Origin of the sequence: Pectobacterium wasabiae CFBP 3304, from assembly GCF_001742185.1 — a bacterium.
GTDB classification, from domain to species: Bacteria; Pseudomonadota; Gammaproteobacteria; order Enterobacterales; family Enterobacteriaceae; genus Pectobacterium; species Pectobacterium wasabiae.
In genome coordinates, this window is record NZ_CP015750.1 from 634,387 (window position 1) to 865,072 (window position 230,686).

General features: G+C 51.3%; 189 protein-coding genes, 7 pseudogenes and 1 CRISPR repeat array (2 of these 197 running past the window's edge). Of the genes and pseudogenes, 90 read left to right on the top strand and 106 right to left on the bottom strand.

The window, feature by feature from the left end; genetic code table 11:
* The 3 genes from garD to A7983_RS02900 form a co-directional block, all read left to right on the top strand.
* Positions 1-1,261, top strand: partial view of a galactarate dehydratase gene (gene garD / locus A7983_RS02890; RefSeq protein ID WP_005974703.1) — the 3' portion only. The gene continues 314 nt to the left of window position 1, outside the view; the window shows 1,261 of its 1,575 coding nt (coding positions 315-1,575); its start codon lies off the left edge, out of view; the stop codon is at positions 1,259-1,261.
* 679 nt (positions 1,262-1,940) lie between these two features.
* Positions 1,941-3,476, top strand: a complete 1,536-nt coding sequence (locus A7983_RS02895; protein ID WP_039478296.1) for a methyl-accepting chemotaxis protein — start codon at positions 1,941-1,943, stop codon at positions 3,474-3,476.
* 232 nt (positions 3,477-3,708) lie between these two features.
* Positions 3,709-4,065 (top strand): FlxA-like family protein, encoded by a 357-nt coding sequence (locus A7983_RS02900; protein WP_005974709.1) that lies wholly within the window; start codon positions 3,709-3,711, stop codon positions 4,063-4,065.
* A 209-nt stretch (positions 4,066-4,274) separates the two neighbouring features.
* Here A7983_RS02900 and A7983_RS02905 read toward each other — a convergent pair whose 3' ends face one another.
* The 5 genes from A7983_RS02905 to A7983_RS02925 all read right to left on the bottom strand — a co-directional run bounded on the left by A7983_RS02905 (position 4,275) and on the right by A7983_RS02925 (position 12,475).
* Positions 4,275-4,496, bottom strand: a complete 222-nt coding sequence (locus A7983_RS02905) for a DUF3820 family protein (protein WP_005974711.1) — start codon at positions 4,494-4,496, stop codon at positions 4,275-4,277.
* 4 nt (positions 4,497-4,500) lie between these two features.
* Positions 4,501-6,555: an NAD-dependent DNA ligase LigA gene (ligA, locus tag A7983_RS02910; RefSeq protein WP_051983887.1), complete on the bottom strand. Its 2,055-nt coding sequence runs from the start codon at positions 6,553-6,555 to the stop codon at positions 4,501-4,503.
* Between the two features lie 129 nt (positions 6,556-6,684).
* Positions 6,685-8,121 (bottom strand): bifunctional D-glycero-beta-D-manno-heptose-7-phosphate kinase/D-glycero-beta-D-manno-heptose 1-phosphate adenylyltransferase HldE, encoded by a 1,437-nt coding sequence (gene hldE / locus A7983_RS02915; RefSeq protein ID WP_005974715.1) that lies wholly within the window; start codon positions 8,119-8,121, stop codon positions 6,685-6,687.
* A gap of 114 nt (positions 8,122-8,235) precedes the next feature.
* On the bottom strand, positions 8,236-11,091 hold the full coding sequence (gene glnE, locus A7983_RS02920) for a bifunctional [glutamate--ammonia ligase]-adenylyl-L-tyrosine phosphorylase/[glutamate--ammonia-ligase] adenylyltransferase (RefSeq protein ID WP_005974718.1): 2,856 nt from the start codon (positions 11,089-11,091) through the stop codon (positions 8,236-8,238).
* A gap of 52 nt (positions 11,092-11,143) precedes the next feature.
* Positions 11,144-12,475: a CYTH domain-containing protein gene (locus A7983_RS02925; protein ID WP_005974721.1), complete on the bottom strand. Its 1,332-nt coding sequence runs from the start codon at positions 12,473-12,475 to the stop codon at positions 11,144-11,146.
* A 286-nt stretch (positions 12,476-12,761) separates the two neighbouring features.
* Here A7983_RS02925 and A7983_RS02930 point away from each other — a divergent pair, with 286 nt between their 5' ends.
* On the top strand, positions 12,762-13,382 hold the full coding sequence (locus tag A7983_RS02930) for a TIGR04211 family SH3 domain-containing protein (RefSeq protein WP_005974724.1): 621 nt from the start codon (positions 12,762-12,764) through the stop codon (positions 13,380-13,382).
* Between the two features lie 108 nt (positions 13,383-13,490).
* Positions 13,491-14,735: a multifunctional CCA addition/repair protein gene (locus A7983_RS02935; protein ID WP_005974727.1), complete on the top strand. Its 1,245-nt coding sequence runs from the start codon at positions 13,491-13,493 to the stop codon at positions 14,733-14,735.
* A gap of 64 nt (positions 14,736-14,799) precedes the next feature.
* Here the strand turns inward: A7983_RS02935 and bacA are convergent, their stop codons facing one another.
* Entirely contained in the window at positions 14,800-15,618 is an 819-nt protein-coding gene (gene bacA, locus A7983_RS02940; RefSeq protein ID WP_005974730.1) for an undecaprenyl-diphosphate phosphatase, read from the bottom strand.
* A gap of 348 nt (positions 15,619-15,966) precedes the next feature.
* The gene (gene folB / locus A7983_RS02945; RefSeq protein ID WP_005974733.1) at positions 15,967-16,320 is read right to left on the bottom strand and encodes a bifunctional dihydroneopterin aldolase/7,8-dihydroneopterin epimerase; all 354 of its coding nucleotides are present in this window, start codon (positions 16,318-16,320) and stop codon (positions 15,967-15,969) included.
* 107 nt (positions 16,321-16,427) lie between these two features.
* Here folB and plsY point away from each other — a divergent pair, with 107 nt between their 5' ends.
* The gene (gene plsY / locus A7983_RS02950; protein ID WP_005974735.1) at positions 16,428-17,063 is read left to right on the top strand and encodes a glycerol-3-phosphate 1-O-acyltransferase PlsY; all 636 of its coding nucleotides are present in this window, start codon (positions 16,428-16,430) and stop codon (positions 17,061-17,063) included.
* A gap of 52 nt (positions 17,064-17,115) precedes the next feature.
* Here the strand turns inward: plsY and A7983_RS02955 are convergent, their stop codons facing one another.
* On the bottom strand, positions 17,116-18,702 hold the full coding sequence (locus tag A7983_RS02955; RefSeq protein ID WP_005974738.1) for a methyl-accepting chemotaxis protein: 1,587 nt from the start codon (positions 18,700-18,702) through the stop codon (positions 17,116-17,118).
* 248 nt (positions 18,703-18,950) lie between these two features.
* Here A7983_RS02955 and ppa point away from each other — a divergent pair, with 248 nt between their 5' ends.
* Complete coding sequence (gene ppa, locus A7983_RS02960) at positions 18,951-19,481, top strand: inorganic diphosphatase (RefSeq protein WP_005974741.1); 531 nt, start codon at positions 18,951-18,953, stop codon at positions 19,479-19,481.
* A gap of 133 nt (positions 19,482-19,614) precedes the next feature.
* On the opposite strand, the gene A7983_RS02965 is transcribed toward ppa, so the two are convergent.
* Genes A7983_RS02965 through tamA form a run of 3 tightly spaced genes read right to left on the bottom strand, consistent with a single transcriptional unit; the run spans position 19,615 to position 25,705 of the window.
* A complete protein-coding gene (locus A7983_RS02965) occupies positions 19,615-19,962 on the bottom strand; it encodes a gamma-glutamylcyclotransferase family protein (RefSeq protein ID WP_005974743.1) in 348 nt (115 codons plus the stop codon).
* Positions 19,963-19,964: 2 nt separating this feature from the next.
* Positions 19,965-23,993, bottom strand: a complete 4,029-nt coding sequence (gene tamB / locus A7983_RS02970) for an autotransporter assembly complex protein TamB (protein ID WP_005974745.1) — start codon at positions 23,991-23,993, stop codon at positions 19,965-19,967.
* The gene (gene tamA / locus A7983_RS02975; protein ID WP_039478380.1) at positions 23,990-25,705 is read right to left on the bottom strand and encodes an autotransporter assembly complex protein TamA; all 1,716 of its coding nucleotides are present in this window, start codon (positions 25,703-25,705) and stop codon (positions 23,990-23,992) included. The genes tamB and tamA overlap by 4 nt, the downstream gene beginning before the upstream one ends.
* A 480-nt stretch (positions 25,706-26,185) precedes the next feature.
* Here tamA and msrA point away from each other — a divergent pair, with 480 nt between their 5' ends.
* Both msrA and A7983_RS02985 read left to right on the top strand, forming a co-directional pair.
* On the top strand, positions 26,186-26,824 hold the full coding sequence (gene msrA / locus A7983_RS02980; RefSeq protein ID WP_005974750.1) for a peptide-methionine (S)-S-oxide reductase MsrA: 639 nt from the start codon (positions 26,186-26,188) through the stop codon (positions 26,822-26,824).
* A 171-nt stretch (positions 26,825-26,995) separates the two neighbouring features.
* The gene (locus A7983_RS02985; RefSeq protein ID WP_005974753.1) at positions 26,996-28,321 is read left to right on the top strand and encodes a hemolysin family protein; all 1,326 of its coding nucleotides are present in this window, start codon (positions 26,996-26,998) and stop codon (positions 28,319-28,321) included.
* A 55-nt stretch (positions 28,322-28,376) separates the two neighbouring features.
* Here the strand turns inward: A7983_RS02985 and A7983_RS02990 are convergent, their stop codons facing one another.
* On the bottom strand, positions 28,377-28,583 hold the full coding sequence (locus A7983_RS02990) for a DUF1107 domain-containing protein (protein WP_005974755.1): 207 nt from the start codon (positions 28,581-28,583) through the stop codon (positions 28,377-28,379).
* 346 nt (positions 28,584-28,929) lie between these two features.
* Here A7983_RS02990 and A7983_RS02995 point away from each other — a divergent pair, with 346 nt between their 5' ends.
* Positions 28,930-29,508, top strand: a complete 579-nt coding sequence (locus A7983_RS02995) for a YtfJ family protein (protein WP_005974757.1) — start codon at positions 28,930-28,932, stop codon at positions 29,506-29,508.
* 19 nt (positions 29,509-29,527) lie between these two features.
* Here the strand turns inward: A7983_RS02995 and cysQ are convergent, their stop codons facing one another.
* Positions 29,528-30,268 (bottom strand): 3'(2'),5'-bisphosphate nucleotidase CysQ, encoded by a 741-nt coding sequence (gene cysQ / locus A7983_RS03000; protein WP_005974759.1) that lies wholly within the window; start codon positions 30,266-30,268, stop codon positions 29,528-29,530.
* Positions 30,269-30,473: 205 nt separating this feature from the next.
* On the opposite strand from cysQ, the gene A7983_RS03005 reads away from it, so the two are divergent.
* Positions 30,474-32,426 (top strand): bifunctional 2',3'-cyclic-nucleotide 2'-phosphodiesterase/3'-nucleotidase, encoded by a 1,953-nt coding sequence (locus A7983_RS03005; RefSeq protein WP_005974761.1) that lies wholly within the window; start codon positions 30,474-30,476, stop codon positions 32,424-32,426.
* A gap of 186 nt (positions 32,427-32,612) precedes the next feature.
* On the top strand, positions 32,613-33,167 hold the full coding sequence (locus A7983_RS03010; RefSeq protein WP_005974763.1) for a flavodoxin family protein: 555 nt from the start codon (positions 32,613-32,615) through the stop codon (positions 33,165-33,167).
* Positions 33,168-33,219: 52 nt separating this feature from the next.
* On the opposite strand, the gene A7983_RS03015 is transcribed toward A7983_RS03010, so the two are convergent.
* Positions 33,220-33,642, bottom strand: coding sequence for a DUF2502 domain-containing protein (locus A7983_RS03015; RefSeq protein ID WP_005974766.1), 423 nt, complete (start codon positions 33,640-33,642; stop codon positions 33,220-33,222).
* Positions 33,643-33,988: 346 nt separating this feature from the next.
* Between A7983_RS03015 and ytfE the strand changes: the two genes are divergently transcribed.
* Positions 33,989-34,654 carry an iron-sulfur cluster repair protein YtfE gene (gene ytfE / locus A7983_RS03020; RefSeq protein WP_005974769.1) on the top strand — a complete coding sequence of 222 codons (666 nt, stop codon included), beginning with the start codon at positions 33,989-33,991 and terminating at the stop codon, positions 34,652-34,654.
* A gap of 77 nt (positions 34,655-34,731) precedes the next feature.
* Here the strand turns inward: ytfE and fklB are convergent, their stop codons facing one another.
* A complete protein-coding gene (gene fklB, locus A7983_RS03025) occupies positions 34,732-35,352 on the bottom strand; it encodes an FKBP-type peptidyl-prolyl cis-trans isomerase (RefSeq protein WP_005974772.1) in 621 nt (206 codons plus the stop codon).
* 272 nt (positions 35,353-35,624) lie between these two features.
* On the opposite strand from fklB, the gene A7983_RS03030 reads away from it, so the two are divergent.
* Positions 35,625-36,338, top strand: a complete 714-nt coding sequence (locus A7983_RS03030) for a LysM-like peptidoglycan-binding domain-containing protein (RefSeq protein WP_005974778.1) — start codon at positions 35,625-35,627, stop codon at positions 36,336-36,338.
* Here the strand turns inward: A7983_RS03030 and A7983_RS03035 are convergent.
* The 6 genes from A7983_RS03035 to yjfP all read right to left on the bottom strand — a co-directional run bounded on the left by A7983_RS03035 (position 36,335) and on the right by yjfP (position 39,202).
* Positions 36,335-36,697: a DUF488 domain-containing protein gene (locus tag A7983_RS03035; RefSeq protein WP_005974780.1), complete on the bottom strand. Its 363-nt coding sequence runs from the start codon at positions 36,695-36,697 to the stop codon at positions 36,335-36,337. The two genes, A7983_RS03030 and A7983_RS03035, sit on opposite strands and share 4 nt — an antisense overlap.
* Before the next feature lie 126 nt (positions 36,698-36,823).
* A complete protein-coding gene (gene rplI / locus A7983_RS03040) occupies positions 36,824-37,276 on the bottom strand; it encodes a 50S ribosomal protein L9 (RefSeq protein ID WP_005974783.1) in 453 nt (150 codons plus the stop codon).
* Positions 37,277-37,317: 41 nt separating this feature from the next.
* Complete coding sequence (gene rpsR / locus A7983_RS03045) at positions 37,318-37,545, bottom strand: 30S ribosomal protein S18 (RefSeq protein WP_005974788.1); 228 nt, start codon at positions 37,543-37,545, stop codon at positions 37,318-37,320.
* A gap of 4 nt (positions 37,546-37,549) precedes the next feature.
* Positions 37,550-37,861 (bottom strand): primosomal replication protein N, encoded by a 312-nt coding sequence (gene priB / locus A7983_RS22995; protein ID WP_033072092.1) that lies wholly within the window; start codon positions 37,859-37,861, stop codon positions 37,550-37,552.
* Positions 37,862-37,875: 14 nt separating this feature from the next.
* Positions 37,876-38,268 carry a 30S ribosomal protein S6 gene (gene rpsF / locus A7983_RS03050; RefSeq protein ID WP_005974793.1) on the bottom strand — a complete coding sequence of 131 codons (393 nt, stop codon included), beginning with the start codon at positions 38,266-38,268 and terminating at the stop codon, positions 37,876-37,878.
* A 181-nt stretch (positions 38,269-38,449) separates the two neighbouring features.
* Positions 38,450-39,202, bottom strand: coding sequence for an esterase (gene yjfP, locus A7983_RS03055; protein ID WP_005974796.1), 753 nt, complete (start codon positions 39,200-39,202; stop codon positions 38,450-38,452).
* A 295-nt stretch (positions 39,203-39,497) separates the two neighbouring features.
* On the opposite strand from yjfP, the pseudogene A7983_RS03060 reads away from it, so the two are divergent.
* The 3 genes and pseudogenes from A7983_RS03060 to prfH all read left to right on the top strand — a co-directional run bounded on the left by A7983_RS03060 (position 39,498) and on the right by prfH (position 43,434).
* Positions 39,498-41,443: pseudogene (locus tag A7983_RS03060) on the top strand (methyl-accepting chemotaxis protein).
* 246 nt (positions 41,444-41,689) lie between these two features.
* Positions 41,690-42,811 (top strand): RNA ligase RtcB family protein, encoded by a 1,122-nt coding sequence (locus A7983_RS03065; protein WP_005974802.1) that lies wholly within the window; start codon positions 41,690-41,692, stop codon positions 42,809-42,811.
* On the top strand, positions 42,808-43,434 hold the full coding sequence (gene prfH, locus A7983_RS03070; protein ID WP_005974804.1) for a peptide chain release factor H: 627 nt from the start codon (positions 42,808-42,810) through the stop codon (positions 43,432-43,434). Before A7983_RS03065 ends, prfH begins: the two co-directional genes overlap by 4 nt.
* A gap of 35 nt (positions 43,435-43,469) precedes the next feature.
* Here prfH and A7983_RS03075 read toward each other — a convergent pair whose 3' ends face one another.
* Both A7983_RS03075 and A7983_RS03080 read right to left on the bottom strand, forming a co-directional pair.
* Positions 43,470-43,928: a hypothetical protein gene (locus tag A7983_RS03075; RefSeq protein WP_005974807.1), complete on the bottom strand. Its 459-nt coding sequence runs from the start codon at positions 43,926-43,928 to the stop codon at positions 43,470-43,472.
* Positions 43,909-44,244, bottom strand: a complete 336-nt coding sequence (locus A7983_RS03080; RefSeq protein WP_005974810.1) for a hypothetical protein — start codon at positions 44,242-44,244, stop codon at positions 43,909-43,911. Before A7983_RS03080 ends, A7983_RS03075 begins: the two co-directional genes overlap by 20 nt.
* 177 nt (positions 44,245-44,421) lie before the next feature.
* On the opposite strand from A7983_RS03080, the gene bsmA reads away from it, so the two are divergent.
* Positions 44,422-44,730, top strand: a complete 309-nt coding sequence (bsmA, locus tag A7983_RS03085; RefSeq protein ID WP_005974813.1) for a biofilm peroxide resistance protein BsmA — start codon at positions 44,422-44,424, stop codon at positions 44,728-44,730.
* Positions 44,731-44,793: 63 nt separating this feature from the next.
* Here bsmA and A7983_RS03090 read toward each other — a convergent pair whose 3' ends face one another.
* Complete coding sequence (locus A7983_RS03090) at positions 44,794-45,192, bottom strand: DUF350 domain-containing protein (RefSeq protein WP_005974816.1); 399 nt, start codon at positions 45,190-45,192, stop codon at positions 44,794-44,796.
* Positions 45,193-45,558: 366 nt separating this feature from the next.
* On the opposite strand from A7983_RS03090, the pseudogene A7983_RS24720 reads away from it, so the two are divergent.
* Positions 45,559-47,090: pseudogene (locus tag A7983_RS24720) on the top strand (methyl-accepting chemotaxis protein).
* A gap of 56 nt (positions 47,091-47,146) precedes the next feature.
* On the opposite strand, the gene rlmB reads toward A7983_RS24720, so the two are convergent.
* From rlmB to nsrR, 3 genes are all read right to left on the bottom strand, one after another.
* A complete protein-coding gene (gene rlmB, locus A7983_RS03100) occupies positions 47,147-47,878 on the bottom strand; it encodes a 23S rRNA (guanosine(2251)-2'-O)-methyltransferase RlmB (protein ID WP_005974820.1) in 732 nt (243 codons plus the stop codon).
* A gap of 98 nt (positions 47,879-47,976) precedes the next feature.
* A complete protein-coding gene (gene rnr, locus A7983_RS03105; protein WP_005974822.1) occupies positions 47,977-50,433 on the bottom strand; it encodes a ribonuclease R in 2,457 nt (818 codons plus the stop codon).
* Between the two features lie 41 nt (positions 50,434-50,474).
* Entirely contained in the window at positions 50,475-50,900 is a 426-nt protein-coding gene (gene nsrR / locus A7983_RS03110; protein ID WP_005974824.1) for a nitric oxide-sensing transcriptional repressor NsrR, read from the bottom strand.
* 288 nt (positions 50,901-51,188) lie between these two features.
* On the opposite strand from nsrR, the pseudogene A7983_RS03115 reads away from it, so the two are divergent.
* Positions 51,189-52,760 (top strand): annotated as a pseudogene (locus tag A7983_RS03115) (methyl-accepting chemotaxis protein).
* A gap of 508 nt (positions 52,761-53,268) precedes the next feature.
* The gene (locus A7983_RS03120; RefSeq protein ID WP_005974832.1) at positions 53,269-55,101 is read left to right on the top strand and encodes a sensor domain-containing diguanylate cyclase; all 1,833 of its coding nucleotides are present in this window, start codon (positions 53,269-53,271) and stop codon (positions 55,099-55,101) included.
* On the opposite strand, the gene A7983_RS03125 is transcribed toward A7983_RS03120, so the two are convergent.
* Positions 55,070-56,086 carry a type IV pilus twitching motility protein PilT gene (locus tag A7983_RS03125; protein ID WP_005974835.1) on the bottom strand — a complete coding sequence of 339 codons (1,017 nt, stop codon included), beginning with the start codon at positions 56,084-56,086 and terminating at the stop codon, positions 55,070-55,072. The genes A7983_RS03120 and A7983_RS03125 overlap by 32 nt on opposite strands.
* Before the next feature lie 21 nt (positions 56,087-56,107).
* Here A7983_RS03125 and A7983_RS03130 point away from each other — a divergent pair, with 21 nt between their 5' ends.
* The 8 genes from A7983_RS03130 (at position 56,108) to A7983_RS23005 (ending at position 61,678) form a co-directional block, all read left to right on the top strand.
* Positions 56,108-56,821 (top strand): YggS family pyridoxal phosphate-dependent enzyme, encoded by a 714-nt coding sequence (locus A7983_RS03130; protein WP_005974838.1) that lies wholly within the window; start codon positions 56,108-56,110, stop codon positions 56,819-56,821.
* A 76-nt stretch (positions 56,822-56,897) separates the two neighbouring features.
* Positions 56,898-57,719: a pyrroline-5-carboxylate reductase gene (gene proC / locus A7983_RS03135; RefSeq protein ID WP_005974842.1), complete on the top strand. Its 822-nt coding sequence runs from the start codon at positions 56,898-56,900 to the stop codon at positions 57,717-57,719.
* A 49-nt stretch (positions 57,720-57,768) separates the two neighbouring features.
* On the top strand, positions 57,769-58,338 hold the full coding sequence (locus tag A7983_RS03140; RefSeq protein WP_005974844.1) for a YggT family protein: 570 nt from the start codon (positions 57,769-57,771) through the stop codon (positions 58,336-58,338).
* A complete protein-coding gene (gene yggU, locus A7983_RS03145) occupies positions 58,335-58,625 on the top strand; it encodes a DUF167 family protein YggU (protein WP_005974847.1) in 291 nt (96 codons plus the stop codon). Before A7983_RS03140 ends, yggU begins: the two co-directional genes overlap by 4 nt.
* A 17-nt stretch (positions 58,626-58,642) precedes the next feature.
* On the top strand, positions 58,643-59,236 hold the full coding sequence (rdgB, locus tag A7983_RS03150) for an RdgB/HAM1 family non-canonical purine NTP pyrophosphatase (RefSeq protein WP_005974849.1): 594 nt from the start codon (positions 58,643-58,645) through the stop codon (positions 59,234-59,236).
* Positions 59,229-60,368, top strand: a complete 1,140-nt coding sequence (gene hemW / locus A7983_RS03155) for a radical SAM family heme chaperone HemW (RefSeq protein WP_005974851.1) — start codon at positions 59,229-59,231, stop codon at positions 60,366-60,368. Before rdgB ends, hemW begins: the two co-directional genes overlap by 8 nt.
* Positions 60,369-60,733: 365 nt before the next feature.
* A complete protein-coding gene (locus A7983_RS03160; RefSeq protein WP_039478310.1) occupies positions 60,734-61,303 on the top strand; it encodes a histidine phosphatase family protein in 570 nt (189 codons plus the stop codon).
* Positions 61,304-61,549: 246 nt separating this feature from the next.
* Complete coding sequence (locus A7983_RS23005; protein ID WP_039347108.1) at positions 61,550-61,678, top strand: entericidin A/B family lipoprotein; 129 nt, start codon at positions 61,550-61,552, stop codon at positions 61,676-61,678.
* Positions 61,679-61,887: 209 nt separating this feature from the next.
* On the opposite strand, the gene A7983_RS03165 is transcribed toward A7983_RS23005, so the two are convergent.
* Genes A7983_RS03165 through aas form a run of 3 tightly spaced genes read right to left on the bottom strand, consistent with a single transcriptional unit; the run spans position 61,888 to position 65,761 of the window.
* Entirely contained in the window at positions 61,888-62,343 is a 456-nt protein-coding gene (locus tag A7983_RS03165; RefSeq protein WP_005974857.1) for a GNAT family N-acetyltransferase, read from the bottom strand.
* Between the two features lie 11 nt (positions 62,344-62,354).
* Complete coding sequence (gene lplT / locus A7983_RS03170) at positions 62,355-63,578, bottom strand: lysophospholipid transporter LplT (protein ID WP_005974859.1); 1,224 nt, start codon at positions 63,576-63,578, stop codon at positions 62,355-62,357.
* A 5-nt stretch (positions 63,579-63,583) separates the two neighbouring features.
* Positions 63,584-65,761 (bottom strand): bifunctional acyl-ACP--phospholipid O-acyltransferase/long-chain-fatty-acid--ACP ligase, encoded by a 2,178-nt coding sequence (gene aas / locus A7983_RS03175; RefSeq protein WP_005974861.1) that lies wholly within the window; start codon positions 65,759-65,761, stop codon positions 63,584-63,586.
* A gap of 643 nt (positions 65,762-66,404) precedes the next feature.
* On the opposite strand from aas, the gene A7983_RS03180 reads away from it, so the two are divergent.
* Positions 66,405-68,060, top strand: coding sequence for a methyl-accepting chemotaxis protein (locus A7983_RS03180; RefSeq protein WP_005974864.1), 1,656 nt, complete (start codon positions 66,405-66,407; stop codon positions 68,058-68,060).
* Positions 68,061-68,124: 64 nt separating this feature from the next.
* Here the strand turns inward: A7983_RS03180 and A7983_RS03185 are convergent, their stop codons facing one another.
* Complete coding sequence (locus A7983_RS03185; RefSeq protein WP_005974868.1) at positions 68,125-68,577, bottom strand: GNAT family N-acetyltransferase; 453 nt, start codon at positions 68,575-68,577, stop codon at positions 68,125-68,127.
* Positions 68,578-68,877: 300 nt separating this feature from the next.
* On the opposite strand from A7983_RS03185, the gene A7983_RS03190 reads away from it, so the two are divergent.
* On the top strand, positions 68,878-69,891 hold the full coding sequence (locus A7983_RS03190; protein WP_005974871.1) for a LacI family DNA-binding transcriptional regulator: 1,014 nt from the start codon (positions 68,878-68,880) through the stop codon (positions 69,889-69,891).
* A 60-nt stretch (positions 69,892-69,951) separates the two neighbouring features.
* Here the strand turns inward: A7983_RS03190 and A7983_RS03195 are convergent, their stop codons facing one another.
* The 11 genes and pseudogenes from A7983_RS03195 to A7983_RS03250 form a co-directional block, all read right to left on the bottom strand.
* The gene (locus A7983_RS03195) at positions 69,952-71,106 is read right to left on the bottom strand and encodes a CdaR family transcriptional regulator (RefSeq protein WP_005974874.1); all 1,155 of its coding nucleotides are present in this window, start codon (positions 71,104-71,106) and stop codon (positions 69,952-69,954) included.
* Positions 71,107-71,429: 323 nt separating this feature from the next.
* Complete coding sequence (gene pyk / locus A7983_RS03200) at positions 71,430-72,872, bottom strand: pyruvate kinase (RefSeq protein WP_005974877.1); 1,443 nt, start codon at positions 72,870-72,872, stop codon at positions 71,430-71,432.
* Between the two features lie 98 nt (positions 72,873-72,970).
* A pseudogene (locus tag A7983_RS03205) lies at positions 72,971-74,130 on the bottom strand (glycerate kinase).
* A 9-nt stretch (positions 74,131-74,139) separates the two neighbouring features.
* Positions 74,140-75,399 (bottom strand): GntP family permease, encoded by a 1,260-nt coding sequence (locus tag A7983_RS03210; RefSeq protein ID WP_235778042.1) that lies wholly within the window; start codon positions 75,397-75,399, stop codon positions 74,140-74,142.
* A gap of 496 nt (positions 75,400-75,895) precedes the next feature.
* Entirely contained in the window at positions 75,896-77,158 is a 1,263-nt protein-coding gene (lysA, locus tag A7983_RS03215) for a diaminopimelate decarboxylase (protein WP_005974883.1), read from the bottom strand.
* Between the two features lie 188 nt (positions 77,159-77,346).
* Positions 77,347-78,141: a phage baseplate protein gene (locus A7983_RS03220; protein WP_005974885.1), complete on the bottom strand. Its 795-nt coding sequence runs from the start codon at positions 78,139-78,141 to the stop codon at positions 77,347-77,349.
* Positions 78,141-80,384, bottom strand: coding sequence for a hypothetical protein (locus tag A7983_RS03225; RefSeq protein ID WP_005974887.1), 2,244 nt, complete (start codon positions 80,382-80,384; stop codon positions 78,141-78,143). The genes A7983_RS03220 and A7983_RS03225 overlap by 1 nt, the downstream gene beginning before the upstream one ends.
* Positions 80,385-80,601: 217 nt before the next feature.
* A complete protein-coding gene (locus tag A7983_RS03230; protein WP_005974892.1) occupies positions 80,602-81,297 on the bottom strand; it encodes a hypothetical protein in 696 nt (231 codons plus the stop codon).
* A complete protein-coding gene (locus A7983_RS03235; RefSeq protein WP_005974894.1) occupies positions 81,297-81,536 on the bottom strand; it encodes a hypothetical protein in 240 nt (79 codons plus the stop codon). The genes A7983_RS03230 and A7983_RS03235 overlap by 1 nt, the downstream gene beginning before the upstream one ends.
* Positions 81,537-82,972: 1,436 nt before the next feature.
* Positions 82,973-83,584 carry a recombinase family protein gene (locus A7983_RS03245; protein WP_005974903.1) on the bottom strand — a complete coding sequence of 204 codons (612 nt, stop codon included), beginning with the start codon at positions 83,582-83,584 and terminating at the stop codon, positions 82,973-82,975.
* 1,149 nt (positions 83,585-84,733) lie between these two features.
* Complete coding sequence (locus tag A7983_RS03250; RefSeq protein ID WP_005974906.1) at positions 84,734-85,648, bottom strand: hypothetical protein; 915 nt, start codon at positions 85,646-85,648, stop codon at positions 84,734-84,736.
* A 447-nt stretch (positions 85,649-86,095) separates the two neighbouring features.
* On the opposite strand from A7983_RS03250, the gene A7983_RS03255 reads away from it, so the two are divergent.
* Positions 86,096-86,494 (top strand): hypothetical protein, encoded by a 399-nt coding sequence (locus A7983_RS03255; RefSeq protein WP_005974908.1) that lies wholly within the window; start codon positions 86,096-86,098, stop codon positions 86,492-86,494.
* Between the two features lie 116 nt (positions 86,495-86,610).
* Here A7983_RS03255 and A7983_RS03260 read toward each other — a convergent pair whose 3' ends face one another.
* Complete coding sequence (locus tag A7983_RS03260; protein WP_005974910.1) at positions 86,611-88,272, bottom strand: recombinase family protein; 1,662 nt, start codon at positions 88,270-88,272, stop codon at positions 86,611-86,613.
* 41 nt (positions 88,273-88,313) lie between these two features.
* On the opposite strand from A7983_RS03260, the gene A7983_RS03265 reads away from it, so the two are divergent.
* Positions 88,314-89,246, top strand: coding sequence for a LysR family transcriptional regulator (locus A7983_RS03265; protein WP_039478319.1), 933 nt, complete (start codon positions 88,314-88,316; stop codon positions 89,244-89,246).
* 29 nt (positions 89,247-89,275) lie between these two features.
* Here A7983_RS03265 and A7983_RS03270 read toward each other — a convergent pair whose 3' ends face one another.
* The gene (locus A7983_RS03270; protein WP_005974916.1) at positions 89,276-90,193 is read right to left on the bottom strand and encodes a LysR family transcriptional regulator; all 918 of its coding nucleotides are present in this window, start codon (positions 90,191-90,193) and stop codon (positions 89,276-89,278) included.
* A 107-nt stretch (positions 90,194-90,300) separates the two neighbouring features.
* Between A7983_RS03270 and A7983_RS03275 the strand changes: the two genes are divergently transcribed.
* The 7 genes from A7983_RS03275 (at position 90,301) to pspG (ending at position 95,791) form a co-directional block, all read left to right on the top strand.
* Positions 90,301-91,182, top strand: coding sequence for an MBL fold metallo-hydrolase (locus tag A7983_RS03275; protein WP_005974918.1), 882 nt, complete (start codon positions 90,301-90,303; stop codon positions 91,180-91,182).
* Positions 91,170-91,826 carry a DsbA family protein gene (locus A7983_RS03280; protein ID WP_005974921.1) on the top strand — a complete coding sequence of 219 codons (657 nt, stop codon included), beginning with the start codon at positions 91,170-91,172 and terminating at the stop codon, positions 91,824-91,826. Before A7983_RS03275 ends, A7983_RS03280 begins: the two co-directional genes overlap by 13 nt.
* A 289-nt stretch (positions 91,827-92,115) precedes the next feature.
* Positions 92,116-92,409: a DUF7677 family protein gene (locus A7983_RS03285; RefSeq protein ID WP_005974924.1), complete on the top strand. Its 294-nt coding sequence runs from the start codon at positions 92,116-92,118 to the stop codon at positions 92,407-92,409.
* A gap of 414 nt (positions 92,410-92,823) precedes the next feature.
* Positions 92,824-93,153, top strand: a complete 330-nt coding sequence (locus tag A7983_RS03290; RefSeq protein ID WP_005974927.1) for a hypothetical protein — start codon at positions 92,824-92,826, stop codon at positions 93,151-93,153.
* A gap of 227 nt (positions 93,154-93,380) precedes the next feature.
* Positions 93,381-94,085 carry a tetratricopeptide repeat protein gene (locus tag A7983_RS03295; RefSeq protein WP_005974929.1) on the top strand — a complete coding sequence of 235 codons (705 nt, stop codon included), beginning with the start codon at positions 93,381-93,383 and terminating at the stop codon, positions 94,083-94,085.
* Between the two features lie 244 nt (positions 94,086-94,329).
* Entirely contained in the window at positions 94,330-95,352 is a 1,023-nt protein-coding gene (dusA, locus tag A7983_RS03300) for a tRNA dihydrouridine(20/20a) synthase DusA (RefSeq protein WP_005974932.1), read from the top strand.
* A gap of 166 nt (positions 95,353-95,518) precedes the next feature.
* A complete protein-coding gene (gene pspG, locus A7983_RS03305) occupies positions 95,519-95,791 on the top strand; it encodes an envelope stress response protein PspG (protein WP_005974935.1) in 273 nt (90 codons plus the stop codon).
* A gap of 496 nt (positions 95,792-96,287) precedes the next feature.
* On the opposite strand, the gene A7983_RS03310 is transcribed toward pspG, so the two are convergent.
* Positions 96,288-97,676, bottom strand: coding sequence for a cytochrome P450 (locus A7983_RS03310; protein ID WP_005974938.1), 1,389 nt, complete (start codon positions 97,674-97,676; stop codon positions 96,288-96,290).
* A gap of 335 nt (positions 97,677-98,011) precedes the next feature.
* Complete coding sequence (locus A7983_RS03315; RefSeq protein WP_005974940.1) at positions 98,012-98,995, bottom strand: quinone oxidoreductase; 984 nt, start codon at positions 98,993-98,995, stop codon at positions 98,012-98,014.
* 322 nt (positions 98,996-99,317) lie between these two features.
* Here A7983_RS03315 and dnaB point away from each other — a divergent pair, with 322 nt between their 5' ends.
* The 8 genes from dnaB (at position 99,318) to A7983_RS03355 (ending at position 107,148) form a co-directional block, all read left to right on the top strand.
* A complete protein-coding gene (gene dnaB / locus A7983_RS03320; protein WP_005974943.1) occupies positions 99,318-100,724 on the top strand; it encodes a replicative DNA helicase in 1,407 nt (468 codons plus the stop codon).
* Between the two features lie 41 nt (positions 100,725-100,765).
* Positions 100,766-101,845 carry an alanine racemase gene (gene alr, locus A7983_RS03325; RefSeq protein ID WP_005974946.1) on the top strand — a complete coding sequence of 360 codons (1,080 nt, stop codon included), beginning with the start codon at positions 100,766-100,768 and terminating at the stop codon, positions 101,843-101,845.
* Between the two features lie 319 nt (positions 101,846-102,164).
* Positions 102,165-102,821, top strand: a complete 657-nt coding sequence (locus tag A7983_RS03330; RefSeq protein WP_005974949.1) for a hypothetical protein — start codon at positions 102,165-102,167, stop codon at positions 102,819-102,821.
* Between the two features lie 494 nt (positions 102,822-103,315).
* Positions 103,316-103,795 carry an Lrp/AsnC family transcriptional regulator gene (locus A7983_RS03335; RefSeq protein WP_005974952.1) on the top strand — a complete coding sequence of 160 codons (480 nt, stop codon included), beginning with the start codon at positions 103,316-103,318 and terminating at the stop codon, positions 103,793-103,795.
* A gap of 251 nt (positions 103,796-104,046) precedes the next feature.
* Positions 104,047-104,661, top strand: coding sequence for a YitT family protein (locus A7983_RS03340; RefSeq protein ID WP_005974954.1), 615 nt, complete (start codon positions 104,047-104,049; stop codon positions 104,659-104,661).
* A gap of 58 nt (positions 104,662-104,719) precedes the next feature.
* Positions 104,720-105,913 carry an amino acid aminotransferase gene (locus A7983_RS03345; RefSeq protein ID WP_005974957.1) on the top strand — a complete coding sequence of 398 codons (1,194 nt, stop codon included), beginning with the start codon at positions 104,720-104,722 and terminating at the stop codon, positions 105,911-105,913.
* 133 nt (positions 105,914-106,046) lie between these two features.
* The gene (locus A7983_RS03350) at positions 106,047-106,550 is read left to right on the top strand and encodes a M48 family metallopeptidase (protein WP_005974960.1); all 504 of its coding nucleotides are present in this window, start codon (positions 106,047-106,049) and stop codon (positions 106,548-106,550) included.
* A 118-nt stretch (positions 106,551-106,668) separates the two neighbouring features.
* Positions 106,669-107,148 carry an Hcp family type VI secretion system effector gene (locus A7983_RS03355; RefSeq protein ID WP_005974963.1) on the top strand — a complete coding sequence of 160 codons (480 nt, stop codon included), beginning with the start codon at positions 106,669-106,671 and terminating at the stop codon, positions 107,146-107,148.
* Between the two features lie 52 nt (positions 107,149-107,200).
* Here the strand turns inward: A7983_RS03355 and A7983_RS03360 are convergent, their stop codons facing one another.
* The 14 genes from A7983_RS03360 to uvrA all read right to left on the bottom strand — a co-directional run bounded on the left by A7983_RS03360 (position 107,201) and on the right by uvrA (position 123,554).
* Positions 107,201-107,605, bottom strand: coding sequence for a DUF1240 domain-containing protein (locus A7983_RS03360; protein ID WP_039478394.1), 405 nt, complete (start codon positions 107,603-107,605; stop codon positions 107,201-107,203).
* A 52-nt stretch (positions 107,606-107,657) separates the two neighbouring features.
* On the bottom strand, positions 107,658-108,092 hold the full coding sequence (locus A7983_RS03365; RefSeq protein WP_039478397.1) for a DUF1240 domain-containing protein: 435 nt from the start codon (positions 108,090-108,092) through the stop codon (positions 107,658-107,660).
* Positions 108,093-108,117: 25 nt separating this feature from the next.
* A complete protein-coding gene (locus tag A7983_RS23025; RefSeq protein WP_071531152.1) occupies positions 108,118-108,522 on the bottom strand; it encodes a DUF1240 domain-containing protein in 405 nt (134 codons plus the stop codon).
* 51 nt (positions 108,523-108,573) lie between these two features.
* Positions 108,574-108,981: a DUF1240 domain-containing protein gene (locus A7983_RS23030; RefSeq protein WP_005974972.1), complete on the bottom strand. Its 408-nt coding sequence runs from the start codon at positions 108,979-108,981 to the stop codon at positions 108,574-108,576.
* Positions 108,982-109,026: 45 nt separating this feature from the next.
* On the bottom strand, positions 109,027-109,431 hold the full coding sequence (locus A7983_RS23035; RefSeq protein ID WP_039488527.1) for a DUF1240 domain-containing protein: 405 nt from the start codon (positions 109,429-109,431) through the stop codon (positions 109,027-109,029).
* Positions 109,424-110,281, bottom strand: a complete 858-nt coding sequence (locus A7983_RS03370; RefSeq protein ID WP_005974976.1) for a hypothetical protein — start codon at positions 110,279-110,281, stop codon at positions 109,424-109,426. The genes A7983_RS23035 and A7983_RS03370 overlap by 8 nt, the downstream gene beginning before the upstream one ends.
* Positions 110,282-110,694: 413 nt before the next feature.
* Positions 110,695-111,249 carry a type I-F CRISPR-associated endoribonuclease Cas6/Csy4 gene (cas6f, locus tag A7983_RS03375; protein ID WP_005974979.1) on the bottom strand — a complete coding sequence of 185 codons (555 nt, stop codon included), beginning with the start codon at positions 111,247-111,249 and terminating at the stop codon, positions 110,695-110,697.
* A 9-nt stretch (positions 111,250-111,258) separates the two neighbouring features.
* On the bottom strand, positions 111,259-112,272 hold the full coding sequence (gene csy3, locus A7983_RS03380; RefSeq protein WP_005974981.1) for a type I-F CRISPR-associated protein Csy3: 1,014 nt from the start codon (positions 112,270-112,272) through the stop codon (positions 111,259-111,261).
* Between the two features lie 13 nt (positions 112,273-112,285).
* Positions 112,286-113,218: a type I-F CRISPR-associated protein Csy2 gene (csy2, locus tag A7983_RS03385; RefSeq protein WP_005974983.1), complete on the bottom strand. Its 933-nt coding sequence runs from the start codon at positions 113,216-113,218 to the stop codon at positions 112,286-112,288.
* Positions 113,215-114,549 (bottom strand): type I-F CRISPR-associated protein Csy1, encoded by a 1,335-nt coding sequence (gene csy1 / locus A7983_RS03390; protein WP_005974986.1) that lies wholly within the window; start codon positions 114,547-114,549, stop codon positions 113,215-113,217. The genes csy2 and csy1 overlap by 4 nt, the downstream gene beginning before the upstream one ends.
* 23 nt (positions 114,550-114,572) lie before the next feature.
* Complete coding sequence (gene cas3f / locus A7983_RS03395; RefSeq protein ID WP_005974990.1) at positions 114,573-117,863, bottom strand: type I-F CRISPR-associated helicase Cas3f; 3,291 nt, start codon at positions 117,861-117,863, stop codon at positions 114,573-114,575.
* Positions 117,860-118,840 (bottom strand): type I-F CRISPR-associated endonuclease Cas1f, encoded by a 981-nt coding sequence (gene cas1f, locus A7983_RS03400; RefSeq protein ID WP_005974993.1) that lies wholly within the window; start codon positions 118,838-118,840, stop codon positions 117,860-117,862. The genes cas3f and cas1f overlap by 4 nt, the downstream gene beginning before the upstream one ends.
* Positions 118,841-119,136: 296 nt before the next feature.
* Positions 119,137-120,246: direct repeats of the CRISPR family, unit length 28 nt; unit sequence GTTCACTGCCGTACAGGCAGCTTAGAAA.
* Positions 120,247-120,283: 37 nt separating this feature from the next.
* Positions 120,284-120,703 carry a secondary thiamine-phosphate synthase enzyme YjbQ gene (locus A7983_RS03405; RefSeq protein WP_005974995.1) on the bottom strand — a complete coding sequence of 140 codons (420 nt, stop codon included), beginning with the start codon at positions 120,701-120,703 and terminating at the stop codon, positions 120,284-120,286.
* Between the two features lie 13 nt (positions 120,704-120,716).
* Positions 120,717-123,554, bottom strand: coding sequence for an excinuclease ABC subunit UvrA (gene uvrA, locus A7983_RS03410; RefSeq protein ID WP_005974997.1), 2,838 nt, complete (start codon positions 123,552-123,554; stop codon positions 120,717-120,719).
* Between the two features lie 250 nt (positions 123,555-123,804).
* Between uvrA and ssb1 the strand changes: the two genes are divergently transcribed.
* The 4 genes and pseudogenes from ssb1 to A7983_RS03425 all read left to right on the top strand — a co-directional run bounded on the left by ssb1 (position 123,805) and on the right by A7983_RS03425 (position 127,333).
* Positions 123,805-124,350 (top strand): single-stranded DNA-binding protein SSB1, encoded by a 546-nt coding sequence (gene ssb1 / locus A7983_RS03415; protein WP_005975000.1) that lies wholly within the window; start codon positions 123,805-123,807, stop codon positions 124,348-124,350.
* 249 nt (positions 124,351-124,599) lie between these two features.
* Positions 124,600-126,441 carry an amidohydrolase gene (locus A7983_RS03420; RefSeq protein ID WP_005975002.1) on the top strand — a complete coding sequence of 614 codons (1,842 nt, stop codon included), beginning with the start codon at positions 124,600-124,602 and terminating at the stop codon, positions 126,439-126,441.
* Between the two features lie 102 nt (positions 126,442-126,543).
* Positions 126,544-126,675, top strand: a pseudogene (locus A7983_RS24295) (GNAT family N-acetyltransferase); the annotation flags it as partial.
* 67 nt (positions 126,676-126,742) lie between these two features.
* Complete coding sequence (locus tag A7983_RS03425; RefSeq protein ID WP_039478403.1) at positions 126,743-127,333, top strand: hypothetical protein; 591 nt, start codon at positions 126,743-126,745, stop codon at positions 127,331-127,333.
* Between the two features lie 127 nt (positions 127,334-127,460).
* Here the strand turns inward: A7983_RS03425 and A7983_RS03430 are convergent, their stop codons facing one another.
* Both A7983_RS03430 and A7983_RS03435 read right to left on the bottom strand, forming a co-directional pair.
* Positions 127,461-127,892, bottom strand: a complete 432-nt coding sequence (locus A7983_RS03430; RefSeq protein ID WP_005975006.1) for a carboxymuconolactone decarboxylase family protein — start codon at positions 127,890-127,892, stop codon at positions 127,461-127,463.
* Positions 127,893-128,031: 139 nt separating this feature from the next.
* Positions 128,032-128,463, bottom strand: coding sequence for a GNAT family N-acetyltransferase (locus A7983_RS03435; protein WP_005975009.1), 432 nt, complete (start codon positions 128,461-128,463; stop codon positions 128,032-128,034).
* Between the two features lie 91 nt (positions 128,464-128,554).
* On the opposite strand from A7983_RS03435, the gene pdxR reads away from it, so the two are divergent.
* From pdxR to A7983_RS03455, 4 genes are all read left to right on the top strand, one after another.
* Positions 128,555-129,973 carry a MocR-like pyridoxine biosynthesis transcription factor PdxR gene (pdxR, locus tag A7983_RS03440; RefSeq protein ID WP_005975011.1) on the top strand — a complete coding sequence of 473 codons (1,419 nt, stop codon included), beginning with the start codon at positions 128,555-128,557 and terminating at the stop codon, positions 129,971-129,973.
* 360 nt (positions 129,974-130,333) lie between these two features.
* Positions 130,334-131,044, top strand: a complete 711-nt coding sequence (locus tag A7983_RS03445; RefSeq protein WP_005975014.1) for a metal ABC transporter ATP-binding protein — start codon at positions 130,334-130,336, stop codon at positions 131,042-131,044.
* Positions 131,041-131,895, top strand: coding sequence for a metal ABC transporter permease (locus A7983_RS03450; protein ID WP_005975017.1), 855 nt, complete (start codon positions 131,041-131,043; stop codon positions 131,893-131,895). The genes A7983_RS03445 and A7983_RS03450 overlap by 4 nt, the downstream gene beginning before the upstream one ends.
* 40 nt (positions 131,896-131,935) lie before the next feature.
* Positions 131,936-132,814, top strand: a complete 879-nt coding sequence (locus A7983_RS03455; protein WP_005975020.1) for a metal ABC transporter substrate-binding protein — start codon at positions 131,936-131,938, stop codon at positions 132,812-132,814.
* A gap of 116 nt (positions 132,815-132,930) precedes the next feature.
* Here A7983_RS03455 and A7983_RS03460 read toward each other — a convergent pair whose 3' ends face one another.
* The 12 genes and pseudogenes from A7983_RS03460 to A7983_RS03515 all read right to left on the bottom strand — a co-directional run bounded on the left by A7983_RS03460 (position 132,931) and on the right by A7983_RS03515 (position 145,266).
* Complete coding sequence (locus A7983_RS03460) at positions 132,931-134,430, bottom strand: helix-hairpin-helix domain-containing protein (protein ID WP_005975022.1); 1,500 nt, start codon at positions 134,428-134,430, stop codon at positions 132,931-132,933.
* Between the two features lie 30 nt (positions 134,431-134,460).
* Entirely contained in the window at positions 134,461-136,209 is a 1,749-nt protein-coding gene (locus tag A7983_RS03465) for a PP2C family serine/threonine-protein phosphatase (protein ID WP_005975025.1), read from the bottom strand.
* Positions 136,209-137,249, bottom strand: coding sequence for a TerY-C metal binding domain-containing protein (locus tag A7983_RS03470; protein ID WP_005975029.1), 1,041 nt, complete (start codon positions 137,247-137,249; stop codon positions 136,209-136,211). The genes A7983_RS03465 and A7983_RS03470 overlap by 1 nt, the downstream gene beginning before the upstream one ends.
* Before the next feature lie 135 nt (positions 137,250-137,384).
* Positions 137,385-138,023: a vWA domain-containing protein gene (locus tag A7983_RS03475; protein WP_005975031.1), complete on the bottom strand. Its 639-nt coding sequence runs from the start codon at positions 138,021-138,023 to the stop codon at positions 137,385-137,387.
* Positions 138,024-138,667, bottom strand: a pseudogene (locus tag A7983_RS03480) (TerD family protein). It lies immediately after the preceding gene.
* 27 nt (positions 138,668-138,694) lie between these two features.
* On the bottom strand, positions 138,695-139,333 hold the full coding sequence (locus A7983_RS03485; protein WP_005975037.1) for a vWA domain-containing protein: 639 nt from the start codon (positions 139,331-139,333) through the stop codon (positions 138,695-138,697).
* A gap of 157 nt (positions 139,334-139,490) precedes the next feature.
* Positions 139,491-139,958: a hypothetical protein gene (locus A7983_RS03490; RefSeq protein ID WP_005975039.1), complete on the bottom strand. Its 468-nt coding sequence runs from the start codon at positions 139,956-139,958 to the stop codon at positions 139,491-139,493.
* 291 nt (positions 139,959-140,249) lie between these two features.
* A complete protein-coding gene (locus tag A7983_RS03495) occupies positions 140,250-141,203 on the bottom strand; it encodes an HpcH/HpaI aldolase/citrate lyase family protein (protein ID WP_005975043.1) in 954 nt (317 codons plus the stop codon).
* Positions 141,203-142,285, bottom strand: coding sequence for a cysteine protease StiP family protein (locus tag A7983_RS03500; RefSeq protein ID WP_039478330.1), 1,083 nt, complete (start codon positions 142,283-142,285; stop codon positions 141,203-141,205). Before A7983_RS03500 ends, A7983_RS03495 begins: the two co-directional genes overlap by 1 nt.
* Entirely contained in the window at positions 142,278-143,060 is a 783-nt protein-coding gene (locus A7983_RS03505) for an HAD family hydrolase (RefSeq protein ID WP_005975046.1), read from the bottom strand. The genes A7983_RS03500 and A7983_RS03505 overlap by 8 nt, the downstream gene beginning before the upstream one ends.
* Positions 143,053-144,195, bottom strand: coding sequence for a phosphoribosyltransferase domain-containing protein (locus tag A7983_RS03510; protein ID WP_005975049.1), 1,143 nt, complete (start codon positions 144,193-144,195; stop codon positions 143,053-143,055). The genes A7983_RS03505 and A7983_RS03510 overlap by 8 nt, the downstream gene beginning before the upstream one ends.
* Positions 144,196-144,201: 6 nt before the next feature.
* Positions 144,202-145,266, bottom strand: coding sequence for an ATP-grasp domain-containing protein (locus A7983_RS03515; RefSeq protein ID WP_039478332.1), 1,065 nt, complete (start codon positions 145,264-145,266; stop codon positions 144,202-144,204).
* Positions 145,267-145,588: 322 nt separating this feature from the next.
* Here A7983_RS03515 and A7983_RS03520 point away from each other — a divergent pair, with 322 nt between their 5' ends.
* From A7983_RS03520 to A7983_RS03545, 6 genes are all read left to right on the top strand, one after another.
* Positions 145,589-146,170, top strand: a complete 582-nt coding sequence (locus A7983_RS03520; RefSeq protein WP_005975055.1) for a TerD family protein — start codon at positions 145,589-145,591, stop codon at positions 146,168-146,170.
* On the top strand, positions 146,170-147,324 hold the full coding sequence (locus tag A7983_RS03525) for a TerD family protein (RefSeq protein ID WP_005975057.1): 1,155 nt from the start codon (positions 146,170-146,172) through the stop codon (positions 147,322-147,324). Before A7983_RS03520 ends, A7983_RS03525 begins: the two co-directional genes overlap by 1 nt.
* Positions 147,325-147,347: 23 nt before the next feature.
* A complete protein-coding gene (locus A7983_RS03530; RefSeq protein WP_005975059.1) occupies positions 147,348-147,803 on the top strand; it encodes a tellurite resistance TerB family protein in 456 nt (151 codons plus the stop codon).
* A gap of 25 nt (positions 147,804-147,828) precedes the next feature.
* Positions 147,829-148,872 (top strand): TerC/Alx family metal homeostasis membrane protein, encoded by a 1,044-nt coding sequence (locus A7983_RS03535; protein WP_005975061.1) that lies wholly within the window; start codon positions 147,829-147,831, stop codon positions 148,870-148,872.
* A gap of 52 nt (positions 148,873-148,924) precedes the next feature.
* A complete protein-coding gene (locus tag A7983_RS03540) occupies positions 148,925-149,503 on the top strand; it encodes a TerD family protein (protein WP_005975063.1) in 579 nt (192 codons plus the stop codon).
* A gap of 74 nt (positions 149,504-149,577) precedes the next feature.
* Positions 149,578-150,153: a TerD family protein gene (locus A7983_RS03545; RefSeq protein WP_005975065.1), complete on the top strand. Its 576-nt coding sequence runs from the start codon at positions 149,578-149,580 to the stop codon at positions 150,151-150,153.
* Positions 150,154-150,195: 42 nt separating this feature from the next.
* Here the strand turns inward: A7983_RS03545 and A7983_RS03550 are convergent, their stop codons facing one another.
* Entirely contained in the window at positions 150,196-150,879 is a 684-nt protein-coding gene (locus tag A7983_RS03550) for an HAD-IB family hydrolase (RefSeq protein WP_005975067.1), read from the bottom strand.
* Between the two features lie 15 nt (positions 150,880-150,894).
* Positions 150,895-151,716 carry a DeoR/GlpR family DNA-binding transcription regulator gene (locus A7983_RS03555; RefSeq protein ID WP_039478333.1) on the bottom strand — a complete coding sequence of 274 codons (822 nt, stop codon included), beginning with the start codon at positions 151,714-151,716 and terminating at the stop codon, positions 150,895-150,897.
* A 412-nt stretch (positions 151,717-152,128) separates the two neighbouring features.
* On the opposite strand from A7983_RS03555, the gene A7983_RS03560 reads away from it, so the two are divergent.
* Entirely contained in the window at positions 152,129-152,887 is a 759-nt protein-coding gene (locus A7983_RS03560) for an IclR family transcriptional regulator (RefSeq protein ID WP_005975072.1), read from the top strand.
* A gap of 52 nt (positions 152,888-152,939) precedes the next feature.
* On the opposite strand, the gene A7983_RS03565 is transcribed toward A7983_RS03560, so the two are convergent.
* The 5 genes from A7983_RS03565 to dtnK all read right to left on the bottom strand — a co-directional run bounded on the left by A7983_RS03565 (position 152,940) and on the right by dtnK (position 160,408).
* Entirely contained in the window at positions 152,940-154,286 is a 1,347-nt protein-coding gene (locus A7983_RS03565) for a gluconate:H+ symporter (RefSeq protein WP_005975074.1), read from the bottom strand.
* Between the two features lie 322 nt (positions 154,287-154,608).
* The gene (locus A7983_RS03570; RefSeq protein WP_005975076.1) at positions 154,609-156,576 is read right to left on the bottom strand and encodes a YjhG/YagF family D-xylonate dehydratase; all 1,968 of its coding nucleotides are present in this window, start codon (positions 156,574-156,576) and stop codon (positions 154,609-154,611) included.
* A gap of 138 nt (positions 156,577-156,714) precedes the next feature.
* Positions 156,715-157,632, bottom strand: a complete 918-nt coding sequence (locus A7983_RS03575) for a dihydrodipicolinate synthase family protein (RefSeq protein WP_005975078.1) — start codon at positions 157,630-157,632, stop codon at positions 156,715-156,717.
* 474 nt (positions 157,633-158,106) lie between these two features.
* Positions 158,107-159,087 (bottom strand): D-threonate 4-phosphate dehydrogenase, encoded by a 981-nt coding sequence (locus A7983_RS03580; protein ID WP_005975080.1) that lies wholly within the window; start codon positions 159,085-159,087, stop codon positions 158,107-158,109.
* Positions 159,080-160,408 carry a D-threonate kinase gene (dtnK, locus tag A7983_RS03585; protein ID WP_039478335.1) on the bottom strand — a complete coding sequence of 443 codons (1,329 nt, stop codon included), beginning with the start codon at positions 160,406-160,408 and terminating at the stop codon, positions 159,080-159,082. The genes A7983_RS03580 and dtnK overlap by 8 nt, the downstream gene beginning before the upstream one ends.
* A gap of 235 nt (positions 160,409-160,643) precedes the next feature.
* Here dtnK and A7983_RS03590 point away from each other — a divergent pair, with 235 nt between their 5' ends.
* The 10 genes from A7983_RS03590 (at position 160,644) to A7983_RS03635 (ending at position 172,074) form a co-directional block, all read left to right on the top strand.
* The gene (locus A7983_RS03590) at positions 160,644-161,780 is read left to right on the top strand and encodes an iron-containing alcohol dehydrogenase (RefSeq protein ID WP_005975084.1); all 1,137 of its coding nucleotides are present in this window, start codon (positions 160,644-160,646) and stop codon (positions 161,778-161,780) included.
* An 80-nt stretch (positions 161,781-161,860) separates the two neighbouring features.
* Positions 161,861-162,745, top strand: a complete 885-nt coding sequence (locus tag A7983_RS03595; protein ID WP_005975086.1) for a dihydrodipicolinate synthase family protein — start codon at positions 161,861-161,863, stop codon at positions 162,743-162,745.
* A gap of 38 nt (positions 162,746-162,783) precedes the next feature.
* The gene (locus tag A7983_RS03600; RefSeq protein WP_005975088.1) at positions 162,784-164,199 is read left to right on the top strand and encodes a sodium:solute symporter family protein; all 1,416 of its coding nucleotides are present in this window, start codon (positions 162,784-162,786) and stop codon (positions 164,197-164,199) included.
* A 3-nt stretch (positions 164,200-164,202) separates the two neighbouring features.
* Positions 164,203-165,390 carry a sialidase family protein gene (locus A7983_RS03605; protein ID WP_005975090.1) on the top strand — a complete coding sequence of 396 codons (1,188 nt, stop codon included), beginning with the start codon at positions 164,203-164,205 and terminating at the stop codon, positions 165,388-165,390.
* 167 nt (positions 165,391-165,557) lie between these two features.
* Positions 165,558-166,025 (top strand): YhcH/YjgK/YiaL family protein, encoded by a 468-nt coding sequence (locus A7983_RS03610; protein ID WP_005975092.1) that lies wholly within the window; start codon positions 165,558-165,560, stop codon positions 166,023-166,025.
* A gap of 227 nt (positions 166,026-166,252) precedes the next feature.
* Positions 166,253-166,942, top strand: a complete 690-nt coding sequence (locus tag A7983_RS03615; protein WP_005975094.1) for an SDR family NAD(P)-dependent oxidoreductase — start codon at positions 166,253-166,255, stop codon at positions 166,940-166,942.
* Between the two features lie 573 nt (positions 166,943-167,515).
* Entirely contained in the window at positions 167,516-170,020 is a 2,505-nt protein-coding gene (cutC, locus tag A7983_RS03620; RefSeq protein WP_005975096.1) for a choline trimethylamine-lyase, read from the top strand.
* Positions 170,021-170,108: 88 nt separating this feature from the next.
* Positions 170,109-171,059 carry a choline TMA-lyase-activating enzyme gene (gene cutD / locus A7983_RS03625; RefSeq protein WP_005975098.1) on the top strand — a complete coding sequence of 317 codons (951 nt, stop codon included), beginning with the start codon at positions 170,109-170,111 and terminating at the stop codon, positions 171,057-171,059.
* Between the two features lie 254 nt (positions 171,060-171,313).
* Positions 171,314-171,730 carry a DMT family transporter gene (locus A7983_RS03630; protein ID WP_005975100.1) on the top strand — a complete coding sequence of 139 codons (417 nt, stop codon included), beginning with the start codon at positions 171,314-171,316 and terminating at the stop codon, positions 171,728-171,730.
* Positions 171,731-171,747: 17 nt separating this feature from the next.
* Complete coding sequence (locus A7983_RS03635) at positions 171,748-172,074, top strand: DMT family transporter (RefSeq protein WP_005975102.1); 327 nt, start codon at positions 171,748-171,750, stop codon at positions 172,072-172,074.
* Positions 172,075-172,113: 39 nt separating this feature from the next.
* On the opposite strand, the gene rbsK is transcribed toward A7983_RS03635, so the two are convergent.
* The 9 genes from rbsK to yacL all read right to left on the bottom strand — a co-directional run bounded on the left by rbsK (position 172,114) and on the right by yacL (position 180,897).
* Positions 172,114-173,070 (bottom strand): ribokinase, encoded by a 957-nt coding sequence (gene rbsK, locus A7983_RS03640; protein WP_005975104.1) that lies wholly within the window; start codon positions 173,068-173,070, stop codon positions 172,114-172,116.
* Positions 173,067-173,960: an allose kinase gene (gene alsK, locus A7983_RS03645; protein ID WP_005975105.1), complete on the bottom strand. Its 894-nt coding sequence runs from the start codon at positions 173,958-173,960 to the stop codon at positions 173,067-173,069. Before alsK ends, rbsK begins: the two co-directional genes overlap by 4 nt.
* Complete coding sequence (gene alsE, locus A7983_RS03650; protein ID WP_005975107.1) at positions 173,957-174,649, bottom strand: D-allulose 6-phosphate 3-epimerase; 693 nt, start codon at positions 174,647-174,649, stop codon at positions 173,957-173,959. The genes alsK and alsE overlap by 4 nt, the downstream gene beginning before the upstream one ends.
* Positions 174,649-175,695 (bottom strand): ABC transporter permease, encoded by a 1,047-nt coding sequence (locus A7983_RS03655; RefSeq protein ID WP_005975109.1) that lies wholly within the window; start codon positions 175,693-175,695, stop codon positions 174,649-174,651. Before A7983_RS03655 ends, alsE begins: the two co-directional genes overlap by 1 nt.
* Positions 175,696-175,712: 17 nt before the next feature.
* Positions 175,713-176,702, bottom strand: coding sequence for an ABC transporter permease (locus A7983_RS03660; RefSeq protein ID WP_005975111.1), 990 nt, complete (start codon positions 176,700-176,702; stop codon positions 175,713-175,715).
* Positions 176,695-178,215 carry a sugar ABC transporter ATP-binding protein gene (locus A7983_RS03665; RefSeq protein WP_005975113.1) on the bottom strand — a complete coding sequence of 507 codons (1,521 nt, stop codon included), beginning with the start codon at positions 178,213-178,215 and terminating at the stop codon, positions 176,695-176,697. Before A7983_RS03665 ends, A7983_RS03660 begins: the two co-directional genes overlap by 8 nt.
* Positions 178,216-178,219: 4 nt before the next feature.
* Positions 178,220-179,203: a substrate-binding domain-containing protein gene (locus A7983_RS03670; protein ID WP_005975115.1), complete on the bottom strand. Its 984-nt coding sequence runs from the start codon at positions 179,201-179,203 to the stop codon at positions 178,220-178,222.
* Positions 179,204-179,227: 24 nt separating this feature from the next.
* The gene (locus A7983_RS03675; RefSeq protein WP_005975117.1) at positions 179,228-180,058 is read right to left on the bottom strand and encodes a DeoR/GlpR family DNA-binding transcription regulator; all 831 of its coding nucleotides are present in this window, start codon (positions 180,056-180,058) and stop codon (positions 179,228-179,230) included.
* Positions 180,059-180,537: 479 nt separating this feature from the next.
* Positions 180,538-180,897: a protein YacL gene (yacL, locus tag A7983_RS03680; protein WP_005975119.1), complete on the bottom strand. Its 360-nt coding sequence runs from the start codon at positions 180,895-180,897 to the stop codon at positions 180,538-180,540.
* A 192-nt stretch (positions 180,898-181,089) separates the two neighbouring features.
* On the opposite strand from yacL, the gene fepB reads away from it, so the two are divergent.
* On the top strand, positions 181,090-182,097 hold the full coding sequence (gene fepB, locus A7983_RS03685) for a Fe2+-enterobactin ABC transporter substrate-binding protein (RefSeq protein WP_005975121.1): 1,008 nt from the start codon (positions 181,090-181,092) through the stop codon (positions 182,095-182,097).
* Between the two features lie 55 nt (positions 182,098-182,152).
* Here the strand turns inward: fepB and entS are convergent, their stop codons facing one another.
* Positions 182,153-183,433: an enterobactin transporter EntS gene (gene entS, locus A7983_RS03690; RefSeq protein WP_005975123.1), complete on the bottom strand. Its 1,281-nt coding sequence runs from the start codon at positions 183,431-183,433 to the stop codon at positions 182,153-182,155.
* Between the two features lie 182 nt (positions 183,434-183,615).
* Here entS and fepD point away from each other — a divergent pair, with 182 nt between their 5' ends.
* The 3 genes from fepD to A7983_RS03705 are packed head-to-tail and all read left to right on the top strand — an operon-like array spanning position 183,616 to position 186,543.
* Positions 183,616-184,668, top strand: a complete 1,053-nt coding sequence (gene fepD, locus A7983_RS03695; RefSeq protein ID WP_005975125.1) for a Fe(3+)-siderophore ABC transporter permease — start codon at positions 183,616-183,618, stop codon at positions 184,666-184,668.
* The gene (locus A7983_RS03700; protein ID WP_005975127.1) at positions 184,665-185,684 is read left to right on the top strand and encodes a FecCD family ABC transporter permease; all 1,020 of its coding nucleotides are present in this window, start codon (positions 184,665-184,667) and stop codon (positions 185,682-185,684) included. The genes fepD and A7983_RS03700 overlap by 4 nt, the downstream gene beginning before the upstream one ends.
* 28 nt (positions 185,685-185,712) lie before the next feature.
* Positions 185,713-186,543 carry an ABC transporter ATP-binding protein gene (locus A7983_RS03705; RefSeq protein ID WP_005975129.1) on the top strand — a complete coding sequence of 277 codons (831 nt, stop codon included), beginning with the start codon at positions 185,713-185,715 and terminating at the stop codon, positions 186,541-186,543.
* Here A7983_RS03705 and A7983_RS03710 read toward each other — a convergent pair.
* From A7983_RS03710 to fes, 3 genes are all read right to left on the bottom strand, one after another.
* Entirely contained in the window at positions 186,532-195,099 is an 8,568-nt protein-coding gene (locus A7983_RS03710; RefSeq protein ID WP_005975131.1) for an amino acid adenylation domain-containing protein, read from the bottom strand. The two genes, A7983_RS03705 and A7983_RS03710, sit on opposite strands and share 12 nt — an antisense overlap.
* Before the next feature lie 78 nt (positions 195,100-195,177).
* Positions 195,178-195,384 carry an MbtH family protein gene (locus A7983_RS03715; protein WP_005975133.1) on the bottom strand — a complete coding sequence of 69 codons (207 nt, stop codon included), beginning with the start codon at positions 195,382-195,384 and terminating at the stop codon, positions 195,178-195,180.
* Positions 195,356-196,705 (bottom strand): enterochelin esterase, encoded by a 1,350-nt coding sequence (gene fes / locus A7983_RS03720; protein WP_005975135.1) that lies wholly within the window; start codon positions 196,703-196,705, stop codon positions 195,356-195,358. The genes A7983_RS03715 and fes overlap by 29 nt, the downstream gene beginning before the upstream one ends.
* Positions 196,706-197,156: 451 nt before the next feature.
* On the opposite strand from fes, the gene A7983_RS03725 reads away from it, so the two are divergent.
* Both A7983_RS03725 and A7983_RS03730 read left to right on the top strand, forming a co-directional pair.
* On the top strand, positions 197,157-199,367 hold the full coding sequence (locus tag A7983_RS03725; RefSeq protein ID WP_005975137.1) for a TonB-dependent siderophore receptor: 2,211 nt from the start codon (positions 197,157-197,159) through the stop codon (positions 199,365-199,367).
* Positions 199,368-199,468: 101 nt separating this feature from the next.
* Entirely contained in the window at positions 199,469-200,332 is an 864-nt protein-coding gene (locus tag A7983_RS03730; RefSeq protein ID WP_005975139.1) for an isochorismatase family protein, read from the top strand.
* Positions 200,333-200,462: 130 nt separating this feature from the next.
* On the opposite strand, the gene acnB is transcribed toward A7983_RS03730, so the two are convergent.
* Positions 200,463-203,057: a bifunctional aconitate hydratase 2/2-methylisocitrate dehydratase gene (gene acnB, locus A7983_RS03735; protein ID WP_086002483.1), complete on the bottom strand. Its 2,595-nt coding sequence runs from the start codon at positions 203,055-203,057 to the stop codon at positions 200,463-200,465.
* 443 nt (positions 203,058-203,500) lie between these two features.
* On the opposite strand from acnB, the gene A7983_RS03740 reads away from it, so the two are divergent.
* Complete coding sequence (locus A7983_RS03740) at positions 203,501-204,007, top strand: DUF3060 domain-containing protein (RefSeq protein ID WP_005975143.1); 507 nt, start codon at positions 203,501-203,503, stop codon at positions 204,005-204,007.
* A gap of 130 nt (positions 204,008-204,137) precedes the next feature.
* Here the strand turns inward: A7983_RS03740 and A7983_RS03745 are convergent, their stop codons facing one another.
* Entirely contained in the window at positions 204,138-205,538 is a 1,401-nt protein-coding gene (locus A7983_RS03745) for an RtcB family protein (RefSeq protein ID WP_005975145.1), read from the bottom strand.
* A gap of 259 nt (positions 205,539-205,797) precedes the next feature.
* Here A7983_RS03745 and A7983_RS03750 point away from each other — a divergent pair, with 259 nt between their 5' ends.
* Positions 205,798-206,109, top strand: coding sequence for an ArsR/SmtB family transcription factor (locus tag A7983_RS03750; protein WP_005975147.1), 312 nt, complete (start codon positions 205,798-205,800; stop codon positions 206,107-206,109).
* A 127-nt stretch (positions 206,110-206,236) separates the two neighbouring features.
* On the opposite strand, the gene A7983_RS03755 is transcribed toward A7983_RS03750, so the two are convergent.
* Positions 206,237-208,552, bottom strand: coding sequence for a TonB-dependent siderophore receptor (locus A7983_RS03755; RefSeq protein WP_005975149.1), 2,316 nt, complete (start codon positions 208,550-208,552; stop codon positions 206,237-206,239).
* Between the two features lie 208 nt (positions 208,553-208,760).
* Here A7983_RS03755 and A7983_RS03760 point away from each other — a divergent pair, with 208 nt between their 5' ends.
* The gene (locus A7983_RS03760) at positions 208,761-209,744 is read left to right on the top strand and encodes a helix-turn-helix transcriptional regulator (protein ID WP_039478346.1); all 984 of its coding nucleotides are present in this window, start codon (positions 208,761-208,763) and stop codon (positions 209,742-209,744) included.
* Between the two features lie 106 nt (positions 209,745-209,850).
* Positions 209,851-211,179 (top strand): MmgE/PrpD family protein, encoded by a 1,329-nt coding sequence (locus tag A7983_RS03765; RefSeq protein WP_005975153.1) that lies wholly within the window; start codon positions 209,851-209,853, stop codon positions 211,177-211,179.
* Between the two features lie 123 nt (positions 211,180-211,302).
* Here the strand turns inward: A7983_RS03765 and A7983_RS03770 are convergent, their stop codons facing one another.
* The 6 genes from A7983_RS03770 to pdhR all read right to left on the bottom strand — a co-directional run bounded on the left by A7983_RS03770 (position 211,303) and on the right by pdhR (position 221,599).
* Positions 211,303-213,009, bottom strand: a complete 1,707-nt coding sequence (locus tag A7983_RS03770; RefSeq protein WP_005975155.1) for a hypothetical protein — start codon at positions 213,007-213,009, stop codon at positions 211,303-211,305.
* Positions 213,010-213,122: 113 nt separating this feature from the next.
* Positions 213,123-214,301, bottom strand: a complete 1,179-nt coding sequence (locus tag A7983_RS03775; protein ID WP_005975157.1) for a dienelactone hydrolase family protein — start codon at positions 214,299-214,301, stop codon at positions 213,123-213,125.
* 165 nt (positions 214,302-214,466) lie between these two features.
* Positions 214,467-215,891: a dihydrolipoyl dehydrogenase gene (gene lpdA, locus A7983_RS03780; RefSeq protein WP_005975159.1), complete on the bottom strand. Its 1,425-nt coding sequence runs from the start codon at positions 215,889-215,891 to the stop codon at positions 214,467-214,469.
* Between the two features lie 236 nt (positions 215,892-216,127).
* A complete protein-coding gene (aceF, locus tag A7983_RS03785; protein WP_005975162.1) occupies positions 216,128-218,014 on the bottom strand; it encodes a pyruvate dehydrogenase complex dihydrolipoyllysine-residue acetyltransferase in 1,887 nt (628 codons plus the stop codon).
* Positions 218,015-218,028: 14 nt separating this feature from the next.
* The gene (gene aceE / locus A7983_RS03790) at positions 218,029-220,692 is read right to left on the bottom strand and encodes a pyruvate dehydrogenase (acetyl-transferring), homodimeric type (protein ID WP_005975165.1); all 2,664 of its coding nucleotides are present in this window, start codon (positions 220,690-220,692) and stop codon (positions 218,029-218,031) included.
* Between the two features lie 142 nt (positions 220,693-220,834).
* Positions 220,835-221,599, bottom strand: a complete 765-nt coding sequence (gene pdhR, locus A7983_RS03795; protein ID WP_005975168.1) for a pyruvate dehydrogenase complex transcriptional repressor PdhR — start codon at positions 221,597-221,599, stop codon at positions 220,835-220,837.
* 646 nt (positions 221,600-222,245) lie between these two features.
* Between pdhR and A7983_RS03800 the strand changes: the two genes are divergently transcribed.
* From A7983_RS03800 to A7983_RS03810, 3 genes are all read left to right on the top strand, one after another.
* A complete protein-coding gene (locus tag A7983_RS03800; protein ID WP_005975170.1) occupies positions 222,246-223,604 on the top strand; it encodes an amino acid permease in 1,359 nt (452 codons plus the stop codon).
* Positions 223,605-223,787: 183 nt separating this feature from the next.
* Complete coding sequence (locus tag A7983_RS03805) at positions 223,788-225,221, top strand: glycoside-pentoside-hexuronide (GPH):cation symporter (RefSeq protein WP_005975173.1); 1,434 nt, start codon at positions 223,788-223,790, stop codon at positions 225,219-225,221.
* Entirely contained in the window at positions 225,199-226,155 is a 957-nt protein-coding gene (locus A7983_RS03810) for a glycoside hydrolase family 43 protein (RefSeq protein ID WP_005975176.1), read from the top strand. The genes A7983_RS03805 and A7983_RS03810 overlap by 23 nt, the downstream gene beginning before the upstream one ends.
* 36 nt (positions 226,156-226,191) lie before the next feature.
* Here the strand turns inward: A7983_RS03810 and ampE are convergent, their stop codons facing one another.
* Positions 226,192-227,046: a beta-lactamase regulator AmpE gene (gene ampE / locus A7983_RS03815; protein ID WP_005975179.1), complete on the bottom strand. Its 855-nt coding sequence runs from the start codon at positions 227,044-227,046 to the stop codon at positions 226,192-226,194.
* Positions 227,043-227,618: a 1,6-anhydro-N-acetylmuramyl-L-alanine amidase AmpD gene (ampD, locus tag A7983_RS03820; protein ID WP_005975182.1), complete on the bottom strand. Its 576-nt coding sequence runs from the start codon at positions 227,616-227,618 to the stop codon at positions 227,043-227,045. Before ampD ends, ampE begins: the two co-directional genes overlap by 4 nt.
* Before the next feature lie 400 nt (positions 227,619-228,018).
* Between ampD and A7983_RS03825 the strand changes: the two genes are divergently transcribed.
* The 4 genes and pseudogenes from A7983_RS03825 to gspE form a co-directional block, all read left to right on the top strand.
* Positions 228,019-228,879, top strand: a complete 861-nt coding sequence (locus tag A7983_RS03825; protein ID WP_005975185.1) for a nucleoside-specific channel-forming protein Tsx — start codon at positions 228,019-228,021, stop codon at positions 228,877-228,879.
* 144 nt (positions 228,880-229,023) lie between these two features.
* Positions 229,024-229,914, top strand: a complete 891-nt coding sequence (gene nadC, locus A7983_RS03830; RefSeq protein ID WP_005975188.1) for a carboxylating nicotinate-nucleotide diphosphorylase — start codon at positions 229,024-229,026, stop codon at positions 229,912-229,914.
* Positions 229,915-230,224: 310 nt separating this feature from the next.
* Positions 230,225-230,671 (top strand): prepilin peptidase-dependent pilin, encoded by a 447-nt coding sequence (gene ppdD / locus A7983_RS03835; protein WP_005975191.1) that lies wholly within the window; start codon positions 230,225-230,227, stop codon positions 230,669-230,671.
* Positions 230,672-230,673: 2 nt separating this feature from the next.
* Positions 230,674-230,686, top strand: a pseudogene (gene gspE, locus A7983_RS03840) (type II secretion system protein GspE); it runs 1,459 nt beyond the window's last position.

Here is a 230,686-nt window from a genome sequence, read left to right on the forward strand (position 1 = left end):
GGCGACCAAAATTCCCCCCACCCTGCCCCCGCTGGAAGGTTATACCTTTGAAGGTTACCGTAACGCCGATGGCAGCGTAGGTACGAAGAATCTGCTAGGCATTACCACCAGCGTACACTGTGTCGCGGGCGTGGTTGACTATGTCGTCAAAATTATCGAGCGAGATTTATTACCTAACTACCCCAATGTGGACGGCGTGGTCGCGCTCAATCATCTCTATGGCTGTGGTGTGGCAATCAATGCCCCTGCGGCAGTCGTTCCTATCCGCACCATTCACAATCTGGCACTGAACCCAAATTTTGGTGGCGAAATACTGGTGGTGGGTCTGGGCTGTGAAAAATTACAGCCGGAACGCCTACTGGAAGGGACGCCAGATGTACAGGCCATCTCCCTTGATGACACCAGCATTGTCCGCTTACAAGATGAACACCACGTTGGTTTCAGATCGATGGTGGATGACATTCTGACAATGGCAGACAAGCATCTGCAACGGTTAAACAAACGTCAGCGTGAAACCTGTCCAGCCTCTGAACTGGTTGTCGGCATGCAGTGTGGCGGCAGCGATGCTTTCTCTGGCGTCACCGCAAACCCGGCCGTTGGTTTTGCCTCCGACCTGCTGGTTCGCTGCGGCGCAACCGTCATGTTTTCTGAAGTAACCGAAGTACGCGACGCCATTCATTTATTAACGCCGCGAGTTATCAACGAAGAGGTCGGTAAACGTCTGCTGGAAGAAATGGCCTGGTACGATAATTATCTCGATAGCGGCCAGACCGATCGTAGCGCCAACCCATCGCCGGGCAACAAAAAAGGTGGCCTCGCAAATGTGGTGGAAAAAGCTCTCGGCTCCATCGCCAAATCTGGCACCAGCGCCATCGTCGAAGTCCTGTCCCCCGGCCAACGCCCAACCAAACGCGGGTTGATTTACGCGGCAACGCCAGCCAGCGACTTTGTGTGTGGTACCCAGCAACTTGCTTCCGGTATCACCGTACAGGTTTTCACCACCGGTCGCGGTACGCCCTATGGCCTGTTGGCTGTACCCGTGATCAAAATGGCGACCCGTACCGCATTGGCAAACCGCTGGCACGATCTGATGGACATTGATGCTGGTACGATTGCCACCGGAGAGGCCACGATTGAAGACGTCGGCTGGCAGCTTTTCCATTTTATTTTGGATATCGCCAGCAACAAGAAAAAAACCTGGTCCGATCAATGGGGACTTCATAACGCCTTGGCCGTTTTCAACCCAGCACCGGTAACCTGATTATCTTTTCCCGCAGGTCAGAGTCATTCTCCGGCCTGCGGATGGCGTTATTTGATCTATAATAAATTCTGCTTCAATAAGAATGTGAAAAAGTGCAGAAAAAGAATAACAAATATCAATGCAGCAACATTTTATTGCATTAAGGCAATAAAATAACATAAAAAAATTAACAAGTGATTTTTCTTAATCAGAAACAAGGCTTATATAGAACACATTCCCAGTAAAAATTCCATGTTCTACTCACCTATTCTTCATCGTTTTTTCTCTAATTATTTATTGCCAATAAAATGAATCAATTGACAGGTAATCGTCCTCATCATAAATTTACGCGTGCTGAAAAAGCGTGCTAACACTGATGACATATTTGTTACAAACATATAGTTACAAATATATAGTTACAAAATCTCCATCACGCACAAAATAGGGCTAATAGCCCGCTCATTATAAATAGTGTCTGGCATTATTTTATATAAGCGAGTAAACCACCCAAAAAATTTCAGTATACCTATTTGAATAACTTGAATATTTACACAGCAATATGCCTGACAGATTTCACAGTATCGTCACGCGGTAGCCCTGTAACATCCCCCCTCTGGAATAGCCAGACAGTTGGGGTGAGAAAAGCAGCCAGCATAGATGAACTTGGAAACTGAGCGGGATAAGTACGCCGGGGTTCCTAATGAGATTAAATACACCTGTCACACAGCAGGAGTATCTGTTAGACATGGACACCATATTGATGTCCACGACAAATATTCACAGCCACATTACCTATGCCAACTCTGCCTTCATTAAGGTTAGCGGTTTTTCTGAAGAGCAGCTCATCAACCAGCCTCACAATATTGTTCGTCATCCAGACATGCCCGTTGAAGCCTATGCCGACATGTGGTCTACGTTGAAACAAGGCGATAGCTGGACCGGATTAGTCAAAAACCGTCGCAATAACGGCGATCATTACTGGGTTCGCGCCAACGTTACGCCGGTTTACCAGCAAGAACATCTGGCAGGCTATATCTCGGTACGTAACACCCCCAGCGCCGAAGAAATAAAAGCGGCCGAAATGTTGTACAGCGCCGTGCAGAAAAAGCAGGCAGGAAGCCGTAAATTCTACAAAGGATTGGTTGTTCGCACCGGGCTTTTCTCCCCGCTGTCGCTTTTGCAGAAATTGTCAGTCCGCTGGCGCTTGCGCATCGCCGTATTAGCGGTAGGACTTATTCCCGCATTGCTTGCTTTCAGCGGCATGAATCCACTGTGGCTGTTGGCGCTGACGCTGTTGCTCACCGTCATCATGGATCAGTTCCTACAGCAGCAAATTGCACAGCCCATCAAGATGATACTCAAACAAGCGCAGCATGTGGTATCAGGCCGTAAAGTAAAACATATCCACCTTAATCGGGTAGACGAAATTGGCTTACTGCTACGTTCAGTTAACCAGTTTGGCCTGAACCTGCATTCGCTTGTCGATGACGTCAGTATGCAGGTTAATGGCATCACGAATGTCAGCCGTAAATTGGCGGAAAACAATATCGACCTGAATAGTCGCACAGAAGAAACGTCAGCAAATCTGCAACAAACCGCCGCCGCTATTGAGGAAATTACCGTTGCCGTGCAACAAAGTGCAGAAACCGCGGCACAAGCGACAACAATGGCAGAAGCCGCCAGCAGCACCGCGCTTAAAGGTGGCAATATCATGAAGGAAACCATCGGCATGATGGATTCCATTTCCAGCGCCAGCGATAAAATCGTTGATATCATTGGTGTAATAGACAGTATTGCTTTCCAGACCAACATCCTCGCGCTGAATGCCGCCGTTGAAGCGGCTCGTGCTGGCGTACAAGGGCGAGGGTTTGCCGTGGTAGCTGCCGAGGTTCGCAATCTGGCACAGCACTCCGCTTCTGCGGCTAAAGAAATTAAAACCCTGATCGATGCCAACGTTGAAAGTGTGAAACAGGGCAGCACAATGGTAGAAACTGCGGGTAAACATATCAGCGATATCGTTGATGAAGTCTTCCAGGTCTCCACCATGATCAAAGAAATCAGCAATGCAACGCATGAGCAGACTTCTGCGTTAGGCTTGATCAATACCTCGATTGCCCAGATAGAACAAATGACACAGGGCAATACCGATATGGTTACGCAATCAACCGATGCAGCCGAAGGACTAAACCTTCAGGCGAAGCGACTGAACAGCGCAATTAATGTGTACGGTAGTTAACTGACGTTATTTCATCATTAGTGCTGGCAAGGGAGTCAGGAAACATACTTGCCAGCGCCTTTCTTTTCTCCTATTTCCTGACAAACACATTTAGTTACATTGACTGCCAAAAAAGTGAGTCTTTCATGTTTCATTACCAACAATGTCACCTGCAAGAACATGTTTAAATTGCCGATATAAAGACCTGTACCCAAAATAATTTGGGTATATCGGCATATTTTCAGGAGGGAAGATGTCAAATACCATCAGCAGTGCTAGCGTATCAACCACAACGGCAAGCAGTAGTAAAAGCAGCAGCACGTCAGAACAGCAGATTGCGCAGCTAAACAAGCAGATTCAGACACTCACCAAACAGGCAAGTAAGCTGACCGAATCGGCTTCTAGTGCAGCAAGTGATGAAGAGCGTAAACTAATCGAACAGCAGCAACAGGCAATTCAGGCGCAGATCCAAGCGTTACAGGCGCAAATTGCCCGCTTGCAGAGTGAAAAATCAGAGCAACAGTCTGATTCCTCTTCTTCGACGCAAAATGCTAAACAAGAAGGCGTTAACAACCCGACAGCAGACAACAAGATTAATATCTACGTATAGTCTGCGTCAGGGAAGTAATCAGTAAACGTAAAAGGTCGCCTCGTTGAATGCTCATGGCAGTCGTTTAAGAACCGAGATACACGGGCGACCACGAGGTGAGGTATCCCAGCGGGAACCTCATCCCCGTGTTGCTCCTAAAATGAAGCTTAAGCGGCCCGTTTTACTTCATTGAAGCGACCTTTTCTCATCATGGTTGTGCAGAAGGATAGTCAGGAACGAGTTCGCTTCAGCGGTGTGACCAACCCTTGCAGACCCTCTACCTTGATTGCCAGCGTAATTTGCATCAATTCCCCCAAGCGACCCTGAGGAAATTCATCCTTGCGAGAGAACCACAGCAGGTACTCTTCTGGTAAATCAATCAGCACCCGCCCTTTGTATTTGCCAAAGGGCATCGGCATCGTGGCAATGTCTATCAGGTCTTCTTTTTCCATCCGTTTATGCCCCTAATAATCGGATCATTTCCGCCTCATCGATCACCGGAATCCCCAACTCTTGCGCCTTCGCCAGTTTAGAGCCTGCGGCCTCACCGGCAATCACCATATCGGTTTTCTTCGAGACGCTACCACTGACTTTTGCTCCTAACGCCGTTAGCCGATCTTTGGCTTCATCACGGGACAAAATACTCAGCGATCCGGTCAATACCACCGTTTTTCCCGCAAACGGGCTGTCGATCTCTTCGGCATTGACGACCTGAACCTCAGGCCAGTGGATGTTGATGCCGACAGGATCGGTCAGCTCGCGGATCACAGTTTGGTTGTGCTCTTCTTCAAGAAAATGGCGTACATGCGCGGCAACAACTTTACCGACATCCGGCACTGCTAGCAGCGCGTCTTCATCTGCCGCAAAAAGTGCCTCCAGCGAACCAAAATGGGCAGCCAGATTGGCGGCGGTCGATTCGCCAACATCACGGATCCCCAACGCGTACAAAAAACGCGCCAGCGTGGTACTTTTCGCTTTTTCCAACGCATTAACCAAGTTTGTCGCGGACTTCGGCCCCATGCGATCCAGCCCCGTCATGATCCCAGCACTTAGACGAAACAGATCGGCGGGCGTTTTGACGTACTCTTTTTCCACCAGTTGATCGATGATCTTATCGCCCATACCCTCAACATCCAGCGCACGGCGGGAAACAAAGTGCTTCAGCGCCTCTTTGCGCTGGGCACCGCAGATCAAACCACCGGTACAACGCGTGACGGCTTCCCCTTCCACACGCTCAACGTCAGATCCACACACCGGACAAGCCACGGGGAAAACGATCGCTTGCACGGTTTCTGGCCGCTCAGATTCAACAATACCGACGATCTGCGGGATCACATCCCCCGCTCGACGCACAATGACACGATCGCCAATCTGCAAACCTAGTCGCTCAATTTCATCGGCATTATGCAGTGTGGCGTTACTGACAATTACGCCAGCCACAGCGACCGGTTCCAGACGCGCAACGGGCGTAATCGCCCCCGTCCGCCCTACCTGAAACTCGACATCGCGCACCCAGGTTAGCTGTTCCTGCGCGGGGAATTTAAAGGCCACCGCCCAGCGCGGCGCACGAGCAACAAACCCTAATCGTTCCTGCAACGCCAACGAGTCAACTTTAACGACGACGCCGTCAATATCGAAACCTAACTCACTGCGGGTCTGTTCAACCTGACGATAAAAATCGAGCACCTCAGCCGAGCCGGTACAGAGCTTGATTCTGTCGCTAACCGGCAGTCCCCAATCCTTGAACTGCTTCAACCGCTTACAGTGACTGGCAGGCAATTCACCGCCTTCCAAAAGGCCAACGCCATAGCAGAAGAAGGTCAATGGGCGTTTAGCCGTGATCCGTGGATCGAGCTGGCGCAGCGATCCGGCAGCGGCGTTACGCGGGTTGGCAAAGACTTTGCTCCCTGTGCGGCGGGCCTCTTCATTCAACTTTTCAAAACCGCCATGCTTCATAAACACTTCACCGCGGACTTCAACACGGCGCGGAATATTTTCACCCTCAAGGCGCAATGGGATCGCTCCAACGGTACGGATGTTGCTGGTGATGTTTTCCCCAGTCGTTCCATCCCCACGCGTGGCGGCCTGTACCAGAACGCCATCTTCATATAACAGGCTGACAGCCAAACCATCCAGTTTCAGTTCGCAGCAGAATGTCAGGTCATCACCGTTCTTCAACCTGTCACCAATTCGCTTGCTGAAGGCCAGATAGCTCTCTTCATCAAATACGTTATCCAACGATAGCATCGGTACTTCATGACGTACCTGCTCAAATGCCGCCAGCGGTGCCGCGCCGACGCGCTGCGTAGGAGAATCACTCGTCACCAGCTCTGGGTGATCTGCCTCCAATGCTTTCAGTTCCCGCATGAGTTTGTCATATTCGCTATCAGGAATTTCAGGCGCATCTTCAACGTGATATTTGTATTCGTGATGGCGTAAGACCCGGCGCAACTCCGCTACCCGCAGTGCGACCGCATTCACTTCGGCTGGTTCTTTCTTCACTGGTTTCATACCTGTTTTATCTGACGTGTCGCCCTGTCGGCGTCACGATTTATATGATTCTCGCTCGTGGTGTGTCAGAGCGAGAATCATTAGCTGGCGGACTAAAATGGGTTAGCCACACTGTCAGTGTTATGTCGTTTAAGATTTAGACGTAGTGGCTTTAATCGTGTTGATGATATTTGTCGTGGAGCAACCATCCTCAAAATTCAGGACCTTCACTTCACCGCCGTTGGCCCAGACCTCTTCACTACCGGCGATTTCATGTGGCTGGTAGTCTCCGCCTTTCACCAGAATATCCGGCAAGATGCGAGCAATCAGGCGCTGTGGCGTATCTTCTTCAAACGGCACGACCCAATCGACCGCTTCCAACGCCCCTAGCACGATCATCCGCTGCGGCAGCGGGTTGACCGGTCGAGTTGGTCCCTTCAGCCGCTTGGTGGATGCATCGCTGTTTACCGCAACGATTAACCGATCGCCAAGCTTGCGGGCGTTTGCCAAATAAGACACATGTCCGGCATGCAAAATATCGAAGCAGCCATTGGTCATCACAATCTTTTCGCCACGCTGACGCGCTAGCTCAACGGCATGTTTCAACTGTTCTTCAGTCATCACGCCAAATCCGGTTTCGGCACGGCCGCGGATAGCATTTTCCAATTCAATCGGCGTAACTGTAGACGTTCCCAGCTTGCCAACGACAACGCCTGCGGCGGCATTCGCCAGGAAACAGGCTTCCTCCAGCGGATTACCCGCCGCCAGCGCAGCAGCCAGAACACCAATGACGGTATCGCCAGCACCGGTCACGTCATATACTTCTTGCGCCTGCGTCGGCAAATGCAGCGGTGCTTTACCCGGCTGTAGCAGCGTCATCCCTTGCTCGGAACGGGTGATCAGCAATGCGGACAGATCGTAATCCGCCACCACCTTCATACCGCGTTCGACCAGTTCTTCTTCCGTTTTACTGCGCCCAGCGACGGCTTCAAACTCAGACAGATTTGGCGTTAGCAGCGTCGCACCACGGTAACGAGAAAAGTCGGTGCCTTTCGGGTCGATCAGCACCGGAACGCCAGCCGCTTTTGCCGTCTGAATCATGGTTTGCACATGTGCTAATACGCCTTTCGCATAGTCAGACAGCACCAACACGCCAATTTTTGGCAGCGCCTGTTGGATACGCTCGATGATTGGCTGAGGATCAATCCCCTCGAAGCCCTCTTCGAAATCCAGCCGGATCAACTGCTGATTGCGCGACAGCACGCGCAACTTGGTGATCGTCGGGTGCGTAGGAACAGAGACAAAGTCACACTTCACATTCACTTCGCCAAGTTTAGCGTTCAGTGCACGAGCAGCATCATCAATGCCCGTTACCCCCACCAGACGCGAACCAGCCCCCAATGCGGCGATGTTCATTGCAACGTTCGCCGCCCCACCCGGACGCTCTTCGATCGTATCAACTTTGACCACAGGCACCGGTGCCTCTGGTGAAATTCGGCTAGTAGGGCCATACCAGTAACGGTCCAGCATGACATCACCCACCACTAACACACCCGCTTGACGGAAATCAGGCAGCGTCACTTTCATCCTCTACTCCAGGCTTATTTCGCATAATGCGCGTAATAATATCATAGGCACGATCATTACACGCCACCGCACCGAGTCTCTTCGCTGAGTGCTTGACCACATATATTGAGAAACTTACGCGTTCACCAACCACTTATTCCAGCTCACCCGCACCTGCTCCCGCTCCGCAACAAACCGCTCCTGGCTGACACGGCCGGACAGTTCCTGCAAGGCCAAATGGTGTAGTTCATTGCGCATGGTGACATAGGCCAGCTTGAGCGCGTTAGCTTCGCTCTCTTCCATCACACCATACTGCGCCATCAGTTCCAGAATTCGTACATTGTCTGACCAACGGGTTAAACGCGGCTCCTGCGCGGCGTAACGCAGCACCAAATACTGGGCGATAAATTCGATATCTGTAATGCCGCCCGCATCCGTTTTGATGTCAAAAAGCGTTTTATCTTTATTCGCCAGATGTTGACGCATTTTTTCCCGCATTTCGCGCACTTCGGTGCGCAGAGTGTCCGCGTCACGCTCTGTACAGAGGATGCGGCGGCGAATAGACTCAAAGGTCTGCTGCACGCCGCTTTCGCCGTACACCATGCGCGCGCGCACCAGCGCCTGGTGCTCCCACGTCCACGCCTCATTGCGCTGATACTCATCAAACGCTTCCACCGTACTCACCAACATACCTGCCGCGCCCGATGGACGCAGCCGTGCATCCACTTCATACAAAATGCCTGATGACGTCCGAGTACTAAACAGGTGCATTACTCGCTGTGCGAGGCGCAGGTAAAACTGGCGACCATCAATACTGCGTTCGCCTTCCGTCATCACGTCCGACGGGCAATCCAGCAGGAATACCAGATCGAGATCGGAGCTATATCCCAGCTCCCAACCACCAAGCTTGCCATAGGCAATGACGGCGAACCCACGCCCTTCACGATGCTGTAAATGGGATGGCTGGCCGTAGCGCGCCACCATCTGTCCCCATGCCTGCTGAACCACTGCCGCGATAATCGCTTCCGCCAGATACGTTAAGTGATCGCTCACTTTCATGACCGGTAGGACGCCGCCGATGTCCCCTGCGGCGATACGCAACTGCTGTGACTGTTTAAACTGGCGCACGGCCTCCAGTTGTTGTTCTTCATCGTCCTCAGGGACACGCATCAAATATTGACGCAGCTCATCAGAGTACGCGCCCGGTGCCGTCGGCTGATACAGCGTTGAAGCATCAAGCAATTCATCTAACAGAAGGGGATAACGCGCCAGTTGGCTGGCAACCATCGGCGAAGCCGCACACAGACGAATCAACTGAGCCAGAGCAGCACGAGACTCCAGCAACAGCTCAAGATAGGTGGTGCGCGTGACGATGCCCAACAGTAGCGGAGTCAAACGAGACAGCACCGTATCCGCCTCCTGACGAGCACACACTTCCGCCAGCAAACACGGCATGAGTTGATCCAGCACATCTCGCCCGCGTGGCCCTATTGTGCGTTTCGCCACATCGTGACGAAATTCCACAATCGTCCGCATCAGCTTCTCACGCACGGTTTCCGTAAGATGCGGCGTTAGCGGGGCCAGTTCACCATCGTCCAGCGTATCCTGCCATAGGCTGCTATAGCTGCTATGTTCAGGGATATCGTTATTGTCTGGCGCATCATCACCAATCAGCTCATCAAATACGTTCCGCACCGCCTGCATATGCTGTGACAGCATGGATTGCAATGCATCCCAACTGTCGAAACCCATTCCCCATGCCAGACGTTGCTGATTGAGTTCATCACCCGGCAGCGTTTGCGTCTGCTCATCAGCAATCGCCTGCAACAGGTTTTCCAGACGGCGTAGAAACAAATAAGAGCTACTGAGATCGAGCACCTGTTGTGGCGTTAATAATCCCAGAGTCCCCACATGCTGGAGCGTAGGTAGCAACGATCGCCCCTGTAACCCCGGTTCACGCCCGCCGCGAATCAGTTGGAAAACCTGCGTGATAAATTCGATTTCACGAATTCCCCCCGCCCCCAGCTTGATGTTGTTACGCAGATCCCGGCGACGCACTTCACGGGCAATCATGCCCTTCATGTTGCGCAAAGACTGAATCACGCTGAAATCAATATAGCGACGGAAAACGAAGGGCTTCAGCGTACTACGCAGTTCCTGACTGTAAGCATCGTCCATTCCGCCCATCAGGCGCGCTTTGACCATCGCGTAACGTTCCCAGTCGCGGCCCTGCTCCTGATAATAATCTTCCATCGCGGCAAAGCTGAGCACCAGCGGGCCGCTATCACCAAAGGGACGTAGCCGCATATCCACACGGTAAACAAAGCCATCGACAGTCGGCTGATCCAGCACCTTAATGAGGCGCTGTCCCAGACGCGTGAAGAACTGTGCGTTATCCAACTCGCGCCGTCCGCCTTGCGTGTGACCATTTTCGGGATAGACGAAGATAAGATCGATATCCGAAGAGAAGTTGAGTTCTCCTCCACCCAATTTCCCCATGCCAAGAATCAGCAAAGGCTGAGCCACGCCCTGCGCATTACAAGGTGTCCCCCACTCGCGACAACAGGCCTCATATAGCCAGCTTCTGGCCGCCACAATCATCACTTCAGCCAGTTCGCTCAACTGACGCAGCGTATGTTCCGTGGTACTGGTTTGCAGCGCCTGCGACCACGCAATTCGCGTCAACATATGGCGGCGAAACCGACGCAATGCCGCCATCAACGCATTTTCATCGTTAACACTGGTCAGAGCGTCACGCAGCCAGTCGGCATAGTGCCGCCACTCTTCGGGCTGCGGCGGTTGCTGATGAATCCCTTGCCACCAGTCAGGATGCAGCGCAAGCGCATCGCTGACAAAATCGCTCAATGCCAAAACAGCAGCATCGCTGTCCGTTATCGGTTCATCAGGTGCGGCTTCCCACAAACGCGATAGCGCACGCTGAGAGTGTTCCGTCAGAAGCGCAGGTAAAGCAGGCAAAGGAAGTATCGACATGGGGGTTCCCTTGATGTGCCGCCTATCCTCACTGACAAGCGGCAGTTAACGGTTACTGTCCGCCGCTATGTAGCCAGAACGGAGACAAAGTCAGCACGGCTTTACGCTGGGCTTCCAGATAGACAGAAGGAGCCTGCCCGGCAGCAAGCCGCTCAATCTCCTGTAGTAACGCCCGCCAGTGTTCAACGTAGGCTTCTACTTGCTCTGCCGGATAGGCACCGGATAAGAGGAGAAATGCGCAGAGATTACGTTGAAGGCGAGGGATTTGCTGCTCGTACTGCGCCTCCGTCAAGGTAGAAGAAAAAGCACTTTTCAGCTCCGCTGTGCTACGGCTTAGCATAATGTCGGCAAAGCGTTTGAACGAGCCCTGTAGCTTAATGCGATCTTTATTATCCATATAGTCGCACCAGCCAGACTCGATTAGCCACGAAGTCAGCACTAACTTACTTTGCAGGTAGTCGGCGCTATAACAGATTTCCGCTCCACCGGGACCTTGTAACCGATTTTCCAGCGTGGCGAGTGCAGAGCGGAAAAGCGTGGTGACCTTACGTAACACGACACCTCCCACCAGCACCAGCATTTCGCGCATCAACGCGCTGGCCTGTGGCATAGCGTCACGGGCAGAGGCATCTCCTCTTACCCACAGTTCTTCGTGGTATTGCCAATGAGCCAACGCCAATTCTAGCGCCGCGCGGATGGCCTGATCGATGTTGGTTTTTGCATCCACGACCAATGTATTGAGCGGAAGACATTCGCGCACAGGATTGCCTTTAGCCAGATGGTATCCACGTGCCGCCTTACTGAGGCTGCCCTGCCGCATACCACCAAACTCCGCGATTTCTTTTGCCAAGGCCAACAGATGAGTGGTTTGCCCCAACTTAAGTTCCATCTCCAGTTCGCACAGCGGCTCACTCAGATCGCCAGCACGAATTTCACCACGGTCTAATGCAACCTCAATGACGCTTTGGTAGTAAGTAAACACCCACTTCTCACGCGTAAAATCCGTACTAAACAGTGGAGTAAGTGAGGGTTGCAGCGCCTCAATATCGCAATCGTCCGGCCAGACCTCCGTAGGAAACAGGCTGAGATCCAACTCGGCTTTCTCCAGCGCAACGTTATATTCAGGGTGTTGGTGCAACCCACCAACCACCTTACCCGCCGTTTTCGCCGTCATTTCGTAGCGTTCATTCTCGCCGCGAATACGCAGGCCAATGCCATTACGACGCAGGTAGTTATCTGCGGTTTCATAGTAGACATTGCTCAGACGCTGAGCACGCATATGCTCATACTGGCTGTAATCACTCTCCCATTCAGCCAATTGCGTCAGCAGCGATTCAACGCTGTCAGGATGAACAATAAATTTCAGCTCAATTTCTTCACTCATAGCATTCACAACACCAAGATCGCGTTCATTATTATGTCAGTAAATAACATTTTACTTCACCTTACTACCCTTACCGCACACACTCTTTTTCACCTGCGAACAAGCGCGCATTTCTTATGCAAACTTGCCATTAGGAACATTCTTCTCTCTGTTTAAATACGGAGGACACCGCCTTCCTGGTATGACGCCCGCCAAGAGTAAGACTGTTCTCATTTCGGTTTATACATTGCCTCGTCAGACTTAAGCCTCTACTATCAGACCACCATTAACGCAACATGATGATCTTATGCAGAAATTAGGCTTACTCTGTTTCACTTTGTTTTCTCTCACGCTGAGTTGGACCGCACAGGCGGAAGAAAAACGCTACATTTCCGATGAGTTATTGACGTATGTCCACAGTGGGCCAGGCAATCAATATCGTATCGTCGGCACAGTGAATGCTGGCGCTGAGGTCACGCTACTCAGCGTCAATGAAAGCGCGGGTTATGCACAGATCCGTGATGATAAAAACCGTACCACCTGGATCCCTCTCGACCAGCTTAGCGATACGCCAAGCCTGCGTACACGGGTGCCGGAGCTGGAAAAACAGGTAAAAGACCTGACTGACAAACTGAATAATATCGATCAGACCTGGAACCAGCGCACCGCTGACATGCAGCAAAAAGTAGCGGCCAGTGATGATATTATCAACGGATTACGTCAGGAAAATCAGGATCTGAAAAATCAGCTTATCGTCGCACAGAAAAAAGTCAGTGCGGCGAATGTCCAGCTTGATGATAAGCAGCGCACCATCATTCTACAGTGGTTTATGTATGGTGGAGGTGTCGCGGGTATAGGCTTGCTGCTAGGCCTGTTGCTACCGCACATCATCCCTCGCAAAAAGAAAAATGACCGCTGGATGAACTGATTAGAATACGTGCCTGCTTCTTGCAGGCATTTTTCTCTGTGACTAACGCAACAGCATAAAGATGGTAGTATGTTGTGAAATATTGGTTATTGATTCAGGAGCCCGACGTTGAAGATTTACCTTGTCGGCGGCGCTGTTCGGGACAGCCTGCTGAGTTTACCCGTCACCGAAAAGGATTGGGTGGTGGTCGGTGCGACGCCGGAGCATCTGCTTACGCAGGGTTACCAGCAGGTTGGAAAGGATTTTCCCGTTTTCTTACATCCCGTCAGCCACGATGAATACGCCCTCGCACGAACCGAACGCAAATCCGGCAAAGGCTATACTGGATTTGTCTGCCATGCCGCACCGGATGTCACGTTAGAGCAGGATTTACTCCGCCGCGATTTGACCATCAATGCCATTGCCCGTACTGAGCAGGGTGAGCTGATCGATCCTTATCACGGTCGTCGCGATCTTGAGAACCGCGTACTGCGCCATGTCTCTGACGCCTTTGGCGAAGATCCGTTACGCGTCCTGCGTGTCGCCCGTTTTGCCGCACGTTTTGCCCATCTCGGCTTCCAGATTGCAGAAGAAACCATGGCGCTGATGCAAAAAATGGTGCATGAGGGCGAACTGGCTTACCTAACGCCAGAACGCGTCTGGAAAGAGACGGAAAAAGCGCTCAGAACATCGTCGCCAGATGTCTATTTTCAGGTGCTACGTGACTGCGGCGCGCTGGCCGTGCTGTTCCCTGAAATCGATAATCTCTATGGCGTACCCGCTCCTGCCAAATGGCATCCGGAAATCGATACCGGCATTCATACCATGATGACAGTAGCAATGGCCGCACGCCTCAGTCCAGAGATTGACGTGCGTTTTGCCACACTGTGTCACGATGTAGGAAAAGGGCTAACACCGCCTGAACTGTGGCCACGACATCATGGGCACGGCCCTGCGGGTGTCAAACTGGTTGAAGCCCTGTGTCAGCGCTTACGTGTGCCTAACCCCATTCGCGATCTGGCGAAGCTGGTTACGGAATATCATGACCTGATTCATACCGTGCAGGTACTGCAACCCAAAACCCTGCTGAAGTTATTTGATGCGATTGACGTCTGGCGCAAGCCACAGCGTCTGGAGCAGCTCGCGCTGACTAGCGAGGCCGATGCCAGAGGCCGTGCCGGTTTTGAAGAGAACCCTTATCCACAAGGCGACTACCTGCGTGAAGCCTTCCACATCGCCGCCCTGGTCAGCAGTGCCAGCGTCGTCGCCGATGGTTTTAAAGGCATTGATGTGCGTAATGAATTGGCCCGTCGCCGTATTCATGCTCTGGCAGAGTGGAAAGCACAGCAGCCTGATATCTCGGGTACATCCTGAAAACAAAGAGGCCACGCTAATGCGCGGCCTCTTCTCTATCTAACAACAACCAAGTCTCTCAGACTTACATAAAGACCATGTAAACCACGCCCGCGACGATAAAACGGTAAATCGCGAAGGGAACAAACGAGATGCGTTTGATGATTTTCAGGAAGGTTTTAATCGCAATCAGCGCCACGACAAACGCCGTCACGAAGCCCACGGCAAACATCGGTACATCAGCCAGCGACAGGAAATGCCAGCTTTTATACAGATCCAAAACGGTCGCCCCCATCATCATGGGAACCGCCAGAATAAAAGAGAACTCAGAGGCCGCATAACGGCTGACACCCACCAGCATTCCACCGGAAATCGTTGCCCCTGAGCGTGAAAAACCGGGCCACAGCGCCAGACATTGAAAACAGCCAATCATAAACGCCTGACGATGCGTAATGTCATCCAGCCCGACGGCACGTGGTTTTTTAGGCTTAAGCCATTCAGCCGCTAACAGCAGGAAGCCCCCGATAACCAGCGCATACATCACGTTTTGTGGATAAAACAACGATTTGATCACGTCGTGGAAAATCAGACCGAGCACAACCGCAGGGATCATGGCCAGTAAGATGTGCGTCAACTTCAGTCGGCCAGCCGTATGCCCTTCATGCGGCACCTTTCCGAAGTGGATCCCAATCAGGCCAAAGAGACGACGCCAGAACACAACGACAACCGCCAGAATCGAGCCAAGCTGGATGATAACTTCAAACGTCTTGGCTTTCTCATCAACAAACCCTAGCCAGTGACCAACAATAATCATATGCCCCGTAGACGATACGGGCAAAAACTCGGTCAGCCCTTCGACCACACCAAGAATGAATGCGATTAGCAGCGAATGCAGGTCAGTCATCTAAAAATCCTTGCCTCTAATAAAAACGAAAATTTAGCCCATAAAAAAGCGGCTGCGTACTTTCGCGAGCCGCTACACACCCTAAATAATTCGAGTTGCATGCAGGCGGCAAGAGAAAGAACCCCGATGAGCTTACTCAAGTAAGTGATTCGGGTGAGTGACAAATCTGCCAGAGGCAGATTTGAACGCTGCTTGCAGCGGCCCCATCGGGGCGAGATCCACGTAAGTGGGCCGAGTAGCGCGCCAACGTACATGCAGCTTGAAGTATGACGGGTATAACTGGCTTATAGACTAGTTGGGTTACGATTTAGTTGCACGTAAACCCGTATTTATTCTGTTGAATCAGATTTATCGCGTACCGCGCTCAATAATAACTCCAACCTGGCGCGCCTGCGCCACGGCGCCTGGCTTGCTAAGCTTGATGCGCAGCCAGGGAATAGCGAAGCGCTGCATCAGCAACTGCGCGACTTCTTCAGCAACACGTTCCACCAGAGCAAAACGCTGGTTCGCCACATGGGCAATCACCGCATCGCTAACATCGGCATAGCTCAGGCAGTCATTCACATCGTCACTGGCTGCTGCCTGACGGTTATCCCAGCCCATTTCGATATCGAACACCAGCTTCTGCTGGATCGTCTGTTCCCAATCGTAAACACCAATGGTAGTGATTACAGTAAGCTCTTCAATAAATACGATATCCATCACGCCGTTCTCTGTTTTTGTCGCTGTCGGATACCACTTCCGACGGAATGTGCGTATTATCCACAGATGAGAAGAGTAAAACGACCCTTATTAAACGGAATGGCGTTATGAGTGTTACCGCGCTTGGTATGATGTTAATCGCGTATCTGTGTGGCTCTATTTCCAGTGCGATTTTGTTTTGCAGAATTGCTGGGCTGCCCGACCCGCGTCAACATGGTTCTGGCAATCCCGGAGCCACTAACGTATTGCGTATTGGCGGCAAAGCTGCCGCAGCAACCGTGTTGGTTTTTGACGTTCTGAAAGGCATGTTGCCCGTCTGGGCTGCTTACGCACTGGGCGTTGCCCCGCTGTATCTCGGGTTAACCGCCATCGCCGCCTGCCTCGGCCATATCTATCCCGTATTTTTCCACTTTCGCGGGGGTAAAGGTGTGGCAACGGCTTTTGGTGCCATCGCCCCTATCGGTTGGGATTTGACAGGCCTGATGACCGGCACCTGGCTACTGACCGTTCTGTTAAGCGGCTATTCCTCACTCGGTGCTATCGTCAGTGCGCTCATCGCACCATTTTATGTCTGGTGGTTCAAACCCCAGTTTACTTTCCCCGTCGCAATGCTCTCTTGCCTGATATTGATGCGTCACCACGACAATATCCAACGCCTATGGCGCGGACAGGAAAGTAAAATCTGGGATAAACTGCGCAAGAAGAAGAAATCGGAAGACGAGAAGACGTCTCTCGAAAAGTGAGGCAAAAAATTCCCGCTTTCACGGGAATTTTTTATGAAGTATGAAAGGGGTATTAGAATCGGCCGATAGCGGCAAACTCCTGCGACTGCACTTTAAACTGTGCCATGCTTTCCGCCAGCAAATGTGCCTGATCCTCTAATGAACGCGTGGCAGCGGCGGATTCTTCAACCAGAGACGCATTTTGCTGCGCGACCTCATCCATCTGCGATACCGCCAAATTCACCTGCCCAATTCCATTGCTCTGCTCACGCGTTGCCGTTGAGATCTCACGCATCAGGGACGTCACACGCCCGACTGCGTCAGAGACGTCATCCATCGTTTCGCCAGCCATTTTTGCCATCACTGTGCCTTCACTGACGCGGCTCTGGGATTCTTCCACCAATGTTTTGATCTCTTTCGCTGATTGCGCGCTGCGCTGCGCCAAATTACGGACTTCCCCCGCAACCACAGCAAACCCCCGCCCCTGCTCTCCCGCCCGCGCGGCTTCAACCGCCGCATTCAGCGCCAGAATATTGGTCTGAAACGCGATACCGTCAATCACCGCCAAAATATCGCCAATACGTGTGGAACTGCTGGAGATCATCTGCATCTTCTCAATCATGTTCCCCACCATATCACTACCTTTACTGGCAATATCTGACACATTTTGTGCCAGCGTATGGGCTTGTTCCGCACTCTCGGCGTTGAGCGTCACCGTGGCGGTCAACTGTTCCATACTGGCGGCAGTTTCTTCCAACGACGATGCGGACTCTTCTGTGCGGGCGGCCAGATGCGTATTGCCGGAAGATAGCTCGCGCGTACCGACATCGATTTGCATACCCGCATCGCGGACACGCCCTACAGCGGTGGCTAACGAATGTTGCATTGCCTTCATCGCCTGAGTCAGGCGACCAATTTCATTATTGCCGCCATCGGCAATAGGCTGGGTTAAATCGCCACGGGCAATAAACTCCAACTGTTCGACCGTTTGTTCAAGCGGGGACAAAATAGAACGTTTCAGGGCAGCCCAGGCAGCCACCACCAGCAGCAGAACGAATAGACAGGCAATACCGATGATCGTCAGACGCTCGAACGCAAAACTTTCTGCTTCAGTGAGCATGTTTTCTCCCACTTCCAGCCCAAAGTCGCGGAATTCATTCGCTACCTTATCCATCTCAACGCTAAGCGGTGGTAGCACGTCCTGCAACAGCGCGTAATAAGCAGCAACGTCACCACGTTTCAGCGCATCGACCATTGGCTGAACGCCAAGGTTCATATATTGCTCGTAGTTGCTTTTCACCTCTGCCGCCATTTTGGCGCCGCGTTCCGTTACGGTGCCATAGGAAAGAAAACGCATCATTTCTTGGTGGGAAAGTGCCGTGTAGGCTTCTGCTCGCGCCACTGACGCATTCGCGAGATCGGTCAGTCCATTTTCCATCTGACGAGCAGCCAATGCTGCCCCCGTTCTGGCACGCAGCGAGGCCGTGTAGCTCCCTGCAAGCGCCGTCACTTCTTTGCCCTGAATCTTGTCGATAGTCGTGAGTGACGTGATCCCCTGATTGATGGAGGTGATGCCAATTCCGCATACCAGTAATAAGAGCAGCACCATCATGCTCAACAAAGCAATCAAGCTCGTCTTGATTGTGATGTTTTTTAACATTTCCATTTCCCTGACATTACAAATGATAAATAAATGCGGAGAAATGCTCCGCATAACGTGATCTTGATCATGTTCCTATCGGTAGCAAGCCTGCTTTCTTTAAAGAAACTTTAGTAACGAAAGTATTTTTACTTAAACGACTCACGTTAATGCATAGCGCGTCGACACGCTAAAAATCGGCGACATGAAACGCTTTTTGGCTATAATGACGGCCACGCTATTTCAGGTTTTAAGAGAAGGAAACTGACATGAGTCTGAACGATGTTCCGGCAGGTAAAGATCTGCCAGAAGATATCTATGTAGTGATTGAAATTCCCGCGAATGCCGATCCGATCAAATATGAGATTGATAAAGATACTGGCGCGCTGTTTGTAGACCGTTTCATGTCTACCGCCATGTTCTACCCATGCAACTATGGCTACATCAACCACACGCTGTCTCTGGATGGCGACCCGGTTGACGTGCTGGTACCGACCCCGTATCCGTTACAGCCTGGCTCTGTGATCCGTTGCCGTCCTGTTGGCGTGCTGAAAATGAGCGATGAAGCAGGTGAAGATGCCAAGCTGGTTGCCGTTCCACACAGCAAGCTGACCAAAGAATACGATCACATTAAAGACGTTAACGACCTGCCTGAACTGCTGCGCGCACAGATCGGCCACTTCTTTGAACATTACAAAGATCTGGAAAAAGGCAAGTGGGTGAAAGTTGACGGTTGGGATAACGCTGCTGCGGCAAAAGCCGAAATCGTTGCTTCCTTCGAGCGCGCAAAAAACAAATAAGCGCCGCTCCATACGCCATCAAAAGCATTGCGTATGCAAAAGCATGACGTGCTCAAAAAATAGCACGATCAAAAACACCGCGTTACGCGGTGTTTTTATTTATGGCGACCATGACTTGATGGGTTACTCGACCTCAAGCCTCTTCATCACGCTTCAACCAGTCACCGCTGGCAATACGCGTTAACCCTTCAGTCGGGTGTTTATACAGATAGATCCAGGCACTGCCCAGAGGAGTGGAAATCAGCTCACGCTGGTATTCGTGGCCGTCCCGCTTTAAGGCATCCAGCTCCGTCAGAATCGACGAACTAATGCGATAAACCTCACAATGAATTTCTCCATCGCCGGGGACGACAGCCGGATAATGGCCGAGATCGTACAGCTCGAAACCGGCGAGCTGACAATCCCCTAACCATTGCGCATTCGTCATCCAATGACTATTTCCCTGTTTGCGTCGTAAACTGCCGTAAACAATAATTCGCATCGCTAGAACTCAAACTGATAGAGCACATCTAGTGCCTGACTAATTCCAGACACCGCTTCCAAGTATAGCTTTGGCATCAAGCGGTAACGCAGCGTTAACGTTGCCAAAGAATCGAATATGCCAACTCCATATTTCACTTGCAGACCCGGAAGGACGTAGCCGCTGACGACAACCTGAGAATTATCGCCAACACCCTGTGTATCCAGAGCTAAATTACTTACGCCAAAGGCCTCGCCGATTTTACCCACAACTTGCCCACTTTGTGCAACCCCTAAACCTACTAACATTGAGGTCATCGCCGAGCTATCTGCTCCACCGCTGTCCAAACCTTGCCCACGCAGCAGATAAGAGAGTGCTTCCTGCTGTGACATCGCCGGATCGGAGAAGACTTCCAGCTTCGGTGTGGCGGCCATACCGGTGACACGCACGCCAGCGATAACATCATTAGCGGTGTTGTCTGGGTTACGAATGGCTTCGATATTCAGGATCGGCTGATCCGGCGGTCCAGAGAACAAAATCAGTCCTTTACGAACGATCAGATCCTGCCCATAGGCTTTAAAACGACCGGACGGAATATCGATTTGGCCGTTCAGCCCTAATCCGCGCTCGTCCTGAACCATTTTCAGGTCACCCTGCAAGCGCGCGGCCAACCCAAATGCATCCAGTCGAACATCATTGCCAACGCGGATCGTCAAATTGCTGTTAATCGGAATCGCGGCGCTGGCTTTCTTCAACGGCTGGCGCTGAGCATCCAGCATCACTTCATCCGACGACACCGCCACCGCACTTTCCGGCATGTCTTTAACCACGATCCGCGCCCACGGGATACTGACAGAGCCGTTTAGCGCAAACAGTTGCGGCGTGGCTTCAAAAACAATATCCGGCGAAACATCCAACCGCGCCATCGGTGGAATCGTCACCCGCAGCTTCTGGCCCTTCGCAGCAATCCGCGCACGCCAGGCATCAGGCCTCGACCAGTCGGCATTCCCACCGAGGTTCAATTGCCCATTGTCCGTTTTCAAAAAACCTTGCAGCGTTGACGACATCCCGCTGAAGTTCACCGCCAGCCGCCCGTTAGTTAGATCGATAGGCATCCAGTTGCCATCAATATCCAACCGTTCCAGCACCATTTGGCCGAATAGCTGCGGGCGAGCGACATCGCCCGCCAGACGCAGGTTTGCATTCAGCATGCCTGCCGCCTTTTCTCCTTTGCTCAATGCCGGGTTGAGCAATGCCAGCGAAATATTATTTATCGTGACGCTGCCGCCGAGATTGCGTCGGCCTTGTGGATCGGTCACCTGAATATCACCGCTAAAGCGTCCGTTTTCCCGGATCGCCATCAGCCAGCCAAGCTGTGCCCGCCCGCGATCGAGCCCAGCATTCAGCGTAAAGGTATCGAAATCAATTGGCAGCGTGTTGCCCTGCATCTGCTGGCGCACGCTCACGCCGTTACCCACCAGCGAGACTTTCGCCTGCGGTAAACCTTGTCCCGCCTGCCAACTGATATCGGCACCACCGGTGAACGTCCCGGCCAGCACCGTATCTTCCGTCAGGAACGGTTTTAACATAGCAAGATCGAAACGGTTCAGTCGAATACTTGCCTGTCCGCTCGGCCCGGCTTCAATCGCTTTCGGTACACAAAGCTCGGCGTTCGGATTACGCCAACAGTGCGTACCAATCGTGATCTTCTGTTGCGTATTCAGATAATCCAACGCCATATCCTGCGTCAGACGCCATTCTCCCACCGGCGTGTCGAAACGGGTATTGTTTAGCGTGCCGCGCCAGCGCTGTTCCTGACGATCGAAGCTGCCTGAAAGCGCTAGTTGTCCCGCAACCGGTTCTCCCTGCATATTCAACCGAAGCTGATGCTGTTTCTCATTGCCACTGGCATCCAGCGTCAACAGGGCAATATTCAGGCCGTCCTGCTTCAGCGCTTCAAGACGCACCGCGAGTTTACCTTGAATCTGCTGTTCAGAACGCACATCGCCTTCCACCCTCACTTGGTTAATGGTGATCGCCTGCCAGCGTAGACCCGAAGCCGTGATATCTGCCAACATCTGCGGTTCACGCAGATTGCCACGTAGCTTAAGCGTGCCGAGGGCGCGTCCCGCCAGACCGGGCAACATGCCGTCCAGCGATGGCGCATTGATGTCCGCATCCAACTGCCACTTGTCGCTCAAGTCGCCTTTGACGTTCAGTTGGTTACGGCCTAATGCCAGATTCAGCTCCGGTATTGTCCACTGCCCCGCCGCGTTACCGCGCAGTTCACCTCTGGCCGTAAGCTTATTCGCTTTTACATTGCCATCCAGACGCAGTTCTGGCACCTGCAACTGCCAGCTACCGCCATAGACGCTGCCGCGCGTCGTAATCTTTCCATCTATTTTTGCGGGCCATTCAGGCCACTGTTTCGCCGTATTGATTCCGTTCAGCAGGAGTTCACTGCGCCAACTGATTGCTTTACTCCAGTCGATAAGCGCACTCAGATCGGCATTGCCCTGCAACGCCGCCAGCCGTAGGCGACTCAGCGTAAACTGCTGCTCATTGCCTTTACCATCCAGCAGCAGCGTCGCGGGGGGAATATCTGCCCCGCTCAGGTCGCCGCGCAGCGACAGCGCGTAGTCGGTCGCTTTGCCGTTAAAACGCAGCCTGACATTATTGGCCTGATACTGTGTTACGCCCGTCAACGGCCAGCGCACGCGTTCGGTTTGCAGCGTCAACGCCAGCGGCAACCCGGCTTCCGCCAGTTTGGTTTGCAGCTCCAATTGCGCACGCTGCGGCCCCGAGAGATTCAGAGCCACATTCAACTGCTCGCGCAGGCCGCCGTCGACCGTCAGCTTCAGCGTTTCCCCCTTGAGCGGATCGACGTTCAACACGCCGTTCGCCGCCAGCGAAACGGGCCAGTTATCACTGAGCGTTGCCTCGCCGCGCACATTCAATCCACCCTGCGGCGATTGCACAATCAGTTTGTCCAGACGCAAATGCTGCTGTTGGGTCGACGCCTGCACGAACAGGTTATTAATCAAAATGTCCTGATCGCCCGTCAGCCGCAGTTGTTCACCGTGAATCTCGACGATGTTCAAATCCAGCGGTAGCGTGAACTGCGGTAAATCCGCCAGCAGCGGTTTGGAGAACAGTTCGCGGAGGCGTTCGCCCAGCGGCGGTTCAGGCGCTGCGGGTTGATCCGAGGCATTATCCGTTTTCGCCGTTGGTATCGGTGTCGTCGTCGTGGCAGCCGCTACCGTGTTATTTGCTTCTAGCACTTTATCGATTTGAAGCGTTTGTGAGGTGCCTTGTTCAGCAGCCTCACGAACATTCGCTGCCGTTTCTTTGATGACGGACGCCATTTCCGCCGCCGTCACTTTGCCATCTTCCAGCACACTAACCGGTGTCTTTGGCAAGGCCACCAGCAGCGCACTAATTTTGGTCGGCAGCAGCGTCAGCGCGCGCCCTTCCCACTGCATTCCGGTGCGGAATTCGCCCAGAGAAATCGCCGTATCATCGACGGTAACCTGAACGCCGTTGAGCACCAGTTGGCGTAGAGAAATCGGGAAAGGCGCTGAGATTTCTGTGACCGGTTCTGAAGAAGGAGGCGGCTCTTCTGATGCGGGCAACGCTTTGGTATCGACGACAACGTCAATGCGGTTAGCCGAGAGATCATTGATGCACAGTTGGCTTTTACGCAGACAACCCAGCACCAGCGACAGGTGAAATTCTTCACTCTTTACCGTCACGCCCGGCATCTGGTAGCTGACGTTTTTCAGCGTTAAATCACGCCAACCCCCGCTCACACTGGCGATCTCCAGCCCCGGCACCACGCGCGCGGCGGTATTCAGCAGTAGGTGCAGACCCGGCGTGGTTCCTACCAGCAGGCCCACTCCAACAACCAGCAGCAATAAGAAGGCGACGATGCCAATGCCGATGCGTTTCCACCAGCGTCCTTTGCGTGCTGGCGTCGTCGGTACATTATCCTGCGCGACCTTTTCTTCCGTCACCGCGACCGGTGCGTTGTTGTCGTTTTTATCATCCATCATAATTCAGGCCCCAGTGCGATATAGAACTGAACATCATTCTTCTTCTCCGCATCGCCGATCGGCATGGCGACATCGAGTTTCACCGGGCCAATCGGCGAGGCCCAGCGTACACCGACCCCCGTGCCGGTCTTGAAGTTACTCCGTTTGATGTCATTCACCGCTTCACCTGAATCAACAAAAACCGCGCCCCACCATTTTCCCGTCACGTTGTATTGGTATTCGAGCGAGCCGGTCGCCAGCTTGGACGCACCGGTCAGTTTGCCGTCGCTGTCACGCGGCGAAATAGATTTGTATTTATACCCACGGATGCTGCGATCGCCACCGGCAAAGAAACGCAGTGAGGGCGGAACACGGGAGAAATTATTGGTTTCAATCCAGCCCAGATTGCCGCGCGCGACAAAACGGTGTTTATCCGCCAGCGTGCGAATCCAGACGTTTTGTGCCTGAACCACGGCAAAATCGATATCCGATCCCCACGCGGTGTCGGAAATGTCGATAGAGTAGCGCTGCGTATCGCCCCATACCGGCATCAGCCCGCCGCGTTGGCGGGTTCGGTTAATGCTGACACCAGGATAGATCAGCATCGTGGTATCCGTTACGCTCGCCTGCGTAAAGTGGTCGAGACTCCAGCGCAGATTAATCGCCCGTTGCCAACCGCTGGAGAGATCCCAGTAGCGAGCCACGTTCAGCGTGGTGCCATCAGATTGGGTATCGTTGAGGTCTTCGCGCTTGAAGCCGCCTTGCAGCAGGTAATACTGCTCAAGTGGATTCTTCAATAAGGGAATTTTGTAGCTAAAATCAAGCGATTGCTCCGGCGCGGAGACGCTCAGGCTGCTTTCCAGGCTGTGACCCCGTGAATTCACCCAAGGCTTATTCCAGGTAGTTTTAAAACGTGGGCCAACATCCGTGGCATAACCCACCCCGGTTTCGATGCGGTTACGGGTTCGCGGCGTCACCACTGCGTCCAGCGGCAGAATTTTGGTACTTTTTGACTGATCAAAATTGGGCGACACCACGACAGAATTGAACCACCCCGTCGCGGAAAGACGGCGGTTTAACTCACCGAGGTCTTCGCTGGTATACATATCACCGTCATGAAACGGCACCAGATTTTGCAGATAATCCTCGCGGATTTGTGCGCCCTGAAAGCGTACAGCGCCAAAGCGATAGCGTTCCCCACTATCAAAATCGATATCCCAAAAGGCTTCTTTCTCTTCGCGCATCACGCCAAGCTGGCTTTGCTGGAAACGCGCATCGAAATAGCCTTTGCGTAGCGACAAACCGTTCAGCCCGCTTTTAAAACGATCGTAATCGCTATGATTCAGCACCGAGCCAATGTCGGGGCGATCGTCTTTAACCAACTGTTGGTAGTCTTTATCATCGTGCGCACCGCCGCGCAGCGTGATGTTCACTCCAGCAATTTTTACCGGTTCGCCGGGGGTGACAGTGGCAATCAATACCGGTCGTCCGCCATTTACGGCAGGTCGAAATTCAAAACCTATCTGTGGATCGTAATAGCCGAGTGCACGCAACCCCTGCCGGATCGCTTCATCAACGCGGGAGCGGAAACGCCCGTCAGCATTAACCTCATCGCCCGCAATAGTGGATAAACGCGCTCTCACATTCTTTTGCAACTGCCCTTCCAGCCCCGTGACTTGCAGACGCACATTCGCCGCCTGACTTTCAGGCACCAACATGAGCAACGCGCACATCAGGCCAAATATCCGGTATCGCGGAACACCGCCGCAGCGAGCAAGGCCGGTTTTTCTTCCCGCTATGCCTTTTTTCCCGGTGGCACTTTTTTGCCCAATGAAACGGTTTTTTAAAGTAAAACGTCTTTTTGCAATGAAAATAGTCACTGAGCTCCCTGATCAATCGGTCTGTCGCCTAAAATCTATAGCATGGCTTTTATCAATTCGCCCGCCGCGCTGACGGCCATAGAGGTTCATGCTTCCAAACAAAACATCGTGTAAAGCAGAAACAGGCGAGTAACCTTGCATTAAATTAGTGATAAATACTAATTTTTTACCTTAGTAGTAGATATTAACCTGAGATTGTCACTTTTTCGCGTTATGGACACGTATTACCTTAACATTAAACACGTTTAAGATATAAAGACAGGTCAATACTTCTTGGTTATGCTCTCAGTGAAAGAGGGTCGTTCACCCAGTTCTGTTGGAGTCAGCAACGTGATGAGTTCGATTGATAAGACACAGCGGATTACACAATCCGATGCTTTACCGGGGCGTTCAACCCCGATGCCCGTGGCAAGGCTGCATGTCGTCAATGAACATTCGATGACGCATGTGCCAGACCACATGTCCGTGGCCATTTTTGCCATGGGCTGTTTCTGGGGTGCGGAGCGTTTGTTCTGGCAACTGCCGGGGATCTACAGCACAGCGGCGGGGTATATTGGCGGTTACACCCCCAATCCAACCTACCGTGAAGTGTGCAGCGGCCAGACCGATCACGCTGAAGCGGTACGTGTCGTTTTCGATCCTGCGGTCATCAGCTACAGTCAGTTGCTGCAACAGTTCTGGGAAAATCACGATCCCGCGCAAGGTATGCGCCAGGGCGGAGATATCGGCAGCCAGTACCGTTCCGCTATCTATACACTCACGCCTGAGCAGAAACAGGCCGCGCAGGAAAGCCTTCAGCGTTTTCAGCAGGCGATGAGAGAGAACGGCGATGGCCGCGCTATCAGCACAGAAATCGAGTCTGCGGGTCCGTTTTATTATGCAGAAGATGATCACCAGCAATACCTGCACAAGAACCCGAACGGCTACTGTGGATTGGGCGGTATCGGCGTCTGTCTGCCGCCACCGCGTTGATCGCTGGCGGTAATTTCGCCGCTCCTGCTATAATGCGCCCGGACCGAGCCCATCCTCGCCCGGTTCAAGCCTTCAATAACGATCATAATGTGTTCACTTTTATGTGTTCATCTTTCTGAGGATCGCTGCGTCAATCTCGGCTCATGCGAAAACTTACCTAAAGTAAAAACTATGTTAAACAGTCTATTACTGATTCTTTTTCTTATTGCCATCAGTGCATTTTTCTCGCTATCCGAGATTTCGCTGGCGGCGTCTCGTAAAATTAAACTCAAACTGATGGCCGATGAGGGAAACCTCAACGCCGATCTGGTGCTCAAATTTCAGGAAACGCCGGGCATCTTCTTTACCGTAATTCAAATTGGCGTCAACGCCGTCGCCATTCTGGCTGGTATCATCGGCGATGCGGCATTTTCTCCTACCTTTTCCATGCTATTTGAACGCTTTATGTCACCCGAAGCTGCAGATAAAGTCAGCTTCATCTGCTCATTCGTGCTTGTCACCAGCCTGTTCATCCTGTTTGGCGATCTCACCCCGAAACGCATCGGTATGATTGCGCCGGAAACCGTAGCGGTCCGCATAATCAACCCCATGCGCTTCTGCCTGTTCCTTTTCCGCCCGCTGGTCTGGATATTTAACGGTCTGGCTAACGTCATTTTCCGTCTGCTTAAGCTGCCGATGGTACGTAAGGATGACATCACGTCCGATGATATCTATGCCGTGGTGGAAGCTGGTGCGTTGGCCGGTGTACTGCGTAAGCAGGAACACGAACTCATCGAGAACGTGTTTGAACTGGAGTCCCGCACCGTACCGTCCTCAATGACCTCGCGCGAAAGCGTGGTTTACTTCGATCTACGCGAGCAGGAAGACAGTATTAAGGAAAAAATCGCCCAGCAACCGCATTCCAAGTTTCTGGTCTGCGATGGCACAATCGATCAGATCGTCGGCTACGTGGATTCCAAAGACCTGCTGATCCGGGTGCTGGGAAACCAAAGCCTGACACTGAGCAGCGGCGTGCAGATTCGTCCAGCGCTGATCGTACCGGATACGCTGACGCTGTCCGAAGCATTAGAAAGCTTCAAAACGGCGGGCGAAGATTTCGCGGTCATTCTGAATGAATACGCACTGATCGTCGGCATCATCACGCTTAATGATGTGATGACCACCCTGATGGGCGATCTCGTCGGTCAGGGCATGGAAGAGCAGATTGTGGCGCGCGATGAGAATTCCTGGCTGGTCGAAGGCGGTACACCGATAGAAGACGTGATGCGGGCACTGAATATTGATGACTTCCCGCACTCCGGTAACTATGAAACCATTGGTGGCTTCATGATGTATACGCTGCGGAAAATCCCCAAACGTACCGATGCAGTACGCTTCTCAGGCTATAAGTTTGAAGTCGTGGATATCGATAGCTATAAGATCGATCAGCTATTGGTCACTCGTCTGGAAGACCGTCCTGTTGTCTCATCCAGCGCGCGGGCTGATAGCGCGGACTAACTGTTATCAATAGTGACATACCAGAACGGCCCGCTACGGGCCGTTTCTTTATCATTCATCCCATCTCGGCCTGAAGCCGGATGACCTGGCGATTCACTTCGGACATCACCAGAAGATGCTGCTTATCCTGTTTCTTTGGCAAAAGAATTTTGCCGTAGTCGAACTCAAAAGCACCAACCCCTTTTATGTACAGCCGCCCGCGAAACAGGGTTTTCACATACTTGGCGACTTTCAAAGGATTGTAACGTTCGAAGATCCTCATCGTTTTACTCTCCCGTTTTATTTTTCTACGCTCTCCCTGTCGCCAACATGGCTGAGGTTCTGGAGCGCTAATGAGATAACGGATACTGCTAATTAGTACTGTAAAACGGCTTTTAGTTCCCCACTATTCAGTATTCTTAACTGTTTTTACAGATTTTTACAGAACAGTGTTTAAATAAACCCCTAGCCATCAGTATAAACCTTCAAAAATAAGGGTTTTGTGCACTAAACCACAAACCGTTTTTGCGCGAAGCAAGACAGACCCATTTCCTGAATCTACGCTTATACCATCGCTCGACGTTTTCCATCATTGACATCGCATCGGGCCCCCCACAGAAGGAAATACCATGATAAAAATACGCCACCTGCTTCTTGCGCTATTTATCACGCCCTTATTGGGATTTGTTCCACTCACAGCCTCAGCGCATACGCTGATACTCAACCAATTCGTTCCTCCCGTCGGCATTGCAGACAGGGGAGAACTTCAGTACCAGAATAATCAGTTTAGTTATAAAAACTGGAACAGCGCGCAATTGCCCGGAAAAGTACGGGTGATACAACATATCGCTGGCCGAACCGCTGCCAAAGAGATGAACGATCCGCTCATCTCCGCACTGAAGGCAGCTAACCTACCGCATGATTATTACCAAACGACGACAATCGTGAATACCGACGATGCCATCATCGGCACCAGCATGTTTGTGCGTAGTAGCCTTGAGGACAACAAAAAAGCGTTTCCGTGGTCGCAATTTATTGTCGATAGCAACGGCAATGTGCGCAAAACCTGGCAGCTACAGCCACAGAGTTCAGCTATCGCGGTGCTAGATAAACAAGGGAAAATTCGGTTCGTGAAGGATGGGGCGTTAAGCGAGCAGGACGTGCAGCAGGTGATGTCCCTGCTGCGTCAGTTGCTGGAAGAGAAATAGCGCTAAAACGCTTAGTAAATTAAAATAAAGAGACGCGAAAACCGGGGTTGAGGAAGGATTCACGCGGCGTGTAGGACAGCGGTTGCCCCTGCCAATCGTGAATCTGCGCCCCGGCAGCCACCGCCACCGCATGGCCCGCCGCCGTATCCCAAATGTTAGTCGGCCCGAAACGGGGGTAAAGCTGCGCGTCGCCTTCGGCCACCAGACAAAATTTTAGCGATGAGCCAATCGCCACCGTCTGGTGCTCACCCAATTGGCTGAGATAGTCCTTTAGCTCACTATCAGCATGAGAGCGGCTGACCACCACCAGTGGCGGATGCGCCTGCTTCACCGAAATTTGCCAACGCTGACCGTTTTCTTCTTTCCAGGCTTTACCTTCCGCTGCGGAATACATCACGCCCGTAACTGGCACGTAAACCACGCCCAGCACCGCCTGCCCGTTCTCGATCAGCGCAATGTTTACCGTGAATTCACCGTTGCGACTGAGGAACTCTTTAGTGCCGTCCAGCGGGTCGACCAACCAATAGCGCTGCCAGTGCCGACGGGTTTCCCATTCAGGCGGATCTTCTTCTGACAGCAAAGGAATATCAGGAAACGCCGCGGCCAGCCCGTCTTTAATCACCCGATGCGCCGCAAGATCGGCGGCGGTCACTGGCGAATCATCTTTCTTATGCGCGACATCTACGGGATGCTGCCCGTCGTAAACCTGCATAATGGCAGCACCAGCATCACGGGCCAGTTGGCAAATAGGTTCTAACATGCTCTACCTCATCGTTATCGGTTGCGCGTAACGCAGACTTCATCTCTACCATTCATTATACATCTGTGAGGCAATCTACGATTATTGCCATTATTGATGTCATCCTCAGGATTTAGAGACGATAATCACTTTAACTTCATCATGATATGAAAAACACCCCCCGATCGCCTTACGCATCGACAATCACCGCACAAGGAGTTACCCAATGAAGCATTCACTGGCACTCAGCCTGCTTGCTACGCTGGTCGCCACGACCGTTCATGCCGCCACCGTTGATTTACGGGTATTGGAAACCACCGATCTGCACAGCAATATGATGGATTTCGATTACTACAAAGATACCCCAACCGATAAATTTGGTCTGGTGCGCACCGCCAGCCTGATTCACGCCGCGCGCGAACAGGCAACCAACAGCGTGTTAGTCGATAATGGCGACCTGATTCAGGGCAGCCCGTTAGGCGACTACATGGCGGCAAAAGGGTTGAAGGCTGGCGATGTACACCCGGTTTATCAGGCGATGAACACGCTGGATTATTCCGTCGGCAATATCGGTAACCACGAATTCAACTATGGATTGGACTACCTGCGCAAGGCGCTATCAGGCGCAAAATTTCCCTATGTGAATGCTAACGTACTGGATGCAAAAACCGGTAAGCCACTGTTTACGCCATACCATATTGAAAACAAGTCGGTTAAAGATCGCGATGGCAAACAGCATACTCTGCGCATCGGCTATATTGGCTTCGTCCCGCCACAGGTGATGGTGTGGGATAAAGCCAACCTGACAGGTAAAGTCACCGTGGAAGACATCACGGAAAGTGCCAAAAAATGGGTGCCAGAAATGCGCAAGCAAGGTGCCGACCTGGTGATTGTTATCCCCCACTCTGGCCTGTCCGCCGAGCCGTATAAAGCCATGGCGGAAAACTCCGTTTACTACCTCAGCCAAATTCCCGGGGTTGACGCAATCATGTTTGGCCACGCTCACGCGGTTTTCCCCAGCAGTGACTTTGCCAACATCAAAGGCGCGGATATCAAACAGGGAACGCTTAACGGCGTGCCTGCCGTAATGCCGGGGCAATGGGGTGACCATCTCGGCGTCGTCGATTTCACATTGAATAACGACAGCGGCACATGGAAGGTGGAAAAGGCAAAAGCAGAAGCCAGACCGATCTATGACAAAGCGCAGAAGAAATCACTGGCGGCGGAAGACGACAAACTCGTGAAAGTACTCGCCGATGCGCACAAAGACACGCGTGAGTTCGTTAGCAAGCCCATCGGCAAATCCGCAGACAACATGTACAGCTACCTGTCGTTGGTTCAGGACGATCCGACCGTGCAGATCGTCAACAATGCCCAACGCGCCTACGTCGAACACTTTATTCAGGGCGATCCCGATCTGGCCGATCTGCCAGTGCTTTCCGCCGCCGCACCGTTTAAAGCCGGTGGACGTAAAAACGATCCGGCCAGCTATGTTGAAGTGGAAAAAGGCCAGCTCACTTTCCGTAACGCTGCCGATTTGTATCTCTACCCGAATACGCTGGTGGTGGTGAAAGTCAACGGACAGCAGGTGCAAGAATGGCTGGAGTGCTCTGCGGGACAGTTCAAACAAATCGATACGAGCAAGCGTGAACCGCAATCCCTGCTCAACTGGGATGGCTTCCGCACGTATAACTTCGACGTGATCGATGGCGTCAATTATCAGATTGATGTGACGCAGCCAGCCCGCTATGACAGCGAGTGCGCGTTAATCAACGAGAAATCACACCGTATCAAAGCGCTGACGTTTAACGGCAAACCGATCGATCCTAAAGCAACCTTCCTGATCGCCACCAATAACTACCGCGCCTACGGCGAGAAATTTGCCGGCACGGGTGAGAAATCTGTGGCCTTCGCATCACCGGATGAAAACCGTTCCGTGCTGGCGGCTTACATCAGTGCGGAAACCCAAAAATCAGGAGAAGTGAAGCCACAGGCGGATAACAACTGGCGTCTGGCACCTATCGTCAGCGATACGCCGCTGGATATCCGTTTTGAAACGTCACCGTCAGAGAAAGCCACCGCGTTTATCAAAGAGAAAGCGCAGTACCCGATGATATCCGTCGGTAATGATGAAACGGGTTTTGCGGTTTATCGTATTGACCTGCAACACGCGAAATAAACACCGACAGCCTTGTCAGGCTCCTGCGGCGGTAGGAGCCTGAGCACCCCGTGATTCAAACCAGGCTCTCTCCTATTTTCACTCCAGTATCATAATGTTACAGAGTAATGAAACAGAGATAATCTTTTCTCGGTGTAAAGTAGGTTATCTACGTACCGAGACAACATAGAAAAAACGGGAACAATCATGTCAAAAAACGTCGTTATTTATCATTCCGGCTATGGCCACACACAACGTCTGGCACAGTCCGTGGCAGAAGGCGCGCAAGCCACGCTGATCGCGATTGATGCAGAAGGAAATATTACCGATGCCGAGTGGGAGCAACTCGCCGCTGCCGACGCGATTATTTTCGGTGCACCGACTTACATGGGCGGCGTTCCCTGGCAGTTCAAGAAATTTGCGGATGCCAGCTCTAAAGTTTGGATGTCCCGCAGTTGGAGCAATAAAGTGTTTGGCGGCTTTACTAACAGTGCCAGCCTGAATGGGGATAAACAGGTTACGCTGATTTATCTGCAAACGCTGGCTTCACAGCACGGCGGGATTTGGGTCAGTCTGAACCAACTGCCTTCCAATGCTAAAGCGGCAAAACGTGACGATCTGAACAACTTGGGTGGTTCCGTGGGCCTGCTGGCACAAACGCCTTCTGATGCCAGCGCAGATGAAGTGGTAGCCGGCGATCTGGCGACCGGTAAGCTGTATGGTCAGCGCATCGCAGACATCGCAGCGAAACTGGCAAGCTAAGCCTCTTCGCTGACGAACACGCGCCGCCCTTTCGCGGCGCTTTTTTATTTAGCTAATCGCGGAACGACCCTCGCCCATTGCGGTAATAGCCATTTCCTCGCTCATGTCCACGCCTATCCCACTCGCCGCGACGCGGGCCGCGTTCATCAACGTAGCGCGGTGGATCAAAGCGACGATTGTCGTAATCGCGTCTGTCGTGCTGACTCGCGCGCCACCAGCGGGCATCCCGCCAGCGCCAGCCATCCCAATAATAGCCGTGACGATTACGCTCACCACGATTGTAACCCCGGTGTTCCTGCCACCAGCGCTCGCTGCGCCAGTCGTAGCCATCCCAGTAGTTACCACGTCTGTCACGTTCACCGATATTCAACGTGACGCCGGGCATCAGATCGATGCTGGCCCCCTTAGCCTCTGGCGCAGGCATAACCGCAAACATTCCCATAAACAGGGCACTGATAACGAGTGGCTTAAACATAGGGGGTACTCCTTGCTCACCGCGACTGCGGCCTGGCAAAGATATACGGGGAATTCCCCTACACCACTATCAGATAAATACGTATTTACCTGATTTTACCGTTCTTAACATTTCGCTCACGTTATTCATCGGTGGGCTATCCATCCACTATAAATTCTGTCATTTCCGATCGGTATCCAATTTCTCTTTCTTCTGGGCTACCATAACTCGCCATCGCTGAGATCCGGTCATAGGTGACATTAATCACGCCATGCATTTTACCGCCTACCTCGTAAGCGGTATATTCAACACATAAAGATGCATTTAAAATGCAATTTATAAACTGCATTTGTTGAGAGGCATCATCATGGCATATCGCGATCAATCCCTGGGTGAGCTGGCTATCGCTATTCCGCGCGCTACCAAGCTCTTTCGTGAACTCAATCTGGACTTCTGCTGCGGCGGAAAGCAAACGCTAAGCCGCGCGGCTGGCAAAAAAGATCTCAATATCGATGAGCTAGAAGCCCAGTTAAATGAGCTGGCCGCACAACCTTCTGATGCACGAGACTGGCGTGAAGCACCGCTGGCTGACATTATCGCGTACATCATTCCTCGCTTTCATGACCGCCACCGTGAACAACTGCCTGAGCTGATTCTGATGGCAGAAAAAGTCGAACGCGTGCATCACGATAAAGCTGACTGCCCACACGGCCTCGCCGCACAGTTGACCGCCATCTATAACGAGCTATCTCAACATATGATGAAAGAAGAGCGCATCCTGTTCCCGATGATCAGTCAGGGAATGGGGGCGAATGCTGCCGCACCGATTTCAGTGATGGAGCATGAGCATGATGACGCCGGGCGTGATGTGGAAGTGGTAAAAGAGCTAACCAATGGCGTCGTACCGCCGGAAGGTGCCTGCAACACCTGGCGTGCCCTGTACTCTGGTATTAACGAGTTTATTACCGATCTGATGGAACACATCCATCTGGAAAATAATTTGCTGTTCCCACGCGCACTGCGCGGTGAGTAATGTCGCTTCAATAAAAAATAAAAAAGTCAGTAAAGACCAGAAAGGCGCTCAGTGAGCGCCTTTCTTTTGTCTGGAATTTACAGAATTTCCAGCAGTTCCACTTCAAAAATCAGCGCGCTGAACGGCGGAATGGAAGCACCCGCACCACGTTCACCATACGCCAGATTGTGCGGAATATAGAGTTCCCACTTAGAACCAACTGGCATCAGCGTCAGCGCCTCAATCCAGCCAGGGATCACGCCACTTACGGGGAACTCAGCAGGTTGACCACGCTCAACAGAGCTATCGAACACGCTGCCGTCAATCAGGCGACCGGTGTAATGCACACGAACACGATCCTGACGAGCAGGAATCGCCCCTTCACCCTGTGTTAACACGCGGAATTGCAAACCAGATTCCGTGCTATCTACGCCTTCTTTCTGCGCGTTTTCCGCCAGGAATTGTTGGCCTTCTACCGCCAGCACCTGTTGGCGATCGCGGCGTACTGCGTCAGCACGCTCATGAATTTCACGCAGCGCACGATGAACCACATCCACAGGCACCGCTGGCGCATTACCTTCCAGCGCATCGCGTAGACCAGCAAGCAGAGCTTCTGGGATCAGGCCTTCAAGACCTGATTCCTGTAACTGTTGACCAACCTGTAAGCCGATGCCGTAACTTGCCTGCGCTTCGACGCTATCAAAAGAAGGAGTTGTCATGGATGTTCCTTTTAATCTGTAAAAAACTGAAAGCGCAGCATAACAGCGACGGGGATTGGGGTAAAATCTTGTGTGCAGATAATCACGTTAACCGAATACCAGCTAAACCATTGCCGGAAGCTGGCCTATACTGGTAGTTCTGCTCTTGCTAACGCGTCGGCGGTCTTGATCATCAACGCGTTAACTAGTCACCTAAGGAAAATTATCGGTATACTGAACGCATTCTTATCCTGATACTGTTTTTATACTGAATGGTAGTAAGAGAGGTCACCATGGGCAGAATTGCGCCCAGGAAGCGGAAAACCACCTGGGATTATCAAACGCTAGTACGCTTCTGCCAGCGAATCATCCAGCGGCAGCCCTCAGATGCTGTAGCCGTAGAGAACGATGAGGTTAATGAAGAGCAGACGCGTCTGTCTCTCCCTTCCCTGCGCGAGCGTATGGGCGCCACACTGCAAAAAGTCTGGCATCTGCCCGACGGTTACCACTGGATGGAGCCATTGCCGCTCCTCCATCGTCGCTGGATTTTAATCGCTATCGCACTGCTGCTGCTGGTGTTGCTGTGGCCTTACAGCTCACAGCACCCACAGCCTCTCCATTCTACGCCCGTTCCCCTAACTCAGGCGGATAATCAGGCTGCGATGCAGGCCGTAATTATTGAAAACCAGCCTTCCACGTCACAGCAACAGTATGCGACGACACCGCCGCCGGATCAGCAGTCAGCGCCGTGGCGGAATTATGAAATATCATCAGGGCAAACGCTGGCCCAGCTCTTTCGCGATAACAATTTGCCCGTCAGCGATGTGTTCGCTATGGCGCAGGTGGAAGGCCGGGATAAGCCGCTCAGCAATTTACGGGCAGGTCAGGCAGTCAAATTACAACTGAATGCACAAGGCATGGTGGCAGAGCTGGAAATCGAAACTACAGCGAACCAAACGATTCGGTTCACGCGCGGTGCGGACGGCGCATTCACCCGCACACGCTAGTGAGCCAGCCGTTCCAATAGAAAATCGCGCAGGACGATAGCATGGTTGTGCTGCGCGTCTTTACTGCCATAAAGCAGCGTGATGGTCTTCTTCTGCTCAAGTAACGCCAACAGCTTGTTGCACGCCGTTCCCTGCGCCAACTCATTACGATAATAATCCACAAACTCCGCCCAGCGTTCAGGTTCAGCGTGGAACCATTTCCGCAACTCACTGCTCGGCGCAATGTCTTTAAACCACTCAACCCTTTCCAGACGCGTTTTACTGATGCCACGCGGCCACAGGCGGTCAATAAGAAAAACGGGGGAAGAGAAAGGGGCATGCGCGTCATACACGCGGGTGAGGTGAATCAAGTCAGACATGTGACCTCCCTCTTTGCTAGGTATCGATAATGATAGATCATTTTCTAATCCCTAAAATGCAAAACGCTGGCACAAGGCCAGCGTTTCACATGTTAACTAAAGTGTTAATTCAGCGACGAACGCGAATTATGCTTCAGCAACAACAACAACATTCAGTTCAGCAAATACATCGCTGTGTACCTGGAAGCTCACTTCGTGCTCACCCAGAGTACGCAGAACGCCGTTCGGCAAACGAACTTCGCTCTTAGCAATGTCAACACCGGCAGCCGTTACCGCATCAGCGATATCGCGAGTACCGATGGAACCGAACAGTTTACCTTCGTCGCCTGCTTTAGACGCGATAGTAACACTACCCAGTTCTTTGATCTTAGTGGCGCGAGCTTCAGCAGCAGCCAGAACGTCAGCCAGTTTGGCTTCCAGTTCAGCACGGCGTACTTCGAAGAACTCAACGTTTTTCTTCGTTGCCGGCACAGCTTTGCCCTGCGGAACCAAGAAGTTACGAGCATAGCCCGCTTTAACGTTTACCTGATCACCCAGGCTGCCCAGGTTTGCTACTTTATCAAGCAGAATAACTTGCATTACTTTATCCTCTCAAAGTCTCGTTAATGGACAGTGGCCGATTACTGATGACGGTCAGTGTACGGCAACAAAGACAAGTAACGCGCACGCTTGATAGCGCGAGCCAGCTGACGCTGGTATTTTGCACGAGTACCGGTGATACGGCTCGGAACAATCTTGCCGCTTTCAGTGATATAGTTTTTCAGCGTAGCGATATCTTTATAATCAATCTCTACAACGCCTTCCGCGGTGAAACGGCAGAATTTGCGACGACGGAAATAACGTGCCATGTGGCTAGTCTCCAGAATCTATCAATTCAATCTGCTCGGCATGTAACACTATCTTGCTCAGACCATTGCGCCCTTGATGGCAACTAATGAATCCGTGCACGGTAAGTTGCGTGCCGACCGTTATACTGTGGGTAACTGCTTGTGACGAAAGTCCGCTGACAATCACGGGCATACGACACCATGCTTGTCGCTTCAATCCGGCTTCCTCTTGCGTCGAGCGGTGCTCAAGCACGAACTGACAGTGAGGAATACCTGACGGGCTGACCTTACGAATGGGCGTCTTGCACACAGTGCCAGACAACACCAGACGGTTCATCGTCACCACAACAATTACTCTTCAGAATCCCCTGCATCCACATCATCGCCAGCTTCAGCGAAATCTTCACGACGCTCACGGCGTTCGTCTTTCGCTTTCACCATTGGAGATGCTTCAGTTACCGCGTGCTTAACGCGCATAACCATGCTGCGGATAACGGCATCGTTAAAGCGGAAGTTTGTTTCCAGCTCATCGATCGCTTCCTGCGGCGCTTCAACGTTCAGCAGAACGTAGTGAGCTTTGTGCAGTTTGTTGATCGGATAAGCCAGTTGACGGCGGCCCCAGTCTTCCAGACGGTGGATCGTGCCCTGCGCACCAGTGATGGTAGCAGTGTAGCGCTCGATCATACCCGGAACCTGTTCGCTCTGGTCAGGATGAACCATAAATACGATTTCGTAATGACGCATCGAATTGCTCCTTACGGATTATTCAGCCTCCTGTCTGGGTCAACCGCGGCCCGTGGAGGCAAGGAACGTGTATGTGTGCGGCTGAAAAAATGACGCGTAAGTATAGTGCTCGACATTAAAGAACACAAGGAAGAAACACATGCATTTTCTACATTGTGATATTTACAGGATCGGCGGGGAATTACAGCGTCCGCTGGAAGAAATCAGCTCCCGCCTGCAGCGCCGTCGGCGTAATGCGATGCGCCACACCCGGCTCGGTCAGATACGTTAGATTATCCAGCTTATTGCGCGCCTGTAATGCCTGATGGAGGCGTGCGCTTTCTGCTGCTGGCACGACATCATCCGCCTCGCCATGCCACACCAGCAGCGGTCGATTGGACAGCGCCTCCAGACGGGTGGTGACATCATAGTCAGCGAGTTGGGTCGCTAACGCCTGCAACACCGCCTGATTTTCGCCGCTGCCGGACGGAACCGGAGGAAATAGCGTTGAAGATAACGTGGAGAAATAGCCAGAGCCCATAAATGCCGCCACCGCCGTAATCCAGGAATAGCGAGCCATGCATCCCAGTGCACTCATTCCACCAAGTGACGCGCCGCAAACGCCAACACGTTCCCCGTCGATCAGGCCACGCTGCCGATATTCCGCGACATAATCAGGAAGTTCTTCAATGTTCGATTGCAGGATATCCCAAAAATGACGCAACCGATGCGCGTCATCGCCGTCATAGCGGGCACCGTGCATGGCGGCATCGGGTAGAATCACTCTGAATCCAGCCTGAGCCAGCGCATAGCCAAAATACGAGTACACCTCTTTTGACGAGCAGTAACCGTGGAAGAAAAAAATCGTCGGCAACCGTTGATCTCTTCTTCCCGCAGGCACCGCGTGAATTGCTTCGATACCGCTGCCGAGCTTATCCAGTGACATTTCGACCATATTTCCCTCGCTTTCAGTTCTGTCAGCACGTTTTTATGTAGCGAAATCGTATTTAGCGGCAGAGCCACTACCTTTTACGATAAATCCGCACACAGCACTCTTCCTATTCTCAGCACCGCCATTAATTCCGTGCTGATTTAATAAGCGTATTTATGTAAATAAAAAAAATGCATTGACCGGAATCAATTACTGAAATGGACATTTACACTCCGTGAGTAAATTTTTTTTATTTACTGCCGTTAACGCATATGAAGTAAGACTAAAAAATAACCTTTTTATTATAAGAGACACACATATGTTGGGACTTTCCTTTAAGCACTGGGGTTTGGGTATCAAGTTATCAATTATCGCCTCCCTGAGCGTGGCGATATTGTTCATTGCCTTCACCCTCACTCTTACCCGCTCCGCAGGCAATCAACTAAAATCGTTGACCCTCAATGACATGCAGAGCCAGGTGAATGGAGTCACCGACATGATCAACATGTACGATACCAGCCTACAAGCCGAAGTTAGCAATTATACGCGGCTGCTGGCGAGCTTTCTGCCGACGCGGTTTTCACTGGATACCGTTAACCGTACCCCTTTCGGCAACACACCTCAGCCGACACTAAAGGCTGGCGATACGGTATTGAACCTCAACACCGAGGTGACGGATGACTTTCTGAGCCGTACTCACGCAATCTCAACGATTTTTGTCCGCGATGGAGAGGATTTTACGCGCATCACCACCTCACTGAAGAAAGAAGATGGATCGCGCGCAATGGGCACCCAACTCGATCGTGAAAGCCCAGCCTATGCACTTGTGATGAAAGGTGAAACCTACAGTGGGCTAGCAACCCTGTTCGGCAAACAGTACATCACCCAGTATCAGCCAATACGCGATAGTGAGAACAAGGTCATCGGTATTCTGTTCGTCGGCGTCGACATCACAAAGCAATTTACCGAGATGCAACAAACTATTCTGAACAAGAAAATGGGTGAGACAGGCCATTTCTTTGTCCTTAGCACGAAAAAAGGAAAGGATGCAGGTAACTATCTTTACCACCAAAGCAATGCCAACCAACGCCCTGACTGGTCAGAAGGTGCGCTAGAGAAAGTGCTGACAACCGGTAATGGCACGATCGAATACGACAACAACACGATGGCGGGCGAAGAAAAAACCCGGATCATGGTGTACCGCAGCATTCCACAGTGGAACTGGATTGTGGCGGGAACCATCAGTAAGGAAAGCCTGATGGCGGAGGTTAACCGCACCCGTAACCTATTTTTGGGCGGTGGCATTATTCTGGTCCTGCTTTTCGCTGCATTCTTTGTCGTGCTGACGCGCAAATGGCTGAGCCAGCCGCTGGTCGAAATCGTCAAAGTGGCGGAACAATTTTCTGCCGGTAACCTGACGGCCACGCTTTCCAGCAACCGTGGCGATGAAGTCGGCCGTCTGATCGATGCGATTAACGGCATCGGACAGGGGCTAACGACTATCGTATCGCAGGTAAGAAGCTCATCTGAGGAAATCAGCGCCAGCACCGATGCGCTGGCTGCTGATAGCGAGAACATCAGTGAGCAGATTGCCCGTCAGGCCAGCAGCGTCGAAGAAACCTCTGCCAGCATGGAACAGCTCTCAGCCAGCGTGAAACAAAACGCCGATAATGTCTCTGCGGCCAAAGATCTGGCAGAGCAAAGCGCAGCGCAGCGGCAGCACGCAACGGTAGTCAGACCGTTACTGACTCGGTTTCTACAATGAGCGACATTAAAAACTCATCGCAGCGGATCGCCGATATAACGACAGTGATCGAATCTATCGCTTTCCAGACCAATATTCTGGCGCTTAATGCTGCGGTAGAAGCCGCTCGCGCGGGCGAACACGGCAGAGGCTTCGCTGTGGTTGCTGCTGAAGTGCGAGCACTGGCACAGCGCAGTTCTACTGCGGTGAAAGAGATCGAAACCTTGATTGATGAATCGCTGGAAAAAATCGAAGCGGGCTACCATTTCTCAGAAAAAACGCAGGCGGTAATGGACGACTTGCGCAACCGCATCCTACAGGTCAGCACCATCGTGAACGATATTGATATCGCCTCACGCGAGCAGTCCGCAGGGATCAGCCAGGTAAATATCGCCATTGTACAGATTGGTCAGGCAACACAGGAAAACGCCATTCTGGTCAATAACTCGGAAGATACCGCGCAGAGTTTGCGTCAGAAAGGCCACCACCTCAGCGAACTGGTCAGCGTCTTCCGTATTTAACCCTAAATCATTCGAGTTTCAGGAAGGCGGCCATCGCGGGTATTGCGCGATGGCCGTTACTTGAGTATTATGCCGACGTTTTTTTCACCCATCCCCACTGACAAAGGAGACGACATCATGACAACACTTACTCTGATTCTTTGCAGGACATCTCGGGTCTAATTACCGCATTCTTTTCCGCTTTGCGTTATCCCCCTAGCTGTAGCCTGCCTTACCCTATTTTTAAATTGATCAGCAGGATGATCTATGGGCAATGCTATTCGCTCTATTTCGGCGCGCGTCAGTGTGATCGCGACGGAAAATACCTGGATTGAAGATAAAGCAATCCAACAGCTTCAAATTACATCACAACTTCCCGATATGGTACGCGTGGCCGGTATGCCAGATTTGCATCCAGGCCGCGGTTACCCGATTGGGGCTGCATTTTTTTCACAACGGCGCTTCTACCCCGCTCTGGTCGGAAACGATATCGGCTGCGGCATGGCGCTATGGCGCACTGGCCTGAACGCCAACAAAATTTCGCTGGATAAGCTGGAAAAACGGCTTGGCAATATCGATGGGCCACTGGAAGACGATATCGATATTCCACCCGAACTGGCAGATTTCCGCTATTCGCTGGGCACCATCGGCGGCGGTAACCACTTTGCAGAATTGCAGCAGCTTGATGAAATTTATCAGCCCGATACGCTGCACGCTCTGCACATTGATCCTAAACAGTTGCTGTTGCTCGTGCATAGCGGCTCACGCGGCTTAGGGCAAACCATATTAGAAGCCCACGTGCGGGAGTTCGGTCATCAGGGTCTTGAAGCCAATACGCCTGCCGCAGAGTCTTATCTGGAACAGCATCAGTTTGCACTGACGTTTGCCACCAACAACCGGCGGCTGATCGCGCAACGAATGCTGGAACGTTGGCATACGGAAGGCGATGCCGCACTGGACGTGAACCACAATCTGGTGACATCGACGACGATTGAGGGCATTTCCGGCTGGCTGCACCGCAAAGGCGCGACACCCGCCGACTGCGGCCCGGTTATCATCCCCGGTTCACGCGGCGACTACAGCTATATCGTGCAACCTATATCTCATGCCGACAGCCTGTATTCACTGGCTCATGGCGCAGGCAGAAAGTGGATGCGCACGGAGTGTAAGGATCGACTGTCTTCACGTTATAGCGTCCAGCAACTGGCGCGTACGCGTTTCGGCAGCCGTGTGATTTGTCAGGACAGGCAACTTATTTTTCAGGAAGCACCAGAAGCCTACAAACCGATAGACAGCGTGATCGGTGCGATGCAGCAGGCAGGATTAATTACACTGATTGCTCGCCTGAAACCGGTGCTCACCTACAAAACGCGCGGGGAGGATAAATGATATTGCTTCAACTTTCCGCCGCACAGGGACCGGACGAATGCATGCTGGCAACGGCAAAAGCGTTGCAAGCTCTGATTCGCGATGCCGCACGACAAGGCATCGAATCTGAAATCATCGAAACCGAAGCAGGGAAACGTTCCGGCACGCTACGTTCCGCACTGGTTCTGCTAAACGGTGAGCAGGCAGAACCGCTGGCTGCCAGTTGGTGCGGTACGCTTCAATGGACGTGCAATAGTCCGTGGCGTAAAGGTGGCGGACGCAAGAACTGGTTTATCGGCGTCGCACGCTTTCATCAGGAACAGGCATTTGCCGATAACGAGATTCGTTTTGAAACCACCAAATCCTCCGGCCCCGGCGGACAACATGTGAATAAAACTGAGTCTGCCGTCCGCGCCACCCATGTTGCCAGCGGTATCACGGTAAAGGTGCAGAGTGAACGCAGTCAGCACGCTAACAAGCGTCTGGCCTGTTATCTCATCGCCTATCGCCTGGAGACGTTACAGCAACAACAGCACGCTGAACTACGCGCACAGCGGCGTCTGTTCCACCATCAGATAGAACGCGGCAATCCGGTAAAAGTCTTCAAAGGTGAAGATTTCACGCTGGTCACCGCCTCGCGCTAACCTCAACTCACGGGCGGGCATCGATTGCCTGCCCGTTATTTTTTCTCGGAAATGGCCTTAAAGTATTGGGATAAGCTAAACGGCACCTGTAAAGCCGGCTGTTTGCCGAGTCGATTAAGTTCATCGCGATGCGAGGCTATCCATTGCTGCTGCAAGGGCTTCAACGTCGTTGTCCGCGCCGCAATGAGCGAATCCAGGAAATTCCGCTCGCCTTCCACCGCCAAATGGAATGCTTTTATCGCCAGTTTATCCACCTCACTGCCGGTACAACTATTCATCGCCTGTTCATTCAAATAAACAAGCGCGGTGGCTTTATCATCGTTGTTTAACGTCCAGAACCAGTCGTTTTCAGACGGCAGCGCGACAGGCCTATCCTTCCCCCGCTCACGGCACTGCTGATAGATCGAATCTAATTCGTGTAGTGAAGGTTCGGCAGCATGTATATAGCCAGCAATAAAGAAGAAAAAGATAAACCTACTTATTGTACGATGCATAGACACACTTCCAGAACTCTGACTCTCCTCCTACGGAAGACCACGCCATTGGCTCTACTACCTGATCCAATTTATGCCTGAGAATATTCGGTATACCAGCCATCGCTTGACCGTAAAGTTCCCAATCATAATCGCTAACATTATAAGTGACATCTTTAGCACTACGTGGATCGCTGAAAATACTGTAAGGAGGGGTTGTTGAAACAGCGAATGCTAGTCGGTTTGCACTATCAACTAGTGTGTTGATTTGTTCGATTGCCTCTACCGAACGAGCACTTAAGGTGAGTTCCTTGATCTGACAAGTGGCAATTCCCATGCCCTACTCCATCCAAGTAAATGATTACAAAAATCTGATCGTTTATTCCCGTTCTCATGCCCATGAACAAATTAAAATAAGCAATTAATAATAATCTGGTCAACCAAAATTAAGCCTTTATCGTAGATTTTGTAACGGTGCTACACTCCCGCTATCTATTCCTGTCAGGCTGAAGCGATGAACATCGTACGGATACTTTTTTTACCCTTAATACTGATACTGTCCGGTTGCCAGCTCATACAAGGAAAACCAGTCGCAGCACCACCGCCTGCAGAGAAAGCGCTCGAAATTCGCTACGCGCAAACCAACCAGTTAGAAAAAGTGGGGGCGATCTCCGCGACCGTACGCGGGAACGCAGACGATGCCGATCGTGCCATTCAGCAAAAAGCCGATGCCTCCGGTGCACATTATTATGTGATTGTACTGAAATCCGAGGCCGCCACGCTCCCCGGTTTGTGGTCTGTACGCGCCGTGCTGTATCGCTGAATCGTCGGGACATGCTGTAAAAAAATACCGGGAAGATTCCCGGTATCATCATGCAGAAACAGATTAATACGACATACACGCCGCATTCAGAATGCCCCCGCTGAGCGAAGCGGCGCAGAGAAAGGCACCGGACGCAGTATCGTTATTCTGGATATGTTGGCTGAGGCGCGGCATATACAGGCGCACAGCGAAATAAATCAATAGTTGCACCACCAGCGCGACCACACCCCAGGTGATGTAATCCACCAGACTCACCGAATTAATCGCCGCACTGGAAAGTGGAATCACATAGCCAATCAACGCCCCACCAAACCCAATAGCGGCTGTACCGTTGTTCTCTTTAATCAGCGCCCATTCATCATGCGGCGTAACGCGGGTGTAAATAAACAAAAAGGCCAGCACCATGGCAAACCCGATAAAGAAATAGGACGCGAAAGCGAGTAGCGACGTAACAATAGGCATAGCGATATTCCTTTTAAATAAGACACGTTGGCGCGTCACAATAGGTAAGGGAAAGGATGGAGAATTATAGATGATTCATGCATAGCAAAGCGTTTATACATGACTTTCCGTGATAAGCAATGCCGGGATCCCCTGCGTGGCGCTTTACCCCCTAGCCGTTGTATCTACACGAATATCCTCACATTGTTTGAGAAAATGAATAAGTATTGCGCCTGAAATGCCGATAACGGATAAGGTATTTTTATCAATAATATAGGAGCCTTTTTCACTTTCATCACCTGCCCTTTTTACACAACACACAACGACAACTAATCCGTTATTGGCCTGCTATGACGGTAATAATTAATGAAAAAAAGGAAGAAGTTTATGCTGCGCTGGATGTCATTTCAAAATCTGTCAGTAACACGCAAGTTATTGGTAGGGTTTGGTTTATTGCTCATCATGGGAGTGATTCTTTCCATGGTTGGCTTTTATGGATTATACAATAGCGACCAATCGTTAAAACGCATTAGCCGCCTTGGTGCCATTTATGACAAGACCGTTGTCGCCCGAGAAGGCAACTTTGGCTATGCGCTGGAGCGTAAAGCACAGTATCTGGAACAACATGACAGCGCTATCGGTAATATCAGCGGAGAGCTATCAGCACTGTTGAAGGAAATTGATACGGGGCACTGGCCAGCAGAAGATAAAAGCGCTATTCAGGATATCAGCACGTCACTCAATGCCTATCTAACCCAGCGCCAGCAAGTCATGAGCCCGGATGTCAGCCAACAACGGCTTAGTGAATTGAACGATCAGATGGCGCTGTTGCAGGAAAATATCAATAAGCTTTACTTCACAGAAGAGAGTCGCGCTGGCCGTAACGTCATCAGCAGCGATATCCAACTGGGTGTAATTACGCTGATTGCCATCATACTCGGTCTGACGACGGCGATTGTTATTTCACGGCAGATCGTTCGCCCACTACACCAGGCGCTACATGCCACTCGCGCGATTGCAGAAGGCGATCTCACGGTACAACTTCACAATGAGCGCCGCGATGAATTAGGCCAGTTGATTTCAGCCATGGGGCAGATGAACAGCAACCTGCACGGCATGATTGATAAAATTCGCCTCAGCGCGAATCAAATTTCCTCTGCCGCAGGGGAGATTACCGCCGGTAATTCCGATCTTTCCGTCCGAACCACGCAGCAAGCCGCTGCACTGGAAGAAACTGCCGCCAGTATGGAACAACTGACGTCAACGGTGAAACAAAATGCTGATAACGCCCATCACGCCAACCGGCTGGTTATGGATGCCTCTGATACCGCGAATCAGGGGGAGAGCAGGTTTCTAAAGCCGTGAATACCATGCACGGCATTGCACAGAGTTCCCACCGTATTGCTGAAATCACCTCAATGATTAACAGCATCGCGTTCCAAACTAACATCCTGGCGCTCAATGCTGCGGTAGAGGCTGCAAGAGCGGGTGAACAAGGTCGTGGTTTTGCCGTCGTCGCCAGTGAGGTGCGCAATCTGGCACAGCGCAGCGCGCAGGCCGCCAAAGAGATCGATACGCTCATTGGCGAATCGGTTTCGCAGATTAATAACGGTGCGGCACTCGTTAACAGCGCAGGAAAAACGATGGAGGGGATTGTAGAGTCCGTGACGCAGGTTCACGCCATCATGAAAGACATTACTACCGCTTCTGACGAGCAGCATCGCGGTATTTCTCAGGTCGGTCAGGCAATCATAGAAATGGATCAGAACACACAGCAAAACACCGTGCTGGTCGAGCAATCCTCTTCTGCCGCTCACTCGCTGGAACAACAGGCACTCATGCTTTCCGATGCCGTTTCCGTCTTCCGGCTTTTACATCCTTCACAGCAAGACGTTCGCAGGCTGACATCGGCAGCATAATCCCAACGACAGAGAGGTGCCCTAGGGCACCTCTCTGCTATCATCCACCGCTCCGATTAGACGCGTTGGCGAACTGCTTCAAACAAACACACACCAGTAGCAACAGACACATTCAGTGAAGACACGCTGCCTGCCATCGGGATGCTGATCAACTCATCACAGTGCTCACGGGTCAGACGACGCATGCCTTCCCCTTCCGCGCCCATCACCAGCGCCAACGGCCCGGTCAGTTTACTTTGGTACAGCGTATGATCCGCTTCACCCGCCGTGCCAACGATCCAGATATTGCGCTCTTGCAGCAGGCGCATCGTTCGAGCCAGATTAGTCACGCTGATGACTGGCACCGTTTCCGCCGCACCACAGGCTACCTTCTTCACCGTCGCATTCAACTGCGCAGAACGATCGCGCGGGACAATCACCGCATGTACACCAGCACCATCTGCATTACGCAGGCACGCACCCAGGTTATGTGGATCGGTTACGCCATCCAATATCAGCAGGAAAGGCGTTTCCAGATGGTCTAACATCGCAGGCAGATCGTTTTCCTGATATTTCCGCCCTTCTTTGACCTTCGCTACGATCCCCTGATGCACCGCGTCTTCAGCCTGTTTATCCAGCCATTGACGACTCGCCACTTGAATGACGATACCTTGCGCTTCCAGCTCGGCAATCACGGGCTGAAGACGGCGATCGTCGCGCCCTTTCAGAACAAAGACTTCCAGAAAACGCTGTGGATCGCGCTCAAGCAGTGCCTTAACTGCGTGGATACCGTAAATAATTTCGCTCATTAATACTCTTCAAATTAACCATAACAGGCAGAACCTGTTCATTAGAGATAGAGGTTTCCCCTGCTCCTCTTCATCGAGGAGGAGCAGGTTAACTAACCTTACTCCGCAGACTTTTTCTTCGCGCGTTTAGCCTTGGTCGCGGCGGCAATTTTACGCGTTTTTTCTGCGTTCTTTTTCGCTTTATCGCGGTTCTTCTTCGGCTTCACTTTGGGTTTATCCGCCGTCGCGCTGCGATCGCCTTCTTTGCGGAATGCAGCATCCGGTTCAAAGTTTGCGGCGGCTTTGCTTGGGCTACGACGACGTCGACTTGGCTTCGCCTCACGCGACTCTGGTTTCTTCGTCCGGTCACGTGCGGTTTTACCTTCGCCGCGCACCTTGCGAGTACTGGAAACCAAGGCGAAATCAATGTTGCGTTCGTCCATATGCACAGCTTCAACGCGGATTTCTACTTCATCACCCAGACGATAAACCTGCCCGCGCGATTCACCGATCAGTCGCTGACCGATATTATCGTAACGGTAGTAGTCATTATCCAGCGTAGAAACGTGTACCAGCCCATCGATAAACAGATCTTTCAGGCGCACAAAGAAGCCAAAACCGGTCACACTGGCGATAATCCCCGTAAAGACTTCACCCACATGATCCTGCATAAAGTCGCATTTCAGCCAGTCCGCAACGTCGCGAGTGGCTTCATCCGCACGGCGCTCTGTCATCGAGCAGTGCATGCCCAACTGTAGCATCTCATTAATATCGCTATGCCAACCGCCCGTTGACGTCCAACGCTCATGACGATCGCTCAACAGATACTTAATCGCACGGTGCAACGACAGATCAGGATAACGACGAATTGGCGACGTGAAGTGGCCGTAAGACGTCAAGGCCAGCCCGAAGTGACCGCGGTTTTCCGGATCATAAATCGCCTGTTTCATTGAACGCAGCAGCATGGTTTGCAGCATTTCCCGATCGGGACGCTCCGCCACTTCGTTCATCAATTCCGCGTAGTCTTTCGGCTGTGGCTTCATTCCGCCTTTCAGCGTCAGCCCCAGTTCGCCCAGCACGCTACGCAGGGCTAATACATGGTCTTCGCTCGGCTGATCGTGTACGCGGAACAACGCAGGCTCTTCGTTTTTCTCCACAAATCTTGCGGCGGAGATATTCGCCAGAATCATGCATTCTTCGATTAGCTTGTGTGCGTCATTACGCACTACGGCTTCCACACGGTCGATACGGCGTTCGGCGTTGAAAATAAACTTCGCTTCTTCGGTCTCAAACGCGATGCCACCACGTACTTCACGCGCGTGTTCCAACGCTTTATACATGTGGTGTAGCTCTTCCAGCCCACCAACCAAAGGTTTGTAGTGCTCACGCAGCTCGGCATCGCCTTGCAGAATGTTCCACACTTTGGTGTAGGTCAGACGCGCGTGTGAACTCATCACCGCTTCATAGAATTTGTAGGACGACAGCTTGCCCTGCGCCGAGACAGTCATTTCACAGACCATACACAGGCGATCAACCTGTGGGTTAAGCGAACACAGCCCGTTCGACAGCACTTCCGGCAGCATCGGCACGACCTGCGACGGGAAGTACACCGATGTACCACGCGCCCGCGCTTCATGGTCAAGCGCCGTATTCGGCCGCACGTAATAGCTCACGTCCGCAATTGCGACCCACAAACGCCAGCCGCCGCCACGTTTCTGTTCACAGTATACGGCGTCATCAAAATCGCGGGCATCTTCGCCGTCAATCGTGACCAGCGGCAGCTTACGCAGATCCACACGACCTTTCTTCGCCGCTTCCGGCACGTCTTCGGAAAGATCCTTCACCTGCTCCTCGACTTTAGGCGGCCAGGTGTGCGGAATATCATGGGTACGCAGGGCAATATCCACCGCCAGCCCGGTGCCCATGTTGTCACCGAGGATCTCAACGATCTTACCGACCGCTTTCGTGCGGCGCGTTGCGCGTTGCGTCAGCTCAACTACAACCACGAAGCCCATGCGAGCGCCGTTAATTTCTTCTTTCGGGATCAGAATATCGAAGCTCAGCCGGCTATCATCCGGTACGACGAACCCGACACCGGCATCGACAAAATAGCGGCCGACAATTTGTCCGGTACGCGGCTCTAGCACACGTACAATACGCCCTTCGCGGCGTCCTTTACGATCCGCACCCAGCGGCTGCGCCAGCACAACATCGCCGTGAATCGCCCGTTTCATCTCTTCAGCCGACAGATAAAGATCGTCTTTGCGGCCTTCCACACGCAGGAAGCCGAAGCCATCGCGGTGGCCGATCACCGTACCACGCAAGAGATCGAGCTTTTCCGGCAACGCATAGCATTGGCGGCGGGTAAAAATAAGCTGACCATCGCGCTCCATGGCACGCAAACGGCGGCGCAGCGCTTCGAGGGCTTCTTCTCCGGTTAATTGCAGGTCGGCGGCCAATTCTTCCCGACCGATCGGGGTATCGCGCTTGGCGATGTGCGCCAAAATATATTCACGGCTAGGGATAGGGGATTCGTATTTTTCTGCTTCTCGTTCCAAGAATGGATCTTGTGACATTGCGGTTCCTCCGTTGTCATCAGCAGGAGGCTGAACAAAATTCATTCAACCAACAATAATTTATAAAGCGGCGGGTTTTCTTTGACCATATCAGCCAGCGTGTATTGATCCAGCTCATGCAGAAAATTTTGTACCGCCTGTTGGAGCACCTGTTTCAAGCGACAGGCTGGCGTAATGTGGCAAAACTCATGGCTACAGTTAACCAACGTGAGCGGCTCCAACTCGCGCACAACATCGCCAATTCGGATTGTTTCTGCCGGTTTTCCAAGGCGGATACCGCCGTTTTTACCGCGCACGGCCATCACCAACCCAGCACGGCTAAGTTGATTGATAATTTTGACCATATGATTACGAGACACGCCATACACTTCCGTTACCTCCGAAATGCTGGTCATTTTCCCACTCGGCAGTGACGCCATATAAATCAGCGCCCGCAAACCATAATCCGTGAAACTTGTTAACTGCACATAAACCTCGGATACCTCTGGGTATCATTGACAGGCGTATTGGGTACGCCCCTGAAAAACCAATGCTATTGATAGATAATAAACCAGGCACAAACACTACAGCTAATTATTTATACCCTTTGGGTTACAAGAGATTGGTTGGTGGTGCTCTGCTTACCCAACCTTTTTACGTCAGCCATATCTTTTTACTTTTATCTCACTGCAACACAGATAACGTATTCTCTTTTGTTACACACCATATCTAGCGTGGGCTATCACCCACGAGGGCGGAGTAAGGAAAAAGACACCATGGGGTTGAAAAATATTTCTATTCGCACCGGCTTATTAACGTTATTGCTGTTAACAACCCTGTTGCTGCTTATCGTCAGTAGTATGGGCGTGGTCGCCATTAAGAAAGACAGGGAAACCCTGGCTGCACAAAATCAAATTCAGGGGATTGAGTTAGGCAACCTGATGAGCGGTTATAACCAAACGCTCAGCGCCCGCGCTTCGGCAACGCTCGCCGTCAGAAAAATTGAAATCGGGCTGCTGGATGACGGAGCACGGGAAACCGCCAGCGTAGAGAAGCATCTCCGTCAATCCCAGGAAGACATTGAACGTGCGATCAAATCGGTCGATGCCGATCCAAAACGGCAAGCACTGGCACAGGAGGTGTTGAAAACCTATCAAGCCTATTTTCAGCAGGGTATGACCCCGATGCTGAGCGCGCTGCAAAAGCAGTATACCGACGAATATTATGACGTACTGGAAAAACAGCTCGGCCCACTGAGTGAAGCCTTTGATGTGTCGATCCAAAATTTCCGTTAGTATGCCCAACAGCTTTCCGAACAGGGTTTGACGCAGTCTGAATATAATGAACGCATGATGCTGTTGCTCATTGCGATTGCTAGCCTGTTATCCATCACGCTGGTCGCATTAGCCTGGGTCACGCTGCGGCACATGCTGCTCAAACCGCTGGATTACGCCATTGCGCAGTTGGAGCGGGTCGCCGCCGGCAACTTGACGCACCGCCTGATGCAAGGGGGAAACAACGAGCTGGGTCGGCTCAACGACGCCATCGGCCGCATGCAGAGTGCGCTGCTGGAATCGGTTAGCCAGGTGCGCGATGCCAGCACGCAAATCGACTTGGGCAGCCGCGAACTGTTTGAAGAAAATGCCCAGCTTTCCCAGCGCACCGAAGAGTCCGTTGCCGCACTGGAGCAAACAGCGGCGAGCATGGAGCAGTTGAGTGCCACAGTGAAGCTCAATGCCGATCATGCCGAGCTTGCGCATCAACTCGCCAATAATGTCTCAAACACCAGCAGCCGCAGCAATGAATCGGTCTGTTATGTTATTGAAAAAATGCAGGAGATCGCCACCAGCGCCAAGCGCATCAATGACATCCTCAGCGTCATTGACGGCATCGCGTTCCAAACCAACATTCTGGCGCTGAACGCCTCCGTCGAATCCGCCCGCGCAGGCGAACAAGGCAGAGGCTTTGCCGTTGTCGCCGGAGAAGTGCGTAATCTGGCACAGCACAGCGCACAGGCCGCGAAAGAGATCCGTTCGCTGATTGTAGATTCACAAACTCGCGTGTCCGAAGGGCTTGAATTAGCCTCTAAAGCAGGCGAAACCATGGATGAAGTGACCGACGAAATCATCCGTATTACGCAACTGATGCGAGACATTTCTACCGCCACGCAAGAACAACATCGCGGTATTGAGCAAGTGAATGTTGCCTTTACGCAGATCGACAAGGTTGCTCAGCACAACGCACAGCTCGTCAAAGCCTCATCCGCCACCACGCAGTCGTTGGAACAACAGTCGCAACAGCTCATGCGGTCTATGGCACTGTTTCAGGTAGAACCTCGACTTTCCTAATCTACTGATGCATTTACACCACCCGTGGTCAGCCCCACGCTGACCACCAGCATTCTAAGAATTGGTGCCGCGCTCTACTGACGCCGTACAGCACCGAATAAATAATGAGAAGCGGCAGGAACCCTCTTCCTGCACATACTTCATATATATACTTTCAGATAATTTGAGTATTATTTTTTTGCCGCTATTCTCTGTTTTTACACATAAGCGTATAAATAGGGTTTCAGCGTAAAAACGACTAGAACAATCGCGTCAATGCATTGAATAAAAAGACAATGAGATAAACACCTTATTGGTGATAGATGTCGTGCGTTTCAGGCCATTAATTATATTCCAATAAAATATTTATTAATATAATTAATAGCACGCTATTTTATTAATTCGACCCATTGCTTTTCGCGTAAAAAAAGGACTTCCGATAACACCGCAGGCGGCATTGTGATAAACGAATGCCTCTGGCAACAGCGAATCAAGGGTAAAGACAGAAAGAACATAGGCAAATATAAACATGAATAATCAGTCAGTTGATGTTGATTTGATTACCAGGTTTGACAATGAAGCCAAACTGCATGCGCTCAATTCCGTTTATGCCATCGCCGAGTTTGATCTGGCTGGGAAACTGGTTGAAGCCAATCCTCTTTTTTGTAAAATACTGGGCTATAAAAAAGAAGATATTATTCAGAAAAATCACACATTTTTCCTGCCAGAAGGATTGCGCCAAAAACACGATCATTTCTGGCACGATGTGATTAAAGGAAATATTAATGCGGGAGAATTCCAACGGAAAAATCAAAAAGGGGACATTATTTGGCTACACGCCGCTTATACCCCCATTATGGATCATTCCGGCCGCCGTATTGGCGTAATAAAACTGGCGCTTGATATTACTCAGGAAAAGCGTCTGATGTCAGAACATCGGGCACAGTTGGATGCGATTGAAAATGCGCAAGGCGTAATCGAATTTGATAAAGACGGCTATATCACCCACGTCAATAAACACTATCTGATGCTGACAGGCTATGAAGAAAAGGAAATTCTCGGCCTGCACCACAAATCACTCTGCGAACCCCTTTATACCGAACAAGCCGACTATCAGACATTCTGGGAGACCTTGCATCGAGGCCACCCCATTAGCGGACGCTTCCACCGATTGGGTAAGGACAATCATTCATTCTGGATACAGGCAACCTACAGTCCAATCATGGATAGTGAAGGCAATGTGAGAAAAATCATTAAGTATGCTCACAACATCACGCAAAACGTCGAAACCGAAAAAAAAACCCATCAGCAAGGTATCATTCTCGATATTCTGCTGTCAGTCCATGACAGTTTTCTGCTCGACCATAATCTGCCTTCAGCCTGCGATAAAGTCTTTGAGCGACTGCTTGACGTGACGAACAGCAGCTTCGGTTTTATCGCCACATTGCAGGAAGATGAAAACGGCCAATCGCTCTACCTGCCTGCGATTTCCAACCTTGCCTGGGATGAAGAAACTCTGACCTGGTACAGACACCAGCGTAGAACCCACGGCGGCCTGAGGCTGCGTAAACTTGATAACCTGTTTGGCCATGTTGTAACCCACAACACGGTGGTTTGTGCCAATAACCTATTGAGGCAAAAGGCTGGCCGGGACCTTCCGCCCATCCATCCAGCGCTGTATTCCCTACTTGGCATTCCTATCACCCACGACGGCAAAGCGATCGGAATGATCGCACTGGCTAACCGTCGGAACGGTTACGATCAAACGATGATCGAACTACTGGCTCCGTTGGTGAAAACGCTCGGTATCATTATTCACGCCCGTTCGCTGGAAGATGAGCGCGCACAGGTAGAAGCCTCTCTCCGCTTTAACGCGGGGCATGATTTTCTTACCGGCTTGCCCAATCGCAGCAGTTTCTTCGAGCAGGCCAGTGCTTTTTTCCAACTCATACAGCAAAATCAGCACGCAGATAAAAGTTGCCTGGCCATTATTGATATCGATTCCTTCAAAAACATTAATGACAAATATGGCCATCTGGCTGGCGATGCCGTCCTCAAAGAACTGGCGATGTTGATGCGTATGTCATTACGTCAGGAGGATCTGGTCGCCCGCCTTGGTGGTGAGGAGTTCATCATTCTGTTAAAAGATGTCTCCTACCAAACGGCGGTGATGACGATCGAGCGTATTCGTAAAGCGATCGAGCAACATACGCTGGAATACGATCGCCAGAGCCTGCATTTTACGATCAGCGCAGGGATTGCTGCCTACCGACCTGAGTTTGCCTCCGTTGAGGGCTGGATTCAGCTAGCCGATGAAAACCTTTATTCCGCTAAACGGCAAGGGCGCAACTGTGTGAAATAAGCCCATCCCGGCGGCGCTGCTGGTCGCTTTGCTCGAATGTTTGCATTCCCGCAGCAGCTCCGGTTTGCATCAGGCCGGGAAGCTGGTGCGTTTTCCCCTCACGAATCAGGTTGCTGACTGCCGCGGTGGCCGTCAGCACTTCATACAGCGCGATTCGGCCACCTTGCGCTGCAGGCAACAGTTTTTGCGTCACCACGGCCTGCAAACAGGTGGCTAACTGGCTGCGAACATACGCTTTCTCTTCACCGGGGAAGACATCAATCAACCGATCAACAGCCTGCGATGCACGACGTGTATGCAGCGTTGACAGTACCAGATGGCCGGTTTCCGCCGCGGTCAACGCCAACCGAATCGTCTCCGTATCGCGCAGTTCGCCCAGCAGAATCACATCGGGATCCTCCCTTAATGCCGCCCGTAGCGCCTGCGCAAAAGACACGCTGTGTGCACCGATCTCGCGCTGTTGGATCAGGCAGCGTCGGCTGGTATGAATAAATTCGATCGGATCTTCCAACGTGATCACGTGGCGATCGCTGCTGTCATTTAACGCCCCGACCATTGCCGCCAGCGTCGTAGATTTACCGCTGCCCGTCGCACCGGTAATCAAGATCAGCCCATTTGGTTTCTCCAGCAGCGTCGCAAGGACGGGTGGGGCCTGTAATTCATCCAATGAAGGTTGAACAAACGGGATAATACGCAGCGCGACAGACAGCCCTTCCCGCTGGTGAAACACATTTACCCGCAGGCGTTGCCCATCAGGCAACATTAACGCGCCGTCCACTTGCCCAATCTGCCGCAATTGCTCTCTCTGAACCGGTTCAAGCCAGGCATCACACCATTGTGCCACCTGTTCCGGCGTTAAACGTGGTAAGGTATTTTCAGGCTGTAGCCGCCCGTCCACACGTAACACTGGAGGGTGCCCGCTACAAAGGTGCAGATCAGAGGCATTATGTTTTACACTACGCGCCACCCACTCATCCAATTCCATAGATTAACCTCCTGAATAACCATGACGACAATCCAGCAGAATCTACAGGACATCCGGCAACAAATCGCCACCGCCGCACAGCATTGCGCGCGGTCACCAGAAGACATTACGCTACTTGCAGTCAGTAAAACCAAACCTGTGAGCGCGATCGAAGAAGCCATTGCGGCAGGACAACGCGCGTTTGGCGAGAACTACGTTCAGGAAGGCGTGGAGAAGGTTCATTATTTCCAGGAAAATCATCCGGACACGCCGTTGGAATGGCACTTTATCGGCCCGTTACAGTCAAACAAGAGTCGGCTAGTGGCCGAGAATTTTGACTGGTTCCACACGGTGGATCGCCTGCGTATCGCGCAGCGCCTGAGTGAACAACGCCCGACCACCTTGCCACCGCTAAATATTCTGTTGCAGATTAATATCAGCAGTGAACCGAGTAAATCCGGCATTATGGTGGCTGAACTCGCAGATCTGGCCGCCAGCGTCGCGGTTTTGCCTAACCTGCGTCTGCGCGGTCTGATGGCGATTCCGGCACCGGAAACCGATTATGAACAGCAGCTTGCTGTTTTCAAACAAATGGCCGCGCTGCTCCAAACATTGTCAGTAAATTATCCGCATATTGATACACTCTCTATGGGGATGACGGATGACATGCGCGCCGCGATTACTGCCGGCAGCACGCTGGTGCGTATCGGTACGGCAATCTTTGGCGCACGGGACTATTCAGCAAAAAGCGCATAAATAAACAGTCAGCCAAAAGCGTATAAGCCGCAGAGGCACGTCATCTTTGACAAATAGGTGAGCAACGAGGATGCAGATGCAGCAACGTAAAATAGCGTTTATTGGTGCCGGGAACATGGCACAGGCCATTATCGCCGGATTGGTCAACGGCGGTTACCCCGCTCAACATATCAGCGTCTGCGCACCTTCGGGTAAAAACCGCGATGCGCTGGCTGCACAATATGGCGTCATCAGCAGCGCGGATAACGTGCGCTGTGCACAGGAAGCGGACGTCATTGTTCTTGCCGTCAAACCACAGATGATGGCGACAGTGTGTGAACCACTGGGTAAGCAAGTCAACTTCACCGGTAAGCTGGTGCTCTCAATCGCGGCAGGAATCAGCATCACCCGTTTTCAGGCGCTGTTGGGTGAGCCACTGAATATCGTGCGAATAATGCCAAATACGCCGTCTCTGGTCGGGAAAGGGATGAGCGGAATGTATGCCCCCGCTTCTGTCAGCCAGGCAGATAAAGATTTCACCGCACAACTGATGCAGAGCGTCGGTAAAATTTGCTGGGTGGATAGCGAAGCCGGCATTAACGGTGTGATCGCCGCGGCGGGCAGCGCACCAGCCTATTTCTTCCTGTTTATGGAAGCGATGCAGCAGGAAGCTATTCGTCAGGGGTTCGATCAAGAAACCGCTCGCCTGCTGGTGCAACAGGCTGCGTCGGGCGCTGCGGCATTGGTTGAAGCCAATCCCGATACGCCGCTGTCGACCCTGCGGGAAAATGTCACCTCCAAAGGGGGCACCACGGCAGAAGCGCTACGGGTATTTAACGAACAGCAGTTGACGCAAACCGTGGCTGAGGCCATGCAGGCGGCGATTGCTCGCGCACAAGAAATGGAAACGCTTTTTTAATCAAAAGCGTGCCCGCGATTCTTTATCTTATTAAGGAAAAGACGTACTTATGCTCACCCTGACTTTTCTGATTACCCTGCTTGATATCCCCGTTATGGTGTTATTACTTCGCATCTGGATGCAGTGGTCACGCAGTGATTTCTATAACCCGTTGTCGCAGTTTGTCGTCAAGATCACTCAGCCGGCTGTCGGCCCGCTGCGTCGTATTCTGCCGTCGCTGGGGCCAATTGACAGCGCCTCACTGGTACTCGCCTTTGTGGTGATAGCCTTTAAATTATTCATACTGGTTTATCTTGGCGCAATCCCAGTAAATTTGACTCTTATTTTAATCTCTGTATTTGCGCTAGCAAAATCTATCGGCCATCTCATTTTCTGGGTGATAATCATTCGTTCCATTATGAGCTGGGTCAGCCAGGGTCGTAGCCCGGTCGAATATCTGTTGCACCAATTAACCGAACCACTGATGGCGCCGATCCGCCGGATACTCCCCGCCATGGGGGGGATTGATTTCTCAGCAATGGTTGTCATTCTGATCCTTTATTTGCTGAAAAGTCTCACTATTGATCTCTTTACCTCCCTGAATTTGGCGTTGTTTCCTGGGCTGTGGTCTTTACTGTGAGTGCGATTACCCGCCACGGTGACGCGCTGGTGATTCGGCTGTATATTCAGCCGAAAGCCAGCCGCGATCAGATCGTGGGTTTGCATGGCGACGAACTGAAAGTCGCCATCACCGCCCCGCCGGTTGATGGACAGGCCAATGCCCATCTGACCAAATTCCTCGCCAAACAGTTTCGGGTCGCCAAGAGTCTGGTCGTGATTGAAAAAGGCGAACTTGGGCGGCATAAACAGATTAGAATTACTCATCCGCAACACATCCCGGCTGACGTCGCGGAATTCATTGAATAAATACGCAGGACAAGACGATGCAAAAAGTGGTTTTGGCTACCGGAAACCCCGGTAAAGTGCGCGAGCTCGCCAGCTTGCTGGTCGATTTTGGTCTGGACATCGTGGCTCAAACCGAGCTGGGCGTGGATTCTGCCGAAGAAACCGGCCTGACCTTCATCGAAAACGCCATCCTGAAAGCACGTCATGCGGCGAAAATCACAGGGCTACCGGCCATTGCCGATGATTCAGGGCTAGCTGTCGATGCACTGGGCGGTGCTCCGGGGATTTACTCGGCACGCTACGCGGGCGCGGAGGCCAGCGACCAGCAAAATCTGGATAAACTGCTGCTGACATTAAAAGACGTGCCGGATGAGCAGCGTCGCGCCAGTTTCCACTGCGTGCTGGTGTATCTGCGCCACGCTGACGACCCGACACCGATTGTCTGCCACGGCAGTTGGCAAGGTGTGCTGACGCATGAAGCAGTGGGCGGCGGTGGCTTTGGCTATGATCCCATCTTCTTCGTGCCAGAGCTGGGTAAAACGGCGGCAGAATTAACGCGTGAAGAGAAAAACGCGCAGTCCCATCGTGGTCAGGCATTACGCCTGCTGTTGGATACGCTACGCAATGCTTAAGCTTCCTCCGCTCAGCCTGTACATTCATATTCCGTGGTGCGTACAGAAATGCCCGTATTGCGACTTCAACTCGCATGCACTAAAAGGCGATGTGCCGCATCAGGAATATGTCGATCACCTGCTGGCGGATCTAGATGCTGATTTGCCACTGGCGGGCGGCCGCGCACTGCACTCGATTTTTATCGGCGGCGGCACGCCTAGTCTGCTAAGCGCGGAAGCGATGCAGGCACTGCTCGACGGCGTTCGGGCAAGAATGCCGTTAACACCGGATGCCGAAATTACGATGGAAGCCAACCCCGGTACGGTTGAAGCCGATCGCTTCAGCGGTTATCAGCGCGCGGGGATTAATCGTATCTCCATCGGCGTGCAGAGTTTCGATGCACAAAAGTTGACGCGCCTTGGTCGTATTCACGGCCCCGACGAGGCCAAACGCGCGGCACAGCTAGCGACAGGTCTGGGATTACGCAGCTTTAATCTGGACCTGATGCACGGCCTGCCGGATCAGTCGTTGGACGAAGCGCTGGACGACCTGCGTCAGGCCATTGCGCTCAACCCGCCGCATTTATCGTGGTATCAGTTGACCATCGAACCCAATACGCTGTTTAGCTCACGCCCGCCAACGCTACCGGACGACGATGCGCTGTGGGACATCTACGAGCAGGGTCACGCACTACTGAGCGCCGCCGGTTACCAGCAGTATGAAACCTCCGCCTATGCCAAACCGGGCTACCAGTGCCAGCACAACCTGAACTACTGGCGCTTCGGTGATTATTTGGGGATTGGCTGCGGAGCGCACGGCAAGCTGACCTTCAGCGACGGTCGCATTCTGCGCACGGTAAAAGTCCGCCATCCGCGTGGCTACATGCAGGGCACGTATCTGGATAAACAACACGATGTTGCCAACGACGATCGGCCTTTTGAATTTTTCATGAACCGCTTTCGCCTGCTGGAAGCCGCCCCACGCACGGATTTCACGGCCTATACCGGTCTGGAAGAGCGCAGCATTCGTCCGCAATTGGATCAGGCATTGGCACAAGGCTACCTGACGGAAACCGCCACGCACTGGCAAATCACCGAACACGGCAAACTGTTTCTAAATTCCCTGCTGGAGCTGTTTCTGGCGGAAGAGTAGTGATAATTCAGTGGGCTTGTTTTCCTTGAAAACCTGCCCACCGCTTTCCCTTCCTATTTTTCGTCTTGCAATGCTTATTGCGAGCCGCCTCCCTTTTATATCAAGTAGACGCAACAAGATAGGCATCGAACGCAAAGAGCTTGGACAAGGCCTGTACTCATTTCCGTCGTCAGACATACGCTATTTTTTCCATACGAAACAGATAGCGTCATTGTTGTCAGAATACTTCATCAGTCGCAGGATATTGTGTGACATCCTCTGATGCTCTCGCAACCTGCATGGTCAATTCAAAAAATGGTGGTATAACATCATCGCTTCAACGCATTAATCTGTAAGACCGATAAACAATAAACAAGAAGCAATATATGGAAATTATTTTGATGCGCCATGGAAAGCCCACTTACACTGGCTATCCGAAAGTGACTTGCGATGAAATGGCTGACTGGATTGCACAATACAATCTTTCTGGTACGGGCAGCGATATACCTCCGGAATCATGTCAATCAATAGTATCCAAAGCATCGCTGATAATAAGTAGCCCTCTGCCAAGAGCACTTTCTTCTTTAAGTGCGCTCGGATGTGAACCGGACATCATTGACGACGTATTCAGAGAGGCGGACCTACCTTTAATTAGGATACATGGCGTTAAGTTACCACCTACATACTGGGTCGTTTTTTTTCGAGTCATGTGGCTCTGTGGCATTTCAAATAGGGCTGAGAGTTTAGGGATGGCAAAAAAACGTGCTTTTAAGGCAGCAGAAATACTGGTAAATCATGCTAAAAAATCAAACCGTCCCGTGTTGCTGATGGGACACGGCGTTATGAATCGGCTTATTGCAAAAGAACTTATATCGTTGGGTTGTATAGAAGATTGTCGCCAGGGAAGAGAGTACTGGAACACAGGCGTTTACAAACTTCCGCAAGTAAAATCTTAAGTGCATATAACAATGTATCGCCACTACTACCACAGATCGACCTGCCAGATTAGCTTTAGCCCTGTGTAGTAAACAGTACCAAATCAGGTCTGAGCGAATCCCCATAGGTAGCAACATAATTTCAAACGATATCAGCCGGTTCAGGCCATATGAGGATTGAATTTTCACCTGCGGTTATGACACAGTAGGAACCTATCACGCACGACTTATCGCACCCTGTTTATCAACCACCTACTGGTAACGATGATGAAACGTATAACAACTATCGTAGTAGCGCTGCTGGTCACAGCAACATTGAGTGGCTGCAATACCACACGCGGATTTGGCCAAGATGTGCAGAAACTGGGTAGTAAAATTTCACACGCTGCTAGCTAACCTACCGTAAAATCACAAAAAACCGGCAATACCGTAGTCTAATGCCAATCGTTTAAGCATCGAGATACACGGGGCGTGAGGCATCCCTACGGGAACCTCCCCCTGTGTTTCCCCTAAAACGGGCTTAAGTGAGCAGTATGACAATACGCTATGCCGGTTTTTTCTTTACGCTGCGCCCCCCGGTTCCTTTCGCCGCAGCGTTATATCCCTCAGAACGCCGACCGCATATCAATATGCGGAATGCCGTCTTCATCGTACACCTCGCCAGTCGCCACAAAGCCAAACGCACCGTAGAACGTTTGCAGATGAGCCTGTGCGGACAGGAAAAGAGGCTTTTGCGGCCAGTGGCGTGCGCAGGCAATCAGCGCGTGCTCCATGAGCTGATGCCCCAGATGTTGCCCGCGCGCATGCGGCGCGACAATCACTCGCCCAATCGTCACCACATCATTGTTCGGATGGGAGGCAAGCAGTCGGGCATAGGCGGCCAGCTTGCCGTCACGGTATGCTGCAATATGGCGATTGCCTTCCACCAGATCGCGACCATCAATATCCAGATAGGGGCAGGTTTGCTCAACCACGAATACCTGACTGCGCAGCGCCAATATGTCATGCAGTGCATACACGTTAAGGTCTGTCACATCCCAGTCATGCCATATCAGACTCATTGTCACCCTTCCTATTCTGTGCCGGCGGAACGAGCACGGCGCTTAGTCACAATTAGCCATGTACACAGCAGCGCAATCGCCAGCGCAAACAAGACGCCAAAGCCTACCCCGATCGCGATAACCGAGACGCCCAGTTTCACCACCAGAGAATAGAGCCCCAGCATTAGCAGCATTGCGCCGTTCTCACCTAGATTCTGTACCGCGATCGCATTTCCCGCGCCGACGCTGGCCTTCCCACGCTCCTGCAACAGCGCATTGAGCGGCACAATGAAGAACCCGCCGAGCGCCCCCAGCAGAATTAGCAGAGAATAGGCACTAATCAGGTTATGCTGAAGCGTGAAAATCACCACCACCACGCCGATCAAGAACCCCGCAGGCAGGCAGCGCCGCACGTTATCGAGCGTAACCAGTCTGGCAGCACCACCAGCCCCCAGAACAATCCCAACGGCAACCATCGCATTAAGCAGCGTCGGCGTCGCGTTATCGGTAATCCCAAGCGCGTGCGGCACCCACAGTACCAATAGAAAGCGCAGCGTTACGCCCGCACCCCAGAACATACTGGTGCCAATCAGCGAAAGCCGGGCATCGCCATCACGCCACAGAACCCGACAGGCAGAAAAGAAACTGCTCGCCATCTGCACCGGATGCCACGGTTGCCCCGGTCGGGCGGCATTAAGATGCGGGATCAGCATATTCGCGCCCAGCGCCACACCGTAAGCCACCGCACAAATCGACAGCGCAGCGTAAATATTCCAGTCCGCCAGCACGCCGCCTGCTACAGAGCCAGTCAGGATCGCCGCAATGGTCGACGCCTCCATCAACCCATTGGCCTTAACCAACTGATCGCCGCGTGTGATCTCACCCAGAATGCCGTATTTCGCAGGTGAATACGCAGCAGCACCAATACCTACCAGGGTGTAGCCTATAAACGGATTACCACCCACACAAATCAGCAGCGCGCCCGCCAGCTTCAGAGTATTGGCAAACATCATCACCCGTCCTTTGGCAAAGCTATCCGCTATTTGCCCGACAAACGGGGCCAGAATAATGTACGCAGCCACAAACCCCATCTGCAAAAACGGCTGACTCCAGTCGGGATACAGCAACTGTTTGATCAGTGCTAACGTGGCAAACAGCAGCGCGTTATCACCAAACGCGGAGAAGAACTGCGCGATAATCACCGCGCTCATACTGCGCGACAGCAAAGGCGTCGCGGGTTCAGTCTGTTGACTCATGTACTCTACTCCGACGCTTGAATAATAGTTTTTTCAGCGATCGACTCTTCGGCCATGTGGCGCAGTGTGACAAAGTCAGGCTTACCGCTACCGAGTAGCGGTAACGCTTTCACATAGCGAATATCACGCGGCACTGCCAGTTCAGGAACACCGCTGCTGCGGGCTTGAGCAAGCAACGCATCACGGGTTATCTGGCTGTCCGTGGTAAACAGCACCAGCGCCTCACCTTTGCTACTGTCGCTTTTCGCACTCGCGGCATGTTGCGCTTCCGGCGATATTTTCACTGCCAACTGCTCCACGCTCTCGAGCGAAACCATCTCTCCCGCCAGCTTGGCAAAGCGCTTCACGCGGCCGATGATGGTGCAGAACCCTCTTTCGTCCAGTTCGACAATGTCGCCAGTGTCATACCAGCCCTGTTGCAATTCGCCTTCTGCATTTTCTGCCGCAGGCACTTCGAGCACGCCGGGGTTTTCCACCCGCAGATAGCCCTTCATGATATTCGGCCCGCGCAGTTGCAGACGACCACCGCGCGTGATGCCCGGCACCGTAATCAACCGCGATTCGATTTCCGGCAACAGCAGACCAACGGAATGGATTTTGGTTGCCATCGGCACGTTGATCGCCACCACTGGCGCACATTCGGTCACGCCATACCCTTCCAAGATGCGGATACCAAATTTATCCTGCCAGACCTGACGCGTCGTTTCTGATAGCTTCTCCGCACCAGCCACCACATAACGCAGACGAGCAAAATCATACGGGTGGGCAAAGCGTGCATAGTTGCCTAAAAACGTAGACGTGCCAAACAGCACGGTACAGTTCTGGTCGTAAACCAGCTCCGGCACAATGCGATAGTGCAGCGGGCTGGGGTAGAGAAACACGCGCGCGCCCGTAATGAGCGGCGTTAACAAACCCACCGTCAGGCCAAATGCATGAAACAGCGGTAGCGCGGACATAAAGCGGTCGCGCGGCGTGAAATCCGCCACGGTACGAATCTGCTCGACGTTTGCCAGCAGGCTGTCATGGGAATGCACCACGCCTTTCGGGTTCCCCTCGGAACCGGAGGTAAACAGCACGATGGCCGCATCATCCGGTTTCTGCGGTAGCATCGCACGGGCAGGAAACAGCAGATGAAACAGGATCCACAGCTTATCGGTCAGCGTTACGGTGTCTTTCAAATCTTCCAGATAGACCCAGTTGGCCTCGCTAACTTGCTTCGGTAGATCCGTCAGCTTGCCCTTTTCAAGAAACTGGCGCGACGTGACGATCGTTTTGATCCCCGCTGCTTTCATCGCGCTTTGTAGCCCTTTCGCGCCCGCGGTGTAGTTCAGCATGGCGGGAATGCGGTTACGCAGCGATGCGCCCAGAATGGATGCAGCAGTAATGGTCGCATTCGGCAACAGCATACCGACATGCTCATCGGCGCGGGTGAAGCGCTGTAAAATACGCGACACGCCTAGCGATTTTTTCAATAAGCCCTGATAGCTGTCTTCATTGAATGAGATATCCGCAATGCTGGCAGCGTTCCGTCCGTAACGAGTTCTCGCCGCCAAAAAGGCCTGATACAGCGTATGCTGCGGACGCGTGTCCATTCGCGCCTTCATCATAATCTGGTGCAAGCGTTCACCAGCCATCGCGCGGCGTGCTCTGGCGCTACTGGCTTCCGGCATCGGCAACGTGGTGGGAGGCAAATAGGTGAGGGTAATTTGCGGGAGGCAGCGGCGTTTAAATACGCCCGCCAGTCGGCCGAACGGCGTGAACTCAGCGCCATCAATACGCACAGGAATGATCGTTGCCCCAGATTTCGCCGCGACAAACGCCGCACCGCTGTAAATCTTCATCAGCGATCCGGTGACGCTAATACGCCCTTCCGGGAAAACAACGACGGGTTGGCCGCGCTCGATCACTTTGATCAGCGCTTTGATCGCCAAAGGTTTGGTGGGATCTAACGGCACAAAATCGATATAAGGCTTCAGCCAGCGCATAAACCAGCGATCGGAAATAGAGGAATACACGGCAAAGACGGGTTTTATCGGTAAGAATAACGCCAGCAGGACGCCATCAAGAAAAGAGACGTGATTGGGGGTGATGAGCAATTTGGATTGCTGAAATTGGCTACTGTCGCCCTCAATCCGGATGCGATACAGACGCTGGAACACCCAACGTAACAGGGTATGAATCATGCCTTCTCCCAATAGACAGATAAACGGATAGCTTGCTGAGGCGCAAACCACCGAGCGATACGTCAAAATACTACATACTCACTATACTTCAAGCGACGGATATACGGCTTAACGCGAAGATTGCCGTCAGCACATCATTCACATAGCATTAATCGCGCTGGAGATAACAAAAGCGGGAAATTCAGGCAAAAAAAAACCTACGCATCCGCGTAGGTTGGTGTAATCAAATGATTTCAATGTACAGAGTACATTGATATATCACCAATCAATACCTCTGGGACTTGTTACTCTAAGGATCGCCACTTATCTTCACCAGCGATGAATCGAAAGAGTTATCCTATAAGTGCAACCAACTGTAAAATTCTAGCGAATCATGTAAGGCAACCGCCCTCTTTGCGCCCTTTCACCATATAAATGCCGCTATTTTTCCCTAAAGGTTCCTTTTCACTCCGATTCACATTTTCCTCCATTTCCCCATCAATAGCCTCCCGATCACATTTCTTGGTTTTTTATGGAAAAATGACCCTCTAAACAAAGGGGTGTTAGTCCAGTTTTTCAGCAGAATCAATCAGAAAGTAAGGAGTAAAATCGCGGAGTCTGCATGGGGCAGACGCTAAATTTAACCAGGTGTGTGTAACGGATAATGAAGAACTACAAAATAGGTACCCGGCTGGCCAGCGGCTTTGGCCTGCTTATTGCGCTTTCGCTGGTCATGCTGACCAGCGGTATTTATCAACTCAACCAGGTGTCCCAGAGAACACAAGAAATGATGCAAGAACCGCTGCGCAAAGAACGGCTGGCAGCGGACTGGCATGCCACGCTCGTAGCAGGGGTTCAGCGCAGTATGGCAGTAGCACGCAGCAATGACGATTCGCTGGTTGAGCTATTTGCCGCAGAGAACACTCGCGCCAGTAAAGAAAGCGCTAAACGGCAAGAGGATTTTGCCAGCCTGATATCAACCCCCGAAGAAAAAGCCTTATTCGATAAGGTTGGCGAATATCGTCAGTCCTACATCAAAAAGCGTGATGCGATTATCACGGAAAAAGGGGCAGGCAATTTCGATCGCGCCAGAACACTGTTCGACAATGAGTTCGTTCCCGCTTCCAATGGCTATCTGACAAGCGTGGAAGCACTGCGCGACCACCAGCGCGCCAGCATCGACCAAATGGGACAAGACATTAACGCTGGCGCAAGCCGCGGCGATCTCATCCTTGCCGTCACTGGCGTACTGAGCGCCATCATCGGTGTTCTGATCGCCTGGGTGCTCACACGCAGTATCGTGCAACCGCTGTCGCGTGCCGTACAGGCTACGCAAGCCGTCGCGGCGGGCGATCTGACGCATAATATACAACCAGAAGGACGTGACGAGGCCGCCCAACTGCTACACGCTCTGCAAGATATGACCGTGCGTCTGCGTTCTATCGTTGGCGAAGTTCGCCAAGGTTCCGAGTCCATTGCCGGGGCGTCTTCACAGCTTGCCGCAGGCAACATCGACCTTTCCAGCCGCACGGAAGAACAGGCCAGTGCGCTACAGGAAACGGCAGCCTCCATTGAGCAATTAAGCTCGACGGTCAGGCAGAATGCCGATAACGCTCGTCAGGCCAACCAACTGGCACAATCGACCACGCAGCAAGCGCAGTCAGGTGGACAATTAGTGACAGAAGTGGTGAAAACGATGGGCGCGATCGACACTTCATCGAAGAAGATTGTCGATATCATCGGCGTCATCGACAGCATCGCCTTCCAGACCAACATTCTGGCACTGAATGCCGCCGTAGAAGCCGCACGAGCGGGTGAACAAGGACGTGGTTTCGCCGTGGTCGCTAGTGAAGTGCGCAGCCTGGCACAGCGTAGCGCCTCTGCGGCTAAAGAGATTAAGGAGTTGATCGATCGCTCCGTTCAGACCGTGGAAGCGGGCAACCGACTGGTGGTACAGGCCGGCGCATCGATACAGGATATCGTCAGCGGCGTGCGCAAGGTCAGCGATCTGGTTGGAGAGATCAGCTCCGCCAGCAATGAACAGACGATGGGAATCGAGCAGGTGAATGTTGCCGTGAACCAGATGGAAGTCACCACCCAGCAGAATGCGTCGCTGGTGAACGAAGCCTCAGCCGCCACGCAGTCTCTACAACAGCAGGCTGCACAGTTGACCGAGACGGTCAGCCAGTTCCGCCTAGACAACAGCCACCAGATCGCCCGTACACCAGCGGCAGCACCAGCATTAGCCCTTCAACCTGCGCTGGCCGCACCAAGTAAAAGCAACGCCGCAACCGGTGAAGGAGACTGGACATCATTTTGATGCCCTCGATACTTCTCGGATCTGCTGTCTCTGAGTCATTTTTCTATGCAAACTCAGAGGCAGCCTACAGCGGCTGGTGATACAGCCGCACGGCCTTGTCCGGGTAGTCCAACCCATCGCCGATGTAATGCCAGCCGTGCTTTTCATAATAGCCGCTAAACGTGGCGTACAGGTACAGATCGTCAAAGCCTGCACGGCGGCAAAACGCCAATACGTGCCGTTGCAGCGCCACGCCCAGCCCTTTATCACGATAACTTTCTTCCACATACAGCGACGCCAGCCAAGGCGTCAGATCCTGTCGGCTAATTAAATCGCAGCGCCAGAGCCCCACAGTCCCGACTAAACGCTCCCCCTCCAGCGCGATAAACGTCAGCGGCAGCGCCGCAGGGTTCAGGCTATTGCGCACCACGCTGGCAAAGAATTCACGGCTGTTCTGGCTACCGAATGCCTGCCATATCCAGTCGATCACCTGTTCTTGATGCTGGGGATGATCCGCCAGATAAACAATCTCAGCCATAGTGATACCAAACCTGTAAAATAGTTATAGAATCAAAAAGATTACCATCGAATCACGGATCCCTATCAGCAGTACCTTCTCGTCCACGCATCTGTAAATACTTCGCCTAGCTAACGCCATACGTTTCCACATGTTATTCAGGAGGAAAATGCGAAATGGCGACATCACAAAACTGACAAAAATTTGGTTAAGAAACGAACATCAACCGTTAAATCCAACAATATGCCTGTGATATCATGCCATATGAACAAGGATGGATAGGCATTTCAGCCCGTCATCATACTCAATTAAGGTACAGCTATGAAAACCATGCTTGAGGTGGCGAAACGCGCAGGGGTGTCTAAAGCCACCGTGTCCAGGGTGCTAAATGGCACCGGGCAGGTCAAACAATCTACGCGCGATGCGGTATTTCAAGCCATGAATGAACTTGGCTACCGCCCTAATTTTCTCGCGCGCTCGCTGGCTCGTCGCACCTCAAACAGCATTGGGCTTGTTATCTCCAATTTTGACGGCCCCTACTTTGGCCGCCTGCTGCGCCGCGCCGCAGAAATGGCGGAAAGCAGTGGTAAACATCTGATCGTGACCGATGGGCATGATACGCCGGAAGACGAAAAGCGCGCGGTACAGTTGCTGTCTGACAGACAATGCGACGCCATTATTCTCTACACCCGTTATATGTCCGAAGCCGACCTCATGGCGCTGCTCGATACGTTAACCATTCCGATGATGGTGATGAATCGCGATCTGCCGCAGGCACGAGAACGCTGTATTTTCTTCCGCCAGCAGCAGGCGGCGTTTGACGTGGTGAATTACCTGATAGAACAGGGGCACCGCGAGATTGCCTGCATCACCGCACCGATGAAAACACCGACGGCACAGGCGCGGCTCGCGGGCTATCAGCAAGCCTTACTTGCTCATCAGATCGAGGTTGACCCACGTCGGGTGGCACACGGAACCAGCATGGTTGCCAGCGGCTATCAAGCCGCACGTCAGTTGCTGAATAACGGCGTTAACTTTAGCGCGCTGTTCGTCAGCAACGATGACATGGCAATTGGCGCGATGAAAGCGCTGTACGAGGCGGGGAAAAAATTACCGCAGGATGTCTCCATTTTTGGTTTTGACGACGAACCCTGCGCGACCTACCTGCACCCTTCACTTTCTACCGTTTACATGCCGATTGAAGAGATGGCCGCCACCGCGATTGCGCAAGTGCTGGATCTGATTGCGGGCAAAGACGTTAAACCGCTGCAACCTTTTACTGGCGAACTGAAGCTGCGTGAGTCGGTACAGAAAGGGCCATACTTTGCCGTGTAATACTACCGATTCAGACACTTCAGCACGTCATTACCATAATAAACGTTCCCGTTTCACGCTTCAGTCATCGTCCAACTGTACCGCGACATAAAGCAAGAAACGATCGTCAAAATTTGCCAGATTGAGTCCTGTCAGTTCAGAAATACGCCGCAATCGGTATTCCAGCGTATTCTTATGAATATAGAGTGCATTGGCGGTGACGGCGGCCTGTAAATTATGCCTAAACCAGGTATGCAGCGTTTTTCTGAATACCCCATTGCTGTCCATCGCTTTTAAACGACGCAGTGGACGCACCAGTTCGTTAGCCTGCCATCCTCCACGTAGGCTATCGAGCAGGACAGGTAACTCCATGTCCTGATAGCAGTAGCATGGTGTTTCTGGCATGCGCTGCTTACCCACTTTCATGGTGGTTTTGGCTGTATGGTAGGAACGTTCAACGCCGCCGTCACCGGGGAAAAAGTTGCCTAATGCCAGACGCACACGCAGAGAACTTCCTTCTTGCAGCCGATGATATAATTTTTCCATCCGCCGTTTATGTTCTTCAGGCTCCCACCGTTCCGCATGGATAAACGCAGGCTTAAGTACCACCATCTCAGTCAGAGAGACTATCGCCATCAGATCGTCTTTATCGGTTTCCATCAACAGTGACTGTAACTGCTGGAGTTCTGTCATCGCAGTGCTGACTCCCAGTTGCCCGCTGTCCAATTCAACAACCATCGCAATACGAGGCTTTTGCAGATCGACCCCTAATCGCTGCGCCCATTCGCACTGCGTGGCTGAATAGGCAGAACTGCGCACCAGACTGAGTACCAACTCTTCTCGCAAACGGCTATTTTGTGCCAGTAGTTGGAGTAATCGCGCCTGTTCCAGCATCATTTCCGCTGTCATACAGACCAATTCGCCATATTGACGCAACCCCGCAGGCGTACCCGTTAGCCCAATTACGCCGACAATATTCCCATTTAAACGTAGCGGCAAATTAACACCCGGCCTGACCCCCTGTAGCATATGCACGGATGCGTCATCAATATTAACAATACGTTCCTGCGTGAGCGCTAACAGTGCGCCTTCATGTATTTCGCCAACACGTTCCTTATCACCACTGCCGATAATCCGCCCTCGTGCGTCCATGACATTCACATTGCAATCAATAATCTGCATTGTCCTTGTCACAATAGAGCACGCCAATTTATCATCAAAATCATAGTCAGCCATAAATTATCCCCGGCGTAGGTGGCATAAAATATAACGTGAATGTTAAGCTCTCACTTAATATCTATTTATCGTCATCATGTTTCACGTTAATAAAACTACGCCAATCATTATTATAAAAAAGAAAAAACCCCTCATTGTTTCCCGACGAGAATGAAAATCAACTTTAATTAGTTAAATTAGCTGTTAAAAATTATTTACTATCGTCAACAGTGCTATCTAAATAAAGCATCAATGAAAATGAATAAAATGAGAATTTGTACCCAAAATAATTCACACTTCAGGTACATAACCAATGTATACCCAATTTAACGAATAACGATATATTAGGAGACCCGCATGATACGACAGGTATTTGAACTGCCAATCAGACTCATTTGATCGCCCTGTGTCAGTAACACTAAATCTCCAGAAGCCAGATAGCCCTTTTCACGCAGTAGCGTAATGGCATCATGCGCAGCCGCAACGCCTTCGGCTTTGCTAGCAAAAAATAGCGGCGTTACGCCACGATAGAGTGCCGCGAGATTCAGCGTCTTATCATGACGGGACAGCGCAAAAATCGGTAAGCCCGACGTAATACGCGAAGTCATCCGTGCCGTGCGACCTGATTCGGTCATAGTGACAATCGCTTTTACACCTTTGAGGTGGTTTGCTGCATACATGGCCGACATGGCGATCGTTTCTTCAACATTATCGAACTCAACGTCAAGTCGGTGCTTAGACACGGTGACCTGAGGCTCTTTTTCTGCCCCCAAACAGACTTTCGCCATGGCGATAACCGTTTCTTCCGGGTAGCTCCCTGCGGCGGTTTCGGCTGATAGCATGACGGCATCAGTGCCATCCAGCACGGCATTCGCGACATCCATTACTTCAGCACGCGTTGGCATCGGGCTGGCAATCATCGACTCCATCATTTGCGTCGCCGTAATCACAACGCGATTGAGACGACGAGCGCGTTGGATCAGCGCTTTCTGCACACCAACCAGCGCAGCATCGCCAATCTCTACTCCCAGATCGCCACGCGCTACCATCACCACATCAGATGCTAAAATGATGTCATCCATACATTCTGGTGTGGCGACCGCCTCAGCCCGTTCAACCTTGGCTACAATCGCAGCCTGACAGCCCGCCTCACGCGCTAACTGGCGGGCATAACGGAGATCGTCACCATTACGTGGGAATGACACGGCCAGAAAATCGACGTTAATCTTCGCGGCAACCAAAATATCGGCTTTGTCTTTCTCGGTCAGTGCATCAGCAGATAACCCTCCGCCCAGTTTGTTAACCCCTTTATTATTGGATAAAACGCCGCCGACGGTAACGAGAGTGGTAATTTTTTCGTCTACCACACCCATCACTTTTAACTGAACGCGACCATCATCCAGCAGCAAAATATCGCCGGGTACAACATCGTTTGGCAGATTTTTATAATCGATACCAACCTGATGATTATCACCTAGCCCTCTTTCCAGACGGGCATCCAGAATAAACGTATCACCAACATTCAAAAAAACCTTACCCTCTTTGAACGTTGACACCCTGATTTTAGGCCCCTGTAAATCCCCCAAAATCGCCACATGTTTATTAAGCTTACGTGCAATATTACGAATTTTATCGGCACGAATAATATGATCGTCCGATGTGCCATGAGAGAAATTAAATCGAACAACATTCACGCCTGCTCTAATAATTTTTTCCAAATTATCATCACGATCGGTGGCTGGCCCCAGTGTTGCAACAATTTTGGTTCTTCTTAAAAACGCCGTCATTTTTCTTCCTGTTTTTATTCTAAAAAACGATACCAGGTATCCATTTTGTATAAAAAATGGAAAGCAATCCGCTGCAAAAATCGTTACAGAAATAGGGACTAATGATGGATAGACGTCGCCTTAATTAAACGTCCAATATTTTCACAGGCGCGTTCCATATTTAACGCCCCTTCTTTTAATAAACCATCAATACTTTTTGCATGGGGAATAATACCGAAGATAGCGTCAATACCTTCCTGATAGAGGTCTTCAACTCCGCTTCCTACACAGCCAGATACCGCAATCACCGGGACGCTATTTTCCTTCGCCGTTCTCGCCACACCATAGGGGGTTTTACCAAATTTGGTCTGGCTATCAATGCGCCCTTCCCCGGTAAAACAGAAATCGGCTTCAGACAACTTTTCCCTCAACCCGCTGTATTCAATGACAATCTCAATCCCTTTTTGCAGCGTGCAATCAGTAAACGCCATCAGGCCAGCCCCCAATCCCCCGCGGCTCCCGCGCCGGGCTGGCTGGCAATATCTTTACCCAACTGTGCCTTAATAAGGTTGGCATAGTGAGACAGATTGCCGTCGAGCATGCTGACCATTTCAGGCGTTGCTCCCTTTTGCGGCCCAAAAATATGTGAAGCACCATTTTCACCACATAATGGATTAGTCACATCACACGCCACCAGAATATCGATGTCAGCAAGACGCTTATCAATACTTGAAATATCAATATGATGTAGTCTCCCTAATGCACCACCACCACGGTTTAACCGTTCGCCGGTTTCATCATAGAATTTCACCCCGAGCGCTTCTGCCATCCCTGCGCCACCATCATTGGTTGCGCTACCACCGATACCCAGGATGATCTTTTTGATCCCCTTATCCAGGCAGGCACGAATCAACTGGCCAGTGCCGTAAGTCGTCGTGATTAACGGGTTTTTAGTGTCCTGATTCACATGGTGAATACCACTGGCAGAAGCCATTTCAATCACGGCAATGTCGCCGTCGCCCATTACACCATAGGTTGCTTCAACCGGTTCGCCCAGTGGGCCAACCACCGTTTGTTGGAAAATATGGCCCTGTGTCGCATCAATCAATGATTGCACGGTGCCTTCACCGCCATCAGCCATAGGTACGTGAATATACGTCGCTTCAGGGAATATCTTTTTCAGACCTTTTTCCATGGCAATACACACTTCTTTTGCCGTCATACTTTCCTTGAAGGAGTCCGGTGCCAAAACAAACGTTTCATTTTTCATACTCATCATCTCGCTACCTTATAAAACAAAACCGTACAAAACCGTTGAGACAATGGCCATTGTCCCCCCCACCAGCGCCTCATAGGGAATTAAGGCCATACGTTGCCGAATACTCATATTCATGCTTTGTGCTGTGACGTGGAAATAATTACCCTGCGGCAGAGAGTCAATAACGGTAGCGCCTGTATGAACCATGACGGCAGAAGAAATAGGGGGAGCGCCAACATGTGAAATAGCATCACCAAATGTTCCTGTCGCTAAAATAACGCCAGTGGATGTTGATGCCGTAGCAGCAGCCATCAAAATACCTGATATCGGTGCCAGGAAGGTGCCAGAAATACCAAGAACATTAATTAATGCGACAACCTGTATCGATAAATTTGAAGCGGCAATTAGCCCAGCAATCGCACCTGCGCCAATTAAAATCAGCACGGTAGCGGTCATTTTCTCCAAACCAGATGCCGTATAAGCCAACATTTTGTGTTGCTGCCCCATCGCGACCAAACCAATAAACCCCGCCAGCGGCAATACATACATCGCATCAAGTTTAAAGGAAGAGAGCAGGTTGATATGCAAAATAGAACCAATGGGATTAAGCATCAGCAGAACAACGGCAACCAACGGTGCCACAATCGCTTTGCCAAGCGTCGGATAGGCCTTGTCAATGGTTGTCGCCGACAACGCATTCGCTTCCTGTTCGCTGACCTTGACGCCTTTGTTTTTCAGTAGCGTGGCGACGACCACAGCCATTATCATGCCGCAAACCGCAGGAATAAAACCGGCAATCATCACATCACTCAAGCTCAGGTGAAACCCATTCGCGGCGGCAATCGTATTCGGATTCGGTGAAATAATATTGCCCGCTTTTCCGCCGCCAGACAGTGCCAATAATAATGCCAGCTTTGACACGCCCATTTTATTCCCAACAGATAGCGCGATCGGTGCAACAATTAACACGGCAACGGGAATAAATACGCCAACGGACGTAATAATCATCGTCGCTAACGTCAGGGCTAAAATGGCTTTTCCTTCCCCCATTTTTCTTACGATTGCCTGAGCAATCGTTTCTGCGGCCCCAGACTCCATCATCACCCCCGCTAAAACACCCGCCGCCAATACACGGATAACGGTGCCCATCACACTTTGTGTGCCGGAAGTTAATAATGAAATGGTTTGTTCTAAATTGGCTCCACCAATCACAGCGCCAATGATGGCACCAAAAAACAAAGAATAGACGGGGTTAACCTTTCTGAGAATAAGAAGTATAGCAATAAACAAACCTATTAAAGCCCCATACCAACCAAGGGGTTCCATTGCATGCATAATTAAACCTCTTCTTGTTTTTTATAAAAAATAGACAGCAGGGTACAAATACAAATCTTTTTCCTGGTCGATTTGTATTAAATGATGTTTTAAATTTTATTAACACTTAATGAATAATAATGTTCAAACCTCGTCCTATTAATATTCCACGATGGTTATTCTATGCTTTCCTAATAAATCGACCTATGTGTCCAGACACGAAAAAAATGGGCATTTGAATAAAAAAAACTGTGTCAGAGAACAAGATAGCGAGAGGTTTATCACATTGTGATTTGACTACATCAGAAACGAAGGTTGGTCAGGCAGGGGTAAAAAGGCACAGAAGACCAGCGCAAAAAAGAGGCCGCGAGCTAATCCACACTCGCGGCCCCTTGGTCTTATTGGTACACGTTACGCGCCATAAAGCGCTGCGCATTCAGTGCGTTGACAACACGAGGGGTATACGGGCTGATTAAAGCGCTTCCAGCGCCAGCAACTCGTCCAACGTTTGGCGACGGCGGATCAGGCGCGGTTCGCCATTTTCAAACAGCACTTCCGGCAGCAATGGACGACTGTTGTAGTTAGAGGACATCGATGCGCCGTATGCGCCGGTATCATGGAATACCAGATAGTCGCCAACCTGCACATCCGGTAGCGGGAAGGTTTCCACACCGCCGCCAGCCTGCTGGGTAAACACATCGCCGGATTCACACAGCGGCCCTGCAATCACGCTATCGTGCAACGTGGACTGGCTGATATCACGGCCATCGCCCGACAACAGAGAGACGTGGTGATAGCTGCCGTACATCGCCGGGCGCATCAGATCGTTAAACCCGGCATCGACCAGCACAAAGTGGCGGCTACCCATGGATTTTATCGCGCGGACTTCCGCTACCAACACGCCGGATTCCGCCACCAGAAAACGCCCAGGTTCAATTTCCAGCGTGATAGGATGGCCGAGATGTGCGGCAATTTTCTCCCGCGCCGCGTTCCACAGCCCATAATAGTGTTCAGTATCAATCGCTTCTTCGCCGTGGCGATAAGGAATCGACAGCCCGCCGCCCGCTGAAATCGCCTCAATATCCTGACCCAGTTCAACAACCTGCTGAACCATGGCCTCGCACACCTGTTCCAGATGGCCGTAATCGACGCCGGAACCAATGTGCATGTGGATCCCCACCAGCTTCAACTGATAGCGCTGAATGTGTGCCAGCGCCAATGGCAAATCACCGTACCAGATGCCGTGCTTGCTGTTCTCGCCGCCGGTATTGGTTTTCTGACTATGACCATGACCAAAACCTGGATTCACGCGCAGCCATACCGGATGCCCCGGCGACTGTTGCCCAAGCTGTTCCAGCATATCGACCGAACCAGCATTCACCGGAATGTTCAGTTCAGAAACGCGTTGCAGCGTCGGACGATCCAGCAGGTCGGCAGTAAAGACGATCTCGTGAGCATCAGTACCCGGCACAAACCCGGCCACCAGCGCACGCTCAATTTCCCCCAGCGAGACTGAATCGACTTTCACCCCTTGTTCACGCATCAGGCGCAAAATATGCGTGTTGGAACACGCCTTCTGCGCGAAGCGAATCGTATCAAACTGACGCAGTTGGGCGATGCGATTAACGATAGTCTGCGCATCGTAGGCCCACACCGGGCAACCAAAACGGGCAGGCAGTTCACGCAGGTTTTGCGCATCGAGGGCGTGTGTTACGTCATTCAGATCGTGAGGCATAAATAATTACCGGTGTAGAGGGTTAAACATGGTTGAGAATCACTATAAAAATAACCCCAGAGGTAAACAAATATCCTTTTAGGTAAACTCTATTCATTTTTGATATGGTTGATTGCAATGAAAAGAGGAGGCGATATGGCAGCAATATCCTTACGGCACATCGAAATGTGATTATTCTATAGTAACACTTACAGTTTCTTGTTTGGGTTAATACCAGCCGCTGTAGCCCAATCATTAGGTATGTACTTCTCTGCCTGAGCGCTCCCATTTCCCCATGTAACCTTCCCTGTATGAGGGTCAACGGTCTTTTTAATCTGGCAGTTGGCAAATGCCTTCTTAGCATTGTCGGGGAGAGAGCCATCAGCGTCTGCTGAGGCTAACTTGTCACATAGTCCGGCTGGTGGTTTAGCTATCACCTCAGTACCAGTCTTCCCTTTATCCTTCTTCTGGGTGACAGCACCATCTTTAGTGGTCTTCTTCCCATCACCCCCGTTTGCAGGGGCTTCTGTACGTCCAACCTGAACAACAAAGTTTGCATTCTGGAAGGTTAAGGATACGTTCAGACCATTGGCAATTTTACTGTCTTTCTTGGCCTCAAACTGGGTACAGAGAGCATTGTCAAGAGTGATGCCATCTTTGCAGAGCACCCTCAGAATCTGACGCTGTGAACGCCAACGTTGTAGAGTAGATACGAAATCTTCCACTTCAGAGTTGTTCCTTGAAACGAAAAATGTTCCTTCATAGTCCACTACAACGACACCATTCACAGTAATCGTCTGAGGCTTCTCCTGAATGTTATCCGTAATGACCTGCCCAGATTGGACAGGCTGTGTGGTAACATCCATCGGTGCAGAAAACTGCATATCTGTGGTTGCAGACATTGTGAGAAAGACAGACATATCATTGCGTAGATGGAAAATGATACCGTCCTTCCCTTTATAGTTCATTGGGCTGATATTGTAGCCCGATAGACCGATAGCCATTAGTTTGGATTCCTTTTGAGATAACTTGGTGAAAACCCTGCATTGTTTCCCTGAGACTGCCAATTACCTCCAAGGCCACTCGCAGACACCAACGTAGATTCAAAGTGATTTTCAAGCTGTGCCTGTACAGTTTGCTGTGTAACAGTTCCATCAGGTTGTTTGATATTTATGGTGAAGGGGAGTAGCTGTAATGGCTTCTGATTGAGTGAGAGCTGTAAAACAGCATCCCTCGATGGGAAAGAATCTAGCGCTCGTGGCGGTAATGATGCCCCTTTCCAGTTCCCGCTGAAAAGTGGAATGTTAGGGTCATTAGCCCATGCATTGAATTTTCTGCCTAGCATCACATCGGTAGCTGAGAACCATTTTCTAAGTGAAGAGACATTCGGGTCATCTGCGATTTCTTGAGCTGTACGGGGCTTGTTGGGTTCCATGCCAAAGAGTGACCGTGTTTTGTTGGCTAAATCTGTCGCAAACTCGTTCATACCATTAGCATTTTTAGCCAGCTCTATCACCGCAGCCACGCCAAAGGCTTTACCAGCAAGTGACCAGAAGCCAGTACCAGCCAGAGCACCCGCTGTACTCCCCAGACCAAGCAAACCTTTCAGTTTACCCATCACCCCAGCGAACAGGGCAATCGTTGTCCCCATAGCCAGCCAGTCAAAGGTGGAGCTACTCAGCTTGCCCATCACCTCAGACACTTTGTCAAACCAAGGCTGTGACTTCTTCCAATCGTCAATCTGGATGCCAAACAACGTTAAATAGCCATCTAAGCGTGCACCCCACTGGTCTAGTGACCTGACATTGCGAGTCATCTGTTCCAGCACCCAGCCAAGCGCCTCACCGAGTTTAAAGGTTAATCCGCTGGTGGAATCAAGCATACTGCTACTACTATCAAACAGACTGCGTAAGCCACCCTCAAACCCTTTGAAAAAGGAAATTTGGGAATTCGCTACGGCGTTCTGGTAACGACCTTGACTAGCTGCAATAGAGTGCTGTGTCTTCTCGTATGCGTTAGCGTCCCTGTTCATTTTATCCATAGCGCGGGACATGGTCTTATCCCACTCTTGACCTGTCATGCTGTTGGCTTTGGCTCTTACGTCACCTATTTTGATATTCAGTAGCTTTGCAACCGCTGGGATAAGAGCGGGGGCGTTCTCTAACACTTGGCGGTAGTTGTTGCCCTGTCCACCTTTGTTAGCTCCAGCTTCCTGAGCCATCACATAGGCTAAACCTTGCTGCTGCTGGGTAGTCATACCGGTGTTATGAGCAAAGACACTCATGTTCTCCAATAGGGGCACTATCTCACTATCTGAGAAGGCTTGACCCATTGTCTGCTTCAGCACAGCGGCCTGTTTCATCGCATCAGTCTGATTTACACCGTATTTACGTGAGTATTCAGCAACATCACGATTCATATTCTTGGTGTTATCGCCATAAGCTGAACTCATCATTGTGCTGGCTTGAGTACGCTCAATGCCCTGTTTCAGTGATTCAGTGAAGAGTTCAAAGGCATTCCGTACACTGAAGACTACAGCCGTCAATGCCCCTAAGTTACCTGTTAACCCTGTCAGTGCGTTATTTGTTGCTGCTGCATGTAGCGCACTGTTTCTGGTAAATGATTGAGAACGTAAGAAGACCTGTTGTGATGAGATAGCCTCTCGCATAGCCATACGGAACTGTCTCATATCGCCACCAGAGTTAACCGCTGCATCCCGCATAGCCATACGGTACTGTCTCAACTGGTCGGTATGACCGCCAGCCTCTAGACGTTGAGCAATGGAACCGTTATTCAGTGCATGAATACGCTCAACCTGTCTCATACGGGCATTGGCGAAGTTATCACGTGATGGTCTGCTACTATTCCCATTACCAAGTGGGTTACCTGCTGCTGTTCTACGGACGTTTAAGGCTCTCTCAAGCGCTGACTGTACACGTGCTGCTGACGCTGTACCTTCACGCTCAAATCGTGTGAAAAGCCCAGTCTGAACGCCTCTTACCTGTAACGAGCGTGATAGCACCCTGTTGATGTTATTTCCTGACTTAGAAGCATTGGCTTCCATTCGCTTTAGGTTCTGGCTAAAGCCTTTTGTGAAGTCTTTGGAGAAAGCGCGGTTCAGTCTTGCTTCAAATTTCTGTGCAGAAGCATTAACCTTATTTTCCAGAGACCTTAAGCCACTCATTACTTTTGATGGGTCGAAACCCATCTCAATCACGAATTCTGATACTGTGAATTGACCGCTCATTTATTCTTTTCTCTCAATATATTTTTTAATATTTTCTGTGTCTTCTTCTGAGAATTTCATTCAGGCTAAGAGTCCACTCAAATAGTCACACAGTTCATTGTTAACCTGCTGCTTCATTAGGCATCGTAGACTGTCGTTAATTGTCTTCATCACTATTCCTAAAAATAGAAAAGGCACCTAATGAGAATTAACCCACCAGATGCCCTATCCGATTATTTTATTTTAAAAGCTGCTCAAGAGTAATAATACTCTCAAGCTTGGCCTTAATATCTTTTTTAACCGATGCCAGTTGAACCTGTGACTGTTTAAAACGACCCTCAGCCAGTGTTACCGCTTCAAGTGCCTTCTGCTTCCCATAGGCTACGCTGTCGTCTAACTTTGCGAAGTCAGCGATGGAACTGATACCATCAGGGAACAGGAGAACTGTTTCAGCTTTACCATCGTTAGCGGCTCCTTGCTCGAAGCCACCAATGTGATATCCCTCAACATTGAACTTACCTTGCTCAAGGTACGATTGCTTTACGTGAGAGTTGATGCAGTAAACACGCTGAATTGAAGGGTGGCGTCTTGCGAAATCGATGGTATGGCGCGCCGCTTCAATATCAACCTGTGACCGAGCCACATCAAGTGCTTCTTTTGCTGCCTCTTTTTGCTCAATGGCACGCTTCAGTACAGGCAGGCTATCACGTTCAATCTGAAGTCTCTGTTCAGTTGGTGCAAGCTGCTGGAAGGAATAATCACGCTCTAACTCATCCTGCTTTGATTGTTCAGCGAGCATTGCATTTAACACATCAGCGTCACGTTGTGATTTATCGTTAGCTTCGGTATCACATTCCAGACTCATCATGCCTTGATTAATACGCTGGTGGTTGTCACCGATTCTTGTGTGGTTCGATACGAATGCGTTCATCATTATTCGCTCACCCCACTTTGCAGAAGATTCGATAACTCTTGTTTGAGACCGTGCTGAATGTCTTTAATTACTGACGTGATAATGTAGTCATTCGCTGGATAACCACGTTGAATAAAGAGTTCACGCATTTCTTCCATTATTAACTCTGGGAACTTCAGAACTGTTACTACCTGAGGGATAGTCATTGTTTCAAAAGTAAAGTCGAGCTGACCAAGTTCATTAATTGAGATGTATTGCATTGTGAGTTACCTTGTACTGTAGATTTATTTACTTACGTGTGAGGATAAAAATTAGGGATGCAGTGACAGCGCATGTCAGAATAGAAATAATCATATAAGCTTTTCCATCGATAAAAAAATAGCCATAGAACTAAACCGTGGCGTTTAATAAACTATGGCTCTGGAGAGAACGTAAAGAGAAAGGCAGAGGTACTCTTTTGCTATTTGGTCAGATAGCCCTCTGCATTCAGTGACCAATCAGGTGAAAGACTGAACGTGACTTTCTCTTTAAGCTCTGTGGGGGAATGAGAAGAGAAGAAGGCTTCATCTGGTAGAATCCACCTTAGCAATGGCAAGTAACTTACAATGCTTTCCTCACTATTAAAGTGTCGCATATTTCTTAACATTTGTCAATGAAATGTTGCATAATTGTTAAATTAAAAATTAACAAATGGCGTTATTCTCACTGATTGATATGATGCGGGTTTCGGGTCACGGTCAACGAACTTACAGGTTGATAAGGCTCGTAGGTATTTGGGCATGTTAGAGGCTATCCCAGCCGATTCACCAAGATAGCCCCAGTTATCACGATGGTCTTTAAAGTTGAGTGAATCTCGTAGGTCATGGTGTGCCATTATCTTTTACCTCACCGATTAGATATCTTCTTCATAGCCTGCTCACCAGACGCCAGATAGTGTCTAACACGTGATAGAGGCTGGTAGAATTCTGCTTTTGGATTATCACCGTAGGGGTTCCTTACTTTGATATACGCATAGTCTCCAGATGCCTTACGCTGCTTATAGAGCCTTACAGGTTGGCCTGAAACTGCACTGTAGCAACTGGCTGGTGGTGGATTGAGCCAAAGCAGGGTTTGCTTATCATCTGATAGCTGAAAAGTGTGTTTGATATAGTCGAGGGTGTGTTGTGGAAGGAGCTTCATTGGAAATCTCATATTTACAGGAAGGGAGTGATTACAGCGGAGAGGTATTTCAATAACAAAATGATAACAATTTATTAACATAATGTCAAGGTATTTCTAACCAGATAGGTATAGTGCCTCTTTATTTTTTTCATAAAAATGTGAATAGTAATTCACCCAACACATTGATATTAAAGTTAAAAATATCTTCTGGGTATCTGGGTAGTTTCTAGAGCGACTATGTCTATGCGCTTGGTGGTCGGTAGCTGTGATTACCCTTTCTGTGCAAAATTTTAAAATATCTCAATGACTTACATATATTGATGGGTGCAGTGAACTGTATCGATACTGCTTTTCAGGTGTAAGATTGAGAGTTGGTTGTTTAGCCCTGCATCATTCAATGAAACACCCCACAAAGGCACCTAAACAGCTCTCTGTTGAGTTTTAATGATTAATCCACCAACCCTGTAGTCGTCAAGGTAAAACCCCTTATAATAGCTTACAGCGCGTTTTAGAGAGATGCTGTTGAGTTATCACCCTAAATGGTCTTACTTACCTTCGCAATCGTGGCTCTGGAGCACTCCACCGTGTCCATAATATCACTGTAGGACATACCAGCTTGTAGCAGCTTTGCTATCCTCTCGTTACGCTGCGTATCCTCTGGGCGGCCTTTAAATTTACCCTCTGACTTGGCCTTTACGATGCCCTGTGTCTGTCTTCTCTTCCTGTCTGTGTAGTCTTTACGGGCGATTGCTGCCAACATATCGAGCATCATCCCGTTTAACGCTTCTAGCATACGGTTAGTAAACTCATCACCTGATTTTATAAGCTGGTGGCTTGTTGGCAGGTCTAAGGCGACCACTCTAACGCCTTTATCATTAATCAGTGACCTCAACTTGTTCCAGTCTTCACCGCTCAGGCGTGACAGTCTATCAACCTGCTCCACTAAGAGAACATCCCCATGCTGTGCAATCTCAAGCAGCCTGAACAATTCAGGACGCTGTAAAGACGCCCCCGACTCATTCTCTGTAAAGTAGCTTGAAATAGTCATACCGTTGGCTGTAGCGAACTCATCCAACTGACCTTTGGCGCGCGTTGCATCTTGCTGAGTAGTGGAAGCCCTGAGGTAAGCATAAACACGTGAAGTCATGATAATGAACCGTGATAGTCTGTTTAGAGTGGTTTAATTATATCAGTCTGTTTTGACTGGTTCAATAAATCATTTAGAGGGGTTATTCAGTTCACTAAACCAGTATCTGTTGAGGTATACCTAAAACAGACCGATTCAAACTATCTACAGCCCTTCTGTTCAGTAAGTCCGAGCAGGCGAGGACTGATGGGCTGATAAGCGAAGAAAGCCCCACCCTTAAAGGTCACTGTCCAAACTAAAACGTTCTTCGTCATTTCATCATGACTCATGGTCGCTCGCCTACTCGCTCCACTCTGGACAATCAACCTTAAACATAACTGTCACCATAACAGCCCTTACCTCAACTGTGACCAGACTGTTCAGGACGCCATCAGGAAGGCACCTAAACAGCCCTCTGTTGAGTTTTGACTGTCAGTCTATTACCCCATAATCTTTAAGATAAAATCTCTTAGAATCGCTTACAGAGGCTCTGTGGCACTTTTTTATAACGAGAAGGGGGATGTGTGTAGCAAAAAGGAAAAACCTGTTAATTTCACCGAACCGACAAACACCAATAAATATAAATAAAATCAATGACATGAAATGAAATCATTAAGATAAATGAGCAAATTTTGTTGATAGACTCCCTGTTAATTACCCTGTTAATTGAGTCACTAAAGGTATGGGGTATTAAGTATATTTTTTTGATATTCAGATGGTTGAGGTGGTTAGCACTTCTTACTAATGACAGCTTTTGAAATGTTATGATAGGCTTGGCGAACACCTTTACAGGTTACTATATCTATCTATACAGTATTCTTTACAGTGTCTGTTAACATCTCACCTTCCCTTACGGGTTATCGGTGCATACTGTAAAGCGTGTCTGGTCAAGGAAAAGAGCTATCACATCCAAGATAGCGAAGTCTTTTAGTGTGACCAAATCCTTAACAGCCTCCCCTTGAAAGTTCTGTTAACATCTGGCTTGGCTTTTATTGCCCTGCGCCTAACTGCCCATACTGTTAAGTCACTCTTTCAAGTCTCCTTTATCTAGTTCGCTATAATCTGTTTGACGCTGCCCTGCTCGTCGCGTCTTAGTGTCTCGCTCACTCGACACAACTGAAAAGATAACTGTAACGAGTCCCTTCTATATCTTACCTACTTATAATTGAGTCACCAGCCAACCATTTCACCAGTTTCAACATCAACGTAACAGCTCAGGTCAGATAACCATTCCAGACTCTGGACAGTTATACTTTCAAGTCTCTCTTTATCTAGTTCGTTATAATATGACTCACCGTGAACAGTGACCCGACCACCATTTGATACACGATAGCGTGAGCTACCGGACTCAATCATGTGACCTGCGATATAGCGCTGTACCTCATCGAAACTTAACCCTGCCTCAAACAATTTCTGTGATAACTGCTCTTTGGTGATAGGCGCTCTTGTCAGTCTGTCCAGTTCATACCCTTTCGCATCTTCTGAAAGGTCGAACTGTTCAGACTCCAGACAGTCCACATTTTCCAGTTCTTTTATATAGTTCGCTATAATGTCATCGTAGTATGTGAAAACCTTGATGACATTACGGCAAGCATCAGCAAGAGATTGCGCGTATCGTTCCCCTACCATTTCGGTATCAACACGGCGTTGATTCAGCATCACATAAACAGCCTCAGTGCTAATGATGGGCAGTGATTTCATTAGACTGAAAACCACGTATGCGTTATGGCAATTGCCCGTGGTGTTTTGCCTGATTGCACCCATGAACAAATCTTCCACACCTGATGGTATGTTGGCGTAGCTGTTCAGACGCCTGAATAAGTCAATATAAAGATTCGGTGTTTCCTTGCCTGAGCGTGGTTTACGGGCTGGATTCTTCGCTACAGACTGTGCTTTACGCTTCTTAGCAAGGGACTCCTTCAAGGCCATAGCACTTAGCGTTATACCCTGTAGGGCGATTTGGTCAGCACCTGATAGGTGAGTTAAGGTGACTGTTTGATTCCGCCCAAGCACTCCACAATTGTTAAAAAACATTGGTGACAGTGTTCTTGAGCTAGAGCCATTACTTACGCTGAGATTGTTCATTGGGTATTCCTTGCGGTGGTTTATTACAGACGAAAAAAATCGATTGGTGATTACTTAAAAGCCATCTACCAACCAGACTGCGCCGCAAACACAGAAGATTGGCCTCATCGTAATGATGAAATCCAGTAGTACCAGTACCAGACAGACGTAAGTAATCACCAAGCGATTATTATTGGCGTAGATAAGAGGGTATATAGTGAAGGTGTATCTTTGCGGGATAGAGGATAACGGTTGGTGGTAGTTATTCTTTCTTCAACTGATAGGTTAAATTTAACATTTTCTTAACATTTTGTCAAGCTAAAAGACTGGCGGTTATATAGCCCGATAACATTAATTAATTGTTACGTGATTGTGTGGCGCATTCACTTTACAGTACACAGCTTGCAGCGATGGGAAATATGGGTGTAACTTTCAAACTCACTTTATCACTAGCATTGAGTAAGACATATGAACTTTAGAAATATTACTCCAGACAGGATAAGATACAGCCACACAGCACTGCACGATATGGCCGTATTAGGCGTAGATGTAGCATATCTTAAATCTGCACCTGAAGACTTCAAACCGCAGAGTAACCATAAATACGCATGGTTGCAAAAGGGAGTCTGGCTGGTTGGCACTTACATTAAAGAGCACAATGGTGATTATTCATTCTTCGCTGAATATGCTGAAGAAGCCACGTTATGTGTGATGACAAATTTAGGCAGAGCAATATGTATTGCACATAAAACAGAGGAAAACTATCAATCTGATGATGAACTACTCAAGAGGGAACTTGAACAAGTAGAAGATGAAAATATATATCAGATGATGTTCCGTGAATTAAAAGAACTCGCAAGTAAATAACTCTATATAACTGCCTTTGCTATCGAAGTACATAACAAAAACAGGCAGTTATACAAATCTACTCACAAATGCTATTCATCATACTCACTAGCCCAATCGGGGGGCGCTCTTTATCTTTATTTACCTAAGATAATCTTTACAGCTTCACTCTCTGATTTAAAGTCATTCAAATCTTTGAAGTCCAATGTACCTGTATCTTCCATCAGGTTAGACCATCCATCTAAATAACCACCTTCAAGTATTGGTAAAGCCTGCTCACTACCTGTGATAACTTCCACAAGGCTAAAGTTATTCACCCGTTTTCCATTATGGAAAATAACATCACATGATTTCATAGTGGTATTAAGGGTTATGTTTTTAACGTAGCTGAAAACAAGACCGCGAGCTTCTATCCGCCCCTCGTTGGTCTTGAGGTTACAATCTCTAAATAAATGTTTTTTTGTACTCGTAGACTGCTGCCTCAACAAATCCAGTTGCTTTTGTTTCTCAGTAATCAGACTGGTGATTGACTCAATACTGCTAACAATATCCTCTATAACGACCTCAGAGCGAGCATAACGCATTGCAGTGTGAAGGGCTTTCATCTCATCGCCTAATACAGAAATCTCTGTGACCAGCGTGTTAAGGCTCTTCTGTAGCGTTTTATCATATTCTTCAGTTGTCATATTAATAAGCAGACGGTTAACTATTGCAGCCTCAAAGAGTCGCATCGGTAATCGTGGTGCATCACAGCCTTTACCACTAAGTTTACGGCATGTTATAGAGCCATGATAGCCAGCCCTGCAACCCTCGATTGTCATAAGTCCATCACACTTGCTACAACGAATTAAGCCACGAAATAGATTAATTCCATGAGGGAAGCTCCGTTCTTTGTATCCACCACCATTAACATTAAGTGATTGAACCTTATTCCATTGGTCAAGGCTTATAACTGGTAGCCCATAGTAACCAGCCACAGCAGGGTATTTAGGCTGACCATTAGAATCTTTAAGTCTGGATTCAGGTAGTGTACCCAGCACAGAAACAGCTCTTAGAATGTCCCTTACAGTAGTCTGGCTCCAGACTCTGGTCTTCTTCTGCCTTGTTAAAGGTGGGTACTGTTCAATATGTTCATTAAGGTACGCAGTGATAGCAGGTAACCCGCTATTCTTTTCCCGCATGGCATAGATGAGTTGAACAGTTTTAGCTCCTGCGTTATGTATAAAGGTCTCTTTACCGCATTTATCTTTGACAATATCCAACCATGAAGGACATTGTTTGCTCATCACAGTTAATGATTCCTTAGCTGCGATGCGCTTTGCTCTCTTAGCCTTACCCACACGTTCAGCCAGCTTTAAGCTGTAGTCATGAGCTGCGTGCATCTGGAGAAGCGAAGTAATCATGTAAGCAATATCACCACGATTGGATTCATTATGCTCTCTGCCATCCATTAATGTGACAATGCTTACACCCGCCTTGATAATCGTGACCATACGGTTACGAGCGTCATCAACATCATCACGCCCGAACCTATCAAAGGCTTCTATAAGTAAATAAGAACCTTTTTCAATATGACCTTTTTCAATAGCATCAAGGAACATTCCTAACCCAGCATCAGCAGCAAGATGCCTACCTTTGAAAGCAGATTTACCAATATCACTGAAGCTGAAACGTGTGTCTAGTACCACGTCTGGGTGAGCTGCCAACCATTTGTTGACGCTATCTTCCTGCCTATCTAACCCTTGCCCTTCAGCCTGCTTCAAAGAGCTTATTCGCTTGTAACTATATGCCTTGGTCACTGTGCTATTCTCCACGAAAGCAATCTATAAGGGATGGTAGCATGGCAAATAAGAGGTTACTACAGATGCGGCACATCGAGATTTTCCATGCGGTTATGACGACCGGGAATCTGACGGAAGCCGCAGCGCTGCTGAATACGTCGCAGCCGACCGTCAGTCGCGAGCTGGCACGCTTCGAGAAGCTGATTCAGATGACGCTGTTCGAGCGGCTGCGCGGCAGGCTTTATCCCACCGCGCAGGGGCTAGAGCTATTTGAAGAAGTACAACGCTCTTACTATGGGCTAGAGCGGATCGTCAACGCCGCCCGCGATATTCGCCGTTTTCAGCAGGCGCAGCTTTCTATTGCCTGCTTGCCCGTGTTCTCACAATCGCTACTGCCTGACGTCTGCAAGCCGCTGCTGGCACGCTATCCGCTGCTTAATCTGCATATCATTCCGCAGGAATCACCGCTGCTGGAAGAATGGCTGTCCGCGCAGCGCCATGATTTAGGGTTAACGGAAAACAGCCTCACGCCAGCCGGTACAGAGCGGCAAACGCTGATGTTATTGAATGAAGTGTGCGTGCTGCCAGCTGGACATCAACTGGCGAAAAAAGCGGCGATCACGCCACAGGATTTTGCTCATCAGCCTTTTATTAGCCTGTCGAGCGCCGACAGCTATCGCCAGTTGCTAGATAAGCTGTTTCAGGATCAGGGCGTATCTCGCCGGATGGTGCTGGAAACCCACAGCGCAGCATCGGTGTGTGCGATGGTGCGGGCAGGCATCGGGCTATCCATCGTTAACCCGTTAACCGCCTTGGATTATGCGGCCTCCGGCGTAGTCGTGCGGCCTTTCAGTATCGATGTCCCCTTTACCGTCAGCCTGATCCGCCCGCTGCACCGCCCGGCGTCGGCGCTCGTCGATACCGTCATTGAACAACTCCAGCAGTACGCCGCAAGCGTGCCTGCACGTCTGGAACAGGTCTTGCGACAGTAACCGATCTTGCAACAGTAGCGCCTAGCTCGCTACACCGCTTTCTGGGTCAGCGTCCGCCAGCGCACATCGTGAGCAAACCAGTCCACCAGAAAATCTAACAGAGTACGCAGCGCAGCAGGCATCTGGCGGCGCGAGGTGTAAATACCGTAAATGCCCATCGCCTGCGGGCGATATTCTGGCAGCAGCGCGACCAACTGTCCGCTGGCGAGATAAGGTGTTACAGAGTAGCGCGGTTGCAGTGCAATCCCCGCCCCTTCCAGCGCACCGGACAGCAGCACAAGCGATTCATTGCCGCTCAGGTTTCCGCTGACGGGAATCGTAAACTTTTCATCATCGCGGGAAAAATGCCACAGGCTTTTGCCAAAGTAGGTGTAGGTCAGGCAGTTATGCACCGAAAGATCGGTAAGCTGTCGCGGAATACCATGCTCATTCAGATAAGACGGTGACGCACACAATACCGACTCACAGCCTGCCAGCAGGCGCGCGATCAAATTGGGATCAAGTTCGTTGGTGATACGCAACGCCAGATCGATACGCTCCTCAACCAGATTCACTGACCGATTATTCATTTGCAGATCGATAGCGACCCGAGGATGGTGCCGCAGGAAAGTAGTTATTGCCATGCCGATCGCCCCCTGCGCCAGCGACTGCGAACAACTGAGTCGCAGCAAGCCGCTTAACATGGCATTGCCAGTATCGGCCTCGACGCGCATGTCCGCCGTCAACGCGAGCATCTCCCGGCAGCGCGCCAGCGTTTTTTCCCCCGCATCCGTCAGGCTCAGCTTACGCGTGGTGCGATGCAATAACCGCGCCCCCGCCCACGTCTCCATCTCAGCCAGATAGCGCGTGACCATCGCTCGGGACATATCCAGCGTCTCTGCCGCGGCGATCATGCTGCCGCGGTCTATAATAGTGACAAACACTTCAGCAGCCGTAATGCGATCCATAAATTAGTCCGTTTTATGCAACAAACAATTGCCATTTTTGCGGTTTTTCGTACGAAAAATGCAACATAACATGAACCCACTTTCTGTCATACCTGTGGAGTATCACCATGTCTAAATCTATCGCTTTTACCGTATCGTTACTCGCTGCATCTCTAGGTCTGGCTTCTGCTGCCAACGCCGCTGAGTTAAAAATCGACGTATTTAATCCAGGCGAAGCGAGTGTATTCCCGGTTTCCTCCGAGATTATCAGCGGCGATAAAGAAGTTGCCCTGATTGATGCCCAGTTCCAGCGTAACGATGCCCAAACGCTGGTTGATCGCATCAAAGCCACTGGCAAAAAACTGACTACCGTCTATATCAGCCACTCCGACCCTGACTACTACTTCGGTCTGGATGTGATTAAAGCCGCGTTCCCAGACGCTAAAATCATTGCGACCCAAGCCACTATCGATGCCATCAACGCCAGCAAAGACGGTAAAGTGGCGCACTGGGGCCCGGTTCTGAAAGAAAACGCACCGAAAGAGATCGTCGTTCCTCAACCATTGGCAGGCGATAGCTTTACCGTTGACGGCAAAAAACTGGAAGTGAAAGGACTGACAGGGCCAACGCCGGATCGCACTTACGTCTGGATCCCCTCGCTGAAAGCTGTTGTCGGTGGTATTCCTGTATCTGCCAACATCCACGTCTGGCTTGCCGATACCCAAACACCGGAATCTCGCGTTCACTGGCGTGAAACGCTGAAATCGATTGAAGCGCTGAAGCCGACCACCGTCGTACCGGGCCATTTCATCGCGCCAACGGATTACACCTTGAAGAACGTGACGTTCACGCTGCAATATCTGGATACGGTGGAAAAAGAGCTGGCGAAAAGTAAAGATTCTGCCGAGCTGATCGCAGCAATGAAAAAACACTACCCGACGCTGAAAGAAGAATCAGGTCTTGAACTGAGCGCGCAAGTTCTGAAAGGTGAGATGAAGTGGCCGCAGTAAGACTACATTACATTTACGATCCTTTGTGCGGCTGGTGCTACGGCGCCGCCCCACTCGCGCTGACCGCGCAGGAGATTGACGGGCTGGATTTGATTCTCCACGGCGGCGGCATGATGACAGGCAGCAATAGCCGAACCATCACCCCAGAGTGGCACGATTATGTCATCCCTCACGATCGCCGTATTGCGCAGTTAACCGGGCAGACCTTCGGGGAAGCGTATTACGAAGGACTGCTGCGTGATACCAGCGTCGTGCTGGATTCCGCGCCGCCGACGGCTGCGGTACTGGCTGCGGAAGCAATGGGCGACAAAGGCATGGCGATGCTGTACCAGATTGAGCAAGCACACTACGTTTCCGGGCTCAAGATCGTCGATACCGCCGTGCTGCGTCAATGTGCAGAAGCGATCGGCCTGGATGGCGATGCCTTCTGCACGGAGCTGGCGTTTGTTCGAGCAGAAACACTGTCACAGCATATCAACGCTAGCCGGGAACTGCTGGCGAAAGTGCGCGGACAGGGTTTTCCTACTTTTGCGCTAGAAGATGCCAACGGGTATTTCCAGCAAATACCCGCAGCAAACTACCTCGGTCAGGTAGACGCGTGGCGTAGCATGCTCATACAGATGGTCAACCACGCAACGGCATAATCACAGCGCCCAATCTTCCCCAAGGGAGTAGGCCAATAGCCTGCTCCCTTTCCTTTTTTATTCTCAATGCAGTTTGTATCTCATCCCTTTAAACCGCTAAAGTGTTTCCTTCGTGATAAATCCGCGCGCTCCCGCGTTTATTCATCATCTCGTTGAGAGGGAAGCAACATGAGAGCTATGCTGCCAGCGTAACTGCCGGAAAATACGTTTACTCTGATGAATACGGCGGGCTGACATCGATTGATGCGCTATAAATGCGCAAAGCAGTCAATAACGGGACTGATTAACAATGAAATTAAGCCACAGCTTTAGCAGCGCATTAAGAACCTTCGCCTATTTCATGGCTAGCGGCACCCAAAATACGCTTGAAGGCATCGATTACCTTTCACTGTACGGTGAAGAGCCCAGCGCATTTGAACAAGTCTTCGCGATCTACGCCAATGTGTTAGAGCTGGATGAAGACGGTAACGTACTGAACGCCAAATATGCCGAAAAACGGGCAACAGACTATTTACGGCAATACTGCGATCCCAGTTTTACCGTTGAACCACCTTATGAAGACTGGGAAATTGAGCTGCATTAATTTATCCACAGGACGTCTTGATCAAAAAAGCCTCGACGAAACGGTCGAGGCATAGTAAAAAATCGCGTTAATGACGGATTATAATATTTTTATATCAGTCAGCTTGACGGGTAAAAACAACATCATTCAAATGAAAAACGCTGCTGGTCACCACTAATCGTGGTGTACGAACGGCTACCGCTTAACGTAATTTGTTGAAGGGTATCCGTTGATGTTCCAACCCAATAGTCACGAATGACATAGTTGTAACCACCCATATTGGCACGATTATGTCATCCCTCACGATCGCCGTATTGCGCAGTTAACCGGGCAGACTTTCGGAGCAGCTTATTACGAAGGGCTGCTGCGCGCGTACTGGATTCCGCGCCGCCGACGGCTGCTGTACTGGCTGCGGAAGCCATGGACGACAAAGGCATGGCAATGCGGTACCAGATTGGGCAAGCACACTACGTTTCCGGTCTCAAGATCGTCGATACCGCAGTGCTGCGTCAATGTGCAGAAGCAATCGGCCTGGATGGCGATGCCTTCTGCACGGAGTTGGCGTTTGTTCGAGCAGAAACACTGTCACAGCATATCAACGCCAGCCGGGAACTTCTGGCAAAAGTGCGCGGACAAGGTTTTCCTACTTTTGCGCTAGAAGATGCCAACGGGAATTTCCAACAAATACCCGCGGCAAACTACCTCGGCCAGGTAGAAGCGTGGCGTAACATGCTCACACTGATGGTCAACCACGCAATCGCATAATCACAGCGACCAATCTTCCCCAAGGGAGTAGGCCAATAGCCTGCTCCCTTTACTTTTCGTTCTCGATACCGTCCTATATCATTTTAAATTAGCGGGTTATCCCGCTAAAATATCCCTCGGCGTGCGCGATTCATCGGTATCGAAGATATAGCAGATTGCTCATAAGCCGTTATTGTTATTCGTTGCGCCTTATCGGCGTTTTTTTATTAAAATGTGAAGGATTACACATGAAATTTATTTCGTTATTTTTTGCCACTGCACTCTCACTTTGGCTGTCTACGGCATACGCCACAGCCGACGATTTTGAGAATAAGCCTCTCGCGGAAATACAGCAGCTCGCAAATGAGGGTAATGCAGGCGCACAATTGGAACTGGGTTATAGGTACAATGAGGGGAACGACGTAGAGAAAAATGACGAGCAGGCAAAAGCCTGGTACATGAAAGCGGCGGAGCAAGGCAACGCCGATGCACAATGCGAACTTGGCTTCATGTATTTTGAAGAACAAGAGTCAGCCAAAGCGATCCCATGGTTTAAAAAAGCCGCCGCTCAAGGCAATGTTGACGCACAATTCCAACTCGGCATTATGTATACAAAGGGGTTTGGTACTGCATCAAATTACAGGACAGCATTTAAATACATGAAAGATGCCGCAGAACAAAATGAGCAAATGGCACAACTCATGATTTCAGCAATGTATACTGATGGCATGGGCGTTAAGAAGGATGATTTACAGGTTTATTTCTGGTTCTCCGTATTCAATCGAAGTGAAAAAAATCAGGAATTAATTGAAAAACCAGAAATAAAAAATCTAATTCAACTGATTGAGAAGAAATCACAAGAAATTGAAAAAAACATGTCAAAAAAAGAACTTCAGGAATCCAAACGGTTACAGGACGAGTTTATTAGTAAACATAACAATAGCGTCCAGTAACGTACTACATTACTAACCTTAAGCCTGCTGATGAGGTCGCTTAGGTGACCTTTATTTACGCTTAGTTAACAGCGTCGTGACTCAATTATTGAGCGCAGGTTGTCGCGCATACAGGACACAGGTTCCCCGATGTGAAACCAGATCGCTATCTGCCACGCCCCATTCCCTGTGCTACAATCCCGCGCCAACAGAGCTAGCCCCAGATCACACAGCCAAAAACACACGAAACGATGACTGACAAACCATGACCGACGTAAAATCAGGTAAAAACAACGCAGTATCAGCCGATTCCCGCGCCTCTCATCTTAACCGCTTCTCCATCGCGCCGATGCTCGACTGGACCGATCGCCATTGCCGTTACTTCCTTCGCCAACTAACTGGTCAGACGCTGCTGTATACCGAAATGGTGACGACAGGTGCGATTCTTCACGGCAAAGGCGACTACCTGGCCTATAGCGAAGAAGAGCATCCACTGGCGCTGCAACTCGGCGGCAGCGATCCTACGGCGTTGGCACAATGCGCCAAACTGGCGGAACAGCGCGGCTATGATGAAGTGAACCTGAACGTCGGCTGCCCGTCCGACCGTGTACAAAATGGGCGTTTCGGCGCCTGCCTGATGGGCGAAGCGGCGCTGGTAGCGGACTGCATCAAAGCGATGAAAGACAGCACCTCAATCCCGATTACGGTGAAAACCCGCATCGGCATTGACGATCAAGACAGCTATGAATTCTTGTGCGAGTTTATCCAAACCGTTGCTGGGCGCGGCGAGTGCGATACCTTCGTCATCCACGCGCGCAAAGCCTGGCTATCGGGCCTGAGTCCGAAAGAGAATCGGGAAATTCCACCACTGGATTATCCGCGCGTTTATCAGCTCAAGCGTGATTTCCCAGCGCTCACCCTCGCTATCAACGGCGGCGTCAAAACGCTGGAAGAAGCCAAAACGCATTTACAGCATCTGGACGGTGTGATGATGGGGCGTGAGGCTTACCAAAATCCCGGCATTCTGGCACAGGTTGACCGTGAACTGTTTGGTATTGATGCCGTTGCTCCGGATCTGGCTGACGTAGTGCGGGCCATGTATCCCTACATCGAACGCGAACTTTCTGGCGGTGCATCATTAGGCCACATCACGCGCCATATGCTCGGTATGTTTCAGGGCATCACCGGTGCTCGTCAGTGGCGACGCTACCTGAGCGAAAACGCCCACAAGCCCGGTGCCGACGCTGCGGTAGTAGAACGTGCGTTGGCGCTGGTTAATCTGGTTTAAAAAATACCAATAGTTAGCATTACCCACCTATACGTTCTCATTTCTCTTTCTGGCGTCGCTGATAAATCAACTACTTATCAGCGACGTATCTTGGCACGATTCTTGTAATTGCTTATGTAGCACGCAGACTCATTTTTCTGCGGTTTAACCGCTATAGGAGCGCACCATGTTGGAAATCTTCTTCGTTATTGGCTTTTTTATCATGCTGATGTTGACGGGCGTGTCACTACTGGGTGTGATTGCGGCACTGTTTGTCGCGTCCCTTTTTATGCTGATTGGTGGCCTGTTTAGCATGGCGATAAAGGTGTTGCCGTGGCTAATTTTAGCCGTCGTGGGGGTGTGGTTGTGGCGCAAATTTAGCGGGCGGCCCGTCTACAACTCGCACCGTTATACCTACCAAAAATACACCTATCGCCAGCGCAATCGGAATGAATGGTAATATCAGAAAAGGGAAAAATCTGAATTACGCGCAAAAATGACGGCCAACACGGTATTTAACACGAACTTATCTTCGTATCGCCTTGTTTTAAGAGCGTCTTATTTTAGTTCGACCAGTTTTAGTACAATCTGTTTTAGTACAAAAGTGTGCGCCAGCAGATATTTTTTCCCTGATGTGGCTGCTAGGATGACGCCACAGTTTGTTGCTCTTTCATCGTTTAAAGGGTGAGCAAACTAAACTAGGTAAATAAAACAGGGTGGCAAACAAGCCACACGATTTCATCATCGTCAGGGAAATAATAGCCACACAGTGGCACCTTCGTGACGATCACCACGCTGTACCCTACTACAGTCTGATGAAATTAGCGTAACGGCCAAGGCCTTTTCAGGCAATAATACCGACTCTCACGAGTCGGTATTATTGCTAGGCTATGTCGTTCAGTAACAAGCTTTCCTGCCCTTATCGGCCTTCCACTGACACACGCCATCACGCTTTTTTATTGCGTCTGTTCGCGCTTGTGTAGCTTCACGCGAAAACCTGATGGTGTCATCGTAAAGGCAAAACTCTCGGTGACCGCCGATGCAGGCTGCTGAGCTTCTACGCGAAACCCGCTACACAGCGCGTGAAACCCCAGTTTAATCTCCATTAATGCCAGCGACCGCCCCGGGCACATACGCGGCCCACCGCCAAAGGGCTGGAGATCGGAAAAAGCCGCCTTTCCGCGCTCAAGCCACCGCTCAGGCATAAAATCATAGGGCTGCTGAAATAGCTCGTCATCAAACCCGCTCGCATTCAGCATTAGCAGCAGAGGTGTGCCTTTTTTGATCAGGAAATCATCAATGACGGTGTCCTTAGTTGGCTCAAGGTACAGCAACGGTGCGACGGGCTTCAGCCGCATCGATTCATACATCACGGCGGTGAGCCAGGGCATACGCGGCAACGGCCACGGAAGGATCGCCCCTGCACCATCAGCAGCCTCTTTGCACTCCTGAAAAATGCACTCTTCTGCCGAAGGGGCCGAGCAAAGTAAAAAACTCATCCAGGTAAGCGTATTCGCCGTCGTGTCCTCCCCTGCAATAAGCAGCGTAATCGCATTCGCCATAATATCTTCGTCTTTCAGCGCCCCATTGTTTCTTTGCTCGGCAAGCATCACTTGCAGCATATTTTCAGGCGCGTCCATTAACTGCGGATTTAGCTGGATGCGCTGCCGCTGACGATAAATGAATCCATCAAGGTACTCACGAATCAGACTCAAGCTGACATCGAACTGCTTATCTCGCGCCCTCCTGATGTAGCGCCATACGGGTATGGGGGACTCGCAGCGCTCATTAATGATGGGAAATAAGTGGCGTAAGCTTTGTGATAGCGAGTTTTCCCCCTGTTCGAGGGTATTCACGTCTTCACCAAAAGCCAGTAATGAAGTGATATCAACCGTATAGCGCTTAAATTCATCCACCAGCGCGATTGTCTCTCCGGCTTCAGCCAGCATCGTAAAACGCTCGGATAACCGAGAAGTGACCTTCCTGAGACTGGGATAAAAATACTTCAGATGGGCGGGCTGAAACATCGGTTCCGTCAGTTTACGCTGGTTCTCCCACCGTTCCCCTTCAGATGAGAAAACGCCGTTCAGCCCGGCTTCCTGAAAAACAGACTCAATACTGCTGATGCGCCGAAACTCGTCGGGACGGGATTTCATGATGGTGCGAATCCATTCAGTATCGGCAATCACTACCGCTGACGTCAGCCCCAGCCTTAATCGGTAAAAGCGGCCGTACTGCGCTTTCCACCGCAGCATCTGTAAGTGGATGTCACTACGTTTTAAGTAATCAACATGCCCGAGAACACCTCGGGTTGGGGGCATTGGCAGGCGTTTGATGGATCTCATATTCGCATCCTTCTTTATGTATGTTCAAAAGCAGGTGAATGCATCACCTGTGAAAACAACAATCGAGATAGCGAAGAGGTAGAGAAATAATGCACGGCGCAGACAACGAACAAAACAGAGAATTTGGATAAACGTCTGAGCCTGTTTTTTCGTCAAATCCTACAGAGGCATGTTTAAAAAACAAACACGTTGATTTGGTTTTTTTGTTAATAAGTAATACTACGGGCAGCCATCTTTTCTTCTACGGAAGGGCACGGCAAATAAACCGTAACCCATCCAGCCAAGTGAAGAAAAGCAAAGGTTACCGCAACACGCACGATAACCTTCCTAAACCATTACGGAATCAACAGGCATGAACCCTGCGTGCTACGACTTTCTAACGCCCGATGGGCCGCTTGTGCATCCGCTAACGCGAATTTCTGATTCTGCGGCACGTCTACCGTCATCGCCCCGCTGGCAATCAATGAGAACAGTTCGTTACTGGCCTGCTCCAGTTCAGCACGGTTCGTCACATAGCCAAACAGTGAAGGGCGCGTCACGTACAGCGACCCTTTCTGGTTCAAAATGCCCAGATTGACGCCGGTCACCGGCCCAGAAGCGTTACCGAAACTGACCATCAATCCGCGACGGCGCAGGCTATCGAGCGAGGCTTCCCAGGTATCTTTCCCGACCGAGTCATACACGACCGCTACCTTCTTCCCATCGGTCAGTTCTGCGACACGCTGCGCGATATTCTCGGTGCGGTAATTAATGGTCGCCCAGGCCCCCGCCTGTTTTGCGCGCTCCGCTTTCTCATCGGAACCTACCGTCCCGATCAGCTTCGCCCCCAACGCCTTCGCCCACTGGCAGGCAATCAGCCCAACGCCGCCCGCAGCGGCATGGAACAAGAAGACTTCATTCGGTTTGATGTCATACGTCTGGCGCAGCAGATAGTAAACCGTTAGCCCTTTCAGGAAAGAGGCCGCCGCCTGCTCAAAGCTGATGGCATCCGGCAGCAGCGCCACCTTCTCCGCAACCACGTTATGCACCTCGCTATACGCGCCCAGCCCGGACTGCGCATACACGACGCGATCGCCGACTTTCAGCACGTTAACCCCTGCCCCCACTTTCGTCACAACGCCCGCGGCTTCGGTTCCCAGCCCGGAAGGCAAATCAGGCACAGGATACAAGCCGCTACGAATATAGGTATCGATAAAATTAATGCCGATGGCGCGGTTCTCCACCTGAACCTCTCCCACGGCGGGTTCGGTAGGCGTGAAATCCCCATATTGCAACACCTCTGGACCACCATAAGCCCGGAACTGAACGCGTTTTGCCATGTTATCTCCTTAATCGTGACAGGTTTATTGTCTTTCTATAAGACGTCTACCCTAAATAATTCGAGTTTCAGGCAGGCGGCAAGCGAGGGAGTCCCGATGAGCTTACTTGAGTAAGTGATTCGGGTGACAAATCTGCCGGGAGCAGATTTGAACGCTGCTTGCAGCGGCCCTTCAGGGCGAGGCCCACGACGGGCCGAGTATTTAAACGTAGCCAACGCACATGCAACTTGAAGTATGACGGGTATACTGTGTTATTTCGGACGTGCGGCATATACAATGCCCCCTTATCTAATGGCAAATCAACCGGTAAAGAATCCGTTTCATGGCAGAGAAAAGACCCACCAATAAATCGAATGAACCCCGTGACCGCCAAATGGAAGGACTGAAACTTCCGCCACATTCGCTGGAAGCGGAACAATCGGTATTGGGTGGCCTGATGCTCGACAATGAACGCTGGGATAACGTCGCCGAGCGCGTTGTCGCCAACGACTTCTATAACCGCGCCCATCGCCTGATCTTCACCGAAATGCATCGTTTGCTGGAAATGAGCAGACCGATCGACCTGATTACGTTATCCGAATCGCTCGAACTGCAAGGCTCATTGGAATCCGCCGGTGGCTTCGCCTATCTGGCCGAGCTGGCAAAAAACACCCCAAGCGCCGCCAACATTGGTGCCTACGCCGACATCGTGCGTGAACGCGCCGTGGTGCGTGAGATGATCTCTGTCGCCAATGAGATCGCCGATGCCGGTTACGATCCACAGGGTCGCAGCAGTGAAGAGCTGCTCGATCTGGCGGAATCCCGCGTCTTTCAGATCGCCGAAAACCGTGCTAGCAAAGACGAAGGTCCGAAAAGTATCGACCGCATTCTGGAAGACACGGTTTCCCGTATCGAACAGTTGTATCAGCGCCCACACGACGGCGTAACTGGCGTCTCTACTGGCTATCAGGATCTGGACAAAAAGACTGCTGGCCTGCAGAAATCCGATCTGATCATCGTCGCGGCGCGCCCATCGATGGGTAAAACGACCTTCGCCATGAACCTGTGTGAAAACGCGGCGATGATGCAGGACAAACCCGTACTGATCTTCAGTCTGGAGATGCCCGGCGAACAGATCATGATGCGTATGTTGGCGTCTCTGTCCCGCGTGGATCAGACCCGTATCCGTACCGGTCAGTTGGACGATGAAGACTGGGCGCGTATTTCCAGTACCATGGGGATCCTGCTGGAAAAGCGCAACATGTACATCGATGACTCTTCCGGCCTGACACCAACCGACGTCCGTTCCCGTGCTCGCCGCGTGTTCCGTGAACATGACGGCCTCAGCCTGATCATGATCGACTACCTGCAATTGATGCGTGTACCGTCATTGTCGGACAATCGAACGCTGGAAATCGCAGAAATATCTCGTTCACTCAAAGCGTTGGCAAAAGAATTACAGGTCCCGGTCGTCGCCCTGTCGCAGCTTAACCGTAGTCTGGAACAGCGCGCCGATAAGCGCCCGGTCAACTCAGATCTGCGTGAATCCGGCTCCATAGAGCAGGATGCCGACCTGATTATGTTTATCTATCGTGATGAGGTTTATCACGAAAATAGCGATCTGAAAGGCATCGCTGAAATCATTTTGGGGAAACAGCGTAACGGCCCGATTGGCTCCGTTCGTTTGACCTTTAACGGGCAGTGGTCGCGCTTTGATAACTATGCCGGCCCACAATATGACGATGAATAACGCAGCGCTCAGCAATGACAACACTGCACTAAGGACCAAGAATGAAAACGGCAACTGCCGTCATTAGTCGGCGTGCGTTACGCCACAATCTGCAACGTATCCGCCAGCTAGCGCCTGGCAGCCAGGTCGTTGCCGTCGTGAAAGCCAATGCCTACGGCCACGGCATGATCGAATCCGCCCACACCTTCTGCGATGCCGACTGTTACGGCGTCGCGCGACTCTCCGAAGCGCTGGCGCTTCGCGCGGCGGGCATCACCAAACCTATTGTCCTGCTGGAAGGCTTTTTCTCCGCTGACGATCTCCCGCTTCTGGTTGAGCACCAGCTAGAAACTGCCGTTCACAGCCCAGAACAGCTTGCCGCACTGGAGCAGGCCACGCTGCCGCAACCGGTACGCGTATGGATGAAGCTCGATACTGGCATGCACCGTCTCGGCGTTCTGCCGGAACAGGCCGACGCATTTTGGCAACGCCTGACCGAATGTCGCAATGTGGTGCAGCCAGTCAATATTATGAGCCACTTTTGCCGTGCGGATGAACCCGAAGCAGGAACCACCGAACGCCAGTTGGCCTGCTTCGATGCCTTTACACAGGGCAAACCCGGCGCACAGTCCATCGCCGCCTCCGGTGGCATTCTGCTATGGCCGCAAGCGCACCGCGATCGCGTTCGCCCCGGCATCATTCTCTACGGCGTGTCGCCGCTGGATAACGAAGACGCCACACATTTTGGCTTTCAGCCAGCCATGACCTTTACCTCCCACCTGATCGCCGTTCGCGAGCACAAAGCAGGGGAAGCCGTCGGTTATGGCAGCACCTGGACTAGCCCGCGCGATACGCGTCTGGGCGTTGTGGCCGTTGGCTATGGTGATGGCTACCCTCGCTGCGCACCAGCGGGTACGCCCGTGCTCATCAACGGGCGCGAAGTGCCACTTTCTGGCCGCGTATCGATGGATATGATCACCGTTGATTTAGGACCAAATGCACAGGATAAGGTGGGCGATGAGGCTATTCTCTGGGGGCCAGCGCTATCGGTTGAGCGTATTGCTGCACACACGGGCGTCAGCGCCTATGAGCTGATTACCCGCTTAACACAGCGCGCCACGTTGGAATACACGGATAATTAATAAAAAATCATAATAATACATATACTCCAAATAATTCGAGTTTCAGGACAAAAACGGCAAGGTGTTTTTGAACAGCGCTTGCGCTGACCCCGAAGGGGTGAGGCCATAAGGCCGAATAACGCCGCAAGAGAGGGAATCCCGATGAGCTTACACAAGTAAGTGATTCGGGTGACAAATCTGCCGGGAGCAGATTTGAACGCTGCTTGCAGCGGCTCTTCAGAGCGAGGCCCACGACGGGCCGAGTATTTGAACGCAGCCAACGCACATGCAACTTGAAGTATTACGAGTATATGATCTATTTTGTGTAAGGATGCACCAGATGCCCCAACCATCCCGTTTTTTCGGCCTGATCCTTTACTATGCGGCAAGCTGGCTTGCCGCATCCGCTATCCTGACGCTGTTTGCGCTCATTAATTTTTATACGCTGGAACCGACTGATGTTGGCGGCACACTGTTTGGCGGTATGTTCGGTGCGATATTCGATCTGATTTACTGGTCTTGCGCCGCGCTAGGGTTCTGCTTTCTGGCGCTTTTTCGACTCTCGGGATGGCGTGTTGCCTTGATATTAGCAGGGCTGGTGCAAATCGGTATCAGTGCGCTGTGGCGTATTCAATACTGGCAGGATTATGAAAACGAGGAACTGATACTTTCTCCGACGCCTGGCGAACTGCATGTTTCCATATTGGTGGGCATAGCGATGACCACTATCGGCATCGTGAAATATCGGCACGCCCAGCGCAATTCGGGACCTCATCCTCATAGCCCAGCGCAGAGCAAAATCGCGCCCCAACAAACGCTCTCCACAAACACAATCACCGCCAAAACAATCGCCGCATTCGTACTGATCGCGCTTTATCTGGTACTCCCGCTGCATCTCTATCTGCGTGAACCTTTACCCTACTGCGCCTTTAGCCCTGACGGGCAGCAGTTAAGTATCTGTCTGGGAGAGGGTGACGAACGGATCATTGTGGAGTGATGGGGGGAGATCAGACGGGATGGAGAATAGAGCCTGTCGCGTACTGCTTCTCACCCCCTTTTTTAACGCACAGTCGTAATTTACTGATTTATAATCACCTTTTTCCGCAGCCATAAAAAAGGGTTTTTCTGAGAAAACAGGATATTCTCTTTAATAATCTGGTGGTTAGCATAAAATTCTTACGGTTCACTGCCGCATAGGCAGCTTAGAAAGATTTAAAAACTCGATAATTATCTGTATTAACGTTCACTGCCGCATAGGCAGCTTAGAAAGATGAATACTATCAATTAGCAAGTAATTTCATGTTCACTGCCGCATAGGCAGCTTAGAAATGAGTCCTCGATTACTGCATAGGCTCCGATTAGTTCACTACCGAACAGGCAGTGAAGAAAATAAAACTCTCCTAAAGTCAGGAATAAAAAACTCATAGGCAACACGGCCTAAAAAACTGGTAGTCTGTTTGGCTCACCGTCTGACACTGTTTAGGGAACGCGATGTACAACATTGATGATTTCGATCTGAAAATTCTGACGCTGCTGCAAACCAACGGCCGCCTGACCAATCAGGAACTGAGTGAGTTGGTCGGGCTTTCCGCCTCACAGTGCTCCCGCCGTCGCATCGCGCTGGAACAGGCACAACTGATCCTCGGCTATCATGCCCGACTGTCACCGAATGCCGTTGGTCTGGAATGTCTGGGGTTAATTGAGGTGCGGCTGATCAACCACACCAGCGAATACGTTGAACGCTTTCACCAGATGCTGGGGGAAGTGGATGCGATTATCGATGCCTATAAGACGACGGGTGATGCCGATTATCTGTTAAAAGTCGCCGTCGCGGATCTGCCTGGGCTCAGCACGCTGATTAGCCAGATTCTGTCGCAGAACAAGAGTGTCGCGCATCTGAAAACCTCAGTCGTCTTGAACCGTCTCAAAGAGAACGGTTTGGTGACACCAGAACCCCCTGCGTTGCCCTAAATTGGGGCAACAGTGCCTATTTGGTGCATAGAGATGAATTATTTACGCAATAAAAAACAATTAACTGCACGAAAATACCAATAAATCAGAATTTAACGCACGAATCACGCATAATTTTCATCTATATAATTCAATACGTTGCTCTTATTACCGCAGGTCTTTCGCGCAAACCAGCCGCTAAGCGGTATCATCTGGTGTGATTCTTGCTTGGGTAAGCACATGTTTTTACGACCCTCTGTTGAGTGCTCACCATGGATAACGTTATTCCCACACAAAAAATATCACATACGCGGCTGGAAGATGTGCTGGCGATACTGATCGGTACGCTGATGGCATCGTTTGGCATCATCCTACTGCGTCAGGCGGGGGCTCTCACCGGTGGCACCGCAGGTATCGCTTTTCTTGTCCATTATCTGACAAACGTTTCCTTTGGCGTCGCGTTTTTCCTGCTGAACCTACCTTTCTATTATCTGGCTGTGCGTCGCATGGGGTGGGAATTTACGGTGAAAACCTTTAGCGCCGTCGGCTTAGTTTCTTTATTTTCCGATCTGCACCCGCTGTTCGTTCATTTTGATCGGCTCGATCCGTTTTACGCCACGCTGTTCGGCAACATCATCACGGGAATAGGCTTCATTGTACTATTCCGCCACAAGGCCAGCCTCGGCGGCGTTAACGTCCTGGCGCTGTACCTTCAGGACAAATACGGCCTGCGAGCGGGAAAATTCCAGATGGGCGTTGACGTTGTGATTGTGCTGACTTCCCTGTTCGTGGTAAGCATACCGATGCTGATTGTTTCGATTCTGGGAGCAACCATTCTGAATTTGATTATTGCGATGAATCATCGCCCCGGCCGTTACGCGGCCTGATTGCCCCCTCGTCGGGGTTACGATACCCATAAAATGACACACTCAGGAGAGCTACACTGTGTTTCAAAACGTTGATACCTATGCCGGAGATCCTATCCTGTCTCTGATGGAAAAATTCAAACAGGATCCAAGAGCAGATAAGATCAATTTGAGTATCGGGCTCTACTATAACGAGCAGAATATTATCCCACAGCTACGATCCGTCAGCGCGGCAGAAAGCGCCCTGCGCCAGCCAACTCAGAGCGCGAGTTCCTATCTACCGATGGAAGGGCTACAGCCTTACCGCACTGCGATCCAGCATCTGTTATTTGGTGAAAGCCACGCGGCACTGGCAGATAATCGCATCGCCACCATCCAGACGCTGGGCGGCTCCGGTGCGCTGAAAGTCGGTGCAGATTTCCTGAAACGCTACTTCCCGGATTCAGAGGTGTGGGTCAGCGACCCTACATGGGAAAACCATATTGCGATCTTTGAGGGCGCGGGCTTTAACGTTCACACCTATCCGTATTTCGATGGTGAAAGTCTGGGCGTGAAATTTGATGCCATGCTTGCCACCCTGCAAACGTTGCCAGCACGCAGCATTGCGCTGCTGCACCCATGCTGCCACAACCCGACCGGTTCTGACCTCACCACCGAACAGTGGGATCGCGTCATTGAAGTCATCATCGCACGTGAGTTGATTCCATTTATGGACATCGCCTATCAGGGCTTTGGCCTCGGGATCGAGCAGGATGCCTATGCGATTCGCGCCGTTGCCAGCGCGGGCGTCCCGGCACTGATCGCCAACTCATTCTCGAAAATTTTCTCACTGTATAGCGAGCGCGTCGGTGGCCTTTCCGTGGTGTGTGACGATGCCGACAGCGCACAGCGTGTGCTAGGTCAGTTAAAAGCAACCGTCCGCCGCAACTACTCTTCCCCACCGAATTTCGGCGCTCAGGTGGTTTCTAAAGTCCTGAACGACGCACAGTTGAACGCCGACTGGAAAGCGGAAGTCGAAGAGATGCGCACCCGTATTCTGAGCATGCGTCAGGAGTTGGTGTCAGCCTTGAAAAAGGCGCTGCCGAACCGTAATTTCGACTACCTGCTCACCCAACGCGGCATGTTCAGCTACACCGGCTTCAGCCCGGAACAGGTTGACCGCCTGCGTGAAGAATTCGGCGTCTACCTGATCGCCAGCGGACGTATGTGCATGGCGGGGCTGAACCACAGCAACGTTCAGCGCGTCGCAGCGGCTTTCGCCGCCATTCAGTAAACCGTAAAATGATAAAGCCACAGGTTTAACCGACTCACCGTTGTGAATTCGCTTAACTTGTGGCTTTTGTTTTCGCTTAGCCGCTGTTACGGTTAGGGATTCGTTTCTTTGTATTGTACTGATCAGAACGTTCATGACTACGTTACGCTACCTAAATGGTTATCCCCCTGCGATTGTCGCACAAGCTCAAACCCTCGTTGATCAAGGCAAGCTCGGCCTGTGGCTGGAAAAAAGATATCCCGATCGCCATCACATCCAGAGCGATAAGTCGCTCTATCAATTTGTCGCAGAATTGAAGCAGCGATATTTGAAGAACGCCCCTGCGATATCCAAGGTACTTTACGACAATAAACAGAACCCGATAAAAGGGACGCTGGGCACCAATACCTTTGTGGCGCGTGTACAAGGCGGAAAATTAAAGTCCAACAACGAAATTAGAATAGCGACGTTATTTCGTGACGGGCCGGAAGATTTCCTACGCATGATCGTGATACACGAACTCGCCCATCTCAAAGAAAAAGACCATAACAAGGCGTTCTACCAGCTCTGTTGCCATATGGACCCTGACTACCACCAGTTGGAATTTGATATGCGAATCTGGCTAAACTGGCGAGAAATAAATACCACTTCGGTCTAAATTCACTTTTTATGAGGGATCGCTTTGCTTTGAAACCACATTAACCGTATTATTTCCAGGCTGATGGTTGATATATATTCATCCAGCCTATTGATAATATTTCTCATAAGGATTTGATATGGCTAATTTGATTTACGCCAGCATTAATGGTCAAAAACAGGGTTTAATCTCATCCGGTTGCTCAACGCTCGACTCAATTGGCAATCGCTACCAAACCGGTCATGAAGATCAAATACAAGTACTAGGCTTAAACCATAGCATCAGTCGCGATCAAAATGTCGCCCATCACCCCATTAATTTTATTAAGCCCATTGATAAGTCATCTCCGTTATTAGGGATGGCAATCTCTTATAATGAAAAGGTGGATGTAACATTTTATTTTTACCGCGTCAATGCTGCTGGACAGTTAGAACTTTATTACGAAGTAACATTAACGGATGCGAACATTGTCGATGTCACCTGCGTCTATCCGCACGTCATCGATAACAACGACATTATGCCGTATGAAAAAGTCCAGCTAAAATATAAAACCATAGCATGGAACCATAAGATCGCAGGAACGTCGGGTTACAGTATCTGGGAGGAAATGAGCCTCTAGGAATTACTATCCTTGATAACAAGTGCACCCGAACAGGTGTACTTGTTATTTATCATTCCTTACAAAGAGAAATATCCTTCACATATTTACTGGGATCCATCCAAGATATTTTTGGACACGTTTTATAACTTTGAATGTTAAGATTATATGATACATATATTGATAAAAACAAACTAACCACCGCGCCAAAGATAGCTATCATTGCTAATACATTTGCTAATTCATTATTCATCTTTGCAGGTTCATTTTTTATTGCAGAATAAAAAGCTAGATATGAAAAATAGAACAATAGCGGTACAGCGAATATCAGAACACCAACCTTCCATGAAAAAATAATTACATCATTTGATTCAAAGAAAGCGAAGTATCCGCTTAAAGAGAACCAACATCCCCAACAAGAAGCAAGGAAAAGAAATAATGCAAACGAACCAATTAATGGCCTATTTATTTTAACCACGATTGATTCTCCCTTGGTAGGAAAATAAGAAAACATTAGACATTCGTGTTATTTACCATTCATCACAGAGAGCAATATTTTTCACATACTTATTGGGATCCATCCAAGATGTTTTAGGGCATAATTCATAACCATAAGCTCTAAAATTATAAGATATGTAGAAAGATGAGAACAAACTAATTATAGCACCAGCTATCATTACTATAAACAACCCCCCTCCAAATTTATTATTAATTTTCGCCACTTCATTATTTATTGCAGAATAAAAAAACAAATATGAAAAATAGAATAGCAAAGGAGAACCAAATACCATTAACCCGACTCTCCATGAAAAGACTATCGTATCATTTAACTGTAAAACATCCAAATATGAATTAAAAGAAAACCAACCAGTAAAGCATGTCAATAGAAAAATAAAAACTGCAAATGCGCCAGCTAATGGCCTATTAACTTTTACCTTAACCACGACTGAACCTCCCCCAAGCATGAAAAACCATACTTTCACCCCATATTCATTCTTTACAAAGAGCAATATTTTTCACATATTTATTCGGAGACATCCAGGATGTTTTTGGGCAAACATTATAGCCTTGACTTGTCAGACTATAATATATATAGGGAGATAAAAACAGATTAATTACAGCACCAACAATCATTATTATAGCCAATCCCCCTCCAAGTTTATTATTAATTCTCGCCACTTCATTATTTATTACAGAATAAAAAAATAAATATGAAAAATAGAATAGCAATGGAGAACAAAAAACCATCAACCCAACTTTCCATGAAAAAACAATTACATTATTTAGCTGTAAAAACCCCAAATATGAATTAAAAGAAAACCAACCAGTAAAGCATGTCAATAGAGAAATAAAAACTGCAAATGCGCCAGCTAATGGCCTATTAACCTTAACCACGACTATATCTACCTCGAGCTTGAAAAAAATAAAAACCTATCAGATCATTGTTTACCATTCATCACAAAGAGAAATTTCTTTCACATACTTAGTGGGAGCTACCCATGAGTTCTTAGGACAGGTTTTATAATCTTGATCATTAAGATCATATGATATATAAATTGATGAAAAAAAACTAAAAATCGCACCAAATATAGCCACAATAACTAATGAGTTAGCTGATTTATTATTCATTTTAGGTACTTCATTTTTTATAGCTGAATAAAATGCCAAATATGAAAAATAAAACAACAAAGGTGATCCAAATACCATTAAACCAAGTTTCCATGAAAAAATGATCACATCACTTTTTTGTAAAAAACTCAAATATCCATTGAAGGAAATCCAGCTAATAAAACATGAAAGAAAAAAAAGGAAAACTGCAAACGCGCCAACTAATGGCCTATTTACCTTAACCATGACTGTACCTCCCCTGGCATGAAAAACCATACTTTCTTACCATTTTTATTCTTTACAAAGAGCAATGTTTTTTACATATTTATTCGGATCCATCCAGGATATTTTTGGACACGTTTTATAATTTTTAATGTTAAGATCATATGATACATATATTGATAAACACAAACTAACCACCGCGCCAAAGATAGCTATCATTGCTAATACGTTTGCTAATTTATTATTCATCTTTGCAGGTTCATTTTTTATTGCAGAATAAAAAGCCAGGTATGAAAAATAAAACAATAGCGGCACAGCGAATATTATAACACCAACTTTCCATGAGAAGATAATTACATCATTTGATTCAAAGAAAGCGAAGTATCCGCTTAAAGAGAACCAACATCCCCAACAAGAAGCAAGGAAAAGAAATAATGCAAATGAACCAATTAACGGCCTATTTATTTTAACCACGGCTGTAGTTCCCCCAGGCATGAAAGAATTGATCGGCATGGTATGGTGTGTAGTGTGTTTTATGTGATTTTAAATTTTTTATTATCGTCTCACTTATTTTATATTTATTATCTAGCCCATATAATATTGCACTAACTAAAACACCTACAAAAAAAACACCAATAGCAATAGCGAGAACACTACCGCCAGAAACCATAAGTCCAGTAGCGACCACTTTTGCTACCCAGCCAGCTCCAATAGATACCGCTAATTTCGCGGCGTCCATCGTTAAATTAACAAAGAAATCGGTTAATGCATATTCATCTTTAAACATCAACTCAATAGTTCGATAAGCGGCTGAAAAAATAATACAGAATTTCGCTCCAGCCGCAATACCGCTTTCGATACCTTTCGTCCCTATCCCTATATCTACTATTTTATGACTAATATTTAAATATCTAGTGGCATTTAAATATTGCCTTACCCCTGGATACCCAGATAGTTTTATATATTTATTGCCATCTTTTCCGATATATTCAGTTGCCTTTACGCCGAATCCTTTTATCTCCATCGCGATTCTGCTTACAGACACGGCTTCTGCAATGTTACCGGCAAACGATGATACAGGGTCAGTACAACCAAATATGGCATCTTTCCACGATTGGTTAGGATTTGGCGTACACAATGTTTTTAAAAAATAGGTTGCTTCCTGCGCAGTCAATATGGCATGAATGTTATCGTCATTTATTTCATTCAGTTGCGCACGTAATTTTTGATCGTTGATATCTGCATGCTGCTTTTTAAAATCAAGATGATCCTCTAACCGATAATCATCATCAACAAGCGTTTTTAACACTGGATCGTATTTCATCGTGTTCTCACTCCCTTGAATTTTACTTAAGTCAACGAATTATTTCCCTGTAAGAGTACCTTAACGGAAAAATGACGATTTTTAAATATTAATAACGTCAAAACCGTAATTTCTCACCCAATCAAAAAATCCAGTTACATAAAAGCATTACGAAAAGAGGCAGCAATAATACGTTATTGAAAGGCCATAACGCATTGAGCACCGGTGCAGTACTACCTCGATAATAGCCAGACGCGGGTGCTTAAGACCATGAATAAGCCGCCTACCGGAAAACGGGTAGCAGCGAGCGGTTAGGTTTTTACGCTAATTGCGAGATTATTAAAAAGAATATATTTCTTTTGAGAAACTATTTTTTATTAAAGGACCAACTGCAATTAAAGATCAATAGCTTGCAGTTGGCCGTTAAAAAAGAGTTAGAACCACGGGACGGTGGCTTCCGCACTTAAACCGTAGGAAGAGAAACGGCCTGCGGCAGGGGTGTTCTGTAGCGGGCCATGTTCCACAAACACAAAAAACATCTGCCCGTTGGACAAGCTCTTGATTTGCACAAACGGCAGTGCGCTGCGTTTCTCTATTGCGTCGGGGATCCGTGCGGCAGCTTCCGTTGCTGTCAGCCAGCCTTTGCTAACGGAACGGCGACGCAGACGTTCGGCGCTGCTCTTGATCTGAACGCGGCGAACGGTACGAAACTTCACGCCATCGGGTACAGCTTTACATGCGGAAATCTGCGTGTAATCTCGCAGCCCTTTCAGCCAGGCTGTTTGTTCCAATGTAGAGAGCGCGTCTGCCGTACCGTGTAGCCGCAAACATTCTCCCAGCGTTTTACCCACTTCTGGAAAGCTGATACCAATCTTGCCATCCGCCAGTTGTCCCAACGCTCGGTGCAGTTTGGCAAACAGCGCATTCAAGAGCTGCGGCGCAGTGAACTCGGGATCGGGTTGGACGCGAATATCAATGTAGTGATCCATGCCGCCACCTTATTCGCTTTTTTCACCAAATACACCGCCGCGAATCAGCGTGGCGATGACGTAGTGCTGTTGCTCTGGCATGGGGGCGTCGCCTTTAATTACCCAGTTATCCAGCAGCGTATAAAAATCCATTTTTTCTTTGGGTTGGCGATAGGCTTTACCGCGACTGGTTACGGAGCCGTAAGGTTCGACGGCAATCGGACCCGCTTCATCAGCCGCTGGATACCAGTCGTCAATGGTGCGCAATGCGTTACCAATTTTCTGCGAGTGAATGGCCGCGACAGCATTAACCTGATAGAGGATCTTGCTCTTACCGTTACGCGCTTTTTCGTCGAGCACGAGTTCCTGAGAAGGGAAGATTTCCTGACCGTTACCGAGCTGTACATAAGCTTCCACGGTAAAAAGCGCCGAGGCGTCACCCGCCAGCCCCTCCTCAATCGCCAGTGCTAATGCTGCAAGGTCACCCGTTGGCTGGCTGAACTGGCGCAGTGAATAGTCTTCACCGTTAAATTCCCAACTCTGTTCACCTTTCTTGGTGACGACGACGCGGATCGCTTCTGCACCGACGCGGTTACGCCACAAAAAACGGCCGTTTGCGATGTTCTCTGCATAGCGTGCCGCCAGTGTGCTAAAACCTTGTTCCTGAGCATATCCGGTGATGATGTCACCCAATGCGGTTTGGTAATCCTGATCGTTACAAACCGAGGGGTGCGCCAAATTACCCAATACTCGCAGAGTGAACACGACTTTCAGGGTATCGGCACCGAAGGGAAGCGCGGCGACGTCCACTTTTTGCAGGTTGGCTTTTTGAATTTCCGCATCCAGTTTGGCCGGGTCGCTGGTGAGGGCATTTTTCAGGCGGTTAGATATCGTCCCGCGTACCGATTTCTCCTGAATGGCAATGGCCGCCCAGTTGTCCTGCTGCGCCCAGTTTCCTGCATACATCAATGCATCGGAGTTAGCTAATTTACGTTCAAAAGCCAGTACTGATGCGGTCTTTAACGTCGTTGCTGCTTTTGCCATGATATCGTCCTTTTTAGTAATCGAATTCGTAGGAAGTGTCTTCTGCTGCTGAGTCGGTATCCGCTAACTGGCGGCAGTGATAATCGCCATTCTGGTGGTCATATTCCCAGAGTATCTGGCGGATATCGCTGATGCGATGCGCCCCTTGCCATTCTCCGATGCCGTAGGCGGCTTCGGCAAAACAGAACGGCGTGTGTGGATCGCGGGTTTTATCCACCTCACCGGGTGCATAAAGCGGTGAAATGGCACGGTAGCCAATCATCAATGGCGTCAGAAAACCGCCGTCACCAGGCTTGGGAAGGTATTTCCACTGTACGGCGTTATCGCGAGGATCGCGTTCTGCCTGCATCTTCAAAGCGGCAAAATCCAGCCAGGCATCGATCATTTCTGCTTGCGGGTTGGTCTGCTGTAACGTCTGAAAATGGCGATGCAGTAGTGAGGTACGATCTCTTAGCACAAAGCCCGGTAATAGACGGCGCATGACTCCACGGTTTTCCGCTTCGTCCACCGGTAACGACTGGACGCTGACCCGCTCGATATCAATAACGGTTCCTCCCGCCAGACGTTGGCATTGCGCCTGCTGTTTCAAATGTTCACAGAGTGCCTTGGTATCCGCCGGGATCTGTCCCTCGCAGCGAATTAACAGCGAGACGGTCATATGCATGCGGCCTTCTTCATTAAAGGCGGCAGTTTTGGCTTCTTTGGTGAGCGGGTTACGGGTCAGGGCAAAACTTCGTTCCCAACTAGAACCATAAGCGTGTAGCTGATGCTGATGGCTTACCACGCCGCAGCCTTCCAGCGTCAATCCGTGGCTAGCCTGTAGCTTGCGCGATAGCGCATGGGTAAAACCGAGAAAATGCGTAATGGCAGGGAAGCCATAGGTCAGCCCGGCAATGGCGTTGGCATTTTCGACCTGGATACGACGCAGGATAATCAACGTGCTCATGCCAGCTCCTCTTTCAGTGCGCTTTCCACTTCACGCATACGACGTTTGAACAGGGCTGCAGTAGACCATTCCCGACGCTCGACCTCGCCGAAAATCAGGTTCTCATGCTTGAGGCGACGGTTCAGCCAGCGGCCAAAATCGTAGGCCACTGCCTGTTGCCAGTCCCCTGCTTCGCGTTCACGGCGGAAAACCGTATCCGTATCTGCACGATAAGGATCGAGCCACAACTGCTGGGCGCGTTTCAGTTCGGACTCAGCGCTCCAACCGACAGGCAGATTTTGCACGCTGGCGACATAGAAGAAGAGCTGATCGATTAGCTGATCGAGGTAACGCAGGCGCTGTTGACGAATGTCGCGATTGTTTTCCACGTCTTTGACGCTAAGTAAAAAGCGCTGCATCTGCGCTAACGTCGCTCGGGTGTGATAATCCACCTCGCCGCGTGGCCGGAAAATGGATTCATGCTGCTGCGGTGGTTTTTCAATATGGTTCCACTGCGGTGGTGCGCTGCTGAGCAAATAGGAACGACCGCTGCGGCTGCTGTTTAGCGCAGAAATATTTTGCGGCTTGGTGCCACCCATATTTTGTACTGCCAGATTGGGATAGCTGATAGAAAGTTGATCGTGCCACTGGCTTACTTTTTGCGCCCGACGAATCGCTTTTGCCTCATCGCCAAAACGCACGGCAGTGATCCGCTGATAGAGAGCCTGTGCCAGTGAAGAGGAGTAAAGCGGGCTGAGCAGATGGTATTCTCCATTTGCTAGCGGGAAATAGATCTGTTTGGACAGCTTATGTGAACTGGGTTGGCGATCGGTAAACACCTGCTGAAACCCTGCCAACCACTGTGCGAGCTGTTCCGGACTTTCGGCCAATGCTTCCAGTGCGCGGTGGTCGCCACGCTGTAAGGCAGCGACCAGCGAATCCCCTTCGTATTCGGTCTGTAGCAGCTTGGCGACATCTAATGCCGCTGCGTTGCCGACGGCATCGATGGCGGGTTGTACCAGCGTCGCGGTGGAGAGTGTTTTGGCATCCGCCACGGTGTTAGCACTAAAGATACTGCTGCCTCTGGCATCGCTGTGGGTAAATTTCAGCGCGTGGGTGACCAGGCTGATTTGCCCAGCGCGGCTGGCGGCATCGGTTAACCAGTTGCGCACCTCATATTTTCTCTCGATCTCTCTGCGCTTCTCGGCCAGTGTTAATTCGGCATCTGCCAAGGCATCGCTACTTAATTCGGTGCGTGCTGTTTTTACCTTTTTATCGTGTTCGTCTAGTTTATCCTGCCGTCGTTCTTCGATATAAGAGACTATGAACTTGGTTAATCTGTTATCTTCCATTCATCCTCCTGTTATTATTCTTATCATTGTCCAAACACCCCTAACAGCGGGTGCCAGTACCAGTCTTTTTCTTCCCGCAGGCGAATTTCGCCGAAGCGGGCGCTCACCCAGCTCAGTTCCCACTGCTTTTCTTCTGCCAGCCGTTGGTATAAGGCGTGATAATCCGGCTCGATCCAGGCACTGACGCCTTCTGCCATGTTCAGCGTAACGGGGCGAGCAATATCGTTTTGCTTCCAGCCGCTGGGGCCATCGTCCTGCACCATGAAAACGGGCTCTTCATCGTCATCGGCGATCCACAGGATGTACGCTTCATCTTTCGCCGATTGACGAAAGGGTGTTCGCCGCTGTAGTTCGCCATTCCAGTGAGGATGTGCCCGCCACCAGAACGCAGCGGGAGGGCGTTTTAGGTCATCGAGTTTTTGATTTTTGAGGCCAAGCAGCGTTTTCCCCAATACGGCATGCTCTAGCGCTACCAGTGAAAGCGGTTTGGTAAATGATGCTGGCTGCACGATACGCGGTGCAGCGCTGAGGTGGCGGTACTCTTTTTCCTGTAATAGCTGATGGAGATCGTGCGTATCCAGACTGTCATCCTGCGACTCAAAGCCCGGTTTACAGTACGCGATGTCTTTTCCTCTAAGCGCTCGAATATTGTGGCTAAACAGATAGATATTGGGCGTTTTAGGCACATGCTGTTTATCCTGCCGATGACGCAATATGCGTCCGGCAAGCTGGATCAGCGAACGCATCGAGCTAGGCTCGACAATCGCCCAATCATAGTCATGATCGCGCCCCACTTCAGCGACTGAGGTTGCCAGAACAACAAAGACATGATGCTGTTGCGGCGCGTGTTCTATTGCCTGACGAATTTCTTCCACCTGCCACAGGGCACTGATGTCGTTGCGCATCAATGCGGCGTCAAGTCGCTGTTCAATGTGGGAGCGCATCGCCAATGGATGTTGGCTGTGATAAATGCAGTAATGAACACAGATGTCCGGCGGCGAGGGCATCGCAAGTAGCTGGCGGGCAACGGCAACCAGCGGATCGATATTTGCCATTCTGACCAATCCCAGCGAGACGGTTTTCCCGTTTTCATGCTGTTGGTGATGCTGAGAATGTAAATCGAACATCCGTGGATGGATCGCCTGTGCGACAGCCAGATGAACCTCGTCCGCCTTTTTGCTGGGGCTGCTGACCGGTACGATAGTGGCGAAGCGTAGCGGGAGTTCATCCTTCGTCAGATTTTTCAGCCGCTGATGAACAAACGCATCGTGCTTGATCATGAAGTCTTTCACGTCGCCATATTGTGCATACTGACAGTCAAATTCATCAAACCAGCCGCAGCACACGTTCAGTGGCGTATTGGGCGTACCGTAAGCCTGTTGCCAGGCGGCGCGGCCATCAAGATAGGCATCGAACAGCGCACGAATTAACGCAGGCGGCAGCGTGGCTGACGACAGCAGCACGCGTGAGCCCAACATTCCCGCCCAGTTAACCAGTCGACAAAGGGCAGGAAGATCCTCCAGACCAAAATCATCTGGTTCATCAAGTACCAGATCGGAAGTTAATAGTCGTAGCATTGGGGCTATCTGATGGCCGCCGCGTAGCCCTTCCGTTGCGGGCATCAGGTGATCGATGGTGGTGATCAGCACTGGCGCACTCAGTAATTGATGCAGAGTGGGGCTGCGTTCCAGCCAGGCTTTTAGTCGACCATCATCCAGCGAACCATCGTAACGAACATATTGATGTTCAGAGAACAGCGGATCGGCGGATTCACTACCGGTCTGTGGCGTATTCTGCTGGCGTTGTTGATTCTCCTTCCGCATTTCATGGAGATCTTGCACCGCCTGCGAACCAATCAGCACCGCTAAATCGTCTTCTTCTAGCTTCAAACGCTGCCGTAGCGCATCGCCGGTTTGCAGCGTCAGCGTGCGTAACCCTAACGCGACGGAGAAGCGGCAGCCGATGGCTTCACCCGACAAGCCATACATAATTCGTGCGTTAGCGAACGTTTTTCCCCTGCCTGTCGATGCCATGTTGACGCCGAAGAAGCCGTGCTGCTTGCTGGTTTCACGGATGGAACAGACTAGGTCGAACGCGCGATCTTGCCAGCGAAAGCGCGGGTGCGTGCTACGTTGCCGGAACCCTTTATGACGGGTAATTGCGGGGAGGGTGTCACGCAGGTGCGGCAGGCTGCGCCCCAATAGCAAAGCATTCTGCCCAACGCCGACGCAGTGTTCGTCCAGCCTCTGTTTGTATTCCCCTGTCTTGCGATCGGTGTTAGCCCACACCGGATAAGCGATGTCCTGCCAGCCAAGCGTCGCCGCTCCTGCCGAGTAGTGGTGATCTGCCAGCATTAGCGCAAGACGTGCCAGATGCACGGTCAACCGCTGGTCTAACTGGCTGAAATACATAAATGAGGGCAGCTTCAGTGCGCGCCCCGCAAATTTCCGCGCCTTCTCTCGCCAAACCGCGCTGCGCAGCGGTGTTCCGTTAGGAAACTGCCAGTTTTGCTCCCGCTCGGACGATGCCCAATCGGTCTTGCAATGATTGAGTGCATTCCATTGCGGAGAAAGATGGTCGATTAACCATGTTTCTGCATAGTCGAGCTGTGGGGGACTGCTGTTTGGTGCAAGCTCTGTCGATTTGTTAAACACCGGCAGGCGATGGTGAGACACAATGAGCCAGGCGACGGTTTGTGCCAATGGCGGCAAGGTGCGAAATGGGCTATCGCTGAACGTCGGCTTATCCTGTTGCAGCGTTGCCAGCAGTGCGACCTCTGCTTCTGGGGTAATGGTGCTGAGTGTGGTTAGCCAGGTTTTGTCGTCCTGCTCACCGACAAAGGCCTGAAATAGTCGCAGCGATACCCATTCATGTCGATACGGTTGGCTGTGCGGGCCTGTGCCGCTAAGCCCAGCCTGAAATAGCGCATTGGCTTTGCCAATATCGTGAAATAACCCAGCAATGGCGGCCAGCAGGCTGAATACCTCTGCGCTGTGCCACGGATTTTCATCTTTCGTGCGCAGAACATCCCGTCTGGTGGTATTGGTGGGGACACTTCCCTGCGCATTAAAACGTCGCAGATTGCCAACGACCCACAGCAGTTCGGTGTGGTTTGTACTACGAACCCAGTGGCAGGCAACAGCCGTATTGCGACGTGCCGTTTTACGCAGCAGTTTGCGTAGTGTGTTCAGCCCTTCCAGCGTGATGGCAGTTTGCCAACTGCGTTCGCCCTTGCGCTCGGCAAACTGATCCAGTATTCGGCGCGTTTCGACCAGCGCACGCTTATTGCATTCTGAAATCAGTAGAATATTCATCGCGCTACCTGACTCAACTTACTGGCGACATCCTGCAAACTGCCGATCATCACATCCAGCGCTTCGGATTGTTGAAACGCGGCCAGACAGCGTTGACGAAATTCTTGCTCATCCTCGCCCTCCATCGCAGCAATAAAAGCCTGCGGTAGCACGAGCGCATCTTTAATTAAATCGGCGACGTCAAATACCAACCCGCCACGGCGAGTCTTACCGTGCAACACAGCTAACCCGTGCGGCAGACCCAAGACCCACGTTGAGACGGCGGCCAACCCATAAGCCAGGTAGTTGCCGTGATCGAGAAAGCGGTTAGCGAGATCGGTGCCGCCGCCGCGTTTGGCGCGGGTAAAGTCACCATAGCTCACGGCATTAGCGGCCAGTTTGTACAAGGCTTTGGTCATCATCGCTTCCTGTACCAACACGTCAGTGCTGGTGCGACAGTCGGCTAGCCCTTTTTCATAACGATCCAAAAGCGCCTGAAGGTGATCGGCCTTAAAGGTAAAGCGGGATTCGCGGGACAGACGAGAGCCTAGCCAGTGCTGACGAATTTGTGTTATTCGCACTTGCTGAAAGGCGATGGCGGCGGCCAGCCTTTTCTCATCATCGAACCAAAAGCTCACCCAGTCCTGCAAATACTCGGTTGGTCGATATTCGCTCTGTGGCGATAGCCAGGATACCGCGACTTCCGCCTCATTAGCCGCAAACAGCGGTGTACCACCACCGCCGCAAAAACCGACCATCACACCGGCTCTGGCAAACTCTCGCATGGCGGCCTGCGTGACGGAGGTGCCGATTCCCAACATCACAACGCTGGTATTGGCGATGGGAATATTCCAGTACAGCGACTGACTTCCCTCTTCCGTGACATATTCGACACGGCCACCGTTGACGAGAATGCGGCAATGTTGGAGGTAATAAACATTGGCGCGTTTGGAATGCAGAATGGTTTTTAAATCCGAAGGGCTAAAGACGTTATCCATAATGTATTTTCTGCCGCTATAGATAATAGGCGCTGATGTCAGCGAAATTAATCGCTGGCTAACTATTTAATAAATAAAAATATAATTTTCAGAAAACTAACGAAAATCAGCCTATCACAGATATCTTAGGAAAATGATGGCTGCAAAAAATATTACCCAGATGCAGACCCTTTTTATTTGGTCTATTTCACAGGATTAAAAATCAATGAGTTACAGTTAGGCTGAAAAAAAGGGTTTTTGCGGCGAAAACGGTGATTGCTGCTAATAAAACAAATCGTTAGAGTGATCGGGCTACAGTTCACTGCCGTACAGGCAGCTTAGAAAAGACTGATTTTTTCCGGCAGTTGAGTGTTACCGTTCACTGCCGTACAGGCAGCTTAGAAAAATAGCACCCCGCCACCAACTTAATTTATTGATGTTCACTGCCGTACAGGCAGCTTAGAAAAGACTGATTTTTTCCGGCAGTTGAGTGTTACCGTTCACTGCCGTACAGGCAGCTTAGAAAAATAGCACCCCGCCACCAACTTAATTTATTGATGTTCACTGCCGTACAGGCAGCTTAGAAAAACAACAACGAGCGAACCGCGTAAAACCTGTTGTTCACTGCCGTACAGGCAGCTTAGAAACCAATCGCGCCAATACCAACGGCAATTAGAACGTTCACTGCCGTACAGGCAGCTTAGAAATGCAAATTTTCAAGCGCAAGCATTAGCGAACCGTTCACTGCCGTACAGGCAGCTTAGAAAGCATAGATATTGTCGATTTGGTTATTGCCGGGGTTCACTGCCGTACAGGCAGCTTAGAAAGCTACCGTCTGACAGTAAAGACACCGGGCAGAGTTCACTGCCGTACAGGCAGCTTAGAAAGCATCCTGACGCTATTTCATTTGCTCGCAATGGTTCACTGCCGTACAGGCAGCTTAGAAACACCACCGGCAGGAGATCAACAGCTAGTCCATGTTCACTGCCGTACAGGCAGCTTAGAAAGGGACAAGCAGTCCGTTCTCTGTAATCGTCACGTTCACTGCCGTACAGGCAGCTTAGAAAATGAACGCAATTTCATCGGCCTCTGTTCCGACGTTCACTGCCGTACAGGCAGCTTAGAAATGCTGCTTACCGTGCTGTGCTGACGACGCAAAGTTCACTGCCGTACAGGCAGCTTAGAAAAGTTCTGACATTCAGTGAATGACATAACGCGCGTTCACTGCCGTACAGGCAGCTTAGAAAAGTAGGGTGTTCGCGCTCTTCCTGCGTGACTCGTTCACTGCCGTACAGGCAGCTTAGAAAAGTAGGGTGTTCGCGCTCTTCCTGCGTGACTCGTTCACTGCCGTACAGGCAGCTTAGAAAAAGTTTTAGTTGATTGCAATAGATCCGCATCAGTTCACTGCCGTACAGGCAGTTTAGTGCTTATCGAAATAAATCACTGGCGCAGCATATTGTGGCGTTATTCCCCATTCAGCGTGACAATCAGCGAGCGGCTACCGCCGTGGTTGCGGTGTTCACACAGGTAAATGCCCTGCCAGGTGCCGATGTTTAGGCATCCGTTGGTGATGGGGATCGTGAGGCTGTTTCCCAGCAGGCTGCCTTTCAGGTGCGCAGGCATGTCGTCACTGCCTTCATACGTATGGCGGTAATATGGTTCATCCTCCGGCACTAAACGATTAAAGAAGCTCTCGAAATCCTGCCGCACCGTGGGGTCGGCATTCTCGTTAATCGTTAGCGCCGCTGAGGTATGTTTGATGAACACATGCATCAGCCCGACTTTTATCTGGCGCAGCGCAGTAACCTGCACCAGTATTTCGTCAGTTACCAGATGGAAGCCTCTGGCTTTCGGCTTCAGGCGGATTTCATATTGCATCCACATCGTCGTATTCCCGCTATCGGGCTTCTCGTGCCAAAATTGGCCGCAGGAAGCGTGCCGTGTGAGACTGCTCGCACTCCGCTACCGTTTCCGGCGTGCCAGAAACCAGAATTTCTCCGCCGCCGCTACCGCCTTCCGGCCCTAAATCGACAATCCAGTCCGCCGTTTTAATCACATCCAGATTATGCTCAATTACCACGATAGTATTGCCCTGATCGCGCAGTTGATGCAGAACGGTGAGAAGCTGCTCAATATCAGCAAAATGCAGGCCAGTAGTGGGTTCGTCGAGAATATACAGCGTCTGCCCGGTTCCACGTTTTGACAGTTCACGTGCCAATTTCACACGCTGTGCTTCCCCGCCGGACAGCGTAGTTGCCGACTGCCCAAGGCGAATGTAGGACAAGCCAACATCGATCAGCGTTTGCAGCTTCCGCGCCAGCGCTGGAATGGCATCAAAAAACTCACGCGCTTCTTCGATGGTCATATCCAGCACTTCATGAATGCCTTTACCTTTGTATTTGATTTCCAGCGTTTCACGGTTATAACGTTTACCTTTGCACTGGTCACACGGCACATAGACATCCGGTAGGAAGTGCATTTCGACCTTGATGACACCGTCGCCTTGGCAGGCTTCGCAGCGTCCGCCGCGCACGTTAAAGCTAAAACGACCGGGGTTATAGCCACGGGTACGGGCTTCCGGCACGCCAGCAAACAGCTCGCGAATCGGCGTGAAAATGCCGGTGTAAGTTGCTGGATTGGAACGCGGTGTGCGACCGATCGGGCTTTGATCGATATCAATCACCTTATCGAAATGTTCCAGCCCCTGAATCTCACGGTGAGCGGCAGGTTCTGCCAGCGTCGCGCCGTTCAACTGGCGCTGCGCCAGTGGGAATAAGGTATCATTGATGAGGGTAGATTTGCCCGATCCAGATACACCAGTGATGCAGGTGAACAGGCCAACTGGCAGCGTCAGCGTGACGTCTTTCAGGTTGTTGCCCTTCGCACCAATCAGCTTCAGCACTTTAGTCGGGTCCGCAAGTACGCGCTGTTTTGGAATTTCGATCTTGCGCTTACCGCTGAGGAATTGCCCCGTCAGCGAACCCGGCACCGCCATAATCTCGTCCATCGTGCCCTCGGCGACAATTTGTCCACCGTGCACGCCCGCACCGGGGCCGATATCAATCACATGGTCAGCAGCACGAATCGCGTCTTCATCGTGTTCCACCACAATGACGGTATTGCCCAAGTTGCGCAGATGAACCAGCGTTTCCAGCAGGCGCTCGTTGTCTCGCTGGTGCAGGCCGATAGACGGCTCATCCAGCACGTACATCACGCCAACCAGCCCGGCACCGATCTGGCTCGCCAGACGAATACGCTGCGCCTCGCCGCCGGACAGCGTTTCCGCCGAGCGGGAGAGCGACAAATAGTTCAGCCCCACATTCACCAGAAACTTCAGCCGATCGCCAATCTCTTTCAGTACTTTCTCGGCGATTTGGGCACGTTGCCCGCTAAGCTTCATATTCTGAAAAAACGTCATCGCATGGCCAATGCTCATATCAGAAATCTGCGGCAACGTGGTTTGCTCAACAAACACGTTACGCGCTTCTTCCCGCAGACGCGTCCCGCCGCAACTGGCGCAGGAGCGATTGCTGATGAATTTTGCCAGCTCTTCGCGCACCGCCGTGGATTCCGTTTCTTTATAGCGGCGCTCCATGTTATGCAGCACGCCTTCGAACGGATGACGGCGTACTGAGGTGTCGCCACGATCGTTGATATATTTGAATTCGATGTTCTCTTTACCGGAACCGTACAGAATCACTTTCTGCACCTCGGCACTCTGGTCTCCAAACGGGGCATCGACGTCAAATTTGTAGTGCTCCGCCAGCGAGCGCAGCATCTGGAAATAGTAGAAATTGCGACGATCCCAGCCGCGGATCGCCCCACCCGCCAGCGACAGCTCCGCATTTTGCACTACGCGAACCGGATCGAAGAACTGCTGTACGCCCAGACCATCACAGCTTGGGCACGCGCCCGCCGGGTTGTTGAACGAAAACATACGCGGTTCCAGCTCGTGCATGCTGTAGCCACACACTGGACAAGCAAAATTCGCCGAAAATAACAGTTCAGGCTGCGTTGGGTCGTCCATATCGGCGACGACCACGCTACCACCGGACAAATCCAGTGCGGTTTCAAATGATTCTGCCAGTCGCTGCGCCAGATCCTCACGCACTTTAAAGCGATCGACGACAACTTCGATGGTGTGCTTTTTCTGTAATTCCAGCTTCGGCGGATCGGACAGATCGCACACTTCGCCGTCGATACGGGCCCGGATATAGCCCTGTGACGCCAGATTTTCCAACGTCTTGCTGTGTTCGCCTTTGCGGTCTTTCACAATCGGCGCTAGCAACATCAGGCGCTTGCCTTCTGGCTGCGCCAGCACGTTGTCCACCATCTGGCTGACCGTCTGCGCATCCAGCGGCACATCATGCTCTGGGCAGCGCGGCTCACCCACGCGCGCAAACAGCAAACGCAGGTAATCATGAATTTCGGTAATCGTCCCGACCGTAGAACGCGGGTTATGTGAAGTGGATTTCTGTTCGATAGAGATGGCGGGCGACAGCCCTTCTATATGATCGACATCTGGTTTTTCCATCAGCGACAGAAATTGACGGGCGTAAGCGGAGAGAGATTCCACATAGCGCCGCTGCCCTTCGGCATACAGCGTGTCAAACGCCAGCGATGACTTACCCGAACCAGACAGACCAGTGATGACGATCAGCTTGTCACGGGGGATTATCAGATTGATATTCTTTAGATTATGGGTACGAGCACCACGAACTTCGATCTTATCCATTCACACACTTCCCGGAATAAAAACGGTTTGTCATCGTCTCCCGAACGGAGAGAACCGGTACGAAACGAGCAATTATGGCACAAAAAAAACTGAATGAATATCCAGTGTTAAACCCGTTTACTTTGCAAACGCTGCAAATCTGACTTTCATTTCTGAAGCCATTTCGCAGGTATGACAGAGAGTTTTCCACATGGTAAGATTGATCGTTTAGACTTAAAATAAATCTATCGATTCATCAGGAGATACGAGCATGGCCAGCAGAGGCGTTAATAAAGTGATTCTTGTCGGGAACCTGGGTCAAGACCCGGAAGTCCGCTATATGCCGAATGGTGGTGCAGTTGCCAACATCACGCTGGCTACGTCGGAAAGCTGGCGTGACAAGCAAACCGGTGAACAGAAAGAGAAGACCGAATGGCACCGTGTGGTTCTGTTCGGCAAACTGGCTGAAGTGGCGGGTGAATACCTGCGTAAAGGCTCTCAAGTCTACATCGAAGGCGCACTGCAAACCCGTAAATGGGCCGATCAAGCTGGCGTAGAGCGTTACACCACCGAAGTGGTCGTTAACGTCGGCGGTACCATGCAAATGCTGGGTGGACGTCAGGGCGGCGGCGCACCCGCAGGCGGTGGTAATGCAGGTGGCGGCCAGCAACAAGGTGGCTGGGGTCAACCTCAGCAACCGCAGGGTGGCAACCAGTTCAGCGGTGGCGCACAAGCTCAGCAGCGCCCAGCGCAAAATAGCGCCCCTGCGCAAAGCAACGAACCCCCAATGGATTTCGACGACGATATTCCGTTCTAACAGCGGCTCGCCTATCAACGCCGTTTATCAAAACATCCTATTAAACCCCGATTTATCGGGGTTTTTTCATTTTGTGGTGTATAGAAAAACCAAACAGAAACAATCAACCAAGGAAATCATCACATCATGTGCGTTTCGTGCTCAGTAGTATAAGCAGAGCACAATCGGTGCAGTTATTTCTCCATCGCTACTGAAAAATAGCAAAGCCTTATCAATGGGGTGTAAACGCTATATATGGAGATATAACGTATGGAAAAAAATAGTGCACACCGCACCGCTAACAAGAATCAATCCCAAAGTACTGTCAACCACACATCCTCGACACAGGCTAACCACGCGGCAACAGGACGCTATTCTTTCAGGCTCGCTGCGCTTGCTGTCACCGTCTCAGGTTTGCTTTTTTCCTCACCCGCGCTAATGGCAGCAGAAACAGCAGCGACTGCCGATTTAGTTTTACGTAATGGCAGTATTTATACCGTTAATCAAGGTCAGCCGTGGGCGGAAGCCGTCGCAGTACGCGATGGCCGCTATGTTTTCATCGGTTCAAATGCACAGGCAGCAGAGTTTATCGGCCCGAAAACGCAGGTGGTTGACCTCAATGGCAGTATGGCAATGCCGGGTATTAATGATGTCCATGCTCATCCATTAGACGGTGGCTATGAAGATATTTATTCCTGTAACTTCGCACAAACAAGCTCACTGGACGACATTCTGAGTCAGGTTAGTGAATGTGCGAAAAAAGCTGGTCCCGGAGAATGGGTGATCGGCTCGGCCTGGGGCAGCCCGAGTATGGCGGAACTTTCTACCGCTGAAGCGCTGGCTAAATTGGATAAAGTCAGTAACGGACGTCCGGTCATTCTGCGTGACGATTCTTACCATAACCGCTGGATTAACAGCGAAGCAATGCGTCTGGCCGCTATCACCGCACAGTCCGTTAGCCCAGCCGGTGGCGTCATTGTTAAAGATGCAAAAACAGGTGAACCCACGAGCCTGTTGCAAGAATTCCCCGCGTTCCAGCATGTACAAAGTCTGGTCCCCGTGCGCACGGAAGAGCAACGTCTGACATCAGGGCGCGGAGCCGCAAAAACGATGGTGTCGTTGGGTATTACCGGCGTGCAGGAAGCGGTCAGTTCAGAAGTGAATCTGCGCATCTGGAGCAAGATTGACCGGGCAGAAGGTCTGCCTCTGCGTATTATCGGCTCGATCGTCTCCACTCCTCTGTTGGATGAAGGCGCTGCGGGTCTGGAGTTGGTCGCCCGACGCGATGTCTATCGCACCACGAACTTCTTCCCCGATCGTTTTAAATTTGTTTTGGATGGTGTTCCACCAGCTCATACCGCAAAGCTGATTGATCCCTATCTGCCAACCAAAGCCCATGGCGATCACTATCACGGTGATACCCACTACACCACCGAGCAAGTCGTCGAGATTCTGTCCAAGCTGGATAAGCAAGGTATATCAACCAAGCTTCATGCTGCGGGAGATGGTTCACTGCGTCTGGCGCTCGATGCCGTTGAGCAGGTACGTAAAATCAATGGACCAAATGGTCCGATGCATCAAATCGCGCATACGCATTTGATCTCACCGCAAGATATGCCACGCTTCGCACAGTTGCGGGTTGCCGCCGATCTCTCGCCGATGCTGTGGTTCCCGTCCGATATGACTAACGCCAGCGTCGTGACCATTGGCGAAGAACGTATGAAGGATTTTGTCCCTACGGTTAAATTGTTACGTTCTGGCGCGGTGGTCGCTGGCGGCTCTGACTGGCCAGCCGGTGGCCCAACGCCATCTCCCTGGATCGGTATTGAAGGTCTGGTAACACGCCAGAATCCGCTGGGTGATGCACCCGGCACACTGGCTCCTGAAGAGGCCGTCGATCTGTCTGAAGCGATTCGTATCTATACCATCAACAGCGCGAAAGCGATGGGTATAGAGAAAGAGACGGGATCGGTCGAGCTGGGTAAATCCGCCGATCTGATCGTATTGGATCGCCACTTGTTCAACGTACCGATCAAACAGGTTCATCGTGCCAACGTAGTCAAAACATATTTCAAAGGCCAGCTCGTCCATTCAGCGCCAGATAAATCCTAACGTATAGCGCAATCAGTAATACCGAGTAAATATCAGGGTGCGTTCGATGCGAACGCACCTGCAAACACCGCTCTCCCCCTATTCCCGTGTACTGTGTTGTGCCGAGAGAAGGCGCAAGAAAAGCACTGCGGTCGTCTGTATTGGCATACTCAGGAGACCAATAAAACAGCGCAGCGTCTTTATGGTTGGGTTGCAGAAAAACCGGGCGTTACCGAATATAGAATGCCGCTTTAATTATCAAACATTCGGCAGTAAAGTGACGACGTGCAGCACACACGCCGTATATAAATGGATTTACAAAATGAACTACCAATCAACACCCCTTTTTATCTACACCGTCAGGATCTTTTTTACGATTTGCCTCTGTGGCGCACTGGCCGTTGCCGGTATCAGCGCCCCAGTCTTCTACCTTCTGGCAATGAAGCTGGCTTACCCCGTCATCCTCTCCCTGCGATTACACAGCCTGAGTGAAAAAGGCATCGCTTTCTTGCCTAAGGAAAAGAGCGAATGGATGGTCTATGTACACGGTATCCCGGTGCGTGAAACCAGAACATCATTCACCAATCCGTATTTTTTTAGCGCCGAAAGCATGCGGACGTTTTCCCTACGAGCCTACACAGGAAAGCTGTTGATTCAGATCTGCGCCGTCATCTTGTTGGTGCAACAGACTATGGCAGTCAACTGGCCATGGCTTTATCTTGGCGTGGTTATTGTCGCGCTCTGGTTTGCCTATGCGCTTGCTATGACCGTGATTGAGCTTGTTTCAATTATGAGAGATCGCTGGTTTATCGAGAAACTCGTCTCCCCTAGCCAAAGCGAGTGGTACGGCGGATATATCAATTTCCGCGACTACCGTGTTGCGGTTTTTGAACGACTGCTGTCGCTGAAATAGCATCCCGTCTATTTCAGTCGCCGTACTGATTCTCAGATTCTCACCAGCCCCGCCAGTTCGGTACGTTGTGCAATGCAGAGTCCCTGTGCTGGCATCATTTGCTGAGCCAGCAAGCAGTTGCCATACCTTATTGACGCATGCCGATCGCCAAGCGATTAAAGGCACTCATCAGCGCGACAGCAAAGCTCAGATCGGCGATCTCGGCATCGCTGAAATACACCTTCAACGGCTCGAAATCTTCATCAGGCGCGTGGCTGCGAGCCACGTCCACAAGCGATTCAGTCCAGGCCAGCGCCGCGCGCTCACGTTCATTGAACTGCGCGCTCACACGCCAACCAGCCAGACTGTCCAGCTTAGCATCCGGCACGCCGTCGGCACGCAGAGCCGACGCATGCATTTCAAGGCAGAAGGCGCAGCCGTTAATTTGCGAAACACGCAAATAGACCAATTCGATCAGTTGTTTTCCAAGGCTGCTCTTGTCCAGGGCTTTCTTGGTAATGCCAAACCCTTGATAGGCTTCTGCCGAGAGGGTTTGGTAAGGCAAGCGAAGTGTACTCATAGAAAATCTCCAATCAGAAATGAAAGAACGAGAAAAGAAGCGAATGCATAAAGCGGCTAAGCCGATGTTTCAACCGCCGGGGTAATCCGATCTTGCCACCCAAAGTGACTGCGACGTCGTTGCTTCATGGCTACCACACCTACAGCACCTGGCTGAAATGCAGCCCCCTGGAGAGCAATCCCTGACGAAAATAGAAGCGTTGTGCCAGCGAATTGCCCAGGGCCGTATCGAGCACCAGATGAGCACAGTCTTGCCGCTGCGCTTCCTCGCGCATTGCCTCGATCAGCAGGCCACCGAGCCCCTGATGGCGGACATCTACGGTAGCCACAAGGTCATCAACATAGAGGAATCGGCCATACAATAGGTTTTCCTGGATGCGGTAACCCACCAACCCCATGACGCGATCGCCCTGCCATGCCGCCAGCAGATGATAGCCTTGCCCAGCTTGACGACGAGCCTGCGCGGTGAATGCGGCAGCATCAGGAAGATGAGGTCGCAGCTCCCGCATAACATTGAAGCAAGCCAGGTAATCCCGATCGCTGTCGATGAGGCTCAATCGAAAGGTGCTCATGTCAATCTCCTTGTAATGAAGCCAGTATGTTAGGAAAATAATGCCCCATAAAGAAGGTGCAAGAATTGAATAAATGAATAGGACATAACATATGGACATGCAGCAACTGAAGCCAAGCAGGGAACACGATGCACCGCTCTATTTACAGTTGTATCGACGCTATCGAGACGCCATTACCGCCGGAAAACTTCATCCAGGCGATCGCGTACCGTCCGTGCGCAGCCTTGCCAGTGAACTGAATCTGGCACGAGGCACGGTCGAAATGGCTTATCAGATGCTGGTCAGTGAAGGCTATTTCCTGACACGCGGCCCAGCGGGTACGGTCGTCTCACCCCAGTTAGAAAAGCTGGTAGAGTCGGGATACATCACGCCATCCCGTTCTCAAATCCCCTCGCGCCCACAAATCGAGACCGCTCAAGTACAACCTTTCCAGCTCGGCTTACCTGCACTGGATGCCTTTCCCCGCAAGACCTGGGCGCGCCTTGCCGGGCACAATTTACGCACTCTGGATACGGCAGCCATGACCTATCCCGATCCGGCGGGCTATGAACCACTTCGGCGAGCCATCGTGACCTATCTGGGGATCTCGCGCGGCATCACCTGCACACACGAGCAGGTGTTCATCACCGCAGGCTACCGGGGAGCGTTGGAGTTGGTGTGCCGTACATTGTTACAACCCGGTGATAGTGGATGGTTCGAAGATCCCGGCTATCTCTTCGCTCGCCAGTTTTTGGCGCGAGCAGGTATGAATCTGGAACCTATTCCGGTGGATGAGGAAGGCCTGAATGTGGACATGGGTCAGCAGCGAGCCGCAGAGGCACGCTTTGCCGTGGTGACCCCCACGCACCAAAGCCCCATGGGAGTGGCGTTGTCCTTGCCCCGACGACTGCAACTGCTGGAATGGGCCAGCCACCGCCGATCATGGATCATCGAGGACGACTACGACAGCGAGTTCCGTTACCACGGCCGGCCATTGCCGGCGCTGAAAAGCCTGGATCGCGACGGACGTGTGCTCTATACCGGCACCTTCAGTAAGGTACTGTTTCCCGGCCTACGCTTAGCCTATCTGGTGGTCCCTGAACCGCAGATCGAACGCTTCAGGGATACGGCGAATCACTTTTGCTGCGCTGGCTCGATCCTACCCCAAGCCACAGTGGCGGATTTCATGGAACAAGGTCACTTTGCCCGCCATTTGCGCAAAATGCGTTCACTGTATGCCATGCGTCGCAGCTATCTGGTCGATGAGCTTTTACAGACATTAGGTTCACACCTAACCGTCCAGCCGCAGGCGGGCGGCATTCATGTGTTAGCTACGCTGGCAACCCGTAGCGACGACCAGTCTCTGGCAGCGGCGGCTCAATCTCACGGTCTTGCTATTCAGGCGCTGAATGACTGGCGAACGTATAGGGCATCACGCGGTGGGATCCTTATGGGATTCACTAATGTGGCCGACATTGCGATGGCGAAGGCATTGGTGCATCGACTGGCTGTCGCTATCGGATTATCGTGAAAAGATTATTCCACCGCCAGACCGTACTGCTGCCTGTGAACTCGCTCTGCATTCATCTCAACGCCTCCCCGATAGGCGATACACTCGACGGCACATGATTAATTGTTTGTCATGATTATGCGTTATACCGCTAGTCTTTTGGGTTCAACCAGCAAACGCTACCCAAGATCGGCTTACATACTTTTTTACCTATTGCCTCTATCATCATCGCCAAAAAGTGATACGTTATAATATAACAATTAATCTTTTACCGATGATAATGACAAGTTTTTACTCCCTCTCCGCGCTGAAGCGCGTGTTACTGATTTCTCTGCTGTTGGCACTGTTGTGGCTGATGGTTTGGTGGGCGGTGATGTTGCCATGATTGCCCTACAGGAACTGGCTTTTGGCTACCGTGGTCAACCGCCACTCGCGACGCTCAGCGGCTGTTTTCATCAGGGATCGCTGACGGCGATTATTGGCGCGAATGGCACGGGGAAATCCACCCTGTTGAAAACGCTGGCAGGCTTGCTGCCGCCGCTTTACGGCACGTTCAGCCTCGGTGCTGGCGGTAAAGAGAATGATATTGGCTATTTACCGCAGCTCTCCGAATTCGATCGGCAGTTTCCTATCAACGTGCGCGATCTGGTGCTGATGGGTTCACTGCCCCATCGCGGATTGTTACGGAGTATTAACGCCAACTGGCACCGTAAAGCCATTGATGCACTCGACGCCGTCTCCATGGCAGATTTCGCCGATCGGCATATTGGCGTCCTGTCCGGTGGACAGCTACAGCGCGTGCTCTTTGCGCGGCTATTGCTGACACAAGCTCCGATCATTCTGCTGGATGAGCCTTTTACCGGCGTCGATAGCCACACCACGCAGGCACTCTTGCAGATTATCGAACAACTTCACGCCGAAGGCAGAACCATCCTTACCGTGTTGCACGATCTGGAGCTAATTGGGCAGCACTTTCCAACGGTCTTGCAACTCACCCAGAGCGGCCATCGCTGGGGAGATGCCCAACCCATATTACATAGCCTGCGCAAGGCAGAAAGTGATACGCCAACGCTCAGGATCGTCACGTCATGATGCTATTTCACCTGATTACTTCTCCTTTTGCCGAATTCGGTTTTATGCGCCGTGCGCTAGTCGGCTGTTTGGTACTCACGTTAAGCGCCGCGCCGCTAGGCTGTTTCCTGCTGTTGCGGCGTATGAGCCTGATTGGCGATGCGCTGTCGCATGCGGTGTTACCCGGCGTCGCCATCGGCTACCTCATCTCGGGGATGTCACTGCTGGCGATGGGCATCGGTGGCTTCATCGCCGGACTATCGGTCGCCATGCTTTCTGGCTTCGTCACCCGCCACACAGAATTAAAAGAGGATGCCAGCTTTGCCGGATTTTACCTCGGTTCGCTGGCGCTCGGCGTCACGCTAGTTTCGCTGCGCGGCTCCAGCATCGATCTGCTGCATGTGCTGTTCGGATCGATTCTGGCAGTGGATCGCGCCGCGCTGATCGACATTGCGCTAATCGGTTCAGCCTCCCTGCTGGTACTGGCGGTGATCTATCGGGCGCTGGTGATTGAATCATTTGATGTGACCTTCCTGCGCATCAGTTCAGGGCGCTATCGGGCATTGATCCACGGTCTGTTTTTGTCGCTGGTGGTGCTAAATCTGGTCGCAGGATTCCAACTGCTAGGCACGCTGATGACGGTCGGCATGATGATGCTGCCCGCCGCCAGCGCACGGTTCTGGACACAGCACCTGCCCGTCATGCTCGGTATTGCGGTGCTGCAAGGAATGGTCGCCAGCCTGATCGGGCTGCTGTGGTCTTACTATGCCGAGTTGCCTGCTGGCCCCGCCATCATCCTGACGATGACGCTGTTTTTCTGTTTCTCCGTCTGCGTTGGTCACCACGGCGGGCTGTTACGCCTACGTCGTTGATCGATAAATTTCGTTATCTGCAACTTTCTGTGAGGGAAAAATGAAACGTTCACTACTCGCTATCGCGTTATCCGGCCTGCTGCTTAGCCCACTGGCGATGGCAAAGAATCTTGATGTTGTTGCCAGCTTTTCCGTACTTGGTGATATGGTCAGCCACATCGGCGGCGATCGTGTTACCGTGACCGATCTGGTGAAGCCGAATGGCGATCCGCATGAGTTTGAACCGTCGCCAAAAGACAGCAAAACGCTGGCTCATGCCGATCTGGTGTTCGTTAATGGGCTAGGTCTGGAAGGCTGGCTCGATCGTCTGGTCACCGCCTCCGGCTACCGTGGTGACGTCATTACGGCATCCAACGGGATTGAAACACGCTCGATGGTGGAAGACGGCAAAACCGAAACCGATCCGCATGCCTGGAACAGCATGAGCAACGGTGTGGTCTACGCGCACAACATCGTCAACGCGCTGGCAAAAGCGGATCCGGCGAATGCCGATTACTATCGCCAGCAGGGTGAAGCCTACATCACGCAGCTACAGGAGTTGGATCGTTACGCAAAGAAAACCTTTGCCGACATTCCACCGGAAAAACGTAAGGTACTAACCAGCCATGATGCGTTCGGCTACTTCAGTCAGGCCTACGGCGTGAAGTTCCTATCGCCAGTGGGCTACTCTACCGAATCTGAAGCCAGCAGCAAAAAAGTGGCCTCGCTGATTAAGCAAATCAAGCAAGAGAAGGTGAAAAGCTACTTCATTGAGAACCAGACCGATGGGCGTCTGGTGAAGCAAATCGCCAATGCCAGCGGCGCACAGCCCGGTGGTGAGCTGTATCCGGAAGCGCTGACTGATGCATCTGGCCCCGCGGCAACCTATACGACCGCGTTTAAGCACAACGTCGATACCCTCGCAGCCAGCATGAAGTAAGCTCTGCGTCGGCTAACGCCGGGCGTCCAAGAGAAATAGACAAGGGCAGCGATGCCGGGAAACTTCCCGCCAGATGCTGCCCTTGATGGTATGCGCTCTGTTGGTACAGCCGGACGTTAATTGGATACCAGTTGTACCACCACGAGCCTTCCCCCCTCTTGGGTGGAAAGGACAAACTGTGCGCCATCCGTCAACGCCAGTTTATCCCCGATGGCAACCTTCTGTTTATCGGGTAACGACATCAACTCCTCAATACCCTCATTCACCAGCCACCATTGGTCATTATGAAAGACAAAATAACCGACACGTTTCTTCTGTTCTGGCGTCGTGCGCTCGTTCGGGGCAATCAGGCGATTAACATGCCAGGCATACAGCGACTGGCCGTTCCAGACCATCAGGCGATGGTCGTCTGGACGATAGCTTCCTGTTTTACGCGAAGAATACAGGTTGAGTATCGGCAGCTTGCCTTTATACGGCGTACCGCAATAAGGGCATGAGGGCTGAGTCTTACCCGAGAAGACATACCATTCCTGATCGCACGCGGAGTTCTGGCATGGCTGGATAAGATCGACCGTCTTCACCAGCGCAGTTTCCCATTCATCCGCCGTCGGACGTTGGGTTGGCTCATGTAAACCGGTAATAAATGCTTTCTCAAACAGAGGCGTAAGGTAAGGCCCCAGAATGGTATAGGGGATCTTATTCGTATCCGCCCATGGTAAAGATGATGGGCTGACCTGGTTAAGCTTAACCGCATTGCTACGGTCTGTCGGATGTTCGATAAACAGCGCCCTTTCCCCCATGGACAGCGCTTCGTCCCGCATCTCATCATCCATATCATGAATTTTACCGCCCCGTAGCGGATGCCGGTAAAACAGATACATGTAGTTCAATACGGCTAACGCATGACGATCGGTGCTGATGCTAGGCAAAATCCGATTGGCATCTTCTTTCGCCAGATGGGTCGTTTTCACCACTTCGGGCGCAATAAAATCCGGCGTACCCACGACATCCGGTGGATATTTCCCCGGCACCACCAGACCATCGATATCGATTACACAGGCATGACCCGCTTCGGGATCAACCAGCACGTTCTTATAACTCAGATCGCTATGGCACAGACCGGCGGCGTGCATGCGGCGCACGGCTCGGGTCAATAGCAGGCAGACTTTTAGATAATTCAGTAGATTGCCGCGCTCACGCGGATCGAGAAATTTGTTTTGGTTATTCGCACTGGCAAACCATTTACCTTCTTTTTCTCGCCCCTTGATGCCAAGAAAATCATTATTCTTGGAACCATACTTAAAGAAAAAGTGGCTCTGATAGGTTGGCACCACAATACCGATTCGCCCCTCGTGCTCCACCACGCTGGTCGGCCAGCAGAACAGGTCTTGCCAATACTCCCCGCCCGCCTGTTCAAAAATACTTTGCCGATAGCGACCGGTGATCATCGCAATTCGCTCTTTCGCCTGCTCATTCTGTGGCTTTTTATAGAACGCCACTACGTAGGTCTTATCAGGAGAGAAATAGACATCTTTCATTGAACCCGAACCAATGACTTCGTCAACGTACTGGACGAGCTCGCCATCTCGGGTGGTACAACTAATAATATTAGCCATTTATTATCACCAGCAATCCATTTCTGAGACTCACCATGCCACGACAATCGTCCGGTCATCATGGTTTCCGGGCGAGAAGAAGTTTAGCCACTCGGTCAACTGCTCTGCCGCCTGTTCGCTGTCATTCAGACAAGAGGCAATGTCGGCAATCAGTGCATCCCATTTTGCCGCGTTTTGTAGCCCGTTATCCGTTTCAAAATATGGATCGGATACCCCATCAGTCATCAGGATCAGGTGCGAGATCTCGCTCCATTTACCAATAATAACGCGCTTACTAAATTGAGGATCCTGTACAGCATCCTGATCCAGAAAACGGGTTTGTCCGGCATATTCACCACTATCCGGCATGCCTAATAGGCGAACTTTCCCCGCTGGCCCATAAGCAGCGATAGCACCGTCTCCCAGCCAGAACGACGCGGCAAACAGCCCATCATCCGTGCGTAACGCAACCGTCGCTAACAGCGTGGTGGAGTAGGATTTGATACTTTCGTTTGTTTCCAGCGCTTCGCCGTGGATCTTATGCACCGCAAGCTGTGCAGCCTTATGAAATTGGCTGACAAAGAAGGTGCCGACCTCGCGCTGATCTTCCGGCGTCCAATCGGCGATCGCGCGCTTTAGCCCTGACGCCGATTCTCCCGCCAGTTGTCGCGCCAAATAGTCGCCAACCACCGCCGTGACCAGCCGCGATCCCTGCCGAGAGTTTTTCGCACTCCCTGCACCGTCAGCGACCAACAGTACGCTCCAACCGCTGTCGTTGTCGTGCGCGATAAAATAGTCGTCATCACGAAACGTCCCAATATGTTCGTGCGAACGTCCTCGGCGGCTGGCGGCAATGATGTTAACACCCGGCTGCCGGATCGCCTGTTGCGCCATATTCGCTTTAAAATAACGATCGTCTGCGGGGGGATCGATGATTTTCCATAGGCTGCGCGGATCGGGATTCACGATCAAGAGTACCTTTGTGACGCCCACCGTCGCGGTTCCGCATGACCAGTGGACAGCGATTTCCCAATCACCACTTCGTGTCGGCACACCCACCAACGCAGCAGTCTCTCGGTCGAAATGCAGCCCTATCGCTTCGCTAAACACCACCTCCTGCACATCAGGCTTCATCCCGTTATCAAGGCTAATCTCAATGGGGGAGTTAAAGGGGGTACTGACGCGGGCATTCGCGATATTAACTTTTGCCTGTGGCAGACTCGCTGCCGCTGGAGGTGCTTTATTACTCAGGCTCGGCGTGGGAACTTGCCCCGGTTTTAGCGCATTTACCGTGGCTGGGCGACCTTGTGCAGCATTCAACTCTGCAAACGACATCGCTTCCCATTGTGCTTTTTCCACTTTCTCCTGTTCCACAGGCACTGGCGGTGGCTCTACTGCCTCTGGCGCAGCTATCTCAGGGGAAATAGCGTCATCCTGCCCCGATACCGTGGCCGTATCCTGTGATATCTCCACGGCATCCGGCGGTGTAACGACAACGTCTGCCGATACCTCCAAGGCTTCAACAGCGTCAGGCGTCACGCTCTGGATGGAATTATTTCCTGTAGAATCATTGTGTTCTGTAAAATCGCTACTTTCTGTCGAGTCATCGCTTTCTATGATAGAAAGAGGCGGCACAATACCTTCCGCCTTGAGCATTACCTGTTCACGCAGTTTGTCCAACAGTACGCGCAGGTCAGCGTCGTCGTCCCACGCGTTAAGTTCAGCGTCGGGAAGTGTTTTTCCTGCCTGTTGCAAAATCAGCGCGAAGATCTGGAGATCCAGACGGGTATCAATATCCATTAGCCTCTCCCGCGATTGACATCGAAGTCGTCCACGCCGCCGTTTTCACTGAAGCTAATGTTATGATTACACCAAGGGCATATCACGGTTTCTGGCCCGTTGATGCACAGCAGTTTTCCGCAGGAACACATCGCAAAAGCACTGGCATTGCCGCAGTGGGGGCAACCTGGCGCACCGTGTAATTCGCTCGTGTTGACTTGCAGCGCAGAAGCTCTGGCATCGCTCCAGGCAAAATAATCCTCATCTATCGGGAAACAGCCCGCCAGATTAAACCCATTGATATTGAGCTTAAAATTGAGAGAAGACAGGTTAACGTTGGGGCGCTCATACTTCATCAGGTAGGGGCGGCGCGATTTGTTGCAGCGACCAACCAGAATGACACAGTTCTCATCATACGCCCGCGCGACCTCATCCTTGGCCAGCCGAACAATCGACTCATTATTCGACAACAACGGTGGTGCATCTTCCCCGACGCTACGGCTATGGGCGGTGACAGAGGCGGTGATCCATTTGATAAAGCGGGTGAAATCGCCCTCTTGCGCCTCAGTAAACAGCAATACGTTTTCGGTGAGTTGGCGCAGTGTATTCAGATCGGCAGAGGCTCCCAGGCCAATCGCGATCAGGTTGACCTTATTGGCGTAGTGCTGTTTCCAACGCGTGATCTCCGGTGCGGTATCATCCGTCGGGCGGCCGTCTGTCAGCAAATAGACCACCGGTTTCCAGTCACCTTTGCGCTCTTGCGTCGTCTTTCTTACCTGTTCATCGATCTGTTTGGTCAATTCCCGTAGCGCGGCCCCAAGGCTGGTGCCGCCGCCTAACGGCAGGCGCGGTGGGTAGAACGATACCACCTCCACCAAGGGAACGATGGTTTGCGCCACACCGGCGAAAGCGATGACGGAAATCCAGGCCGTTTCAAGGGCATGAGGATCTTTTTTCAAATCGCTAACGATAGCCTGTAGGCCATCGTTCATTTTCTTCAGATTATCCCCGATCATCGACTCCGAGCAGTCGAGAACAAAGAAAACGGGTAGTCGTCTCATAACAGACACCTTTATTAAGCCAATAGCATTGAGTAAGCGAATAGCCTTCGCAGCAAGCACTTCTATGATTTTGGATTTGATCGCTTACCGCAAAAATAAAAGGCAAGGTTCCCTGTCGGGAGCCCTGCCTTGACGTCACAGAACCAACTGTATTTCGGGAGGCGGTGGCGGTAGGTTATCCTGACCCGCCGTGACGCCGGAGCTGGTGCTACCGGATGCGACACTCGCAGAAACCCATTTGAAGAAACCGGCAAACGCCGTCGAATCCAGCGTTTCTAACGCCACCACTTGGTTGGTCAGTTTCTTAAGGTGTTCATGCTTGGCTTTCGGCCCAACCGCACAGGCAATGATCGAACCGAAGGCGCGTTTTTTGACTTCGGTCACCGCTTCATCATACGCGTAGGCGTCAGAGGGGCTACCGTCCGTCATGAGGAATACCAGAGGACGCCAGTCCCCTTTCTGATCGCCATCGGAACGTTTGATATCGCGATCGACTGACTGGATCAGACACTCAAGGGCCGCCCCCGTAAAGGTGCCACCTGCGCTGGGCACCACAATATCGGTAAACTGGAAATCTTCCAGCGGCGTCAACGGGATAAACTCTCGCGCGTCATTGTCGTAGGTGATGATCGAGATATGGACGCTTTCTAGCGCGTAAGGATCCTGACGCAGTGCGCTTAGCATGGCCTGAATCCCCACATTGACCGCATGAATGGACTCGCCGCGCATTGAGCCTGAAGTATCAATCAAGAGATAAACAGGTAGCCGTCTCATTTACAGGTAGCTCTTTAAATGCGTAATAAAGCTATCTGACTCGGAAGGTTCACCGATAGCGCTGAGTTTCCAACCCGTGCCTTCACGCACCAGCTCGGCAAATACCATCGAGCATTGTTGGTTAAATGCAGGCCCGCCGGACAGATCAAAACGCGCCATTTCGACATTATTGGCATCGACAGCGCGAATAAACGCGTTCTTCACTTTACCAAAATGCTGTTGCTGTTCCTGGCCGTTATAAATTTGGACGATAAAAACTATTTTTTCGTATTTAGCATCCAGCGTATTCAAGTTGGCGATAATTTGCTCATCGTCGCCATCCCCCGCGCCGGTGCGATTGTCACCAGTTAACCAGATTTGGCCTGAATGGTGCCGCTGGTTATTGAAAAAGATCACATCTCCGTTATCCAACGTGGGGCGACCATCTTCTATCTGTCCCAAATCAACCACTTTCCCCTCGGCATTGCACAGGAAAGCGATAACATCGAGATCATATTCATCTTCCGCTTTCTTACCAAATATTCCCCCAGGAAGCCTTTTTTCTCTTCGCTAATGTCCCAGCCCAGACCGATGGTGACAGAGGAGAGATCAAATTCATTCTTCTTGAGGCTAACACTTTGTCCTTTACGCAAACTGACTGACATACAGTCTCCTTGTTTTTGATAATAGAATTAGAGCACAACGTTCACTTCTGGCGGCGGAGGGGGGAGATCGTCAAGACCGATAACCTCTTTTTTACCCGATTCCACTTTTTGACTTCCCACTGAAATACTCGCCGATACCCACTTGAAAAACGCCTTGATGGCGTTCGAATCTGCCGTATCGAGCTGTAGAACTATTTCGGTAATTTCCTGTAAAACCTTTGTTTCTGCCACTTGCCCAGCGGCACAGGCGACAACGACACCAGTACGCGCCGACGTAAAGTCAGCGACACCTTTACGCCAGTCATCCGTTGGCGCGCCATCGGTCATAATGAAGACCAGCGGACGCCAGTCACCCTTCGTTTCCGCCGTGGTTTTCTGGACTTCACGTTCAATGGCCTGAGCGACCAGCGATAGCGCTTCACCCAGGGCCGTCGTGCCATTCGCGACCAGATCGGGGGATTTAAAATTAATCAGATCGGTTAGCGGCACAACCTGACGGGCAGAGGAATCAAAGGTAATAACGGAAACATAAGCGGTTTCCAGCGCGTAGGGATCCTGGCGCAGCGTCGTGATTAACGTCTGTACCCCATTCTTGACGGCTTCCATTGGCTCACCGTGCATTGAACCAGAGGTATCCAGCAATAAATAGACGGGTAGTCTTCGCATAGCATCAATCCCTTCATCTTATGCATAATATGATGGAGACATCATAATCTTTCTGGTTGTTATCTCAACAAAAAATGCGCGTTATCAACCCGCAAAATTGAAAGGATTGAATAGGATAGGGTTCAGGAGACTGGCGGAAAAGAGGGGGAAATGTTGGCTATTTTTGCGAGGGTGAAGACGAACGAATCAGTTCATCAGCACATTTACCGATCAGCATTTCCACCGCTTCGCTACGCGTGACGTCTTTCAGGCGTGCCAATGTATCGATCTTACGCAACACCGACATTCTTAATGACAGGGAGACGGCTTTCTTTTTTTCTTTATCCAGAAAGACCCGGCTGACCGTTCCTTCTTCTTTCAATTCGGCATTGGACGCGAGCGCCTGCGCCATATGGCGTAACGTCTTTTTATCGAGCTGCCCGGGCTGGATCATCTGATAAGCATGTAGAGATTTGCTGTACTTTATCTCAGCAGCATAGTCGCTTCTCAACTCCTTCAGTACCCGAGTCAACGTCGGTTCCGAACAACCCAGTGCAGTGATGATCTGCGTTGCGGCAACGGGCTTCCCCGTCCCCAGAATATTAGCAAGACGGAAAACGCGTACCTGACGGGTGCTTAGTTGCATAGAGAATCACACCCTGTATTCCAGGACAACGATCGTATGGGCTGAAAAATAAGTGTGTTCACTGACATTTTTCTCGATGACTCTCTCATGCTAATCGCCGTCATTTCTGAGCGTGGACAGACAATGTAGGTGACAACGGATAAACGCTCTCTCCTGCATCCTTAAGTAAAATTTTAAACGTTTTTTACTCTAACAGACAAATTTTCAACGTGAGATAAACCAGAGACGATATAGAGCAACGCCCCCAACCAGAATAGGGTGTATACCCGATTAACCGCCTATCCGATCGCTTCAATGATTATGGGTCGCCGCGATAAAGCGAGCCCCCAGATTTTGCTCTGATGCGATGCCATAGACCTTCGCACGTTCCAAAATCCCCGATGCCCAGCGCCGATGCGTGGCCGGTTCGCACATCGACCCTTGAGATTTAAAGACCGCCTGGCTGGAGTTCAGAATACGCAAGGCATCCGCATAGTCGGTAGCAGACACCATCAGCGCCTGCTCAATGATATCAATTTGATTGGGATGAATAGCCGTTTTGCCGACCAATCCGTGCGCCATATCCAACGCCAACTCACGTGACATGATGTGGTGGTCATCAATATGTTCACAGACTGGCGCGGTCAACGCGAAATTCCGTGCCGCAAATATCGAGACCAACATTTTGATCACGTACCCCATCGGCCCATCATATAAAGTCAGATGGCGCGACCGCCGCAGTGAGATCACGTTCATCAGATCGTTGCCGCCAATACGCAAAGCAATAATGCGCTCATGGCAGGGGTGAGACTGGAGTTGTGTAGCCAGCTCACGCATCTGCACTACATCGAAAACATCTTCTGTCTCCAGCGTTGGCATCATACACAGTTCGCTATTCCGCACCACTTCCCACCACTGTGGCAATGAAGCTAGGGTAAATTTGGGCAACACTAATCCATCTAGCGGACTCAGGTCCATTTCATGCGCCAGCCAGCGGCCCATCTCAGCGTCGCGCGGACGAACAAAAACCAACGGCCAATCGGCTTTTCCATTAGCTTGTTTCGCCTGCGCTAATGTCGTCAGAAGCTCACGAAGCCGCAACAGCGCCAGAGGGACATCGCTTTCCGCGACGGCATCTTCAAGGCAAATAACTAGAGAGCGCAGTCCGCTAATTTTATCGGTCAAAATAACGTCAGCGATATCGGTACGCGTCGCGGGCATATAGAGCGTCGCACCTAAATTCCAGGGAGAAAGCCTTTTATTCATCAGTGCACCTTTTTGATAATGGTCACCGCGCGGTACTGACCGATTTCATCGCCGACTTCAGTAATCGTGATTCCCTTTTCCTTCGCAAGATAAACCAACAGCGCAACATCGGGATCGTCCATCGTTTGTACCAGGACATGATCCGGCACCCGACGCAACACCGCACGGGTCGCTTCAGCAATACCTGGTTTGATTCTATTGATGCTATCGATGTCATAGCGTTCAGCCAGAGTATGGATCACCCTTTCACTCTGTTGTTGAAGATAATACTGCCGTTCTGGCGTTGATTCACAGCATGACAAGCCCACGAAAGAGGAGGTGCGACGCAACGCCTCAACCGTATCCGCCAGCATTTGGCTGCACTCATAGCCCTTAAGGTGCTCGCATATCACGCAGCCGTGTAGTCCTTGCGCCGCCCACAACGATCGGGATATCAGACCCGAAACAGGAGCGCCCATGATCCCAAACGGAATCAGCCAGTCATCATTGCTCGCCGACAGCCAGGCACAGCCGCAGGGATCCGCCAGTACCACCAGACGTGGCTGTTCGGGATACCCTTCTCTTCCCTTCAGGGATCGGATCAACTCTCCCGTGATAGCGCCTTTACCGGTCCAGCCATCAACAAACACAATGCCCTCGCTGCCGTGACGCGCCTCAATCCATTCCAGCGCGGTTTTATCAATGCCCCGATCGCGGATAATGCTGATGCCATAATGGTAAGACGTTTTCCCCATGGCACGCAGTGCTCGGTGCAGCATCACACCAAGCGGAACACCGGCACGAACCAAGCTGGTCAATACCACTGGCGTATCGGCAAAACGCTGTGCCAGCGTTTGCGCAAGCATCTGCACTTCTCGCGCCAAACGCCCGCCCTCTTGTTCAAGCGCGCGGGAGAAAAGTTCGAGGTGCCAGACCGTCGGTTCCGGCTCCTGACTCAGCATATCTGAATAGTGCTTAGCACCCGACTGAATCAGCCGCTCCTTCTCCTCCACTGGCGTCACGTCTATCTCGACGGGCTGAAGCAAAAAATGGATATCGTTTGGCAAGTAGGAACCAGAGAAAGGCGTGATGTCGTCATGCATCTTGGGCGTCTCCGAAAATACGGCGGGCGATGGCTTCGGCAAACTGACTTTGCCGAGGCAATCCGTACCAGGTGCAGAGTGTCATAAAGCGATGATCGCTGAGGCTATCGCCTAAACCAATCACGGGAAAGGTGCCTCGTTCCGCGCGCAATTTGTTGAGCAAATAGGTTACTGCCCGCCCCTTCTCTACCGGATCGGGTAGCCAGGCAACGTTGTTGCTGTTGCGATGCAGATAAAAACCCTGTGTCGGATAGCGCTGCTCTATTTCATCGGCAATGGCGTAGAGTTCTTCGATTTGGGTGCTATCGCGGTGCTTCATCACCAGATAAATCGGCGTATCGCCATATTCGTAATTAATCCGCGCCCAGCCGTTAATATTGCGCTCAGCCATCAGCTCAGTGATACCGTGCTGCATCGTGTGAAGCTGTTCCGCATACGGTGCCAGAGCAGTCAATATCTGCGCTTTCCAGACAGGCTCAGGTTCACCTTGCGGGGTAAGAATGACAGCGCCATGCGTGGTCACGGCCCAGGAACGGAAAGGAATGGCCACACGGGCAATTTCTTCCGTCCCGCGCGCCGTCACGGGGATCAGTTCCGCATATTCCAGCATCCAATCCACCAGCATGGCCTGCTCTTCGGTCATAAAGCTGCGCGGCGTCAGGCTGGGATCCAGCGCCCCCGTTCGATAAGGTTCAAGCGCCAACTCATTCACCATCTTACGTCGCGTCTGAAACAGCGTGTCGTCAAGATCGGAAAAAATAACGGGCTTAGTCATAGCTGATAATCTCCACGCTGGGCGCTACCGTCGCCAGCGCATCGAGTAATTGGGGATCGACACTCTCTGACGGCGTTTCCACGCAGAGCAAAATACGATCGAAACGTTGATGCATCACGTTGTAGACAAAATTCGCAATACCTAGCCCGTAATTGTCATTGAACGTTATCGCCGACTGAATGGCGAACCCGGTCGCGATAGGCGATCGTGTGGTAGAGCTGAACTTAACGTCAGCCCCCTGCGCTTGCAAATGCTCCGCCAGTAAAAAAGGTTCCCAAACAAACTCACTACTGCCCAGAACCAATATTTTTTCACTCGGCGCTACACGCAAATCACGCCCTAAATCCCCCGCAGGTTCGGCCATACCCACGCGTCCCCAGCTCTGTTTTCCCGTGATGGCAACGTTACCGCGCGCCGTGACATTCACCGTCGGCATAATGGGAAGAGGTGCATCCGGTTTGGGCACCCATTGCCAGTCGCCCTGAACTAGAGAAATAGACTGAAGGGGTAAAGGACAACGCTGTGCGAGCGCGCTACCGCTCCAGTCGGTCAGTGTGACAGCAAACACCTGCTGCAAGTGCGCAAGCCATGTGGTTTCTCGCAGGGCAGCCAGTAAATTAATGAACGTATTGCCCGTCGTCGCTTCATCATCAATCAGTATCAGAGTACGTGCTTCACGCACGCGGCGACGTAACAACGCATCCTCGGGAAGATAGATCAAGTGATCGGTGGCGTGACTATGCGCTTCCTTAAATTCACAGAGCAGCTCAGCGTCTTGCGGGTGGCGCGTGGAGGTCAAATAAACCGGCTCACTGACCCGTTGCCTCACCTCATCAAAAATACCTGCCCCTAAGCCTACCGCCGTTTCGGCCATGCCGATAAACAGCACTGGTCCCTCGATAGAATCCGGGAGCTGCTCTGCAAGCTGACGGTACACACCGCGCATCGTTGCAGGAGAAACAGGAATGTGTCGTCCTAGTACCTTACTAACAAACAGGAAAGCGCGCTTAGGGTTACGACGTTCAGCAATATCAAACAAGGTATCCAGCGCCGCCACGCCGCCAGTTGGCGTGACGCTGAGCGTGCCACAGGAAAGATCGCGGGTATAGACGGGCTGTTGTGGAATCGGTGACATTGTGGCTTACCCTTCCTGAAGTCGGTTAGACAGCGTAGTCTGGTAGCGGACAACATCCGTTATGGTGCGCACGGTCGCGGGCTCAAAGGCTTCCGCCGCCAGTTCGACCACCTGCTGCGCACTCAGCAATTCCAACTGCCGCATGGCGAATAATCCAGGCAGGTTTACACCACTAAAACGGGTATAGCCGATCCCCCCGGAAGGACGCATGTTGATCTCGAGCAGTTGAGGGACACCATCATCATTGTGGCGGGTCTGCACGTTGACTAGCCCATCCGCTTGCATCGACTCCGCACAGGCAATGGCGAGCTGGTAAGCTTCGCCGCTGTTTTCCAGATATTGCAGCGCACCAACCTTACGCCGCGCCACTGCGGCCAGCACTTTGCCTTTTTCTACCAGCATATCGACAGAATATTCCGGGCCAGGCAGGTAAGGCATCAGCACCAGCGGCGCAAAGTTTCCCGCTTCGCTCTGTGCATGTAGGTAGTGCTCTGGAGCAACCACACGCCTTTCTGGGTGGGTAAATACCGCCATCGGTGAGGCGCTATCATCAAAACGCCAAAAACCCATGCCATAAATGCCTGTTACGGGTTTAACACACAACGGCGCACCGGAAAAAGGTGCCGCAGCGATCTGCTGTCGGAGTTCATCAACGGAGGACACGCGAATCGAAGGTACGACGGCTAGCCCTAGTTTCTCCATTTCATGAGCAAAAGAGACTTTGTCATCGGCTATCAGTAGAGACTCAACATTGGCGGTGCCGGTAGTGAGTTTCACGCCAAGCGATTCAATTTCATGTCGATGGTTTTCGCACCAGCGGCCATGCCGACCGGCATGGATCGCATGGATCCCCTGCGTTTTGACGGTCGTCAGAATAAATGAGAGGCGTTCAGTCTCGTCCTTTGGCTCCAGGAATGCACGATCGGCAAGCGACAGAATTTCATTACGCTCATTACGATGAGAAGCAAAAATGGTGACATCCGCATCGCGGATTTCAGCAAATGACTTAATCGCCAAAATCATATCACGCTGGGAAGACAAGCCTTCCATTAGCCAAATTCTCTGTGTCATTGGTATGCATTCCCGTGCTGTGTTGCCTGATTGAGTTAAGCGCATTGAGTCTATTGACGCCACGATGATATGTCAATCATATGATGATTCACATTAAGTAAAGAAAAAATCTGATCTAGATGATTGAAAATATTAAGTAAAAAACAGTAAATTAATGATAATTATATTATATATTCATATAAATCAATATCATATTAAATTTAAAAAAATAAAAGATAAAAAGTTTTTTGCTCATAAACTACATCATGATATGATTTTTTCAAGAATGGAATTTGGTGTAAAAAGCGTTGTTCTTTTCAATACCTTTATAAGGAATGTGGCTATGGTTTCTTTAAGTAAAAACCAGACGATTTCTCTCAGCAAACAGTCTTCTGCTATCAGTAATCTTCACTTTGGGCTCGGCTGGGATCCAGTGAAAAAGAAAGGTCTCTTAGGGGGACTATTTGGCGGTAATGCGTCAATCGATCTTGATGCAGGATGCGTATTGCTCGACAAATCGGGTAATGAGATCGACACCGTATGGTTTCGTAAATTGAAGTCATCCTGTGGATCGGTAGTACACAGCGGAGACAACCTGACTGGCGAGGGAGACGGCGATGACGAAGTGATCCGCGTTGACCTGAACCGGCTCCCACAAAACGTCGAGTTCCTGGCATTTACCGTCAATAGCTTCCGTGGCCAAACGTTTAATGAAGTTGAAAATGCATTCTGCCGCGTCGTTGATCAGGCCAATAAAGAACAGGCTCGTTATCAGTTGACCGAACAAGGCTCTCATACCGGGATCGTTATCGCTTCACTGCGCCGCAATAATGGCCAGTGGGATTTCACCGCGCATGGGCAGGCCTGTCGTGGTCGCACCATTAGTGATATGCACGCTGATATCGTTGCTGCGGTGGTGCGCTAATGAATCTGACCCCAGGCGGTAACGCCCCCGTCCCCAACAAAGCGTTGCAGGTTCGCATACTCTCCGGTGCGGCAGTCGATGCCAGTGCTTTCCGTCTGTTTGCAACAGGCAAGGTACAGGGCGACACAGATATGGTGTTTTATGGTCAGCCACGCAATGATGACGGCAGCGTCAGTCTGATGCATGAAGGGCACAACACCATCTTCACTATCGACGTCACTCGACTAAAGCCAGAAGTACAGAAGGTTGCCTTTACCGTTGCCTGTGAAGGTAGTCAAACCATCGCGAATTTACAGCGGCTCAACATTCAGGTTGAGGCTGATAATGAGGTTCTGGTTAACGGCAATGTCGAACTGGCAGGGCGTCAGGAAGCGGCACTGATCCTGGGAGAACTTTATCGTCGTAACAATGACTGGAAGTTTCGCTTTATTGCGCAGGGATTTAACGGCGGCCTACAGCCCCTTGCCGAGCACTTCGGCGTCGACGTGGCAGCCCCTGCCGCACACGCTGAACCGACGCCTCCTCCGGCACCACCAGCTACAAGCCGCATCAATCTGAGCAAGGTGTCACTTACCAAAGAAAAACCGGCCATTAGCCTGGAAAAACGGGATAACTTCGGTGAGATTCGCATCAACTTGAACTGGCATCGCGAGGCCAAAGCGTCTGGCCTGCGTGGGATGTTTGGTGGCAGTAACGGCGTCGATCTCGACCTCGGTGCATTTGTCGAAATGCAAGACGGTCACAAAACCGTGGTTCAGGCCTTGGGCAACCGCTTTGGTGATTATCAGGACGAACCCTTTGTCCTGCTCAAAGGTGATGACCGTACTGGCGATGTATCAGAAGGCGAATGGCTGCATATCAATGGGCGCGAATGGAAGAATCTGCGTCAGGTGCTGATTTACGCCTTTATTTACGAAGGTGTGCCTAGCTGGAATAAAACCGATGGTGTGGTCACGCTGCACATCCCCGATCAACCCCCGATCGAAACCCGAATGACGGAAGGACAAGATAGCCGCAGTATGTGTGCGGTTGCGCGTCTGGTCAATGAAGGTGGAAGCATCAAGGTCGAGCGTATCAACCAGTTCTTCCGTGACCACGGCGAGATGGATAACGCACTTGGCTGGGGGTTCCGCTGGAAGGCGGGCTCAAAATAGTTTCATTTTACGAGGGTTTCAACATGAGTTTTCTTAATAAGGTTAAAGGCGCTTTTAATGCCAGCCGAGAAGAGTTGACGAAACAGGTCGGACGCTTCAAGAACAAGAAATTTCTGCAAGGTACTGTCGCCGTCTGTGTCCGCATCGCGGTATCCAGCGGCGGCGTGAGTACAGAAGAAAAACAGAAGATGATCGGCTTTCTCAAATCATCAGAAGAGTTAAAAGTATTTGATACTGCTGAAGTTATTGAATTCTTTAACAAACTGGTTGCCAGTTTCGATTTCGATGAAGAGGTCGGAAAAGGTGAAACCATGAAATACATCCTGGCGCTCAAAGATCAACCTGAAGCCGCACAGCTAGCTCTGCGAGTCGGCATTGCGGTTGCCAAAAGTGACGGTGATTTCGATGCAGCAGAACAACATGCCGTGCGAGAGATCGCGACAGCGCTTGGGTTTCAACCAGCCGATTTCGGCCTTTGATGTCAATATCCTCTAAGGGTTATCTATGGTATCCACTCATATCGGCTTCCCGACAGAAACCGTCATTGTTTTCATAGCACTGGCCGTCGGGGCCATTTTTATCGACCTGTTCATGCACCGCCATGACAAGCCGATTTCGTTGAAAAGCGCAGCGCTGTGGTCTGTGTTCTGGGTCATTGTGGCGATGGCTTTTGCCGGTTTTCTCTATATTCATCACGGTACTGAGGTCGCCAGCCTGTTTATTACCGGCTATGCGCTGGAAAAAGTGCTATCGGTGGATAACCTGTTCGTGATGATGGCGATCTTCTCCTGGTTCTCCGTTCCCGATCGTTACCGTCACCGCGTACTCTACTGGGGGATCATCGGGGCCATCGTGTTCCGTGGTATTTTCGTCGCGATCGGTACTGGGCTGCTCAGTCTGGGGCCGTATGTCGAAATCGTCTTTGCTCTGATCGTTGCCTGGACCGCCGTCATGATGCTGAAAAGCGGCGACGATGACGAAGAGATCGAAGATTACTCACAGCACCTCGCTTACCGTTTGGTAAAACGCTTCTTCCCTATCTGGCCAAAATTGAGAGGCCACGCGTTTCTGTTAAACCAGAAAGAAGTGGACGAAGAACTGGCCAAGCCGGAAAACAAAGACGTCACAATTGGCCGTGGAAGCAAAGCCGCCTTCTACGCCACGCCACTGATGCTTTGTGTCGCGGTAGTCGAACTTTCTGACGTGATGTTCGCCTTTGACTCAGTTCCCGCTATTATTGCCGTGAGCCGTGAGCCGCTGATTGTTTACAGTGCGATGATGTTCGCCATCCTTGGCTTGCGTACACTCTACTTTGTACTGGAAGCACTGAAACAATATCTGGTTCATCTGGAAAAAGCCGTTATTGTGTTGCTGTTCTTTATTGCTGCCAAGCTTGGCCTGAATGCAACCGATCACATATGGCACCACGGCTACAGCATCTCGGCAACCACCAGCCTGCTCGTTGTTCTGGGCGTACTGGCGCTGGGCATTGTCATCAGCATAATGTTCCCAGCCAAACCCGATGCTGAGGAGAACAAGGAGAGTTAATCTTCTGCTCCTAACACTACATTCTGAAATATCAACTTAAGAGGTTAATTTAATGAGCGTTTCTCTTTCTAAAGGCGGTAATGTCTCACTGAGCAAAGCAGCACCGACGATGAAAAATGTCTTAGTCGGTCTTGGCTGGGATGCACGCGCGACGGATGGTCAGGACTTTGACCTGGATGCGTCAGCATTCCTGCTCAATGCAAATGGCAAAGTCCGTGGCGATACCGACTTCATTTTCTACAATAACTTGAAGTCTGCTGATGGCTCAGTGGCCCACACCGGCGATAACCGTACAGGCGCGGGTGATGGAGATGACGAATCATTGAAAATTAAGCTGGATCTGATTCCGGCTGAGGTCGACAAAATCGTTTTCGTTGTCACTATCCATGATGCACAGGTCCGTAACCAGAGCTTTGGTCAGGTATCCGGCGCGTTCATTCGCCTGGTAAACGATGACACCCAAACAGAAATCGCACGCTATGACCTGACTGAAGATGCTTCCACTGAAACAGCCATGCTGTTCGGTGAACTGTATCGTCATAATACGGAGTGGAAATTCCGTGCTGTCGGTCAGGGCTATGCGGGTGGTTTGGCATCGGTTTGCTCACAATACGGTATCAACGCATCCTGATAGACCTCACCTTGTCTTTTCCTTTGGGCAGTCTTGAACTGCCCAGTAATCCACGCTAAAGCAGGAGCTATAAAATGGCAGTTTCTCTGGTAAAAGGCGGCAATGTATCCCTAACGAAAGAAGCACCAACCATGAATGTTGCCATGGTCGGCCTAGGATGGGATGCGCGTGTCACCGATGGACAGGCGTTCGATCTGGATGCATCAGTATTTATGGTGGGAGAAGATGGTAAGGTACTGTCTGACGCTAATTTTATTTTCTTCAATAACAAACTGAGCCCTTGTGCCTCTGTTGAGCACCAAGGCGATAACCGCACCGGAGAAGGTGACGGCGACGATGAGCAAGTAAAAATTCATCTGGCGAAGGTGCCGGCTGAAGTGAAAAAGCTGGTGTTTTCCGTGACGATTTATGATGCCGAAGGCCGTAAACAAAATTTCGGTATGGTCAGCAACAGTTTCATGCGCGTCTATAACAACGATACCAGTGCTGAAATTGCGCGTTTCGATCTGTCTGAAGATGCGTCCACCGAAACCGCTATGGTTTTTGGCGAACTATACCGTAATGGCACCGAGTGGAAATTCAAGGCTGTAGGTCAAGGCTTTGCGGGCGGATTGTCAGCCCTTGCTGCTCAACACGGCGTCAATGTGTGATTGATACGGTCTCCCCGACTTAGGTCGGGGAGTTTCTTCATGTTAAGGATGAACCTTAATCACGCCCGATAGAAGTAGCCGTTCCGAAAGTGGTTTGCGCCGCAGCCAGCGCGGATGAAAATGACGCCAGTGCGCATCATGGGCGGACGCCAACAGCTCGTAGTCGCCACGGGTATCACCCCATGCGCGTATATGGTATTGGTTTAGCGGGCCATACACGCTTTCCAAACGCTGCACCTTATAACTACATCGACAGTTATGCCCGTTAATCTTTCCGGTCAGTATTCCGTTTTCTACCTCAAGCTGCGTCCCAATCAGTTTCACACCGAGTCGCTCGGCAAAAGGACGTAACACGATCTCAGGCGATGCTGAACAGAGTGTCACTTCAGCTCCGGAATGCAATTCCGCAGCGACGCCAAGCACCCCAGACTTACGCATTAACGTATTCCACTTACGTTGACAAAACGCTTCTGCTTTTTCCTGTATCCAGGATGCCTCGATGCCAGAAAGAAACGTGGCGATGAGATATTCTTTTAGCTCGTCACGTGTCAATTTACGCTGCACACAGCGTGCAGAGGGCAACACCAGATGCATCATGCGTCGGGCAAAAACACGCTTGCCGAAGGCAAAACGTAAAAAAGGAATAAAGCTATCGTGGTAGGTCAAGGTTCCATCAAAATCGAAAACCGACAGAACCTGACGAGTCCCATTGAACTCAGTATTCATTGCCAAACTCTCCTGTCAGCCGCCAACCAACGTAAGATTAAATGTTTTACCTTTCAGTTGCGCCTGTACGTCGGGCACTAACGCGCTGTCGGTGATGATATCGGTCAGATCTGACAACGGTGTCACGCAGAACAGGGAATACGCCCCATATTTACTGCTATCGGCCAGCAACACCCGGCGGCTGGCATTTGCGCCAAGATCTTGCTTCACACCCGCTTTTTCTTCCGTCGGTGTGGTCACCCCTTTATCCAGACTCCACGAGTTGCAGCTAATAAACGCAATATCGGGATAAATGTTGCGTAACAAGCGGCGACCATGCTCGCCGATACAGGATTGGCTGCTGTCATCAATACGCCCGCCAATAATCGTCACTTCAATCTGCTTGAATTCAGACAGAAATAACGCAATTTGCAAATCGGCGGTAATCACACGCAGCGGCAGATGCGTTAAGTTACGCGCCAATTCCAGCATCGTCGTTCCCGCATCCAGCACTACCGCGCTACCCGGCGTCACCAATGTGGCGGCATAACGCGCAATCGCCTGCTTTTCCTGAAGATTGCGATGCTGTTTCTCGTTCGTGGTCGGCTGGGAAGGAATAAAGCGATTAAGCGTCACGCCACCATGACTACGGCTAATCACCCCCTGCTCATCCAGCTTGATTAAATCACGACGGATCGTCGCCGGAGAAGCGTCGATCACAGACACCAGTTCCTCTACCGTCACCAGATTATGGCTTTTCAGATAATCCATGATCTGATCAAGGCGGCTTTGTCCTTTTACTTTATCCCCGCTCATGCGGAAAGCATCGGTTAATGTAGGATCCACGGCGATATCCATCTTACTGTTGTTAAGCTATGCCTTAAATAATTCACGTCGCAAGCAGGCGGAAAGCGAATGCACCTGCTGCTTGAAATATGACGGCTATCTGTATTCTTGTCTGCAGGATACCAGAAACCGCCCCAAACACGGGAAAGAAGATATCCTGCAATGCGTGCTGTATCGCGTTTTATTCCCGTTATACCGCAAATTATCTGGGTGTTAGCGACATAACATATTTGGGAAAGGCTGATGGGGTTGCAGCCTGATTCTATCATCGGAAATATGCAGCGTATGGAATAACTTCTGAGGTAAATGAACGCGATAATGTCGTTATCAGTCCCGAACCGCCCGATGCGGAAAATTGATTTACCCCGACTGACGTAGTACCATCTGGCACTCTCCTTATTCGTCATAACCATTTGGTTTTCCTATGCCAATCATCCAATCGGTGGAACGCGCGTTACGTATTCTGGATCTCTTCGATGAGTATAATGTTGAGATCAAGATTACTGATATCAGCACGCAAATAGGGTTACACAAAAGTACCCTGCATTCCCTGTTGAAAACGCTTCAGGTTGCTGGCTATATCGACCAAAACAAAGAGAACGGTAAATACCGACTGGGTATGAAACTGGTTGAGCGCGGCAATTTAGTGGTGAACTCCATTGATATTCGTGAAAAAGCCCGTAGCTATCTGCTCGATCTGGCGTCACAAACAGGCCAAACCACGCATTTGGCGATCCTTGATGGCAAAGAAGCCGTGTACATCGATAAAGTGGAAGGGAAACTGGCGGTCATTACGTTTTCCCGCATCGGTCGCCGTTTGCCGATCCACGCGACGGCAATAGGCAAAGTACTGATGGCCTTCACACAAGAGGAAGAAGTCAATACGCTCTTGCAGGGTTACGATTTTACCCGACAAACCCCCAATACCCTTGTCGATAGGGAGGCATTCCTGAAAGAGTTGGAGTTTGTGCGTCAACATGGTTATGCCCTGGATAATCAGGAAAATGAGCAAGGCGTTCGCTGTATTTCTGTCCCTATCTGGAACCACGCTCGCCGTATCATCGCAGCCATAAGTATGTCCACGTTGACCAATCGCGTATCGGACAACGACATCAACGAGTACATTTTGTTGCTGAAAGAGGCCTCAAAAGCCTTGTCGCAACGGCTCGGCTACGAAGGCTGAAGTGAAGCGTGCGCTCTGGCAGCGTTACCGTACATACCAGAGCGCAACAACGTCAGAGCATCATATTAAGTAAAAGAATAAAGATAAGACCAAAGATAGAAACTAGCGTAGAGAGTAAAGTCCAGGTCGCAAACGTCTCTTTCATTGTTAAGCCGAAATACTCTTTAATCATCCAGAAGCCAGCATCGTTAACATGCGAAGCAATGGCGCTCCCCGCCCCTGTTGCCAATGTCACTAATGCCAAATTAGCGTCACTTTGTGCTAACGTCGGGATCACCAGCCCTGCTGTGGAGATAGCCGCCACGGTTGCCGATCCCAACGAAATTCGTAGAATCGCCGCGACGCACCAGGCCAGAAGAATAGGCGATGCCGATGTGCCAGCAAATAACTCTGCTACATAGGTTCCTACCCCACCGTCGATCAACACCTGTTTGAATGCACCGCCCCCGCCGATGATTAATAGCATCATCCCAATGGCAGCCGCGGCAGAGCTACAGGACGCCATCAACGTTTTCATCTCGATATTCCGTTGCAGCCCCATAGAGTACATGGCAAATAACAAAGAGATCACCATCGCAACCGAGGCATCACCGAGCAGTTTAATAATATCAATCAGCATGTTACCTGGCACGCCAAGCGCCTGCTGTACCATGGATACCAGCGTTGCGATTGACATCAGAATAACCGGGAGCATAGCAGTAAATAAGCTAATACCGAACCCTGGCGTTTCCTCTAATAAAAAGGTTTTCTGCATACCTAGTGATTCAATATTACCAACTTTATTAAATCCTTCCGGCACGATGATTTTGGCTACTTTATTAAATAATGGCCCACAGAGAACAACCGTCGGCGCGCCGACAATAATGCCATAGAACAATACCGTTCCTATATCAGCACCATATTCACCTGCGATCATCGTCGGACCAGGGTGCGGAGGAAGAAAACCATGAGTCACCAATAATGCGGAAATCATGGGGATCCCAAGGTGAAGGATCGATACATTCAATTGTCGCGACATGGTAAATAAAATGGGGATTAATAAAACCAGTCCCACTTCGAAAAATAAGGCAATCCCGACAATAAATGAAGCAATAACCACTGCCCACTCAATACGGCGTGCACCAAAACGGTTAATCAGCGTCACCGCGATACGATGCGCGCCACCGGCATCTGCAATCAGTCGTCCCAGCATTGCCCCTACACCAAAGATCAATGCGATATGGCCAAGTGTTCCACCCAGTCCTTTCTCAATTGATTTCACGACGCCATTGAGAGGGATACCGAGTGCCAACGCAACACCAAAAGCAACAATGAGTAAGGATACAAAGGTATTTAACTTTAACTTCATGATAAATATCAGAAGGAAAAAAATACCGATACAGACAATAAATAAAGGCATCTTCGTAACTCCGGGTTTTTATATTTTACGGTAAGATTTATTTTTATTCATTCTCATTAAAAAGAAATAAAACAGAAAAAGCCCAAGTCCTCAACAGGACAGAAAACCGTAATTAGGCCTGCCAATTTCACAGCATAAAAGAGAATGAGTATATTTATAATTTCCCTGGTGATGGCTTTTTAATTAACGCTTAACTCCTTTTCATTACGATCGGGTAAAAACCCCTCCACGGCATATTACTGGCTGAAAGATAAATCAGGACAGTAATATGCAACATGACATTATCTCTGCAACATAATTTATCGATATAGAATAAAAGGCATTAATAATTTAAAACTTTCATACCTGCACGTAATGCATCGATAATTTTATCGGTATCATAAATACAGCCTTTCCAAGTGCCGCCGCTTGCCGCCTGCAACGCTGCCCACAGGCGTGTATCATCGGGTAGCTCGGCGTGAGCGCTCAAATCAGGATGTGCCTGACGTGTCGCCAACACTTCAGCACCTTCTTCCGGCGTCAGTCGCTGCTCGGTGGTGCCGATAAAGTTAATAGAGCCCGACAACTGCTGCCTATCGACAATAATCTCAATAATATCGCCATCGCGCAGCTTGCCTATCGGACCGCCGACTAACGCTTCCGGACCGACATGACCAATGCAGGCTCCCGTTGATACACCAGAGAAACGGGCATCGGTGATAAGAGACACGTGCTTGCCGTAGGGTAAATGCTTCAGCGCTGAGGTGACCTGATATGTTTCTTCCATACCGGTGCCAGATGGCCCTCCGCCGATGATGACCATAATATCGCCGTGATGAATCTGACCATGTTTAATGGCGTGGATCGCCAACGCTTCAGAAGTAAAGACGCAGGCCTTGCCGGTATGACGATAGACACCATCTTCACCCACCACGGAGGCATCGATCGCCGTGGATTTAATCACCGATCCTTCCGGGGCAATATTGCCCATCGGGAAGGTAATCGTTGACGTCAACCCTCTTTCGCGTGCTTGCACGGGGCTCATGATGACCTCATCGGGGCGGATACCATCCAATTCCCACAGGCGCTCACGGAATATCCTCCGCCGTTCAGAGGTCTCCCACCAGGCAAGGTTGTCACCCACACATTCTCCCGTCACGGTCAGCGCATCCTCATGCAGTAGCCCCAGATCGCGCAGGTGCAACATGACTTCCGGCACGCCACCGGCCAAAAACGCACGCACGGTAGGATGATAAACCGGGCCATTAGGTAAAACACTCACCAGACGCGGCACGCGACGATTGATCGCCGTCCAATCATCAACACTCGGGATCCGGCAGCCAGCAGCATGAGCAATCGCGGGAATATGCAGCAGCAAATTGGTTGACCCACCAAACGCCGCATGAACCGCCATCGCATTCTCAATAGCCTTATCAGTCAGGATATCTTTGGTGCTTAACCCCTTACGCTCCAGTGTCAGTACTGCACGAGCCGATTGCCGGGCAATTTCCAGCCAGACCTCCTGACCAGAAGGTGCCAGTGCCGAATGGGGTAATGCCAGCCCCAGCGCCTCTGCCACTACCTGAGAAGTCCCTGCTGTGCCAAGAAATTGGCATCCACCGCCCGGCGAAGCGCACGCTCGACAGCCAAGCATCGCGGCTTCTTCCAGCGTGATATCGTGGTTGGCAAAACGGGCACCAATGGTCTGAACTTTCCCGGCATCTTCACCCTGTGTTGGCGGCAATGTCGCCCCACCGGGAACAATAATCGTCGGCAGAGTATGCATAGAGGACAGCGCAATCATCATCGCCGGCAACCCTTTGTCACAGGTGGCGACACCGATAACCGCTTTGCGGGTGGGGAGCGATCGAATCAGACGACGAAAGACCACCGCGGCATCATTCCGATACGGCAATGAATCAAACATGCCGGTGGTTCCCTGAGAACGGCCATCGCAAGGATCGCTGATATAACCGGCAAACGGCACGCCACGATGCAGCGCAACTTCTTCAGCCGCTGCGCGCATCTGCAAGCCAATCTCCCAATGTCCCGTGTGATAACCTAACGCTACAGGCTTACCATCAGCATCGCGGATCCCGCCCTGCGTACCTAAAATTAACACCTCGCTACCCAGCAATTTATTTGGGTCCCACCCCATACCGGCGTTGAGCGTCAGACCGAAAATATGGCCGCTCGGTGAGTCAATCAGCATTTCCGGTGTCAGCGGTAATGCTCCCTGAGGACCTTCCGCATGCGTCTGAATGTCATAAATCTGCGCATTGTCCTGATGAAAAATTGTATTTATAGACATGGCTTATTCACTTATTTTTTGGAATAAAACGTACTGTTTTCTTTTAGATAACAGCATGCACGACATCACTACTCACTGGATTCCGGTTTCAGGCCGCACGCACTGCGCTAGCGTCCCGTAACCGGATAACTCTTTTCGTTATTTTTCTGATAACACGCCCGCATCAACGAGCGTTTGCCGAACCTGTGCTTTCTGCTCGTTATTTAATGGCTGTGTCGGCGCTAAACAGGCCGTGGAAATATCCAGTCCCATTAGCGTCATCGCTTCTTTCACAACATTCACAAATGGACTGTCAATTTGATAGAGGCGCGGCAATTGCAAAATCGTTTTATGCATGTCCATCGCCTCAGCGAATTCCCCATTGCGCAGCGCCTGATAGATACCGACAGACAGTTCAGGTACAAAATTGGCACTGGCGGAGATTGCTCCATCTCCCCCCATCAACACCGTATTCAATAAGTGATCGTCAAAACCACAGAACACCGCGAAATCAGGATGGGCGCTCTTCACTGTGGTGATCATATCGCGCAAATGCGCCACAGAATCGATGGTGTCTTTGATACCGACGATGTTGTGATGTGCATCGGCCAGACGCTTCACGAGAGCGGGATAGAGATCCTGACCGGTGAGCTTGGGGAAATTGTACAAAATCACCGGGAGCGAGACAGCGGTGGCGATGGCGCCGTAATAGCCCATCAAGTTCTCTTCGGTAATTTGCCAGTAGTAGGGGTTAATGGCGACAACCGCATCTGCACCCGCTTCCTCAGCATGTTGACTTAGCGCAACGGCTTCACGTGTGTTTGTACTGCCCACGCCAATCAATACCGGAACACGACGATCCACCATACGGATCACAGCCTCGGCCAATGCCATACGCTCTGTCGCAGACATTTGCGAAAACTCCCCTCCCGTACCGAGGAAAAATAGCCCATTCACGCCTGCGGCGATCAGGCTGTCAATCACGCGTTGCATTCCTGCTTCATCCAGAAGGCCATCATTCGTAAAGATTGATGACACCGGTGGAATGATCCCGGCGAACTTGGTGATAAATCCCATTTAACTTCTCCTTACAGCATCAGATAGCAAAAAAGAAACAGACTCTCTGCCAATACATTTGGTCAGTGATGATGATTTTTGTTTTACATTATAGAACTCAGTTCTACATTACATAACCGAAATGCTAGCACCACAGTTTGTGGCGAGTAAATAACCGGCAGAGCGAAACATTGAGAAATGGTCACTGGATCACAAAATAGAGACACGGGAGGAAACGGAGAGGCGGTAATCAGTCAGTCATGCCGCACCAGGAAAACAGGTGCCACAAGGGATGACCCTGTGTTGGCAAAATACGATGGAGAAGGAAAAAGGCGTGACACTCGCGTTACGCAGAACAGGGAATGGGGAGGAATAAAACGCTATATTCTTAATTGCAGGATACCAGAACCCTTCCCGACTGCGGAAAGGAAGATATCCTGCAATGTGTACTGTCGCTTAAAACACCGTGCTGACAGCGGCGGTAGCCGCCGCCAATCAGGCCAGTTGCATCGCAAGCTGAATAGAGATCGCCATGCTTTCAGGCTTCGCTTTACCCGTCCAGGCAATGTCAAAGGCCGTGCCGTGGTCAGCCGACGTGCGGATAAACGGCAGCCCAGCGGTGATGTTCACCCCATCATAGAAACCCAACAGCTTGAGCGGGATATGTCCCTGATCGTGATACATCGCCACCACCATATCGTACTGGCCTTCATACGCCTGCAAATAGACGGTATCCGGCGGGCACGGGCCATATACATCAATGCCTTTGGCCTTCATGGCTTCAACCGATGGCGAGACGATTTTAATCTCTTCATCACCAAACAGGCCATTCTCACCCGCGTGCGGGTTAACCCCGGCAACGGCGATACGTGGATGGGTAAAACCGACGCGCTTAAGGAAGACGTCCGCCATGTCGATCACCGTTTCCACGCGATCGCGGTTCAGGGTATCGAGGAATTTACGCAGTGCGATGTGCGTTGAAACATGGATAACTTTCAGCTTATCGGTATACAACACCATCGCATAGTCGCGGCTGTTGGTCAGCTTCGCCAATAGTTCGGTGTGGCCCGGGTAAAGGTGACCTGCCGAGTGCAGCGCTTCTTTATTCAGTGGCGCGGTCGCGATCGCATGCACTTCACCCGCCATTGCCAGCTCGGTGGCTTTCTTTATGCAGCGATAGGCTAAATCGCCCGCCTGTGCCTGAACGACACCCGGTTTCAACGCCTGTGGATCTTCCAGCGGCTCATCAATGATGTTGATGACGCCTGGTGCAAATACCGCGTCAGCCGGTTTATCAATGATTTTTAACTCTACGGCAGGCACCACATTCAGCGCCAGAACACGTCGCATCGTCTGTACGCAGCCCACCACCACGGCAGATGCGCCGGAAAGCTCGCCTTCGGCCAGAGATTTGATAATAATTTCTGGTCCAATCCCTGCTGGATCACCCATCGTTACTGCAATAATTTTACTCACTGACCTTCTCCTCAATAAAACGTAAAACGTCGAGCAAAGTAGTTTCGTTGCCAAAACCCCCCGCTTTAGTCATCACAGGGGTCATGCCGACAACGCTGTTCAGCAGGTATCCCCAAGGCACGCAGGATGCGATTTGCCCCTTAATCTGAAAGCCGGTAGCGCCCAGCGCGGTTGCTACGGCAATCGCAATATCACCACCCGATAAATACAGCCCTCCCGGTAAGCGTCGGCTAGCACCATCCGCTGCCCGACTATCTAGTGCCTGAACAATGCTGCGCGTAAGTTCTCCCAGATAGTGGCTGATCGTTTCACCAAGCTGCTGGCGACTCAGTCCAAGCTCCCGACACCGCGCATCGATCTCGAAGCGCTGATTCTCGTTGTGACAGGTACGGATAATGCAGTGGTGCCCATTCATCAGTGCGTTCACCGCGTCCTGACACTGGGACGCCATGCCGGTAGCTGAATGGGATGAAAAAAGCGCGCTGATATCGATCTCAACCAGCGTGACATCGCGGCGCAGTCGAGCGATTGCAATCTGTTTTTGAGCGATGTCGCTCATTGACCCCACGACGGCCAGCAGCGGTTTCTCGGTCTTATGGGTAAAATCCAGCACATTTGCCAGTGCGTCGCTCAAGCCTGCCGAGCCAACCAGCAACGGACGAAACGGCAGCGCCTTCGCGGCATCAACGATATGCATCAAGTCGTCTTGCACGTCAGTATCAAGAATAATCAGACGCGCCCCCTCGTCTGCCAACTGCTGCAAACGCAGGGCTAAATTAGCCTGACGAACATCATCAAGATGGACTTCAGCCACCGGCAACGCGGTCTGTTCCGCCAGACGAGCCGCAATAGAAGCCGACGCCACCGGAGTTTTCGGATCGCTGGCAAATTCGGTATCGGTAAGCAAACGACCATTAACCCAGACTTCACCTTTTCGGGTAACCCGTCCCAGCGTCGGCGATGCCGCAGCAATCAGTGCAACAGGCACCTCTGCCGCAGACAATGCAGCGGCGACTTCTGCACCCAAATTCCCACGCAACGTCGAGTCTATCTTCTTAATAATCCAGCCTTGCCCGCCAGCCGCCTGCCAGGCGGCTACCGCGTCTGCAGTACGCTGAGACGCCACATCGCTATGCGCCGCTCGGCTATCGGTGTTAATGACTACCGCATCACCCAGTAAATCCGCATGCAGTTTATTGACGTCAAATACGACGCTAACTCGCGCACCATGCTGCGCCAGTCCGACGCCCGCATCATTGGCACCCGTAAAGTCATCAGCGACAACGACGACCTGCTCTGCTGATTGCTGCATGTTTGGCATACCTCATTCTCGGTTCATGGTTATCTGGTAATGATTATATTGAATCACATTTGATTATATGTGAGCAACATCAAATTATTTAAAAGGAATTTCACCTATAAATTATCACCACGATGTGGCAAATGGCGTTCAGTCGTGATGAAAACCACGCCATTTGACTGAAAATAATCACTATCGCAACCATTATCATCGCGATAACGCTCTGGCGAAGAAGAGAAAAGGCAAGGTAATAAGCATGAACATCAATAGCACTATCCTCAGCGGCTACCGGGTACTTCAGGACATCAGTCACCTGTTGTCAGGAAAACAGCACGTTTTATTTGTCACCGACAAAAACATTGTCGGGCTGCCTGACGTTCAGGCGCTAATCGCACAAGTTAAGCAAGCCGTTCCGCAGGTTCTGCTGGTGGATAATGTGCCTGCCGAGCCGAGCCAGCATGACGTTGCCCAGATCCTGAGCCAGTTGGCACAAACCCAGACCGATCTGGTGATCGGCGTCGGTGGCGGCAGCGTGCTGGATGTCGCCAAACTGCTTTCCGTGCTATGCGCGGGTGATGAAACCGTGACGCTGGATAGCCTGCTGGCAGGGGAAAAACCCACCCGCCGCACAACGTCACTGCTTATCCCAACCACGGCGGGAACTGGCTCAGAAGCCACGCCGAATGCCATTCTGGCGATCCCAGAGAAAGAGACGAAAGTCGGCATTATTACGCCCGTGATGCTGCCGGACTACGTTGCGCTGGTGCCAGAGCTGACGATCAGCATGCCGCCACACATCGCCGCTTCAACCGGTATTGATGCGCTCTGCCACCTGATCGAGTGCTTCACGTCTACGATTGCCAACCCGGTCAGCGACAACTACGCGCTGATTGGCCTGAAAAAGCTGTTTGCCAACCTCGAAACCTCCGTGCGTGAGCCGGGCAATCTGGAAGCCAAGCTGAATATGCTGTGGGCGTCCTATTACGGCGGTGCCGCCATTGCCCACTCCGGTACGCATCTGGTTCATGCGATGTCCTACCCGCTCGGCGGCAAGTACCACATTCCACACGGCGTAGCGAACGCCATCTTGCTTGCACCTTGCATGCGTTTCGTGCAGGACGCCGCACAGGACAAATTCGCTCAAGCGTATGACCTGCTGCCGGATGCCGATCTGACGCTCGATACAGCAGAAAAAGCGCAGGCGCTGGTGACCTATTTCAGCGAGCTGGTCAAACGACTTAATCTGCCCAACACCTTACAACAGCTTGGCGTGGAAAAAGATCACCTGCCCTACCTGGTCGATGCCGCGTTACAGGTTCAGCGCCTGATGAAAAATGTACCGACGCAGGTCAGCGCTGACGATGTGCGTGAGGTTTATCTGACCCTGTTTTAACAGCGCAGCGTTAAGAACATCGTTTTGAGTAGAACAGTTTTAGGTTTTCACTTTTTGATTACGTGTCACGAGGAAGAACAATGAGTAAGAACATTACTGGCGTCCTGACCGCCATCGTCACGCCATTTGATAACCAGGGCGAATTTAATCCCGCAGCCATGCGTCTTCAGGTTCAACGCCAGATGCGCTATGGCAACGGTATTTTCTGTAACGGCACCAACGGTGAGTTTTTCGTTCTGCACACCGATGAGAAAGTCGCCGTCACGGAAACCTGCGTTGATGAAGTTGCCGGAAAAGTGCCGGTTGTCGGCCACATCGGTGAAATCTCCACGCGGGAAACCATCAAGCTCGGCAAACGCATCGCCGCGCTGGGTGTTGATGCCGTTTCTGTCATCACCCCGTATTTCATTCCACTAAAACAGGAAGAACTGATCGCCCACTACACCGCCGTCGCCGATGCGCTGACCGTGCCGGTGTTTCTCTACAACATTCCTGCACGCACGGGAAATACGCTGGCGCCGGAAACCGTCCGCACGCTGGCAGATCACCCGAACATCATCGGCATCAAAGACAGCGCAGGCAGCTATGAAAGCCTGAGCAGTTATGTGCAAGCGGTGAAAGGTGTGCAGGGTTTTAACGTACTGAATGGCCCAGACTCGCTCATTCACCAGGGCTTTGTTGACGGCTGCTCCGCCTGTATTTCCGGGCTGGCTAACGTGGCACCGGAACCGATCAGCCAGATTTGGCATCGTTTCCATGCAGGTGACATTGAAGGCTCGCGTCAGGCACAAGAACAGGTTGCCGAATTGCGTAAGACACTGTATGCCATCGCATTCTCACCGGCTGTGGTGAAGAAAGCGCTGGCAATCATGGGTGAAGATGTCGGCGTCAGCCGCTATCCGATCCAGTTTTCCGCACAGGATGAAGACAACATCCGCAACATACTTAGTCAATTCTCGCAGTAACAGAGAAATTTCAATTTCCACTTATAGGCCGAGAAGATATGAACCATTTTAGCTTAACTGACACCCTCATAATCGTTGGGATGATTGTGTTTTATATCGCATTCACCTCATGGTTAACCTACAAGCTCCGCAGTAAATCGAACACCGAGTTCATGGAAGGCTCACGCGCACTACCGGCGTTTATCGTCGGTATCCTGCTGATGACCGAATTCATCGGTGCCAAATCCACCATCGGTACGGCACAGTCTGCCTTTGAGAACGGCTTTGCCGCCTCCTGGTCGGTGATTGGCGCCGCCATCGGTTTCCCGCTGTTTGGTATTATTCTGGTGAAGAAGATTTATAACACTGGGAAAATCACCATCTCCGGCGCGATTGCCGAGAAATACGGTACTAGCACCAAAAATATTATCTCGATCATCATGATCTATGCGCTGTTGCTGGTAAACGTGGGCAACTACGTCAGCGGCGCAGCGGCCATCGCCACCGTGTTGAAAGTCTCGCTGCCTGTCGCTGCGCTGATCACCGCTGTCGTCAGTACCTTCTACTACTACTTCGGTGGTCTGAAAGGGACAGCCTACATCACGTTGATCCACAGCGCCGTGAAATACGTAGGGGTGATGATCATTCTGTTCGTGGCGTTGAAAATGACCGGCGGCTTCAAACCGATGATTGAACAAATGCCGGATTATTACTGGACGTGGGACGGGAAACTCGGTGCCAGTACTATCTTCGCTTGGTTGATCGGGACTATCGGTTCTATCTTCTGTACGCAGTTCGTGATTCAGGCCATTTCATCAACGAAAGATGCCACCAGCGCGAAACGCGCCACCTGGGTCGCTTTCTTCTTCTGTATGCCGATTGCACTGGCTATCGCGGTCATCGGTGTCGCAGCGAAGTTTTCCCACCCTGAAATCAACAGCCTGTACGCGATGCCGGTCTTCCTGCAAGACATGAATCCATGGCTCGCTGGTCTGGTCACGACATCACTGGTCGCCTCTATCTTCATCAGCGTAAGTATGGTGGCACTGGCTATCGTTTCCCTGTTAATTAAGGACTTCTACGTTCCTTACTGGAAACCAACGCCAGAAAAAGAAATGAAAATGACCCGAATCCTCTCGCTTGTCGTAGGTTTCGCACCGCTCATCTTCGTTCTGTTCGTCCCTGAAATTCTGAAACTGTCGTTCTTTACGCGTGCCATTCGTCTGTCGATTTCCGTGGTTGCCGTGATTGCGTTCTATCTGCCGTTCTTCGGCAGCGCCCGTGGTGCAAACGCTAGCCTGATATCATCCTGCGTGGTCACCTCTGTTTGGTATATTCTCGGCAACCCATACGGCATCGATAACATGTATGTCGCGTTGATTACCCCAGCTATCGTCATACTGATCGATCGTCTGATTCCGAACAAAGCGCACAAAATCAAAGTTTCTCAAACTGAAAATAAATCAGGAGCCTGAGTCATGAGTAGCGAAACCATTACCGTCGAACGTAGCGGAAAAGTTCATCACGCAGAAGGCGATGCCGCGCGTCTGGATGCCTACATTCCGTCGGAATGCCCGCAGAATCATGCGGCCAACCTGCTCCATCTGCCAAACGGCGATGTGCTGTGCGTTTGGTTCGGTGGTACACAAGAAGGGATTGCGGATATCTCTATCTACATGTCCCGCCTTGTGAAAGGCAGCGATAGCTGGAGTAAAGCCGTTAAGTTGTCTGAGGATGCTACGCGTTCTGAACAGAACCCGGTGCTGTTCCTCGCACCAGATGACGTGCTGTGGCTGCTGTACACCGCACAGAAATCCGGTAATCAGGACACCGCGATTGTGCGCTACCGTCAGTCTACGGATTTGGGTGCCACCTGGGGCGAGATCGGCACACTGCTCGATCAGCCAGGCACCTTCATCCGCCAGCCCATCACCGTATTGGAAAACGGCGACTGGCTGCTGCCCGTGTTCTACTGCCGCGTTCAACCGGGTGAGAAATGGGTCGGCAATAACGATGACAGCGCCGTGAAAATTTCCAGCGATCGGGGTAAAACCTGGCGGGAATATCCGGTCCCGAACAGCACGGGCTGCGTACACATGAACATCACCCCGTTGCAGGACGGCACGCTGCTGGCGCTGTACCGCAGTCGCTGGGCCGATTTTATCTACCAAAGCCGTTCAACCGATGGCGGTAAAACCTGGTCAGATCCGGTAGCAACCGATTTGCCGAATAACAACTCGTCCATTCAGGTGACTACGCTGAAAAACGGCCATCTGGCACTGGTGTTCAACCACATGAGCGCTGCCGATGCCACCGATCGCCGCCTGTCGCTGTACGATGAAATCGAGGATGAAGAAGACAAGGCCAGCGGTGCCAAAATGCCGGAAGTGCAAGCCGGCGATCGTAGCGCCTTCTGGGGCGCACCGCGCGCGCCAATGACACTCGCCATTTCGGAAGACGGTGGTAAAAGCTGGCCGTGGCAGCGCAATGTCGAAGTGGGTGACGGTTACTGCATGACCAATAACTCAACGGAGAAGCTGAACCGCGAGTTCTCTTACCCCAGCGTCAAGCAAGCGCCAGACGGTAAGCTGCACCTTGCGTTCACCTACTTCCGTCAGGCGATCAAGCATGTCGTGGTAAGTGAAGAGTGGGTCAAGGCGGGTTAAGGCTGTCGTTCCTTTAGAGCCTGAGATACACGGAGCGACCACGGGGCGAGGCTTCCCTACGGGAACCTCATCCCCGTGTTTCTCCTAAAAGTAGGCTTAAGGTTAAACCGCGCTGCTTTTTCTCTTTTCCAGCGGGGGCTCTCCCCCACTATACCCGGGATATTATTATGATTGCAGGAAACCTAAACGCCCTCAAACTCGCTACGCTGCCCGACGCACTGTGGACCATTCTGTCCGCACAGGGCATGTCGTTGGTTGAACTTAATGCGCTACCAGAAGGCCGTTATCAGCCAGAAGGTGCCGAATGGTTCTACAACATTGGCACGACGAGTACCGCACCACGTGCCGAACGACATACCGAATTTCACAGCAACTACCTCGATATTCAACTGATTCTGGCAGGCGAGGAGATTATCGGTTACGGTCTGAATGACGTGCATGGTCAGCCCGCAACGGAGCGTAAACCGGATCTTTATATTCTGGATAACCCGCAGGTGCCGCATCAGATTCATCTGCGAGCAGGCGATTTCGTCACGTTTTATCCGGGAGAAGCCCATCAGGCGCTGTGTGCCATCAACGACAATCCAGCGCCGGTTAAAAAAGCCGTATTTAAAATCCCCGTTACGTTGTTGTAATTAAGAATGGTTATCCCCTAAATAATTCGAGTTGCAGGACAAAACGTTAACGTTTTGAACAACGCAAAGCGTTGGCCCTTTAGGGCGAGGCACATGTATGGGCCTCGTAACGCGGCAACCGCGCGAATCCCCAAGAGCTTACTCAAGTAAGTGACTGGGGTGAGTAAGAGAAGCCAACGCACATGCAGCTTGAAGTATGACGGGAATGTATTAAGGAGACACATCTCATGTCAGCGACAGCCCCTAAACACGCCCTGGTTACCGGTAGCAGCTCAGGGATCGGTGCCGCCATCACGCAAAAATTACTGGCGGAAGGCTGGCGGGTAACCGGCCTGTCACGTAAGCCGGGTGACTATTCGCATCCACACTTTACCCACCGTGCGGTGGATATCATGGATACACCCGCGCTGATCGCTATTCTGGACGAGATTGCGCAGATTGATGCCGTTATTCATGCTGCGGGCATTATGAAATCTGCGCCACTCGGTCAGCTTTCACTGGAGGACGGCGAAACGCTGTGGCGCTTGCATATCAATGCAGCGCAGGTGCTTGCCGACCGTCTGGTCGATAAGCTGCCGTCAGGAGGCAGAATTGTGCTGCTGGGCAGCCGCACCTCCAGCGGTGCCGCAGGACGCAGCCAGTACGTAACCACAAAATCTGCGATGATTGGTATGGCGAGAAGCTGGGCAGCGGAGCTGGCACCACGTGGCATTACGGTAAACATTGTCGCGCCGGGTGCCACAGAAACCCCGATGCTGACGATGCCGGGTCGCCAGAGTTCACCACCGAAGCTACCGCCGATTGGCCGTTTCATTCAGCCGCAGGAAGTGGCCGATTTGGTGGGTTATCTGCTCTCCCCTTCTGCGGCAGCCATTACCGGCCAGCAGTTGGTGATGTGCGGCGGTGCCTCGCTGTAGTGCACTTTTTTCATTATTACAGGCCAATTTTCTTAAGCGTAGATTGGCCTGAGCTTTCTTTTCTTCAACCGTTCCCCTGCAAGCCTAATTATATCGCACATATAACTCTTTTTATTTATCACACATACATTAACCGATAATAATTAATAGAATAATAATACAAACCCCATTGCAGAATAACTAAGAATGAATTGATCTTAATCAATCAATTAACAACACCATCCTTCCTCCTCATTTAAATAGCGCCTACACTATTTTGAATACCTAAAAATCAAGATAGAAAAATAATTATTCAAAATAGCACCTATTAATTAACAAGCCAAAAAATCACATTAGATTAATCTAATAACACCCAAACAATGATGTAATAAAACGGCAATGCAACATATTAAACAACCAGTTATTTAATAAAAAACAAATCATCAATATCATAAAAATCGTCCATTAATAAACATATTAGCGTCGAGATTCAGGCGGATACTTTCCCTGCCGATTCCGCATTTCGGAGACTATTAACGGTACTTTTATTACCCCTTTATTGAGTCAGAAAAAATAACAGCAGGAGATTTTCGTATGGATAATGACACATTAGCACCAGACACAACCCCTTTCTCACTCGGTAACAGCATAGTAAATAGCGGAAAAATAGCCTGGCAGGATGGCAGCAAAAAATCTTCTACCGATAAAACCGTAGCAGAACAAGAAACCCTTACGCCACGTATGCAGCGCCTGCGCGCCCACTATTTAGAAGCGCGTCCCAGTGTCTCTATTTATCGCGCGTTAGCCTTTACCGACGTCGCGAAACACAACCCCGGACTGCCCCCCATTCTGCTACGTGCGAAATCCTTTCGTAAAGCCTGCGAAACCGCCCCCATCCTGATTCAAGATGAAGAATTGATCGTCGGCCACCCCTGTGGCAAACCGCGTGCTGGCGCGTACTCTCCCGATATCGCCTGGCGCTGGGTACAGGACGAACTGGACACCATGAGCACGCGCCCTCAGGATCCGTTTCAGATTTCAGAAGAAGATAAAAAAACGATCCGCGAAGAAATCGCGCCCTTTTGGCAAGGCCGCTCACTGGATGAAGTGTGCGAAGCACAATATCGTGAAGCTGGCCTCTGGGAATTCAGCGGAGAAACTTTTGTCAGCGATCTGTCTTACCACCAGATCAATGGCGGCGGCGATACCTGCCCGGGTTATGACGTGTTGCTCTTCACGAAAGGGATGAAGGGCATCAAAGCCGATGCACAGGCAAGACTTGCCGAACTGGGTATGGAAGATCCGGCTCATATCGATCGTATCTATTTCTATAAGGCCGCGATTGAAACCTGCGACGGTGTCATGACCTATGCCAGCCGCATCGCCGCACAGGCGCGAGTGCTAGCAGCACAGGAAACCGATCCTTCACGGCGTGCAGAACTCCTGATGATTGCCGATGTAAACGAGAATGTGCCTGCCAATCCCCCCAAAACGTTGCAGGAAGCCCTGCAAAGTATCTGGACGCTGGAATCTTTGTTTGAAATTGAAGAAAACCAGACCGGTATTTCGTTAGGACGCGTCGATCAATATTGCTACCCGATGTATAAAGCCGACATTCAATCCGGCCGCCTGACGCGCGAACAGGCACTGGAACTGCTACAGATGTTCATTCTGAAATGTGCAGAACTCATGTGGATGTCCAGCGAAAGCGGCGCGAAATATTTCGCAGGCTATCAGCCGTTTATTAACCTGACGGTCGGCGGGCAGAAACGCAGTGGCGGCGATGCCTGTAACGAGCTTACCTACCTGATTATGGATGCGGTACGTTTTGTGAAAGTGTACCAACCTTCGCTCGCCTGCCGGATTCATAACCAATCACCGCACGAGTACATGGAAAAAATTGTCGATGTGGTCAAATCCGGTATGGGTTTCCCGGCATGTCACTTCGATGATTCCCATATCAAGATGATGCTGCGCAAAGGCTTCGATTTTGACGATGCACGCGACTACTGCCTGATGGGCTGCGTAGAACCACAGAAATCAGGCCGTATTTATCAGTGGACGTCAACGGGCTATACCCAGTGGCCAATCGCCATTGAGTTCGTGTTAAACCGTGGCCGCATGCTCCTATTTGATCGCATTCAGGGGCTGGATACTGGCGACCTGAGTACGCTGGATACCTTCGAAGCCTTTGACCGTGCGGTGAAAACGCAGATCGCACACATCATTCGCCTGTCGGCAATTGGCACCGTAATCAGTCAGCGCGTACATCGCGATGTGGCTCCCAAACCACTGATGTCCCTGCTGGTGGAAGGCTGTATGGAAACCGGTCAGGATGTCACCGCGGGCGGCGCAGTCATCAATCATGGGCCTGGACTCATCTTCTCTGGGTTAGCCACCTACGTCGATTCCATGATGGCCATTCGGAAACTCGTTTATGAAGATCGTCAGTACACGCTGGAACAGATGCGTGACGCGCTGTTAGCCAACTTTTCAGGCTACGAAGTACTGCACAGGGATTGCCTGAATGCCCCGAAATACGGCAACGACGACAACGCCGTTGACCAGCTCGCGCTCGATATCACGGAATGGACGGAACGCGAGTGTCGCCAATACAAGATGCTCTATTCCACCTTTAGCCACGGCACCTTGTCTATCTCCAACAATACGCCAATCGGCGCATTAACTGCCGCCAGCGCAAACGGGCGACTGGCATGGACACCGCTCTCCGATGGGATCAGCCCAACGCAAGGGGCAGACAAAAAAGGGCCGACGGCAAGCATCAAGTCCGTCAGCAAAATGAATGTGGAAAGCATGAACATAGGGATGGTGCATAACTTCAAATTCCTTAAAGGCATGCTAGATACGCCAGAAGGTCGCAACGGGCTAATCACTCTGCTGAGAACGTCCTCCATTTTGGGCAATGGTCAGATGCAATTCAGCTACGTTGACGATGAGGTGTTGAGGAAAGCCCAGCAGGAACCGGAGAAATACCGTGACTTAATCGTCCGCGTGGCGGGCTACAGCGCGTACTTCGTTGAGCTCTGTAAAGAGGTTCAGGATGAAATCATTAGCCGCACCATGATTGAGAAATTCTGAACCTCCAACACGTGCAGATAAGTCAGGCACACACCGTGAACAAGGATGTTTATCTTGCCGTAGGCAGAGTGAGATGTGAGGGAGTGAAATGGAATCAGCACAAGACATCACTGGCCGAATATTTAATATTCAGAAATACTCCCTCCATGATGGGGAAGGTGTTCGCACGCTGATTTTTCTGAAAGGCTGCAATATTCTCTGCCCTTGGTGCGCCAATCCAGAGGGGATACGCCGCGCCTATCAAATCATGTTCTCGCCGGATAAATGCCAGTACTGCGGCAAATGTGCCGAAGTCTGCCCTCACCATATCCACACCTTGACCGCTGATGAGCGTGGACAGCGATTTCATCATATCGATCGCACTATTCAATGCATAGGTTGCCGGAAATGTGAAACGGTATGCCCTTCTCATGCTCTTGATATCATAGGGCAAGATGTGACTGTTGCAGAATTGATGACCGTCATCATGCAAGACTATAGTTTTTATCAGTCTTCAAGCGGCGGCGTGACGCTCAGCGGCGGAGAGGTGAGCCTGCAAACGGATTTTGCCGTTGCGCTCCTTCAGGCATGCAAACAAAAGATGATCAATACCGCAGTAGAAACGCAGGGGACGACATCACTGTCACATTACGAGCGGCTGGCAGCGGTAACGGATATGTTCCTCTTTGATATCAAACATATCGACACGAACCAGCATAAAGCGCTGTTTGGTATAGGAAATGAGAATATACGACGTAATCTGGAGCATCTGGTCGAATTGGGTGCCGAAATCGTTATTCGCATGCCGCTCGTGCGCGGATACAACGATTCGTATGATGCTATCACGGGCGCGATTCACTACGTACAAACGCTCGCAAAACGTGGCAATGTGCGACGTATCGATATCCTGCCCTACCACCAGCTAGGCCGTAAAAAGTACGAAAGGCTAGGCACAATATATCCAATACAAACCGATCCCAGTTACAGCGAGGAAGAGCTAAACCGTTTAGGTGCTTTCTTTGACGAGTTTGATTTCGACATTCGGCTGGTTCGTCATTAAAGAAAAAACTAGACCCTAAATAATTCGAGTTTCAGGCAGGCGGCAAGAGAGGGAATCCCGATGAGCTTACTCAAGTAAGTGATTCGGGTGAGTGACAAATCTGCCGGAGGCAGGTTTGAACGCTGCTGGCAGCGGCCCCAACGGGGCGAGACACACGTAAGTGTGCCGAGTAGCGTAGCCAACGCACATGTAACTTGAAGTATGACGGGTATAGGCCACGTATTCTTAACAGCACATCAATCAGGAACAAAACTATGTCACCCAGAAAACAGTCATGGCTGTGGATGTTATTCGTTATCTTGTCAGAAACGTCCGCCACGTCCACGTTAAAAATGTTTGATAATAGTCAGGGCTCGACAAAGATAGCCTTATTAGCGGTTATTATTCTGCTGTACTGCATTTGTTATTATTCACTATCAAAAGCCGTAAAACATCTTCCCGTGGGTTTAGCCTATGCCACTTGGTCTGGCACCGGTATTTTATTAGTTTCGACGCTCAGTATTATTTTTTACGGCCAACACCCCGATATTCCTGCCATCATTGGGATGGTCGTGATTGCTACTGGTATAGCAATCATGAATCTCTTTTCTAAAATGGGCACGGATGAACAACCCGAGGCAATAAAAAGCGGCGATCAGAATCAACCATTAGACACAAAAATCATTCATTAACAATAAGGGTATCCATCATGTTAAACGGATTCTTATGGTTGGCGCTTTCCATTGGTTCAGAAATTACCGGCACCTCGATGATCAAAAAAACCGATGGATTTAAAAAACGCACGCCTTCCGTTATCGTTATTCTCGCTTACTGCCTCTGCTATTTTTCGTTAACCCGCGCAATGGGTTATTTACCCGTAGGCGTGGCCTACTCGCTATGGTGCGGATTTGGCATCGTCGGCGTAACATTTATTTCGATGCTGCTTTATAAACAAAAACCGGATTTACCCGCGGTATTTTCAATGGCACTCATTATCAGCGGGGGCATTATCATGAACCTCTATTCAAATATGTAACGTGTCCGATGCGCTTCTTTTTGCCACATTCCCAACGCGCTAACGAACGTTACCCGTATCGTGCAGCAGATCCGCATGTTGCTGCATTCGTTCCAGCGCTTCCTCATAACGCGGCATCGCATGCGCAGCACCTTCGCGCTCAACACAAAGTGAGGCATAGGCGGAGGAAAAGAGCGCCGCCTGCTCCAGGGTGTCGCCCGCCGCCAGCCTCGCGGCCAGCGCGCCATTGAACGCATCGCCCGCTCCCGTGGTGTCCTTGGGTTGCGCAGGAAACGCAGGAATATGGGCCTGAGTCTCACCGGTGGATAACAACGCCCCCTGCATGCCAAGCGTGATCACCAGTTGCCGCACCCCTTTTTGATGCAGCACCGCTGCGGCACGCTGGGCGCTGTCAATATCGGTGACTGAGATGCCCGTCAACAGCGTTGCTTCGGTGCTATTTGGCGTCAGCAGATCGATCTTACTGAGCAAAGCGTCACTCACTTTCTGCCAGGGAGCGGGATTCATAATGACGAAGGTATTCGCCGCCTGTGCGATATCCACGATACGCTGAATCGCGCTAAGATTATTTTCTAGCTGAATCAATAAAATATCCGCGGCGGCGACCGTCGGCTGGCAGCGCGCGATTTCCGCCGCCGTCACCGTCAAATTGGCACCGGGATAGACGGAAATCATATTTTCCGCATCATTACCGGCCACATAGATCAGCGCATTCCCCGTCGGTTTTTCCTTACAGGTAAACAGCGTAATGGCATCAAAGCCGGTCTTTTCGAGATGACGCCGGGCAAACAGGCCAAAGTCGTCATTACCAATTTTACCGATGTAGTGTACGCGCGCGCCCGCACGCAGCGCCGCCGTCGCCTGATTCGCCCCTTTTCCGCCCGGCCCCATCATGCTGCGATGCGCAATCAGCGACTCTCCTGGCTGCGGAAAGCGGGACATGCCCGCCACAATATCCAGATTGAACGAGCCAAATACGCAAACCTTGCCTTTCATGCTTTTCTCCCGAATTGACGCTCCGCTGCCAGACAGGCTCCGCGACAGCCGGTATAGTCCGTCGCCTCACTGAACACCATGTTTAGCTTCTCTCGTGTCATTGGTGGGCGTAAATGCCGCCAAATCCCGTCGCGTAGCGCCGCATGCGGAAAATCGGCCATCGACAACACGCCTCCGCCAAGAACCAGATAGTCGGGATCGAAAATATTCATTTCCATCGCAACCACCTTCGCCAGTCGATCGATAAACGCCTGTAAATCTGGATGCGTTCCCCAGCGCGTAAACAGTGACGACATGGCTGACTCCCCCTGCTGGATTGCCCAGTTTTTCAACCAGTGCCCCGACGTCAGGGTTTCCACACAACCAAGGTTACCGCAGGGGCAAGGCTGTTGATTATCCGGCCAGGGTATATGCCCCAACTCACCCGATCCTCCGTGCTCGCCGTGATAAAAACGGCCATTGAGCCACAGACTATTGCCAATCCCTGTACCGAGGTAAATACCCACTGCCGTGTCTGGCAGCGTCTTTAGCTGCATTAAATCCCACAGCATCAAATGGTTGACGTCTTTATCCATCGCCACGGGGATACCCAGACGTTCGCTAATCGTCTGGGCAACCGGCTGGCCATCCAACGCCGGGATAAACGGCAGCGACAGCACGGATTGGCGGTCTCGGCTCAAAATACCCGGCAGCCCCAACATCACGCCGTTCACCGTCTGCGGTTCCAGCGTCTGCGCAATTACCTCCGTCAAGGCGGCCAGCGCATCAGGCTGCTGTGCCCAGTTCTCCGTTGCTATCTTGCGAAACCCCGACCACTGGTGCTGCGCATCCATCAGCATTAACCGTGTACTGGTACCGCCAATATCGATCCCCAGCCAGCATTCGGTCATGCCGACTCCTGTATCAGGCGCTGTGCCTGCGCGATGTGTCCCGTCATGGTTTCCCACGATGTTGCCAGATCGTCATGCAGGTTGAAGAGGCCCGATGTCCCCACAATCAGGACTTCCGCCCCCGCATCCAGCAGCATACCGTAGGTTTTCTGATTACAAGACCCATCAATCTCAATCAGATAGGAATAACCATGTTGCTGCTTTAACGCCTTCAACTGCGCGATCTTTTGCAGCATTTCAGGGATAAAGGGTTGCCCCGCGTAGCCTGGATCCACCGTCATGACCGTAATCTTGTCCAGCAGATGAATATAGTGATGAATAAATTCAATCGGCGTCGCCGGGTTCAGCACCACACCCACTTTTTTACCTAGTGCGCGGATCTGATTAATCACGCGAAACGCGTCTCGGTTGATAGTTTCAGCGTGAGGGCAAATGTAGTCCGCGCCCGCCTTCGCAATCGCATCAATAAAATCAGTGGGCGTTTCCACCATCAGATGTACATCGATCACCAGCGGCGTATGCGGGCGAATCTGTTCAATGAAGAACGGCGACAGCGTGATATTTTTCACGTAATGCCCGTCCATGATATCGACATGTAAAAAATCCGCACGCGAGTTTAAAACCGCCAACTGTTGCTTGATCTCCATTAGATTCATGCACATCAGCGAGGGAGAAATTTTAGTACGCATCAGACTTCCTTTTTTTCAGTTAAATGATCGGTGCGGGCGCGTAAGGCACTAAGGCGCACCGCACGGTAATCGGAGTAGCGAGCTTTAAAGAATTTCAGCGCGAGGACGACAATCAACACCGCTCCCCACATCGCCAGGCTGAAGTGCTGGCTGATATTCATCAGGTTGAAGCCGGTGGAGAGGATCTGGAGCACGATGAGCGACAGCACCACGCCCGTCACCCGACCAAATCCACCGTTCGGATCGGTGCCACCAAGAATGATCGCCAGCACCGTGAGCAGTAGGTAGGAGTCGCCGTATCCCATGCGTGCCGAGTTGAAACGCGCCATCATCACCAGCCCGGCCAACACGCACATCAGGCTGGAAATGACGTACACCAGCATCAGCATCCGATGCGTATTGATGCCGCTGAACCAGGTGGCATTAATGTTGCTGCCACCCATATAAATGCACTTTCCTGCCCGCGTTTTGCCGAGGAACAGAGCCAGTGCGCCAGCGGCGGCCATAAACAACCAGAGCGGCAACGGAATGCCAAGCCACGTGCCGGAACCCAGCGTGCGCAAGACATCCGGCATTCCGCTAACGGCCGCCCCTTTGGTTAACCAGATGCCGATTCCGTTAACCGTCATCATGCTCGCCAGCGTCACCAGAATGGGGTGCGCCCCCACTTTCGTGACCATAAAGCCCGTTAACGCGCCAATCACCACAGCAATAACCGATGCCCCCAGCAGGCCAATCCCCAGCCACAGCAGTTGCATCGCCGTCCCAGCCCCTTCAGGCAGAAAGTGCAGCAGCACCCAGGCGATAAACAGGCTGGTCAGGTTCGCCGTCGCAATAATGCACAGGTTGAGTCCACCGCTGAGAATGGCGATAAACATCCCCAGCGTCAGCAGTCCCAGTTCAGGAAGCTGGAACGCCATACTCATGAACGTCGAGGTAGTAAAAAAACGGCCGGGCAGCATCACGCTAAACAACGCACAGCACAGTGCGATGAGGAACAATAGCCCTACGTCAGCGCCGCTCGGTTTGAAGATGTATCGTTTCATCAGGATCCTCCGGTCGGTCACACAAAGCTGACGTCGGTTTCTTTGCGTTTTTTGTAATGTGTGACGGCGATGGCCAGCATAATCACCACGCCGATAACGATATTCATGAAGTAACTAGACACGCCGATCAGATTCAGACCGTTTTTCAGAATGGCAATGAGAAAGACCCCCATCAGCGTCCCCAGAACCGTCCCTTTACCGCCCATCAGGCTGGCACCGCCGAGTACGGTCGCGGCCAGTACGTCAAGTTCGCCGCCCACGAGCGCATTCGGCACCACCTCACCCATGCGGTAGGTCTGCACCAACCCGCCTATCGCAGCCATCGCTCCTAAATAGCCATAGGCGAAGAGATGGATCAGCCCCACCCGAATGCCAATTCGGCGAGCGGACTCCTGGTCGCCACCGACCGCATAGAGTTGACGCCCCAGATGGGTTTTATTCAGGAGGATCCAGGTCAGCCCAGTAATAACCAGCAGCGTGACCAGCGGTAGCCCCACCTGAAAAGGCAGGCCGTCCAACGTAAACGGCAAGACTTGCCGCAGCGTGACCCACCATTCGGGCAACGTGTACAGGCTACGGCCGTCGGTCAACCACATCAGCAGGCCGAACAGCAGCGATTGCATACTGATCGTGATGATGATCGAGACGATTCTCAGCGAATAGATCAGTACCGCGTTGACCATGCCGAACACGATGCCGCAGGCAATCGCCAGCACAACGCTGAGCAGGGCATTATCAAACTGGAATTGAATGAACAGTGTGGCAATCAGGTACTGCACGACCGATGCCACTGCGGCAAACGAAATATCGATCCCCCCGGTCACCAGCACCACGAACAGTCCCAGCGCGAAGATGCCCGTCACCGCGTAGCTTTCCGCCAGATCGAGCAGGTTTTGCATCGACAAAAAGTGGTCGCTGGTCAGCGAGAAAAACACGATAGCGACAAGCAGCACCCAGGCCAGCCATCCTTGGCTACTTTTGGGTTTAAAAAAGGAGAAATCAGGCATTGATCACCTCGGCAAGTTGCTGTTGTTCCAACTGTTCAGGCTGATACTCCGCATGAATAGCACCGTTGCGAAAGTGTAAAATCCGGTCGCAGTTGTAATAAACTTCTGGCACCTCATCGGAGATCAGGATGATGGCGAGCCCTTCCTGCGCAAGCTGGTGGATCAACGCGTAAATACTGGCTTTCGCTCCCACATCGACACCCACCGTGGGCGAATCCAGAATGAGGATTTTCGGTTGAGTCAGCACCCATTTCGCCAGCACGATTTTTTGTTGATTGCCCCCAGACAGGGTAGAAATCGCCTGCTGCGGATCGGCCAGGCGTACCCCTAGCTGCCCGATCCAATTCATGATCAGTTTATTTTTACGATACTCATCAATCAGGTGGAATCGGTTGCGAAGCTGATCGAGGATGGTCAACACCATGTTGTCTGCAACCGACTGCTGCTGCACCAACCCCAGCGTCAGACGATCCTCAGAAACGTAGCCAATGCCCGCCTTAATCGCGTCTTCGTGGCTACGGAAGGTCACTGGCTTACTGTCCAACCAGATTTTTCCGCGGTCTGGACGCGTCATACCGAATAAGGAAAGCGCCAGCTCTGTTCGCCCTGAGCCCAGCAGCCCACACAGTCCCAGCACTTCGCCTTCGCGCAGAGTAAAATTGATATCGTGATACTGGCCAGCACGGGTCAGGCCAGCCACCTCGAGTAGCGTGCGGTCTGGATTCAGCGTTGGCGTTTTACGCTGATAATCCAGCGTTAACCCCGTCATCAGTTCAGTCAGACGATGACCATCTATCTCGCTGGCAGGCCAGGTTCCAATCTTCCGCCCATCGCGGATCACGGTGACGCGATCGGAGATCTCCAGCACCTCATCCAGACGATGGCTGACAAACACCACACAGATGCGCTTCTCTTTCAGGTAACGCACGGTGCGTAGCAGTTGGTTCACTTCGGTCCGCGTCAACGATGCCGTCGGTTCATCCATGATCACCAGTCGGGCATCTGCCACTAGCGCGCGGCAGATAGCAACCTGCTGGCGCTGGGCGATGGACAGCGCCGACACCTTTTCGTCCAGATCCAGATCAAAATTCAGCTCACCAATGACCCGCTGCGCCGTTTCCCGTAGCGTTCCTGCGCGATACCAGCCCAATAGCCCTTTCAGGTTGTGTTCAAATGCGATGTTTTCCGCCACGCTGAGATTGGGAAATAGCGACAGATCCTGATAGATCACCTGAATACCAAATTCGCGCGCCTGCTTGGGCGTCAGGCGGGGAAATTGCGCTTCCGCCGCAGCTTCACCGTTAAAGAGCGAAATCTGGCTACCGGCATCCGGCGCGTATACGCCGGAAATCACCTTTATCAATGTACTTTTGCCGCAGCCATTGGTACCTGCAAGGCAGTGAACCTCCCCGACAGCCAATGACAGATCGACTTCGTGCAACGCGCGATTGCCGCCAAACGTCTTGGAGACAGAGCTGAGCGCAATCAATGTCTGTGGTTCGGTCAGCGTCATTGGTCTACAGCCCCATTTCGATCAGTTTTGGCAGATTGGCTTTATCAAGGCTTTCGGTATTGTTGCCAAGAATGGTACGCGCCTGCGCATCCACATTGACCTTACCCAACCCCTCGATCGTCATACCGTCCGTAATCGGCTGGTTCTTCTGCATCATGTCGGCCAACCGAACAAACACCTCGCCCGCCGTTTTCGGGTTCCAGATATAGCCACCTTTGATGGCACCCCGGTTGACCAGCGTGGCACCCTGTCCTGGGCTAAACGCGCCAATCACACAGATCTGATCGGTTTTATTACGGTTCATCACCGCACGTCCCGCCCCAATCGGCCCTTGTGAACCAAAGGCCATAATGCCTTTAAGGTCAGGGTATTTAGACATCAGTTCGTTACTGGTACGGATAGACCCATCCAGCGATTCACCGACGCCAAACTTATCGGTTACCAACTGCATTTTTGGGTAGTGCGTTTTTTGATATTCCAGCGCGGCATCGGTCCATTCCTGATGTAAAGGCACCGTCAGGCTCCCCACATACATGGCGTATTTACCTTCTTCTTTCATGCAGGCAGCCAGTGCTTTCATATGGTTAATACCGTGGGTCGGCGCATCTACCAGCTCAAAATCCCAGTCTGCATATTTCTGGCCGGGGGATTCATGCACCAGAACTTTAATACCCGCCTCTTGCGCACGTTTGAGCACCGGTTCCAGCACTTTCGGGTCATTCGGCACGACGCCAATGATGTCCACTTTCTGTGCGATTAAGTCTTCAATCGCACGAACCTGTAGAGCAGGGTCAGCCGCAGTCGGGCCAACCTGCCAGGCATCAATACCGCGTTTGGCCGCCTCGCTTTTGATGCCCGCTTCCATTGCGTTAAACCACGGAATACCACCAATTTTGACGACGACGCCCATACGCAATTTCTCGGCAGCATCGGCGTGAGCGGAACTTAATAAGGCAAGGAGGGTACAGGCGAGGAATGTTCTTTTCATAATCTCTCCAGGGTGATGATCTTGTTAGTTATTAATTAACTGCATGGACTGGGGACGTTGCGAACAATCAATAATATTGACGCCGTTCCAGGCCAATTCCTGTGTTAGATCTTTGTCTTCCAATTTGTCAGTAATAAGAAAATCCACATCACGGTAATGGCAAATACGTGCAAAAGAAGGATGCAAAAACTTACTCGCATCCATCAGCAAATATTTTCTTTCTGAAGCTAATAACATCTGCTGTTTCAGGTGTGCTTTATTTTCATTCCCTTCACGTAAATAACCGTCATTACCCAAACTGCTACAGGAAAAGAAAATTTTATTAATCAAAAACTCTTTTAACGGCTGTTCTGCCACCACACCATTAAAATCCTCATCACGATCGGAATACTCCCCCCCCAGACAGATGGTGCGAATATGCCCTTTCGGTGCCAGCGTCTGTACCGTTCGTAGTGAATTGGTTATTACCGTTAATTCTATATCGGGTAATTGTCGAGCGAGAAACCAGCATGTAGTACTGCTATCGAGTAATAAACAGTCCCCCACGCTAATAAAATCCAGCGCACGTTTGGCTATCTGCATTTTTTGCGAAATATTTTCATTCGTGCGCTGGTGAAAGGTTAATTCATACTCATTATTTTTATTTATATTATTTATTATTTTCCCCTGGTGCTTTTGTGCTAATACCGCACCACCGTGACTCCTCAGCAACATGCCTTTTTTTTCCAAATTGGATAAATCACGGCGAATAGTTTCCTGAGAAACTTGTAATAAACTGACTAATTCCGCCACCAGCACTCGGCTATTGAGGGTTAATATTTCCATTATTCGCCGCTGGCGTTCAATCGGTAGCATGATGACCTCCGGTGTTAATAAAGTAATGGATAGAGAGAGTGAAAAATGTGCACTGCGCGAGAGTACCAAGGGGTAAAATTGGCAGTTTTAATTAAGTGACAACAATCAAATAAAAAATGAAATAACCAAAAAAAATCATTATTTATTGTGATACAACTCCCATTTAAAGTCGTTATGCGTCATCCTTTTAGCGCTATCGAAAAAAAATAAAAAAATAGCGACTGCGCATTACAATGACCGAATATGACCGAATGTGTGTATTTGACCGTTTTATCTTGTTGCAGTTCGTTAACAAAAAACATCGTCTTGCCTCATCCCTCTCGCCGGAGCAACAGGAAAGGATAAAACGATAGACGTAAGGGGTGGGAAAGGGGAAAAGGCTTTATGCCGCGCGGGCTAATTGATGGGAAACACCACGCGCCTAACGGGTGGTGTTGCCAAAATACGGGAGTGACAACACGATCGCATGTCTGCCACGATCAGTGCAGGACGAACTCGCGGTACTTTTCCACCAATGTTAAAAAGTCGTCAAGACCGCATAAAGACAGGCTCTCTTCATCGTAATAACTCATGCCTTCCTCCAGTTCATCCGTGGTGAAAGACAGTTGATTTGCCTGAACCATCACTTCTTCTTCATCCAGCAATAACGTGTATTCGTGGCCCACGCGTCGCCACTGCCGTTCACTGCCTGCAACGGAACGCGCAGCATCTTCGACATCAGCCAGTACCGCCAGTTGGCCTTTCACTTCCTCATTGAACCAGTGCCCAATCGCTTCATGTCCCATCGACATACGAACGATGACCTGGCCCGTCACATCCCGCAAAAATTCATAGTCCATGATGTCATCCTCACTGTGATGTTTCTTATGTTCAGTCTAGTGCTCCAATTGCTCTCTCACCGTGACCACTGGCAAAACGCGAGATTATTTTTACACAGGAACCGCGACGTATGGCGAGATATGATAACGTGATTGCCCGTAACACGACCAGATGCCGACTCATTTCTTACGCTTCAGGAAAAACAGACTGCGATGCACAAAACCATTCAACGGCGTATTTATGCCATCCTGGCGATTGTTTTCAGCATTTTTCTCAACGGCTGTGACAACGAGGAAAAGACCGAGCGCACACCTGCCGCCCCCGCTCATCATGAGGGCTGGCCTCGGACGTTCCAGACGCTCAAAGGACCTTTAACGTTGCAACAACCGCCACTGCGCATCGTCTCAACCAGCGTGACGATCAGCGGTACGCTGCTGGCGATTAATGCGCCGCTGATTGCTTCCGGTGCCACCAGCCCACGCAGCGCCGTTGCCGATAGCAAAGGCTTTTTTTCTCAGTGGAGCCAGTTAGCTGAGGAGCGAGGCGTTAAGCCGCTGTATATTACCGAGCCTAACGCGGAAGCCATCGCTGCCGCTGCGCCTGACCTGATTGTGATTGCCGCAACAGGGGGAGATTCAGCGCTAAAGCTCTATGAACAACTGTCAGTAATTGCGCCAACGCTGGTGATTGATTACGGAGATAAAAGCTGGCAGGAACTTGCGCAACAACTCAGTCAGATTACGGGACACGAAGCCGATGCACACGCGGTTATCACTCGTTTTGAACAACGGGTGAATGCGGTCAAAAACGCGATTCAGCTACCTCCTCAACCAGTGTCCGCACTGGTTTATTATGAGGATGGGCGCGGTGTTAACCTTTGGACAGACGCCTCCGCACAGGGGCAATTGCTACATGAGTTGGGCTTCCAGCTTGCCACGCCGCCGGCCTGGCTTAAAACGGAAACGTCTCAGGGCAAGCGGCAGGACATCGTGCAAGTTTCCGGTGAAAATATGGCAGATAGCCTAACCGGTCGCTCATTATTGCTATTTTCGGCTGATGAAAACGTGGTTAAAAAGATGCTTGCCAACCCCTTCCTCCGCTATCTGGAACCGGTCATGCAACAGCAGGCATGGGCGATGGGGCCTGATACGTTCCGTCTGGATTATTACAGCGCAAGCAACATGCTTGATAATATCGAACGGCATTTCCGTAAACCGTAACGGCCTTCGGTTCGCGGCCAACAGTGGTTGGCCGCAGCGACACACCGTTCGCCTATCACGCTGGGGTGGCGGGCTTTTCCTCTGTCTCATCAGACTGGGTGACAGCATCTGGCTCACCAAAGGTGCATTGCCGCAGTGGCCGCACGAGCAGAGCCAGTAGAATAACTAGCCCTGCGATCCCCCCAAACATCAGAATGCTCATTGCAGGGGCGAATATCCTTCCCATAAAACCAAGCCCCAATGCTCCCACCGAATCCCCCGTCACATCCTGTGCCGTCACCAGACTATTCACCCGCCCAAGAAGAGGGTCCGGCGTGTGAGTCTGAATTAAGGTAAATTGCAATAGCCCGGTAATCGCATGTAAATAGCCATAACATACCAACGCCAACAGCGCGGGGACGAGATGCCCCACCAGCCCTAGCGACGCCACCGATAAGAACGCCCCGCTGGCACACAGCAACAGAATCAAACCAGGACGCGCCACGCCAGATACCCATCCGCTGGTAAACGCCCCCAGCATCGCGCCCAGCGGCACGGCGGAAAACATCAGCCCGACCGCCGACGGCCCTGCATGATAAACATCATTCGCTAACGTAGGGAAAAGGATGCGCATCGCGCCGATAACACTGACTAACATGCCGATCAGCACCACCCACCCGACGACACGATGCGAACATACAAACCTCACACCACCGATTAAGGCACGCAGTGGCGGTTCCGGCTCACTCGTTGCAGGGCGTAACGACGGCAAACGCACCAACGGAATCAGGGTGGCCAGCGTCCCAATAGCAGCAATAGCAAAATTCCAACCGACACCGCCCGCGACAATGATCACTCCGCCCAGTGCGGGTGAAAGGATGGAGCCCAAACGGACGGTCAACATGCTCAATGCGCCCGCTGCGGGCAAATTTTCCCGCCCGACCAAAATCGGAATAACCGCCATTAACGCCGTCATCCCCAGCGCACCGAAAAAACCATCCCATGCTGCCAGCACATAGAGCGCAAGTAACGACGGCGTATCAGAAAATCCGTTAATGCTGAGCGCGACGAATCCCAAGCCACAGGTGCCGCGCGCAAATAGAATCAGTTTACGGCGATCGAAACGGTCAGCCAGTACACCGCCCAGAATCAGGCCAATAAACATCCCAATACCGTCAAGCGCCACGGCCATCCCCACCTGAAAGGTCGAGCCCGTCATTGCCTGCACCTGAATCGGTACACCAACGGACAGCATACCCAGCGCGAAAACAGACAGCATTCGAGCAATAAAAATCGCGCGAAAATTCGCGTTGGTTTTCAACAGACTGAAGTCAAGAAAAACGGAGGATTTGGCCATAGATTTCCCGCGTGAAAGCCACACCAGCGTGAACGAAACCGTCCCTCATCCAGCGACAAGTTCACGGTTACCCCGCTGTAGGTCAATGTATTTACAAGGAAGGACATGCTACCATAGTAAAAAGACAATACTAATGATAGTAATTATCACACTCATTTACTCAGAAGGGAGTCGCATTGAGGATGCCCGTTTATCCTTCCAGCGTAGCGAATCGCACATCATACGATCCTCGCAGGGTTGATATTCGACGCTGGCGTGGTGTCACACTATGTTTACTGCTCATCACGCTCGGTGCCATTGCCAGCCTAATGCTGGGTGCAAAATCCATTGCACCGGAAACCGTGTGGATGAGCCTGACAGGCCAGCTCCACAACGCAGACAGTATTATTATTCTCGACGCCCGTTTACCGCGCACGCTGGCAGGCATCATTGCCGGGATCGCGCTCGGCGGTTCCGGCGCGCTCATACAAGCGCTGACCCGCAATCCCCTCGCCGATCCAGGTATTCTTGGCGTCAACGCGGGTGCCAGTTTCGCCATTGTCATGGGCATCATTTGGTTCGGTATCACCGACATGGCTTCCTGGCTTGGATTTGCCTGGCTCGGCGTTTTGGTGACCAGCGTGGTGGTATGGGTTATCGGCTCGCTCAGCGGTGGGCGCGTTAACCCCATTCGCTTAACGTTGACTGGTGTCGCCCTCAGCGCCGTACTCACGGGCATCACGTCTTCGGTTTCGCTATTGAATCCCGATGCATTTGACCAAATGCGCATGTGGGAGGCGGGTACGCTGGATATTCGTTCCCTGCATAACATTGCACTGGTCGCCCCCATTGTATTGCTGGGAGGTGGATTAGCGTTAATCATCGCCCGCGCGCTCAATGCATTAAGCATGGGTGACGACATCGCGACCGCCCTCGGCACCCGCACCGTATTAATCCGCTCCGTCGCCGTGATCGCCATCATGTTGATGTGCGGTTCGGCAACCGCGTTGGTCGGGCCTATCGGTTTTGTTGGCTTGATGATCCCGCATATCGCTCGCTGGTGGGCAGGACCAGACCAGCGCTGGATCGTATTTTATTCGATGCTGCTCGCCCCAGTGCTGTTATTGTGCGCCGATATTCTCGCCCGCCTACTGGCACCGAGTGAACTGCGCGTTTCGATCATAACCGCATTTATCGGCGCGCCCGTACTGATTTGGCTGGTTCGCCGCCACAACATAGTAGGAAACGAGCGATGAGCCATTACGCGCGTCATCGCCGGGCTGTCTACAGCCAACTCCCACGCCACATCGTTCTCATTAACAGCCTGCTGCTGCTGTTATGCCTGCTGTTGTTCGCACTGGCAGTCAGTCTCGGCGCACTGCAACTCCCACCGCTTGATATATGGCGCATATTTATGGGTGCTCCTTCTGTCGGCGCTACCGTCATCACCGAATGGCGCGCACCGCGTGCGCTCTCCGCGCTGCTGTTGGGCGCAGGATTGGGCGTCAGCGGCGCAATATTTCAGTCTATCAGCCGTAACCCATTAGGCAGCCCGGATATCATCGGCTTCAATACCGGTGCCTACACCGGCGCACTCATCGTGATCATCTTATTACAAGGTAATGGGTATGAAATCGCGAGCGGTGCGATGTTGGGTGGTATCGCCACCGCAGCCCTGGTTTATCTGCTCATCTGGCGTAAGGGAGTCACCGGGTTCCGCTTAATCCTTATCGGGATCGCCATCAGTGCCATGCTATCGGCCTTCAATACCTGGCTTATTGTCACAGGTTCACTGGAAAATGCGATGACGGCCGCGCTCTGGGGAACCGGCTCATTGAACGGCATGACGTGGATGAAAGCACAGCCGGCCATCATCCTGATCCCCTTGACTATTATCGGCACATTGTTGCTGCGCACGCGTCTGAAACTGCTAGAAATGGGGGATGACAGCGCCAGATCGCTGGGTGTTAACGCCGAAGCCAGCCGATTATGGCTGATGCTGTTCGGTATTCTGCTCACTGCGGTGGTCACTGCCGTTGCTGGCCCGATTTCTTTTATCGCCTTAGCCGCCCCACAGATCGCCCGGCGGCTCACTCGAGCCAGCGCAACACCGCTCTTTTCCGCTGGCACGATCGGTGCCGTGTTGCTGCTGTCAGCCGATATCATCGCCCAGCATGCCTTTGCTACCGTCCAACTTCCGGTAGGGGCCGTAACCGTGAGTATCGGCGGGGTTTACCTGATTTGGCTGCTTATCCGCGAAGCGCGGCGTTAACCGCCATATATGAAAGAGTAAAACGCCTATGACACACCTCTTACATGCTAACCATCTGACCCTCGGCTATGACAAAAAAATCATTGCGGAACATCTGAGCCTGTCAATTCCAGATAACCAATTCAGCGTGATAGTCGGGCCTAATGCTTGTGGAAAATCGACGCTGCTGCGCGCGTTGTGCCGATTACTGAAACCGTTAGCAGGGGAAGTGATTTTAGACGGCAATAATATCCACCATCTGCCCACCAAAGCGTTAGCCAGACAAATTGGCTTACTACCCCAGCATGCCGTCGTTCCGGACAACATCACGGTGGCCGAGCTGGTATCGCGCGGGCGCTATCCGCATCAGCGCCTGTTACACACCTGGAACCAGACCGATCAAAAGGTTCTGGAAGAGGCGATGGCGGCGACGAATATTAGCGAGTTGGCTGAACGTCACGTTGACGAGCTCTCTGGTGGACAGCGCCAGCGGGTCTGGATCGCGATGGTTTTGGCGCAACAAACCCCGCTTCTTCTGCTCGACGAGCCGACAACCTGGCTGGACATCGCGCATCAGATAGACCTGCTCGATCTATTTTATACACTGCGCCATCAGCATGGGCGCACGCTGGTGGCCGTGCTGCACGACCTTAATCAGGCCTGTCGCTATGCCGACCATTTGATTGTGATGCAGGCCGGACGCATCATGGCAGAAGGGAAGCCTGCCGATATCGTCAATGCCGATCTGATCGAACAGGTATTCGGCATGACGAGCCTGATTATCGACGATCCGGTTTCACACACGCCACTCATCGTGCCTTGCGGCCGTCACCACCGCATAGCAGAAGTGACGACCGCCAGACCGCCGTCAATCGAGTGACGTCAGCAACCGCTGTAGTAGTGGCCCCAGCGTTTCCAGCGAAGCAGGCGAAATAATATCCGCATGTTCGTAAGGCAACGGATGCACGTTGAGCGAATGGACGTAAGGTGCCCAAACAGCCTGTACGTCCATCTCCTCTGGTAGCGTGCGCGTTGCCACAAACAGTGTCGCTTCGCCATGATAAGAACGCGTCTGCGCCGCAGACAACAAGCGTACTGCATCACGGTAGTTAGCGACGATATCGTTAAACATCGCAGCCTTCTCCGCGCGCACCTGCGGATCGGTTTCGTCTTCCGCTGCGCTCATGAACGATGCCTGTTCACGCGCGACTTCCTGTCGCGCCTCTTCCTCGCTGGGTCCCGTCCAGTCCTGCCCTTCAGGCGGATAGGTATCCAGTAACCCGAGAAACTCCACATATTCGCCCGCCGCCTGCAACCGGGCAGCAATCCCCTGCGCGATCGTTCCGCCCAATGAATACCCCAGCAGGTAGTACGGCCCCTGCGGTTGCAAACGGCGAATCGATGCCAAATGCCGTTCGCACATATCATCCAGCGTGGCACAACTGGCGATCGTTCCCTGAGGACGCGGCGACTGCAACCCGACAATCGGATAACTCCCTTTCAGATAGCGCAGCAGACCGGTGTATTGCCAGGCAAACCCGGATGCCGGATGCAGGCAAAACAGGGCGGGACCACGACCACTTCGCAGCGGCAGTATCTCTCCCGTACCACTGTTGATCTCGCGGTCAATTTCGCCCGAGCCATCCAGCAGCGCAGCCATTTTCTCTACGCTGCGAGACGCCATAATTTGCCCGACCGTCAGCGCTGGCTGCCGATGTTGACGAATATCTGCCGCCAGACGCATCGCCAGTAACGAGTGTCCTCCCAACGCGAAAAAGTCATCATCCGCATAAACGGTGTCTCGTCCCAACAGGGCAGAGAAACACGCGGCCAATAACCGCTCCGTTTCGGATTCGGGTAAGCGCCCCTGTTGCTCCCTAACGGGGGCAGGCAGGGCTTTTCTGTCTAGCTTACCGTTAGCGCTCAGCGGGAAACGCGTCATGAATACATAGCTGACCGGTAACATATGAGCGGGCAAACACTGAGCCAGCGCCTGATGTAAAATGTCCGACTCCTGTGCTACGCCATCCTCTACGATGACCCACGCCACCAGTTGTCGGGCATCGGCACCTCGCGGCGTGCCGCTGCCGCTCGTCCCCAAATCACGCGCACACACCACCGCCTGGGCAACACCGGGCAAACCGGATAATGCCTGTTCAATCTCGCCAAGTTCGATCCGCTGCCCACGGATCTTCAATTGATCGTCACTGCGTCCCAGATATTCGACCGTTCCCTCTTCCTGCCACCGGGCAATATCCCCGGTGTGATACATCCGCTCGCCGTGCGCAAACGGATCGGCGACAAAACGGCTGGCCGTTAAGTCAGGGCGGCGTAAATATCCTTCTGCCAGTTGTACCCCGCATAGATAGAGATCACCGGCAACACCAACCGGCACAGGACGGAGATAGCTATCAAGAATACGCAACTGGGTATTCCATACCGGCAGACCGATAGGCACACCGGCGGTCCGACAGTTCGCTAGCGCCGCCCCCGAAGCGGGCTGATAAGTGACATCCACCGCCGCCTCCGTTGGACCGTACAGGTTATGCAATGGGGCGGGCAGCAAGGTCTGATAGCTCAGTGCCAAATCGCGCGACAGCGCTTCACCGCTACAAAACACCCGGCGCAGGCTGGTACAGCCGATATGCTCTCGTGGTCGATTCTCCAACGCGCTCACCCAGGCAGCCAGCATGGAAGGCACAAAATGCAGCGTGGTAACGGAATAATCGTTAATCAATTGTACCAGCGCATCGGGATCGCGATGTGACTCTGGCGGAGCCATCACCAGGCATGCCCCTGTCATCAGCGGCCAGAAGAATTCCCATACTGACACATCAAAACTGCACGGCGTTTTCTGTAGCACCACATCGTCGCAGGACAGCGTATAACTCGCCTGCATCCACCACAGACGATTCACAATCGCCTGATGGCTCACCACGACCCCTTTCGGTCTACCGGTGGAACCCGAGGTATAAATGACATAGGCCGCCTGTTGAGGGGAAACCTCAATGGGGTCAGTCAGCAGCGGTTGACGCTCATCGATCAGCGTATCCAGCAGTAAAACGTCGGCCAGAGGCGCAAAGCGCGATTGCAGTACGGATGCGGTGATGATCAGGCGCGGTGCAGCATCATCCACCATCAATGCCAACCGGTCGTCTGGATATCCCGTGTCCAGCGGTAACCACGCCGCGCCCACTTCCAAAATAGCCATCAGCGCCAGGCTGAGGCGCACCGAGCGCGGCAACGCCACGGCGACAATATCACCGGGCCGCACTCCGGCTGCAACCAACTGCGCCGCCAGCAGGCGCGTTTGGCTCCTGACCTGACGGTAGGTAAGACGATGCATATCATCTACCAGTGCCACACTTTCCGGCGTGCGTCGTGCCTGCGCATCAACGGCCCCATGCAACGTGCCAGATGGCACCGGATGGTCGGTCTGGTTGATACGAGCCAGTAACGCCTGCTCTTGTGGGGTTTGGAGTGTCCAGGCACAGAGCGGTGCCTCCGGCAATGTCACCAACTGTTCGAGCAGTAACATCAGCCGCTGCACCAGGCATTGTGGCTGCGGCACGCCTTCACGATACTCCAGCAACAGTCGTAAACATTCGCCGGGCAATACCAGCAGCGTCAAGGGGTAGTGGGTATAACCACGGTTACTGATACGCTCACAGCGGAGCGCGTCAGTCGCCTCACTCAGCGCATGACTATCAGGATAATTTTCTACCACCAGTAGCGTATCGAACAGGGTGCCGATGCCTGCGAGCTGCTGAATCTCCCCTAATCCCAGATCGTCATGTTCAATAAGCAGGATCTGCTGCGTCTGTAATTGTATGAGTTGGGTTAACAGCGGCTGGGCAGGATCAAACTTAATCCGTACCGGCAGTGTATTACTAAAGAGACCGACATGCCTGTCGATATCATTGAGCTGTCCGAAACGTCCGGACACTGGCGATCCGAACACCACGTCGTCAAACCCACTGTAAGCACTCAGCAACACGCCCCAGATACCTTGCATCACCGTATTGAGCGTTATCCCGTGTTGACGACACAAACGCATGATGCCTTGCTCAAGTTCGGGTGGGACCCGTATATCGCACTCATGCACCGCCCCGTGTTGTGATGTTTCATCAAACAGTACAGTGGGACGTACACCTTCCAGAACGTGCTGCCACCGCTGACGGGAAAGTGTGGCATCGCGTCGCGCCAGTTGACGCACGATATCCACATAGCGGGAACGCAGTGGCACCAATGCCGCAGCGCCACCGTGTAACACGGTGAACAGGTCGCGCAGCAGCACCGGGGTAGACCAGCCGTCCACGATCAGGTGATGGGCGTTAAGAAACAGCGTACTGCACGATGCATCGTCATGCCGTACCAGCACGGCATGCAGCATGGAAGACGGTTGATGGAAAAGATCGCGCGCCAACTCATCATGTTCCAACGCCAGCAGCGCATCCATCGTCTGTGATTCCGACAGCGCTGGCAGCGTATGCACGTCCAAGGGCCAGTAGATCGTATTGTCGTCAAGCTGAGGCACGATCTGTAACGGCAAGGGCGCGTGACGCGTATCGAACCGGGCAGCCAACTGAGGGTGCTGACGGACAACGCATTCAAGAGCCTGGCTAAGCTGCGCCGCATCCAGCGAACCGCGTAACGAAAGACGCGTCAGTGAATTGTAGCTTCCTTGGTTCGACGCCAATTCCGCATGAAACAGTAATCCCTGCTGAAGCGGCAACAGCGGCAGGACATCCGCCAGTGCGCCATAATGCTGGCTAAGTTGCGCCAGCGTATCATCGCTCACGCCCTCAAGCCCAATATCCGCCGCGACCAACGTCTCTTCCGCACGCTGCGGTTCGAGGGCGGCAAACGCCATCAGGTCGTCCACTGCCTGAACGAATCCCTGATGCAACGCGGTGATGGCCTGCTCGTCAAAAATCCCGTCGCCCCATCCCCAGTTGATCGCCAATCGAGGACCTGACGCCTGCTCATCGCAAAAAATGTTGATCTCAAGCGCGTGGCAAAGCGGCATATCATCATCCAGCGCGACAGCAAACGCATCGCGGAAGCGGTGTGACGTGCGCATCAGTGCCCATTCGTCATCTCCCGCCGTAAAGCGCCCCAGATAGTTAAACAAGATCTCAGGCGCATGCTGTTGTTCCAGCTCTGCCAGTTCGAGGCGGCCATCAGCATCCAGATAGCGCAATATGCCATAGCCAATCCCACGGTCGGGAACGGCGCGCAGCACCTGTTTCACTGCGCGAACGACCTGTAGAACCGCCGGTGTCGCGTCGGGTATCCAGCCAATGTTCACTGGATACTCTGCCGTCAACCAGCCGACGGTACGCGTCAGATCGCTGCCGTCGTTCAGATCGGCACGGCCATGTGACTCCAGAGATAAACGCCATTGCGTGACGTCATAACACTGCGAACCGGCAAGCATTAACGCACTCAGCAATATTTCTTCCGTCTCGGCGCGATAACGCTGCGGTAATCTGGCGATCAGTGCATCCGTTTGACGGGCGTCGAGCAGGAGGCGCATTTCACGCCGTTGATGCTGGCGATCGCTGGCGGGGTTCAACACCCTTGCCCCCAAACGCGGAACCGGGGATTGCAGCATACGCTGCCAAAATGGCCGTTCTGCCCGCCGCGCCGCACGCTGCGCCAGTAACGTGTCCGACCACGCGTGCAGGGTATACTCTTCTACTGCTAACTGAGGAATGTCACCCTTTATCAACGCGTCGGCGACAGATTGGAATTCCGCCAGCAGCACGCGCCATGAAACGCCATCAACCACCAGATGGTGCAACGCCAAAACCAGCCCTACAGCATGGCGCTGCGGGTGGCGCAGCAGCGTAGCACGCACCATTCTGCCCGCAGTGGGATCCAAATGCGCCACTGCCGCATCAAACGCCTGCTCTGCGCGGTGTTCAACGCTATCGTTCTCACCCAGCAGACAGTCGTCACAGTAGGCTTCCGTGGCATGGTGTAGCGGCTCGCCGACGACTAACTGCCGATCGCGGGTAAATGCCGCCAGCGCCGGATGAGCCTTGACCAACAGGGACAACGCCTGTTCCACTTGCTCCACGCGCAGAGCCGGCGGCACACGCAATAAGACGCCATGTGCGAAACGTCGATTGATCCCGTGAGTCTGAGCGAACCAGTGCAGGATGGGCACGCCGTCAATCGGCCCCTGTCGATCCCGCATAGGCAACGACGGCGCAGAGAGTGTCATCGGCTGCATCGCCAGCGCCATATTGGCTGGCGTTCGCTGAGAGAAAATTTCACGCGGTCGCAGCAGCCAACCGTGTTGGCGCATTCGCGTACCCAGCCCCATCGCTGAAATACTGTCACCGCCCAGCGCAAAGAAATCATCGTCCGCCCAGACCTGCTCCACTCTCAATAATGAGGCTATCGACTGACAAATCTGTTTCTCTTGCTCGCTTTCCGGTTCACGACCCACTCGCATGACGCCGCACTGAGGATCGGGCAGCGCCTGACGGTCAATTTTCCCATTGACGGTCAACGGTAACTCCGCCATGACCACCAACAGAGCAGGCACCATATAATCCGGCAGTTGCGCTGCCAACGAAGTCAGTAAACGCGACGAAATATCCGGGCTTTCACGTAACGATGCATCTGGTACGGAGCAGTAGCCAATCAGCCGGTTCGTCGCACCTAAAGGTTCAGCAATCACCACCGCAGTACTGACCTCAGGCAACGCAACCAATGCGTTTTCTATTTCGCCCAACTCGACACGGAATCCCCGCACCTTAATTTGGTGATCCACCCGTCCAATAAAGGTGAGCAGACCATCGCTACGCCAACGCATGACATCGCCGCTGCGGTAGATGACACCGCCGGAGCCAAACGGATCGGCCACAAAACGGGTGGCGGTCAGCGAAGGCCGGCGTAAATATCCTCGGGCTATTCCGTCGCCAGCAATATACAGTTCGCCGGGCACCCCAGCGGGGACGGGACGCAACTGTTCATCTAACAACCAAATACGGGTATTGGCAACCGGCTGCCCCAGCACAGGCTGTGCCGCGCTAGTGACGCTCGCACCCAGCGTATCGACGGTGTATTCCGACGGGCCATAATAGTTATGAATTTCTATTCCCGTCTGCTGCCGCATCCGCTCCCATAAGCGAGGGGTCGCCGCTTCGCCGCCAATCATAATGAACGCGGGCTGATGATTCCCTACTTCTAACAGGCCGCTATCGATCATTTGCGAGAAGAAAGAAGGGGTGATATCCAGTAGATCGACAGGTTCCTGATTCATCTGCTGCACCAGCGCCCACGCGTCGCGGCGTAACGTCTCATCAAAAATCCGCAGCTCGCTGCCCATCATCATGCAAAACAGCGGTTCCCAGGACGAATCAAAGGAAAAAGAGGCGGTATGTCCGGCGCGCAGGCGGCGACCGTGACGTGAGGCAAAACGCGCTATCGCCGGGCCGAACAGGAACTGTTCATGGGAAAGCAGCAGGTTGAGTAGCCCAACATGCGTACTCATCACGCCTTTCGGGCGTCCAGTGGAACCAGACGTATAAATGATATAGGCCAGGTGCTCGCCGCGCAGCGCACAGCGGCGCTCGGCATCACTGACTGAGTGCGTCGCCTGCGCCATGCACTCAGCCAGCACGATCTCGTCATCCAGACAGATAACATCAGACAACGCTGGCATTTGTGCGGCTACTGCACGGTGCGTCAGTACCATGACAGGCTGTGCATCTTCACACATCACAGTCAGGCGTTCGCGCGGATAGTCCAGATCCAGCGGCATGTAGGCCGCACCGCTGGCAAGCACGCCAAGGATCGCCACCACGGTATCGATCGAGCGCGGAACCCCTATCGCCACCACATCGTCAGCACCAATGCCTCGGCCAATCAGGAAACGGGCCAATTGCATCACGCGGTCCGACAATTCACGGTAGCTCAGAGACTGCACGCCACAGGCCACCGCAATCGTATCCGGCTGAGACGCAACCTGTTGTGAGAATCGCGCCAACACAGAAACCATTGACGTCGCTAATTCGGGACCACGACCCCATTCAGCCAGGCGCTGGCGCTCGTCAGCATCAACCAGCGCCAACTGCCCTATCGGCTGTTGTGGATGCTGCGTCAATTGACGCAGCAAATAATGGAGACGTGCCGCATGCCACTGCAACGTCTGCCGATCGTAACGCGCGGGATTCGCCACCAGTTCCAGATTCATGACGTCGTCATCAAAACCCAGAACAAACTCCAGATCGTCAATCGGCCCCATGGACAACGTATGCACCGTTGCGGGCGTGTCTCCCAGCACCAGACGATCGTGGTAAACTTTAAAATTGATAACAGGTCCGTAAAGCCCATCACGCTGGCCGACCAAACCGAGATCGCGCCGCAGTTGTTCCGCCTCGTAACGTTGATGCCGACGCACGACGTTAATTTCATTGACGAGCGCCAGCGTGACCTCTTTTATCGTCATGTCTGGCTGTAGTGTGAGCGATAGCGGCAACACGTTCACCACCGGCCCAACGGCGGAGAGCGCTGCCGATCCCATGCGGCGCATAAACGGGAACCCCACCGATAATCGGGATTCACCGCTCATGCGGAAAAGATAGACGTACAACGCAGCCATCACCAGCTCTGCGGGTTGCACCTGCTGTATATCCAAATCCGACAGGATGCTATCAAAACACACGCTCTCTGCGGAGACACGCTGATGCAGTGCGCGCTCCCTTGTTGCGGTGGCGACACACACGTCACTTGCCAGCGATACCGGAGCCGGCAGATCACGGGCATGTTCCTGCCAGAAGGCAGCCGCCCGCTGGCATGACATTGACGTCTGCCAGGACTGATATTCCTGCACCACCTCCGCGAACGGTGTAAATGGCGTGGCCTGAAGCGTTCCCCCCGTGAGATGCGCGTTGTAAATATCCACGATCCTCTGGTTCAAGCGGTGGAAACTAAAGCCGTCCAGCAGAATATGGTGGTAACGTTGATACCACAGCCAACGTGCCGGTTGCGCACTAACCTGTACCACCACATGGCGGTATAGCGGCGATTCGCCATCCGCAGGCAAGTCGGCGGCCACATCGTCGTGAAATAATGCCCACGCCGCGTTATCGCCGTCTTCCTGTTTGCTAAAGTCGAGCCACTCCGGCGCGTGTACGTGCTGACCATCGATGCGACGCGGAATCTGTTGCACAGGTTCGCCCATTTCATTGAGTCCGAAATGGGCATGCAGCGTATCGGCCTCGGACAGCCCTTGCCGAATGGCCGCATCCAGCAGACGTGGGATGATGTCTCCCGATAACTCAATGACATGCGCCACCGTGAAGGCATTATGTTGGCTGGCGATTTGATCCGCGATCCAGATACCCGGCTGTGCCGCAACCAAAGGCAGTTCCTGATACGTCATCTCTTCTTCCGACAATAACTGTGTTTCAGACACGTTGTTTTCCTTACACGACAAACAGAAAGAATCCCAAAAACGACTTACTGACGCTGAAGGCGTTTATGCTCCATCGGGCTATTGCAGGCTGGCAGGCCGCATATCCACCCAGTGGGTTTCGATATAAGTCATGCAGGCCGTTCGCGTGTCTGGGCCAATAACCTGACGCCATCCTGCAGGAACGTCGGCAAACGCAGGCCAGAGGCTGTATTGACGTTGCGCATTCATTAGTACGTAAAATGTCAGACTGTCATTATCAAAAGGATTTTGCTGTTCCTGGCTCATCGTCCTCACCTTGTTCCGTTTGTGTATGTTTATTTACTGCGTTGGCATCACTCAGTAACCAGCGAAACCCATCAATCAATCCGCCGCGCCAGCACAGGGTGTCGTGGCCCCCCGCATACTCGCGGTAATGGATCTGGTGTCCGGCATGGCACAACGCCTGATTCATCTGCCGATTGACGAATGCCATATCCGCTTCACGCGTTCCCACTTCCTGAAAAATAACCAAAGGAGAAACCGCCGAACGAGGCTGACGCGCCTGTGTGATCAACCAGCCCTCGTCTTGTTCTAAGTTTTCCGAAAAGTGGGTCACCCATTCCACATTCGGCCACCAAAACGAACCGGACTGCGTTAGTACCCGACCAAACCGTTGCGGCCAAAATATGCCAGCGAATAACGCCGACAGCCCGCCGTAACTCTGCCCAGAAACAACCGTGCGATCGGGTTCGTCGCTGAAGGAGGCATACTGTTTAGCTAACGGTAATAGCTCTTCTTGTACCGCCAGCCAGAAGGCTTTATTGCACGTCAATTCCTGTTCGCGGTATGACATATCAATGACATCAATAAACAGCCAGACAGCCGGAGGCAGCGATGCACGACGCGTTTCCTCGTCCAGCGCCTGAAACAGCGGCATCTCTTCTACCCATTTTTGCCCGTCCAGAATGATCGACAGAGGACGCTGCGACGGCGTTCCCCCTTCTCCTGTGGTATAGAGCCAAATGCGGCGAATATTGCCGAGTAAGGTGCTTTGCCAGGAAAACACGTGCAGCCGGGATGGATCCGCCTCCCCCGCCTGACCTACATCCAGCGCGCACCAGGCCGCTTGCGGCGGTGCGTCTGGCATATGCGCCGCCGAGAGCGACTCTCCCCAGTGCGTAATAAAGGGCTTAACCGGATTTAACGGATCGGCGATAGCATGCGGAAACAGCGAACACCACCATTCACGCTGCTCACACTCATCGGCGAAAACGGGCGGCAACTGCTCCCTACGGATTGGCAACAGGCTATAGCTGCCGCGCCAGTCGCTTTCGATATCCGTTGACCAATGCCAGACATCCGTTCCAGCCAAACGCTGTAGGCTTTGCGGCATAGTGCTGTGATGATCTGTCACACCGTTGATATCGATATAAACGCGCTGAATTGTAGAGTGTTGTTCGGTCCCTTCAGGATCGCGCCAGAAAAAAGTGATCTGCACCCGTTTCTCACCGCACGGCTCTACAACGGGGGTTCCTATACGGGCTAAATCATGCCACCACCCCGCCTCTCCAACGAAGGGAGAAGCCAGCAGCGCAGCAGCACTGTGAATTATGTGTTTTTCCTGCATCAAGACCTCTCGCATCACCATACGTGCATTTTTTACAACCCTGTCACAACCTTGCAACCAATTAATTAATTTAATTATTTAGCGCTATTTTCACCCAAAAACAAGCAACGCAAATCATATTGAGAATTATTTCTATTTGCAATAACATAAAAAATGAATAACGCTTTGCGTCACAGTTGGCAGGCGTTTTTTTGGCAGGTCATACGGGATTTTTCCATACACAAAATTGCTCACCAAATGAGCAATAAAAAACAATTAATTGTTATTAGTGTATTTTTTTATTTTTTAACATGTTCTCTATCAAAAAAATCGTACATTTTTTGGGTAATGAACACACCACCGATCTCTTGCTGTGGAGAGATTGTCGACGAAATCACACATCTAACCAAAGCACATAACGTTAAAAATATTTTTTTCTACGCATAAAGAGCTTTCTTCTAAGGGATGAATCATGAGTCGAACACACATAAAATCATTATCAAAGTTAACCAAAAGACCACAAACAATGTCATTGATGCCATCAGCATGTCGCCTGACATTGGCCTCACTGTTATTCACCTCACCGCTCGTCTATGCTGCCGGCAATGTTGAGGAAGATACGATCGTCGTCAACGCTACGGCTGGAGAGAGTGTTACCTCGCCGCTAAAGGGCATCGTGGCGAAACAAAGTGCCGCAGGAACCAAAACCAGCGCGGCACTGATCAAAACACCACAAACCATCTCGGTCGTCACACGCGATCAAATGGATGCGCAAGCGGCGCAAACGGTATCCGATGCACTGAACTACTCAAGCGGGGCCTTTACCAACTACCGTGGTTCGTCCAACCGCAACGACGAAGTAGTCGCACGTGGCTTTCGCTTTGCGCCGAAATTCCTGGACGGACTCAGCGGACAAAATGGCAGACTCGATCCGTGGTTGTTGGAGCGAGTGGAGTTGGTGCACGGGCCAGCATCGGTGCTGTACGGTCAGGTTAATCCAGGAGGATTAGTCAGCATGACCAGCAAGCGGCCTACGGCGCAGGACATCCGCAAAGTAAAATTCAGCACAGGTAACCAGCACTTCGGTGAAGCTGCCTTTGATTTCGGCGGCGCACTCAGTGACGATCAATCGCTGCTGTACCGGCTCAACGGGATCGCCAGTACCAAAAACGAGTTTGTCAAAGATTCCAAACAAAAACGCATCGCGGTGGCCCCCGCGCTCACCTGGCTACCCAACCCTGATACCAGTTTTACCTTGCTGACCAGCTACCAAAACAATCCGGAAAATGGGTTCCGTAACTTCCTGCCCGCTTATGGCACCGTCTTTGCCACCAGCGCCGGCTACATCCCTCACGATCTCAACGTGAGCAACCCAAATTATCACCAGTCAAAAAATGAACAAATTGCCATTGGCTACATTTTCGATCACTCATTCAATGATGTTTTCTCTTTCCAGCAGAACTTCAGATATTCTCAGATGAAAGAAAAATACAAATATCTGGTCTACACCATCGGCGGCAGTGCTACAGATACCACCCTGTTGCGTCGTCAGCAGCGTGAAGAGACTAATGCGGATGAACTGGGAATCGATAACCAGCTCAAAGCGGATTTCGCTACCGGTGATGTTGAACACAAAACCATTATTGGACTCGATTACAAATGGCAAAACACGGACTACAACTACTGGCGACGCGGAGGGGAGAAGGGAGACGCGTACAGCTTTGACTGGGCAAAACCTAACTACGGTAGCTCTTACCTCGTGCCTGACAGCGCACTGCCCTTAACGATTAGCACCAAAAAGAAACTCGATCAGGTAGGGGTTTACATTCAGGATCAGTTGGAATGGAATAACTGGAATCTGCTGCTGTCCGGTCGCCATGACTGGAGCGAAGTCAGGACGGTGGACCGTCTCAGCAATAATGATCTTGATAAGCAGAACGACAGTAAATTCACTGGCCGCGCAGGCTTGCTGTATGCCTTTGATAACGGCATATCACCGTATATCAGCTACAGTACCTCATTCGAGCCAACGCTGGAAAGCGGTGAGCCGGGTGCGGATCCATTCAAACCAACCACTGGCGAACAAAAAGAAGTCGGGGTTAAATTCCAACCGCAAGGTAGCAACACCGTATTCACGGTATCGCTGTTTGAAATCAAACAGAAAAATATGGTCTTGCAAAACAGTGTAACTAAACTCAAAGAACAGGTTGGCGAAGTACGTTCACGGGGCGTGGAAACCGAGCTTCGTAGTCAATTAACGCCTGAAATTGAGTTTATGGCGGCGTACAGCTATGTCGATGCGGAGACAACAAAAAGTGTCAGCAACCAATCCCCTGTCGGCAAAAAATTAGTTAGCGTCCCCGCGCACTCTGCCTCTGCTTGGGGTAGCTATAGCTTCCTCGACGGCGCATTGAAAGGCGCTAAGCTTGGTACTGGTGTTCGTTATATCGGCACCAGCTATGGTGATAGAGTTGAGGGCTATAAAGTCCCCGCCTACACTTTGTATGATGCGATGGCCAGTTACGATCTGGGCGAAGCCTCATCACGCTTGAAAGGCGCTGAATTACAAATCAACGTTAACAATCTCGCCGATAAAAAATACGTGTCATCCTGTGGCGGTGATACCGCCTGCTTCTATGGCAGTGGCCGCAGTATTGTCGCCAGCATCAACTACAACTGGTAATCACGTCAACCGTAAGCAGGGTGACACCCGCTTACGGTTACTCATGAATAGACCCCTGTAGCGACAACGACTTGTGTTATCCGATACGAGAGAACAATGTGATGAGTATTCCAAACCTTGCGACCTACCCTTTACCCTCGGCCAGCCAGTTGCCAGACAATAAAGTCAGTTGGTCGATAGAGCCAGAGCGGGCAGCCCTGCTAATCCACGATATGCAGGACTACTTTTTGAATTTTTGGGGAGAAAAGAGTGCCCTCACGGCACAACTGGTACAAAACATTGTCCGGATAAAAAACGCCTGCCGTGCGCGCGGCATCCCCGTTTACTATACCGCACAACCCAACCAGCAAAGCGATGCCGATCGCGCGCTGCTCAATGACATGTGGGGTGCCGGATTAAACCGCTATCCCGAGCAGCAAAAGATCACCACCGCCCTGACGCCAGATGCCGACGATGTGGTGTTGGTCAAGTGGCGTTATAGCGCCTTCCACCGTTCCGATCTGGAACAGCAGTTAAAGAGCGCGGGTCGTAACCAGCTCATTATTTGCGGCATCTACGCACATATTGGCTGCCTGACCACCGCCAATGATGCATTCATGCGTGATATCAAACCCTTTATGGTGGCCGATGCGTTAGCCGATTTCACGCAGGAGAACCATCTGATGGCGCTGCGTTATACCGCATCTTGCTGTGGCCGCGTACTCACCGTCGATCAATCCATCAGCGAACTGTCCCCCGCTGCGCAGTACAGTGAGTCCCGCTTGCGCGCGGAATTGCAACCCCTGCTGGACGAGGACGCAAGCGACATTGAAGGTGATGATAACCTGACGGATTACGGACTGGATTCGGTACGAATGATGTCCCTCGTTACACGCTGGTGTAAAGCTGGGTATAACGTTGATTTCGTCACATTAGCTAAAAAACCGACCCTCAACCGCTGGCTGGAACTGCTCACGCCGCAATAGGAGGAAGCTAATCACATGGCTCTACAGGATATCGTGATTGACTGAGGGGAATGAAGGCCAACCACGTGAGTGGCTGGCCCGACGAGAAATGAAGGCGTAGCCAAGTCAGCGCGGCTACGTCAGGTACAAGTTAGACGGTTGTCTGGAAGATCACACCATCTGCTTTCTCAGTATATTGGCCTAACTGGTCAAAATTCAGATAGCGATAGGTGTCCTGCGCGGTTTTATCCACCTGCAACATGTAGGTCTGGTACTCTTCCGATGTCGGCAAACGACCCAGCAGCGAGGCAACCGCAGCCAGTTCGGCAGACGCCAGATACACATTGGCACCCGTTCCCAAACGGTTCGGGAAGTTACGCGTCGAGGTAGAAACCACGGTAGAGCCGTCAGCCACGCGCGCTTGGTTCCCCATGCACAGCGAGCAGCCAGGGATCTCAACACGTGCCCCGCTCTTACCAAACACGCTGTAGTAACCTTCTTCCGTCAGTTGTGCCGCATCCATCTTGGTTGGCGGCGCAACCCACAGACGGGTCGGCAGTTGGCCTTTGTGGCTATCCAGCAGTTTACCTGCAGCACGGAAGTGACCGATGTTGGTCATACAAGAACCGATAAAGACTTCATCGATCTTCTCGCCCTGCACATCAGACAACCAGCGCGCATCGTCTGGATCGTTCGGCGCACACAGGATCGGCTCTTTAATATCAGCCAGATCGATGTCGATCACTGCTGCATACTCGGCATCGGCATCCGCCTCCAGCAATTGCGGATCGGCCAGCCATTTTTCCATACCTTGCACACGACGCTCCAGAGTACGACGATCGCCATAGCCTTCGGAGATCATCCATTTCAGCAGCACGATGTTGGAGCTCAGGTACTCGATGATCGGCGCTTTATCCAGCTTGATGGTACAACCCGCCGCAGAACGTTCCGCCGAGGCGTCGGTCAGTTCAAACGCCTGCTCGACTTTCAGATCCGGCAGACCTTCGATCTCCAGAATACGGCCAGAGAAGATGTTCTTCTTGCCTTTCTTCTCGACGGTCAGCAGGCCTTGCTTAATGGCATACAGCGGAATAGCGTGAACCAGATCGCGCAGGGTAATACCCGGCTGCATTTTGCCCTTGAAGCGCACCAGAACAGATTCCGGCATATCCAGCGGCATCACGCCCGTGGCAGCAGCAAATGCCACCAACCCTGAGCCCGCCGGGAAAGAGATACCGATTGGGAAACGGGTGTGGGAGTCACCGCCCGTGCCAACGGTATCCGGCAGCAGCATACGGTTCAGCCAGGAGTGGATAACCCCATCGCCCGGACGCAGCGATACACCGCCACGGTTCATGATGAAGTCAGGCAGCGTGTGGTGCGTGGTGACGTCCACCGGCTTCGGATAGGCGGCAGTGTGACAGAACGACTGCATGACCAGATCGGCGGAGAAGCCGAGGCAAGCCAAATCTTTCAGTTCGTCACGGGTCATCGGCCCGGTGGTGTCCTGTGAACCCACAGAGGTCATTTTCGGTTCGCAGTATTCGTCAGGACGAATACCCGCGACGCCGCAGGCGCGACCGACCATTTTCTGCGCCAATGAGAAGCCTTTTTTGCTGGCTTCAACCGCTTTGGAAATACGGAACACATCGCTGTGCGGTAAGCCCAGAGATTCACGTGCTTTAGACGTCAGCCCACGTCCGATGATCAGCGGAATACGGCCACCCGCTCGCACTTCATCCAGTAATACGTCGGTTTTCAGCGCAAACGTTGCTAGTACTTCATTGGTGTCATGACGGCGTACTTCACCTTCATACGGATAGATGTCGATCACATCGCCCATATTCAGATCGTTCACATCGACTTCGATCGGCAGCGCACCAGCATCTTCCATGGTGTTGAAGAAGATGGGGGCGATTTTGCCGCCCAGGACGACACCACCGCCGCGTTTGTTCGGAACATGAGGAATGTCTTCACCCATGAACCACAGCACAGAGTTGGTTGCCGACTTACGCGACGATCCCGTACCGACGACGTCACCGACATACGCCAGCGGGAAGCCTTTCTTGTTCAGTTCTTCGATCTGTTTGATCGGCCCTACGTTACCAGGCTGATCGGGATCGATGCCTTCACGGGCGTTTTTCAGCATCGCCAGTGCGTGCAGCGGAATATCCGGGCGTGACCAGGCATCAGGTGCCGGAGACAGGTCATCAGTGTTAGTTTCACCAGTGACTTTAAAGACGGTAACGGTAATTTTTTCCGCCAGTTTCGGGCGGGATAGGAACCACTCGGCATCAGCCCAGGATTGAATCACGTTCTTGGCGTGCGCATTGCCTGCTTTCGCCTTTTCTTCCACATCATAGAAGTTATCAAACATCAGCAGCGTGTGGGACAGCGCTTTCGCGGCAATCGGTGCCAACTTGTCGCTATCCAACGCATCAATCAGCGGATGAATGTTATAACCACCTTGCATGGTGCCCAGCAGCTCAATCGCTTTTTCCTGAGTAACCAAGGGGGAAGTCGCTTCGCCTTTGGCGACGGCAGCCAAAAAACCGGCCTTTACATAGGCGGCTTCGTCAACACCGGGGGGGACACGGTTAATCAGCAGATCAAGCAATACTTCTTCGCCTGCCGAGGGATTCTTGAGTGACTCAACCAGCGCGGCCATCTGCGTGGCATCTAACGGTTTAGGAACAATTCCCTGCGCAGCCCGCTCGGCTACGTGCTTACGATATTCTTCTAGCACGACGTTCTCCTCGCTCTCATTGTCTTCATTATGCCCGGCGCTCTTGTTCCCAATTGTGGTGTCCATGCCTGGGTGTCAGCGTGTGGATGTAAGGTAGTAGAGTGTCCGGTCCAGCCTCGTCAGCATATCAGGATTTGAATTGATTGTTAATTCGTTCACATAATAGCAACATTAATTTTTATTCAACTGCGCTATGTACCAAATATCACTATCACTGAAAAATACCGACATCAGCAGAATAGCATGTCCCTGACGACGCACACTAACTATGCTGATTTAACCACTCAATATGTGGGTTTTTAACAACATAACGTGATTAAGCATCGTCTAAAGACGCCGCGATAATCAGAATGTTCGCAATAGAGTATGAATAAGTGTTAACAGATGATAGGAGCCCCACGGCAATCATGCCGGATGGCTTCATTGATAACAGGAAACACTCCATGAAGATGAAACGGTATCTGCGCGTGGTTTCTGCCACATTTTTGGCGTTCAGCGCATCGGTCTATGCCGCACCTATCGAATTGGAGGGTCTCGGCTTAACCCGTGATATTCCTTGTAATGGCAATGATGTCACTATTTCGGGCAATGGCAACCACATCGTGCTAACAGGGGAATGTGCCAATATCCACATCAACGGTTCCGAGCACAACGTCACATTCGATACCGCCACATCACTGACCGTGACCGGCTCCGAGATGGCCGTTACAGGCCAGTCAACGGGTGACCTGACCGTCGCCGCGTATAAGAACGCCATTCACACTCATATCATTACTGAGGATAAGCCAGTAAAAGTGAAAGTGACGGGTACGGAACACCATCTTGATTTGGATTTTAACGGGCCTGCCGTTGTCTCTTTCAATGGCATCAGTAACCACCTCTCATGGGGCGGAACAGAGCCACGACTCTCCTCTAGCGGTGCCAATAATGTCATCAAACAAAAACCCTAGTCTGGACAGATAACCACAAATGCCCAACAACGGGCGCTGGCGATGAAGAACATACGCCCCAATCAACCACTCGCAGATTGGGGCGCAATGTTCAGTACAAAAGTATTAAATCTATTCCTTCAGGGGCAGGTCAGGCCTTAAACGTCAGCCACGGACGCAGTCGTGCCACGGGTTGAATCAGCCCTGATTGTTCCTGAATATCGATCACAGGCGTAACCGGTTTATAAGCCGCTGGCGCCTCTTCCCGCAGCCGCTCATCTTTCAGCGTAATACATTGCCAAGGTAGCGCATCTACCTGCTTCGCCGTATCAATCTTATTACGCATACTTTGCCGACGCTCGGCACGCCCTGCGCCGTGTGAACACGACCACAGCCAATCGGGATCCCCTTTCCCCGTAACGAGATAGGAGTAGTCTCCCATTGAACCGGGAATTAACGCAAACTCCCCAGCCTTCGCGGGCGTCGCTCCTTTGCGATGCAGGTTCATACCGTGTTCTGGCAGGATGATATTATGCGACAAATCGACCACCAGCTTACTGGTATCCCGCGTAAATACCTGCTTCCAGGAGGAACGGATCAGTTCCGTCAGCACGATCCGATTGATCCACGCATAGCGGGCAGCGACGCCCATGGCCTCCATATAGTCCGCCGCGTGTGCATCAACCAGACCAAACAGGCCGGATGCCGGATATTTCTCTCCCGCTGGCCAGCAAGCTCGTGCTTTATCGATCCCCCGCTGGCCGACATAAAAGCCCACGTCGCGTGAGCCGGTATGAATCATAATCACGACTTCGCCTTCCTTTACACCAGCCTGATACGCTGCATGTCGGTCCAAAACGGCATCCACAATTTGCAACTCAACAAAGTGGTTCCCCGACCCGACCGTGCCCAGACTGGAAGGACGAAGGATCTCTCGAGGCGCAAAAAACGGCTCAGGCGCATGTCGGCTATGGGCGCGAATCGCCTCGGTTCCGGCGATGGAGGCAAGCTCCGCCGACAGCCGTCGGAAGTCCACGTCCTGCCAAAGGCCCTGCAAGGGCAGTGCCGCCAACCACGCTGACAATCCCTCGTCAAAGAGCGCAGAAAACGAATCAGGCGTAACGGGAACATCACGCTGATCCAGAAGTAACGTATTTTTGAGCGCCTGAATCAGTGCGGGTTTATGCTCATCAGCATCCGTATGATTCACGCCCGTCGTCAGCAATCGCATGCCGCAATTGATATCCGTCCCAATCGCAGCCGGGATAACAAAGTTCTCCGTTGTGGCGACAATGCTGCCAACGGGCGCAAGCGTACCAGGATGGAAATCCGGCGTTGCGCGAGCAGCACAGACGTGCGCATCGCTGCCCGGTATATGAACCGAGGCGAAATCCAGCAGTTGCTGAACGGCTTTCTCCTCTAGCGGCAACGCTTCCGGCAATAAAACTTGCGCTTCTACGTGCTGCCTGCGGAGATGATAAATAGAATGTTGATAATCGGCGTCTATCCCCAAATGGGATAAACGTTTTTGTAAACGAGTGAATGTAGACATAGTGCTACCTAGAAAAACAAAAAATCGCTCCTCCTGTTTCGAGGAGAAGGCTGTTTTTCCTGCAGCAGCAGATTCAGGAAAGGATGTCGCGCTATTCTAAGGGGGAACGTGCTTATTGTAAACCGCCAGCAGCGTGCATAAATTCCCTCACCCACGGTTTTGTCGATATGAATCATTCTCCTCGCTCAAGGTCGAGGGTATGGTAAGCTCAATACATTAGGTATTACTAAATTAGTCAGTAACGCAAGGCGGAGTGAAGATGGCGGTGAACAATGCGGATCGGGAATTCATGCAGGACGGTGCAGCAAAAGCCGCTGGACTACTGCGGGCGATAGGCAACGAAAACCGGCTGCTGGTACTCTGCTTGCTTATTGAACACCGTGAAATGTCGGTGGGTGCGTTACTTGAACATATCCCGTTAAGCCAGTCCGCCCTCTCGCAGCATCTGGCGAAAATGCGTGAAGAAGGGTTGATTAGCTATCGACGCGAATCACAAACACTGCACTACCGCATCGAAAATCACGATGTAGAAACCATCGTCGCCACCTTAAAAACTCTTTTCTGCCCCTGATAGCGATAATAAAAAATTTCCGGGAGAAATTTTTAACGTTGCGCAGTGGCGGCCAGGGATGGCACGCCATGAAAAACGCCACAGGATTTCCCGTGGCGTTTGCGACTAAGTATGGCAGATCTACGATTTAGAACGACGTATTCACGCTGACAAAGAATGTCCGTCCCGGTTCGTTATAGGTTGCCGCACCGGCGCCGTAGGACGTTATGCTGGTTACATTCGCAGAATTGGTCGCAGTCAGCGACTGAGCATTCCCTGCTCGATATTGGCGCTTGTCGAACAAATTCTCCACTCCACCAGTGATACTCAGGTTTTTATTCACCTCGTAAGTTGAACTCAAACCAAAGATCGCATAAGGACTAACCTCATGGGTATCGTAAGCCGCAGTCAACGGTATAGATCCCACGGCTTTACCTTGATAGTTATATTTCTTCGGCTTCTGACGCCCGTACCAGGTCATGTTCGCCAAAACGGATAGCTCGTCTGTTGCCTGCCAGCTCACGGAAGAATTGAGCGTAAACTCCGGTGTGATTGATAGGTAATCACCCGTTGTTTTGTTTTCGGAACGCAGCATCCATGTAATATTGTTATTCCAACTTATTGTCTCGGTGACCGGAATAGCCAACGACCCTTCCAGCCCCTCTACCAACGCTTTAGGCACATTTTCCCACTGATAGACATTCGCATTATGATAATCTTTATTGCTTCCTCCTACCGCGTTACCGATTTTGTGGATACCTGACTCAATTTTGTTACGGTAATCATTGCGGAAATAAGTAACCCCCGCCTGATACCCATCTCGCTTGAATTCAATACCAATCTCTTTGTTGACACTGGTTTCTGCATCAAGATTGTTATTCCCCATCAGATAGCAGGCACCTGCACCATAACAACCGTTGCCACGGCTATACAGCAGATAGTTGGGGTTAAGTTGATAGAGGTTCGGCGCTTTGTAAGCACGAGCAATCCCCATCTTCAGAGTAAAATCGTCTCCCAACTGCTGCGACAAGTTCAGCGATGGGCTCCAGTTGGTACCAACAATATTATGATGATCTAGACGCAGTGCTGGTGTCAGCATAGTGCTATCAGTTAATTCGATATTATCTTCTGCAAAAACAGAAGCGATACGAGCAGAAATATTCTCGCTACGATGAGTATCAGCAATGGATCCGACACTACCAGCTTCAGTAGTAGGCTGTGTATTTGAAGACGGATCGTGCATCTTCTGTTCTACCCACTCCACGCCGATGGTGGCGGTTTGACTAAACCATGCCTCAAATGGAATATTGACTTCGCTGTGTGCCGTATAAGCATCCAGTTTAATGGTCGACTGATAATTTCCTGTTGGACGACCTGCTGGGCCCCCAGCTAAAGGTTCGAAAATTCGTGCATTACGAGTATCTTCATATTGCAGATAAGACAGCGTACTTATGCCGCTATCCCAATAACCGCGGTGAGTTATCGCATACTTCTGCCGATACATACGGTTGGTTTCCTGACCGTAAAGAGCCTGAGTGTCCGCTTTACCATTGTTATTCTCAGTATCGCCCGCATAGATGTTGCCCTGACGGCTAAAGCCAGTTTCAAACTCCAACGTTTGCTTTGGCATAAATGTCCAACGCAGTAATGCATTAATATCTTTGTTACGAACGCCTTCACGGCCAGCCGGTATCGCCGTTGATAACGGAGTTATCTGATGCCCATCGTTGATATTCCAAGCATCTGCCTGTGTTTTATTATAATTACCATACAAGCGAAGGCTGAGCGTGTCGGTTAAACCTCCCATTAAGTTAAAATTGGTACGTTTGGTAGCACCATCAGCCTTATCTTCAGGGAAACTCATGTAGCTATTCCATGCACCGTGCCATTCTTGCGTCGGCTGTTTGGTGATGATGTTAACCACACCGCCCGCAGCACCGTTGCCATAGCGCGCGGCAGCCGGGCCGCGCAGTACTTCAATACGCTCCACCATGTCCGCTGGCACCCAGTTGGTGTCGCCACGGGTATCACGTTCACCGCGCCAGCCGTAACGTACTGCCGCACGGCTCGATACTGGCTTACCATCCACCAGGATTAGCGTGTTTTCTGGTCCCATGCCGCGGATATCGATCTGGCGGTTATTGCCACGTGAGCCGCTGGTTGAGTTACCGGACAGATTAACGCCCGGCATGGTACGAATCAGCTCTGACAGATCGTTAGCAGGCGGACGTTTGCTGATATCTTCAGCCGTAATCACCGACACACCCGGAGCCTGACGAGTTTGCTCAGCGGCCGTCACCACCATCGTATCGCCCGACGCTTTACTTTCGGCCTGATTCTGCACCTGTGGGGCAGGTTCTGTTGAAGGAACGGTCGAGGTCTGTGCCGTACTCAAAAACGACGTCATCCCGCAGCTAACGCCAATGAGTGTCGCCAAATAACGACGCGATTGTGGTAGTTTCATCAAAATCATCCTGCCCTGTAAGATATGAAATCGTGCAATGTGACATCCCCAACGAAAAATGCTATTGAGAAGTATTTGCATTACCATTTTGGCGCGGTCATTGTTACATTTGTCATTCAGGACGGGGTTTGCTCTAGCAGCAAAATGTTTTGCCAAAGCATCAAAATGGAAGGCGCAGGTCGAAGGGTTTAATCAGGTAGGTAATCACGTGCGCAGCTTCACTCAGTCATCAAAACCGATCTTCAAAGATCACATCGTTCAGCAATCGAGCCTGGTCGCGAATCATTACCGGTTTATCGGCCCCCGGCTGATCGATAACACCCCAGTGCTATTTGGATCGTTCACGGTTGTGCAGCTCAATCCGCATCTGATCCTGCATACCGCAGATGTGATTAATCGCCACAACATGAAAACCCAAAACCTGCTGGATGGTGCGATCAAACTCGCCATCGTGGTAAGCGGCAATGCGCATATTTCATTTGGCCATCAGGAACTGCATCTGGGAGAGAGCCAGCCAGCCTCGCTGATTTCGCTGACGGAACCGACGATGTTTACCCGCATTGGCAAGCGTGATGAATATGAGAGAACCATTACGCTAACGTTCGATAGAGAATGGCTGTACGGTAATATGATGGATACCGTCGGTGACTGGCAGGCCATCCACGATTTCACCCAGACCCACCTTGCGACACACTTATGGACACCGTCCCGGCAGGCGCAGGCAATAGCCTTACAAACGCTGGATGCTGAGCCTTGCCAAACGCCGCTCCAGCGCCTTTATCTGGAAATGCAGTGCATGAGCTTGATTATCGAAGCGTTTACTTCACTGACTGCCAGCATGGCGCAGGAGAAAAGCAACGGTGTTACCCTACGTGGCTACCATCGTATTCAACAGATTCGAGATATGCTGGAAAGCGGCAGCGCCGACCACCTTTCGATGAGTGAAATCGCCAAAAGCGTCAACATGAGCGAAAGTACGCTACAGCGCCATTTTCGTCAGGCGTTCAATATGAGCGTTTTTGAATACCTGCGTAACTGCCGTTTGCAGCGCGCCATGCTAGCCTTGCAGAAAGACGGCATCGGTATTGCGCAGGCAGCCAGCATCGCCGGCTACAATAGCCCTGCCAATTTTGCCACCGCGCTGCGCCGCGCGTTTGGCATTACACCAGGGCAGCTAAAAGACCGTTTCTGACTTGCCCACTAATAACTAAATGGAATTTATTATTCCGTTTAGTTATTAATCACTATTCAAAAACGCGCAGTAAATTAGTGTTTTCTACCAAGATACCTGACCACTCATGACCAATCAGACTGATATCACCGCAACGCTTGCCCACCACGTTATCCATAGCGAGCCGAACCAAGACGCGATTGATGCCGCCCGCGAAGGGGTAACGGACTTCATCTCCACCGCACTTCCGATCGCACAAGGCGCACTTGCCGATAGTGGCCTCGCGCCGTTAAAGCAGGTATTCAGCGGTACGGATAGTCTGACGCGTAGCCTGATTTTGGGTTATACCGGTCACGTACTGGACTTTGACGATTATCACCCCGCATTTCGCGGTCACCCCAGCACCGTCATTCTGCCTGCGCTGTTTGCCCTTGCAGCAGAAGACGCATCCGTTACGGAAGACGCGTTTTTGACAGCCTATGTCATCGGTGTAGAAGCCGCTGGCAGAATCGGGCTGGCATGCGGCCCGCGTCATTACAGCCTCGGTTACCACAACACGGCCACGCTCGGGGCTATCGCCGCCGCCGCTGCGGCGGCACGTCTGGTTGATGCATCGGTAGAACAGACACAAATTATTCTTGGCCTTGCGGCTACTCAGGCTGCCGGGTTGCGGACGCAGTTCGGTTCAGCGGTCAAACCGCTACACGCCGGGCTTTCCGCCAGAGCGGGGTTGACTGCCGTTAAACTGGGGCTAGCGGGCTTCGAAGGCAACACGCAACGGGTGGTTGAGGCATTTCTTGCCGCGCATGGCGATCAAAAACAACAGCCGGAACTGCTGGTGGAAAACTGGGGAGCACCGTGGCGTATTCTTTCTCCCGGTTTAGAATTCAAACGCTACCCGACCTGTGGCGGAACCCACAGCGCTGCCGAAGCTGCATTTGCGCTACGGGAGCGGTGGCATGAGCAAAATGGTGCAGACGCCGATCTGGCCAACGCCATCGAGCGTATCACGGTGACCTTCCCGCCGGGCGGCGACGTTGCTCCTTTTATCCGTAACGCGACCAATGGCGTAGAGGCACGATTCAGTCTGGAGTATGTGATTGCAGCGGCTCTGATTGAAGGGGAACTGAAGTTGGCGCATTTTTCAGAAGCGCCGGTTGAAGCAGCGATCGCCGCACTGGCGAATCGCGTCATACGCCACGCCGATGAAACCGCCCCACCTGATGAGCTTGACCCTGAGGCGCGTTTTCATGAGGTTACCCTACATTTGCGTAACGGCAGCGCGCTGATCCAGCGCACCACGCGTCAGGAAACCTCAGCACGGCCCACCGATCTGCGCGCCAAATTGCAGCAAACTATCGGCTCTCTGGCACATCTCGACAGTAACCAGATCGCCGGTCGTTGTGCATTACGGCAAGCAGGCGATCTACGCTATTTGCTTGGGCTGTTATTTTAACAATGCTGGTTTTAACAAAATACTGGTTTTAACGGGATACGAGGCGCTGTCGATAGACATCATTATCGACAGCACTATTCCCGACAATACCATTACCGACGACCACCACGCCGTCAGCTCCGATTAGTCTTTCTGATGGGAAATCAATTTTCCTTTTTCATCAAATACCATCACACCCGGTACTCTGGAATAATTCCCTTCCCCCTCTGATTTATAGCGGGTCGCAAGTATATTGGGAGAACGGTATTCAAACTTAAAATAGCCATCAGCAGGATTAGCTATAATCAGATTGCCCACGCTGTCGATAAGACCTTCTTTCACATTGAAATAACGATCGCCAAGGTTAGATCCGAAAAGTGGCGCTTGTTTATACTTAGACAGGTTTTTTCCTTCCTGCTCAGAAATCATGGGGAAATGTGTCATATCAAGCTGCCGTAACACATGCAGAAGCATTAACCGATCCACCGGTGTTCCTGAATCCTTCGGCACCAAGAATTGCAATATGAGCCCATTTCCAACATGAGCGTCATATTCATAGCCAGCAAACGCGCTATCACCATAAATAAAGATGTCATCCACCTGTTTACCTTCAGGAACAATTTCTTTAGTTTCAGCCATAAGCTCAGGGATTGACTGGGGAGAGACCTGAAAATAAATGTTATATTGAATGACTTCTGACGGGAATTTTATCCGTATGCGTTGCATTCCCCGATCGATAAAACGCTCGGGCTTTTCCAGATTCTTATTTATTTCTTTCCATATTTGCTGATGCGTTTCTGCGATATTAAATTCATCCGCGATCTTTACACCATACTTCGCTTCCAACGCCTGCGGAGATAATGCCAGATCGTACATCGACAACCTCTGCTCACCACGGTAACGTTCATCCATCGTGCGCAGTACAGCAAACGCTTTAGCTAACGCTACGATATCTTCGGCATTCGCTAACCCGATAAAATAGCGTTGTTTAGCCTCATCATATTGAAAATAGACGGCTTCTAATGTGCCTTGCTGATTATCGTATGCCGCGCCGTTTTCTGATTGGAACAACACGCCCTTTTGCCCTTCCAGCCACGATGCGAGATTAAAATCCGCTTTCGCCGCGCTAACAGTAAACAGGTCAAAGTCAGTTTTATTCTGCTTATCCCGATAGGAATAGATTTGTGTATCTGTATTTTCCCTATCGATCAGCAGACGCCCCATCCGACGAACATAGGTCCCGAATGTCCACAAATCCAGCTTGTCGTACATCTTAAACGGCAACTTAATCGTAAAGTCGTCTTCAGGATAAAAGGGAACTCCGGGGAAATCGTCCATCGGCGCGCGGTTAAATGCCTCCTTCTCTTCAAGAAGCTGCGCCTGATAGGCTTTTTTGCTGTCTTCAAAACGTTGCTTAATCTTGAGTAAATCGGGTGACTGTTCTTCCGTCTTTTTCAAGACCATAGTGATTTCACAGAAATAAAATGCACAGGCAGCGCTTTTATCCGATACAAACTCAACCTTATTCTTTCCATTAATTTTTAGTGTGTTCCACGCACCGTTTACCCGTACTCGGTTCTCTTTTATATCCTCTATATGTTCACCATCTACGCTGTAGTAACTCACCTGAGTCGGTGTCAGATTGAAGTAGATGTCATTTTTAATACCCTTAAGGCCTTGCGTGATATGTTCTTGCAGATCATCTCTGTTTTTATTGGCTTCAGGATTTTTACTGTTATCAAACACAACGCGAATATCCTCAACCAGATATTTCCCCTCGCGAAGCTTTTCTTCTCCATTACAGCCTGACAACCATAAGGCCACCATGATAATACTCAGGTATTTCTTCATCACCTCATCCCTGTAAAATTAAAAAGCCCCTGAATGCTACAGCACGCAGAGGCGAGTAATACATCAGTAAGCTGATGTTATCAAAAAATTTATTATAATTCAGGCACTGACGGCTAGGGTTTCAGCCATTGTTCCAGAAAGCTAAAAACTTCTTCCTGCTGTTCCTGATAGAAAACATGCCCTAACTCAGGCCAGATCTTGGTTTGCAACTTGTTGTCCGCCCGTTGGGATTGCCACACTTCATGCATTTTGGCATAAGCATCTTCGACCGATTTCGTCGGGAACAGTTTGTCTTTGCCGCCGTTAAATAACAGCATCGGTTTTGGCGCGGCGACACTCGCCACATCGGGGAAATCAAAGCGTGTCGATAGCCCTGGATGCAGCATATAGAATGCCGACTGGCCTCTGAGCACGTTATTGCCCGGCGTCATCAGGCCGTCGTATGTGCCAATCCAGGACACCGCCGCCGTTGCCGCGACCTTGTCGGACAGCGCGGCGAGCTGCCAGGCACGATAGGCTCCCATCGAAAAGCCAACGACGCCAATACGTTGTTTATCAACCTGCTCAAGCGATGCCAGAAAATCCGTCGCCCGCATATCTTCGTAGGCCATCAGACCGGCGAGCGAGCGCCCAAGATTAAAGAAATTACTCGCTAGCGCCTGCTGCTGCTCATATTTGATCGGCCCACGCGATCCCCATCCTAGCGCATCCACCGCCAGTACCACATAGCCCCGCTTCGCCAGTTCATCTCCCACAAAACGACCGGTGAAGAACTTATCGGCCCACGCCTGTGCAGAAGCGAGTTGTTCGTCATTGCCCCACGGCTTGATCATCTTCTCTTTGCCGATATCAAACTTGGCACCGTGGTCATGCAGCAAGATCACCGCCGGATGTGGTCCCGCGCTTTTTGGCGTCAGGAGCAGTGCATCTACACGACTTTCATCGGTGAGGTTGAAGGCAACTTTCTCTGCCGTGTAGCTACCGCGATCCTGTTTTTCAATCGCCTGCGGCGCAAAGTCTTTGGTGGAGTCTGGCGTCAAGAGCAGCGAACGCAGCGTTTTTCTCGACTGGGATTGCCACTGGCTAAAATCCGTAAAGTTTCCCGATAGCCAGGAATCCGAGTAAGTCATCTGCTGCTTAAGCTGCGGGTAAAATGAAGGCAGCCCTTCATCCGTCACCGCCTGTTCCGCCGCTATTTGAGAGTGAGGGTTCATATCGTTCGCCATCAGTGAAGGGCTGGCCAGCAACGCCGCCAGTAACCAGACAGAGGAGCGTAAGGTATTCAGATTCATCGTAACCTCAAAAATAAAACATCGTTTCTTTTTTGAGACTTGATTGTAATTGACGCAGCTAAAAATAAACGGACGGAAGGCGCATTCTGCGAAGCCGCAGGCAAAAAAAATCCAGCACCTGTAAAGGTGCTGGATTGAATTCACGCTATGCGAACCTGAAAGAACTTACTTCTTCTTCGCTTTCGGATTCGGCAGGTCAGTGATGCTACCTTCAAAGATTTCAGCAGCCAGACCAACAGACTCATGCAGCGTTGGGTGCGCATGGATGGTCAGTGCGATATCTTCTGCATCACAACCCATTTCGATCGCCAGACCGATTTCACCTAACAGTTCACCACCGTTAGTCCCGACAATCGCACCACCGATAACACGGTGAGTTTCTTTGTCGAAAATCAGTTTGGTCATACCGTCAGCGCAGTCAGACGCGATAGCACGGCCAGATGCCGCCCACGGGAAGGTCGCGGTTTCGTAGCTGATGCCTTTCTCTTTGGCTTCTTTCTCGGTCAGACCAACCCATGCCACTTCTGGTTCAGTGTAAGCGATGGAAGGGATTACTTTCGGATCGAAGTAGTGTTTCTTACCGGAGATCACTTCAGCAGCAACGTGGCCTTCATGCACACCTTTGTGCGCCAGCATCGGCTGACCGACGATATCGCCGATAGCGTAGATGTGCGGTACGTTGGTACGCATTTGTTTATCCACATGGATAAAGCCGCGATCGTCAACTTCCACGCCCGCTTTGCCTGCATCCAGGTTTTTACCGTTCGGTACACGACCAATAGCAACCAGAACTGCATCGTAACGCTGTGGTTCCGCAGGCGCTTTTTTGCCTTCCATCGTCACATAGATGCCGTCTTCTTTGGCTTCTACTGCCGTCACTTTCGTTTCCAGCATCAGATTGAACTGCTTGCTGATACGTTTGGTGAAGACTTTGACAACGTCTTTGTCAGCGGCTGGAATCACCTGATCGAACATTTCAACAACGTCGATCTGTGAACCCAGAGCATGGTAAACGGTACCCATTTCCAGACCGATAATACCGCCACCCATCACCAACAGACGTCCTGGGACGTTTTTCAGCTCCAGCGCATCAGTAGAATCCCATACACGCGGGTCATTATGAGGAATGAAAGGCAGTTGAATCGGACGTGAACCCGCAGCAATAATCGCGTTATCGAAGCTGATCGTCGTTTTGCCGTTTTCACCTTCAACTTCCAGTGTGTTAGCACCGGTGAATTTACCCAGACCGTTAACCACTTTAACTTTACGGCCTTTTGCCATACCCGCCAGACCACCGGTCAGTTGGGTGATAACTTTTTCTTTCCACAGACGGATTTTATCAATGTCGGTTTTAGGTTCACCGAACACGATACCGTGTTCCGCCAGTGCTTTGGCTTCTTCAATGACTTTAGCAACGTGCAACAGGGCTTTGGAAGGAATACAACCAACATTCAGACACACCCCACCCAACGTGGAGTAGCGCTCTACCAGTACGGTTTCCAGGCCCAAATCCGCCGCACGAAATGCAGCAGAGTAACCCGCGGGGCCGGCACCAAGTACCACTACCTGAGCTTTAATTTCAGTACTCATCATGACCTCTTAATTGTTTTCCGGCGGGTCTGTGACGTCACACCCGTCATCATTCTGATTGAGGGTGCATTTTTAATAACGCCCTCTTCCACCGGGACGTGTCTTTGCCGCTGTAGTTTACAAAATCGTTAACAATTTTGAAACAACAAGCGACTAACGATTTGTCCTTGATCACTGACAGCTATAACAAATAACAGCTTATCAGAAAAAAGCCGGCCGTCAGGCCGGCTTTTCGATTACATCACCAGACGGCGGATGTCAGACAACGTGTTGTTAATGATGGTAATGAAGCGAGCCCCATCAGCACCGTCAATGACACGGTGGTCGAAGGACAGAGACATCGGCATCATCAGACGCGGCGTGAACTCTTTACCATTCCAGACCGGTTCCATCGCAGACTTAGACACACCAAGAATAGCGACTTCCGGCGCGTTGACGATCGGCGCAAAGTGCGTAGTCCCGATGCCGCCCAGGCTGGAGATCGTGAAGCATCCGCCCTGCATTTCGCCTGCGGTCAGCTTACCATCACGGGCTTTCTTGGAGATCGCCATCAGTTCGCGAGACAGCTCAGTGATGCTCTTCTTGTTCACGTCTTTAAAGACCGGAACCACCAGACCATTCGGGGTATCAACCGCAACACCGATGTTGATGTATTTCTTCAACGTCAGACGTTGCGCGTCTTCAGACAGGGAACTGTTGAAGCGTGGCATCTGCTCAAGCGCAGCGGCAACGGCTTTCATGATGAAGACAACTGGGGTGAATTTCACATCCAGTCTGCGCTTCTCAGCTTCCACGTTCTGCTGTTTACGGAACGCTTCCAGATCGGTGATGTCAGTCTTATCAAAGTGCGTAACGTGCGGGATCATCACCCAGTTACGGCTCAGGTTAGCACCAGAGATTTTCTGAATGCGGCCCAATTCCACTTCTTCCACTTCACCAAACTTGCTGAAATCGACTTTCGGCCATGGCAGCATGCCTGGCAGACCGCCGCCAGCAGCAGCTACTGGTGCAGACTCAGCGCGTTTCACGGCATCTTTCACGTAAGCCTGAACGTCTTCGCGCAGGATACGGCCTTTACGACCAGAACCCTTCACTTTCGCCAGATTCACACCGAATTCACGAGCCAGACGACGGATAACCGGCGTCGCGTGAACGTAAGCGTCATTCTCTGCAAAATCGCTCTTACCTTCCGCTTTCGCTGCCGGTGCAGCAGCAGGTTTTGCCGCCGGAGCTGGTGCAGCAGCCGCTTCTTGCTTGGCAGCCGGAGCCGCAGCAGGCGCAGCGCCTTCTACTTCGAAGACCATAATCAGTGAGCCGGTTTTAACTTTGTCACCAGTGCTGATTTTGATTTCTTTAACCGTACCCGCGAACGGCGCCGGGACTTCCATCGAAGCCTTGTCGCCTTCAACGGTGATCAGTGATTGCTCAGCCGCGATTTTATCGCCGACTTTAACCATCACTTCAGTCACTTCAACTTCGTCGCCGCCGATATCCGGTACGTTAACTTCTTTCGCCGCAGAGGCCGCTGGTGCAGCAGCAGGTGCCGCTTCAGCTTTCGCTGCTGAGGCTGCTGGCGCACTGCCGGCAACTTCGAAGACCATGATCAGAGAACCGGTAGAGACTTTATCGCCGGTGCTGATTTTGATCTCTTTAACCGTACCGGCGAAAGGTGCCGGGACTTCCATAGAAGCTTTGTCGCCTTCTACGGTGATCAGAGATTGTTCAGCAGCAACGGTGTCGCCGACTTTAACCAGCACTTCGGTCACTTCAACTTCGTCACCGCCGATATCCGGTACGTTGACTTCTTTCGCCGCGGAGGCCGCAGGTGCAGCAGCAGGAGCCGCTTCTTTCTTCTCTTCTGCCTTGGCAGGTGCAGCGTCAACTGCACCGTCGGCGGAATCGAAAATCATGATCAGTTTGCCAGTTTCAACTTTGTCACCGACAGAGACTTTGATCTCTTTAATGACACCAGCCTGCGGAGAAGGGACTTCCATAGAAGCCTTATCACCTTCAACCGTGATCAGCGACTGTTCAGCTTCAACTTTGTCGCCCACCTTCACCAGCACTTCGGTGACTTCAACTTCATCTGCACCGATGTCCGGTACGTTGATTTCGATAGCCATGTAATCTTTACCTCTTATGCCAGACGCGGGTTAACTTTATCTGCATCGATGTTGAATTTAGTGATGGCATCAGCAACCACTTTCTTATCGATTTCACCGCGTTTAGCCAGTTCACCCAGAGCCGCAACCACGACGTAAGACGCATCCACTTCGAAGTGGTGACGCAGGTTCTCACGGCTGTCAGAACGACCGAAACCGTCAGTACCCAGTACGCGGTAATCGCTAGCTGGGATGAAGTTACGGATTTGCTCAGCAAACAGCTTCATGTAGTCAGTAGATGCAACCGCTGGCGCATCGCTCAGTACCTGAGCCACGTAAGGTACGCGCGGCGTTTCGGTCGGATGCAGCATGTTCCAACGCTCACAATCCTGACCTTCACGTGCCAGTTCAGTGAAGGACGTTACGCTGAATACGTCAGAACCGATGCCGTAGTCTTTCGCCAGAATCTGAGCCGCTTCACGCACATGACGCAGGATAGAACCAGAGCCCAACAGTTGAACTTTACCTTTGCTACCTTCAACCGTTTCCAGCTTGTAGATACCCTTACGGATACCTTCTTCCGCACCCTGCGGCATCGCAGGCATGTGGTAGTTTTCGTTCAGCGTGGTGATGTAGTAGTAAATGTTTTCTTGTGCTTCACCGTACATACGGTTCAGACCGTCATGCATGATGACAGCCACTTCATAAGCGTAGGACGGATCGTAAGAAATACAGTTCGGGATAGTCAGAGACTGAATATGGCTATGGCCATCTTCGTGTTGCAGACCTTCGCCGTTCAGCGTAGTACGGCCAGAAGTACCACCGACCAGGAAGCCACGCGCCTGTTGGTCACCCGCTGCCCAGCACAGATCGCCAATACGTTGGAAACCGAACATGGAGTAGTAGATGTAGAACGGGATCATCGGCAGATCGTTGGTGCTGTAAGACGTTGCCGCCGCCAGCCAGGAAGAACCTGCGCCCAGTTCGTTGATCCCTTCTTGCAGGATCTGACCTTTTTCGTCTTCTTTATAGTAAGCAACCTGCTCACGGTCCTGCGGGGTGTACTGCTGGCCGTTCGGGCTGTAAATACCAATCTGACGGAACAGACCTTCCATACCGAAGGTACGCGCTTCGTCGGCGATGATCGGAACCAGACGATCTTTGATAGACGGGTTCTTCAGCATCACGTTCAGAGCACGAACGAAAGCGATCGTGGTAGAAATTTCTTTATTCTGCTCTTCCAGCAGCGTGCGGAAATCTTCCAGCGTTGGCAGTTCCAGCTTTTCGCTGAACTTAGGCTGACGGGTTGGCAGGTAGCCTTCCAGTGCCTGACGACGCTCATGCAGGTATTTGTACTCTGCGGAATCTTTATCAAAGGTGATGTACGGCAGTTTCTCGATATTTTCATCGCTAACTGGCACGTTGAAACGATCGCGGAAGTAACGCACGCCGTCCATGTTAATTTTCTTAACCTGGTGAGCGATGTTTTTACCTTCAGCCGCGTCGCCCATACCATAACCTTTAATGGTATGCGCCAGGATAACGGTTGGTTTGCCCTTGGTTTCCTGTGCTTTTTTCAGTGCAGCGTAGACTTTCTTCGGATCGTGACCACCACGGTTCAGTGCCCAAATTTGATCGTCGGTCCAATCTTTAACCAGTGCAGCCGTCTCCGGATATTTACCGAAGAAGTGCTCACGCACATAGGCACCGTTTTTGGATTTGAACGTCTGGTAGTCGCCGTCAACGGTTTCGTTCATCAGTTGGATCAGTTTACCGCTGGTATCTTTACGCAGCAGTTCGTCCCAACGTCCGCCCCAGATAACCTTGATAACATCCCAGCCAGCACCGCTGAAGATGCCTTCCAGTTCGTTAATGATCTTGCCATTACCGGTTACTGGGCCATCCAGACGTTGCAGGTTACAGTTGATAACGAAGACCAGGTTGTCCAGTTTTTCACGGGTCGCGATGGTGATCGCACCTTTGGATTCTGGTTCGTCCATTTCACCGTCGCCCAGGAAGGCATAAACGGTTTGCTTAGAGGTATCTTTCAGGCCACGGTGTTCCAGATATTTCAGGAACTTAGCCTGGTAGATCGAGCCAATCGGGCCCAGACCCATAGAAACGGTCGGGAACTGCCAGAATTCCGGCATCAGTTTAGGATGCGGATAAGAAGACAGACCGTTACCGTGAACTTCCTGACGGAAGTTGTTCATCTGATCTTCAGTCAGACGGCCTTCAAGGAAGGCACGAGCGTAAACGCCCGGAGAAATGTGGCCCTGGAAGTAGACCAGGTCGCCGCCGTCCTGCGCATTGCGAGCACGGAAGAAGTGGTTGAAACACACTTCGTAGAATGTGGCGGAAGACTGGAAAGAAGCCATGTGGCCGCCCAGATCCAGATCTTTTTTCGAGGCACGCGACACTGTCATGATCGCGTTCCAGCGAATCGCTGAGCGAATACGGCTTTCCAGATCCAGGTCACCTGGGTATTCCGGTTCGTCTTCCACAGCGATGGTGTTGACGTATTGACGCGCAGCCAGACCAGCAGCAACACTGACGCCGCCTTTACGTGCTTCACTCAGGACCTGATCTATCAGGAACTGAGCGCGCTCAACACCCTCTTCACGGATGACCGATTCGATCGCCTGCAGCCAGTCGCGGGTTTCGATCGGATCCACGTCATTATTTAAACGATCTGACATGGTTATTCCTTATCTTCTCTAATAAGTTGGTTTGTTGGAGCCTGTCTTCCTGCATTCTGGTTCAGGTTTTACCCTAAGCAAAACGCATGAAGACAGGCTCATCGTCGTCATTGTCGCATTCAGAGCACCAAAATACGGGTGCTCAGTCCTTGCGTTGCTGGAGCCGACGCAGCGATCTTTCGCGCCGACTATGTTCCCGGTTAAGATCCAGCAATACTTCCTCAATAAACGCCAGATGGCGGTGTGATGCTTCGCGCGCCTTCTCCGGCTCACGGGCAACAATCGCCTCAAAAATGCTGGCGCGATGAATGCTTACCTGAGCCAGCACTTCACGGCTCAAATAAAGCAATTCAAAATTCTGCCTCACGTTCTGTTCAAGCATCGGCCCCATACAGCGCACCAAATGCAACAAAACCACATTATGCGTGGCTTCTGTTACAGCAACCTGATATTGCATAACGGCTTCTGACTCAGCGTCCAGATCGCCCGCTTCCTTCGCCTTCTCAACTACGGCATGGCAGTCCCGGATACGTTGCAAATCCGACTCAGTGCCACGCAACGCCGCATAGTAGGCAGCAATGCCTTCCAGCGCATGACGCGTTTCCAGAAGATCGAACTGTGATTCGGGATGTGTGCTCAGTAATTCTGCCAGCGGATCGCTGACACTTTGCCATAGATTGGCTTGAACGAAGGTACCACCACCCTGACGGCGCAAAAGTAAACCTTTGGCTTCCAGGCGTTGAATGGCTTCTCTCAGAGAAGGGCGGGAAACATCGAACTGTTTTGCCAGTTCACGCTCCGGTGGGAGCTTCTCGCCGGGGCGCAAGGTTCCCTCAAGGATCAGAAACTCCAACTGCTGTTCAATCACATCTGACAGTTTGGGCTGACGGATCTTGCTGTATGCCATGGTGAATTCTTCTCTGCGAATGGCGCGGAGTCAATTGGTAATACCAATTTCAAAAACGTGACGCTAAAGTAACAAAGTATTCACCTTCTGTCCATAAGGACCTTGAGCTAAATCACCAATCCCACCAGATTTTAACAAATGCATGAGAAACATGCGGCAAAGTGATAGCCCACCTGTGGTATTACCATTAATCCCCCCTGTCTATATTTTAACTTTTTTGAAACGTAAAGCAGGCAGTGCTGAACCGTTTAAATGCACAAATAGTGAATCTTTATTCAAAAAAAAAGGTTTTTTATTCTTGCAAAGATAGCGTGATTACCAGTAGTCCCCTATCAGGGTAAACACTATTTTTACAGCGGGATAAAGCGGCAATAAAAGGGAGTAAGCCCAAAGAGGTATCGCTCATCGGTTTCCCATCACCAAAGGGGTCAATCAAAGAGAGATAAAAATTTTGATGTGGCGATAGTTTTTAATTATCAGACTATAAGAAATCAGTGCAATCTTGCGTACTTACCACTATTCTTTGGCAAACGGTAGAGGCTTTCTTGTTTTAAGAAAATCTATTCCGTAAAAATAAAATTACACAAACGTACAGTCAATGATACGCGGCGTATTTTTTACTTGCACTGGCAGAGGGTTAAATTTGATGGATAATCAACAAGCGGACGGCACGCTAAAGCGTGGTTTGAAAAACCGTCATATTCAGTTGATTGCCTTGGGTGGCGCGGTAGGTACTGGCCTCTTTCTTGGTATTGCGCAAACAATCAAAATGGCTGGGCCATCGGTCCTGTTAGGCTATGCGATTGGCGGACTGATCGCGTTTCTCATTATGCGCCAGTTGGGCGAGATGGTGGTTGAAGAGCCGGTAGCCGGATCGTTCAGCCACTTTGCTTATAAATACTGGGGCGATTTCGCTGGGTTTGCGTCTGGATGGAATTATTGGGTGCTGTATGTTCTGGTCGCCATGGCCGAGCTCAGCGCCGTGGGGATTTACGTCCAGTACTGGTGGCCAGATATTCCGACCTGGGTGTCCGCTGCCGTCTTCTTCCTACTGATTAACGCCATCAATCTGGCAAACGTCAAAGTCTACGGTGAGATGGAGTTCTGGTTTGCCATCATCAAAGTCGCCGCGATTATTGGCATGATCGTCTTCGGCGGCTGGCTGTTGATCAGCGGTACAGGCGGGCCAGAAGCCACCGTGACCAACCTGTGGGCGCAAGGCGGGTTCTTCCCGAATGGCGGGCTCGGTCTGGTCATGGCGATGGCCGTTATCATGTTCTCATTCGGTGGTCTGGAACTGGTCGGGATTACCGCAGCAGAAGCTGATGACCCAGAGAAAAGTATTCCACGCGCAACCAATCAGGTGATCTACCGCATCCTGATTTTCTATATCGGCTCGCTCGCGATCCTGCTGTCACTTTACCCATGGGGGAAAGTGGTAGAAGGCGGTAGTCCGTTCGTGATGATCTTCCATGAACTGAACAGCAACGCCGTGGCGACGGTACTGAACATCGTGGTATTGACCGCAGCATTGTCGGTTTACAACAGTTGTGTTTATTGCAACAGCCGCATGCTGTTCGGGCTAGCGAAACAGGGGAATGGGCCAAAAGCATTGGCAACCGTCGATAGTCGCGGCGTACCCGTTGTCGCAATCGGTATTTCCGCACTGGCGACAGCACTCTGTGTGCTGATCAACTACCTTATTCCCGGTAAAGCATTTGAGCTATTAATGGCGCTGGTCGTATCGGCTCTCGTGATTAACTGGGCGATGATCAGTCTGGCACACCTGAAGTTCCGAGCGCAGAAAGATAAAGAAGGTACGGTGACCAAGTTTAAAGCACTGCTTTATCCGCTGGGTAACTACCTCTGTCTGCTGTTCCTGGCCGGTATACTGGTGATTATGTTCCTGACGCCGAGCATTCAGATTTCCGTCATGCTGATTCCGGTTTGGCTGATTATTCTGGGCGCTGGTTACTTCATCAAAAAGAAAAATCAGGCGGCGTAAGCCTCAGCGTTCACCACATCCTTTTCCATGGCCGACTCTGTCGGCCATTTTCATATTTGCCATGTCCATCACACTTTGCTCCACCCGACCCGTTTGTCCATTTTTGCAACCGATTTCATACGCTCTTTTATCCCTATCGAGAGGAATAATCGTGCTTACACGTTAAGCACAGGAGTCGTATTCATGAAGAACAACGCACTGTCCGTTAAAGAAAAGATCGGCTATGGAATGGGTGACGCAGGATGCAACATGATTGGCGGAGCCATCATGCTATTTCTGAGCTACTTCTACACAGATATCTATGGGCTCTCGCCAGCCTTGGTCGGCACCCTGCTACTTTCCATTCGCGTCATCGATGCCGTCACGGACCCGATTATGGGCGCGATCGCCGATCGCACCCAAAGCCGCTGGGGTCGCTTTCGGCCTTATCTGCTTTGGGTCTGCGTGCCCTACGTGCTGTTCAGCGTCCTCATGTTTACCACGCCGGATTGGAGCTACAACGGCAAGGTCATCTACGCGTTCGTCACCTATTTTCTGATGTCGCTGACGTACACCGCCATCAACATCCCCTACTGCTCACTGGGTGGCGTGATAACCGCCGATCCGCATGAGCGAGTTTCCTGCCAGTCATACCGATTCATCATGGTCGGTATCGCCACGCTCATCCTCTCTTCGACGCTGCTGCCTATGGCTGAGTGGTTCGGCGGCGAGGACAAAGCACGCGGCTACCAAATGTCGATGGGCGTGATGGCGATCATTGCCCTATTCATGTTTCTATTTTGCTTTGCTACCGTTCAGGAGCGAATTAAACCCGCCATCCCCACCAACGACGCGCTGAAAGCGGACCTACGAGACGTCTGGAAAAACGACCAATGGCCGCGCATTCTGCTGTTAACCCTGTGCAACGTCTGTCCTGGATTTATCCGCATGGCGGCCACGATGTACTACGTCACGTGGGTAATGGGAAAGTCCGTCTCATTCGCCAGCCTGTTTATCAGTCTCGGCGTGGTCGGCATGATGTTCGGCAGTGCATTGGCGAAACCCCTGACCGACCGTTTCTGCAAGCTGAAAGTGTTTTTCTGGGTCAACATCGCGCTAGCGATCTTTTCCAGCGCCTTCTATTTCTTCAACCCTCACCTGACCAGCTTTATTCTGGTGATGTACTTCCTGCTGAATGTCCTGCACCAGATTCCGTCCCCGCTCCACTGGTCGCTGATGGCCGATGTGGATGACTATGGCGAGTGGAAAACCGGCAAGCGAATCACTGGGATCAGCTTTTCAGGCAATCTGTTCTTCCTGAAAGTCGGGCTGGCGATTGCTGGGGCGATGGTCGGCTTCCTGCTGTCCTACTATGGTTATGATGCCAATGCTCCAGAGCAAAATGCAGAAGCCATGAACGGTATCATTATGTTGTTCACCCTTATTCCCGGCGTAGGCTATTTGATTACCGCAGGCGTTGTACGTTTGCTGAAGGTCGATCGCCAGCTTATGCAGCAAATACAAATCGATCTGGAAAAACGCCGTAATAACTATCGGGAACTGAGCGAAAGCCGCGACAGTCAATCACCCAACGTCAAAAGAGGAGGAGAGAATGATGAACCCACATCAATGGCCTAACCCACTGATTGAACAACGGGCTGACCCTTTCATTCTTCGCCACACGGATGGACAATATTATTTTATTGCCTCAGTACCTGAATACAATCGGCTCGAAATTCGCCGGGCCAGTTCGCTGGAGGCGCTTGCCCACGCGACCCCAGTGACAATCTGGCGCAAGCATGAACGCGGCCCTTTAAGTACACTGATTTGGGCACCAGAACTGCACGTGATTCATGGCAAATGGTATGTCTATTTCGCCGCTGCGCCGACGGAAGACATCAAAGACGGCTTATTCCAGCACCGTATGTTTGCGCTGGAATGTGCAGACAGCGACCCGCTAAAAGGCAACTGGGTAGAAAGAGGCCGGATTTATACACAATTTGATACCTTCTCGCTGGATGCCACCCACTTTGAACATAAAGGCAAACGCTACTATCTATGGGCGCAAAAAGATCCCGCTATCTCTGGTAATTCGAATCTGTATCTGGCGGAAATGGAAAATCCGTGGACGCTGAAAGGCACGCCGGTCATGTTGAGCAAGCCGGAACTGCCGTGGGAAGTGGTCGGTTTTAAAGTCAACGAAGGGCCCGCTGTCATTAAACACGGAGAACGTCTCTTCATCACCTATTCCGCCAGCGCCACCGATGAAAATTACTGTATCGGCTTACTGTGGGCGAATGCAGACAGCGATCTGTTGAACCCGACAAGCTGGCATAAATCGCAGCAGCCGGTCTTTACCACCAGCCGAGCAAACCGGCAGTTTGGGCCAGGCCATAATAGCTTTACGCAAACAGAAACGGGCGAAGACGTTCTGGTTTACCACGCCCGCAACTACACGGAGATCGAAGGAGACCCGCTGTATGACCCTAATCGCCATACGCGGATTAAAACCTTCACCTGGGATCGTGACGGAATGCCCGTGTTCGGCGAACCGCCCGCTGACAGGCAATAAGCGAGAAACGGGTGCGCTGGGATGCCCAACGGGAAATTAAACCAGCGCACCGTATATCGTCAGGAGCGCGACGACAACCACTAATACCAGCGTCACCTTTTTCGCCAGCGTCACAGCGGCTTTGGGCGTCTCCACAGGCTCAACGTGGGATTCACGCGCGAGAGAAAATTGGGCCAGTTGAGTCAACACCCAATACGGTGAACTGCGAGAATCCCCCAGCGAGGCGAACCAGGCAGGTAGTGCTTTCTCGCCGTGCCCCAGCAAGGCATAAGCCGCACCCGCCAAACGTGCAGGGATCCAATCAAGCCAATGCAACAAACGATCAACACCGGACTGTGCACGTTCCAGCGGCGTGTTATGCCGAGCAAGCCAGGTTTGTCTGGCGCGCAAAAATGCATACCCCACTAGCGCAATCGGCCCGTATGGCCCTGCGGCGACGAACCAAAATAGCGGAGCCAGATAAAACCGGAAATTTATCCATAGCAATGCATTTTGCAGCTCTTTTAACTGCTCGCTTTCACCTGCGCCAACGGGCAAACCGTGAATCAACGCCAATTCCGCCGCCATTTCCCGGCTGGCATCCGCCTCGCCGCGCTGTGCCGCCTGCAAATAGCGCCGATAGTGCTGACGAATCTCACCCGCACCAATACACATCAGGCTGATAACAATCCACAGCAAAAGAGAAATCAGGCCAAACAGAATGCCACTCGTTAGCCACAGCAATCCCGCCACGATACCCATGCTGCATAGCGTCAGGAGCAGCGTTTGAAATAAAGAGGGAGAGGGAACGTGTCGGAATACAACGTCAAGCCGATGATCGATCTGCCAATGCTCCCCCTGCTTGAACAACCGTTCCCATGCCAGCGTAAGCAACAGTGTAAACAGCGTCATTGATCGAGACTCCCTTTGTTTTCTGTCCAGTTTTCTTGTAGCAGACGATGATAGCCATCCCAGTCAAATGCCGCGCCGGGATCGGTTTTGCGGCCCGGAGCGATGTCGCTATGTCCGGTAATTCGCGACAGTGTAATAGGATAATCCCGCATTAATAGGCGTGTAATCGCAACCAGTGAGTGATACTGCGCCATGGTAAAAGGCAGCGTATCCGTACCTTCCAGCTCGATGCCAATAGAGAAATCATTACAGCGGTCACGGCCTTCAAACACCGAAACACCGGCATGCCAGGCGCGCTGGTCGAAAGACACATACTGTGTGGTTTGCCCATCGCGACGAATCAGGCAATGTGCCGCTACACGTAAATGGGAAATATCGGCAAAATAGGGATGCGCAGTGGGATCCAAAGTAGCCGTAAACAGTTGATCAATATACGGACCACCAAACTCACCGGGCGGCAGACTGATATTGTGAATCACCAGCAAGGAAGGCACCTCATCATTCGGGCGGCCATCATAATGCGGTGAAGGCGTGTGGGTAATGTCAGATAACCAGCCATTTTCCAAAAGCATCGGCGATAACCTCGCATCGTATCGTTTGCCGGCTGAATCAGGCGAAAAATCAATTGGAGCCAAAAGTCCTTGTATTCAAGATACCATGTTTCACACCACCCTATCTATCCAACTGGATATCGATAGGTTTTACCGTTCGTTCTGTGAGATTTCCGCCATTTCCTGCCTGTTTTCGACCTCCACATCCTTTTTAGCAAGGTAAAATCCTCAATCCAATTATGTGATTAAAGTCACACTACAAATGTAATGGCGTAATAGAAGGCAATCGTTTTCGTGCATTGCGTCTATTTTTACTTAAAATGCATGACAAAATTATCTTCTGATTTTTTTTGATATTACCAAAACTTATTTTGCGGTCTTACGCATGGCGTAAATAACGTCTAACACTACGGTACTTAACATGAAAAAAACTTTCGCCGCAGGCGCCTTGCTCGCACTGTCATGCTCAATGCCTGCCCTTGCCGACAGCAATAAAGCTGAATACCTCTCCGACTGGTGGCACCAGAGCGTTAACGTCGTCGGCAGCGCCCACACGCGTTTCGGACCACACCTGAACAGCACGACTTACCTGGAATATGAAGCATTTGCGCGTAAAGACTGGTTCGATTTCTACGGCTACGCCGACGCACCTAAGTTTTTCGGTGGCGATCCCGACAGCCGCGGTATTTGGGATAAAGGCTCCCCACTGTTTGTCGAGATCGAGCCACGCTTCTCGATTGATAAACTGACAGGAACGGATCTGAGCTTTGGACCGTTTAAAGAGTGGTACATCGCCAATAATGTTATTTACGATCAGGGTCGCAACAGCGGTTCACGCCAGAGCACGTGGTACATGGGGTTAGGGACCGATATTGATACCGGAACCGATCTGTCGCTCTCACTGAACGGCTATGCCAAATACCAATGGCAGAACTACGGCGCAGCGAACGAAAATGAGTGGGACGGCTATCGTGTAAAAGTGAAATACTCTTACCCACTCGGCTCCCTGATGGGCGGTAACGTCTCGTATATCAGCTTCACCAATTTCGATTTCGGTTCAGAACTGCGTGATAAATCAAATTCAAGCCGCACTAACAACTCCATTGCCTCCAGCCATATTCTGGCACTGGGCTACGACCACTGGCACTACTCGTTTGTCGCTCGTTATTTCCACAACGGCGGCCAATGGGCTGATGGCACAGAACTCAACTTTGGCAAAGGCCCGTTTGAAGTGAAATCCACCGGTTGGGGCTACTACCTGGTCGTCGGTTACAACTTCTAAAATCGCGCTACCTTTCCGACGAATATGAATATTCGTCGGAAAACCAATAACATTAACGCGTTGAATTATAATAAGTATCCATTCTGGATGTCCTGATATAAACAAGGTAGCATAGACCCCCGAATCCCCCTTCGGAGTTTTGTCATGTCAACGCGTCGCTACAGTCAGGAACAACGTCAACAAGCCTTGCTCGCTCGTATTGCACAAGATATCCCCGCCAGCGTGCAACTGGCACTGCGTGAAGATTTAGGTGGCATCGTCGATGCTAATCAAGATATTACCGCTCTGCTGTTACCCGACAACGAGACCGTCAACGCCCGCATTATCACGCGTGAAGCAGGCATATTTTGTGGTACGCGCTGGCTTGAGGAAGTCTTTTCTCAATTGGGCAACACGGCAACGATCGTTTGGCACGTCGCCGATGGTGAGGCCATCACCCCCAATCAAACGCTGTGCGATATAACAGGACCAGCCAAACAGCTCCTGACCGGTGAACGCACGGCGCTGAATTTCCTGCAAACGCTGTCCGGCGTCGCAACCGAGGTCAGCCGCTATGTTGCCGTACTACAAGGAACGCGCACCCGACTGCTGGATACCCGCAAGACGCTGCCAGGTCTGCGAACGGCGCTGAAATATGCCGTATCGTGCGGTGGCGGAGACAACCATCGTCTTGGTCTATCCGATGCCTTCCTGATTAAGGAAAACCATATCATCGCCGCAGGTTCAATCAAAAATGCGGTAGAAAAAGCGCAGGCTTTACGTAACGATGTTCCAGTCGAAGTTGAAGTTGAATCACTGAATGAGTTACAGCAGGCGCTAGAGGCTGGCGCAGATATCATTATGCTGGATAATTTTAGTCTGGATAACATTCGGGAAGCCGTTGGCTTAACACAAGGCCGTGCGCTACTGGAAGTATCCGGTAATGTCACACTCGACACGCTACGTGGCTATGCGGAAACTGGCGTGGACTATATCTCGGTGGGTGCATTAACCAAGCACGTACAGGCACTGGATTTATCCATGCGCTTTATCTAATCACTTCGCTATTTCTATCGACGAGGTGCCATTGCGCACCTCGTTCGCATCTCTAAACCTCATCGCCTCATACACCATCGTCACGACGTAGACCGCCGATCCTGTACAGATGATCTATCCCGGCAGCGTGAAAATTGCGTCTCTGCTCGCAAAAATTTTTCAACGCTCTGTAAATCTCTAAAAACATGTCGTCGCGCTTTCCTGTTTTGATTTTCCCCGCTCGTCAGCCCTCATTCCCTTTTCTATGCTGCCAGCCGTCCGTATGGATTTATACGCCACAAAATTTATACTCAACACCAGGGAAATCAACATGACAAAACAACAAGGATTCACACTGATTGAGCTGATGATCGTCATTGCGATCATCGCTATCCTCAGCGCCATTGGCGTTCCCGCCTATCAAGGCTATCTGCAAAAAGCTGCGCTGACGGACATGCTGCAAACGATGGTGTCGTATAAAACGCCAGTCGATCTCTGCGGTCTGGAAAATGCTGCGTTTACGGCCTGCAATGCAGGGAATCAGGGGATTCCTGGCAGCAAATCTTCACGCTATGTCAGCACCGTTAGCGTCGTACAAGGCGTAATTGTGCTGACTGGGCAATCTACTCTGCAAGGGCTGCGCGTTATTCTGACGCCAACGTGGAATACCGAAACCGGCGCTTCACGCTGGACGAAAAATTGTGCCACGGACGACGGCACAGAGAGCCTGCAATCTGCCTGTCAGGACGTTTTCCGTTTCGATAACACGGCGGGTTAATCATGACTGGCTCCG

Bases quoted from the DNA above. Each gene is read 5' to 3' on its own strand.
- A7983_RS02895 (WP_039478296.1), top strand. From the start codon at position 1,941: ATGAGATTAAATACACCTGTCACACAGCAGGAGTATCTGTTAGACATG.
- A7983_RS02900 (WP_005974709.1), top strand. From the start codon at position 3,709: ATGTCAAATACCATCAGCAGTGCTAGCGTATCAACCACAACGGCAAGC.
- A7983_RS02905 (WP_005974711.1), bottom strand. From the start codon at position 4,496: ATGGAAAAAGAAGACCTGATAGACATTGCCACGATGCCGATGCCCTTT.
- ligA (WP_051983887.1), bottom strand. From the start codon at position 6,555: ATGAAACCAGTGAAGAAAGAACCAGCCGAAGTGAATGCGGTCGCACTG.
- hldE (WP_005974715.1), bottom strand. From the start codon at position 8,121: ATGAAAGTGACGCTGCCTGATTTCCGTCAAGCGGGTGTGTTAGTGGTG.
- glnE (WP_005974718.1), bottom strand. From the start codon at position 11,091: ATGTCGATACTTCCTTTGCCTGCTTTACCTGCGCTTCTGACGGAACAC.
- A7983_RS02925 (WP_005974721.1), bottom strand. From the start codon at position 12,475: ATGAGTGAAGAAATTGAGCTGAAATTTATTGTTCATCCTGACAGCGTT.
- A7983_RS02930 (WP_005974724.1), top strand. From the start codon at position 12,762: ATGCAGAAATTAGGCTTACTCTGTTTCACTTTGTTTTCTCTCACGCTG.
- bacA (WP_005974730.1), bottom strand. From the start codon at position 15,618: ATGACTGACCTGCATTCGCTGCTAATCGCATTCATTCTTGGTGTGGTC.
- folB (WP_005974733.1), bottom strand. From the start codon at position 16,320: ATGGATATCGTATTTATTGAAGAGCTTACTGTAATCACTACCATTGGT.
- plsY (WP_005974735.1), top strand. From the start codon at position 16,428: ATGAGTGTTACCGCGCTTGGTATGATGTTAATCGCGTATCTGTGTGGC.
- A7983_RS02955 (WP_005974738.1), bottom strand. From the start codon at position 18,702: ATGTTAAAAAACATCACAATCAAGACGAGCTTGATTGCTTTGTTGAGC.
- ppa (WP_005974741.1), top strand. From the start codon at position 18,951: ATGAGTCTGAACGATGTTCCGGCAGGTAAAGATCTGCCAGAAGATATC.
- A7983_RS02965 (WP_005974743.1), bottom strand. From the start codon at position 19,962: ATGCGAATTATTGTTTACGGCAGTTTACGACGCAAACAGGGAAATAGT.
- tamB (WP_005974745.1), bottom strand. From the start codon at position 23,993: ATGATGGATGATAAAAACGACAACAACGCACCGGTCGCGGTGACGGAA.
- tamA (WP_039478380.1), bottom strand. From the start codon at position 25,705: ATGTGCGCGTTGCTCATGTTGGTGCCTGAAAGTCAGGCGGCGAATGTG.
- msrA (WP_005974750.1), top strand. From the start codon at position 26,186: ATGAGTTCGATTGATAAGACACAGCGGATTACACAATCCGATGCTTTA.
- A7983_RS02985 (WP_005974753.1), top strand. From the start codon at position 26,996: ATGTTAAACAGTCTATTACTGATTCTTTTTCTTATTGCCATCAGTGCA.
- A7983_RS02990 (WP_005974755.1), bottom strand. From the start codon at position 28,583: ATGAGGATCTTCGAACGTTACAATCCTTTGAAAGTCGCCAAGTATGTG.
- A7983_RS02995 (WP_005974757.1), top strand. From the start codon at position 28,930: ATGATAAAAATACGCCACCTGCTTCTTGCGCTATTTATCACGCCCTTA.
- cysQ (WP_005974759.1), bottom strand. From the start codon at position 30,268: ATGTTAGAACCTATTTGCCAACTGGCCCGTGATGCTGGTGCTGCCATT.
- A7983_RS03005 (WP_005974761.1), top strand. From the start codon at position 30,474: ATGAAGCATTCACTGGCACTCAGCCTGCTTGCTACGCTGGTCGCCACG.
- A7983_RS03010 (WP_005974763.1), top strand. From the start codon at position 32,613: ATGTCAAAAAACGTCGTTATTTATCATTCCGGCTATGGCCACACACAA.
- A7983_RS03015 (WP_005974766.1), bottom strand. From the start codon at position 33,642: ATGTTTAAGCCACTCGTTATCAGTGCCCTGTTTATGGGAATGTTTGCG.
- ytfE (WP_005974769.1), top strand. From the start codon at position 33,989: ATGGCATATCGCGATCAATCCCTGGGTGAGCTGGCTATCGCTATTCCG.
- fklB (WP_005974772.1), bottom strand. From the start codon at position 35,352: ATGACAACTCCTTCTTTTGATAGCGTCGAAGCGCAGGCAAGTTACGGC.
- A7983_RS03030 (WP_005974778.1), top strand. From the start codon at position 35,625: ATGGGCAGAATTGCGCCCAGGAAGCGGAAAACCACCTGGGATTATCAA.
- A7983_RS03035 (WP_005974780.1), bottom strand. From the start codon at position 36,697: ATGTCTGACTTGATTCACCTCACCCGCGTGTATGACGCGCATGCCCCT.
- rplI (WP_005974783.1), bottom strand. From the start codon at position 37,276: ATGCAAGTTATTCTGCTTGATAAAGTAGCAAACCTGGGCAGCCTGGGT.
- rpsR (WP_005974788.1), bottom strand. From the start codon at position 37,545: ATGGCACGTTATTTCCGTCGTCGCAAATTCTGCCGTTTCACCGCGGAA.
- priB (WP_033072092.1), bottom strand. From the start codon at position 37,861: ATGAACCGTCTGGTGTTGTCTGGCACTGTGTGCAAGACGCCCATTCGT.
- rpsF (WP_005974793.1), bottom strand. From the start codon at position 38,268: ATGCGTCATTACGAAATCGTATTTATGGTTCATCCTGACCAGAGCGAA.
- yjfP (WP_005974796.1), bottom strand. From the start codon at position 39,202: ATGGTCGAAATGTCACTGGATAAGCTCGGCAGCGGTATCGAAGCAATT.
- A7983_RS03065 (WP_005974802.1), top strand. From the start codon at position 41,690: ATGGGCAATGCTATTCGCTCTATTTCGGCGCGCGTCAGTGTGATCGCG.
- prfH (WP_005974804.1), top strand. From the start codon at position 42,808: ATGATATTGCTTCAACTTTCCGCCGCACAGGGACCGGACGAATGCATG.
- A7983_RS03075 (WP_005974807.1), bottom strand. From the start codon at position 43,928: ATGCATCGTACAATAAGTAGGTTTATCTTTTTCTTCTTTATTGCTGGC.
- A7983_RS03080 (WP_005974810.1), bottom strand. From the start codon at position 44,244: ATGGGAATTGCCACTTGTCAGATCAAGGAACTCACCTTAAGTGCTCGT.
- bsmA (WP_005974813.1), top strand. From the start codon at position 44,422: ATGAACATCGTACGGATACTTTTTTTACCCTTAATACTGATACTGTCC.
- A7983_RS03090 (WP_005974816.1), bottom strand. From the start codon at position 45,192: ATGCCTATTGTTACGTCGCTACTCGCTTTCGCGTCCTATTTCTTTATC.
- rlmB (WP_005974820.1), bottom strand. From the start codon at position 47,878: ATGAGCGAAATTATTTACGGTATCCACGCAGTTAAGGCACTGCTTGAG.
- rnr (WP_005974822.1), bottom strand. From the start codon at position 50,433: ATGTCACAAGATCCATTCTTGGAACGAGAAGCAGAAAAATACGAATCC.
- A7983_RS03120 (WP_005974832.1), top strand. From the start codon at position 53,269: ATGAATAATCAGTCAGTTGATGTTGATTTGATTACCAGGTTTGACAAT.
- A7983_RS03125 (WP_005974835.1), bottom strand. From the start codon at position 56,086: ATGGAATTGGATGAGTGGGTGGCGCGTAGTGTAAAACATAATGCCTCT.
- A7983_RS03130 (WP_005974838.1), top strand. From the start codon at position 56,108: ATGACGACAATCCAGCAGAATCTACAGGACATCCGGCAACAAATCGCC.
- proC (WP_005974842.1), top strand. From the start codon at position 56,898: ATGCAGCAACGTAAAATAGCGTTTATTGGTGCCGGGAACATGGCACAG.
- A7983_RS03140 (WP_005974844.1), top strand. From the start codon at position 57,769: ATGCTCACCCTGACTTTTCTGATTACCCTGCTTGATATCCCCGTTATG.
- rdgB (WP_005974849.1), top strand. From the start codon at position 58,643: ATGCAAAAAGTGGTTTTGGCTACCGGAAACCCCGGTAAAGTGCGCGAG.
- hemW (WP_005974851.1), top strand. From the start codon at position 59,229: ATGCTTAAGCTTCCTCCGCTCAGCCTGTACATTCATATTCCGTGGTGC.
- A7983_RS03160 (WP_039478310.1), top strand. From the start codon at position 60,734: ATGGAAATTATTTTGATGCGCCATGGAAAGCCCACTTACACTGGCTAT.
- A7983_RS23005 (WP_039347108.1), top strand. From the start codon at position 61,550: ATGAAACGTATAACAACTATCGTAGTAGCGCTGCTGGTCACAGCAACA.
- A7983_RS03165 (WP_005974857.1), bottom strand. From the start codon at position 62,343: ATGAGTCTGATATGGCATGACTGGGATGTGACAGACCTTAACGTGTAT.
- lplT (WP_005974859.1), bottom strand. From the start codon at position 63,578: ATGAGTCAACAGACTGAACCCGCGACGCCTTTGCTGTCGCGCAGTATG.
- aas (WP_005974861.1), bottom strand. From the start codon at position 65,761: ATGATTCATACCCTGTTACGTTGGGTGTTCCAGCGTCTGTATCGCATC.
- A7983_RS03180 (WP_005974864.1), top strand. From the start codon at position 66,405: ATGAAGAACTACAAAATAGGTACCCGGCTGGCCAGCGGCTTTGGCCTG.
- A7983_RS03185 (WP_005974868.1), bottom strand. From the start codon at position 68,577: ATGGCTGAGATTGTTTATCTGGCGGATCATCCCCAGCATCAAGAACAG.
- A7983_RS03190 (WP_005974871.1), top strand. From the start codon at position 68,878: ATGAAAACCATGCTTGAGGTGGCGAAACGCGCAGGGGTGTCTAAAGCC.
- A7983_RS03195 (WP_005974874.1), bottom strand. From the start codon at position 71,106: ATGGCTGACTATGATTTTGATGATAAATTGGCGTGCTCTATTGTGACA.
- pyk (WP_005974877.1), bottom strand. From the start codon at position 72,872: ATGACGGCGTTTTTAAGAAGAACCAAAATTGTTGCAACACTGGGGCCA.
- lysA (WP_005974883.1), bottom strand. From the start codon at position 77,158: ATGCCTCACGATCTGAATGACGTAACACACGCCCTCGATGCGCAAAAC.
- A7983_RS03220 (WP_005974885.1), bottom strand. From the start codon at position 78,141: ATGGCTATCGGTCTATCGGGCTACAATATCAGCCCAATGAACTATAAA.
- A7983_RS03225 (WP_005974887.1), bottom strand. From the start codon at position 80,384: ATGAGCGGTCAATTCACAGTATCAGAATTCGTGATTGAGATGGGTTTC.
- A7983_RS03230 (WP_005974892.1), bottom strand. From the start codon at position 81,297: ATGATGAACGCATTCGTATCGAACCACACAAGAATCGGTGACAACCAC.
- A7983_RS03235 (WP_005974894.1), bottom strand. From the start codon at position 81,536: ATGCAATACATCTCAATTAATGAACTTGGTCAGCTCGACTTTACTTTT.
- A7983_RS03245 (WP_005974903.1), bottom strand. From the start codon at position 83,584: ATGACTTCACGTGTTTATGCTTACCTCAGGGCTTCCACTACTCAGCAA.
- A7983_RS03250 (WP_005974906.1), bottom strand. From the start codon at position 85,648: ATGAACAATCTCAGCGTAAGTAATGGCTCTAGCTCAAGAACACTGTCA.
- A7983_RS03255 (WP_005974908.1), top strand. From the start codon at position 86,096: ATGAACTTTAGAAATATTACTCCAGACAGGATAAGATACAGCCACACA.
- A7983_RS03265 (WP_039478319.1), top strand. From the start codon at position 88,314: ATGGCAAATAAGAGGTTACTACAGATGCGGCACATCGAGATTTTCCAT.
- A7983_RS03270 (WP_005974916.1), bottom strand. From the start codon at position 90,193: ATGGATCGCATTACGGCTGCTGAAGTGTTTGTCACTATTATAGACCGC.
- A7983_RS03275 (WP_005974918.1), top strand. From the start codon at position 90,301: ATGTCTAAATCTATCGCTTTTACCGTATCGTTACTCGCTGCATCTCTA.
- A7983_RS03285 (WP_005974924.1), top strand. From the start codon at position 92,116: ATGAAATTAAGCCACAGCTTTAGCAGCGCATTAAGAACCTTCGCCTAT.
- A7983_RS03290 (WP_005974927.1), top strand. From the start codon at position 92,824: ATGGCAATGCGGTACCAGATTGGGCAAGCACACTACGTTTCCGGTCTC.
- A7983_RS03295 (WP_005974929.1), top strand. From the start codon at position 93,381: ATGAAATTTATTTCGTTATTTTTTGCCACTGCACTCTCACTTTGGCTG.
- dusA (WP_005974932.1), top strand. From the start codon at position 94,330: ATGACCGACGTAAAATCAGGTAAAAACAACGCAGTATCAGCCGATTCC.
- pspG (WP_005974935.1), top strand. From the start codon at position 95,519: ATGTTGGAAATCTTCTTCGTTATTGGCTTTTTTATCATGCTGATGTTG.
- A7983_RS03310 (WP_005974938.1), bottom strand. From the start codon at position 97,676: ATGAGATCCATCAAACGCCTGCCAATGCCCCCAACCCGAGGTGTTCTC.
- A7983_RS03315 (WP_005974940.1), bottom strand. From the start codon at position 98,995: ATGGCAAAACGCGTTCAGTTCCGGGCTTATGGTGGTCCAGAGGTGTTG.
- dnaB (WP_005974943.1), top strand. From the start codon at position 99,318: ATGGCAGAGAAAAGACCCACCAATAAATCGAATGAACCCCGTGACCGC.
- alr (WP_005974946.1), top strand. From the start codon at position 100,766: ATGAAAACGGCAACTGCCGTCATTAGTCGGCGTGCGTTACGCCACAAT.
- A7983_RS03330 (WP_005974949.1), top strand. From the start codon at position 102,165: ATGCCCCAACCATCCCGTTTTTTCGGCCTGATCCTTTACTATGCGGCA.
- A7983_RS03335 (WP_005974952.1), top strand. From the start codon at position 103,316: ATGTACAACATTGATGATTTCGATCTGAAAATTCTGACGCTGCTGCAA.
- A7983_RS03340 (WP_005974954.1), top strand. From the start codon at position 104,047: ATGGATAACGTTATTCCCACACAAAAAATATCACATACGCGGCTGGAA.
- A7983_RS03350 (WP_005974960.1), top strand. From the start codon at position 106,047: ATGACTACGTTACGCTACCTAAATGGTTATCCCCCTGCGATTGTCGCA.
- A7983_RS03355 (WP_005974963.1), top strand. From the start codon at position 106,669: ATGGCTAATTTGATTTACGCCAGCATTAATGGTCAAAAACAGGGTTTA.
- A7983_RS03365 (WP_039478397.1), bottom strand. From the start codon at position 108,092: ATGCTTGGGGGAGGTTCAGTCGTGGTTAAGGTAAAAGTTAATAGGCCA.
- A7983_RS23030 (WP_005974972.1), bottom strand. From the start codon at position 108,981: ATGGTTAAGGTAAATAGGCCATTAGTTGGCGCGTTTGCAGTTTTCCTT.
- A7983_RS03370 (WP_005974976.1), bottom strand. From the start codon at position 110,281: ATGAAATACGATCCAGTGTTAAAAACGCTTGTTGATGATGATTATCGG.
- cas6f (WP_005974979.1), bottom strand. From the start codon at position 111,249: ATGGATCACTACATTGATATTCGCGTCCAACCCGATCCCGAGTTCACT.
- csy3 (WP_005974981.1), bottom strand. From the start codon at position 112,272: ATGGCAAAAGCAGCAACGACGTTAAAGACCGCATCAGTACTGGCTTTT.
- csy2 (WP_005974983.1), bottom strand. From the start codon at position 113,218: ATGAGCACGTTGATTATCCTGCGTCGTATCCAGGTCGAAAATGCCAAC.
- csy1 (WP_005974986.1), bottom strand. From the start codon at position 114,549: ATGGAAGATAACAGATTAACCAAGTTCATAGTCTCTTATATCGAAGAA.
- cas3f (WP_005974990.1), bottom strand. From the start codon at position 117,863: ATGAATATTCTACTGATTTCAGAATGCAATAAGCGTGCGCTGGTCGAA.
- cas1f (WP_005974993.1), bottom strand. From the start codon at position 118,840: ATGGATAACGTCTTTAGCCCTTCGGATTTAAAAACCATTCTGCATTCC.
- A7983_RS03405 (WP_005974995.1), bottom strand. From the start codon at position 120,703: ATGTGGATGCAATATGAAATCCGCCTGAAGCCGAAAGCCAGAGGCTTC.
- uvrA (WP_005974997.1), bottom strand. From the start codon at position 123,554: ATGGATAAGATCGAAGTTCGTGGTGCTCGTACCCATAATCTAAAGAAT.
- ssb1 (WP_005975000.1), top strand. From the start codon at position 123,805: ATGGCCAGCAGAGGCGTTAATAAAGTGATTCTTGTCGGGAACCTGGGT.
- A7983_RS03420 (WP_005975002.1), top strand. From the start codon at position 124,600: ATGGAAAAAAATAGTGCACACCGCACCGCTAACAAGAATCAATCCCAA.
- A7983_RS03425 (WP_039478403.1), top strand. From the start codon at position 126,743: ATGAACTACCAATCAACACCCCTTTTTATCTACACCGTCAGGATCTTT.
- A7983_RS03430 (WP_005975006.1), bottom strand. From the start codon at position 127,892: ATGAGTACACTTCGCTTGCCTTACCAAACCCTCTCGGCAGAAGCCTAT.
- A7983_RS03435 (WP_005975009.1), bottom strand. From the start codon at position 128,463: ATGAGCACCTTTCGATTGAGCCTCATCGACAGCGATCGGGATTACCTG.
- pdxR (WP_005975011.1), top strand. From the start codon at position 128,555: ATGGACATGCAGCAACTGAAGCCAAGCAGGGAACACGATGCACCGCTC.
- A7983_RS03445 (WP_005975014.1), top strand. From the start codon at position 130,334: ATGATTGCCCTACAGGAACTGGCTTTTGGCTACCGTGGTCAACCGCCA.
- A7983_RS03450 (WP_005975017.1), top strand. From the start codon at position 131,041: ATGATGCTATTTCACCTGATTACTTCTCCTTTTGCCGAATTCGGTTTT.
- A7983_RS03455 (WP_005975020.1), top strand. From the start codon at position 131,936: ATGAAACGTTCACTACTCGCTATCGCGTTATCCGGCCTGCTGCTTAGC.
- A7983_RS03460 (WP_005975022.1), bottom strand. From the start codon at position 134,430: ATGGCTAATATTATTAGTTGTACCACCCGAGATGGCGAGCTCGTCCAG.
- A7983_RS03465 (WP_005975025.1), bottom strand. From the start codon at position 136,209: ATGGATATTGATACCCGTCTGGATCTCCAGATCTTCGCGCTGATTTTG.
- A7983_RS03470 (WP_005975029.1), bottom strand. From the start codon at position 137,249: ATGAGACGACTACCCGTTTTCTTTGTTCTCGACTGCTCGGAGTCGATG.
- A7983_RS03475 (WP_005975031.1), bottom strand. From the start codon at position 138,023: ATGAGACGGCTACCTGTTTATCTCTTGATTGATACTTCAGGCTCAATG.
- A7983_RS03485 (WP_005975037.1), bottom strand. From the start codon at position 139,333: ATGCGAAGACTACCCGTCTATTTATTGCTGGATACCTCTGGTTCAATG.
- A7983_RS03490 (WP_005975039.1), bottom strand. From the start codon at position 139,958: ATGCAACTAAGCACCCGTCAGGTACGCGTTTTCCGTCTTGCTAATATT.
- A7983_RS03495 (WP_005975043.1), bottom strand. From the start codon at position 141,203: ATGAATAAAAGGCTTTCTCCCTGGAATTTAGGTGCGACGCTCTATATG.
- A7983_RS03500 (WP_039478330.1), bottom strand. From the start codon at position 142,285: ATGCATGACGACATCACGCCTTTCTCTGGTTCCTACTTGCCAAACGAT.
- A7983_RS03505 (WP_005975046.1), bottom strand. From the start codon at position 143,060: ATGACTAAGCCCGTTATTTTTTCCGATCTTGACGACACGCTGTTTCAG.
- A7983_RS03510 (WP_005975049.1), bottom strand. From the start codon at position 144,195: ATGTCACCGATTCCACAACAGCCCGTCTATACCCGCGATCTTTCCTGT.
- A7983_RS03515 (WP_039478332.1), bottom strand. From the start codon at position 145,266: ATGACACAGAGAATTTGGCTAATGGAAGGCTTGTCTTCCCAGCGTGAT.
- A7983_RS03520 (WP_005975055.1), top strand. From the start codon at position 145,589: ATGGTTTCTTTAAGTAAAAACCAGACGATTTCTCTCAGCAAACAGTCT.
- A7983_RS03525 (WP_005975057.1), top strand. From the start codon at position 146,170: ATGAATCTGACCCCAGGCGGTAACGCCCCCGTCCCCAACAAAGCGTTG.
- A7983_RS03530 (WP_005975059.1), top strand. From the start codon at position 147,348: ATGAGTTTTCTTAATAAGGTTAAAGGCGCTTTTAATGCCAGCCGAGAA.
- A7983_RS03535 (WP_005975061.1), top strand. From the start codon at position 147,829: ATGGTATCCACTCATATCGGCTTCCCGACAGAAACCGTCATTGTTTTC.
- A7983_RS03540 (WP_005975063.1), top strand. From the start codon at position 148,925: ATGAGCGTTTCTCTTTCTAAAGGCGGTAATGTCTCACTGAGCAAAGCA.
- A7983_RS03545 (WP_005975065.1), top strand. From the start codon at position 149,578: ATGGCAGTTTCTCTGGTAAAAGGCGGCAATGTATCCCTAACGAAAGAA.
- A7983_RS03550 (WP_005975067.1), bottom strand. From the start codon at position 150,879: ATGAATACTGAGTTCAATGGGACTCGTCAGGTTCTGTCGGTTTTCGAT.
- A7983_RS03555 (WP_039478333.1), bottom strand. From the start codon at position 151,716: ATGGATATCGCCGTGGATCCTACATTAACCGATGCTTTCCGCATGAGC.
- A7983_RS03560 (WP_005975072.1), top strand. From the start codon at position 152,129: ATGCCAATCATCCAATCGGTGGAACGCGCGTTACGTATTCTGGATCTC.
- A7983_RS03565 (WP_005975074.1), bottom strand. From the start codon at position 154,286: ATGCCTTTATTTATTGTCTGTATCGGTATTTTTTTCCTTCTGATATTT.
- A7983_RS03570 (WP_005975076.1), bottom strand. From the start codon at position 156,576: ATGTCTATAAATACAATTTTTCATCAGGACAATGCGCAGATTTATGAC.
- A7983_RS03575 (WP_005975078.1), bottom strand. From the start codon at position 157,632: ATGGGATTTATCACCAAGTTCGCCGGGATCATTCCACCGGTGTCATCA.
- dtnK (WP_039478335.1), bottom strand. From the start codon at position 160,408: ATGCCAAACATGCAGCAATCAGCAGAGCAGGTCGTCGTTGTCGCTGAT.
- A7983_RS03590 (WP_005975084.1), top strand. From the start codon at position 160,644: ATGAACATCAATAGCACTATCCTCAGCGGCTACCGGGTACTTCAGGAC.
- A7983_RS03595 (WP_005975086.1), top strand. From the start codon at position 161,861: ATGAGTAAGAACATTACTGGCGTCCTGACCGCCATCGTCACGCCATTT.
- A7983_RS03600 (WP_005975088.1), top strand. From the start codon at position 162,784: ATGAACCATTTTAGCTTAACTGACACCCTCATAATCGTTGGGATGATT.
- A7983_RS03605 (WP_005975090.1), top strand. From the start codon at position 164,203: ATGAGTAGCGAAACCATTACCGTCGAACGTAGCGGAAAAGTTCATCAC.
- A7983_RS03610 (WP_005975092.1), top strand. From the start codon at position 165,558: ATGATTGCAGGAAACCTAAACGCCCTCAAACTCGCTACGCTGCCCGAC.
- A7983_RS03615 (WP_005975094.1), top strand. From the start codon at position 166,253: ATGTCAGCGACAGCCCCTAAACACGCCCTGGTTACCGGTAGCAGCTCA.
- cutC (WP_005975096.1), top strand. From the start codon at position 167,516: ATGGATAATGACACATTAGCACCAGACACAACCCCTTTCTCACTCGGT.
- cutD (WP_005975098.1), top strand. From the start codon at position 170,109: ATGGAATCAGCACAAGACATCACTGGCCGAATATTTAATATTCAGAAA.
- A7983_RS03630 (WP_005975100.1), top strand. From the start codon at position 171,314: ATGTCACCCAGAAAACAGTCATGGCTGTGGATGTTATTCGTTATCTTG.
- A7983_RS03635 (WP_005975102.1), top strand. From the start codon at position 171,748: ATGTTAAACGGATTCTTATGGTTGGCGCTTTCCATTGGTTCAGAAATT.
- rbsK (WP_005975104.1), bottom strand. From the start codon at position 173,070: ATGAAAGGCAAGGTTTGCGTATTTGGCTCGTTCAATCTGGATATTGTG.
- alsK (WP_005975105.1), bottom strand. From the start codon at position 173,960: ATGACCGAATGCTGGCTGGGGATCGATATTGGCGGTACCAGTACACGG.
- alsE (WP_005975107.1), bottom strand. From the start codon at position 174,649: ATGCGTACTAAAATTTCTCCCTCGCTGATGTGCATGAATCTAATGGAG.
- A7983_RS03655 (WP_005975109.1), bottom strand. From the start codon at position 175,695: ATGAAACGATACATCTTCAAACCGAGCGGCGCTGACGTAGGGCTATTG.
- A7983_RS03660 (WP_005975111.1), bottom strand. From the start codon at position 176,702: ATGCCTGATTTCTCCTTTTTTAAACCCAAAAGTAGCCAAGGATGGCTG.
- A7983_RS03665 (WP_005975113.1), bottom strand. From the start codon at position 178,215: ATGACGCTGACCGAACCACAGACATTGATTGCGCTCAGCTCTGTCTCC.
- A7983_RS03670 (WP_005975115.1), bottom strand. From the start codon at position 179,203: ATGAAAAGAACATTCCTCGCCTGTACCCTCCTTGCCTTATTAAGTTCC.
- A7983_RS03675 (WP_005975117.1), bottom strand. From the start codon at position 180,058: ATGCTACCGATTGAACGCCAGCGGCGAATAATGGAAATATTAACCCTC.
- yacL (WP_005975119.1), bottom strand. From the start codon at position 180,897: ATGGACTATGAATTTTTGCGGGATGTGACGGGCCAGGTCATCGTTCGT.
- fepB (WP_005975121.1), top strand. From the start codon at position 181,090: ATGCACAAAACCATTCAACGGCGTATTTATGCCATCCTGGCGATTGTT.
- entS (WP_005975123.1), bottom strand. From the start codon at position 183,433: ATGGCCAAATCCTCCGTTTTTCTTGACTTCAGTCTGTTGAAAACCAAC.
- fepD (WP_005975125.1), top strand. From the start codon at position 183,616: ATGCCCGTTTATCCTTCCAGCGTAGCGAATCGCACATCATACGATCCT.
- A7983_RS03700 (WP_005975127.1), top strand. From the start codon at position 184,665: ATGAGCCATTACGCGCGTCATCGCCGGGCTGTCTACAGCCAACTCCCA.
- A7983_RS03705 (WP_005975129.1), top strand. From the start codon at position 185,713: ATGACACACCTCTTACATGCTAACCATCTGACCCTCGGCTATGACAAA.
- A7983_RS03715 (WP_005975133.1), bottom strand. From the start codon at position 195,384: ATGAGCCAGGAACAGCAAAATCCTTTTGATAATGACAGTCTGACATTT.
- fes (WP_005975135.1), bottom strand. From the start codon at position 196,705: ATGCAGGAAAAACACATAATTCACAGTGCTGCTGCGCTGCTGGCTTCT.
- A7983_RS03725 (WP_005975137.1), top strand. From the start codon at position 197,157: ATGAGTCGAACACACATAAAATCATTATCAAAGTTAACCAAAAGACCA.
- A7983_RS03730 (WP_005975139.1), top strand. From the start codon at position 199,469: ATGAGTATTCCAAACCTTGCGACCTACCCTTTACCCTCGGCCAGCCAG.
- A7983_RS03740 (WP_005975143.1), top strand. From the start codon at position 203,501: ATGAAGATGAAACGGTATCTGCGCGTGGTTTCTGCCACATTTTTGGCG.
- A7983_RS03745 (WP_005975145.1), bottom strand. From the start codon at position 205,538: ATGTCTACATTCACTCGTTTACAAAAACGTTTATCCCATTTGGGGATA.
- A7983_RS03750 (WP_005975147.1), top strand. From the start codon at position 205,798: ATGGCGGTGAACAATGCGGATCGGGAATTCATGCAGGACGGTGCAGCA.
- A7983_RS03755 (WP_005975149.1), bottom strand. From the start codon at position 208,552: ATGAAACTACCACAATCGCGTCGTTATTTGGCGACACTCATTGGCGTT.
- A7983_RS03765 (WP_005975153.1), top strand. From the start codon at position 209,851: ATGACCAATCAGACTGATATCACCGCAACGCTTGCCCACCACGTTATC.
- A7983_RS03770 (WP_005975155.1), bottom strand. From the start codon at position 213,009: ATGAAGAAATACCTGAGTATTATCATGGTGGCCTTATGGTTGTCAGGC.
- A7983_RS03775 (WP_005975157.1), bottom strand. From the start codon at position 214,301: ATGAATCTGAATACCTTACGCTCCTCTGTCTGGTTACTGGCGGCGTTG.
- lpdA (WP_005975159.1), bottom strand. From the start codon at position 215,891: ATGAGTACTGAAATTAAAGCTCAGGTAGTGGTACTTGGTGCCGGCCCC.
- aceF (WP_005975162.1), bottom strand. From the start codon at position 218,014: ATGGCTATCGAAATCAACGTACCGGACATCGGTGCAGATGAAGTTGAA.
- aceE (WP_005975165.1), bottom strand. From the start codon at position 220,692: ATGTCAGATCGTTTAAATAATGACGTGGATCCGATCGAAACCCGCGAC.
- pdhR (WP_005975168.1), bottom strand. From the start codon at position 221,599: ATGGCATACAGCAAGATCCGTCAGCCCAAACTGTCAGATGTGATTGAA.
- A7983_RS03800 (WP_005975170.1), top strand. From the start codon at position 222,246: ATGGATAATCAACAAGCGGACGGCACGCTAAAGCGTGGTTTGAAAAAC.
- A7983_RS03805 (WP_005975173.1), top strand. From the start codon at position 223,788: ATGAAGAACAACGCACTGTCCGTTAAAGAAAAGATCGGCTATGGAATG.
- A7983_RS03810 (WP_005975176.1), top strand. From the start codon at position 225,199: ATGAACCCACATCAATGGCCTAACCCACTGATTGAACAACGGGCTGAC.
- ampE (WP_005975179.1), bottom strand. From the start codon at position 227,046: ATGACGCTGTTTACACTGTTGCTTACGCTGGCATGGGAACGGTTGTTC.
- ampD (WP_005975182.1), bottom strand. From the start codon at position 227,618: ATGCTTTTGGAAAATGGCTGGTTATCTGACATTACCCACACGCCTTCA.
- A7983_RS03825 (WP_005975185.1), top strand. From the start codon at position 228,019: ATGAAAAAAACTTTCGCCGCAGGCGCCTTGCTCGCACTGTCATGCTCA.
- nadC (WP_005975188.1), top strand. From the start codon at position 229,024: ATGTCAACGCGTCGCTACAGTCAGGAACAACGTCAACAAGCCTTGCTC.
- ppdD (WP_005975191.1), top strand. From the start codon at position 230,225: ATGACAAAACAACAAGGATTCACACTGATTGAGCTGATGATCGTCATT.